The following is a 225981-nucleotide window of genomic DNA, read 5'->3' as shown; positions in this document are numbered from 1 at the left end:
AGCAGCTGATCATCGGATCCGAACGGCAGTACACCCCGTTCCAGGCGGCGCGCGCCGCCGGCGTATCGCTGGACCTGGGCACCCGCTTCTGGCGCGCGATGGGCTTCCCCGACGTGGGGCAGGCGAAGGTGCTCACCGAGGCGGACGTGCTGGCGCTGCGGCGGCTCGGCGGCCTGGTGGAGGCCGGGCTGCTGAGCGAGTCGATGGCGATCCAGGTGGCGCGCTCCACCGGACAGACCACGGCGCGGCTGGCGGACTGGCAGATCGACTCGTTCCTGGAGGGCCTGATCGAGCCCCCCGAGCCGGGCATGACCCGCACCGAGGTGGCGTACCCGCTGGTGGAGCTGCTGCTGCCGGAGCTTGAGGAATTCCTGGTGTACGTGTGGCGGCGCCAGCTGGCGGCGGCCACCGGGCGGGTGGTGCAGGCCCAGGACGACGCGGAGATGGTGGACCGGCGGCTGGCGGTGGGCTTCGCCGACCTGGTGGGCTTCACCCGGCTGACCCGGCGCCTGGAGGAAGAGGAACTCGGCGAGCTGGTGGAGGCGTTCGAGACGACGGCCGCCGACCAGGTCGCGGCGCAGGGCGGGCGGCTGATCAAGACGCTGGGGGACGAGGTGCTGTTCGCGGCGGACGACGCGGGGACGGCGGCCGACATCGGGCTGCGGCTGGTGGAGACCCTGGGCGATGACCCGATGATGCCGGAGCTGCGGGTGGGGATCGCGTTCGGGACGGTCACGACCCGGATGGGCGATGTCTTCGGCAACACGGTGAATCTCGCGAGCCGGCTGACGTCGATAGCGCCGAAGGACATGGTGCTGGTGGACGGCGCGCTGCGGGACGAACTGACCTCGGCGGGAATGGCCCCGGAGTCGGAGAAGGCGGCGGGCGGCCGGGACGCCCGCTCGTACCGGTTCGCGCTGCAACCGCTGTATCAGCGGCCGGTGCGCGGGCTGGGGATAGTGGAACCGTGGCTGCTGTCGAGAAGGGGCGGGGAGTGAGCGCGCACGTGAGCGGGGCGGACGGGACGGAAGCGACGGAAGAGCGGTACGGCGAGTGGGTGGCGGTCCGGCGGGACGCGGGCAGCGGGGTCGCCGAGCTGGTCCTGGACCGGGTGCCGGCGATGAACGCGGTCTCGACGGCGATGGCGCGCGCCATCGCGGACGCCTGCGCGGCGCTGGCGGCGGCGCCGGCCCGGGAGGTACGGGCGGTGGTGCTGAGCTCCAGCCATGAGCGGGCGTTCTGCGTGGGTGCCGACCTGAAGGAACGCAACGCGTTCAGCGACGCGGATCTCGGCCGCCAGCGGCCGGTGGCGCGGGCGGCGTACGGCGGGGTCCTGAACCTGCCGATGCCGGTGATCGCGGCGGTGCACGGCTACGCGCTGGGCGGCGGCTTCGAACTGGCGCTGTCCTGCGACCTGATCGTCGCCGACCCCACGGCGGTGCTCGGCCTGCCGGAGGTGACGGTCGGCGTCATCCCGGGCGGCGGCGGCACGCAGCTGCTGCCGCGCCGGGTGGGCGCGGCGCGGGCCGCCGAGCTGATCTTCACCGGCCGGCGGGTGGCGGCGGAGGAGGCGCTGACCCTGGGCCTGATCGACCGGCTGACGGCGGACGGCGAGGACCGTACCGAGGCGCTGGCGCTGGCGGGCCGCATCGCGGCCAACTCCCCGGTGGGCCTCCGATCGGCCAAGCGGGCCCTGCGCACCGGCTTCGGCCTGGACCTCCCCACCGGCCTGGAGGTGGAGGACGCGGCCTGGCGCACGGTGGCCTTCTCCGGCGACCGGACGGAGGGTGTGGCGGCCTTCAACGAAAAGCGCAGCCCGGCTTGGCCGGGGGAGTAGCCGGGTACGGTTCCGGGTGCTTCACCACACCACCGGAAGGCAGGTGCCGTCCGTCATGGAACAACGGCCGATCGTCGAGTGGTTCAAGAGTTCCTACTCCTCCAAGGGCGACGCCTCCTGCGCCGAGGTGGCCCGATTCCCCGGCCGGACCATCGCGGTCCGGGACTCCAAGCGTGTTGAAGGGCCGGTGCTGAGCTTCCCGTCCCGGGCCTGGACGGAGTTCCTCGCCACGGTCACGGCCTGACCCGGGCGCGCTGCCGACCCGGTCGCCGGGCGGGGGGTGGGGGGTCCGTTTAGCCTGGGGCGCATGGACGCTTCCGGGGTGCGGGCGGTCGCCGCGCTGGTGGCCGCGATGGCCGGCGCGGCCCGGCTGCCGGAGGTGGCGCGGGCGGCGGCGGACGGCGCCCGCAGCGCGCTGGACGGGTCGTTCGCCGCGCTGTCCGTGTGGGAGCGCGACCGGGGCCGGCTGCGGGTGCTGGTGAACACCGGCCGGCTGGTGGCGGGCGAGGAGGAGTTCCCGGCGGACGAGTCGTACGCCGTGCACGACTTCCCGGAGATCGCGCTCGCCTCGCCGCGCGAGCCGAGGGCCTGGGTGGAGCGTGCGGACGGCCCGCGGCGCGGTGCCGCGCTGCGCCGGCAGGGGAGGGGCTGCTGTGTGGCGGCGCCCATCGTGCTGGCCGACCGGGCCTGGGGCGAGCTGTATGTGGCGCGTGACGCCGGCGCCCCGGTCTTCTCGCCGCACGAGGCGGAGTTCGCGGCGGTACTGGCGCAGGTCACGGCCACCGGCCTGGCCCAGCACGAGCGGCTTGAGCGGGTGCGGCGGCTGGCGTTCACCGATCCGCTGACGGGGCTCGGCAATCGCCGCGCCGTGGACGAGCGGCTGGCGGAGGCGGTGGCGGCGCACCGGGCGACGGGTGCGCCGCTCGCGCTGGTGGTGTGCGACGTGAACGGCCTCAAGCAGGTGAACGACACGTACGGTCACGCGGCGGGCGACCGCCTGCTGGAACGTTTCGGCAGGCTGCTGTCCCTGTGTGCCGCCGCGTTCCCCGGTGCGCTCGCCGCCCGGCTCGGCGGCGATGAGTTCGCCCTGGTCGTCACCGGCCATCCGGACGCCGACGTGGAACGCGCCGTCATCGGGCTGTGCCGGGGCGCCGCCGGTCTCGCCCTCGGTGAGGGGGTGGCCTGCGGCATCGCCGGTACCGGCGAGGGGGTCGGCCCGCCGCCCACCGCGCGCCGGCTGTTCCGGCTGGCGGACGCCGCCCAGTACCGGGCGAAGGCCACCCACGCGCCCGGCCCGGTGGTCGCCGGGCGCGGCGACGAGGGCCTGGCGGCCCTGCGGATGGCCGATGCCCCGGTGGCCACCGCACCGGACGAGCCCGAACGCCGCCGCTTCCGGGGCCGGGAATGACGGTGCCCGCACCCGCAGCCGTACCCGTACCCCGGTCCGTACCCGCGCCCGCGCCCCGGCCCGTATCCGTACATCCGCTCACCCACCCCCTTCGTGACGATTTTCGATTCAGTTCGTAGGCTCTATGAATATGGCTATGCAATCCATCGTGGTCGACCCCTCCGGCACCACCCCCGCCGACGTCATCGCCGTCGCCCGGCACGACGCCCGCGTCGAACTCTCCGCCGCCACCCGTACCGCGATGGCCGCCGCCCGCGCCGCCGTGGAGGACCTCGCCGCCCGCCCCGAGCCGGTGTACGGCGTCTCCACCGGCTTCGGCGCCCTCGCCGTACGCCACATCAGCCCCGAACTGCGCGCCCGCCTCCAGCGCAACATCGTCCGCTCGCACGCCGCCGGCATGGGACCGCGAGTGGAGCGCGAGGTGGTCCGGGCGCTGATGTTCCTGCGGCTGAAGACCCTCGCCTCCGGCCACACCGGGGTACGGCCCGAGGTGGCCGGCACCATGGCCGCCGTCCTGAACGCGGGCATCACCCCCGTCGTCCATGAGTACGGCTCGCTCGGCTGCTCCGGCGACCTCGCGCCGCTGTCGCACTGCGCCCTCACCCTCATCGGCGAGGGCGAGGCGGAGGGCCCCGACGGCCGGGTCCGCCCCGCCGCCGAACTGCTCGCCGAGCACGGCATCACCCCGCTCACCCTCCGCGAGAAGGAGGGCCTGGCGCTGCTGAACGGCACCGACGGCATGCTCGGCATGCTGCTGATGGCCTGCGCCGATCTCGCCGCGCTGTTCACCGCCGCCGACATCACCGCCGCCCTCTCCCTGGAGGCGCTGCTGGGCACCGACAAGGTGCTCGCCCCCGAACTGCACGCCATCCGCCCGCATCCGGGCCAGGCGGTCAGCGCCGCCAACATGCTGCGCGTGCTGGCCGGCTCGGGCCTCACCGGCCACCACCAGGACGACGCGCCGCGCGTGCAGGACGCGTACTCGGTGCGCTGCGCCCCCCAGGTCACCGGCGCCGGCCGGGACACCCTGGCGCACGCCCGGCTGGTCGCCGAGCGCGAACTGGCCGCCGCCGTCGACAATCCGGTGGTCGTACCGGCGGCCGGTGGCCGGCCCGCCCGGGTGGAGTCCAACGGCAACTTCCACGGCGCGCCGCTCGGTTACGTTCTCGACTTCCTGGCCATCGCCGTCGCCGATCTCGCCTCCATCGCGGAGCGCCGCACCGACCGGCTGCTGGACAAGAACCGCTCGCACGGCCTGCCGCCGTTCCTCGCCGCCGACGCCGGCGTGGACTCCGGGCTGATGATCGCGCAATACACTCAGGCGGCGCTGGTCAGCGAGCTGAAGCGGCTCGCCGTCCCCGCCTCCGTCGACTCGATCCCGTCCTCCGCGATGCAGGAGGACCACGTCTCCATGGGCTGGTCGGCCGCCCGCAAGCTGCGCACGGCGGTGGCCGGGCTGACCCGGGTGATCGCCGTCGAGCTGTGCGCGGCCACCCGCGCCCTGGAACTGCGCGACGGGCTGGCCGCCCAGGGCCTGCGCCCCGGGCCCGCCGCCCGCGCCGTGATCGAGGCGGTACGGGCGGCCGGGGTCGGCGGGCCGGGCGAGGACCGCTATCTGGCCCCCGACCTGGCCGCGGCGGAGGCGTTCGTACGGGACGGGTCGCTGGTGACGGCCGCCGAATCGGTGGCCGGACCACTGGGCTGAGGGGGCTTACGGCCGCTGCCGGCTACTGCTCCTCGGCGGGCACCTGGTGCTCGCTGACGGCGTCGTTGCCCACCGCGTCCTCGCCGGCGGCGTCGTTCCCGGCGTGGGCGGTGGGCATCAGCCAGACCAGGCCCAGCACGGCGGCGGCCACGATGCCGGTGATCAGGGGCGGGGTGTTGGGGGAAGCACGGTGCTCGGCCACGGGGGCCTCCTGGGGACGGTGCGGGGCAGGGGGGTGGGGGGTGACGCGGTGGTGGCTGGGGTGTGCCAAGGGCGATGTTACGAGCCCATGCGGGTCGTGGGGAAGAGCTGTCCGAGAGGCCGGTTACTCTCCGTGTTATGAGTAGCAGCGAAGAGATGCAGCCGGTCATGGCCGAGGCCGCCCGGCACGTACGCGTGCGGGTGGAGATGGTGCTGGAGCTGACGGACGGGGACGAGGCGATCCGGGCCGCCTGGGCGCGGATCCACGAGGACCGGTCGATGCCCGAGGAGGAGCGGAGCCAGGCGGCGGAGGCGGTGGCCCAGGACCCGGCGGAGGCGATCGCGTTCCTGCTCGACCCGGTGGATCTGGTGGCCGAGGTGCCGGGGGTGGAGCTGGCGCAGGCTTCGTGGAGCAGTGAGCTGGCGGAGTACGATCCGGAGGAGACATGGGACAGTGACGACGAATAGGACAAAGATTCCTTAAAGGGGGGAACGGTTCGAACGCCGCCCACGTTGTCACCCCAGGACACCGGGACGAATGCGCCCACGCGTGTCCTTTTCCGTGCAACGCAACGCCGCCTGGGCGAGTGCCGCAAGGGTGCCCCGGCGGGGATGGAGTGGCTGACCATGAGGGACGGCATGCGGCGCAGGGGCGCCGCCGGTGTGGCGGTGCTGCTGTCCGGGGTGCTCACGCTGGGCGCCTGTAGTCTGCACAGCGGCGGCGGCGGCAGCGGTGACGCCAAGGCGGCGGATCCATCGGCGAGTCAGAGCGCCGCCGACGCCGCCCGGGCGGCCGACACCTCCTCGGCGCAGATCTCCATCACCCCGGGCGACATGGCGGACAACGTCGGCATCAACGACGGCGTCGCCGTCAGTGTGACGGACGGCACACTCGACACCGTCACCATGAAGGCCACCGACAGCGGCACGGAGGTGGCCGGCACCATATCCGCCGACGGCACCGGCTGGACCCCGGACGGCCAGCTCTCGCGGGCCACCCGCTACGAGCTGGTCGTCCAGGCCAGCGACAGCCAGGGTCGGCAGGCGCACCAGAGCGCCACCTTCACCACCGTCTCCCCTGACAACAGCTTCATCGGCAACTTCACCCCCGAGGACGGCTCAACGGTGGGCGTCGGGATGCCGGTCTCGCTGAACTTCGACAAGGAGATCACCAACAAGGCCGCCATCGAGGGCGCCGTGGACATCAACACCAGCACCGGCCAGGAAGTGGTCGGCCACTGGTTCGGCGACAAGCGCCTGGACTTCCGCCCCCAGAACTACTGGCAGGCCGGCACCCACGTCACCGTCACCCTGCACTTCGACGGCCTGGAGGGCGCCCCGGGGATCACCGGCGTCCAGGACCGTACGTTCAGCTTCGACGTCGGCCGCTCCCAGATCAGCACCGTCGACGCCCAGACCCACCAGATGACGGTGGTCCGCGACGGCCGCACCATCAAGACCGTGCCCATCTCCTCCGGCAGCGACCAGAACCCCACCTACAACGGGGCGATGGTGATCTCGGAGAAGTTCGACGAGACCCGGATGAACGGCGCCACCGTCGGCTTCACCGACAGCGACGGCAAGGGCGAGTACGACATCCCCGACGTGCCGCACGCCATGCGGCTGTCCAACTCGGGCACCTTCATCCACGGCAACTACTGGAGCGCCACCGACATCTTCGGCGCCACCAACACCAGCCACGGCTGCGTCGGCCTGGCCGACGTCCAGGGCGCCGGCGACCCGGGTACGGACGCGGCCTGGTTCTACGACCAGTCGCTGCTGGGCGACGTGGTGGTCGTCGTCAACTCCCCGGATCAGACCATCCAGCCCGACAACGGCCTCAACGGCTGGAACATGGACTGGACCCAGTGGGTGGCGGGCAGCGCGCTGCGCTGAGGCGGCGGCGGCCCGGCCGCGCGGATTTCGCGCCGGGCGGACACCGGGAGGGGTGCCCGGTGCCCGCCCGCCTCCTACGCTGAGGAGATGACCAGCCACCCGCACCACCACCCGGTCCGCGAGCCCCTGTTGCGGCAGCTCATCGGCGATGTGCTGCGCCGTGAGCGGCTGGCCCAGGAACGTACCCTCAAGGATGTGGCCGAGGCCGCCCGGATCTCCATGCCCTACCTCTCCGAACTGGAGCGGGGCCGCAAGGAAGCCTCCTCGGAGGTCCTCGCCGCCGCCGCCCGCGCCCTCGGCCTCACCCTCGCCGACCTGCTGGCCCTCGCCCACCGCGAACTGGCCGGCCCGCCACGGATCTCCTCCGTCACCTCACTGATCAGCAGGCGCGGCACCACGGCCGACCGGACCGACCAGACGCTGCTCCTGGCCGCTTAGGTCGCGGTGACCATGGCCCCCGCGGCCCGCCGGCTCAGCACCTGATCGGCCAGCCCGTACGCCACCGCCTCCGTGGCCGAGAACACCTTGTCCCGGTCCATGACGGCCCGCAGGTCCGCCACATCGCGACCGGTGTGGCGGGCCAGCACCTCCTCCACCTGGGAGCGGATCCGCAGCATCTCCTTGGCCTCCAGGGCCAGATCGGAGACCTTCCCCTGCCGCCCGCCACTGGCCGGCTGCCCCAGCAGCACCCGGGAGTGCTCCAGCACCACCCGCCGCCCCGGCTCCCCGCCGGCCAGCAGCACGGCCGCCGTCGAGGCGGCCTGCCCCACGCAGAACGTGGACACCGGAGCCGTCACGAAGCTCATCGTGTCGTAGATCGCCATGAGCGAGGTGAACGAACCCCCGGGCGAGTTGATGTACAGCGAGATCTCCTGCTCGGGGGCCGCCGCCTCCAGATGGAACAGCTGAGCGATCACCACGTTGGCGACCCCGTCGTCGATCTCGGTGCCCAGGAAGATCACCCGCTCGGACAGCAGCCGGCTGTAGACGTCGTACGCCCGCTCCCCGTTCGGGGTGCGCTCGACCACGGTCGGAATCGTGTACTGCCCCATGTCAGAACCCCGCCCTTCGCGGCGCACCGGCCGACCGCACCTCGTCCAGCGAGGTCACGATCCGGTCCACCATCCCGTACTCTCTGGCCTCCTGCGCCGTGAACCACCGATCGCGGTCCCCGTCCCGGCGGATCGTCTCCCGGCTCTGCCCGGTGTGCTCGGCGAGGATCCGCTCGATGGTGCCCTTGGTGTGCTCCAGGTTCTCCGCCTGGATCGCGATGTCGGCGGTGCTCCCGCCCACCCCGGCCGACGGCTGATGCATCATGACCCGGGTGTTCGGCAGCGCGTACCGCTTCCCCGCCGCCCCGGCCGTCAGCAGCACCTGCCCCATGCTCCCGGCGAAACCCACGGCGAGGGTGGCGACATCGTTCGGGATCAGCCGCATGGTGTCGTAGATCCCCAGGCCCGCGTGCACGGAGCCGCCCGGGCTGTTGATGTACAGCACGATGTCGGTCCGCGGATCGCCCGCCGACAGCAGCAGCAACTGGGCGCACACCCGATTCGCGGACACCTCGTCAACCTGTGTTCCCAGCATGACGATCCGCTGGTCCAGCAACTGCGCCGCCAACTGATCATCGAACCGGCTGGGCGCCGTATCACCTTCCTCGGCGCGTATGTCCCTCGTCCTCAACCCGGCCATCAGCCCTCCTCGAAGAAACGCGCGCCCCCAACCGGCCGCGCCCTCCCAAGATGACCCCGGACCCCGCGCCCTTCCCCACGAATCGCCCCTCGGCGAATTAGCGCAGAGCAGAGCGCCACCTCGGACGGGCCAGCCGGCCTTCACCACCCCGATCGGGCAGGACAGGTGACCACTGGGTTGTCAGTCCCCGGGGGTACGTTGCGAGCCAGGTGCAGCCGAGTGCGAGGAGGAGACGTGGACGGTGCGGGGGAGTGGCTGGAACTCTTCCGGTTCGCGGATCAGGGTCAGAGCGTCGCTGTCGTGGTGCGCTGTGAGGAGGATCCGCGGGTGGTGTCCGGTGAGGCGTTCTACGACGCCGCCATCGTGCTGGAGAGTGACTTTGTCCGTGGCCGGGTGCGTCTGGTGCTGTCGGGAGCGGATCTGGACGAGTGGGAGCGCTGTCTCGGTGAACTGGAAGCCGATAAGGGGATGGGGTGGCCCGCCGGTGACCGCAGCGCACGGGTGGAGGTGATGCCTGATGATCCCGTGCTGGTGACCGTGCGCGACGCACCATCGACGGGGGTCGAGGTGTGTGTCCCCGTTGACGTCGCCGAGGACTGGCTGGAAGAGAACCGGCGGCGGCTCGGGCGCCTCCGTGAGGTTCTCGGAAGCCCGCAGACTGATCACCCCACCGAGCCGAAGGCATCGGCACGGTAACGGTCGCCGGAGAGGCGGCGCCCGATCCCGGCGGGACGGTCCCCCGGACCGGTGCCGGGGGACGTCGGTCGTTCAGCCGTCTGCCGGGGCGATGCCCGTGGGGCAGGAGACGCCCCGGGCGGTCTCGAACGGGTCAGCCGGCCTTCGCCACCCCGATCGGGTGTGTGACCTCATCTGTCAGTCGCCGGGCGTAGGTTGCTCGTCATCAGTGCGGACATGCTCGGCTGGAGGACCTGACCTGTGCCCCGCGTGATTCCTGAACCCCCGTACGACCTGGCCCAGCTCATACCGGAGTTCGAGCCCCTGGCCAGTGAGGCCGTGCTGCTGTACCCCCGGAGTGGGGAGCCCGGTGTGTGGGACAGTTCCATGGGGGGCCCGCTGTTGTGGCCTGCCGATGAACCGTGGCCGTACTGCGCCCGGGCCGGGCACCGGGCCTGTGGCAGCTATGGCGGTTCATGGAAGGAGTCGAAGCCCGGGGCGGTGCCGATGGTTCCGGTGATCCAGCTCTTCGCCCGTGACGCTCCCCGGTTTGAGTTCCCTCCGGGCAAGGACCTGGCGCAACTGGTCTGGTGCCCGCTCGACCACGACGAGGAACCCGGCGGGTCCGTTGTGCCCCGGCTGTACTGGCGTGAGGAGGCCGAGACCGGCGCACGCGGGACGCTGTCCGACGCTCCCGTTCCGCGTGAGGGGGAGTACGACGACGAATTGGTGCCCCGTCCCTGCACGGTCAGCCCGACCCCCGCAGTCGAGTACCCGGGCTACGACCTTCCCGACGAGCTGCTGACCACGCTGCTGCCTCGCCTCGAAGAGCTTCAGGACCGCTTCGGGTTCTGGTACACGGAGGTGGCGAGCGCCTTGCAGAACAAGGCCGGCGGCTATCCGGCCTGGACACAGAGCCCCGACTGGCCGCACTGCGGTGCGGGCCACCGCATGGAGCATCTGTTCAGCGTCACGAGCGAGGTGGCCTACGGACGCTGGCTGCCGTTGGACGAGCACGAGCACGAGCCCGGCACGGAACCGCCGGCCTGGGACGCGCCGGCCCGCTCCGACCTCGCCGAGGCCATCGGCCCGGACCTGGTGATCGGCGATGCCGGGGGCGTCTACATCTTTCTGTGCCGCCGCTGCCCCGATCTTCCGTACGCGCACCGCTCCGACAGCCACTGACGGCCGGGCCGGACACCGGGTGCGTCACGCCACCGTGCTCCGTCGGAGCTGTCCCCCGGAAGCGTCGTGCGCACCGGGGGACGTCGGTCGTTCAGCCTCGAACGGGTCAGCCGGCCTTCGCCACCCCGATCGGGCAGGACAGCCCCGTGCCGCCCAGGCCGCAGTAGCCGGCGGGGTTCTTGTCCAGGTACTGCTGGTGGTAGTCCTCCGCCAGGTAGAAGGGGCGGTCGGCGGCCGGGAGGATCTCGGTGGTGATCGTGCCGTAGCCCGAGGACTCCAGGACCCGCTGGTAGGCCGTCCGCGACTCCTCGGCCGTCTGCTGCTGGGCCGCCGAGTGGGTGTGGATCGCCGAGCGGTACTGGGTGCCCACGTCGTTGCCCTGGCGGAAGCCCTGGGTCGGGTCGTGCGACTCCCAGAAGATCTTCAGCAGCTCTGCGTACGACACCCGCGACGGATCGAAGACGACCCGTACCGTCTCGGTGTGCCCGGTGAGCCCGCTGCACACCTCCTCGTACGTCGGGTTCGGGGTGATCCCGCCCTGGTAGCCGACCAGCGTCGTGAAGACCCCCTCGGCCTGCCAGAAGCGCCGCTCCGCGCCCCAGAAGCAGCCCAGCGCGAAGTCCGCCACCTCCAGCTGCTCCGGGTACGGCGGAGCCAGCGGGGTGTCCAGCACGGTGTGCCGGCCCGGGTTCGCCAGCACCGGCTCGGTACGGCCCCGCAGCGCGTCCTCGGGGCCCGGAAGACGGGTCTTGAAAGTGTTCAGCGTCATCTTTCTCTTCTCTCCTACTGACGGGTGATCGCCAGCGCGCGGTACGCCGCGTACTCCTGTGCCGGGTGCTGCCCGTCCACCCAGGGGATCGCCCCCACATAACCGTCGACGGCCCGCACCTGTTCCGCCGCTTCCGCGTACCTCTCCGCCCGCACGAGGAAACACAGCAGCAGATGCCGCACATGTGCCTCCACCGGGTGCCCGGGCCGTACGGTGTTCACCGCGAACTGCGCGGCCTCGATCGCGTCCTTGATCACCGCGCCCTGGTACATGCCCGACGACAGCTGGACCTCCGGCAGATGCTCGTACACCGCGAACAGCGGCAGCGCCGGCAGCAGGCTCCCCGCCGGGGCCGCGCCCGCCGCCGCCCGGGCGAAGCCCTCCGCCTCCTGGCGCGAGCCGTGCCACTTCTCCGCCCAGTACGGCAGCGCCGCCAGATGCGCCCCCATGTGCTGCCGGTCACGCTGGGTGACCTGCGCCCACAGGGATTCGAAGTCGGCGCGCCGGTAGCTCAGCCCCCGGGCGATGAACAGCTCCGTGATGTACGGGATCGGGTCGTCCGGCGCGAGCCGGGCCGCCTCGCCCGCCACCGTACGTGCCTCCTCCAGCACGATCCGGTGATCCGCCGACCCGGTGTCCGACATCGCCTGCCACACCAGGAACTGCGCGTACACCTGCGCGCCGCCCGGGTCGGCCGGCTCCTCCTGCCGCCAGCGGCGCAGCCAGCCGGCGTCCTGCCGCCGCGGCTCCTTGGACAGTGACAGGCGGCCGTCGCCGGGCGGCGGCGCCTCATCCACCGGCTGCCCGGAGGCCCGCCAGTGCGCCAGCTCCATGGCCGCCGCGCCCGCCAGGGACTGCACCCGCTGCCAGCGCAGCTCGCTGTCGTCCGTCAGGGCGAGCAGATGCCCCGCCGGACGCCAGTTCTGGGTGCGGCGCACCTCCTCCAGCGTCGACACCAGTTCCGGGTCGGGCCCGGGCAGCCGCAGGTCGAGCTGGTCGACGGGGACCAGGCCGGTGTCGTGGTACGGGTCGTCGGCGGCGCCCTGACCGAAGCCGGGGCCCGGAGTGCCGGGCCCGCCCGCGGTCTGCTGGGCGGCGCGCTCCAGCTCCTGGCGCTCCTTGCGGCGGCGCAGGGCGGGCAGCACGACCACGCCGAAGATGGCGGTGATGGCGACGAGGAACAGAAGGACTTCCATGGCGGCGCGGCTCCCCCGGGATGGATTTCTACGGTGTGGACAGCCTATGGCCCCGGTTGTGGCGGCCTGAGTCCACCGTACGGCCCACTACGGTGTACCCATGACTGAGGACGTCAGCGGGCAGCATTTCGAGACGCTCGCCATCCACGCGGGGCAGGAGCCGGACGCCGCCACCGGCGCGGTGGTGCCCCCCATCCATCAGGTGTCCACCTTCAAGCAGGACGGGGTGGGCGGACTGCGCGGCGGCTACGAGTACAGCCGGTCGGCCAACCCGACCCGTACCGCCCTGGAGGAGAACCTCGCCGCCCTGGAGGGCGGCCGGCGCGGCCTCGCCTTCGCCTCCGGGCTCGCCGCCGAGGACTGTCTGCTGCGGACCCTGCTCAAGCCCGGCGACCACCTGGTGATCCCGAACGACGCGTACGGCGGCACCTTCCGGCTGATCTCCAAGGTCGTGGAGCGCTGGGGCGTGGCCTGGTCGGTGGCCGACACCTCCGATCCGGCGGCGGTACGCGCGGCGCTGCGCCCCGAGACCAGGCTGGTGTGGGTGGAGACCCCCTCCAACCCGCTGCTGGGCATCACCGACATCGCGCTGGTCGCGGACATCGCGCGGAGCGCCGGGGCGCGGCTGGTGGTCGACAACACCTTCGCCAGCCCCTACCTCCAGCAGCCGCTGGCGCTGGGCGCGGACGTGGTGGTGCACTCCACGACCAAGTACATGGGCGGCCACTCGGACGTGGTCGGCGGTGCGCTGGTGACGGCGGACGAGGCGCTGGGCGAGGAACTGGCCTACCACCAGAACGCGATGGGTGCGATCGCCGGCCCCTTCGACTCGTGGCTGGTGCTGCGCGGCATCAAGACGCTGGCGGTACGGATGGACCGGCACAGCGCGAACGCGGCGCGGGTCGTGGAGGCGCTGGTGGCGCACCCGAAGGTCACCCAGGTGTACTACCCGGGTCTTGCCTCGCATCCGGGGCACGAGACGGCGGCCAAGCAGATGCGGGACTTCGGTGGGATGGTGTCCTTCCGGGTCGCGGGCGGCGAGGACGCGGCGGTGGCGGTGTGCGACCGGACGAAGGTGTTCACGCTGGGCGAGTCGCTGGGCGGGGTGGAGTCGCTGATCGAGCACCCGGGTCGGATGACGCATGCCTCGGCGGCCGGTTCGCCGCTTGAGGTGCCGTCCGATCTGGTGCGGCTGTCGGTGGGGATCGAGGCGGTCGACGACCTGCTGGCGGATCTGCGGCAGGCGCTGGGGTAGCGGGGTTGCGGGGTTGCGGCGGCGGGCCGCCGGATCGCCTCAGGCGCCCGGCCCGCCGCCGCTCTGCCAGTGCGCCATCGCGGCGTTGAACCGGTGCAGCAGTTCGTGGAACTGCTCGCGCTCCGGTTCGCTCCACTCCTGCGTCAGCAGCGCCATCAGTTCGCGGCGCGAGGAGCGGACCTCCTCCAGCCGGGCGCTGCCGCGCGGGGTGAGCTGGAGGACGACGGCGCGCCCGTCGTCGGGGTCGGCGGTGCGGCGTACCAGGGCGGCGTCCACCAGCGGCGCGGCCTGCCGGGTGACGGTGGAGGAGTCGATGCCCATGCCGTGGGCGAGGGCCTTCACTCCGGTGGGCCCGTCCTGGTCGAGCTTGCTGAGCAGCAGATAGGCGGCCCGGTCCATGGAGTTGCGGGCGGGGCCGAGGGCGCCGAGCCGGCTCTGCTCCGCGCGGCGGGCGAAGACGGCCACCTCGTGCTGGAGCCGGTCGTACAGTTCGGTGGATTCAGGCGTCATATCTCGCGGGAGTTCGGTGCGGGCAAAGGGCGTACGGGGGATGGCTCGCGGCACAGCGTACGCGGCTGTGCGACGGCGCGGAGCCCGGTGGCCGAGACCGGTCGCCCCATTCCGTACGGCACCGGGCGCGCCCGGCCGCCAAAGGGCTGCCAGACTGGCGCTATGGCTACAAATCCCCCCGCAGGCGCGCCGAATCTCGATGACATACGCGCCGCGCAGAAGGTGCTCTCCGGTGTCTCGCGGGTGACCGCGATGGAAGGCAGCCGCTATCTGACCCAGCTGGTGGGCGCCCCCGTTCACTTCAAGTGCGAGAACTTGCAGCGCACCGGCTCCTTCAAGGTGCGCGGCGCCTATGTGCGGATCGCCGCGCTGTCGGCGGCGGAGCGGGCCCGGGGGGTGGTGGCGGCGAGCGCCGGGAACCACGCGCAGGGGGTGGCGCTGGCGGCGGGGCTGTTGGGGGTGCGGGCCACGGTGTTCATGCCGGCCGGGGCGCCGTTGCCGAAGGTGGCGGCGACGCGGGAGTACGGGGCCGAGGTGCGGACGGCCGGGCAGGTGGTGGACGAGACGCTGGCGGCGGCGCGGGAGTACGCGGAGGCGACCGGCGCGGTGTTCATTCATCCGTTCGACCATCCGGATGTGGTGGCGGGGCAGGGCACGATCGGGCTGGAGATCCTGGAGCAGTGCCCGGACGTACGCACCGTGGTGGTGGGCATCGGGGGCGGCGGTCTGGCGGCGGGGGTGGCGCTGGCGGTGAAGTCGCTGCGGCCGGCGGTGCGGGTGGTGGGGGTGCAGGCGGCCGGTGCCGCGGCGTATCCGCCGTCGCTGGCGGCCGGGCATCCGGTGGCGCTGGAGTCGGTGTCGACGATGGCGGACGGGATGAAGGTGGGGCGGCCGGGGGAGGTGCCGTTCCGGATCATCGCGGAGCTGGTGGACGAGGTGCGGACGGTGTCGGAGGACGCGCTCTCCAGTGCGCTGCTGCTGTGTCTGGAGCGGGCGAAGCTGGTGGTGGAGCCGGCCGGGGCGAGCCCGGTGGCGGCGCTGCTGTCGGATCCTGAGGCGTTCGAGGGGCCGGTGGTGGCGGTGCTGTCGGGCGGGAACGTCGATCCGCTGGTGTTGCAGCGGACGTTGCAGCACGGGATGGCGGCGGCCGGGCGGTATCTGTCGCTGCGGGTGCGGCTGCCGGACCGGCCGGGGGTGCTGGCGGCGCTGCTGCGGGAGCTGTCGATGGCGGACGCCAATGTGCTGGCGGTCAATCACGTCAGGACCGATCCGCGGCTGGGGGTGAGCGAGGCCGAGGTGGAGCTGCATCTGGAGACGCAGGGGCCCCGGCACTGTGCGGCGGTGGCGGCGGGGTTGCGGGAGGCCGGGTACCGGATTCTCGACTGATTGGTCGGCGGTCGGCGGTCGGCGGTCGGCGGTGATCGGGTGGCGGATGCGATGTGACGCGACTGTCGGTGGCGGTCGGTGGTGACTGGTGGCGGGCGGGTTTTCCCAGGTCGGGGCGGGTGTGGAGAAAGTTATCCACAGGCTGTCGCGAGGGGGTTGCGATGTATCGCGATGCCCGTAAAACTGGCGGAGTCGCTCAGCCGGGGCGACGCTGAACGTCGGCCACCGATCACGGGGAGACCACGATGCCGGGTGCGATTTATGCCGAGGGGCTGGTGAAGACCTTCGGGGACGTCACCGCACTGGACGGTGTCGATTTCGATGTGCCCGAGGGCACCGTCCTGGGTCTGCTCGGGCCCAACGGCGCGGGCAAGACCACGGTCGTACGGGTGCTGACCACGCTGCTGCGGGCCGACCGGGGGCGGGCCGAGGTGGCCGGGATCGATGTCGCGTCCCGCCCCGACGAGGTACGCCGCGCGATCGGTCTTTCCGGCCAGTTCGCCGCCGTGGACGACTATCTGACCGGCCGGGAGAATCTCCAGATGGTCGGGCAGCTCTACCAGCTGTCGGCGCGCGAGGCGAAGGCCAGGGCCGGGGAGCTGCTGGAGCGGTTCAACCTGGTGGACGCGGGCGAGCGCACCGCCCGCACCTACTCCGGCGGCATGCGGCGCCGGCTCGACCTGGCCGCGTCGCTGGTGGTCAGCCCGCCGGTGATGTTCATGGACGAGCCCACCACCGGCCTCGACCCGCACAACCGGCAGGCGATGTGGGAGCTGATCAAGGAACTGGTGGCCGGCGGCACCACCCTGCTGCTGACCACCCAGTATCTGGAGGAGGCGGACCATCTCGCCGACTCCATCGCGGTCGTCGACCACGGGCAGGTCATCGCCCGTGGCACCTCGGACGAACTGAAGAGCCGCAGCGGCGGCGATGTCATCGAGCTGGTGGTCCACGACCGCGCACGCATCCCCGAAGCCCAGGAGATCCTGCGCCACCTGGGGGAGGGCGAGCCGGGGCTGGCGGCCCACACCCGCCGGCTGACCGTCCCGGCCACCGGCGGCGCCAGGCTGCTGGCCGAGGTCATCCGCGAACTGGACGCCCGGCAGATCGAGATCGACGACATCGGGCTGCGCCGCCCCACCCTCGACGATGTCTTCATCTCCCTGACCGGGCACAGCGCCGAGTTCGACGAACTCAACGACAACACGGCCGGCGGCACGAAGAACACGCAGCACCAGCGCGAGCCGGACAGCGAAGGCGACCGGGACCGGCACCAGGACCGCAGCGGGGGCAACGACCGGGAAGAGGGCACCGCATGAGCACCGACCTGCCCGGCGCGCCCAGCACCGCGCCCGCTCCCGCCCGGCCCGCCGGCCGGATCACCCTGCGGCAGAATCTGCGGGACTCCCTGGTCGTCGCCAAACGCAACCTGCTGCGGATGATGCGCATCCCCGAAACCGTCGTCTTCGGGCTCATCCAGCCCATCATGTTCGTGGTGCTGTTCGCCTACGTCTTCGGCGGCTCCATCAGCATCCCCGGCGCCGGACTCAGCGCCTCCGCCTACCGCGAATTCCTCATGGGCGGCATCTTCGCCCAGACCGTCACCTTCGCCACCGCGGGCGCCGCCGCCGGCATCGCCGAGGACATGCAGAAAGGCATCATCGACCGCTTCCGCTCGCTGCCCATGGCCCGTGGCGCCGTCCTCACCGGACGCACCTTCGCCGACCTGGCCCAGACCGCCGTCATCCTCGTCGTCCTCGCCATCGTCGCCTTCCTGGTCGGCTGGCGCATCCACGACGGACCACTGCGAGCCCTGGCCGCCTTCGGACTGCTGCTCCTCCTGGGGTACGCCTTCACCTGGATCGGCGCCCTCATCGGACTGTCCGTCCGCACCCCCGAGGCCGCCACCTCAGGCGGACTGGTGTGGCTCTTCCCGCTCACCTTCATCTCGGTGGCCTTCGTCCCCTCACAGAACATGCCCGGCTGGCTCCAACCCGTCGCCGAGTGGAACCCCTTCAGCGCCACGGTGGTCGCCGTACGCGATCTGTTCGGCAATCTGCCGCCCCACTACCAGGCCCCCCACGTGTGGCCCATGCAGCACGCGGCACTCGCGTCCATCCTCTGGTCGGTGCTGATCATCGTGATCTTCCGCACGCTCGCGGTGCGCAAATACCAGCGCGCCACGGGCTGACCGGCACCCGCGCCGGCCGCCGGCCCGCGGACATGCCCAAGACCCTTGGCGTCCGGACAAGTTGAGTATTCAATTCATCACGGCCAACGGCACGGTTTGGCCAAGAACAGCGTGAGGAGACAGGCGCGGGGAAGGCGTCTGGGTGTCTGGATGACGGGCACCACGGGAGGGGGACACATGGCGACACAGCTGGCACTGACCCAAACACACCGGGCGGAGATCGACCGGCTGCTGGTACAGGCCGCGGACGAAGAGGTACGGCGCTCCGACGGCCGCGTCGACGGGAGGCAACTGCTCCAGCGAGCCCGCAGCACCATCGACGAAATCCACCGGCCGGCCCTGGAGGAGTACACCGCCTACCGGCGGGCCGAGGAAGAGACCTCCCCCGGCAGACTCACCGACCGTTTCCGCCCCCAGGCCCTCGGCGGCGCCCTGGCGGCCACCATCGCCGCCTCCATCGCCGTCCTCATCCTCATCGGCGGCAGCGACCTGGCGACCTCAGTCGCCTTCATCGACGCCGTCGTGGTCATCGCCGCCGGCCTCGTCGGCTACGCCCTGTACGCCGTGTTCGCCCACCAGTGGGCCGTCCAGCGGCACGCCGGCGACCGGCACCAGCCCGGCGGCGTCGAAGCCCTGCGCCTGGAATGGCTCACCGCCGTCGAAGTACGCGGCATCCGCCCCTACCTCGACCAGCAGCGCGCCCTCACCCCACGCCGCGAAACCACCCTCCCCGAACAGCGCGACCCACGCCGCGCCCCCCAGCAGCAGCGCCGCCCCGACCGCTCCGCCGCCGCCCGCACCCGCGCCGTCCTGTCCAAATCCTTCAGCCGGCTACCCGAACCGGGACACCCCTTCATCGGCCGCCGCCGCCACCTCACCCAGATCACCCAGTGGGTCAACCGCGACCGGGCCCGTACCGACACCCGGCCCACCGTCGTCGTCCTGCACGGCCCCTCCGGCTCCGGACGCACCATGCTCGCCCGCTGGGCCGCCCACGAACTGCGCGAACTCTTCCGCGGCGCCTGCCTGGTCGACCTGCGCGGCCAGAGCGTCGACCCGCTGCCCACCCGTGACGCCATCCTGCACCTGATGAACCGTCTCGGCGCCCCCCGCGACCAACTGCTCTTCCGCGAAGGCGCCGGGCGCGAAGCCGACGCCGGACAGCTGCGCCGACTCGCCGAGCGCTACCACCAGCACCTCACCGGGCTGCCGGTCGTCATCATCCTCGACGACGCCACCGACGCCGAACAGGTCCGCACCCTCATCCCCGAACGCTCCGACTCCCTCGTCCTGGTCACCGCCGCGGCGCCGCTGGACCTCGACCCCGACCTGCCCGCCTCCGTCCACCAACTCCCCCTCGAATCCCTCGACCCCACCAGCTCCGAAGAACTGCTGCGCGCCACCGTCACCGAGAGCTCCACCCTCGCCACCGGCCCCGACGCCCAGCCCGACTGGCTGCGGCTGGCCGACCTGTGCGACGGCCGCCCCCTCCTCCTCCACCTGGCCGGCTCCACCCTCACCCACCGCACCCCCGCCCAGCTCATCGAGGCCCTGGAAGCCGCCACCCCCGAAGGACCCGGCGCCGACCCCGCCGAACGCGTCCTGCGCACCCGCTACACCGACCTCAGCGACCCCGCCCGCCGGCTGCTGCGCCGCCTCGCCCTGGCCGGCCGCGCCAGCCTCGGCGCCCGCGCCGCCGCCGCGCTCCTCGACGTCAGCCAGAAGGAAGGCGCCCAGCGCCTCGAAGAGCTGAGCGAATCCGGCCTCATCCACCTGGTCCGAGGCAGCCGCTACCGCCTCCACGACCTCGTCCGCCGCTTCGCCCGGGTCCGGCTCTTCGACGAGGAGAGCCACGAGGAGCGCTCGGCCGCCCAGGAACGGCTCATCCGCAGCTACGCCGAACTCGCCGACACCGTGATCCGGCTCGTGGACGGCAAGACCTCCACCCGCGCCGACCTGCTGCCCGCCGCCGCCGGCGGCCACGGCTTCAGCTCCCTGGACTCCGCCCTGCGCTGGCTGGACGACGAAACCAGCTTCATCACCGCCACCCTGCGCTACGCGGACGAACGCGTCGACCGGCAGGCCGTCCAGCACCTCCTGGGCGCCCTGTGCGACTACTGCCTGCTGCGCGGCGACCTCTACCGGCTCGGCGAGCTGAACGAGCTGACCCAGGCCGTCAATCAGGGCCTGCTCACCCGCTCCGTGCAGTGGCGCACCGGTGTCGCCGCCCGGCAGCTCGGCGAGCTGGACAAGGCCCGCTCCACCCTGTCCTCGGTGGTCACCCTCTACCAGGAGGCGCAGAACAACGCCGGCACCGCCCGCGCGCTGCGCGACCTCGGCATCACCCTCCAGCACCAGGGGCAGCTGCCCGAGGCCCAGAGCAAGCTCCGCGAAGCCCTCGACCTCCAGCAGGCCCGGGAGCTGGCCGGCGACCGGGGCTGGACGCTCCACGCGCTGGCCGCCGTCGAACGTGAACGCGGCCGGCTCGGCTCCGCCCGCTCCATGCTGGCCGAGGCGCTGCGGCTGCACCAGGGCAGCGGCTCGGTGCACGGCGAGGCGTGGACCCGCTTCCAGCTCGGCCAGACGCTGCTGTGGGCCGGCCGGATCCCGGACGCCGAGCAGGAGCTGCGTACCGCGCTCGACCTGTACGAACGCTCCCAGGATGTGCGGGGCGTGGCGTTCGCCACCACCGAGCTGGGTCTGGCCCGGCTCCATGACGCGGACGCCACCTCGGCCCAGGAGCAGTTGGGTGCCGCGCTCGCCCAGCACCGGGAGAACGAGGACGCCCGTGGCGAGGCGTGGGCCCTGTACTACCTGGGGCAGGCCCAGGAGGAGGGTGGCGATCCGGAGGCCGCGCTGCGCTCGCTGGAGCAGGCGCGCACCATGTTCAGCCGGATGCGGGACATCTACGGGCTGGCCTGGTCCCGGCACCACTCGGCGCGGCTGACCCGCGACATACGGGCCCAGAGCACGGGCTCGCTGCGCAACTCGGGCTTCGCCCGGCAGCTGCTCACCGATGCCCGGCGCGATTTCCAGCGGGCCGGGGTGGCGCACGGCGAGGCGTGGTCGGCGCTGGAGCTGGCGGTGATCGACGCCGGCAACGAGCGGGCCGGTCAGGCGCTGGAGCTGGCCGATGAGGCGCTGCGGCTGTTCACCGAGGGCTACGGCGACGGGCAGCCGGACCGGCGCGGCGCGGACTGGGCGCAGTTCCTGCGCTGCACGCTGCTGCCGCTGGCCTCGCCCGGCGGGTCGGAGATAGGAGAGGCGGTGGCACAGCAGGAGCTGACGGAGCTGCTGGACGCGGAGCATCCGCTGCGCGATCCGCGGCTGAGCGACGCGGCGTCCTCGTACGCCCTCATGCTGGAGCGCGGCCAGGGACCCGAGTCGGGCTGGACCGCCTGGCGGATGGGCATGGTGCCACGCCGCGCCGCCCGGGACGTGCTGGGCGTGCCGGCCTGACCCGGCCGGCGGGCTGGGCGTGCCGGCCCGACCGCGCCGGTCGGGCGCGGGGCGGGGAAGCGGCCCCGGGGGAGTGGAACGGTCCGGTCAGGCCGGGGTGGTGGTGTGGGGCCGGGCGGAGCCCTCGGGCTCCGCCCCGGCGCCGCCGGCGCCGTCCTGGCCACCGCCGGCCGGTCCGGTGCCGCCACCGCCGCCGTCCGGGCCATCCGGGCCGTCAGGCCCTCCCCCAGACTCCGTCCGGGAGGTGCCCCCTTGCCGCTCGGCGCGCTCCTGCTCCTTGAAGTCGATCCTGCCCAGCTGCCGGCTCATCGACTTCAGCAGCACCCAGACCGCGAGCCCCAGGACCGCGAACACGATGAAGCCCAGCACGCCGGGCGTCACCGTGTACTCGGTGAGTTTCTTTTCGGCCTGCTCGGCCAGCGGAAGCAGCTCACTCATACCCGTCATTGTCGCGGATGCCCGCGAACAGGTCCGACTCGGGGATCGAGGTCTGCACCCGCGCCTTCGCCAGCTCGTAATCCTCCGTGGGCCACACCTCCTGCTGCACCTCCATCGGCACCCGGAACCAGCCGCCCTCCGGGTCGATCTGCGTGGCGTGCGCGATCAGCGCCTTGTCCCGCACCGGGAAGAAGTCCGCGCACGGCACGAACGTCGTCAGCGTGCGCGGCTCGCGCTCCATCTCGTCCCAGCGCTCCAGCCACTCCCCGTACGGGGATTCCAGCCCCCGTGCCAGCAGCGCCTCGTGCAGGGCGACGGTGCGCGGCCGGTTGAAGCCCTGGTTGTAGTACAGCTTCAGCGGCGTCCACGGCTCACCCGCCGCCGGGTACCGCTCCGCGTCCCCCGCCGCCTCGAACGCCTCCATCGAGATCTTGTGCGTCATGATGTGGTCCGGGTGCGGATAGCCGCCGTTCTCGTCGTACGTGGTGATCACATGCGGCTTGAACGACCGGATCAGCGCCACCAGCGGCTCGGCCGCCAGCGCCACCTCCTGCAACCCGAAGCACCCCTCGGGCAGCGGCGGCAGCGGGTCACCCTCCGGCAGCCCGGAGTCCACGAACCCCAGCCACTCCTGCCGCACCCCGAGAATCTCCCGGGCCTCCGCCATCTCCTTCGCCCGCACCTCGTGGATGTTCTCCTCGATGTACGCGTCGCCCTGGAGCTTCGGGTTGAGGATGGAGCCCCGCTCCCCGCCGGTGCAGGTGACGACGAGGACATCCACCCCCTCGGATACATACTTCGCCATCGTCGCGGCGCCCTTGCTCGACTCGTCGTCGGGGTGGGCGTGCACGGCCATGAGCCGCAGCTGCTTGGTCAAGGCTCGATCCTCGTGTCTTGGTCCTGGAGTCGCCTCCTATAGTGACTGATGGACCCGCACGGGATATTCCCCGCGGGCGCCGCCCACGACACCACGCCCATCCCACGGCCGAAGGACACACCATGGCTACCGTTCGTCACGGCGTGCCCGAGGGGCGGTACGGCCGGGCCGGCGCCGGCTCCGACGCCCGCACCGACCGGCGCCTGAAGATCACCGGCCTCATTCTCGGCGTCCTGCTGCTCGGCTTTGTCGGCTGGGCCGGTGTCTCTTATATCTCCGGGCAGACGGTTACCGGAGAGGTCACCGGATTCTCGGTCACCTCCGATACCGAAGTCACCGTGAATATCGCGGTACGCAAGCCCGCCTCCGTCACCGGAGTGTGCACGGTACGGTCGCAGGCGGCCGACGGTCTGGAAGTCGGCCGGGCCGAGTTCCGCTTCGAGGAGGACAGTGACGCGGTGCACCGTTCCGTGGTGCTGAAGACCACCGAGCGCGCCACCTCCGCCGAGCTGATGGGCTGCGCCGAGGGCTGACCGTCCGGGGCCCCTCGCACGGCACCTGGCGGCACCGCCGCCGTGGCCCTCCCCGCCCCCGCCGGTGTGGGTTTGCCCACGTCGGGAGGGGGTAAATCCTTTCGCAAATCGATCGGCGTTGTTAGGGTCGACGTTTCGATCGCTGATTCGCCCACCCAGGAGCGCTGCCTTCCGGGAGGGCGATGTTTTTGTATCGACCCTCCGTTGTATCCATCACCACCTGTACCCGAGGAGCACCTGTGACCCAGACCAGCGACACTGTCACCTGGCTGACCCAGGAGGCGTATGACCAGCTGAAGACGGAGCTGGACTACCTGTCGGGTCCCGCGCGCATCGAGATCGCCAAGAAGATCGAGGCCGCCCGCGAAGAGGGCGACCTGAAGGAGAACGCCGGATATCACGCGGCGAAGGAAGAGCAGGGCAAGCAGGAGGCGCGGGTGCGCCAGCTGACCCAGCTGCTGGAAAGTGCGCAGGTCGGGCAGGCTCCGGCGGACACCGGTGTGGTGGCGCCCGGCATGGTGGTCACGATCGCTTTCGACGGCGACGAGGACGACACCATGACGTTTCTGCTCGCCTCCCGGGAATTCGCCACCTCGGACATCGAGACGTATTCGCCGAAGTCCCCGCTGGGCAGTGGCGTCAATGGCAAGAAGGTGGGCCAGGACGCGCAGTACGAGCTGCCGAACGGCTCCGTCGCGAATGTGCGGGTCCTGGAGGCCAAGCCCTATCAGGCGTGAGAGCGGGCCGGCGCGCTGAACGTGCCGCCGGCCCCCACCGAACCCCCGTGGAATGCCTCCGCGCCCACCGCGCGGGGGCATATCTGCGTCCTGCCGCCCCGCACCGGGCCGGGTGGCCCGGCACAGGGCAGGATGGGGGTATGGCCAACCGACTCGCCGACGAGACCTCGCCGTATCTGCTCCAGCACGCCGACAACCCCGTGGAATGGTGGCCCTGGTCGCCCGAGGCATTCGCGGAGGCGCGGCGCCGTGATGTTCCGGTGCTGCTGAGCGTCGGTTATGCGAGTTGTCACTGGTGTCATGTCATGGCACGGGAGAGTTTCGCGGATCAGGAGACCGCCGACTATCTCAATGAGCATTTCGTCGCGGTGAAAGTCGACCGCGAGGAGCGTCCCGATGTGGACTCCGTCTATATGGACGCGGTGCAGGCCGCGACCGGCCAGGGCGGCTGGCCGATGACGGTGTTCATGACGGCCGAGGGGGAACCGTTCTACTTCGGCACCTACTTCCCGCCGCAGCCGATGCAGGGCCTGCCGTCCTTCCGGCAACTGCTGGCCGGGGTGCGCACGGCGTGGACCGAGCGGCGCGGCGAGGTCACCGAGGTGGCGGCGCGGATCGGGCGGGAGCTGGCGGGGCGCGATCTGGAGTACGGGGCGCCGCGCGCGCCGGGGGAGGCCGAGCTGGCGATGGCGCTGGGGGGCGTACGCGGGGATTTCGACGCCGAGCGGGGTGGTTTCGGCGGGGCGCCGAAGTTCCCGCCGTCGATGGTGCTGGAGTTTCTGCTGCGCCACCACGCCCGCACCGGGGCCCCGGAGGCGCTGGAGATGGTGGAGCGTACGGCGCAGGCGATGGCGCTGGGCGGGCTGTACGACCAACTGGGCGGCGGCTTCGCCCGGTACGCGGTGGACGGCGGGTGGGCGGTGCCGCACTTCGAGAAGATGCTGTACGACAACGCGCTGCTGGCCCGGGTGTACACCCATCTGTGGCGGGCCACCGCCTCCCCGCTGGCGCGCCGGATCGCGCTGGAGACGGCGGAGTTCATGGTGCGGGAGCTGCGTACCGAGCAGGGCGGTTTCGCGTCCGGACTGGACGCCGACAGCGACGACGAGCGGGGCCGGCACCGCGAGGGCGCCTTCTACGTGTGGACGCCGGAGCAGGTGCGGGCGGCGCTGGGTGAGGAGGACGGCGCGCGGGCGGCCGGGCTGTACGGGGTGACGCCGGCCGGGAACTTCGAGGAGGGCGCCTCCGTACTGCGGCTGCTGCCGGGCACCGACCACGATCCGGGGCTGCGGGAGCGGCTGCTGGCGGCGCGCGCGGAGCGGGCGCGGCCGGGCCGGGACGAGAAGGTGGTCGCGGCGTGGTGCGGTCTCGCGGTCGCGGCGCTGGCGGAGACCGGGGCGTGTTTCGAGCGGCCCGGGCTGATCGACGCGGCCCGGGACGCGGCGCTGCTGCTGGAGCGGGTGCACACCCGGCGGGACGGGGCCGGGGTGCGGCTGGCGCGTACCTCGCGGGACGGCCGGGCCGGGCCCAGCGTGGGAGTGCTGGAGGACTACGCGGATGTGGCGGAGGGCTATCTGGCGCTGTACGCGGTGACCGGTGAGACGCGGTGGCTGACCGGGGCCGGCGAGCTGCTGGAGACGGTGCTGGCGCACTTCACGAGCGCGGACGGGGCGCTGTACGACACGGCGGACGACGCGGAGCGGCTGATCCGCCGCCCGCAGGACCCGAGTGACGGGGCGACCCCGGCGGGCTGGACGGCGGCGGCCGGGGCGCTGCTGTCGTACGCGGCGTACACCGGCAGCGGCCGGCACCGGGCGGCGGCCGGCCGGGCGCTGGGCATTGTGACGGCGCTGGGGGAGCGCGCCCCGCGCTTCATCGGCTGGGGCCTGGCGGTGGCGGAGGCGGCGCTGGACGGGCCGCGCGAGGTGGCGGTGGTGGGCCCGGTGGGCGATCCGGCGACGGCGGAGCTGCACCGTACGGCGCTGCGCTCGACCGCCCCCGGCGCGGTGGTCTCGGTGGGCGCCCCCGACACCCCGTACGCGCCCCTGCTGCGGGACCGGGCGCTGCGGGACGGCGCGCCCACGGCGTACGTGTGCCGCGACTTCGTCTGCGCGCTGCCCACGACGGACCCGGTGGAGCTGGCCCACCAGCTGCGCGCGGCGCGCCGCTGAGGCGGGCCGCCGCTCAGCCCCCCCGCGCCGCCGGCCGGCCGGTCAGCCGTGCTGGTACGCCACGATCGAGATGCCCACGTAGTGCACGGCGAACGCCGCCAGGGTCAGTGAGTGGAACACCTCGTGGAAGCCGAACCAGCGCGGCCACGGGTTGGGGCGCTTCATGCCGTAGATGACGCCGCCGACGCTGTACAGGAGGCCGCCGATGACCACCAGGGTCATCACGACGACCCCGCCGGTGCGCAGGAAGTCCGGCAGGAAGAAGACCGCGGCCCAGCCCATGGCGATGTAGCACGGGGTGTACAGCCAGCGCGGCGCGCCGACCCAGAAGACCCGGAAGGCGATCCCGGCCACCGCCGCGGCCCAGATGCCCCACAGCAGGAGCTGCCCGCGCGCGCCCTCCAGCAGCAGGATCGTCAGCGGGGTGTAGGTGCCCGCGATGATCAGGAAGATGTTGGCGTGGTCGAGCCGGCGCAGCACCCCGGCGACCCGGGGCGGCCAGTTGCCGCGGTGGTAGAGCGCGCTGACGCCGAAGAGCAGGCAGGCGGTGAGGGTGTAGACGGCGCAGGCGATCCGGCCCCGGGGGCTGCCGGCCAGCGCGGTCAGGAAGACCCCGGCGATCAGCACCGCCGGGAACATCATCGCGTGCAGCCAGCCGCGCAGCCGGGGCTTGATGGTGGTGGTGGGCGGCGTGGGAGCGGGCGCTTCGGTCCCGTCGGCGGCCTGGGCCGCGGCAGCAGTCATGGCGTCGATGCTACCGAGGGTGTGTAGGCCGTTGGAGGGGAGCGGCGCGCGGTGGTGCGTACGGGGCCGGGCGTGCGCCTGCTCACTTGAGCTGCCCTAGACACAGACGAGAAGTAGGCGCAGAATCATAGAAACAGATGAGCGCGATGGCTTCCGGATGAGCGGCAGACGTACTCATCGGAAACGCTCACCTTTCACCACCCTCAAAACCCTCAAACCCTCGAAACCCTCAGGAGTGATCGTGGCGCTGACGTCAGCCAGTCCCGTCACCACCCACCGCACGGACTCCGCCCCCACCCGCCACCGCGAACTCCTCGCCTGGGTGAGCGAGATCGCGGACCTCACCCAGCCCGACCGGGTCGTATGGTGCGACGGCTCCCAGGCCGAGTACGACCGGCTGTGCGCGGAACTGGTCCAGCGGGGCACCTTCACCGAACTCGACCCGGTCAAAAGGCCGCACTCCTACTACGCCGCCTCCGACCCGACCGACGTCGCCCGGGTCGAGGACCGCACCTTCATCTGCTCCGAGCGCGAGCGGGACGCCGGGCCCACCAACCACTGGAAGGACCCCGCCGAGATGCGGGACATCTTCGGTGGCGAACACGGCCTCTTCCGCGGCTCGATGCGCGGGCGCACCATGTACGTCGTCCCGTTCTGCATGGGCCCGCTCGGCTCCCCGCTGTCCGCCCTCGGCGTCGAGATCACCGACTCCGCGTATGTCGCCGTCGCCATGCGCACCATGACCCGGATGGGCAGCGCCGTCCTGGAACAGCTCGGGGAGGACGGCGAGTTCGTACGCGCCGTGCACTCCGTCGGCGCCCCGCTCGGCCCCGGGCAGCAGGACGTGCCCTGGCCCTGCAACACCACCAAGTACATCTCGCACTTCCCCGAGACCCGCGAGATCTGGTCCTACGGCTCCGGGTACGGCGGCAACGCGCTGCTCGGCAAGAAGTGCTACGCCCTGCGCATCGCCTCCGTCATGGCCAGGGACGAGGGCTGGCTCGCCGAGCACATGCTCATCCTCAAGCTCACCCCGCCGCGCGGCGAGGCCCGCTACATCGCCGCCGCCTTCCCCTCCGCCTGCGGCAAGACCAACCTCGCGATGCTCCAGCCCACCATCCCCGGCTGGACCGTGGAGACCATCGGCGACGACATCGCCTGGATGCGGTTCGGCGCGGACGGCCAGCTGTACGCGATCAACCCGGAGGCCGGCTTCTTCGGCGTGGCACCCGGCACCGGCGAGAAGACCAACGCCAACGCCATGAAGACCCTGTGGGGCAACTCCGTCTTCACCAACGTCGCCCTCACCGACGACGGCGACGTGTGGTGGGAGGGCATGACGGACGAGCCCCCGGCCCATCTCACCGACTGGCGCGGCAACGACTGGACGCCGGAGTCCGGCACCCCCGCCGCCCACCCCAACGCCCGCTTCACGGTGCCCGCCGCGCAGTGCCCCACCATCGCCCCGGAGTGGGAGGATCCAGCTGGGGTGCCGATCTCCGCGATCCTGTTCGGCGGGCGCCGGGCCACCGCCGTACCGCTGGTCACCGAGTCCTTCGACTGGCAGCACGGCGTCTTCCTCGGCGCCAACGTCGCCTCCGAGAAGACCGCGGCGGCCGAGGGCACGGTCGGCGAACTGCGCCACGACCCGTTCGCGATGCTGCCGTTCTGCGGCTACAACATGGGCGACTACTTCGGCCACTGGCTGCGCGTCGGGCAGCAGGCGGCCGACCCGGCGAAGCTGCCGAAGATCTACTACGTCAACTGGTTCAAGAAGGACGCCGCCGGCCGGTTCGTGTGGCCGGGCTTCGGCGAGAACAGCCGGGTGCTGAAGTGGATCGTGCAGCGGCTCAACGGCGAGGCCGCCGGCATCGAGTCCGCGATCGGCGTCCTGCCGGCCCCCGGCTCACTGGACGTGGCCGGGCTTGAGCTGACCGAGCAGGAGCTGGCGTTCCTGCTGGAGGTCGACCGGGAGGTGTGGCGCCGCGAGGCCGCCCTCATCCCGGCCCACCTCGACACCTTCGGCGACCACACGCCCCGCGCGCTGTGGGACGAGTACCACGCGCTGGTCGAGCGGCTGAACCGGCTGCCCGCCGCCGACCAGGACTGACCCGCGCCACGGACCGGCCGGCCCCCGCCCAACGACGTGCGGGGACCGGCTCCGCCCCGCGGCGCACGCGCTCAGTACTGCTGGTAGCCGTCCAGGAACGTCCCGATCCGGGTGATCGCGTCCGTCAGCTGAGCCACCGAGGGCAGCGTCACGATGCGGAAGTGATCCGGCTCCGGCCAGTTGAAGCCCGTACCGTGCACGATCATGATCTTCTCGGCCCGCAGCAGATCCAGCACCATCTGCCGGTCGTCCTTGATCTTGTACACCTGGGGATCCAGCCGCGGGAACGCGTACAGCGCGCCCTTCGGCTTCACACACGTCACCCCCGGAATCTGGGTGAGCAGGTCGTACGTCACATCCCGCTGCTCCCGGATCCGGCCGCCCGGCAGCACCAACTGGTCCACCGACTGCCGCCCGAAGAGCGCCGCCGCCACCGCGTGCTGCGCCGGCATATTGGCGCACAGCCGCATATTGGCCAGGATCGTCAGGCCCTCGATATAGCTGCCGGCGTGCTTCTTCGGCCCGCACACCGCCAGCCAGCCGCTGCGGAACCCGGCCACCCGGTAATTCTTCGACAGACCGTTGAACGTGAGCGTCAGCACATCCGGCGCGATCGCCGCCATCGGGGTGTGCGTGACCCCGTCGTAAAGAATCTTGTCGTAGATCTCGTCCGCGCACAGCACCAGCCCGTGCCGCCGCGCCACATCCGCCAGCTGCCGCAGCATCTCGTCGCTGTATACGGCACCGGTCGGATTATTCGGATTGATCACCACCAGCGCCTTGGTGCGGTCGGTGATCCTCCGCTCGATATCGGCGATGTCCGGCATCCACTCGGCCTGCTCGTCGCACCGGTAGTGCACCGCCGTGCCGCCCGCCAGCGACACCGACGCCGTCCACAGCGGATAGTCCGGCGCCGGGACCAGCACCTCGTCGCCGTCGTCCAGCAGCGCCTGCATCGACATCTGGATCAGCTCGGAGACCCCATTGCCCAGGTAGATGTCCTCCACCGACAACTGGATGCCCTTGGTCTGGTAGTGCTGCATCACCGCGCGCCGCGCCGACAGCAGCCCCTTCGCGTCGCCGTAGCCGTGCGCGCTGGAGAGATTACGCAGAATGTCCTCAAGGATCTCGGGCGGGCACTCGAAATCGAATGCCGCCGGATTGCCCGTGTTCAGCTTGAGGATCCGATGACCCGCCGCTTCGAGCCGCATGGCCTCCTCAAGCACCGGGCCGCGGATTTCGTAACAGACATTGGCGAGCTTCGCCGACTGGATCACCTGCATGTCCGCCACCCTACGACCGTGTAACGGACGGCGCCTTGTGTTTTCCCCCACCGGAGCGAGCGCCCCACGACGACCCCGGCCGGGCCCGATCGCGCTCCGTTGACCGGTGACCTACACGGTGCTAGTCAAGAGGACGCCCCCCGCGCCCGCACCGCGCCCCGCACCCTGCCCCGCCACCCCTGGAGTCGCCATGAGCACCGCCGCCCTGGACCAGCTCGCCGACGAGATCGTCGACCACCGCTTCAAGGGCCTGCCGCCCGACGCGGCCGGCACCACCGTCGGCCGGCTCCGGGCCCAGCGGCGCGACCTGTACACCGGCGGCTTCACCACCCCCCTCCTCACCCTCTCCGCCGAGGCCGTCGAGCACAACGTGCGCTCCCTGGACCGCTTCGCCTCCCGGCACGGCCTGGTACTCGCCCCGCACGGCAAGACCTCCATGGCCCCACAGCTCTTCCAGCGACAGCTGGACGCCGGCGCCTGGGGCATCACCCTGGCCGTACCGCACCAGGTACGGGTCGCCCGCGCCTTCGGCGTCCGCCGCGTCTTCCTCGCCAACGAACTCGTCGACCCGGCCGCCCTGACCTGGCTCTCCGCCCAGCTGGAGGAGGACGCCGAGTTCCGCTGCGTGTGCTACGTGGACTCGGTACGCGGCGTGGAACTCATGGACGACACCCTGCGGGCCGTCGGCGGGGCCCGCCCGGTGGAGGTCGTCGTCGAACTCGGCGCCCCCGGCGGGCGCAGCGGGGTGCGCGACGCCCGGCAGGCCACGGCCGTCGCCGACGCGGTGGAGGGTACGGAATCCCTGCTGCTGGTGGGCGTCGGCGGCTACGAGGGCGAGCTGCCGGACGCCGACGGCGACACCGTGCGCGAGTGGCTGAATGAACTCTCCTCACTGGTGGTGGAGTTCGACAAGGCCGGCCGGTTCGCCGACACCGCCGAGATCATCATCAGCGCGGGCGGCAGCGCCTGGTTCGACGCGGTCGCCGAGGTCTTCGAGGAACTGCCCGAGCTGTCCCGGCCGGTGTGCAAGATGCTCCGCTCCGGCGCCTACATCAGCCACGACGACGGCCGTTACCGCGCCGCCACCCCCTACCGCCGCATCCCGCAGGAGGGCTCACTGCTGCCCGCGTTCCGGCTGTGGGCCCAGGTCGTCTCCCGCCCCGAGCCCGGCCTGGCGCTGATCAACGCCGGCAAGCGGGACGTCTCGTACGACCTCGGACTGCCCGAGGTCCAGGTGATCCGCGACGCGCGCGGCGCGGTGCGCGGCGGCGCCGGCCTGACGGTGTCCCGGCTCGCCGACCAGCACGCCTTCGTCGTACCCGGTACGGACGACGCCGCCGAACTGCCCGACGTCGGCGACTGGGTGGGCCTGGGCCTGTCCCACCCGTGCACCATCTTCGAGAAGTGGCCGCTGATCCCCCTGGTGGCCGGCGACGGCACCGTCACCGACTACATCCGCACCTTCTTCTGATCCTCGGACGATCCGGCTGACCCCGATTCGCCCGCCCGCAACCCGGGCGCCACCCGGCGGCCACCCCGGGCTGTGATGTTGCCCGGTATGACCCACTCCCCAAGGCCGCGGCGCTTCGCGCTGCTCCTCACCCTGCTCACCGTACTGACCGCGCTGGGCTCGGCGGGCACCGCGACCGCCGCCGCCCCGAGCCAGCCGCGCGCCGGGGAGCTGATCACCGTACGCCTCGGCGAGCTGCGGCCCACCCAGGCCGCGCTCGGCCACGACCAGATCCGCTACAAGCTCGGCCGCTACACCAGCACCAAGGACGAGGACCGGGGCAAGCCCAACAAGAAGTACGACGACTGGTGCGAGGCCAACGGCCAGGGCGAGGCCGCCACCGTCCAGCCGAACGCCCGCCTCGACAAGCCCGGCCGCTTCACCTGCACCATCCCGCTCGGCCAGGAGACCGCCGAGTCACTGGCCGCCATGAAGACCGTCGTCATCGGCCCCGGCGGCAAGCTCTACCTCACCGACGGCCACCACACCTTCACCAGCTTCCTCGAAATGCCCGACGGCGGCGCCAACATGACGATCCGGGTGCGGGTGACCGACAACCTCAGCCGGCTCAGCCAGCGCGACTTCTGGCGCGAGATGGAGAACCGCGGCTACGTCTGGCTGCGCGACGCCAACAACCGCCCCATCACCTTCGCCAAGCTCCCCACCCGGCTCGGCCTGCGCAACATGCCCGACGACCCCTACCGTTCGCTCGTCTACTTCACCCGCGACATCGGCTACGCCAAGCCCGCCGACGGACCGGCCCCGGAATTCCTGGAGTTCTACTGGGCCGACTGGCTGCGCACCCAGCCCGCGCTCAACCCGGCCCGCACCGACCGCACCGACCTCGGCGCGTACCTGGCACTGATCGAAGCCACCTCCCGCGCCATGGTCGCCCTCGACCCGGACACCGAACTGCCGGGCAGCGGACGCACCGCCCAGCAGCTGGGGCGGCTGAACACCTTCAACACCAAGGAGTTCACCGCGCTGTCCGCGCCGCTGACCGACACCAAGCCGGGCAAGGTGGCCTTCGCGCTCAGCTATCGGAGCACGCCCGGCTGCCGCTAGGCTTCGCCCCGACGGAGGGGGCGGTATGCCGATTGCCATCGCGGTGACCAGCGCCGATCTGGTGCTGCCGGCCACCGATCCGCACACCCCGGGCGCCCACGTCCTCACCCCGCCCGGCGGCCAGGACTTCCCCACCGCGCTGGCGGAGGCGTCCGGCCTGCTGGAACGGCACGGCTATGTGATCGCGATCTACCCGGTCACCACGGCGCGTTCGTACGTCCAGCGGCTGCACGCGGTGCGCGCGATGCTGGAGAGCGACCGGATAGCGCTGCTGCCCACCTCCCTGCCGCCGCTGGGCGCCGCCGTACTGGTACGGCAGCTGCGGCAGTTGTCGGTGTGCGACTTCAGCCCGGGGGTACTGGGCGCCGCCGCCCGGCTGCTGTCGCACTACATCTACGCGGGCGCGCTGCTCGGCTCGGCGGCCCGCGCCGACCGGCTGCCGGTGGCGCTGCCGGCGGTGACCGGGCCGCGATCCGCCGTCTCGGGGCCGCACGCCGTGCTGGCCCGGCCCACCGCCCAGCTGGTACGGGCCGCCACGGGCACCGGCTCGGCCACGGCCACCGGCACCGGCACCGGCGCGGTGGGGCTGGCCGGGCCGCAGTTCGCCACCACCCTCACGTACGCCACCGGCCAGCTCGGCAGCGAGTGGGTGACCGGGCAACTGGCCCGGCAGTGGCAGGTGCAGGGCGTCCAGCCGGTGCCGCTGCCCGAACAGTCGCCCGACTGGTGGCACACCGGCAAGCTGGTGGAGTTCGCCGCCGCCATCAACGACGCCTCGGTGCTCTACCAGATGGTGTCCTCGATGCGTCAGGAAGCCTGCCACTGGTGCGGGTTCACCCTCATCGGGGACCGCTGCGCGTTCTGCTCCGCACCGGTGCGCGCGGGCGCGGGCGCGGGCGCCGGGCGTGAGCGCGCGCCACGTGCCATAGGCGGTACAGGCGGCGGAGCGCGCAAGGCACTCACGCGGTGAGCGGCAATTTCGCACCGATATCCACAACGGCCGACGCGCTGTCCGAGGCAGAAGGTAAAAAGACTTCATGAACGCTCGCCAGCGCCGTGGCTCCCTGCTGCTGCTCGTCTCGGTCCTGCTCGCCCTCGGCGCGTTCGCCGGGGTGGTGGCGGTGATCAATGACGTGGAGTCGAAGGTCGGCCCCGAGGTCACGGCGTACGAACTGAGCGAGGACATCCAGCCGTACACCGAGCTGCGCGCCCGGCAGCTGCGCGAAGTCTCCATCCCCGAGCGCTACATACCCGACTCGGCGGTGACCGACCTCTCCCAGATCGAGGGCAAGGTCGCCGTCTCGCCACTGCGCGAAGGCTCACTGCTCCAGCAGGACATGATCTCCGACCGTCCCGAACTGTCCCCGGGCCAACAGGAGATCGCCGTGCTCATCGACGCCTCCACCGGGGTGGCCGGAAAGATCTACCCGGGCGCGAAGATCAATCTGTACGCGGCCTTCCGGGTCCGGGACCCGGCGGCCGGGGACGGCGAGGAGACCGAGATCGTCCGGCTGATGGTCAACAACGCCGAGGTGATCGAGGTCGGCAGTCTGACCGAGGTCGAGGAGGACCGCCGCACCACCCAGGCCGTGCCGATCACCTTCGCGCTCGACCATGTCGACGCCGAGCGGGTCACCTTCGCCGAAGCCTTCGCCGAGCAGGTGCGGTTGGCGCTCGTCGCGCCCGGGGAGGAGCAGGAGATCCCCGAGGAGGAGCGCACATACACCATCCTGGGGGACATGACCGGCAGCCCGCACAGCGGCGCACCGGCGGGGCTGGTTCCGTGACGATCATGGGGTTGGGGTGGCACAGATGACCACGCGCATTCTGCCGGCGGTGGGCGACCCGGACGTCGCTCGCTCGCTGGTCACGCTGCTGAGCCAGCTGCCAGGCAGCGAACCCCTGCGCTCGGTGCCCGACTCGGCGACCCTGCTGGACACGCTGGCCGCGCTCTCCCACGCATCGGTGGCCGGGCTGCCCGAGGTGGTGGTGATCCATGAGCGGATCGGGCCGCTGCCCGCGCTGGAGCTGATCCGGGAGGTCGCGTTGCGCTTCCCGGCGGTGGGGGTGGTGCTGGTCTCCGCCGATCCGACCGCCGGACTGTACTCGGCGGCGATGGACGCGGGCGCGCGCGGCCTGGCCGGGCTGCCGGTGTCCTTCGAGGAGCTGTCCACCCGGCTGGCCGCCGCCGCCCAGTGGGCCGCCGGAATGCGCCGCCACCTGGGCGCGGGCGAGAGCGCGGGTACGGGGCCGGGCGGCACGCTGGTGACGGTCTCCGGGGCGAAGGGCGGCGTGGGCGCCACACTGCTGGCCGGCCAACTGGCGCTGGCCGCGCGGCGGCCGGAGGGCCGCGGGGTGGTGCTGGTCGATCTGGACCTGCTCAGCGGCGACATCGGCTCCTACTTCGATGTGCAGTTCCGCCGCTCGCTCGCCGACCTGGCGGGCATCAGCGACATCTCGCCGCAGGTGCTCGCCGAGGCGGTCTACACCCACCGCACCGGCCTGTCGATGCTGATCGCCCCGGCGGAGGGCGAGCGCGGCGAGGACGTCACCGAGGAGACCGCCCGGCAACTGATCGCCGCGGTCCGGGCCCGGTACGACACGGTGATCGTCGACTGCGGCTCGCAGATGAACGCGGCCACCGCCGCAGCCGTGGAACTGGCCGACACGGCGCTGCTGGTCACCACCCCGGACGTGATCTCGGTGCGGGCGGTCAACCGCATGGTGCGGATGTGGGACCGGCTCCAGATCCGCAAGGCGGAGGCGGTGGTCACCGTCGTCAACCGGCTCAGCCGCTCCAGCGCCATCCAGCCGCAGCTGATCTCCCGGATCACCGGCACCCAGGTGGCCCGGCAGTCGGTGCCCGCCAACTTCAAGGAGCTTCAGGAGGCCCAGGACGCCGGCCGGATCCAGGACCTGGACGCCAAGGGCCCGGTCCGCCGCGCGATGTGGGCCCTCGCCACCGAACTCGGCCTGGCGGCCCCCCAGCCGGCGAGCGGCACGGGCGGCGGCGGCACCCGCCGCAAAGGGCGCCGGGGATGACCGGGCCCCGGCCGCAGCGTACGGCGGGCGCGGCGGGCGCGGGGCGCCCCCCGGCGCCACGGTCCGGCCGCCCGTGGGGCGACCGGCCCGCCGAGCACGCGGTGCCCGCCGGGCCGGGCGGCCCGGGCCCGACGGGCGGGGCCGGCAGGCCCGAACGGTCCGACTGGACGGTCGGCCCGGGGGCGGACCGGCTTCCGCCGGTTGTGCCGGTTGGCGTGTCTGACGGCTTGGCCCGGTCTGACCGGTCCGCACGGAGTGCTCGGTCCGATCGGTTCCTGCCGCTTGCCTCCACCGTCACGTCTGGTGGCCTTCCTCGATCCGCAGGATCGGGCCGAGCCGTCGCCCCGATGGTCGACCGGGTTCCGCCTGCCGCCCCGGTTGGCGTGTCTGACGGCTTGGCCCGGTCCGACCGGACCACCCGATCGTCCCGGTCGTCCCGGCCGTCCCGGTCGTCCCGGCCGTCCCGGTCCGACCGGGGGGCCGTGCTGGTGGAGTTCGCGGGGATGTTTCCGCTGATTCTGCTGATGCTCGCCGTCGCCTGGCAGTGCGCCGTCATCGGCTACGGGTTCCACCTCGCCGCCAACGCCGCAGACGAGGCCGCCCGGGCCGGGGCCGCCGCCGGGGGCGGGGAGGGAGCCTGTGACGCGGCGGCCCGGGAGCACATACCCGGCTCCTGGTCGATGAGCGTGTCCTGCCCGCTGGAGGGCGCGGTGCGCCAGGCCCGCGTCGAGCTGAACGTACCGGTGCTGTTCCCCGGCGCGTTCAGCCTCCCCATCACCATCTCCGGCACGGCCGGCGCGGTGCAGGAGGGCCCATGACCACGACCACGACCACGACCACGACCACGACCCGGACGGCGACCGGGACCGCGACCGGGACCGCGACCAAGGACACCCGGGACCGGGGCGTCACCGCCGTCGAGTTCGCCGGCTGGGCGCCCCTGCTCCTCATCGTCTCGCTCGCCGCCCTCCAGCTCGGCATCGCCGGCTACACCGCGATCCAGGCCGGCTCGGCGGCCCGCGCCGCCGCCCGTACCGCCTCCCAGGAGGCGATCGCCGACCAGTACCAGGTCAGCGGCCGGGCCGCGATGAGCGGCTGGCTGGCCGCCAACACCACCTTCGACCTCTCCGCCTGCGGCGACGAGGCCACCGTCACCGCAAGGGTCACGGTGCCCTCCGTGCTGCCGTTCATGAGCAACCTCGGCTCCGCCAGCAGGACGGTGACGATGCCATGCGACTGAGGACGACGCACGGAACGAAAGAGCGCAGGGAGCGGCGATGGGCCTGAGGTCACGCATCCACACCCAGGAGGAGCCGGGCACCGGCACCGGCCCCGGCGACAACGACCGCCTCGTCCCCGTCTACCGCGCCAAACTCCTCCAGGAGATCGACCTCGCGGAGATGTCCGCGCTCTCCACCGCCGACCGCCGCGACCGCCTGGAGCGGGTGCTGGGCCACATCCTCAGCCGCGAGGGCCCGGTCCTGTCCACCCAGCAGCGCGCCCTGCTGATCCGCCGCGTCGTCGACGAGGCCCTCGGCCTGGGCATCCTCGAACCCCTCCTGGAGGACCCCTCCATCACCGAGATCATGGTCAACGGCCCCGACCAGATCTTCGTCGAACGGTCCGGGCGCGTCGAGCGGCTGCCGCTGCGCTTCGCCTCCGAGGACCAGCTCATGCAGACCATCGAGCGCATCGTGTCCACCGTCAACCGCCGCGTGGACGAGTCCAACCCGATGGTCGACGCCCGGCTCCCCACCGGCGAGCGGGTCAACGTCATCATCCCGCCGCTCTCCCTCAGCGGCCCCGCCCTCACCATCCGCCGCTTCCCGCGCGCGTACACCCTCGCCGAACTGGTCGACTTCGGCACCCTCGACGAGCACCTGGTGCTGCTGCTGGCCGGACTGGTACGCGCCAAGCTCAACATCATCGTCTCCGGCGGCACCGGCTCCGGAAAGACCACCCTCCTCAACGCCCTCTCCGGCCTCATCCCCGAGGGCGAACGCATCGTCACCGTCGAGGACGCCGCCGAACTCCAGCTCCAGCAGAGCCATGTCATCCGCCTGGAGTCCCGGCCCCCCAACATCGAGGGCAAGGGCGAGGTCACCATCCGCGACCTGGTGCGCAACTCGCTGCGGATGCGCCCCGACCGCGTCATCGTCGGCGAGGTACGCGGCGGCGAGACCCTTGACATGCTCCAGGCCATGTCCACCGGCCACGACGGCTCCCTCGCCACCGTGCACGCCAACACCGCCGAGGACGCGCTGCTGCGGCTCCAGACCCTGGCGTCCATGTCCGAGATCAAGGTGCCGTTCGAGGCGCTGCGCGACCAGATCAACAGCGCCGTGGACGTGGTGGTCCAGCTCGTGCGGCACCCGGACGGCACCCGGCGGCTCACCGAGATCGCGGTGCTCGCCTCGCACGGCCGCGAGTCGTTCCGGATCGCCACCGTCGCCGAGTTCGGCGCCGAGCCGCTCACCCCGGGCGGCACCGTACACGGCAGGTTCCGGCACTACCCGATACCGCGCGCCGTCGCCGACCGGCTCTATCTGGCGGGGGAGCAGATCCCGCAGGCGTTCGGGGTCCACCTGGACGACAGCCAACTGTCCACCAGGGAGGCGTAGTAGTGGGAGAGACGGCAGCGCTCGCGCTGGAGAGCGACGCGGCGCGCGCCACCCTGAGCCTGGCGTTGGGCGCGCTGGTGCTCGCGGTGGCCGGCCTGTACGTGTACGCCACCGGGCGCGCCGCCCGCCGCGCCCTGCTGCACCGGCTGACCGGGCCGGACGCCGGGCCCGCCGACGCCGATCCGGTGGACCCGGCCCGGGGCCGCCCGTTCGCCGAACTCGACCGGCGGCTGCGTGGTACGGGTCTTGGCCGCCGGATCCGCCGCAAGCTCCAGGCCACCGGTCTTGAACTGACGGCCGGCGAGTACGCCGCGTACGTGCTGGGCGCCATGGTGGCGCTGTGGGCGGTGGGGCATGTGCTGCTCGCGCCGTTCTTCGGGCCGGTCTTCGGCCTGGTGGCGGTCTGGGGCGGCAACGTCTTCCTCGGCTGGCAGCGCGCCAAACGCACCGAGAAGTTCATCGGCCAACTCCCCGAGCTGGCCCGGCTGATCGCCAACGGCACCGCCGCCGGGCTGGCACTGCGCACCGCGCTGTCCATGGCGGCCGAGGAGATGGAGGACCCGGCCGGCGCCGAACTCGCCCTGGTCGCCAACCAGCTCACCGTGGGCCGCTCGCTCGACGAGGCGCTGGGCGAGCTGGGCGAACGGCTGCCGTCCCGCGAACTGAACGTGCTGGTCACCACGTTGATACTGGCCAACCGGGCGGGCGGCTCCATGGTGGGCTCACTGCGCAACCTCACCGCCACCCTGGAGGAACGCAAGGAGACCCGGCGCGAGGTACGCACCATGCTCGCCGAGGTCAACGCCACCGCCGTCACCGTACCGCTGCTGGGCCTGGGCGCCCTCCTGATGATCAACGGCATGTCCCCCGGCGCCCTCGGCCGGGTGACCGCCAGCCCCACCGGCCAGATCGCCATGGTGGTCGCGCTGGTGATGTACGCCGTGGGGTTCGTGGTCGTCCGCCGCTTCGGCCGTATCGACGTCTGATCCGAGAGGAAGAGGGAACACCGGGATGCTCGCACTGCTGCTGGGCCTGGCGATGGGCGCCGCGGTCCTCGGCATCGTGACGGCGCTGCGGCTGCTGCGCACCGCCACCCCGCTGCCGCCCGACCTGGCGCTCGCCCTGGAGATCGGCGCGACCCGGGTGACGGTGACCGGCTCGGCCGTCGACCGGCTCGGGATGCGGTTCGCGCCGCTGGTGCTGCGGCTGATGGGCCCCAAGGGGGTGGACCGCAAACGCCGCAGAATCGACCAGGCCGGCAACCCGCAGGGCCTGACGGTGGAACGGTACGCGGCCCGGCGCGCCGTCTACGGCATCTTCGGGGCGCTGGCGACGGTGCTGTTCATCGCCAACGGCTGGGCCTTCTTCGCCCTGTTCGCCCTGGCCTTCGGGGCGTTCGCGGCGGACGCGGTGATCTGGCAGAGCATCAGGGAGCGGCGCGACGTCATCGACCGTACGCTGCCGGACTTCCTGGACGTGCTGGCCGTGGTCGTCTCGGCGGGGCTTGGCTTCCGGCAGGCGCTGGAGCGGGTGTCGGGACGGTACGAGGGGCCGTGGGCGGACGAGATACGCATCACCCTGCGGCAGATGGACATGGGCGTCTCCCGCCGGCAGGCGTTCGACGAGCTGCGGCGGCGCAATGACTCGGAGCCGGTGAACCAGTTCGTCACGGCCCTCCAGCAGGGCGAGGAACTGGGTGCGCCGATCGCCGACACCCTGGTGCAGATCGCCACGGACATGCGCCGCACCGACGCCCAGAATGCCCGCCGCCGGGCGGCGAAGGCGATCCCCAAGGCGACGATCGCCACCTTGGTGCTCATGGTGCCGGCCACGCTGATCGTGATCGTGGCCGGCATGATCCTGGGCTCGGGCACGAACATCACCCAGATCCTGAACCCCCGTTGAGCACGGCCGCCGGGGCCGGGGCCACGAAAAGGTCGCTATGTCGAGGTCTCCCTGCCCAAGTGCCCCCGGGTGTGGCACAGTCAGTGCCAACAGGTGTGTGTACGGGTTGGCCCGCAGGGAGCGGGAGGGGGTCGGACATGCTGCGTCCACGCTTCAATCGGGCGTCATCCGGGCAGAGTCATTCCCCGAGCCCCGATTCCGGGCACACACCACCTCGGGGCATGAGCAAGCCGGCCGGAACGGGGCTGGCCGGGGGAAAAGGACGCCATGAGCAGGATGCTGCTGAACTGGAGAACACGGGTGGTCACCCACCTGACCTCCCGCCGCCACACCGACCGGGGCGCGGGCTTCGTGGAGTACGCGGGGCTGCTGCTGCTAATCGCGGCGGTGGTGGCAGGGGTACTCAGACTGGGGATCCCCGGGCTTGTGTCAGACGCTGTCCGCAGTGCGTTGGCCGACATACTCTGATCCATGACAGCAGGGGTGCTGTCTTCCCGCTGTATATCTGGATCGTCACAACCGTTCTGGCTGCGGCCCTGATCTTCTTTATCGTTGCCCAGGCCGCTGCGCTTCGGAGTCAGGGGCAGTCGGCAGCCGACGCCGCCGCGCTGGCCGCCGCGCAGGAGGCCCGGGACCGGCTCCTGGAGGGCGGCGGGGACTGGGGGGACATTCTCGCAGGCGATGGTTTCGCGGTCAGCTCCGCTTGTGCGGAGGCCAGAAGGCTTGCCGCTCGCAATGACGCGATGGTGACCTCCTGCGAGGCCGACCGCGCACGCGTTGGCTATACCGTGGCGGTGGAGACCGGCCGTACCGTCGGGGAGTCACTGATCCCCGGCACGGAGAACGAGACCGCTCAGGCTCGGGCGACCGCTGTCATCCGTGGCCTGTGTGACATCACCACGGACGAGGACGATCTCGTCGAACTCAGCTGTGAAGAGGATCGGCGCTGGTCATTCGACCCGGAAGACGAAGAGACCTGGCCCGAGGCCCGAGATCTGTTCCGGGTGTATCTGGACGAATGACCGCCGACGAGTAAAAGCAAAGGAATAGCGAGCAGATGGATCTCCGCGACAGCAAGTCCCGCCTCATCCTCATCGTCGTCGCCCTCGGGGCCGCCCTGGTGATCGCGGTGGCCAGTTGCAGCGGGGGCGGGGGCGACGACGACGGCGGCGACACGGCGGGCGGCGGGACCTCGCAGACCACCGGTGGGGCCGGGGACGACGACGGCGGGGACGCGCCGGACGACGCCCGTGGCGGGGACGAGCCGAACGACACCGGATCCGGTGAGGCGCTCGCACAGAGCACCGGCGAGGACAACATCACCCTCACCTTCACCCGGGCCGAACGGGAGGCTGGTGGATTCCTCACCATCGAGGGCACCCTGCACAACGGCGGCGGCGACAAGTGGGGGACGGCCAGCTGGTCCGGCCCTGAGCGTGAACTCGCGGACAATGACTTCTCGATGGCCGGAGCCACCCTGACCGCCCGCGAGGAGGGCAAGAGGTATCTGATTCTCCGGGACACCTCTGGTCGCTGCCTGTGCACCGGGTTCGGGCTGGTGGTGGACGCGGGGGCGACCGTGACCTGGTTCGCCCAGTTCCCGGAGCCGGACCCGGCCACCACTGAAGTCGACTTCCAGATCGGGCAGATGCCGCCCGCCACCCTTCCGATCCGCTGAGAGGCGAGCCCGATGACGTATCGACCGCATTCGCCCGCCCGCGTATCCCTGATCGCGGTGGTCGGCACCGTCGCCGTGCTCGGCTGGGGCACCCCGGCGCTGGCGGACGACGGCGACGGTGAGTTCGAGCAGCCGCCGGGGTACGAGGCCCCTGCGGTGCCGGACATCGACGCCAACGCGCCCGGTCTGATGCTGGGCGACGGGGCCACACTGGCCGAACCCCGGGTACTCGACATCAAGTTCATCACCGAGGACCTGGGCAGCGCGGCAGAGCCGCCGCCGAACAGCGGTGGCAACAACGTGGACCCGCCCGCCGATCCTGAACCCGATCCCGATCCCGCGCCCGACCCCGGAACCGGGGGTGAGCAGCGTGAGGAACGTACCGGCGGGCAGCACAAGTTCACACTCCAGACCGATGTGGTCTTCGGCAAGAACAGTGACGAGATCAGCGAGGAGTCCCGCGCCGCCCTCGCCCAGGTGGCCGCCGCGATCGACGAGTATCAGCCGGACCAGGTCAACGTCTTCGGCTTCACGGACAACCTGGGTTCGTACGAGAACGGCGTGACGCTGTCCACCAACCGTGCCCGGAACACCCAGACGGTCCTCCTGGAGCTGATCGAGGACCCGTCCGGCATCTCCTTCAACGTCCGTGGCTACAGCGAGGACTACCCGCTGTACGACAACGAGACCGAGGAGGGCCGGCAGAAGAACCGCCGGGTGGAGATCTCCTGGCCCAGCGGCAACTGAGCTGCCGGGCCCGCTTGTTCAGCTATTCGGAATCCAGCGCGTCGCCGTGGCGAGATACGTGCGCAGATCCTGATTGTGGGGCTCCGGCTGAACGGTGTCGATCCACAGATGGACGATGCTGCCGTCCGGAGCCTCGACGCAGATGCCCATGTCCTCTCGCAGACTGGTGTCGTTCAGGACATCGTCGATGGTGATGGGATTGGGCAGGGTGGCGGTGTGGGCCGCCGCCGAGCACTCTTCCGGGGTGGGATCGGGATCGTCGATGACGCCGGTGAAGAGGTCGGTGTCGAAGACGATGCCCTCCCCGTCCGCCCGCTCGTCGCCACAGTACTGGTACTCGATCTGGGCTTCCTCGTTGTAGGTTTCATTGCTGCCGAAGCCGACTCCGGTGGCCACGGTGAGGTCTTCGAGGTTCACCCTGGTGAGATTCCCCCCGAAACAGTTGCCCATCAGAACATCGACGTCTTCCTTGAAGAGCGGAGCTCTGATGTTCAGCCGGACATCGCTCTTGTCCACGTGGTACGGCGCGCCCGGGTCCTGCTCCGGCACCTCTTCCTGCTGTTCCCGGGACCCTTCGTCGCCGCCGGATTCCGGTGCGGCGCCCGCCTCCGTGCCCGGGTCGTCCGAAGGCGGTGCCGCTGGTTCGTTGGCCTGGGGTGCGCCGGCGTCGTCCGAGTCGTTCAGCAGCCACGCCGCCGTCACCCCGCCCGCCGCTGCCGCCAGGACGGCCGTCGTGGCCAGGGCGATCGCCATCGTGCGGCGGGGTTTCACCGCACGTGGGGGGAGTGAGCCCGGTGGGGTCGTGGTCGGGAGGGGTGGCGGGGTGGGGGGCTGGGTGGTGTGGCGTTGGGAGACCTGGGTGGCCAGCCCCGGCGGGAGCCAGCTGTCGGGGCGTTGGAGGGTCTGGCCGGGGGACAGGGCGCGGCACATCTCCACCACCTGGGCCGGGCTCGGCCGGTTCGCCGGGTGTTTCGCCAGGCAGGCCGCGATCAGTGGCCGCAGTACCTCCGGGGCCGCCGCCAGGTCCGGGTCCTCCTGGACGATCCGGTACATGAGCCCGTGCGCCCCGCCTTCCCCGAAGGGGTGGCCCCCGGTGGCCGCGAAGTGGGTGATGATGCCCAGCGCGAACAGGTCGGTGGCCGGCCCGGCCGGCGGGTTGCCGATGATCTGTTCCGGGGCCATGTACGCGGGCGTCCCCACCCGTACGTCCGTCCCGGTCAGTGCCGTGCTGTCGGCGGCCTGGGCGATGCCGAAGTCGATCACCTTGGGGCCTTCGGCGGCCAGCAGCACATTCCCCGGCTTCAGGTCCCGGTGCACCACCCCCACCGCGTGGATCGAGGCCAGCGCCTCGGCGACCCCGGCCACCAGCAGCAGCACGGTGCCCAGCGGCAGCGGCCCGTGCCGCCGTACCGCCTCCGCGAGCGACAGGCCGGGTACGTAGGCGGTGGCCAGCCAGGGCGCGGCGCCCTCCGTGTTGCTGTCCAGGACGGGCACCGTGTAGAGGCCCTGGACCCGCCGGGCGGCCCGCACCTCGGCGGCGAAGCGGCGGCGGAAGTCGGGGTCCTCGGCGAACTCCCCGCGGATCACCTTCAGCGCGATGGGCTGTCCGCCCCGGGTGTGGGACAGATAGACGCTGCCCATGCCGCCCGCCCCGATGCGCGCCCGCAGCGCGTAACCGGCCACCTCTCGCGGGTCGGTGGGCCCCAGCGGACTGAACTGCGGCTGGGGTGGTGCGTGTTCGTCGTGCGCTGCCATGGAATCCCCCCTGGCGTTACGGCGTACCGGCTCCGGCGTACCGCAGGCATGCTAGTTCAGGCCCTGCGCGGATTCCCGCCCGGACCGCTCCCCGGGCCCGTGCCACCTCGAACGGCTTTCCGGCCGCCGAAGCCCTTCCGCCCCACGCGCCCCTCCTACCTGGGCTTCCCGCCGACCCCGGAATGGGGACCGTGAATAACCGTGGGTAGTGTGACGAAAGGGCTTGTGCGAAGGGGGTCCCAGTCCCCTGTCACGTACGGTAGGGTTCCCCTCAGTCAGTCACGCTGACACCGAAACTGCCAGCGTCGTCACTCCCACCCCGGCGACGTCTGGCGGGGCGGACCGTGAGCCACCCCCCCCGCTCCGGTCCCCCCATACAAGCGGGCCGACCTGCCCTCCCCCCCACTCGGGCAGGTCGGCCCGCAGTACGTTCACCCGCAGTACGTTCACCCGCGGTCGGCCGGCCCGCCGCGGCGCCGGGGCCGGGGCCGTACGCTCAAGCGGTGTATCCGCTGCTGATCCTCGCCGCCGCCGCGTACGGAGCCCTCACCGGTCCGCTGCTCGCCCGGCCCCGCTACCGGCTGGCCGTCGCGCCGGAGGAGCCGTGGCGGTCGGCCTGCCCGGCCGGGCATCGGCTGCCCCCGGCGGCCCAGGGCGGCTGGCTCGGCACCGCCCGCTGCGCGCACTGCCCGCCCGCCACCCGCCACTATGGCACCCGGGCCGGTGTGCTCGCCCTCACCCTGTGGACCGCCCTCGGCTGCGCGGCCCTGGCCGCCGCCACCGGCCCCCGCCCCGAACTTCTCGTCTGGCTGCTCGCCGCCCCGCCCATCGTGCTGCTCGCCGCCGTCGATCTCGCCGTCCAGCGGCTCCCCGACCCGCTCACCCTCCCGCTCGCCGCCGCGCTGCCCGCCGGGCTCGGCCTGGCCGCGCTGCTGCCCTCCGCCGCCGGCAGCTGGCCCCGGGCGCTGCTCGGCGGCCTGGTGCTGGGCGCCGTCTACTTCGTGCTCTTCCTCGTCAATCCGCGCGGCATGGGCTTCGGCGACGTCAAGCTGGCCGTCCCGCTCGGTGTCGCCCTGGGCTGGTACGGCTGGGACGTCATCTTCTTCGGCACCTTCACCGGCTTCCTGCTCGCCGCCGGATACGGTCTGACGCTGGTGCTCGCCCGCCGCGCCACCCGCAAGACCGCCGTGCCCTTCGGCCCCTTCATGGCGCTCGGCGCGCTCGTCGCGCTGCTCCTGGGCGCGCTCGCCGCCGGCTGAGCCGAATCCCGACCGCCACGCCTGAAATCCGGGCCACTGGCACACAGCACCCCCTTCTATGCGTTACGGTGGAATACCCCCCCTCGGGCCGGTCCGTATCCCCCCCACGGACCGGCCCGCTTTCTGTTCCGGGCCCGGGCTGCCCTACAGTGCTGGTTCCGGTGGGTCAAGGGTGTGTGCGAGGGGATGCGGCGTGGCAAAGCAGGAGCAGGCGCGGGGGCTCTTCGGCAGGGCGCGGAACAAGATCCGCCGCGGTTTCGTGCGGCTGTACGCCCACCGGGTGGAGGGCAAGCTCGGCAACGCGGGGGGCGTGCCCAAGCACATCGGCGTCATCCTGGACGGCAACCGCCGCTGGGCCAAGGCGGCCGGCGGCACCACCAAGGACGGGCACGAGGCGGGTGCCGCCAAGATCCAGGAGCTGCTGGGCTGGTGTGCCGAGACCGATGTCGAGGTGGTCACCCTGTGGATGCTGTCCACCGACAACCTGGCCCGGTCCGCCGATCAGCTCGACCCGCTGCTGACCGTCGTCGAGGGCGCGGTCCGCGATCTGGCCGCCGACGGCCGCTGGCGCGTCCACCACGTCGGTGCTCTTGACGCGCTGCCCGAGCGCACCCGTGTGGTCATGGAGGAGGCCGAGGAGCTGGCCGGCAAGCGCGACGGGATACTGGTCAACGTGGCGGTCGGCTACGGCGGCCGGCAGGAGATCACCGACGCCGTACGGTCGCTGCTGGAGAAGCGCGCCGCGGACGGCCAGACCCTCGCCGAGGTCGCCGAGTCGCTGGGGGTGGAGGACATCTCCGAGCACCTGTACACCCGTGGCCAGCCCGACCCTGATCTGGTCATCCGCACCAGCGGTGAGCAGCGGCTCTCCGGTTTCATGCTCTGGCAGTCGGCCCACTCGGAGTACTACTTCTGCGAGGCGTACTGGCCGGCCTTCCGCAAGGTCGACTTCCTGCGTGCGCTGCGCGACTACACGGCCCGGCACCGGCGCTACGGCGTCTGAGCGAACCGCCCCCGAGCCGCCCCCCCGAACCCCCACCAAACCGCCCCCCGAACCGCCGGCCATCCGGAGATTCGTCCGGTATTACCCTCTCGTACCCCTCGCCACCACCCCATGTCCGCCGAGCGGGCATGGGGTGGTGCCGTCCGAGGGGTTGTTCGCATGAGATGCGAAGGCAGCGGGCATATTCATCGCGGACCGGGCGTCAGCCCTGTCCGCCGGGAGGCCCGTTTGCGTACCACGGACATGGACCAGGGCCGGTGCCCGGCCCGTGTGTGCCATGGCTCCCATGGAGGCCACGGGTCCTCGCCGGCCAGCAGACGCCCGGCGTCGCACGTACCAGCGGCGCCGCCGCGTCATCCACACCTCTCCCGAGGGGGTTCGTCCACACGTGGTGACCAGCAAGAAGCGCCTCAGCGACCGGCGCATGTACGTCCTCGACACCAGTGTCCTTCTGGCCGACCCATCGGCGATGACCCGCTTCGACGAGCACGAGGTGGTGCTCCCGGTGGTCGTCATCACCGAGCTGGAGGCCAAGCGCCACCACCCGGAGCTGGGCTACTTCGCCCGCCAGGTGCTGCGCCGGCTGGATGAGTACCGGGTACGGTTCGGCCGCCTGGACACCCCGCTGCCCATCGGCGATCTGGGCGGCACCCTGCGGGTGGAGCTGAACCACTCGGATCCGGCCATTCTGCCGCCCGCCATGCTGACCGGCCGCGGGCAGTTGCTGGACAACGACACCCGCATTCTGGCCGTCGCCCGCAATCTCCAGGCGGAGGGCCACGATGTGACGGTGGTCTCCAAGGACCTGCCGCTGCGCATCAAGGCGTCCTCGGTCGGTCTGGCCGCCGAGGAGTACCGCGCGGAGCTGGCCATCACGGACTCCGGCTGGACCGGGATGCTGGACATCACGCTGCCGGGCGAGAGCGTGGACGAGCTGTTCGCGTCGGAGAGCGTGTCCGATCCGCAGGCCGCCGAGCTGCCGGTGCACACCGGGCTGGTGATCTCCTCCGAGCGCGGGCGCGCGCTGGGCCGGGTGGCGCCCGAGGGCCGGGTGAAGCTGGTACGCGGTGACCGCGAGGTGTTCGGTATCCACGGCCGCAGCGCCGAACAGCGGGTGGCCCTGGACCTGCTGCTGGATCCGGACATCGGGATCGTGTCGATGGGTGGCCGGGCCGGCACCGGCAAGTCGGCGCTGGCGCTGTGCGCGGGCCTGGAGGCGGTGCTGGAGCGCCGCCAGCACCGCAAGGTGATGGTCTTCCGCCCCCTGTACGCGGTCGGCGGCCAGGACCTGGGCTATCTGCCGGGTACCGAGGCCGAGAAGATGAACCCGTGGGCGCAGGCCGTCTTCGACACCCTCTCGGCGGTGACGACCCGTGACGTCATCGAGGAGGTGGTGGCGCGCGGGATGCTGGAGGTGCTGCCGCTCACCCACATCCGCGGCCGGTCCCTGCACGACGCGTTCGTCATCGTCGACGAGGCCCAGTCGCTGGAGCGCAACGTGCTGCTGACGGTGCTCTCCCGGATCGGCCAGGACTCCCGGGTGGTGCTGACCCACGATGTGGCGCAGCGCGACAATCTGCGGGTGGGCCGGTACGACGGCGTGGCGGCGGTGGTGGAGAAGCTCAAGGGGCATCCGTTGTTCGCGCATGTCACCCTGACCCGCTCCGAGCGCTCCCCGATCGCCGCCCTGGTGACCGAGATGCTGGAGGAGGGGCGGGTTTAGGGCCCGGTCGGGCCGTGTTGACGCCCGCCCGCCGCCTTTCCATAACGGCGGGCGGGCGAAACACAACCCTCCGTTCGGATGGACCTGATGTGACCTTTCCCACATCGAGCTGAATTGCTTCCCGCTCCCCGCATCCGGCAGTGTGTGCGTCTGTCAGGCCCCGCATACGGCACTGCCGCACCGCCATCGGAGCGGCGCAGCACAGAGTTTGACAACTGAACAGCCGTCCGCCGTATGCCGCCCGCAGCACCACGCGGGATCCCGTGCCAGTACGTGGCAGGGGTTCCGCCGGGCCCGCGCCTTCTGTGACCCGCTGGAGCGTTCAGCGGTGAAGGCCCGCGCCAAGGGGCACGATTGCGCCTGTGGGGGTCACCCGGCGGGCGATGGTGGAAGGAAACCGTGTGAGCCGGATTTCGGTCCGGGGATTCGCCGTGGCGTCTGCTACCGCGGTCACAACCGTCGGTGCTGCCGTCGGTGTTGCCTCGGGAGACAAGCAGGGCGGCGTCAGCGACATCGAGTTCGCCGCCGCCGACGCGACGCTGCTGGCGGACATACCCGCTGCCCCGAATGCCCAGCTGCACACCGCGTCGCTGGTCCAGCAGGCGGAGTCGCAGGCTGATGTCGCCGACACCCTGACGCGCAAGGCGGCCGAGGAGGCCGCCCGGGTGCAGGCCGCCTCGGATGCCCAGGAGCGCCGCGAGCAGGCGGAGCGGGAGGCAGCGGAGGAGGCGGAGCGCCTCGCCGAGGAGGAGCGCCAGCGCGAGGCGGCAGCGGCGGCCAGCAGGGCCGCCACCCGGGCCTCGGCGCCCGTGCAGTCCTCGTACACCAAGGCGGAGATCCAGGCGATCGCCCGGGACATCGTGGCGGCCGACCAGTTCCAGTGCTTCTCCACGATCGTGGAGCGCGAGAGCGGCTGGAACCACACCATCTCCAACCCGTCCTCGGGCGCGTACGGCCTGATGCAGGCGCTGCCGGGTTCGAAGATGGCCTCGGCCGGCGCCGACTGGCAGACCAACCCCGCCACCCAGATCCGCTGGGGCCTGAACTACATGAACGAACGCTATGGCAGCCCGTGTGGCGCCTGGGAGTTCTGGCAGGTCAACCACTGGTACTGACGCTCCCGTCGGCACCCGAGGAAAAGCGCTCACGGAATCCCCGCACCGGCCCGGTGCGGGGATTCCCGTTTTTGCCGGGGGAGCCCCCGTACGGCGGGCCGCGCAGGGTAACGTCGGTGCGCGGACGCGGTGTGAAAACTGGGGGAAGAGGGATACGGGATGTCTGGAGAGAGCCGGTTCAAGTCCGGCCTGGCGCGGCTGAACTCGCGCGTGACGGCCTACCGGGCCGCCGCGGAGCGCGAGATACAGCGCCGGGAGCGGGAGGCGGAGGAGCGGGTCGTGGGGCGCCCCGAGGACGGTGCGGGCCGGGGTGAGAGCGGGCACGAGCAGCTGGAGGCCCGGGCCCGGCGGGCCATGGCCCCCGATGTGCCGGGTCCGGACGCCGAGCCGCCGGGCGAGGGCGGCGGCGCCGATGGCGGCCCGCCCCGGCCGCCCGGCGGGACCCCGTCCCCGCAGCCGCCCGAGCGCCAGGCGCCCGATGCCGTGATTCCGTGGGGGGTACGGGTCGCCGCCGAGGCCGGCTGGCGGGTGCTGGTGCTGGCGGCCGTGGTGTGGGTGCTGATCCAGGTGGTGTCGGCGGTCAGCCTGCTGGTGATCGCGTTTGCCGCCGGGCTGCTGATCACCGCGCTGCTCCAGCCGTTCGTGGGCTGGCTCAAGCGGCTGGGGCTCGGCCGGGGCGCGGCCACCGCGATCGTCTCCATCGGCGGCTTCATGGTGATGGGCGGCGTCGGCTGGTTCGTGGTGTGGCAGGTCATCGAGAACACCGACCGGCTGGTGGCGCAGGTCCAGGACGGCATCGACCAGCTGCGGGACTGGGTGCTCCAGCTGCCGTTCGGGGTGACCGAGGAGAACATCAACGAGACGGTCGACAACCTCAACAACTGGATCACCGATCACAGCGACGAGCTGACCTCGGCCGGTCTTGAGGGCATCAACTACCTCACCCAGTTCCTGACCGGCGCGGCCCTGACGCTGTTTGTCACGCTCTTCCTGCTCTACGACGGCCGGGGGGTGTGGTACTGGTTCCTGAAGCTGGTGCCGGCCCAGGCCCGCGAGGGGGTGGCGGGCGCCGGGCCACGCGCGTGGATCACGCTCACCGGCTATGTACGGGGCACGGTGCTGGTGGCGCTGATCGACGCGCTGGGCATCGGCATCGGGCTGTTCGTGCTGAAGGTGCCGATGGCGGTGCCGCTGGCGGTGATCGTGTTCGTGTCGGCGTTCGTGCCGCTGGTGGGCGCCATCGCCTCGGGCGCGCTGGCGGTGGTGGTGGCGTTCGTGACCCATGGGGCGGTCACCGCGCTGATCGTGCTGGGTGTGGTGCTGTTCGTGCAGCAGGTGGAGGGGCACATCCTCCAGCCGTTCATCCTGGGTCGGCTGGTGAAGGTGCATCCGCTGGCGGTGGTGCTGGCGGTGACCGCGGGCACGCTGCTGGCCGGTATTCCGGGCGCGGTGGTGGCCGTACCGCTGGTCGCGGTGATCAACACGGTGGTCGGCTATCTGCGGGCGTATCAGGCGGAGGCCGATCTGCGGGACGGCCGGCAGGGGCCGGCCGGGGCGACGATAGCGCCGATCGCCCCGGTGCACGCGCCGCCGGGGCGGCCGAACCCGCAGCCGCCGGCCGCCTCCGAGTAGCCGGGCGGGGGAGCGCTACCCGGCCCAGCCGTGCTGGGGCGGGTGGCGCACTTCGAGCAGCACGCTCAGCTCGTCCGTCTGGCGCTGGGTCCAGCCCGCCGAGGGCACGATGTACGCCCAGGCGTCCACCGGGTTGGAGCCGTAGCGGTGACCGTGCGGCGCGGGCGATCCGTACGAGACGGCCATGTCGACGGTCGTCTGCCAGAAGGTGACGAACGGGAACCAGTCGACCTGCGAGGTGACATCGGGGCCCAGCGGCTCGTTCATCCACTCGGGTCGCTGGAACAGCAGATCGGGTGACCACCACACCACCGGGTCCGAGGCGTTCTGGAGGTAGATCACCTTCGGGTCCTCCCAGGGCCCCGGCTCCAGCAGCAGATCCCGTTCGGGGAACTGCGCGAACCGTACGTGCCGCCCCTCGTCGTACACCGGCCGCCACACCGGGCTGCCCGGGTCGCGGTTGGCTGTCAGCTCGCGGTGGATGGGGGAGAAGTCGGGCGGGCCGACCAGCAGGGCGCCGTCGGTGCGGGCCAGCAGGTCCTCCAGGCCGTCGAAGGCGTCCTCGATGGCGGTGACGGCGAGGGATTCGCCGAAGACCACCAGCTTGGGGCGGCTGTCCTGCGGCAACTGCGACCAGCGTTCCCAGATGGCGTCGACCAGGGCGCGGGTGGCGTTGCCCGCGTCCTCGCGGTCCACCACGAAGGAGGCCCAGCTGGGCAGGTAGGAGTACTGCATGGTGGCGATCGCGGTGTCGCCGCCGTGCATGAACTCCAGCGCCTCCACGGTGGTGGGGTTGATCCAGCCGGTGCCGGTGGTGCCGGCGATGGCGAGCACCTCGCGGTCGAAGGCGCCGGTGCGCTCCAGTTCGCGGACGGCGAGGTCGGCGCCGTCGGGGTAGTCGTCGTAGGCGGCGCGGCCGACGTACACCCGGATGGGGGCCTGGGCGGCCTGTCCGGTGAACTCGGTGATCTCCTCGGTGGACAGGACCGTTCCGGTGAAGGTGCGGCCCTTGTTGCCGAGGTCCTCCCAGGGGATCAGGGAGTCGGGGCTGCCGGAGACCATCGGGGAGTAGGGGCGCATCACGCCGGCGTCGGTGCTGCGGTCCTTGGCGGCGGAGAGCCGGTCGGCGACGGTGAGCACGCCCCGGTCCCACACCACGTCGCGGGTGCCGAAGACGACGATGAGGCTGGTGAGGGCGAGGCCGAGGGCGACGGCCAGCGGCCAGGGCACGAAACGGTTGAGCCAGCGGGTGATCAGCCGGGTCAGCAGCCGGATGGCGCGGGCGATGGCCACCAGCAGCATGAGCACGCCGAGCGAGATCAGCGCGATCATCAGGGAGTGCCAGGTGAGGGTGGGGGGCAGCTCCTGGAGCCGGCGCAGTTCGCGCTGCATGTCGGCGCTGCGGCCGAGCATGATCGCGGCTGCGAAGGGGAGCAGCAGTTCGTAGCCGAGCCAGGCGCGGGCGCGGAGGCGCTGGGTGGGCTGCCAGGGCAGCAGCCGGTAGAGGGCGGAGGCGGTGGAGCCCAGGCCGTAGCCGATGGCGGCGGTGATGCCGCCGATGGCGCCCTGGTAGTACCAGGGGCGGGGCACCAGGGAGGGGGTGAGGGAGAGCCAGAAGAAGAAGGTGGCGACCAGGCAGGCGGTGAGGTCGGGCCAGCGGCGCATCAGCCATTCGGAGCTGGGGCGGTCCCAGTAGGGCTTGCGGGCGTAGCCGAGGGCGAGGTCGCCGGTGCGGCGGGCGGCGGTGCGCAGCAGTGCGGCGGGTGCGGTACGTGCCGGGCGGTCCGTCGCGGCGTCGGCGTCGGCGTCGACGCCGGTATCGGTGCCGGTGTCCGGGCGGTCGCCGTCCGGGTGGTCCCCGTCGTCCCCCGTGGTGTGCTGCATGGTCTGTCTCCGACCGCTCCCTGTGGCGTGACTCCCCGTGTCCACGCGCCCGTGGGACAGACGCAGCGGCGATCGGCCGAGTTGCTTCCTTCCGTGTTGAACAAACTACAGGTCTGACGGAGTCCGATCGGTTGCCGATGCGACGGGGTCACGTTTTGCTGGTGGGACCGGTCCTTCACGGCAGGAGGCGTCACCATGGAGCACACCACGAACAACGCCGGCGTGCCGGTGGCCAGTGACGAGCACTCGCTCACGGTCTCCCCGGACGGCCCGATCCTGCTTCAGGACCACTATCTGATCGAGAAGATGGCGCAGTTCAACCGGGAGCGGGTGCCGGAGCGGGTGGTGCACGCCAAGGGCGGGGGCGCGTACGGCACCTTCACGGTGACCGGGGACGTGAGTGAGCTGACCCGGGCGGATCTGTTCCAGCCGGGGCGGCGTACCAGGATGCTGGCGCGGTTCTCGACGGTGGCGGGGGAGCAGGGCAGCCCGGACAGCTGGCGCGATCCGCGCGGGTTCGCGCTGAAGTTCTACACCCAGGAGGGCAACTACGATCTGGTCGGCAACAACACCCCGGTGTTCTTCGTGCGCGATCCGCAGAAGTTCCAGGACTTCATCCGCTCGCAGAAGCGTCACCCGGGCAGTGGATTGCGCGACCACGACATGCAGTGGGACTTCTGGACGCTCTCCCCGGAGTCCGCGCACATGGTCACCTGGCTGATGGGCGACCGGGGTATTCCGCGCACCTGGCGGCACATGAACGGGTACGGCTCGCACACCTATATGTGGGTCAACGGGGCAGGTGAGCGGCACTGGGTGAAGTACCACCTGAAGACCGATCAGGGCATCGACTTCCTCACCCAGGCGGAGGCGGACGAGCTGGCCGGGCAGGACGCGGACGCGCACCGCCGCGATCTGTACACCGCGATCGAGGCGGGCGAGGCGCCGGGCTGGACGATGTACGTCCAGGTGATGCCGTTCGAGGACGCCCCGGACTACCGCTTCAACCCCTTCGACCTCACCAAGGTCTGGCCGCACGGCGACTATCCGCTGATCGAGGTGGGCCGGATGCGGCTGGAGGAGAACCCCGAGGACTATTTCGTCCACATCGAGCAGGCGGCCTTCGAGCCGTCCTCGCTGGTGCCGGGGATCGGGCCCTCGCCGGACAAGATGCTGCTGGGCCGGCTGTTCTCCTACCCGGACACCCACCGCTACCGGATCGGCCCCAACTACGGCCAGCTGCCGCCGAACCGTCCGGCCGTCCCGGTGCGTTCGTACGCCAAGGACGGCCCGATGCGGTACGAGCCGGCCCGTACGGGGGCGGTGTACGCCCCGAACTCCTACGGCGGCCCGGCCGCCGACACCGCCCGCTACGGGGAGGAGGCCGGCTGGGCGGCGGCCGGCGAGATGGTGCGCGCCGCGTACACCGCGCACGCCGAGGACGACGACTTCGGGCAGGCCGGGACGATGGTGCGCACCGTGCTGGACGAGGCGGCCCGTACCCGGCTGGTGAGCAATGTGGCCGGCCATCTGCGGGACGGGGTGAGCGCGCCGGTGCTGCGCCGCGCTCTGGAGTACTGGCGGAACATCGACGAGGGCGTCGGCGGGCGCATCGCGAAGGAGCTTGACGGCAACGGCCGTTAGTCCGTCCGGGGTTGGGGCTGCGGCAGGCCCTTGATCATTTATGCAGGTCAAGGGCTATGCAGTCCGGGTATACACATGGTTTATACGTGGTGTGTATAGTGACGGCCATGTCCATCAGCCACGCCCTGCTCGCGCTCCTGGAGGCCGGGCCAAGACACGGGTACGACCTCAAGCGCGCCTTCGACGACCACTTCGGCCAGGACCGCCCGCTGCACTACGGGCAGGTGTACTCCACGATGTCCCGGCTGCTGAAGAACGGCCTCGTCGAGGTCGACGGGGTCGAGTCCGGCGGCGGGCCCGAGCGCAAGCGGTACGCCATCACCGACGCCGGCATCACCGACGTCGAGAGCTGGCTCGCCACTCCGGAGCCCCCGGAGCCCTACCTCCAGTCCACCCTGTACACCAAGGTCGTCCTCGCCCTGCTCACCCGGCGCGACGCCAACCAACTGCTGGACAGCCAGCGCGCCGAACACCTGCGCCTCATGCGACAGCTCACCCGGCGCAAGAGCGGCGGCGACCTCGCCGACCAGCTCATCTGCGACCACGCCCTCTTCCACCTCGAAGCCGATCTGCGCTGGCTGGAGATGACCGCCGCGCGACTGGACCGGCTCGCCAAGGAGATCCACCCATGACCGCCCTGCTCACCGCGAGCGGACTGCACAAGTCCTACTCGAACACCCCGGCCCTGGCCGGCGCCGACTTCTCCATCAACGCCGGCGAGGTCGTCGCCGTCATGGGCCCCTCCGGCTCCGGCAAGTCCACCCTGCTGCACTGCCTGGCCGGCCTCGTCCCGCCGGACGCCGGCACCGTCGGCTACCAGGGCCGCGACCTCAGCACCCTCTCCGACTCCGAACGCAGCGCGCTGCGCCGCACCGACTTCGGGTTCGTCTTCCAGTTCGGCCAGCTCGTGCCCGAGCTGAGCTGCGTGGAGAACGTCGCCCTGCCGCTGCGGCTCACCGGCGCCGGCCGCAAGGAGGCCGAGGCCCGCGCCACCCAGTGGCTCGCCCGCCTTGAGGTCGACGACGTACGCCACCACCGCCCAGGACAGGTCTCCGGCGGCCAGGGCCAGCGGGTCGCCGTCGCCCGGGCCCTGGTCGGCAACCCCCGGGTGGTCTTCGCCGACGAGCCCACCGGCGCCCTCGACTCCCTCAACGGCGAACGCGTCATGCAGCTGCTCGTCGAGGCCGCCAAGGAGAGCTCCGCCGCCGTCGTCCTGGTCACCCACGAATCCCGGGTCGCCGCCTTCTCCGACCGCGAGGTCATCGTCCGCGACGGCAAGGCCCGCGACATGGCGGGGGCGGCATGAGCACCCCGCTGTCGGTGTGGACGCGCGATCTGCTGATGGGCGTCCGGTTCGCCGTGGCCGGCGGCCGGCCCGGCTGGGCCCGCACCACCCTCACCGCGATAGGCGTCGGCCTCGGCGTCGCCCTGCTGCTGCTCGCCGCCTCCGCGCCCGCCGTGCTCGACGACCGCGGCGCCCGCGGCGACGCCCGCGACCCGGTGTGGGTCCAGAACCTGCGACCCGGCTCCGACACCGTGCTCTACGAGCGGCTGGACACCAGCTACCACGGTGAGGGCATCCTGGTCACCCGGCTCCAGCCCGAGGCCGGCGCCGCCACCACCGCCACCCCGCCGCCCGGCATCGACGCCTTCCCCGCCCCCGGCGAGATGGTGGCCTCCCCGGCACTGGAGCGGATACTCAACTCCGGCGGCAGCGACCTGCTCAAGGAACGGTTCGCCGACTACGAGCTGGTCGGCACCATCGGCAAGGCCGGCCTCACCGGCCCGAACGAACTGCTCCTCTACCTCGGCGCCGACGACATCGCCGACACCTACCCCGACGGCGGCGACCGTTCCAACCGCACCAACGCCTTCGGGACCAGCTACGCCTCCGAGCCGCTCAGCCCCACGCTGATCCTGCTCATCCTGGTGATCTGCGTGGTGCTCCTGATGCCGGTGGTGGTCTTCATCGGCACCGCCGTACGGTTCGGCGGCGAACGCCGCGACCAGCGGCTCGCCGCGCTCCGTCTGGTCGGCGCCGACCGCCGGACCACCCGGAGGATCGCCGCCGGCGAGGCCCTGGCCGGCTCCCTGCTCGGCCTGCTGGTCGGCGGCGTGCTCTTCCTGGTGCTGCGCTCGCTGGCCTCCTCGCTCGAAGTGGCCGGGATCAGCGCCTTCTCCGAGGACATCGTGCCCAGCGCACCCCTGGCGGTGCTGATTCTGGCCGCCGTGCCGGTGGCCGCCGTCTCGGTCACCCTGTTCGCGCTGCGCGGCGTCGCCATCGAACCCCTGGGCGTCGTACGCGAGTCCACCAACCAGCCCCGCAAGCTGGGCTGGCGGCTGCTGCCGGGCGCCCTGGGGCTGCTGGTGCTGCTCCCGCTGGCCGGCTCCTACGGGAGCGGTGGCAGCGGCTCCCGGGAGATCCAGGCCGGGGTCGGCATCGTCCTGCTGCTCTTCGGCGCCACCGCCGTGCTGCCCTGGCTGGTGGAACGCACCGTCAGCTCGATGCGGGGCGGGCCGGTCCCCTGGCAGCTGGCGATCCGCCGGCTCCAGCTCAGCAGCAGCTCCGCCTCCCGGGCGGTCAGCGGCATCACCGTCGCCGTCGCCGGCGCCATCGCCCTCCAGATGATGTTCGGCGCGGTCCGCGGCGAACAGACCACCGAAACCGGCTACGACATCGAGCGCGCCCACCTGGAGCTGTACACCTCGGGGCTCGACGTCCGGACCAACGGCGAACTCTTCGCCGACATCGCCGGCGTCCAGGGCGTCACGAACGTCTTCGGGAGCTACGGGGGCTATGTCGCAGCGGCGTCCGAGCGGGCCAAGGACCCCGACGACGTCGACATCATGTCGTTCCTGATCGGCGACTGCGACTCCCTGCGGGAGAAGGCCGACATCGGTGAGTGCGCCGACGGCGACGTCTTTCTCTCCGCCTTCCCCGACCAGCGGGGCGAGAGCGGAACGGACCGCTGGGTGCCCAACCCCGGCGAGGTCATGGACCTGAACGGCGACTACCCGGACGCGGCCCCCCTGCTGTGGACGGTGCCCCAGAACGCCGGGCTGGTCGAGCCGATCACCGACCCGAGGGGCGAGCAGACCAGCGCCATCCTCGTCACCCCCGGCGCCATGGAGGGCAAGGAACTCCCCTACGGCGCCACCAACATCCTGATCAAGGTGGACCTCGGCGACCGGCTGGACGCCATCGAACGGGTCCGCAACGTCGCCTTCGTGGCGGTGCCGGGCGCCAACCTGTGGGAGACGGCCGACTTCACCGTCTCGGACGAGTTCCAGTCCATCCAGAACGGGCTGCTGATCGGCTCCATCGCGGTCCTGGCCCTGATCGGCGCCAGCATGATCGTCTCCCAGCTGGAGCAACTGCGCGAACGCAAGCGGCTGCTGGCCGCGCTGGTGGCCTTCGGCACCAAGCGGACCACACTGGGCGTCTCGGTGCTGTGGCAGACCGCCATCCCGGTGCTGCTCGGCCTGGCGGTGGCAGGCGCCACCGGCCTGGCGCTGGGCGCCGTGCTGCTGCGGATGATCGGCATGCCCGTGAACAACCTGTCCGGCTTCCTGCCGCTGCTGGGCGCCGGCCTGGGCATGATCGCGGTGGTCACGCTGGCCAGCATGCCCCTGCTGTGGCGCCTGATGCGCCCCGAGGGCCTGCGCACGGAGTGAGCCGGCGGCCCGGGCCACCACGCGTACGTACGGCCAACGCGTGGTGGCCCACGGCCGTATCCCGCTCAGCTCTCCTGGGCGTCCAGCTTCCGCCACAGCTCCAGGGCCCGGGTCAACCGTTTCGTCCGTTCCCGGATGGCGCGGATGTCGTCCCAGGTCACCGCGTCCGTGTGGGCCTGGAGCAGCCGTTCGTGTTCGCTGCGGATGCGCTGGAGCCGCCGGACCTGGCCCGGCGTGGTACGCGGCGTGGGGAGCCCGGCCAGGACGTCGTCCAGCCGCTGGAGATCCGTCCGGGCCGCCAGCGCGGGCAGTTCGGCCCGCTCCCGTTCCTTCGCCAACTGCTGCGGCGACATCCGCGCCAGCCTTCTGGCCCGGGCGGCCGAGGCCCGGATGCGGCGGCGGCGCGGGAACAGCACCGCCCGGATCAGCCACAGCAGCAGCGCCCCCGCCAGCACCAGCGCGGCCGTGCCGAGCAGCATCGGGGGATCCAGGCCCCAGCCGCCTCCGCCGGCGGCGGCCTCCGCGCCGTCCCCGCCGCCCATGTCATCGAGGCCGGCCGGTACCGCCGCGGGTCCGCCCACCTCCGCCAGCAGCTCGTCCAGCGTGGCCGCCACGAAGTCGTCCCCGCTCGCCTGGGTCCAGCGCACCTGCTCGGCGAACGCCTCATCGGCGGCCACCGACGTACCGGTGATGTGCCCGCCGTGGTACGGCGAGACCCGGTAGACCAGCACCCGCCGGTCCGGCTCGTCCCCCCAGGCGATCTCCGCCGCCAGCATCCCGGCCGGCTCCGACTCGTCGGCCGCCCACGGCAGATCGTCGCCGAGTTGCAACTCCAGGATGTTCTCCGGCAAGAACGCCACCTTCACCGGCGTCTCCGCTTCGGACAGCGCCAGATCGTACGCCGGCTCCTCGCCGAAGCCCGGGATTCCCGGGTGGACGTACAGCGCCTGCTCCGACAGCCGCTCGCCGGCCTCCGCCAGCAGCCCGGACCCGCCGAGCGCCGACGCCAGCAGCGCCAGCCGGCCCGGCATCTCCGCCACCGTGATCGACGGGATGCCGCTGCTCGACCCGACCACCTCCACCAGATCGCTGATGGAGTACGGCACCCCGGGCCCGGTGGCCATCACCGCCGAGAAGTCCTCGTCCTGCCACTGCAGCAGCAGCGCGGCCTCGTCGTCCGCCAGCCCCTCGGCCAGGGCGGCCATGGTGTCCTCGGTCTGCCCGCTCACCCCCGACACCAGCGCCACCCGCAGCCCGGGCACCTCGGCGAAGGTGGCCGCCAGCAACTCCTCGTCCAGCGAGGGGAACGCCTCGGTGACCGCCGGGTCCACGAAGTAGCCGCCGTCCTCCGCCAGCGCCGCCACCCGGGGGCCCACATCGTGCTCCAGCGCGTCGGGCAGCGACAGCAGCACATTGCCGTTGCTGATCCCGACCCGGGCCATCTCCTCGTCGAACAGGTCCCACTCGCCCATGGAGATGTCCACCGTGGTGCGCTGCTCGCTGCGGTTCGGACTGTCGCTCAGCGCGCTGCGCACCTGGCTGTGCACCATGTAGACGCCCGGCCGGCCGATCCGGGCCGCCAACTGCTGCGCCGCCGCGCCGTCATCGCCGATCTCCTCGGTGACAAAGGCGATCCGGAACGTGGTCTCGACCCGCTCGTACCTGGCCCGCAGCAGGTCGACCAACTGCGGGTCGACCCCGGTGTAGTCGTCGGCCACCCACACCGTCTCGCCGTCCGACAGCGCGGCGATGGCCTCCTCCAGCTGGCCGCCGGCCCGAGCCGGCGGCGCCGTCAGCAGCCCGTACAGCAACAGCACACCCAGCAGCCCGGCGAGCCGCGCCCGCCGGCCGGCGGCGATCCTCATCCCCGTCCCCCTGTCCGCGTTTTCCTGTGGAATGCTAAGCCCGCCAACTGACAACAGGACATGGACGGGCGGGTCGGGAGCGGCATGGCGGTCGGCGACATTCTGGATGGCCGTTACCGGCTGGTGCGCAAACTCGGTGAGGGCGGCATGGGCCAGGTGTGGCAGGCCCATGACGAGCGGCTGCGCCGCGATGTCGCCATCAAGACCGCCACCGACGGGGCGGACACCGCGCTGGTACGCCGGCTGGAGCGGGAGGCGATGGCCATCGCCCAGCTCGCCCACCCGCACATCGTCACTGTTCATGACATGTTCACCGGGGAGTTCGCGGGCGCCTCGGCCGTCGCCCTCGTCATGGAGCTGGTCCCCGGTGAGTCCCTGGACCGCCGGCTGGCCGCCGGCCGGCCGCCGCTGGCGCAGACCCTTCAGTGGGCCGCCCAGATCGCCGACGCGCTGTCCGCCGCCCACGCGCCGGGCGTCGGCATCGTGCACCGTGACCTCAAACCCGCCAATGTGATGATCACCCACAACCGGGTGAAGTTGCTCGACTTCGGCATCGCGCATCTCGCCGAGGGCATCGGTGAGGGCCGGCGCACCTCGCTGACCGCCACCGGCACCGCGATCGGCACCCCCGACTACATGGCCCCCGAGCAGTGCACCGGCGGCGCGATCACCCCCGCCACCGACCTGTACGCGCTGGGCTGCGTGCTGTTCGCCATGCTCACCGGGCGGACCGTCTTTCCACCCGGCGGCACCGTGATGCAGGTGATGTACCGGCAGGTCAACGAGGTGCCGCAGCGCCCCGGCGAGCTGTGTACGGAGCTGCCGCCCGCCGTCGACGAGCTGGTGCTCTCGCTGCTCGCCAAGCGCCCCGAGGAGCGGCCCGCCGATACGGCCGGGGTCCGGGACCGGCTGCTGGAGCTGGCCGGGGCCGGGGCCGGGCCGACGTCTCCACCGGCACCCGCACCGGCGCCGGCGGTCAAGCCGGACCCCCGGGTGAGCCCTCCGGTGGACACCGTGCGGCTCACTCCCCCCGCCGCCCCCGCCGCCCCGGTACCGGCGCCGACCCCGGCGCCGGAGCCGACCGTGGCCCCCGAGCCCACCGACCGCGTTCCCACCGGCTTCACCACAGCCGCCCCCTCGCTCCAGGACGCCCGCCCCGCCCCCGAACCCACCCCCGCCCGCCCCGCCGACGAGCTGCGGGCCCGTACCCAGGAGGCCCTGGCCGCCCAGCAGGTCGGCAACTCCGCCGCCGCCGGCGAGCTGTGGGCCGCCCTCATACCCCGGCTCGCCGCCTACTACGGCCCCGACGGCTGGCCCACCGAACGCGCCTGCGTCCAGCTCGGCCTGCTGCGCCACCCCCGTACCCCCGCCGTCGCCCAGGAACTGGAGCGCGCCCACGGCGCGCGCCGCACCCGCCGTGCCCGCAGGGCGCTGGCCGGCCGACCCGTCCCACTGGAGTAGCGACCCGGCCCCGTACCCTGGAACGGCTGTACCGTCCCGGCCCTGTGGAGATGACGATGTCTGCCAGTCCCGCGTTCCAATACACCGATCTCCTCCCGGTCGGCGCGGACGACACCCCGTACCGCCTGATCACCGCCGAGGGGGTCAGCACCTTCGAGGCCGGCGGGCGGGTCTTCCTCAAGGTGGAGCCGGAGGCGCTGCGCCGGCTCGCGGCCGAGGCGATGCACGACATCTCGCACTATCTGCGCCCCGAGCACCTGGCCCAGCTCCAGAAGATCCTGAACGACCCCGAGGCGTCCCCGAACGACCGGTTCGTGGCGCTCGACCTGCTGAAGAACGCCAACATCGCCGCCGCCGGCGTACTGCCCATGTGCCAGGACACCGGCACCGCGATCGTGATGGGGAAACGCGGCCAGCAGGTCCTCACCGCGGGCGAGGACGCCCGCGCGCTCTCCCAGGGCATCTTCGACGCGTACACCAAGCTGAATCTGCGCTACTCGCAGATGGCCCCGCTGACCATGTGGGACGAGAAGAACACCGGCTCCAACCTCCCCGCCCAGATCGAGCTGTACGCGGAGGACGGCGACGCGTACAAGTTCCTGTTCATGGCCAAGGGCGGCGGCTCGGCCAACAAGTCGTTCCTCTACCAGGAGACCAAGGCGGTGCTGAACGAGGCATCGATGATGAGGTTCCTGGAGGAGAAGATCCGCTCGCTGGGCACCGCCGCGTGCCCCCCGTACCACCTGGCGATCGTGGTCGGCGGCACCTCCGCCGAGTTCGCGCTGAAGACCGCCAAGTACGCCTCCGCGCACTACCTGGACGAACTGCCGGCCCAGGGCTCGCCCACCGGGCATGGCTTCCGCGACCGTGACCTGGAGGAGAAGGTCTTCGAGCTGACCCAGAAGATCGGCATCGGCGCGCAGTTCGGCGGCAAGTACTTCTGCCACGACGTGCGGGTCGTCCGGCTGCCGAGGCACGGCGCGTCCCTCCCGGTGGCCATCGCGGTGTCCTGCTCGGCGGACCGGCAGGCCAAGGCCAAGATCACCGCGCAGGGCGTCTTCCTCGAACAGCTGGAGACGGACCCGGCGCGCTTCCTCCCCGAGACCACGGACGAGCACCTCACCGAGGACGAGGTGGTACGGATCGATCTGACCCGGCCGATGGACGAGATCCGCGCCGAGCTGTCCCGGCACCCGGTGAAGACCCGGCTGTCGCTGACCGGGCCGCTGGTGGTGGCGCGGGACATCGCGCACGCCAAGATCAAGGAGCGGCTGGACGCGGGCGAGGAGATGCCGCGGTACCTGCGCGACCACGCCGTCTACTACGCGGGCCCGGCGAAGACCCCCGAGGGGTACGCGTCCGGTTCGTTCGGCCCGACCACCGCCGGGCGGATGGACTCCTATGTGGCGCAGTTCCAGGCGGCGGGCGGCAGCCACGTCATGCTGGCCAAGGGCAACCGCTCGGCCCAGGTGACCAAGGCGTGCGCGGCGCACGGCGGCTTCTACCTGGGCTCCATCGGCGGTCCGGCGGCGCGCCTGGCGCAGGACTGCATCAAGTCGGTGGAGGTCCTGGAGTACGCGGAGCTGGGCATGGAGGCCATCTGGAAGATCGAGGTGGAGGATTTCCCGGCGTTCATCGTGGTCGACGACAAGGGCAACGACTTCTTCACCGACCCGGCCCCCGACCAGCCGTTCATCACCAGCATCCCGGTGGGCGGCCCGCGCGGCTGAGGCGGCGCGCGCGCCCCGGGGCCCGCCCGGGGCGGTCGCGTTAGCTTGGGTGGTATGAGCGACTTCAGTGGTGAGTTCCGCGTCGAGCACGATTCGATGGGCGAGGTGCGGGTTCCGGCGGCGGCGAAGTGGCGGGCACAGACGCAGCGGGCGGTGGAGAATTTCCCGCTCTCCGGGCGCGGTCTGGAGCGCGGCCATATCGCCGCGCTGGCCCGGATCAAGGCCGCCGCCGCGACGGTGAATGTACGGCTGGGGGTGCTGGATCCGGACGTCGGCGCGGCGATTTCCGGCGCGGCGGACGAGGTGGTGGCCGGGAAGTGGGACGGGCATTTCCCGGTCGATGTGTTCCAGACCGGTTCCGGTACTTCGTCGAATATGAACATGAACGAGGTGCTTGCCACGCTCGCCTCGGAACGGCTCGGCCGGCCGGTGCATCCCAATGACGAGGTGAATGCCAGTCAGTCCTCGAATGATGTGTTCCCGTCCTCGATCCATATCGCCGCCACCGACGCGGTGTTGGGGGAGCTGATTCCGGCGCTGGAGGCGCTGGCCGGCGCGTTCGAGGACAAGGGTGCGGAATTCACCGGGGTGGTGAAATCGGGGCGCACGCATCTGATGGACGCCACCCCGGTCACCCTGGGCCAGGAGTTCGGCGGTTACGCGGCGCAACTCCGATATGGGGTGGAGCGGTTGCGGTCCGCGCTGCCGCGGCTGGCCGAATTGCCGCTGGGGGGTACGGCGGTCGGCACCGGGATCAACACCCCGGCCGGATTCCCGGCGGCCGTGATCGAGGAGGTGGCCCGTACCACCGGGCTGCCGCTGACCGAGGCACGGGACCACTTCGAGGCGCAGGGCGCCCGCGACGGCCTGGTGGAGACATCCGGCCAGCTCCGTACCATCGCGGTCTCGCTCACCAAGATCTGCAACGATCTGCGCTGGATGGGCTCCGGTCCGCGGGCCGGTCTCGCCGAAATCAACCTCCCTGACCTACAGCCGGGCTCGTCGATCATGCCGGGCAAGGTCAATCCGGTGGTGCCCGAGGCGGTGTTGATGGTGTGCGTCCAGGTCACCGGCAATGACGCCGCCGTGGCGGCGGCGGGCGCGGCCGGGAATTTCGAGCTGAATGTGATGCTGCCCGTGATGGCGAAGAATCTGCTGGAGTCCATCCGGCTGCTCGCCCGTGCTTCCGTCCTGCTGGCCACCCGCACGGTGGCCGGAATCACCGCCAACGCCGAACGCGCCCGCGAGTACGCCGAATCGTCCCCCTCGGTCGTCACCCCCCTCAACCGCTATCTCGGGTACGAGGAGGCGGCCCGGATCGCCAAGCGGGCGCTGGCCGAACGCAAGACCATCCGGGAAGCGGTCCTGGACGGCGGATATGTGGAACGCGGCGAGCTGACCCGCGCCCAGCTGGATGAGGCCCTGGATGTGCTGCGCATGACTCATCCTTGAGAGTGGCGCGTTGTCCCGGTCGCCCGGAATATCATGTGCCGATGACAGAACCAGGACACGCTTGGCGACCAGGGGAACACATTCTGTGGCGTTACCGGGCGAACGGGGCGCCGGGTATTCATATCTGCCGGCCCGTCACCGTGGTCCGGGATACGCCGGATCTGCTGGCCGTATGGGTGGCACCGGGCACCGAATGCGTACGCCCGGCGCTCGCCGACGGCTCCTCGATCCATGAGGAGCCGCTGGCCACCCGGTACACCAAGCCGCGCATCACGGTGCGCGACCGCTGGTCGGGCACCGGAGTGCTCAAGCTCGCCCGCCCGGGCGACCCCTGGTCGGTGTGGCTTTTCTGGGATCGGGGCTGGCGCTTCAAGAACTGGTACGTCAATCTTGAAGAGCCCCTGCGCCGTTGGTCGGGCGGGGTCGATTCACAGGATCACTTTCTCGATATCGCGGTCTATCCCGATCGCAGCTGGGAGTGGCGGGACGAGGACGAATTCGCCCAGGCGCAACAGGCCGGTCTGCTGGACGCCGGGCAGGCGGAGCGGATCCGGGTGGCCGGGCAGGCGGCGGCGCGCACGATCGGGGAATGGGGGCGGCCGTTCAGCGAGAACTGGCAGTCCTGGCGCCCCGACACCCACTGGCGGACGCCCGTGCTGCCCCGTGACTGGGACCGGACCGCCGTGCTCCCCGCCCCGTTGCGGAGCGCGCACTCGGTTCCGCATCATCCCAGAGCCTCTTGATGCACCCCCGGGCGGCAAACGTAGGATCGACCCCCACGACCGCACCACCGCACAACATCCCCACCTCGCACGCCAGTTCCTCGCCCGGATGGATGGACATCCCCTCGTGACGGACCCGACCTCACCCCAGCCAGTGGCTCGCACGGCGGACGTACCCTCTCACGCCGGCTCCACGGCCCTGCCGCACGCGCGCTCCGAGCCCGACCCGGCCGGGCATCCACCGGTGCAGCCCGACGACGCCCCCAGCGGTGGCGGCGGCTCGGGGTCCATCGACCGGTTGCGGTTCGTGGGGGTCGCCACCCGGCGCATCGCCCGGGGCGCCGACGCGGAAGAGATCATCCTGGGTCTGTGCCGGGCCACCGTGCCCACCTTCGCCGACGCCATCATGGTCTATCTGCTCAATCCGCTCCCGGTCGGCGACGAACAGCCCCAGAACCCCTGGGTGTTCGTGCTGCGCCGCACCGACCGCATCCCCGACACCCTGTCGTACGGCGATGTCACCGGCGGTCTCGCGGCCGGCGTCGGCACCGGCCCGGGAACGGGCGCCGCCGCCGTGCTGCCGCTGCTGTCCGGCGCCAACACCTCCGTCACGCTGCGCGGCAACGGCCCGCTCGCCGAGGTGCTGCGCGGGGTGCGCCCCGTCTTCACCGACTCCCAGGTGTCCCAGCAGGCGCTGTCCGAGCTGACCGGCGCGGAGACCCTGCCCGACGAGCGGCACGCCATCCTCGCCCCGCTGCGCGGCCAGCGCCGGGTGATCGGCGCCGCGGTGTTCCTGCGCCGCCCGGACAACGACCCGTTCGAGAAGGACGACCTCCAGGTCGCCCAGCAGCTGTCCACGCACTCCGCGCTCGGCGTGGACAAGGCCATCCTGCACGGCCGCGAGGCGTCCATCGCCGACGAGCTCCAGCGCACCATGCTGCCGGACGACCTGCCGGCGCCCACCGGCGTACGGCTGGCCAGCCGCTATCTGCCCGCCGGCAAGACCGCCCGGGTCGGCGGCGACTGGTACGACGCGATCCCGCTGCCCGGCAGCCGGGTGGCGCTGGTGGTCGGCGACGTGATGGGCCACTCCACCACCTCGGCCGCCATCATGGGCCAGCTGCGCACCACCGTGCAGACCCTCGCCGGGCTCGACCTGCCGCCGCAGGAGGTGCTGCACCACCTCGACGAGCAGGCCCAGCGGCTCGGCGACGACCGGATGGCGACCTGCCTGTACGCGGTGTACGACCCGGTCGCGCACCGCATCACCGCCGCCAACGCGGGCCACCCGCCGCCCGTCCTGCTGCACCGTGACGGCACCACCGAGGTCGTCAATCTGGAACCCAACGCCCCCATCGGGGTGGGCGGAGTGGACTTCCAGACCGTCGAGCTGCCCGCCCCGCCCGGCGCCACCCTGGTGCTGTACACCGACGGCCTGGTGGAATCCCGTACCCGCGACGTGTGGACCGGTGTCGAGGATCTACGCGAGAAGCTCACCGAGACCGCGGCGCTGACCAGGCCCGATCACGCCACGCCGCTGGAGCCGCTGTGCGACGCGATCCTGGACATCGTCGGCCCGGAGGACCGCGACGACGACATCGCGCTGCTGGCGGCCCGCTTCGAGGGCATCGCGCCCGGCAACGAGGCGTCGCTGGAGCTGGAGCCCCGCCCCGAGTCGGTACGGCACGCCCGCCGGCTGGTGCGCGAATCCCTCGCCGGCTGGGACCTGACCGATCTGGAGGACGCGGTCGAGCTGCTGGTGTCCGAGGTGGTCACCAACGCCGTACGGTACGCCGAACGCCCCGTGAGCGTACGGCTGCTGCGCACCGACGTGCTGCGCTGCGAGGTGGGTGACGATGTGCCGCAGCTGCCGAGGCTGCGGCAGGCGGGCCCGGCGGACGAGGGCGGGCGCGGCCTCTACCTGGTGCAGCGGCTGGCCCGCAAGTGGGGGGCGACGCGGCTGTCCACCGGGAAGCTGGTGTGGTTCGAGATGACGCTGCCCGGCCGGTCCGGGTGAGGGACCGGCCGGGCAGGCCGTGAGCGGGGAGGTCGCGTTCAGCCGAGCGCGGCCTCGGCGTCCAGCGTGGTGGCGACCGCCTGGACGACGGCGGCGATCTTGAACGCCTCCTGGACGGTCTCCCGGTCGACGCCCGCCTTGCGCAGCACCTGCTCGTGCGAGTCGAGGCACTGGCCGCAGCCGTTGATGGCGGAGACCGCGAGCGACCACAGCTCGAAGTCGGTCTTCTCGACACCCGGGTTGCCGATGACGTTCATCCGCAGCCCGGCGCGCAGGGTGCCGTACTCCGGGTCGCTCAGCAGGTGGCGGGTGCGGTAGAAGACATTGTTCATCGCCATGATGGCGGCGGCGGACTTGGCGGCGGTGTACGCCTCGTCCGACAGGTGCTTGCGGGCCTCCGGCTCCAGCTCGCGCAGCACGAGCGCCGAGCGGGAGGCGATGGCGCAGGCGAGCACGGTGCCCCACAGCTGCTGCTCGGGCAGCGGCGAGTTGCCTATCACCGAGCCGAGGTTGAGCTTGAGGTCCTTGGCGTACGCCGGGACGGACGCCTTCAGGTCATCGAGGGACATGGGGATGCCTCACGCGCCCGCGAGGAGGGCGACCGGGTCCAGGGTGTTCTCGCCCTTGGTCCAGTTGCAGGGGCACAGCTCGTCGGTCTGGAGCGCGTCGAGCACCCGCAGGACCTCCTTGGGGTTCCGGCCGACGGAACCGGCGGTCACCATGGTGAACTGGATCTCGTTGTTCGGGTCGACGATGAAGACGGCCCGCTGGGCGAAGCCGTCCTCGCCCTGCACGCCGGCGGCACGCATGAGCTCGTGCTTGGAGTCGGCGAGCATGGGGAACGGCAGGTCGCGCAGGTCGGCGTGGTCCTTGCGCCAGGCGTGGTGCACGAACTCGGAGTCACCGGAGACACCGAGGATCTGCGCGTCGCGGTCGGCGAACTCCTCCTCCAGCTGCCCGAAGGCGGCGATCTCGGTGGGACACACGAAGGTGAAGTCCTTGGGCCAGAAGAACACCACGCGCCACTTGCCCTCGTAGGTCTTGTGGTCGATCTGCGCGAACGCGTTCTCGGCGTCGAGGCTGACGCAGGCGGTGAGGTCGTACTCGGGGAACTTGTCGCCGACGGTGAGCAACTCGGTCTCCTTGTGCTGGTGCGGTGCTGAGCTGAGGGTGTGCCGCCGGTGGCCGCCCGGGGGGTTCCCCGGTGGTCCGGCGGGCACTACGCTGCCATATCGGCCATTGATCTCAGAAATAGCTAGACTCGTCATGATTAATCGGAGGTAGTTATCAGTGGCCGGTTCGACGGGGCTCGCGGGCATGGCGCGGCAGCCCACATTCGCGCAGCTGAGGGCGTTCGCGGCGGTGGCGGAACACCTGCATTTCCGGGAGGCCGCCGCCGCCATCGGGATGAGCCAGCCGGCGCTCTCCGGCGCCGTCGCCGCTCTGGAGGAGACCCTCGATATCACCCTGTTGGAGCGCACCACCCGCAAGGTGCTGCTCTCCCCGGCGGGTGAACGGCTCGCGGTGCGGGCCCGCTCCGTGCTGGAGACGGTACGCGAGCTGGTGGAGGAGGCGGAGGCCGCCCGGGCGCCGTTCACCGGGGCGCTGCGGCTGGGGGTGATCCCCACCTGCGCGCCGTACCTGCTGCCCACCGTGCTGCGGCTGATCCGCGAGGAGTTCCCGGCGCTGGAGCCACGGGTGCACGAGGAGCGCACCGCGGAGCTGCTCGCCGGGCTCACCGCCGGGCGGCTGGACGCGCTGCTGCTGGCCGTACCGCTGGGGCATCCGGGAGTCACCGAGCTGCCGCTGTACGACGAGGACTTCGCGCTCGTCCTGCCGCACGGCCATCCGCTGGCCGGTCGCCGCGACATCCCGCGGGCCGCGCTGCGCGATCTCGATCTGATCCTGCTGGACGAGGGGCACTGCCTGCGTGACCAGGCGCTGGAGATCTGCCAGGAGGCGGGGCGCGAGGCGGGGGCCGCCATGGCGGCCAGCGCGGCCGGGCTCTCCACGCTGGTGCAGCTGGTGGCGGGCGGCCTGGGGGTGACGCTGTTGCCGCGCACCGCGCTGAAGGTGGAGACGGCGCGCAGTGAGGAGCTGGCCACCGGATTCTTCGCCGATCCGGCGCCGACCCGGCGGATAGCGCTGGCGATGCGCACCGGGACGGCACGCGCCGCCGAATTCGAGACCCTGGCCCGCGCCCTGCGCCGCGCGCTGCGCCCACTACCCGTACGGATCAGCCGCCCGTAGCGACGCCTCACCCGGCTGATGGCCGGTCCGGCGCAACGCGCTGGACGCTTCGCGTCCGCCGGGCGGGATTGGGGTGGTGTGCGGGTTGCCCTGCGCTAACGGGCTGGGTCGGTGTCTTGCCCGGCAGTCCGCCGGGCAGGGGCCATGAGCTGGATGCTTCGTGCCCGCCGGGCGGGATTGGGGTGGTGTGTGGGATGCCCCACGGTCGGCGGGTGGGTTGGTGTCTTGCCGGGCAGTCGGCTGGGCTGTGGCAATGCGCTGGATGCTTCGCGTCCGCCGGGCGGTATCGGGGTGGTGTGCGGGTTGCCTCGCGCTAACGGGCTGGGTTGGTGTCTTGCCGGGCAGTCGGCTGGGCTGTGGCAATGCGCTGGATGCTTCGCGTCCGCCGGGCGGTATCGGGGTGGTGTGCGGGATGCCTCGCGCTAACGGGCTGGGTCGGTGTCTTGCCCGGCTGATGGCCGGGCCGGGCAATGCGCCGGATGTCCCGCGTTCGGCGGGTGGGTCGGTGTCTTGCCGGGCAGTCGGCTGGGCTGGGGCAATGCGCTGGATGCTTCGCGTCCGCCGGGCGGGATCGGGGTGGTGTGCGGGATGTCCCGCGCCCGCCGGTGGGTTGGTGTCCTGCCCGGCAGTCGGCCGGGCTGGGGCCGGGGTGTCGGACCGCCTCGCGTCCGCCGGCGCCGTTGGCCGCCGATGGACCGGCGCTGCACCCGGCTCCCGGCCGGGCCGGCGCCGCGCGCCGGAGGTCTCGCGGTTGGCGGGGCTATGAGCCGGTCGCCCCCCGGTCGCCCGGGCCGTCCGCCGACGGCCCCTGGCTCTGCCGGGGAGGCCGGCCGCGCCGTGGGTGCGGCCGGGCGTTGCCCGGCAGCCGGCCGGCGTCCCGCAGGGCCTGCCGCAGCAGGTAGTCGATCTGCGCGTTGGTGCTGCGCAACTCGTCCGCCGCCCAGCGCGCGAGCGCGTCGTGGACGGCCGGATCGAGCCGCAGCAGCACCTGCTTGCGGGCGGCCCGTGCCGGGCGCTCGGCGCGCCCGGCGGGCTCGGCGGGCTCGGCGGGCTCGGCGGGCTCGGCGGGCTCCGTCACTGGTAGAGGGACCCGGTGTTCAGTACGGGCTGCGGCGTCTGGTTGCCGCACAGCACGACCAGCAGATTGGAGACCATGGCGGCCTTGCGCTCCTCGTCCAGTTCGACGATGTCCAGCTCGGTGATCCGGGCGAGCGCCGTCTCCACCATGCCGCAGGCGCCGTCCACGATGGTCTGCCGGGCCGCGACCACCGCGCCGGCCTGCTGGCGCTGAAGCATCGCGGAGGCGATCTCGGGGGCGTATGCGAGGTGGGTGAAGCGGGCCTCGATGATCCGTACCCCGGCGGCCTGCACCCGGGCGGTCAGCTCCACGGCCAGCTTCTCGGTGATCTCCTCGGCGTCCCCGCGCAGCGACAGTTCGTCCTCGCCGTGCGCGTCGTAGGGGTACTCGATGGCGATGTGGCGCAGCGCGGATTCGGTCTGGGTGGACACGAACTCCACGAAGTCGTCCACCTCGAAGCTGGCCTGCGCGGTGTCCTCGACCTTCCAGACGATGACCCCGGCCAGCTCGATCGGGTTGCCGTGCGCGTCGTTGACCTTCAGGACGGCGGTCTCGTGGTTGCGGACCCGGGTGGAGATCTTGGTGCGGGTGGTCAGCGGGTTGACCCAGCGCAGCCCGTCCTTGCGGATGGTGCCGGAGTAGCGGCCGAAGAACTGCACGACCCGCGCCTCGCCGGGGGCGACCATGTTGAGCCCGCTCATCATGAAGATGGAGACGAGGAAGAGCACGATGCCCGCGATGATGAGCAGGGCGCCGAGGCCGGGGGAGTCGTTGTTGGCCAGCGCGACGCCCGCGATGCCGATGGCGATGCTCAGCACGGTGCCCAGGAAGGTGAGCAGCAGGGCGAGTCCGCCGGGGATGCTGTGGGCGGGGGTCTCGGTGACCCGGGGTTCGGGCATCTGGGGTGTGTCGACGGTGAGTTCGCTGCCGGTGCTCATGGTGTCCCCGTTCGGTGTGCGTGGTGGCCCGTCCGACCGCCACGCACATTATCAATGTGATAGCTCTTTACGACAAGGGGGTGGTCGCGATGTATCGCGAATCGGTAGCCTGAGGGGGTGACTGCCGAAAAGCCCCCCGCCGTGCCGCTGGCCAAGCCGGCCGCACCGGCCCCCGTACCGCACCTCGCGCCGGACCCCGTACGCGCCTCCGACGCGGACCGGGACCGGATCGCGGACATCCTGCGCGAGGCGCTGGCCGAGGGCCGGCTGGACGCGGAGGAGCACTCCGAGCGCGTCGAGTCCGTCTACCGGGCCAAGACCCTGGGCGAACTGGAGCCGCTCATCCGCGATCTGCCCGCCGGGCAGCGCCCGGTGGCGCCGCCGCCCATGCCGCCCGGGCCCGCGCCCGCGCCGTCGCACCAGCCCCCGCCCGCGCCGGCCGGCCCGCGCAACGTGGTCGCCGTCTTCAGCGCCGCCAACCGCACCGGCCGCTGGCGCATCGGGCTGCGCACGGTGGCCTCCGCCGTCTTCGGCAGTGTCGAACTCGACCTCACCGAGGCGATCTTCGAGCAGCAGTACGTGACCATCGACGCCACCGCCGTCTTCGGCAGTGTGGAGATCAAGGTCCCGGAGAACGTCACCGTGCGCACCGGCGGCACCGGAGTGCTGGGCAGCTTCGAGGTCGTCGAAATGATCGCGGGTGACCCGGCGGCGCCGGTGATCATGATCAAGGGGGCGGCGGTCTTCGGCTCCGTCGAGGCCCGCCCGGTGCCGGGGAAGGCAGTACGGAATCTCCGTAATGCCTGATATGCACGGCGGATGAGACGGCGGCGGCTGCTCGTGTGGTCGCTCCGTGCATAAGCCCGCGTACAGCGGGTAGGGCTCGGGGGACCGTCACTCGTATGGCCGCGCGAGGTGGGAAAGGCACTCTCCTTTTGAGGTGAGGACTGGTCCGGCCGGGTGAGGGTCTCTTAGCCAGCCATGAGCGACCCCCGGTAGCCGTCGTCAGGAGTTTGACTGTGCTGCAATCGTCACCGCCCCAAGAGTCCCAGTGGTCACCAGCCGTCCCGGCTCAGCGCAGTTCGAGAGACCTGGCGGGGCCATGGCACTCCGAGGCAGCGTGCCGGCGGGATGAGGCAGGACTCTTCTTCGCCCCCTCCCAGGAGCCCACCGCGGCCCGGCTCTCCCGCGAACAGGCCGCCAAGGCGGTGTGTGCCCGCTGCCCCGTCCTGCTGGAATGCCGGGAGCACGCCCTGCTCCAGCCCGAGCCGTACGGGGTGTGGGGCGGGTTGACGGCCGCCGAGCGCCGCGTGGTGCTCAGCCGGCGCCGCCGCCGCGAGACCACCAGCGGCAGCGGCGGCAACAACACCAGCGGCACCCGCGTCGCCTGACCGGCCCCACCCGGCCAGGCGCCCGCGCGCGATCCCCTCACCCCTCACCCCTCACCCCCCACCGGCCGGCCGGCCCGCACCCGTGCGCGGGCCGGCCACCTGGCGCCGTACCGCGTCACTTCCCCCGGTCGAAGTCCACCGCGCTGTACGCGCGCAGCTTGGACAGCCGGTGCGTGGAGTCGATCTGCCGGATGGTGCCCGAACGCGAACGCATCACCAGCGACTGGGTGGTGGCCGTCTCCGGGCGGTAGCGCACCCCGCGCAGCAACTCGCCGTCGGTGATCCCGGTGGCCACGAAGAAGACGTTCTCGCCGCGCACCAGATCGTCCGTGTGCAGCACCCGGTCCAGATCGTGCCCGGCGTCCAGCGCCTTGCGCCGCTCCGCCTCGTCCTTGGGCCACAGCTTGCCCTGGATGGTGCCGCCCAGACACTTGATGGCGCAGGCCGCGATGATCCCCTCCGGGGTGCCACCGATGCCCAGCAGCAGATCCGCCCCGGTGCCCTCGCGCACACTCATGATGGCGCCGGCCACATCCCCGTCCGAGATGAGCTTCACCCGGGCGCCCGCCTCCCGCACCTGCCGCACCAGGTCGTCATGGCGCGGCCGGTCCAGGATCACCACCGTCACATCGCCAGGCGCGCCGCCCTTGGCCTTGGCGACCCGGCGTACGTTCACGGCGGGCGGCGCGTCGATGTCCACGAACTCGGCGGCCTCGGGCCCGGTCGCCAGCTTGTCCATGTAGAACACGGCGCTCGGGTCGAACATCGCGCCCCGCTCGGCCACCGCCAGCACCGACACCGCGTTGCCCATGCCCTTGGCGGTCAGCGTGGTGCCGTCCACCGGGTCCACGGCCACATCGCACTCGGGTCCGGTGCCGTCCCCCACCCGCTCGCCGTTGTACAGCATCGGGGCCTCGTCCTTCTCCCCCTCACCGATGACGACCACGCCGTTCATCGACACGGTGGAGACCAGCGCCCGCATGGCCTTGACGGCGGCGGCGTCCGCGCCGTTCTTGTCGCCCCGGCCCACCCAGCGGCCCGAGGCCATCGCCCCGGCCTCGGTGACCCGTACCAGCTCCAGGGCCAGGTTGCGGTCGGGCGCCTCGGGGGCCACTTCGAGCGGCGGCGGAAGAAGATGGTCAGGCATCGGAACACACCTTTCTGCGCGGCGGTGCCGCAGGGGAGGGTGCTCACGACTTTAGCCGGGATTCGTACACCTGAGCAGAGTGCCCATCTGATGAGCGACACCGGGGGCGGTGCCCGGCACGGTACGGGCATACGGGACGATGGGCGGGTGGCGAGCGATGTGACCGAGCAGGCAGAGAAGACGGAAGCAGCCCCGGCGGCGGCCGAGGAGGCCCCGGCGCCCAAGCGGCCGAAGATGAAGTCCGCCCGGGACATGGTGCTGTCCATGGCCGTGATCACGGCGGTGGCCTTCGGCCTGTACCTGTTCGCCCCCGGCGGCGACGCCGGCGCGGACCCGGTCAAGCCCATCACCTACGAGGCCGAGGCCGATCTCGCGGCCCGCGCCGCCCCGTACGAACTGCTGGTCCCCGAGGGGCTGCCGGCCGAGTGGCGGGCCACCTCGGTGCGCTACCGGCACACCGACCCGTTCGGCGCCACCTGGAAGCTCGGCTTCATGGACCCGGACAATGAGTTCGCCGGGCTCGTCCAGGCGGACGGCGACCCGAAGGGCTTCGTCGCCGACGCCACCCAGGGCGCCGAGGACACCGGCGAGACGGTGTCGCTGGGCGGGCAGGAGTGGGCCTGGTACGAGGGGACGCCGTACGACGCGCTGGTGCTGCGGGGAGCGGAGGTGACCACCGTGGTCGCCGGCACCGCCCCCCGCGAGCAGCTGACCGAGCTGGCCCAGGCGCTCCGGGTCAGGACCGTGGAGACCGTCGAGCCCTGACGCGGCCTACAGCACGGTGACGGCCTCGGCGTACTCCAGGCGCGGCTTGCGCGGGTGGAACGCGTCGGGGCCCGGCCGGCCGATGTTCACCACCAGCAGTACCTTCTGCCGGCCGTCGCCGAAGAACTCCTTGTTGACGCCCTCCGCGTCGAAGCCGCTCATCGGGCCGGCCGCGAGACCGGCGGCCCGTACACCCAGCAGGAAGTAACCCGCCTGGAGCGTGGCGTTGAAGCTGCCGTGCCGCTCGCGCAGCTCCGCCTCCCCGTACATGTCGTCCTTGAGCGAGGGCAGCGCCGGCAGCAGCTTGGGAAGCTGCTCGTGGAACTCCAGATCCACCGTCAGGATCGCGGTCAGCGGGGCGCTGCCGGTCTTGTCCCGGTTGCCCCGTGACATGAGCGGCAGCAGCCGCTGCCTGGCCTCGCGGGTGCGCAGCAGGGTGATCCGCAGCGGCGACTGGTTGTACGCGGTCGGCGCCAGCTTGATCAGGTCGTACACCGCCTGGATCTGTTCGTCGCTCACCGGTTCCGCGGTGAAGGTGTTGGCGGTGTGCGCCTCGCGGAAGAGCAGGTCCTGCGCGGAGGGGGCGAGGGCGAGGGTCATCGGGGTGGCGCCTTTCGTGGGGGTGGTGGTGGCCGCGGGGAGGCTTCCCCGCCCGGCCAACCCCGACGCGTCCGCCCGCTATTCCCCCGGCCCGCCGGCCCCCTCTTCCGCTTCCTCCTCCTTGAGGGCCTGGTCGAGCCGGGCCCGGGCGCCGGCCAGCCAGCCGGCACAGATCTTCGCCAGCTCCTCGCCGCGCTCCCACAGCGCCAGCGACTCCTCCAGAGTGACCCCGCCCGCCTCAAGCCGGCGGACCACATCGATCAGCTCGTCCCGCGCCTGCTCATAGCTGAGCGCCGGGTCGGTGTCCGTGTCCGTATCCGTGTCCGCTTCTGCCATGCCCGCCACCTTATGTCCGCGCGTCATGCGCCGTACTCCTGATCCACCGTCACCGTGAACTCCCCCTGCGACACCCGGGCCCGCAGCGTCTCGCCGGCCGTCACCTCATCGGGTGCCCGTACCGCCGTGCCGTCCGCGCGCCGCACCACCGCGTAGCCGCGCCGCAGGGTGGCGGCCGGCGACAGCGCCACCACCCGGGCCCTGGTGTGCGTCAGATCGGCCTCCGCCCGCTCCAGCAGATGCCCAAGCGTCCGCCGTGACCTGGACACCAGGGCGTCGATCTCCTCCGCCCGCCCGGCGATCATCCGCTGCGGCTCGGCCAGCACCGGCCGGCTGGTCGCCGCCGCGAGCCCCCGCTCCTCCCGCTCCAGGTACGTCTCCAGCACCCACCGGCCGCGCTCGCGCAACTGCCGCACCCGGGACTGCTCCTCGCCCACATCGGGCACCGTCCGCTTGGCCGCGTCGGTCGGCGTGGAGGCCCGCAGATCCGCCACCAGGTCAAGCAGCGGGGAGTCGGGTTCATGGCCGATCGCCGAGACCACGGGCGTACGGGCCGCGGCGACCGCCCGCACCAGCCGCTCGTCCGAGAACGGCAGCAGATCCTCCACACTGCCCCCGCCCCGCGCCACGATGATCACATCGACCTCGGGGTCGGCGTCCAGCTCCTGGACCGCCTCCATCACCTGCGGTACGGCGTGCACGCCCTGCACCGCCACATTGCGTACCGCGAACCGCACCGCCGGCCAGCGCAGCCGGGCGTTCTGGAGCACATCGCGCTCGGCCGCCGACGCCCGCCCGGTGACCAGCCCCACGCACCCGGGCAGAAACGGCAGCCGGCGCTTGCGCTCCGGCGCGAAAAGCCCCTCGGCCGCCAGTGACTTCTTCAATGCTTCCAGCCGGGCCAGCAACTCCCCGACCCCCACCGCCCGCAGCTCGGTGGCCCGCAGCGACAACTGCCCGCGCGGGGCGTACCACTCCGGCTTGCCGAACACCACCACCCGCGCGCCCTCGCCGACCACCTCCGCCACGCGATCGAACACGCCCCGGAAACAGGTGACCGTCAAAGAGATGTCCTGGGACGGATCGCGCAACGTGAGGAACACCACGCCCGCCCCCGGGCGGCGCGAGAGCTGGGTGATCTGTCCCTCCACCCACACCGCGCCGAGCCGGTCGATCCATCCGCCGATCAGCCGGGACACCTCACCGACCGGCATCGGCGCTTCCGCTGTCGTCTGTACCGCCATGCCCGCAACGCTAGCGCCGTCCACTGACAATCCCGCCCCGGCGCCCGCCGGCCGCCCGCACCGTGAGCGGCACCGAAGGCCCCCCGTACGATGGGGGACATGGCCGACCCAGCACTCGCCGGCACCGCCGAGCCCGCCCGCCGCGTCCTGCTCGCCGCCCCCCGGGGCTACTGCGCGGGCGTGGACCGCGCCGTCCTCGCCGTGGAAGCGGCCCTGGAACAGTACGGCGCCCCGATTTACGTCCGGCACGAGATCGTCCACAACAAGTACGTGGTGCGGACGCTGGAGCGCAAGGGCGCCATCTTCGTCGAGGAGACCGCCGAGGTCCCCGAGGGCGCCATCGTGATCTTCTCCGCGCACGGCGTCGCCCCCGAGGTCCACCGGGAGGCCGAACGCGGCAAGCTCGCCACCATCGACGCCACCTGCCCGCTGGTCACCAAGGTGCACAAGGAAGCGGTGCGGTTCGCGCAGGACGACTACCAGATCCTGCTGATCGGCCACGAGGGCCACGAGGAGGTCATCGGCACCAGCGGCGAGGCCCCCGAGCACATCACCTTGGTGGACGGGCCCGCCGACGCCGCCAAGGTCGAGGTCCCGGACCCGGACAAGGTGGTGTGGCTGTCCCAGACCACCCTGTCGGTCGACGAGACGATGGAGACGGTGGACGCGCTCAAGCGGCGCTTCCCCAACCTGCTGAGCCCCCCCAGCGACGACATCTGCTACGCCACCCAGAACCGGCAGCTCGCCATCAAGCAGGTGGCGGCGGAGGCCGAGCTGGTGCTGGTGGTCGGCTCGAAGAACTCCTCCAACTCGGTACGCATGGTGGAGGTCGCCCTCGGCGCGGGCGCGGCCCGGGCCCATCTGGTCGACGAGGCCGCGGAGATCGACGAGGCATGGCTGACCGGCGTCACCACCGTGGGCCTGTCCTCCGGGGCATCGGTCCCCGAGGTGCTGGTGGAGGGCGTGCTGGAGTGGCTGGCGGCCCGGGGCTACGCGGATGTGGAGCTGGTGCAGCCGACTGAGGAGCACATCCAGTTCTCGCTCCCCAAGGAACTGCGCCGCGACCTGCGCGCCGAGGCCGCCGCGAAGGTCGCCGGCTGACGGACGGGGCTACCGGAGGGCGGCGGCCCGGCGCCGCCGCCGCCGGATCCGGCCGATGGCCACCCCGATCCCGCGCAGCAGCGCCAGACCGGCGGCGGTGGCCGTCCCGCCGAACAGCCACGGCGCGCGCAACGCCAGCTCGGTGACGGCCGCCATCGGCCCCAGCGTGGTGACCAGGCCGACCGCGAACGCGATCGGCGCCGCCACCGGCGCACAGATCAGGTCGGCCGGCCGCACCCACAGCGCGGCGGCGGCGCAGGCCAGGACGAACAGCACCCCGTACAGGGAGGGCGCACCGCCCATCGGCTCGCACAGCCAGGCGGCGCCGACCATGGCGACGGTGGCGAGCACACCGCAGCCGAGGCCGGTCAGCCGGGGACGGGGAAGTCGGGAGAGTGCCGCCAGCACGGGGGGCACGGGGCGCGTCCGCGGCCGATTCCGCATCGCGGCCTGCCCGGCGGGCCGGGGCACACTCGTCCGCACCACGGCGGGGTATTGCCGAGGGTGCTCGGTTGTGTGCGTACTGTATTCCACTGCACCAAAGTAAGCCGCCGGACGGGGGCCAGGCGATGATGGACACGCTTGACGTTCCATATGACTGTGCGTCTGTAGGCCGTGACCGGCTCCGGGCCCCGGATTGTCGATCGGCTTACGGTCCCGAAGGTTTTCGGATCGCGATGATCGGTGGGTCGATCATCGCGTTACCCCCGGCTGCCCGGAACGCGCGGGCGGTGACCCGAGGGCTGCCGCGAGCGCCTGCCCGCCTTGTCGATAGCTCCCTCTTCCCCTGCCTGGAGGGACTGCCTCCCCCGTAGACTGGTCGGCGGCCCCGGGAACGGGGCCACCGCTTCGTTTCTCCTCGCTACGGGAAGTCGTCACGTGTCGCTCACGATCGGAATCGTCGGTCTGCCGAATGTCGGCAAATCGACCCTTTTCAACGCCCTGACCAAGAACGACGTGCTGGCGGCCAACTATCCGTTCGCCACCATCGAGCCGAACATCGGTGTGGTGGGTGTACCGGATGCCCGGCTGGGTGAGCTGGCCAAGGTGTTCGGCTCCCAGCGCGAGCTGCCGGCCACCGTTGACTTCGTCGACATCGCCGGAATCGTGCGCGGTGCCAGCGAGGGCGAGGGGCTCGGCAACAAGTTCCTGGCGAACATCCGCGAGTCCGATGCCATCTGCCAGGTGATCCGGGCCTTCAAGGACGAGAACGTCATCCATGTGGACGGCAAGGTCTCGCCCAAGAGCGACATCGAGACGATCGACACCGAGCTGATCCTGGCCGATCTCCAGACCGTGGAGAAGGTGCTGCCCCGGCTCCAGAAGGAGTCGCGGATCAAGAAGGACCGGCTGCCGGTGGTCAAGGCCGTCGAGGAGGCGCAGGCCATCCTGGAGGACGGCCGCACCCTCTTCTCCGCCGGCATCGCCCAGGGCACCGAGCGCGCCGAGCCGCTGCGCGAGCTGCACCTGCTGACGGTCAAGCCGTTCCTGTACGTCTTCAACGTGGACGAGGACGAGCTGGTCGACGAGGCGTTCAAGGAGGAGCAGCGGGCGCTGGTGGCCCCGGCCGAGGCCGTGTTCCTCAACGCCAAGCTGGAGTCCGACCTGGGCGAGCTGCCCGACGACGAGGCACTGGAGCTGCTTCAGTCGGTGGGCCAGGACGAGCCGGGCCTGGCGACCCTCGCCCGGGTCGGTTTCGAGACGCTGGGCCTCCAGACCTACCTGACGGCCGGTCCCAAGGAGGCCCGCGCCTGGACCATCCCCAAGGGCGCCACCGCGCCGGAGGCGGCCGGGGTCATCCACACGGACTTCCAGAAGGGCTTCATCAAGGCCGAGGTGATCTCCTTCGAGGACCTGATCGCCGCCGGCTCCATCGCCGAGGCCCGCGCCCAGGGCAAGGCCCGGGTGGAGGGCAAGGACTACGTGATGCGCGACGGCGACGTGGTGGAGTTCCGCTTCAACGTGTGACGGGTGTCAGAGGGGGTCCGGCTCGTGTGGGCCGGGCCCCTTGATGTTCGTTACCAGTGCGGAGAACGCGGCGGCCGGGAGGTTCAGGGTGGGGCCGTGGGGGTTTTTGGAGTCGCGGACGGGGACCAGGCCGTGTGAGGCGGCGAGGTTCACGGCGACCTCTATGCAGTTGCCGCCGTTGCTGCTGTAGGAGGACGTGAACCAGCGGGGGGACTCGATTGTTGTCGTCAAGAGGTGCCCTTCCGTGCCTCGTTGATCAGGTCCGACAGCATGGCTCACGCGGACCCTTTGAGCCCCGTCACGAATGCGGAGAACGCGGCGGCCGGGAGGTTCAGGGTGGGGCCGTGGGGGTTTTTGGAGTCGCGGACGGGGATCACGCCGTGTGAGGCGGCGAGGTTCACGGCGACCTCTATGCAATCGCCGCCGTTGCTGCTGTAGGAGGACGTGAACCAGCGGGGGGTTTCGGTCGTCACGGGATGCCCTTTCGCAACTGCTCGATCATGGCCACAGAGGTTGCCTGCGACAAAGCCTCGGCTTGTAGCTGATGGTAGGCCGTCAACAAGGGCACCACGGAGCTGCCTTCGCGCTCCAGATGTCCACGTGCCTGTGACTCGGCATAGGCGAGTACGGATCGGTCAGCCAGCGTAAGGACGTTGACGGGCAGGTTGAACGGTCGCCTCGCCCCTATGTCAAAGGGCGCCACTTGCAGGACCCAGTTGGGGAGGGACGCGACTTCGAGCAGCCGGCCGAGCTGACCCTTCCGGACCTCGGCACTGCCGACCTCGTGTCGGAGACAGCTCTCATCCATCACGACCAGCACCATGGGCGGCCGAGGACGCAACAGCGCGGATTGCCTCTCCGCGAGGAAGGAGACGCGCTCTTCCGCCTGTTCGGGCGTGATGGCCCCGCGTTGCACGTCCCCGTCCGCCACCGTCCGCGCGTACTCCGGCGTCTGCAAGAGGCCGGGAATCAGGCCGATCTGAAACAGCCGAATCTCTACCGCGCGCGCCTCGTAGCCGACGTACTCCGGAAAGCCCTCCAGCAGGCTGCCCCGACGGAGTTCCCGCCATTCGCGCTCGAAGGTGTCCCTGCCCGCATGGCCAAAGGCGCGGTCCGCACCGCGCGAGAACCGGAGAGTCGGAGGCTTCCGAGCAACTTCAACGGCCGAAATGTGCACGCTGGAATACTCCATGCGTTCGGCGAGATCGTCCTGAGTCCAGCCGCGCGCTTCCCGCAAGCTGCGCAGACGTGCCCCGAAGGCCGCCTGGGGCGAGCTGTCCGGGTTCAACTCCTTGCGGTTCAAAGGGGTTTCACCAACCTTCCGTTCTGGGCTGATCACTTGAATGGTTCCCGCCGATCCGTCACGCTGAAACCCGTCCGCAGTGGAAGCACTGCGGACGGGAGCGGTGATGTCTGACATGACTGCTCTAGTCGGATAATGCGACCCATTCCTTGCCGGTCAAGCCTGCTCATGGAGGTGTCATGGCGCCCCTGCAAGCCACCTACAAAGAGAACGTGTTCGGGCGGGCCTTAGTGGCTGATGCCGCGGATATCGAGCGGTGGCGGAGCGAGGTGGGCGACGTCGTACGGGGGTGGGGTGCGTCGTCGAGCGCCCTGGAAGTAGTGCGACTGGGGCTGAGCGAACTCCTGGCCAATGTGGTGAACCACGTCGCGGATCCCCGCTGCTACCTGCGGATCCTGCTGATCGGCCGCGAGGTCACCGTGCAGGTCTTCGACCGGTCCCTGACGATGCCGGTCATCGGCGAGGCGCCCCGGTGGGACGCCGAGGACGGCCGGGGGCTGTGGATGCTGCGTCAGATGGCCGCGCACTTCGGCTGTGAGCGCACCCGGCACGGGGACGGCAAGATCGTCTGGTTCAGCTGCGACCTCAATGGGGGGCTGCGGTGAAGAAGCCGGATGGTGAACCCGGGGCGGGGGAACCGGTCGAGGTGACGCTCGATGTGCCGCTGAGCCGGGTGGAGCCGTGGGACTGGATCGAGGTCGGCGGCCGGCGGCAGCGGGTGCAGTCGGTGACGGTGCTGTTCGGCGGCCGGCGGATTCACTTCATCCGTGGCGGGCTGCTGGCGCTGCCCACCGGGCGGAGGGTGCGGGTGACCCGTACGGTCCGGCCTGAAGACATGTCGTCGGTCGCCGCCGATGCGCCCCCGCAGGACACCGGTGAAGGGGCACCCTCATGACCGCTCCGACCCCGCTCGCCTGGCTGCACGCCGACTCCTTCGCCTCCTGGGTGACGCGATCCGGCAGTTGTTCGATGTGCCGGGCCGTGGACGTGCCGGTGGTGTGGGCGGGGTCGGTCGTGGCGCACGGGAAGGCCAGGGCCGTGCACGCGTGCGCCGAGTGTCTGCGGCGGCTCGCCGACTTCGTACGGGGCGAGGCCGAGGGGCCGTGCGGTGAGACCCGGCACGGCACCGGGGACGCCGGGCCGCCGGCCGCCGGGGGATCCGGGGTGGTGAACCGGGCCTTCAACGCCATCGCCCTGCTGGGCCTGGGCGCGTTCTTCGCCGGGTTCGCGAGAACCTGGTGGACCGGGCACTGACCGGAGCGATGGCCGCTTCGCTCCCGGAGTGGAGCGGCGCCGAGCGCCGGGGTCCCGGCCGGGACCCCGCGCAACGGCCTCGGCCTGCGGTCCGGGACGTGTCGGGGCGGCCCCGGGCGGAGGCCCCGGCGCGGCCCTGGTCGACGGCGATCATCACTTCGGGTGATTCGGTGGCCAGCTCTTGCGGATAGCAACCCTCCGTTGTCAAGCTGTTGCTGTTTGTGAAGTAGGTAACAGCAGACGGACCAACGCCGGGGAGGGCTTATGCCGTTCGGTGAGCAGCCCGCGTATCTGAAGGTGGCCGATGATCTGCGGCAGCAGATCGCCGACGGAACGCTGCCGCCGCATACCCGCCTTCCCTCGCAGGCGAGCATCCGGGCGAAGTACGGGGTGTCGGACACCGTCGCGCTGGAGGCGCGGAAGGTACTGATGGCCGAGGGGCTGGTCGAGGGGCGGTCCGGGTCGGGGACCTATGTGCGGGAGCAGCCGGCGCCGCGCCGGATTTCGCGCAGTGGGTATCGGACCATGGGGGAGTGTTCGCCCTTCCGGCAGGAGCAGACCGATGAGCGGGTGCGCGGCACCTGGGAGGGGCGCAGTGAGCGGATCGCCGCCGGGGAGGCGGTGGCCCAGCGGCTGGGGATCGCGCCGCGCGACGCGGTGATGTGCACCCGCTATGTGTTCCGCACCGGCAATGAACCGGTGATGCTGTCCACCTCCTGGGAACCGCTGTCCGTCACCGGGCGGACCCCGGTGATGCTGCCCGAGGAGGGGCCGCTGGCCGGGCGCGGGGTGGTGGAGCGGATGGCGGCCATCGACATCCAGGTGGACAACGTGGCCGAGGAGATCGGCGCCCGGCCGGCGCTGGCCGCCGAGGCCCGGGTGCTGGGGGGGCTGGCCGGACATTCGGTGCTGGTCATCACCCGCACCTACCGGGCCGGCGGGCTGCCGGTGGAGACCGCCGAGGTGGTGGTCCCCGCCGATCGGTTCCGGATCGCCTATCACCTGCCCGTCAGATGAGCGTCCGGCCGCTACGGCAGCAGGAGTTCGAACCAGACCGTTTTGCCGTTCGGGGCCTGCCGGGTGCCCCAGCGGCGGGACTGCCGGGCCACCAGGTGCAGGCCCCGGCCGCCCTCCTCCAGCAGGGAGGCGGTCCGCTCGTGCGGCGGATCGGGGAGCCGGTCGGAGACCTCCACCAGCAGTGAGGTGCCACGCACCATCCGCACCTCAACCGGCCCGTGCGCGTACCGCAGGGAGTTGGTGACCAGCTCACTCACCAGCAGCACGGTGGTGTCCAGCAGGGGTTCGAGGTTCCAGTCGAGCAGGGCGCGGCGCACCGCGCGGCGGGCCTTGCGGGGGGCGTGCGGCTCGGGTGCGAAGGTCCATTCGGCGGAGTTGCCCTCGGGCAGTCCGTCGAGCCGGGCGGCCAGCAGCGCGATGTCGTCCGAGGGCCCCGGCGCCCCGCCGCCCGGGCCGGCCGCCGGGCTGAGGGTCTCCACGATCCGGTCGCACAGCTCTTCCAGCGGTGCGCCCGGGGTGCCACGGTCCTCCAGCAGCGCGCACAGCCGGTCCAGGCCCACCGTGATGGACTCGCCGCGGGTCTCGATCAGGCCGTCCGTGTACAGCACCAGGATCGCGCCCTCCGGAACGGTGATCCTGCGTTCCTCGAAGGCGACCCCGCCCACCCCGAGCGGCGCGCCGGAGGGCAGTTCCAGCGGGTCGGCCGACCACAGCCCGGTGGCTTCGTCGCGGGTGAGCAGCACGGGCGGCAGATGCCCGGCCTTGGCCAGGACGCACTCGCGGGAGGCCGGGTCGTACACCGCGTACAGGCAGGTGGCCCACAGCTGATCGCCCGGCGCCTGGGCGAGGTCCTCGCTGAGGTCGTCCACCCGGCGCAGCAGTTCGGCCGGGGCCAGCTCCAGGCCGGCCAGGGTGCGTACGGCGGTGCGCAGCCGGCCCATGGTGGCGGCGGCCCGCAGGCCGTGGCCCATCACATCGCCGACCACGAAGGCGACCCGGCCGCCGGCCAGCGGGATGACGTCGAACCAGTCGCCGCCCGCCTCGGTGCCCACGCTGCCGGGCACATAGCGGTGGCTGACGGCCATGCCGGGCGGCTGGGGCACGGTCTGCGGCAGCAGGCTGCGCTGGAGGGTGAGGGCGGACTCCCGCTCCCGGGCGTAGAGGCGGGCGTTGTCCAGCGAGATGCCGGCCCGGCCGGCCACCTCCATGGCCAGCGTCTGGTCCTCCCGGTCGAAGGCGGCGCGCTGCCCGGCCCGGGTGAGGATGATCAGGCCCAGTACGGTGCCCCGGGCGCGCAGCGGCAGGATCAGCATGGAGTGCACCCCCAGGTCGAGGGCGGCGCGCACCTTGGGGGAGGGGGATGCGCCGGCCAGCTCGGCGAGTGAGCCGATCAGCAGCGGATTGCCGGTGTGCAGCACGGTGCTGAACGGGGAGCCCGGTTCGAAGGTGATGGTCTCGCCGGTGGCCAGGGCGGTGTCGGTGTGGTTGCTGTGCTGTTTGGCGGCGGTGCCCAGCTGGAGGACGGGCGTGTCGGGCAGTTGCTCGGCGGTGGGCAGTTCGTCGCCGTTCGCGACCGGGGCGAGCAGTTCCACGGCGGCGTAGTCGGCGAACCGGGGCACCAGCAGCTGGGCGAGGGAGCCGGCGATGAGGCGTACGTCCAGCAGGTCGCCCAGTGAGCTGCCGATGTCGTCCAGCATGGCGAGCCGGTGCCGGGCGCGTTCGATACGGTCCAGGGCCTCGCGGCGTTCGGTGACGTCCATGACGGTGGAGCTGACGCCGACGGTGCGGCCGTCGCGGTCGGTGAGCCGGCCGAAGGAGAGCGAGTGGGCGCGTACCCCGTCCGGGGCCGGGGTGACGAGGTCGGTGACGGCGGTGCCGGTGCGCAGCACGTTGGCCTGGACGGCGTGGACCTGCCGTGCCATGGGGCCGGGGAGGATGTCCAGCAGGGTCTTGCCGAGGAGGTCGGCGGGGGTGGTGTGGTGCATTCGGGCGAGTGCTTCGTTGACCCGGACCAGTCGCTGTTCGGTGTCGAAGATGCCGATGCCCAGTGGGGAGGCGGTGAACAGGGCGTCGAAGGCGGCCAGGTCTCGCTCGATCCGGGTCATCCGGGTGGTTTCCACCAGATTGGCCAGGATGTACGGGGTGCCGCCGGCGTCCAGCAGCAGGGCGGCGCGGCCCTCCAGATGGATGATGTGGCCGTCGCGGTGGCGCAGTGGCAGTCGGCCGCGCCAGTGCCTGCGCTGTCGCAGGGTGGCGTGGATGCGGGTGACGGCGGTGGTGGTGTGGCCGGGGGCGAGCAGGTCGGTGAGGCGGCGGCCGACCGCGTCGTGGTCGGGCCAGCCCAGCAGCTCGCGGGCCATGGGGCTCCACAGCCGGATGGTGCCGCGCTCGTCCAGCATGATGATCGCCACGCGCAGCACATCGAGCAGTGAGCGCTCGTTGCTCCGGGCCGAGGGGACCGGTGTGAGTCCGGACGGCTCGGACGGGTTGGTCGTCACACGCGCCTGCCCCCGCTCGGGTACATCTTCTCCGGATGATAACGGTATCCGGATAAATCGGACCAATCGTCCGATGTCCCTCGGGTCGGGGGAGGGGGGTCGCGGGGTCCCGGCGCGGGGCGGGTGACGGCGGCCGGCGGTGGGTGGCGGCTCAGCGGCGGGCGCGGGCCCCCGCCTCCACCCGTTCCACCAGATAGCGGCCGGGCTCCGTGGCGGGGCGTACGCCGGCGCCGGACTCCAAGCGCCTGATGAGTCGCTGCGCTTCGGCGCGCGTGGCGCAATGCCCTATGCGATAGCGACTGCCATTTTCATCCTGCCGGATCACCTGCCATGGGCGCAGGTTGCTGTCGTTCATTCCTCACCCCCGGGCTGCATATGCCAGACCATACGCCTGTGCCTCACCCCGCGCACACGGATTGGCCGATGGACCGGCCAACAACGTCCACCCAATGGCCGGTTGTCACTCCTTGCGACGCCGGCCGCGCCGACCACGGGTGCCGCGTACCACCAGATAACAGACCACCACGACCGCCGCCCCGAGCAGGGCCAGCGGCAACACGACCGAGCTGCCGCCGCTCCCCGGCGCCGCCCCCGGATCGGGCGGCCCGGAGGACGGCGCGGGGGCCGGAACACGCGCCCCCTGACGCACCGCCGCGAGCCCCCGCGCCGCCCCGACCGCGGCGCCCGCCCAGTCGTGCCGCTCGACCGCGGGCCCCACCGCCGTGCGCCCGATCTCCTGGACCTGCTCGCGCGTCAGCCCCGAGGAGGCGTCCACCGAGAAGGCGTACGCGCGGTCCCCGGTTCCCACCGCGAGCAGGACCGCGTCCGCGGGGAGCTGATTGTGTTCCGCCGTCGCGTCCGCCCACGTCTGTGGCGAAAGACCGGTGAAGTCGCGGACATAGGCGACGTAGAGGTGCAGGTCCTGGCCGGTGGCCAGCTCGCCGATGGCCGCCCGCACCTCGGCGGCGCGATCCCCGCCGTCCAGCGCGTGCACCGGGTCGGTGACCCCGCCCTCGCCGTTCAGCTCCAGCGGGTACTCGGCGGGCAGCAGCAGGGCGGCCACCCCGGCCAACGCGGTGAGACATCGCAGCAGCACCTCTCGACGCTATCCGTGGCGCCGAACCCCCGCCCGGCCGTCGCGGCGGCCCGCACCCGGCGGTCCGTACGGGGCGCGACCGCCGTGTGCCCGCGCACGCGTCGTCGCCGCGGCCTGCGGCCTGCGGTGGCCGGGAACGCGGGGCCCGGGGCGCGGGGGGATTCGACGGGGTGGGTTGCGCCGGTTGGGTGGGTGGGGCGGCGGCGTGCGTCGTGTCGGCGAGGGTGCGGGCGGCGGGTCGCCTTCAGTGGGACGGGCCCTTGTCATACGTGTGAAGAGCCGACCGGAGGTCATGGCATGCCAGGTGGGCCGCCCCCCGAAACCGCCGCACGGCGGCGCACCCCCGCGAGAGGCGGCCTCGTGCTGCTGCTGGCCGGGACGCTGTCCCTGACCGCCGCCCTCACCGGATGCGGCAGCGACACCGGCCCGGAGCGCTCCGGCGCCTCCGGCGCCGCCCAGTCGCTCTCCCTCGCCGACCGCACCGAACTGCGCACCGGCGGCACCCTGCGCTGGGGGGTCGGCGAGCTGCCCGCCACCCTCAACGCCTTCGCCCCCCAGGCCGGCCCGGTCACCGACCAGGTGGCCGCCGCCGTACTGCCCGCGCTGTTCATCCTGGACGAGCGCGGCCGGCCGCAGCTGAACACCGACTATCTGCGCTCCGCCGAGATCACCGCCCGCGAGCCCCGCCAGACCGTCGTCTACACCCTGCACCCCAAGGCGGCGTGGAGCGACGGACGGGCGATCGGCGCCGAGGACTTCATCGCCCAGTGGCGGGCACTCGGCGGCGGCGAGGGCAGCCACCCCGCCGCCCGGAACGCCGGCTACGACCGGGTGGAGAGCGTCAGCGCGGGCCCCGGCGACCACCAGGTGCAGATCACCTTCAGCAAGCCGTACGCGGACTGGAAGTCGCTGTTCACTCCCCTCTACCCGAAGGCCGTCACCGAGGACGCCGCCGCCTTCGGCACCGGCTCCCGGGACGCCCTGCCCGCCACCGCCGGACCGTTCGCACCGGGGAAGCTCGACCGCGAGGCCGGCACCCTGGCGCTGGTCCGCTCCGCCACCTGGTGGGGCGAGCCCGCGCTGCTCGACGAACTCGTCCTCACCGTGGTGCCCGACGCCGAACGCGGCGCCGCGCTGGAGGCCGGCGGCCTCGACGTGGCGGAGATCGACCCCGCCGACATCCCCCGGCTCACCCCGGCCGAGGACGGCGAACCCGCCGCGTACACCGTGCACCGCGCCTACGCGCCCGCCTACACCCAGCTCACCCTCAACGGCCGCTCCGGGCCGCTCAAGGACGAGCGGGTCCGCTGGGCGGTGGCCCGCGCCATCGACCGCGACGCGCTGGCCACCGAGGTGCACGAGCCGGCCGGGCTGCCGGTCCGGACGCTCGGCAACCATCTGCGGACCCTGGACCAGATCGGGTACGAGGACAACAGCTACGCGCTCGGCGCCTTCGGTACGAAGGTGGCCGGCTCGCTGCTGGACGAGGCCGGCTGGCACGGCGGACCCGGGGCCGAGGACGCCCAGGAGGAGAACACGGACGACCCCGCCGCCGATCCGGCCGGCGGGCCGCCCGCCGACGCCCTGCCCGGGCCGCTCCCGGCCGGCCAGCCCGCCGCCCGCCAGCAGGCCGCCCTGCTGCGCCAGGCCGCCGAGGCCCAGCGCGCCGGCGACGACACCGATGCCGACACCGACACCGCTGAGGCCGAAGCCGAAGCCGAGCGGCTGGAGCAGGAGGCCGCCGCAGCCGAGGCGTACGCCGACGAGCTGGCCGACCGCGCCGCCGGACCGGCGCGTACCGACGAGCACGGCAACGCCCTCACCCTGCGCTTCCTCGTGCCGGACGGCGACGCGGGCGCCCGCCAGCGGCAGATCGCCGACCACATCACCGACATGCTGGCCGCCGCAGGCGTCCGCGCCAGGATCACCGAGGTGCCGGCCCACACCTTCTTCACCGACCACATCAGCACCGGCGACTTCGACCTCGCCCTGTACTCCTGGCCGGCCAGCGGCTACCCGGCCACCGACGCCGCCCCGCTGTTCGCCAAGCCGACCCGGCAGCCGGACGGCGGCCTCGCCGTACAGCAGAACTACAGCCGGATCGGCACCGACCACATCGACCAGCTGCTCGCCCAGGCCGCGGCCGAGCTGGACGAGGAGGAGCACCACAAGCTCCTCAACCAGGCCGACGCCCGGCTGTGGGCGACGGCCGGCTCCATCCCGCTCTTCCAGCGCCCGCAGCTCGTCGCCGTGGACGCCACGCTCGCCGGGGTGGGCGCCTTCGGCCTGGCCACCCCCCGTTACCAGGACATCGGCTACCGCGCCTGAGCGTCACCACCGGTTGCCCGCGCCCGCTGCCGCGCTCGCGCCCGATCCCCGGCGCGAGCGCGGCGGCGCGCCGGGCCCCGTACGATAGCGGGACAGGCCGGTGTACATATCTGCCGAGCCGTCTCACTCCCTCGTCTCGGAAGAAGCACCGTCAGCCATGCCCACGCGCCATGACATCCGCAACGTCGCCATCGTCGCCCACGTCGATCACGGCAAGACGACGCTGGTCGACGCCATGCTCAAGCAGGCGGGAGCCTTCGCCGCCCACCAGCACGTCGACGACCGCGTGATGGACTCCGGCGATCTGGAGCGCGAGAAGGGCATCACCATTCTCGCGAAGAACACCGCCGTCAAGTACCACCCCAAGGGCGGCGGCGCCCCGATCGTCATCAACATCATCGACACCCCGGGCCACGCCGACTTCGGCGGCGAGGTGGAGCGCGGCCTGTCCATGGTCGACGCCGTCGTCCTGCTCGTGGACGCCTCCGAGGGCCCGCTGCCGCAGACCCGTTTCGTGCTGCGCAAGGCGCTGGCCGCGAAGCTGCCGGTCATCCTGTGCATCAACAAGACCGACCGCTCCGACGCCCGGATCTCCGAGGTCGTGAACGAGACCTACGACCTCTTCCTCGACCTGGACGCGGACGAGGACCAGATCGAGTTCCCCATCGTCTTCGCCTGCGCCCGCGACGGCATCGCCTCGCTGACCCAGCCGGCCGACGGTACGGTCCCGGCCGACAGCGACAGCCTGGAGCCGTTCTTCTCCACCCTGCTGTCCGCCGTGCCCGCACCGGTGTACGAGGAGGACGCCCCGCTCCAGGCGCACGTCACCAACCTGGACGCCGACAACTTCCTGGGCCGGATCGCGCTGTGCCGCGTCAAGCAGGGCCAGCTGCGCAAGGGCCAGTCGGTGGCCTGGATCAAGCGGGACGGCTCGCAGGCGCAGGTGCGGATCTCCGAGCTGCTGATGACGGACGGCCTGACCCGTAAGCCGGCCGAGGTGGCCGGCCCCGGCGACATCTGCGCGGTGGCCGGTATCCCGGAGATCATGATCGGCGAGACCCTCGCCGACCCGGAGAACCCGGTGGCGCTGCCGCTGATCACGGTGGACGAGCCGGCCATCTCGATGACCATCGGGACGAACAACTCGCCGCTGGTCGGCAAGGGCGGCAAGGGCCACAAGGTGACCGCGCGGCTGGTCAAGGACCGTCTTGACCGGGAGCTGATCGGTAACGTCTCGCTGCGGGTGCTGCCCACCGAGCGTCCCGACGCCTGGGAGGTGCAGGGCCGCGGCGAGCTGGCGCTGGCCATCCTGGTGGAGCAGATGCGCCGCGAGGGCTTCGAGCTGACGGTCGGCAAGCCCGAGGTGGTCACCCGGGAGATCAACGGCAAGACGCACGAGCCGGTGGAGCGGATGACCATCGACGCCCCGGAGGAGTTCCTGGGCGCGATCACCCAGCTGATGGCCTCCCGCAAGGGCCGGATGGAGACCATGACCAACCATGGCTCCGGGTGGGTGCGGATGGAGTTCCTGGTGCCCTCGCGCGGGCTGATCGGGTTCCGTACCGAGTTCCTGACCGACACCAAGGGCACCGGCATCGCGCACAGCATCTTCGAGTCGCACGAGCCGTGGGCGGGGGAGCTGCGGACCCGGCAGAGCGGGTCGCTGGTGGCGGACCGGGCCGGCAAGGCCACCCCCTTCGCGATGATGAACCTCCAGGAGCGCGGCACGATCTTCATCGAGCCGGGCACCGAGGTGTACGAGGGCATGCTCGTTGGCGAGAACTCGCGGGCCGATGACATGGACGTCAACATCACCAAGGAGAAGAAGCTCACCAACATGCGGGCGGCGGCCTCGGACACGACCGAGAATCTCGTTCCGCCGCGCAAGTTGTCGCTGGAGCAGTCGCTGGAGTTCTGCCGCGAGGACGAGTGCGTGGAGGTCACGCCGGACGTGGTGCGGATCCGCAAGGTGCAGCTTGACCAGCGGGATCGGGCGCGGGCGGCGTCGCGGGCGAAGCGCGCGTAGTACCCCCGGGACTACCCGGCAGTAGCTCTGCGTTCAGCGCGGGCTACCGGATGTATCGAATTCTGTCAAGGTTCGATCCGGTCGCCCGCGCTGAGTTGTGTTCGTTATGCGAACGAAATGGGTTGACCTTCGTCACATCAGTCCGCATATCGGTGACTCCGGGGGGGTAGTTTGTCCGAATTGTCTGATCTAACCTCCCTATCTTCATCAAAATGAAATCGGCAATCGGTGGTTCACCGAAGTTTTATGCCCAATAGTTGGGGGCATTGCGCTCAGGCTTTCGCCGGCGCGGCCGACGGACGCTTTGGGTATTCAACGCGTGTTGACAACCTCCGGGTCCGCGGTTTTCCAGCTACGAACCGGACTCCCAAGGAGGCAAGCCCATGCGTGGTGCGCGCAGCGCCAAGTGGGCCGCAGTGGCGATCGTTGTGGCCCTGGCCGCGACCGCCTGTGGTAGCGATGACGACAAGGGTGGCAACGGCGACGGTGGCAACGCGTCTGCCGGCGACGCCACGGGCATCGTGCGGGTCGACGGTGGCGAGCCGCAGGCGGCCCTGGTCCCCACCAGCACCAATGAGCAGTACGGCTCGCTGGTGATCAAGAACGTCTTCGCGAACCTGCTGGACTTCGAGGACGACGGTTCCATCAAGTACGTCGCCGCCGAGTCCGTCGAGTCGAACGACGACGCCTCCGTGTGGACCGTCAAGCTCAAGGACGGCTTCACCTTCCACGACGGCGAGAAGGTCACCGCCGAGTCGTACGTGAACGCCTGGAACTGGGCCGCCAACGTGACCAACGGCCAGAGCCAGAGCGCCTGGTTCGAGGACATCGCCGGCTACGAGGACGTGCACCCGGCCGAGGAGGGCGCCGAGCCCACCGCCGAGACCATGTCCGGCCTGAAGGTCGTCGACGACCTCACCTTCGAGATCACGCTGGCCAACCCGGTCTCGTACTACAACTACAAGCTGGGCTACCACGTCTTCGCGCCGCTGCCCACCAGCTTCTACGACGACCCGGCCGCCTTCGGCGAGCACCCGATCGGCCAGGGCCCGTACCAGTTCACCAGCTGGACGCACAACGAGAAGATCAGCCTCACCACCTACGCCGACTACACCGGGCCGAACAAGGCGCAGAACGGTGGCGTGGAGATCAAGGCGTACGACAACCTGAGCACCGCCTACCAGGACCTGGTCTCCGACAACCTGGACGTGCTGCGTCAGGTCGCGCCCGCGGAGCTCCCGGTCTACCAGGACGAGCTGGGCGACCGCGCCATCGCGCAGCCCTACAACGCCACCCAGTCCATCGTTCCGGTGTTCTACGCCGGCTGGGGCGAGCTGGATGACCCGTCCAAGGTCATCCAGGGCATCTCGATGGCGATCGACCGCGACACCATCACCTCGACGGTGCTGCACAACTCGCGGACCCCCGCCGACAGCTTCGTGCCCCCGGGCGTGTTCGGCTACCAGGCCGGTTCCGCCAACGGCAAGACCGACTTCGACCCCGAGACCGCGCGTCAGCTGGTCGAGGAGGGCGGCGGCGTCCCCGACAACAAGATCACCATCCAGTTCAACGCGGACGCCAACCACGACGAGTGGGTCACCGCGGTCTGCAACGACATCATCAAGAACCTCGACATCGAGTGTGTGAAGGACGCCAAGACGGACTTCGCCACCGACCTTGAGGAGCGTCGCGCGGACAACGTCAAGAGCATGTACCGGGGCGGCTGGCTCCAGGACTACCCGCTGAACGTCAACTTCCTGCGGGACCTGTACAGCACCACCGCGCCGTCCAACTACGGCCGGTACAGCAACCAGGAGGTCGACGACCTCTTCAAGCAGGGTGACCAGGCGGGCTCCTTCGACGACACCGTCGCCGCCTACCAGCACGCCGAGCAGGTGCTCTGGGACAACATGCCGGCCATTCCGCTCTGGTACCAGAACGTGAACGGCGGCTACTCCAACAAGGTGGACAACGTCCGCTTCGACGTCGCCGGCCAGCCGGTGCTCGAAGAGGTCACGGTCAAGTAAGACCGTCGCTTGCCAGGGGGCCGGTGCCCGCTCCGTGATCCGGAGCGGTCACCGGCCCTGCCGACTGACATGGAGGAATGATGGGGCGCTACGTCGCGCGGCGACTGCTCCAGATGATCCCGGTGTTCATTGGGGCGACCTTCATCATCTTTATGATGATGTACGCCCTGCCGGGTGACCCGATAGCCGCACTGTGGGGCGAGCGTGCCCCCGACCCGGCTCAGATGGCCCAGATGAAGAAGGAACTGGGCCTGGATCTGCCGATCATGCAGCAGTACTGGAACTACCTCACCGGTGTCTTCCAGGGTGACTTCGGCATCCAGATTTCGAGCAGACGCCCGGTCATCGACGTGATCGGCGAAGCACTGCCCGCCACCCTCAGACTCACCGTGCTGGCGTTCGTCTTCACCGCCGTCGTCGGCATCGCCATGGGCCTCGTCGCCGGTCTTCGGGCCGGCCGCAAGACCGACAGCGGCATCCTCTTCGTCACGCTGCTGCTGATCTCGGTGCCCGGCTTCGTACTCGGCTACCTCGCCCAGGTCTACTTCGGCAACAAGCTGGGCTGGATCACCCCCTCCGTGCAGAACTCGGAGAACTGGAGCGAACTGCTGTTGCCCGCGATGGTGCTCGCCGCACTCTCGCTGGCCTACGTCGCCCGGCTCACCCGTACCTCGGTGGCGGAGAACAAGCGCGCCGACTACATGCGGACCGCCCGCGCCAAGGGGCTCACCCAGCGCCGTGCCGTCAGCGTCCATCTGCTGCGCAACTCGCTGATCCCGGTGGTCACCTTCCTCGGCGTGGACCTCGGCAACCTCATGACCGGTGCCATCGTCACCGAGGGCATCTTCAATGTGAACGGCATCGGCCGCGCCGTCTTCCGCGCGCTGAACGGCCGTGAGGGCTCCACCGTCGTCGGCATCGTGACGTTCATGATCGTCGTCTATCTCGTTGTCTCCCTGCTGGTCGACCTGCTCTACGCGGTCCTGGACCCGAGGATTCGCTATGCCTGAGGCCCCTGAAGCCACCGTGGCGCCGGCCGACGGCACCCCGGACGGAGTACTGGTCGCGGAGGCGGGCCCGCCGCCCGGCAAGCCGCGCAGCCTGTGGTCGGACGCCTGGCAGGAGCTGATCCGCAAGCCCAAGTTCGTCATACCGGCGATCGTGATCCTGTTCCTGCTGTTCGTCGCGGCGTTCCCGGGCGTCTTCACCTCGCAGACCCCGCGGATCGGCGATCTGGCCAATCACCACCTCCAGAAGCCGGAACTGACCCACCTCTTCTCGCCCGAGTGGTTCGGCTACGACCAGCAGGGCCGCAGCATCTACGCCCGCGTGGTGTACGGCACCCGCGCCTCGATCACCATCGGTATCTGTGTGACCGCCCTGGTGCTGGTGGCCGGCTCGCTGATCGGCATGCTGGCCGGCTACTTCGGCGGCTGGGTGGACGCGGTCCTGTCCCGGGTCACCGACACCTTCATGGGCATCCCCTTCATGCTGGGCGCCATGGTGGTGCTGGTCTCCTTCAGCGCCCGCACCGAGTGGGTGGTGATCCTGGCGCTGGCGTTCCTGGGCTGGACCACCGTCGCCCGGGTGATGCGCGGTTCGGTGATCTCCATCAAGCAGGCGGACTACGTACAGGCCGCCCGCTCCCTGGGCGCCGGCACCGGGCGGATCCTGCTGCGGCACATCCTGCCGAACGCCGCGGCCCCGGTGATCGTGGTGGCGATGGTGGCGCTCGGCGGCTACATCACCGCCGAGGCGACGCTGTCCTTCCTGGGCATCGGGCTCTCCGACCCGGCGATCTCCTGGGGTGGCGACATCAACGCCGCCCGGTCCTCGATCCGGGTGGCCGAGCATGTGCTGATCTTCCCCTCGATCGCCCTGAGCGTGACCATCCTGTCCTTCCTGATGCTGGGTGACGCCGTGCGCGATGCCCTCGATCCCAAGCTGCGCTGAGGGAGTTGACGCGCGTGTCGATCGAACCGATCGAAATCACCCCGGCGGACGCCCCCGGCGTACCGCTGCTGGAGGTCCGTGACCTCCATGTGGAGTTCCACACCCGGGAGGGCGCGGCCCACGCCGTCAACGGCGTGAGCTACACCGTGGACGCGGGGGAGACCCTGGCCGTGCTCGGTGAGTCCGGCTCCGGCAAGTCGGTGACCGCCCAGACCATCATGGGCATCCTGGACATGCCGCCCGGGAAGATCACCGGCGGGGAGATCCTCTTCAAGGGCCAGGACATGCTCAAGATGTCCGAGGCCCAGCGCCGGAAGATCCGCGGCAATCAGATCGCGATGATCTTCCAGGACGCGCTGTCGTCCCTGAACCCGGTGCTGTCGGTGGGCTTCCAGCTCGGCGAGATGTTCCGGGTGCACCGGGGCGCGAGCCGCAAGGAGGCCAGGGCCAAGGCCATCGAGCTGATGGACCGGGTGCGCATCCCGGCCGCCAAGGAGCGGGTGAACGACTACCCGCACCAGTTCTCCGGCGGTATGCGGCAGCGCATCATGATCGCGATGGCGCTCGCCCTGGAACCCGATGTGATCATCGCGGACGAGCCGACCACCGCGCTGGACGTCACCGTCCAGGCCCAGGTGATGGATCTGCTGGCGGAGCTCCAGCGCGAGCACAACATGGGGCTCATCCTCATCACCCACGACCTGGGTGTGGTCGCGGACGTCGCCGACAAGATCGCGGTGATGTACGCGGGCCGGATCGTGGAGAACGCCCCCGTGCACGAGCTGTACAAGCGGCCGGCCCACCCGTACACCAAGGGCCTGCTGGAGTCGATACCGCGCCTGGACCTCAAGGGCCAGGAGCTGTACGCGATCGCGGGCCTGCCGCCGAGCCTGACCGCCGTGCCGGCCGGCTGCGCCTTCAACCCGCGCTGTCCGATGGCGACCGACCAGTGCCGCGGCGACATCCCGCCGCTGGTGCAGATCACCGAGCCGGACGGCACCCCGATCGCCGGCCGGTCCAGCGCCTGCCATCTGTGGAAGGAGACGATCCATGGCTGACCTCGGCAAACCCGCGGCCGACCGCGAGCCGATCCTGGAAGTGCGCAATCTCGTCAAGCACTTCCCGCTCACCCAGGGCATCCTCTTCAAGAAGCAGATCGGCGCGGTCAAGGCCGTGGACGACATCTCCTTCTCCCTCTACAAGGGCGAGACGCTGGGGATCGTCGGCGAGTCGGGCTGCGGCAAGTCCACCGTGGCGAAGCTGCTGATGAACCTGGAGCAGCCCACCTCGGGGGAGATCTTCTACAAGGGCGAGGACATCTCCAAGCTGTCCGGGCGCGCGCTGAAGGCGGTGCGGCGGAACATCCAGATGGTGTTCCAGGACCCGTACACCTCGCTCAACCCCCGGATGACGGTCGGCGACATCATCGGTGAGCCGTACGAGATCCACCCGGATGTGGCCCCCAAGGGTGACCGGCGCCGCAAGGTGCAGGAGCTGCTGGAGGTCGTGGGGCTGAACCCGGAGTACATCAACCGGTACGCGCACCAGTTCTCCGGCGGGCAGCGGCAGCGCATCGGGATCGCCCGGGGCCTGGCGCTTAACCCGGAGATCATCGTGTGCGACGAGCCGGTGTCGGCGCTGGACGTGTCGGTGCAGGCGCAGGTCATCAACCTGATGGACAAGCTCCAGAACGAGTTCGAGCTGTCGTATCTGTTCATCGCGCACGACCTGTCGATCGTGCGGCACATCTCCGACCGGGTCGGGGTGATGTACCTGGGGAAGATGGCGGAGATCGGTTCCGACACCGAGATCTACGACCACCCCACCCACCCGTACACCCAGGCGCTGCTGTCGGCGGTGCCGCAGGCCGATCCGGCCGGCCGGGAGTCGCGGGAGCGGATCATCCTCACCGGGGATGTGCCCTCGCCGGCGAACCCGCCGTCGGGCTGCCGGTTCCGTACCCGCTGCTGGAAGGCGCAGGACCGCTGTGCGGAGGAGCTGCCGCTGCTGGCGGTGCCCGAGCGGTTCAGGGCGGCCGGTGGCGGGGCGGCGCACGAGTCGGCGTGTCACTTCGCCGAGGAGAAGGATGTGGTGGGCGCTTCGTGACCGGGACGAGGTCACGGTCACCGCGCTGACCAGCAGATACGGCCACGGCCGCCGGGCATCGGGGATGTCCGGCGGCCGTCGGCATGTGAGGGATGGGGGCGTGTCGGAGGCGCCCGTTGAGGGGATTTTGGGATGAAAGGTCCTATATTGCCTTAATGCGACTTTCGGTAGTCCAAGGAGGCCATCCCATGCGCACAGCCACCCGCCTGAGCTGGGCCATCGCCACCACCACGGCCCTCGCCCTGACCGCCACCGCGTGCAGCGGCGGCAACGGTACGGCGAGCGGCAGCACCGGAATCGTACGAGCCTCCTGGGGTGACCCCCAGCACCCCCTGGAGCCCGCCAACACCAACGAGGTGCAGGGCGGCAAGGTCCTCGACATGATCTTCCGGGGCCTCAAGCGCTACGACCCCGAGACCGCCGAGGCCAAGGACGAGATGGCCGAGTCGATCGACACCACCGACCAGCAGAACTTCACCGTCAAGATCAAGGACGGCTGGACCTTCTCGGACGGCACCCCGGTCACCGCCTCCTCCTACGTGGACGCCTGGAACTACGGCGCCAACCTCAAGAACGCCCAGATCAGCAGCTACTTCTTCCAGTTCATCGACGGCTACGACGCCGTCCACCCGGCCGACGAGAACGCCACCCCCAGCGCGGACACCCTGAGCGGCCTGAAGGTCGTCGACGACCACACCTTCACCGTCAAGCTCACCGAGCCGTTCTCGCTGTGGCCGGAAACCCTGGGCTACGCCGCCTACTCCCCGCTCCCCAAGGCGTTCTTCGACGACCACGCCGGCTGGCTCAACAAGCCGATCGGGAACGGCCCGTACAAGATCGACACCTACACCAAGAGCCAGAGCATGAAGCTGGTGAAGTACGACGAGTACGCGGGCCCCGACAAGGCCCAGAACGACGGCGTGGAACTGCGCGTCTACACCGACAACAACACCGCGTACACCGACCTCCAGGCCGGCAACCTCGACGTCATCGACGACGTGCCCGCCTCCCAGCTGAAGAACGCCAAGAAGGACCTCGGCGACCGCTACATCAACCAGCCCGCCGGCATCATCCAGACCGTCTCCTTCCCCGTCACCCAGGACGGCTGGACCACCCCCGAGTCCGCCAAGGTGCGGCAGGGCCTGTCCATGGCGATCGACCGCCAGGAGATCACCTCCAAGATCTACTTCGACACCCGCACCCCCGCCACCGACTACACCTCACCCGTGCTCGGCGACGCCGGCGGCTACCAGGAAGGGCTGTGCGGCGAGTTCTGCACCTTCGACCCGGCCCGCGCCCGCCAGCTGATCGAGGAGGGCGGCGGACTGCCCGGCGGCAAGATCACCCTCACCTCCAACGTGGACACCGGCTCGCACCGGCAGTGGATGGACGCCGCCTGCAACAGCATCAACAACGTGCTGGACAACACCGGCGCCTGCACCGTCAACCCGGTGCCCACCTTCGCCGACTTCCGCAACCAGATCACCGAGCACCGCATCAGCGGCATGTTCCGCAGCGGCTGGCAGATGGACTACCCGCTCATCCAGAACTTCCTCCAGCCGCTGTACTACACCAACGCCTCCTCCAACGACACCGGCTACAGCAGCCCCGAGTTCGACCGGCTCATCAACGAGGCCAACGCCGCCTCCGACGAGACCGAGGCCATCGGCAAGTTCCGCGACGCCGAGAAGGTCCTCGTCCAGGACATGCCCGCCATCCCGCTCTGGTACCAGAACGGCACCGCCGGCTACTCCACCCGCGTCAGCAACGTGAAGCTCAACCCCTTCTCGGTCCCTGTCTACACCGAGATCAAGGTCAGCTGACAGCAGCCCCAGCAGCCACACCAGCGGAGGTCACCCCTCATGGGGCGCTACGTCGTACGACGCCTGCTCCAGATGATCCCGGTGTTCATCGGCGCCACCTTCCTCATCTTCGTGATGGTGTACGCGCTCGGCGACCCGGTCACCGCACTCTTCGGTGACCGGGCCCCCGACCCCGCCACCGCCCGCCAGCTGCGCGCCGAATTCCACCTCGACAAGCCCGTCTGGCAGCAATACCTGCTCTACATGGGCAACATCTTCACCGGCGACTTCGGCACCGCCTTCAACGGCGAGGCCGTCACCGCCCTGATGGGCCGCGCCTTCCCCATCAGCTTCCGGCTGATGCTCACCGCCCTGGTCATCGAACTCGTGCTGGGCATCGCGCTCGGCGTCATCACCGGGCTGCGCCGGGGCCGCGCCTTCGACACCTCGGTGCTGATGGGCACCCTCGTCGTCATCGCCATCCCCACCTTCGTGCTCGGCACCACGGCGCAGTTCTTCCTGGGCGTGCAGCTCGGCTGGATCAACCCGGCCGTCAGCCCCGAGGGCCGCTTCAGCGAACTCCTCGTCCCCGGCTGCATCCTCGCCCTCGTCTCACTCGCCTACGTCACCCGGCTGACCCGTACCTCGGTCGCCGAGAACACCCGCGCCGACTACATCCGCACCGCCACCGCCAAGGGCCTGCCGCGCCGCCGGGTGACGGTCCGCCACCTGCTGCGCAACTCCCTCATCCCCGTGGTCACCTACCTCGGCGCCGACATCGGCACCCTGATGGCCGGCGCCATCGTCACCGAGCGGATCTTCAACATCCAGGGCGTCGGCTTCCAGCTCTACCAGGGCATCCTGCGGCAGAACTCCCCCACGGTGGTGGGCTTCGTGGTGGTCCTGGTGCTGATCTTCCTGCTCGCCAATCTGCTGGTCGACCTCTTGTACGCCGTGCTCGACCCGAGGATTCGCTATGTCTGAACCCCCGCCGCCGATCGGCCCGCCGGACGCCCCCATCGCCATCGCCGCGGGCGACGGCCGCGGCGAGCCACCGCCCGTCACCGGCGCCGAACCGGGACACGCCCGCAGCCTGTGGTCGGACGCCTGGCACGACCTGCGCCGCAACCCGGTCTTCGTCGTCTCGGCGCTGCTGATCTGCTTCCTGGTGTTCATCTCGATCTGGCCCTCCCTCATCGCCACCCAGTCCCCGCTGCGCTGCCAGCTCTCCCGCTCACTGGAGGGCGCCTCGCCGGGCCACTGGTTCGGCTTCGACACCCAGGGCTGCGACGTGTACACCCGTACGGTGTACGGGGCCCGCGCCTCGATCGCGGTCGGGGTCTGCGCCACGGTGGGCGTGGCCCTGGTCGGTACGGTCGTCGGCGGTCTGGCCGGCTTCTTCGGCGGCTTCTGGGACGCGCTGCTGTCCCGGGTGACCGACATGTTCTTCGGCATCCCGCTGATCCTGGGCGCCATCGTCTTCCTCAGCATGATCAAGCTCTCCGGGATCTGGCCGGTGGTGCTGGTGATCGCCGCGCTCAGCTGGCCGCAGATCGCCCGGATCGCGCGCGGCGCCGTCATCACCGCCAAACAGAACGACTACGTGCAGGCGGCCCGCGCGCTCGGCGCCTCAAGCACCCGCATCCTGCTGCGGCACATCCTGCCCAACGCCATCGCCCCGGTGATCGTGATGGCGACCATCATGCTCGGCACGTTCATCGCCCTGGAGGCGACGCTCAGCTATCTGGGCGTGGGCCTGCGCCCGCCCACCGTCTCGTGGGGCGTGGACATCTCGGCCGCCTCCACCGGCATGCAGTTCCGCAACGCCCCGCACATCCTGCTCTATCCGGCCGCCGCGCTGTCCCTGACGGTCCTGGCCTTCATCATGCTCGGCGACGCGGTGCGCGACGCCCTCGACCCCAAGCTGCGCTGACCGGAGGCCGCTGCCGATGCTGCTGGAAGTCAAGGACCTGCACGTCGAGTTCGCCACCAGGGACGGCCTGGTCCGCGCGGTGAACGGGGTGAGCTACGCGGTGGACGCCGGCCAGACCCTGGCCGTGCTGGGCGAGTCGGGGTCCGGAAAGTCCGTCACCGCGCAGGCGATCATGGGCATCCTGGACTCACCCCCCGGGAGGATCACCCAGGGCGAGATCCTCTTCCAGGGCCAGAACCTCCTCACCATGGGACGGGAGCCGCGCCGCCGGATCCGGGGCGAGAAGATGGCGATGATCTTCCAGGACGCGCTGTCCTCCCTCAACCCGGTGCTGCCGGTGGGCTATCAGCTGGGCGAGATGTTCCGGGTGCACCGGGGCGCGAACCGCAAGGAGTCCAAGGCCGCGGCGATCGAGCTGATGAACCGGGTCCGCATCCCCGCCGCGAAGGAGCGGGTCGGGGACTACCCGCACCAGTTCTCCGGCGGTATGCGGCAGCGCATCATGATCGCGATGGCGCTCGCCCTGGAGCCCGACCTGATCATCGCGGACGAGCCGACCACCGCCCTGGACGTCACCGTCCAGGCCCAGGTGATGGACCTGCTCGCCGAACTCCAGCAGGAGTACCGGATGGGCCTCATCCTCATCACCCACGACCTCGGAGTCGTCGCCGACGCCGCCGATGTCATCGCGGTGATGTACGCCGGCAAGATCGTCGAACACGCCCCGGTCGACGCCCTGTACCAGCGGCCGGCCCACCCGTACACCAAGGGCCTGCTGGAGTCGATCCCGCGCCTGGACCGCAAGGGCCAGGACCTGTACGCGATCGCCGGGCTGCCCCCCAACCTGGCGAAGATCCCGCCCGGCTGCTCCTTCCACCCACGCTGCCCGATCGCCCGCGACCGCTGCGCGGTGGACGTACCCCCGCTGTACGAGGTGGCCCCCGACCGCTCAAGCGCCTGCCACTACTGGAAGGAAACGATCGGTGACTGAGCCTCTGCTGGAGGTCCGCGACCTGGTCAAGCACTTCCCGCTGACCCAGGGCATCCTGTTCCAGCGCCAGATCGGCGCGGTGCAGGCGGTGGACGGAGTCTCGTTCACCCTGGCGCCGGGGGAGACCCTGGGCATCGTGGGGGAGTCGGGCTGCGGAAAGTCGACGGTGGCCAAGCTGGTGATGAGCCTGGAGCAGCCCACGTCCGGACAGATCCGCTACAAGGGCGAGGACATCACGAGACTGAGCGGGCGCGCGCTGAAGGCGGTGCGGCGGAACATCCAGATGGTGTTCCAGGACCCGTACACCTCGCTCAACCCCCGGATGACGGTCGGCGACATCATCGGCGAGCCGTACGAGATCCACCCCGAGGTGGCGCCCAAGGGGGACCGGCGGCGCAAGGTGCAGGACCTGCTGGATGTGGTCGGCCTCAATCCGGAGTACATCAACCGGTATCCGCACCAGTTCTCCGGCGGGCAGCGCCAGCGCATCGGCATCGCCCGCGGTCTGGCGCTCAACCCCGAGATCATCGTGGCGGACGAACCGGTCTCGGCGCTGGACGTCTCCGTGCAGGCGCAGGTGGTGAACCTGCTGGACCGGCTCCAGAACGAGTTCGGCCTGTCCTACATCGTGATCGCCCACGACCTGTCGATCGTGCGGCACATCTCCGACCGGATCGGGGTGATGTATCTGGGGAAGATCGTGGAGACCGGGACCGAGACCCAGATCTACGACCACCCCACCCACCCGTACACCCAGGCGCTGCTGTCGGCGGTCCCGGTGCCCGACCCGGCGCAGAGCGAGCTGCGCGAGCGGATCATCCTCACCGGGGACGTGCCCTCGCCGGCCAATCCGCCGTCGGGCTGCCGGTTTCGTACCCGCTGCTGGAAGGCGCAGGACCTGTGCGCCGAGGTGGAGCCGCCGCTGACGGCCCCGCCGGTCTTCCCCGACCCGGCCGCCCCGGCCCACCACCCCTCCGCCTGTCACTTCGCGGAGGAGAAGCGGACGGTGGCGGGGGCGTAGCTGGTCCGGTTGCCCGCCTTTTCGAGTGATCTCACGCAACGCTATGACCGGCAAATGATGGTAAATATTGTCAATACATAGCATCGCCCTATGAATCTGAGCACTCGTCGGCCGCGCCGACGCGCCCTCCTCGCGGCCGGGGCCACCCTCGCCGCGACCCTCACCACCGGTGCGGCGGCGGCCGACACCTCCCACGAGCCGTTCCTCAAGCCGCTGCACACCGTTACCACCATCGCCTCCACCGTCCCCGGCAACGGCGACCTCAACCCCTACGGCACCGCAGTCGTCCCGCACAGCACGGGCCACCTGCGCAAGGGCCATGTGCTGGTCAGCAACTTCAACAACGCCGCCAACGAACAGGGCACCGGCACCACCATCGTCCAGGTCGGCCCGGACGGCGCCGTCAGCCTGTTCGCCGAGATCGACCCCACCACGCTGCCAGGACCCTGCCCCGGCGGCGTCGGCCTCACCACCGCCCTGTCCATCCTGCCCGGCGGCTGGGTGGTGGTCGGCAGCCTCCCCACCTCGGACGGCACCTCGGCCACCGCCCAGGCCGGCTGCCTGCTGGTGCTGGACAAGAAGGGAACCGTCCGCGAAACCCTGGCCGGCGACGGCATCAACGGCCCCTGGGACATGACCGCCGTCACCGTGGACCAGCACCGCAGCGAACTGTTCGTCACCAATGTGCTCAACGGCACGGTGGCGGGTGGCGGCGACGAGGTCGATGAGGGCACCGTCCTGCGCATCACCCTGAAACTGCACGGCGAACGGCCGCCCACCCGGGAGGCCACCACCGAGATCGGCTCCGGCTTCGCCGAGCGGACCGACCCCGCGGCCCTGGTCGTCGGACCCACCGGCGTCGGCCTCGGCAAGGATGACGTGCTCTACGTGGCCGACAGCGTCAACAGCCGCATCGCGGCCATCCCGCGCGCGCTCACCCGCCACTCCAGCGCCGGAACCGGACGCACGGTGAGCCAGGGCGGCCGGCTGAACGGCCCGCTGGGGCTCGCCATCGCCCCGGGCGGTGACATCCTCACCGTCAACGCGGGCGACGGCAACATCGTGGAGACCACTCCGGACGGCCGCCAGGTGGCGGTCCGTACGCTCGACACCAGCGGCAACCCCCCTGGCGCCGGGGCCCTCTTCGGACTCGCGGTGGCCCCGAACCAGCGCGGGGTCTACTTCGTCGACGACGCCACCAACACCCTCAACCTCCTGCACTGACCACCCCCCATCGGCCCGGCCGACCACGGAATCCCCGTTGCCCACGACCGGGGGCCGGGCCGATCATCAGACGCATGCCAGCGTTTCAGCCGTATCCCAAGATCCCCGAGCGCGGCGGGGCCACGAGTGTCCGGGTCCGGGAGTGGGTCACCGTGGAGAAGGTGCACGGCGCGCACTTCGCCGTGGTCTGCGACCGTACGGGGGTCGGGCCGGCGAAACGGCGGGCCCCGCTGGCCGATGACGACCTGGACGGCTTCTTCGGCGTCAGCCGCAGCTGGCCCGCGCTGGCGGTGGCGGCCGACCGCTTCGCGGCGGCGCTGCGCCGTACCCATGGCTCCGGCGCGACGGTGACCCTGCACGGGGAACTGGCCGGCGGTCACTACCCCCACCCGGACGTCCCGGCGCAGCCCGGGGCCGCACCCGTGCAGACCGGCGTGTGGTACGCGCCCGGCCTGCACTGGCTGCTGTTCGACGCGGCCCTCGACACGGACCGGGGCCGCCACTGGATCTCCGACCGCGCGCTGCGCGCGACCGCCGCCGGGGCCGGGCTGCTGTGCGCCCCCGCCCTGGGGTACGAGCCCCCGCCCGGCGCGGAGTTCCGCACCCGGGTCCCCGGCCTGCTCGGGCTGCCCGCCCTGCCGGACAACATGGCCGAGGGCTATGTCCGCAAGCCGGCCGGGGAGTGGTGGGAAGGGGAGCCCCGCCCGGTGATCAAGGTGAAGCGGCGGGCCTTCGCCGAGGACGCCCGCTACGACGGCGCGCGCCCCTACCTGCCCCCGCCGCAGGGCGCGGCCGGGGTCCCCGGCTGGCTGCTGGCCCGGGCCGCGACCCTGCTGACCCCGGCCCGCGCGGCCTCGGCGGTGAGCAAGCTGGGCCCGCGCACCCCGGCGGAGACGGTGGCGGCCGAGATCGTGACGGACGCGCTGACGGAACTGACCGAGGCGATCGGCGGCCTGGAACCCCCGGAGACAGCAGCCCTGCGAACCGCCCTGGCCTCCGCCGCTCGTTCCCTGACCCACTTCGACGCCATCGACCGGGGGCGGGTGACGGCCTAAGCGTCGAGGAACTCCAGGGCCCGGGTGACGAAGGCGTCGTGGTACTGGAAGATGCCGCCGTGGCCGGCGTCCGGGTAGAGCGGGATGAGTTCGGCGTGCGGGAGCCGGTCGGCCAGATCGAGGGTGTTCTCGCTCGGCACCATCCGGTCGCTCTCCCCGTTCGCCACCAGGGCCGGCTGCTGAACCCGCGACAGGTTCGCGGGCTCTTGCCCGCCCCAGCGGTGGATGGCCTTGAGCTGGGCGCGGAACGAGGGCAGCGAGATGGCCTTGTCCCGGTGGTCCGTGCGCTCCTTCAGCCGCTCCAGGAAGGCACGGGCCGCGCGCCGGCCGTCCTCGGTGTCGGTGAAGAAGAGGAACTGCTTCGGATCCCGGCGGGTCAGGGCACCCTTCACGGTGGCCCGGAGGGTGAGCGGGGTGACCTTGTCGATGCCGGGGCCGCCGGCCGGACCGGTGCCCGCGAGGATGATTCTGCGCACCAGATCGGGTTCCTCCGCCGCGATCACCTGGGTGATGAAGCCGCCCATCGACAGGCCGAGCAGATCGACCCGGTCGAACCCGAGGGCCCGGATGAACTCCACCGTGTCCTGGGCCATCGCCTCGATGGTGTCGGGCGTACTGCCGCCCGATCCGCCGACGCCGCGGTTGTCGAAGGTGATCACCGGGCGCCGGGCGGCGAGGCCGTCGAGGACCCGGGGGTCCCAGTTGTCCAGGACCGCGGCCAGGTGGTTGAGGAGGATCAGCGGCACGCCGTCCGGCGGACCCAGCCGCCGGTGGACGAAGTCCACGCCGCGCACGGACACGGAGCGGTTGGGCGTGGTCCGGTGGGAGGACGGGGCGGGTGCGTTCATGACGGGTCCCAGGGGTGGTGGGTGTGTGGGGGAGGGGGTCAGGTCATCGAGATGACGACCTTGCCGGCCTTGGCCCGGCCCTTCTCGACGTACTCGATCGCCTCCCGGGTCTCCTCGAACGGGAAGACCCGGTCGACGACGGGGCGGATCTTCCCCGCCTCGATGAGCGGGGTGAGCGCGCGCAGCTGGTCGCCGTCGGCCCGCATGAACAGAAAGGAGTACGTCACGCCGTGGCGCCGGGCGCGGCGGCGGGTGCCGAAGCTCAGCGCGCCCATGGCCAGCCGCAGAAGCGCGTTCGCCCCCAGCTCGCGGCCGAAGGCGGGGTCGGGCGGGCCCGCGACGCTGATGATCCTGCCGCCGGGCTTGAGCACCCCGAAGGACTTCTTGAGGGTGTCGCCGCCGAGGGTGTCCAGGACGACGTCGTATCCGTCGAGGACCGTCTCGAACGCCTCTCGCTTGTAGTCGACGACGACATCCGCGCCGAGTTCCTTCACCAGGTCGACCTTGGTCGTGCCGGCGGTGGTGGCCACCCACGCGCCCCGCTGCTTGGCCAGCTGGATGGCGATGGTGCCGAGCCCGCCGGAGCCCGCGTGAACGAGGACCCGCCGGCCGGGCCCCACGTCCGCGCGTTCGACCAGTGCCTGCCAGGCGGTCAGGGCGACCAGCGGCAGGGACGCGGCCTCCGTCATGGTGAGGGTGGCCGGCTTGCTCGCCAGATCGTCCTGGTGGACGGCGATGAACTCGGCGAACGTACCGATGCGGCGCTTGTCGGGCCGCGCGTAGACCTCGTCGCCCACCGTGAACCGGGTGACGGCCGAGCCCACCCGGGCCACCACCCCGGCGAGGTCGTTGCCCAGGACGAGCGGGAACCCGTACGGCAGGATCGCCTTGAACTCCCCGTCGCGGATCTTGACATCGAGCGGGTTGACGCCTGCGGCGCTGACCCGGACCAGCACATCGTGCGCGCCCACCGCCGGCTCCGGCAGCTCGCCGGGGTGCACGCCGGCCTTGTCCGCGTACCGATCGATGAAAAAGGCTCGCATCGTCATCACGCCACCGGTGCGGCCGGGGCGATGACCAGGCCGGGGTCGCCGCCCTGGAGCCCGCCGAGGGCGCCGGCGGTCGCGGCGTACGGTGCGCCGGGCGGCACCGCGCTGACCTCCGACAGCCGGTCGTACTGCTCGGGGGTCAGCGTGACGTCCAGGGCCGCCAGATAGCTGTCGAGCTGGGCGAGGCTGCGCGGTCCGATGATCGGGATGACGGAGGTCGCGGCGCGGGCGGCGCGTTCGCGCACCCAGGCCACCGCCACCTGGGCCGGCGGCACCCCGGTCTCCTCGGCGACGGCCAGGACGGCGTCGACGACGGCGGTCTTCTGATCGGTGTTCTCGGTATGGATGACCGCCCCCAGATCGCTCAGCCGTCCCTCGGCGCTGCGCCGGTACTTTCCGGTGAGCAGTCCGCCGCCGAGCGGGGACCACAGGGCCACGCCCAGGCCGAGGCCGTCGGCCATCGGCAGCAGTTCGCGGTCGGCCCCGCGCTCGACGAGGCTGTACTCGTTCTGGATGCCCACGATGGGCGCCCAGTTCTTCAGCTCCGCGAGCGTCACGGCGCGCGAGACCCGCCAGGCGGGGAAGTTGGACAGGGCCGCGTGGTGGATCTTGCCGGCGCTCACCAGGTCGTCAAGGCCGCGCAGGATCTCTTCCATGGGGGTCAGCTCGTCGGGGAAGTGCACCCAGAGCAGATCGAGGTAGTCGGTGCCCAGCCGCTTCAGGCTTGCCTCCACCGAGGCGATCATGTTCTTGCGGCTGTTGCCCGTCCCGGAGACGCTGGGCCGCTGCGCGGCTCCCAGCGAGAACTTGGTGGCCAGCACGAAGTGGTCCCGGTCCGATGCGATGAACGTGCCGGTCAGCTCCTCCGACTCACCGAACTGGTAGGTGTCGGCGGTGTCGAGGAAAGTCCCGCCCGCCTCGGCGAAGCGGTCGAAGACCCGGCGTGCCTCGTCCTCCTCGGCGCCCGCTCCCCAGCCGGTGCCGAAGTTGGCCGTGCCGAGCGCGTATTCGGACACCCGCAGTCCGGTGCGGGCTCCGAAGGTCGTGTAACGCATCAGATGTCCTTGCTCCGATTTTTAGATTACGATCGCAATCTAAGCACCGGACTAGGATAGATGCCAGTCGACATCCCAAGGGGAGGTGGCCGATGGGCCGCGTATCGCAGGCGCAGGCGGAGGAGAACCGCCGGCGGGTGGTGGAAACCGCCTCCCGGCTCTTCCGGGAGCACGGCACCCAGGTCAGCGTCGTGGACCTCATGAAGGCCGCCGGACTGACCCACGGCGGCTTCTACAAGCAGTTCGCCTCCAAGGAGGCACTTATCGACGAGGCCACCAGCCACGCCTTCGAGGAACTGACCCGGCGCCACGCCGCCGGTCTCCAGCAGTACGCGGACCGTCGCGACGCCGCCCAGCGGGCGATGATCGACTCCTACCTCTCCGTCGAGCACCGCGACAAGGTCGCCGAGGGCTGCCCGGCCGCCGGACTCGTCACCGACATCGCCCGCGAACCGGAGGCCCACGAGGCCCGCCGCGCCTACACCGAGGGCATAGCCGACTTCGCCGAGTGGCTGGACACCGACGACCAGGAGGGCATCACCCGCCTGTGCACCATGCTCGGCGCCCTCGTCCTGGCCCGGGCCACCAAGGGCTCCCCCCTCTCGGAAGAAATCCTCACCACCGCCCACGCGGCCCTGACGGAACGCTGAGAAGCCCGGCGCCGCACCGTGGGGCGGGGCCGGGCTTCTTGGGTTGTGCGGGTCAGCTGGCGTTCAGATTGATGACCGCCACGCGTTTGGCCGGATCGGTTTCGCGGAGGGCGTCGCGCAGCGCGCCTGCCACGTCCGTCGGCTCGACCGGGGTCTGGCTGCCGTCGCCCCGCGTCACCAGGACGCCATCGAACTGGGAGCCGTAGAGGGAAGCCAGCACCTCCAGATCGAAGACCTCCACCAGCGTGCCGTTGGACGCCTGCATCGACAGGAACTGGTGCAGCGAGTTCTCCGGGCTCATCGGGAGGGTGATGCCGCCCGCCTCGACGGTGACCATGCCGGACATCGCCGGCTCGGCGAACTCCGCCATCGCCCGGGCCACCTCCTCCTCGGTGATCTCCGGCTCCACCGTGGTCGTCGGCAGCGTGATCGGGGTGTTCTCGCCGGTCGCCGCGCGGGAGCGGAACGCCGACTCCACCGCGTCCGCCGCCGCCTGCACGTTGATGCCCTCGCCCGCCTTGCCCGGGTGCGCCTCGGGGCCCGCGCTGCTGAAGGTGATGGAACCCTCCACCGGCGCCCCCGAGCCGACCCCGGCCGTCAGATCCTCCAGCGCGACCACGAGCTTCTCCCGGTCCACCGCGAAGACCGCGTTCATCACCCGCTCGCTGCCCAGCAGCGAGCCGAAGACCGCCGCCGGCGCGTAATCGGGGCCCGCGGCGGCGCGTACGGTCGCCTCGGTGTCCACCGCCAGACCGGCCACGCTGGGCTTGAGCTCCATCTCCTCGTCGCCCACCCGGAGCAGCAGCGGGGCGTTGTTCGCGTCCTGGAGCGCCGCGTCCAGCAGGGCCACGGCCTGCGGGGTGTTACGGCCGCCGATGTCCTGGCCCAGGACGGTCGTGCCCTTCGGCACGTCCTGCTGGTTGAGGAGGAGGCCGGTGCCGTAGGCGGCGACGCCCGCCAGCACCACGGCCACGACCAGGAGCTTGCCGAGCTTGCCGGCCTTGCCCTTGCGCTTCGCCGGCGCGGCGGGGGCCGCCGCCACCGGGGCGGGGGCGGGGGCCTCGGCCACCTCGTCGAAGTCCAGCGCCGGGGGCGGCACCGGCGGGCCGGCGGCCGGCTCGGAGAAGACCGGGATGGCCGCCGTGTCGCCGCCGTGGCCCGGCGGGGGCGGCGGCGGGAACGGGCCGCCCAGGTCCAGCGTCGGGCCGCCCGGCTCCTCCCGTTCGGCCGGGGGGAGGGTGAGATCGCCGGTCATCGGCCCCGTGGTGGGCCCCACCGGGCGGGGCGGCAGGCCAGGGGCCGGGGTGTCCCGCGGGCCGTCCGTGAACCAGGAGGGGTTGCTCCCGGTCTCGTCCGGCAGCGGCCTTCTGGGCGCCGGTGGCGCGTCAAAGGTGGTGTCGCCCAGGGAGAGGCCGCCGGTCTGGTCCAGCTCCGGCTCGGGCGCCTTGCGCGGCTCGAACCACGAACTCGTCTTCTTCTTCGGGGCGGGGGGCCGGGCCGCCGACTCGCCCAGGCCGCTTGAGGTGGCCCCCGTGGCACCGATGGCCCCGGCGGCCTTCGGCCGGACCGGCAGGCCCGGGGCCGCCGGCCCGGCCGGCGCCGGCGGTTCGTCCCCTGCCGCGTCGTCGTTCAGCGTCTCCCGCATGACGACGGGCGGAATCGGCCGGGATCCGGGGATGTTGATCCGGATCCGGGTCGTCATCGTGGTCTCGGTCTTCTTCTCCTCCGGCTGCGCCGCACCCGGCGGAGTACCGTCGTTCCCCCGGGGACTGGGGTACGGACTGTCAGTTTCACGACTCAAGGCAGGATCTCCCGGTTGGCTTCACCGGCCGGCCCGGATCACTGGCCGGGGCCGGGCGGCAGCCCCACCATACTGGGGTCGGTGAGAACGTACGGCCTCAGCACAGGATTGGCACATCCGTGCTCCGGGGTTCACGAACGCCCCCCGGGGAGCCGTTCCGGCGGCACCCAGAACATCGGACGGCCGACCGGCGCCAGCGCCCAGCACGCTCCGGCCAGGACCATACCGCCCAGCAGGAACACGTAACTCGTCGCCCCCGACGCGAAGATGAAGTCTCCCTGCGGCCGGGAGCCGGTGAGCGCCAGCACCACGAGCACCCAGCCGACCGCCGGTGCTCCCGCCCCGGCGCGCGAGCCCATCAGCAGTGCACCGCCCCAGAACAACGCCGCCGCTCCCGCGAGTGACAGCAGCAGCCCCAGCGGTGACCAGCCGGCCTGGATCAGTGACCCCGCCACCCCGCCCAGGGCCCCGGCGACCACCAGGGCCGCGTACCCCGCGATTCTCATCGGCTCTCCTCCAGGCCCGCGAAGACATCCGTCGCACCGGGAGGTACGGGGACGCCCGCCGCCGGCACGTAGTGCTCGGTCTCCCACAGCGGCTGGGCCAGACCGTTGGACAGCGCGAACGAACCCCCGTCGGCCGCCACCGTGAGCTGGGTGGCGTGCGCCGCCATCGCCCGCCGCTTCGCCGCCAGTTGCCCCTCGGTGGCCGTGACGGTGATCGCCACCTCGGCGTCGGGCACGATGCCCGGGAGGTCACCCAGCGGGGCCACCGGGGTGCTGCCGCTCAGCTCGGCCAGCGCCTTCAGCCGGCGCCGCGCCTCCCGCTCGGGCAGGCAGTTGTACAGCACGCGGGCGATCCGGTGCTCCGGGGCGGCCAGTTCGGCGCCGCGCAGCGCCACCCGGTGCGCCTGGATGTGGTCGGGGTGGCCGTAGCCGCCGTGGGGGTCGTAGGTGATCAGCACCTGGGGGCGGACTTCCTTGATCACCTCGGCCAGCTCCTGCCCGGCGTCATCGAGGTCCGCCGACCAGAAGGCCCCCGGTGCCCCGTTCGTCGCCAGGCCCATCATCCCCGAGTCGCGCCAGCGGCCCGCCCCGCCCAGGCGCCGGTGGTCGCGCACGCCGAGGGCCCGCATCGCGGCGGACAGCTCCCGCTCGCGGTACGGGCCCAGGGTGTTCTCCCGGTCGGCGGCCAGCGGGGCCAGCTCCGGCGGGATCACCTCGCCCTCCTCACCGAGGGTGCAGGTGACCACCGTGACCCGGGCACCGGCCGCCACGGCCGCCGCCATCGTGACGCCATTGCCGATCGACTCGTCGTCGGGGTGGGCGTGCACCAGCAGCAGGGACCAACTCATGCCCCGAGCTTACGGTGCCCCACCGACAGCCCGGTCAGAAGGACAGATTGCTGAGCATCCCGGCCACACTGGAGGTCACATCATTGATGGTCGGCGCGATGTTCGAACTCGCGAGATAGAAGCCGAACAGCACACACACCAGGGCGTGCATGCCCTTCAGACCCGCCTTCTTGACCAGCAAGAAGACAATGATCGCGAAGAGCAGCACCGCGGAGACGGAGAGCGCCACCGGGATCACCTCCATGTCGTGACCGGTTCAGGGCAGGGGAGCGGTCCCCTGAGCCGGGGTTGCCCAGAGGGTTCCTACCCATCGTGCGCAACGGATCATAACGATCAGTGCGTCCGCACAACTCGGTGCACGGGAGCAGAAGAGGGGCGCACGCCCCCGTCTCACGACGGCTCGCGCATCACGATGTCGTGCTCCCTGGCCACCGTGGACCCCTCCTCCGGATAGTGGCAGGCGGTCAGGTGCTCCGGGCCGTTCCCCTCGATCCGCACCAGCGGCGGCTCCTCGGTGGCGCACCGCTCCCGCGCCTTCCAGCAGCGGGTGCGGAAGCGGCAGCCGGACGGCGGATCGGCGGGGGAGGGCACGTCTCCGGAGAGCCGGATGCGTTCCCTGCGACCGGTGACGGGCTCTCCCTCCTCCTCCTCCTCCTCCTCCGACAGATCCACCTCGGGTACGGCCGACAGCAGCGCGTGCGTGTACGGGTGGCGGGGGCGCTCGTAGATCGCCTCCCGGTCCCCGACCTCCACGATCCGGCCCAGGTACATCACCGCCACCCGCTGCGAGAAGTGCCGGACCACCGCCAGATCGTGCGCGATGAACAAAAAGGCGATCCCCAGTTCGCGCTGCACCCGGCGCAGCAGGTTGACCACCTGCGCCTGGATCGACACATCCAGGGCCGAGACCGGCTCGTCCGCGATGATCAGTTTCGGTCGCAGGGCGAGGGCCCGCGCCACGCCGATCCGCTGGCGCTGGCCGCCCGAGAACTCGTGCGGAAACCGGTTGTAGTGCTCGGGGTTGAGGCCCACGGTCTCCAGCAGCTCCCGCACCCGCGCCTCCCGGCCGCCGGGCGGGTGGACGCCATTGATCTCCATCGGGCCGCTGATGATGGTGCCCACCGTCTGCCGGGGGTTCAGCGACGAGTACGGGTCCTGGAAGATCATCTGGATCTCGGAGCGCACCGGTGCCAGTTCGCGCCGCCCGGCACGGGTGATGTCGCGCCCCCGGTAGGTGATCGTGCCGGCGCTCGGGTCGAGCAGCCGCGCCAGCAGCCGCCCGGTGGTGGACTTGCCGCAGCCGGACTCGCCGACCAGGCCGAAGCTCTCGCCCTCGTGCACCGTGAAGTCCAGGCCGTCCACCGCCCGTACGGCCCCCACCGTGCGGCGGAACGGGAAGCCGCCCTTGACCGGGAAGTGCTTGGTCAGGCCCTCCACCGTCATCAGGGGGGCGCCGGGTTGTGCACTCATCGCTGTCCTTCCAGGCGGGGGCGTACGCGCGTGTCGAAGAGGGTGCGGCGCTGTGCGGCGTCCAGGTGGCAGGCCGCCCCGCGTCCGTCCGGCAGCGCGGGCCGTTCGCCGGTACAGCGCCCGTCCCCGGTCACCTCCTCGCGGTGCGCGCAGCGCGGCGCGAAGGGGCAGCCGGCCGGGGGGCGCAGCAGGCTGGGCGGGGAGCCGGGGATCGGCAGCAGTTCCCGCTCGGTGTCGCCGGTCAGCCGCGGCATGGAGCCCAGCAGGCCCCAGGTGTACGGGTGCTGGGGCCGGCGCAGCACCTCCCGTACGCTGCCGCGCTCCACGGCCCGGCCCGCGTACATCACCAGCACGTCGTCGCTGACCTGGGAGACCACCCCCAGATCGTGGGTGATGAGGATGATGGCGGAGCCGAACTCCTGCTGGAGGTCGCGCAGCAGATCGAGGATCTGCGCCTGGACGGTGACGTCCAGCGCCGTGGTCGGCTCGTCCGCGATCAGCAGATCGGGGTCGCACACCAGCGCCATGGCGATCATCGCCCGCTGCCGCATGCCGCCGGAGAACTGGTGCGGGTAGTCGTCCACCCGCAGCCGCGGATGGGGGATGCCGACCTTGCCGAGCATCTCGATGGCCCGCTCGCGCGCCTCGCGCTTGCCGGCGCCGAGGTGCTTGCGGAACGGCTCGGCGATCTGCCGGCCGATCGTGTAGTAGGGGGAGAGCGCGGTGAGCGGATCCTGGAAGATCATCGCCGCCTTGTTGCCGCGCAGCCGCTGCAACTGCCGCTCGCCGGCGCCGATCAGCTGCTGCCCGTCCAGCTCGATGGCGCCCTCGATGGTGGTGGTGCGTGGGTTGTGCAGGCCCAGGATGGCCTGGTTGGCGACCGACTTGCCGGACCCGGACTCCCCGACGATGCCCAGCGTACGGCCGCGCTCCAGCTCGAAGGAGAGCCCGTCCACGGCCTTGACCACGCCGTCCTCGGTGCCGAAGTGCACGCGCAGATCGCGTACCGACAGATAGCTCATCTCTGGCTCCCGGCTCCTAGGACAGCCGCACGCGCGGGTCGATGAGGGCGTACGCGGCGTCGACGATGATGTTGAAGACGACGATCATGAGGGCGGCGAACAGCATCACCCCCATCAGCATGGGGAGGTTGGACTTGGTGACCGACTCGACCGCGAGCCGGCCGAGCCCCGGGAGCGCGAAGGTGTACTCGGTGACCATCGCCCCGCCGAACAGCGAGCCCATGTCCACGCCGATGATGGTGACGATGGGGATGAGCGAGCCGCGCCACGCGTACCGGAAGAACACGGTGGGCCGGGACATGCCCTTCGCCCGCGCCGTGCGCACATGTTCTTCCTGGAGCTGTTCGATGAGGGTGGCGCGCGCCATGCGGGTGTAGTTGGCGGTGAAGATGGTGGACAGCACCAGCCAGGGCAGCAGCAGCCCGCGCAGCCACCCGAGCGGATCCTCGGTGATGGGCACGTACTGGGGCTGGGGCAGCAGTTGCGTCTGGTAGACGAGCAGCGCCAGGGCGAGCGGGCCGAGGAAGTAGATCTGCATGGAGCTGAGCACCAGCGAGGTGGAGCTCATCACCTTGTCGAGCAGGGTGCCGCGCCGCCAGGCGGCCAGCATGCCCAGGCCCAGGCCCAGGACGAGGAAGACGATCGCGCCGCCGATGGTGAGCGAGACGGTGGTGGGCAGCCGGTCCAGGATGGTGTCCAGGACGGGGCGGTTGTCGGCGAAGGAGAAGCCGAGGCAGGGCGCGGGGCAGGGGCCGGCGGCGAAGTCGCGGCCGGCGAAGATGCCGACCATGTACTCCCAGTACTGCACGGGGACCGGCTGGTCGATGCCCAGGTTCCGCTCGACGATGGCCAGTTGGTCGGCGGTGCAGACCTTGCCGCAGGCGAGCAGCGCGGGGTTGCGGGGGATCGCGTAGAAGAGGAAGAAGGTGACGGCGCTGATGATCAGCAGGATGGCGACGGCACCCAGCGAGCGCCGGAGCAGGAATCGGAGCATCTGGTAGGCAGCTTTCGGTGACAGCCGGCGCCGGGGTCACCGGCCGGGGTACGGGGTACGGTCCCCGGCCGGTGACGGCCGATCGCGTCGCGGGTCAGTCCTGGATGACGAACAGCCGTTGCATGTCGACGGTGCTGAAGTCGTTGTTGAAGACGGCTCCGCCGATCCGCGACCCGTGCAGGATGTTCTGCTTGTAGTAGAAGAGGGGGACGGCGGGGAGGTGTTCCTCCAGGATGCGCTGCTGGAGCTCGAACCAGGCGGTGGCCGCTTCCTCGGCGTCCGACAGCAGCAGGATCCGGTCGATCTCCGCGTTGATGGCGTCGTCGTTGATGTGGCTGTAGTTGGACGCGCCGTCCTGGATGGTGCGGCCGTCGTACTGGGCCGGGATCACCGTGGCCGCCGACAGCCAGTCGTGGCCCCAGTTGCTGCGGTAGATGTCGTAGCCGTTGTCGACCTTGCCGATGGTGTCGTAGTACTGCTCGGTGGGGACCTCGCTGCGGTTGACCTTGAAGCCGGCCATCTCCAGTGCGTCGTCGATGGCTACGGCGGCCTGCTGGTCCTCGGGAGCCACGTGGTGGAGGTAGTTCAGCTCGTAGCCGACCGCGTCGGCCTCCTCCAGCAGGGCGCGGGCCCGCTCGGTGTCGCCCTGCGGCAGGGCGAGTTTGCCGTACGGGTCGTAGTCCTTGTCGTAGGAGGGCAGCTGCGGGGAGATGAAGCCGCCCGCGTAGTCACCGCCGATGGCGCCGCCGTAGGCGTTGAGCACCCCGTTCAGCGGGATCGCGTAGGCGATGGCCTCGCGGATCCGCTTGTCGGTGACGGTGTCCATGTTGATGACGAGCGAGGCGACGAACACCTGGTAGCCGCTGACCAGCCGCGCCTGGACGTCCGGCTCCTGGACCACCTGGGCCGAGCCGGCGTCGATGCCGTTGTTGAAGCTGATGGCGTACTGGTTGTCGCCGTTGTCGGCGGCCAGCCGGCCGGTGGAGTCGTCCTGGCTGTGACCGAAGGTGATCTCGTAGCTGTCCGGGTAGGCGTTACGGGCCGGGTCGGTCTCCGGCACCCAGTGCTCGTTGCGGGTGAGCGTCATCGAGCGGCCGGGGCGGAAGTCCTCGATCTGGTACGGGCCGGACGTCATCGGGTCCTGGTCGTAGCGCTCCTTGGTGTCGCCCTCCTGGGAGACCATGAAGTAGCCGGGCTGGCTGAGCGCGTACGGCAGGTCGTTCTGCGGCTGGGCGAAGTGGAAGACGATGGTCTTGTCGTCCGGGGTCTCCAGCACGGTGTCCGGCAGATGGTCGCCCTCGTACGGGCCGCCGGGCAGCAGTTCGCGGTAGGCGGCGCCCTCGGCGTCGGCCAGCCAGGACTGGATGAACGTCGGGCCCTGGGTGATGAAGTCGGCGAACAGCCGCTCGAAGGTGTGCCGGACGTCGGCGGAGGTGATGGGGCTGCCGTCGTTGAAGTAGATGTCGTCCTTGAGGGTGTACGTCCAGGTGCGGCCCTCGTCGGCGACGGTGCCCGCGTCGGTGGCGAGGTCGCCGACCACCGAGTACGTACCGTCGTTGTGCAGCCGGGTGGTGGTCAGGCCGCGGTGCAGCAGCCGGGCGATGGTCATCTCGTGGGCGACGTACATCTGCGCCGGGTCGAGATGGTCGGGGGAGGTCTCCTGGAGCACCCGGATGGTGCCGCCGCGCTGCGCGCCGGGGACTTCCTCGGCCGGTCCGGTGGAGCCGGCCGCGTCGGCGAACTCGATGGTCTGAAGGGTCTCGGGGCCGGTGTCCTTGCCGCCGCCGTCCCCCTGCTCCGTGCCGCCGCCTCCTCCTCCGCTGCTGCACGCGCTGAGGATCAGGGCACCGGCCAGGGCGAGGGACGCGGCCATGGTGCCCCGCCCGGTTATGGATCTGCGTCGTGTCGAGATGGTCATGGCGGTGGTGGCACCTCACAGGGTCAGCGGTCGGACTTCGGGTCGAAGGCGTCCCGGACGGAGTCCCCCAGCAGGTTGAAGGCGACCACGAAGATCACCATCGCGACGCCGGGGAAGAACATGTAGGTGATGTCGCTCTTGTAGACCCGGGCGCCGGTGGCGAACATCCGGCCCCAGTCGGGGGTGGGTTCGGTCATGCCGACCCCGAGGAAGGACAGCGCGGCGGCCGTGGTGACGAAGCTCGGCAGCATGTAGGTGGTCTGCACCAGGGTGGGGGAGACCACGTTGGGCAGCAGTTCCTTGCGGATGATGCGCCAGGGGGAGGCGCCGGAGACCTTGGCGGCCTCGACGAACTCCCGGTCGCGCAGTGAGAGTGTGGCGCCGCGCAGAATGCGGGCGAGGGTCATCCAGCCGAGGATCCACAGCACGACGATCACCGACACCACCCGTATGTAGGTGGGGGTTTCCTGCCGGGGGTCCACGAACAGGCTGGTGACGATGGGCAGGAAGGCCACGAAGAACAGCTGGTTGGGAAAGGCCATCAGCAGATCGATGAGCCGGCTGATGGCGTAGTCCCACTTGCCGCCGAGATATCCGGCGGCGATGCCGGCGATGATCGCGGTGAGGGTGGCCAGTACGGTGACGGCGAGGGCGATCAGCAGTGAGGTGCGGATGCCGTACACCAGTTGGGTGAGCACGTCGCGGCCCATGAGGGGTTCGAGTCCGAACCAGAACTCGCCGTCGATGCCGCCATTGGGCTTGACCGGATAGCCGTACTCATTGAGCAGGGTGGGATCGAGCTGGCCGTAACGGGTGTACGGATCCTTGCCGTACAGCCAGGAGATGACCGGGGCGAGCAGCCCGATGGCGAAGAAGAGCAGCACGACGGCGGCGGAGATGACGCCGACCTTGTCCCGGCGGAAACGGCGCCACATGAGCTGTCCGGGGGAACGCCCGGTCAGCTCGGATTCGGCCGCGAGGGCAGCCTTCGGCGCCTTGGACTGACCCGCCATCACATGACTTCCCCCCGCCCGGAATCAATACGCGTGTAGAGCGGGACTGTGGCAAGACGGACATGCGCTCGTCAAGAGAAAGCAGTGGTATAAACCTATGATGGTAATTCAGTTCGTCAATTTTATGCAGATTGACACTGAAGCGCGCTTGACACCTTTTTCGGCCTGCCGAAATGTGGCAAAAAGTGACCGCTCTTGGGTTTACACGTCAGCAACCTGCCGGACCCGGCACCGATATGCGGACGTCCCAGACTGTGGCGGTACGGCCGTGCGGGTGCCGTAGCCCGGGGCGGCACGGCGTTGACGACCGTGCCGCCCCGGCGCTTACCGCGCGAAGGCCACGGCCCGGTGCCGGTCCGCCGTCGCCATCGGTGCCGCCGTTCTCCTCAGGGCGCCGTGCGGTAGTGGTAGTGATGGTGGTCCGTGAAGCCCAGCCGGTCATACAGGGCGCGCGCACCGCTGTTGTCCCGCTCCACCTGGATGTACGCCGCGCTCGCGCCCTCCGCCAGCGCCGTCCGGGCCAGCTCGGCCATCAGCGCCGTCGCCAGCCCCTGCCGCCGGTGCGCCGCGGCCACCTCCACCGCCGCGAAACCCGCCCAGCGGCCGTCCACCACACACCGCGCCACCGCCGCACCCGGCACCGTGCCGAACCACACGGACGGCCCGCCGGTCAGCACCGCCCGCGCCGCCCCGGGATTGTCGCCGAACCGCGGATACCCGGCCCGCCACTCACCGGTCAGCTCGCGCCCCACCCGCACCCGCTCATCCGGCTCCCGGTCCGCCAACGCCGCCAGCGGCGCCACCCGCACGACCGTGAACCGGTCCGCCCGCCAGCCGGCCCGCTCCAGCTCGGCGTCCAGCAGTTCGTCGCTGTCGCCCGCGCCCGTGGTCAGCTGAAGCCGGGCCGGCAGCCCACGCGCCGCGTACCACTGCCGGACCCGGTCCGGATCCGGATCCCCCGGGCCGACCCGGTGGCCGGAGTTGGCGCGCGCCGTCCACCCCCCGGCGGCCTTCAGCAACCAGCCGCCGACCTGCTCCGACTCCACCCCCGGCCAGCCGCGCCCGGCGACGGCGGCCAGCTCCCGTACCCCCGCCGCCGGCGCGCCACGGCGCCGGGCCGGCGCGGCCGGAACGGTTTTTCCGGCCACCATGGCGGACTCGGCAAGCCGGACGATCTCCCCATCCCGCCGTGTGATGCTCAGCACCCCACCTGCCCAGAAGGTCAGCACGCCCACCGTGTCCGTGAACCGCGCCGACCCGTCACCCGGGGCGGCGATCGCCCGAACAGAGACGCGTTTTCCCACGTCATCGGGGGTGATCCGGACCTCAAGGCGTCCGCCCATGGTGAACTCCACCGTCTTGTCCGCCCCTCGGATTACTTCTTGTCCGGTCGACCCGCGATACTAGAGGGTGAGCATCGACGACGCCGCGCCCCCGCGCGCCCAGCGGCTGATTGCCGCCCCTTACCGAGGAGGACTGACAGCGTGACCTACGTCATCGCGCAGCCGTGTGTCGACCTGAAGGACAAGGCATGCATCGAGGAATGCCCGGTCGACTGCATCTACGAGGGCCAGCGTTCCCTGTACATCCACCCGGATGAGTGCGTCGACTGCGGTGCCTGCGAGCCGGTGTGCCCCGTCGAGGCGATCTTCTACGAGGACGACACCCCCGATGAGTGGAAGGACTTCTACAAGGCGAATGTGGAGTTCTTCGACGAGCTGGGTTCGCCCGGTGGCGCCAGCAAGCTGGGCCTCATCGAGCGCGACCACCCCATCATCGCCGCGCTGCCCCCGCAGGAGCACGACGAGTGACACGGTGAACCAGCCGTCGTACACCTCGTACCCCTGACGTCCGGTCCCGCGCGGCAGCACCAGCCGTGCGGGACCGTCGCGTTTGACAGAAAGTGAGCCACCCCGTGCCGTCCCTCTTCGCCCGGCTGCCGGCCTTCCCCTGGGACAGCCTGGAGCCGTACAAGGCCACCGCCGCCGCGCACCCCGGCGGCATCGTCGATCTGTCGATCGGCACCCCGGTGGACCCGGTGCCCCAGCTGATCCGCGAGGCGCTGACGGCCGCCGCCAACAGCCCCGGTTACCCCACGGTGTGGGGCACGGCGGCGCTGCGCGAGGCCATCCTGGGCTGGCTGGCGCGCCGTACGAAGGCGGCCGGCCTCGATCACCCCAACGTGCTGCCGGTGGTGGGCTCCAAGGAACTGGTGGCCTGGCTGCCGACCCAGCTGGGGCTCGGCCCGGGCGACAAGGTGGCCTACCCGCAGCCCGCGTACCCGACGTACGAGGTGGGCGCGCGGCTGGCGGGCGCCGAACCGGTGCCGTACACCGGGGCCGTCACCGAACTCGACCCGGCCGGGCTCAAGCTGGTGTGGCTGAACTCGCCGGGCAACCCCAGCGGCCGGGTGCTGGGCGTGGCCGAACTGCGGGCTGCGGTGGGCTGGGCGCGGGAGCACGGGGTGCTGCTGCTGAGCGATGAGTGCTACCTGGAGCTGGGCTGGGATGCCGAACCGGTCTCGGTGCTCGACCCGGCGGTGTGCGGCGGCTCGGTGGACGGGCTGATCGCGGTGCACTCGCTGTCCAAGCGGTCCAATCTGGCGGGCTACCGGGCGGCGTTCCTGGCCGGGGACGCGACGGTGCTGGGCGAACTGCTCCAGATCCGCAAGCACGGCGGGATGATGCTGCCGGCCCCGGTACAGGCGGCGATGACGGTGGCGCTGGGGGACGACGCGCATGTGGCCGTGCAGCGCGAGCGGTACGCGGCGCGGCGGGCGGCGCTGCGGGAGGCCCTGGAGGGGCGCGGGTTCCGGATCGAGCACAGTGAGGCGTCGCTGTATCTGTGGGCGACGCGGGACGAGCCGTGCTGGGAGACGGTGGCCGCGCTGAGCAAGGAGGGCATCCTGGTGGCGCCCGGTGAGTTCTACGGGGCGCCGGGGCGGCGCTTTGTGCGGGTGGCGTTCACGGCCACCGACGAGAGGGTCGCGGAGGCGGTCCGGCGGTTGAGGACATTCCCTGGTTAACGGGCAGGGGTGAGCCCCCGGGGCGGGAGGTGGTACCCCGGGGGCTCTGGCGCGGTGGGCTGCGGCCGGAGGCCGGACAGCCGGTCGCCGGTCAGCCGATGGGCAGGCCGCCGAGCAGCTGGGTGGCCTGGGTGGGGTCGACCGGGGCGGCGGAGGTGAGGGTCTTGCCGAGCATGCCGGCGCCCTCGGTGGCCACCTCGGCGGCAAGCTCACCGATGACCTGCTGGGCGGTCGGGACGGTGCCCTGGACGGCGGCGTTGGCGGTCTCGCCGAGCGCGGGAAGCGTACGGTTCTCCTCGCCGGTCAGCCCGCCCGCCGTCTTGGTGACGCCCTCGACGGCGTTGCCCAGGGTGGCGGGGTCCAGGTTGGTGATCCCGTTCAGTTCCCCGTTGGTGGGCAGCCCCAGGGCGCTGGCCTGGCCGGCGGCGCCGACGAGGGGCGCAGCCGCGGCGAGCACGATCGCGGCCTTGGTCACACGGCGCTGGAGGGGGTTGGACATGATGCTCCTTCTGGCGAGAAGTGGGGCTCGGTGTTGCGTTGCCGTGCCTATCGCTCGGAGGGGCTTCGAGGTTGCGGTCTCGCCGGGTAAAGGATTGTTAATGCGTCGCATGATCAGCTCTGCGCAAAAACGGTCCAGAACCGCGTCATTGGACGGTGGCCAGCGCGAACAGGCCGGGACCGAAGGTGATCAGCAGCGGCAGTAACGGCGCGAGCGCCGCCGCGGTGGCTGCCGTACGGCGCCGGGCGGGGGTCAGCCGTACGGGTGGTTCGAGCAGGCGTGCCACCCGGTCGCCGAGCTGCCGCCGGCTGGAGGCGCAGGACAGCACACCCCGGTGCTCGTTCAGCTCGATGAGGGCCAGCGCCGTGTCGAGCCGCCCGCAGTGCCGTGACGCGGTGTCGTCGGCGGCGAGTTCCACCAGCCGCTGGGTCTGTTCGGCGAAGTGCGCGAACAGCGGCACCCGGGGGAAGCCGGTGGCCAGCGCCCCGGACAGCTGGAGCAGCCAGTCGTGCCGGGCCCGGGCGTGGCCGCGCTCGTGGGTGAGCACGGCGTCGAGCCGGCGCCCGTCGAGCCGGCGCAGCGCCCCGGTGGTGATGACCAGCTGCCCGCTGCCGCCGGGCAGCCACCAGGCGTCGGGGTACTCGTCCTCCAGGACCAGCAGCGGGCCGCGTTCGGCGGACGGCAGCCCGGCGGGGAGATCGGGGGAGCGTTCGCGCAGCCGGGCGCGGCGCAGCGCGCGGCCCCGGTACGCGTCGGTGATCTCGCGGGCCAGCATGGCGGCGGTCCAGGCCGCGCCACAGGCCAGCAGCAGGGTGAGGACGGCCGCCCAGACGGGCACGTCGTGCAGGTTGTACGCGGCGGTGACGGCTTCGGGCGCGGGCGCGAACACCTGCGCCCGTACGGTGTCGAACACGGCCGCGCCGCCCAGCAGCAGCGCGGCGAGGCAGCACAGCAGCACGGTGCCGACCAGGCATTGCCACACCCACAGGGCCACCACCGGCTCCCGGCCCGGCCATTCGGCGCGGGTCAGGGCGCGCGGCAGCAGCACTGCGGCGCTCAGGGCGGTGGCCGTGAGCAGGAGGAGAGTGAGGCTCACTCCGGTGTGTTCTCCTTCGTGACCAGGTGCCCGGCCTCGGTGGCCGTGGTCGGATCGCCGCCGAGCTCCTCGGGGACGGTGAGGGTCGGGGCGGGCCGGGACAGCAGCCGGGCGGTGAGCGCGGCGCCGCCCACCAGGACCACCGTAGCGATCAGGAGGGTGGCCGTATAGCCATGGTCGAAGGCTTGGTGTGCCGCCGTCAGCAGGGTGTCCGCGCCCACGCCGTCCGGGAGTTCACCGGCGGCGGTGATGGCCTGGTCCAGCCCCTCCTTCGCCGAGTCCGGGGCACCGTCGGGCAGTCGGACGGTACTGGTGTACAGGGCGCTGAGCATGCTGCCGAGGATCGCGACGCCGGACAGGGAGCCCAGCTCGTACGACACTTCCTCGACCGAGGCGGCCATGCCGGCCCGGTGGGCGGGGGCGTTGCCGATGATGGCGGCCGAGGCGGCGGTCATCGCGAGACCGGAGCCGGCGCCGACCACCACCAGGCCGGGCATGATCCAGGCCGCGTGGTCCGGATGCAGCCGCAGGAACGGCAGCATCTCGGGGGTCATGGCCAGGGTGAGCAGCGCGCCGGCGCCGGTGAGCAGCAGACCGCCGGCGATCAGCGGGCGGGTGCCGACCCGGTGCAGCACGGCGCCGCCGATGATGCCGGCCGGCAGCGCCCCCAGGGCGACCGCAGCCACCAGCAGGCCGGCTTCCAGCGGGGTCAGGCCGAGCACCAGTTGGAGGCGCTGGGTGAGCACCAGCTGGACCCCGGCGTCCGCGAACATCGCCAGACCGGCCGCCATGATCCCGGCCATGATGCGGGGGTCGCGCAGCAGGGCGAAGTCGATCAGCGGGTGGGACATGCCGCGCTGGCGGCGGATGAAGAGCAGGCCGCCGGCCGCGGCGGCCAGCAGCGCCAGGAGCAGGTGGAGCGGCTGCGGCTGCGGCTTGGTGATCTCCTTGATGGCGTAGACGACACCGACCAGGGCGACCATGATCTGGGCGGAGGCGAGCAGGTCCCAGGGCTTGTCGGGGTTGCCGGAGCCTCCCGGGGCGAGCAGGGCGGCGGCCACCAGGGCGATCAGCACCACGGGGACGTTGATGAGGAAGACCGAGCCCCACCAGTAGTGCTCCAGCAGCAGGCCGCCGACGATGGGGCCGAGCGCCATGCCGAAGACGGACATCGTGCCCCATACGCCGATGGCGATGCCGCGTTCGCGTTCGTCGTCGAAGGTGATGCGGATGAGGGAGAGGGTGGCCGGCATCATCGCGGCGGCGCCGACGGCCAGGAACGCGCGGGCGCCGATCAGCACGGCGGCGCTGGGCGCGAACGCGGCGAGCAGGGAGGCCGTACCGAACAGGGCCAGGCCGGTGAGGAACATCCGCTTGTGGCCGACGCGGTCGCCCAGGGTGCCGGCGCCCAGCAGCAGGCCGGCCATCACCAGCGGATAGGCGTTGATGATCCACAGCTTCTGGGAGGCGTCCGCCGGCAGCTCTTCGGTCAGCGTCGGCAGGGCGGTGTACAGGACGGTCATGTCCACCGAGATCAGCAGCAGGCCCGCCGATACGGTCACCAGCATCCACCAGCGCTTGGCGCTGTTCACTTCGTTTCTCCTTCGGTCTTGTCCGCCGCGGGTGTCGGGCGCGGGTGTCGGGCGTGGGCCTCAGGCGTGGTCGGCGGGGGGCGTGGTCAGCTCGGTGATCCGGTCGACCAGGGCCGCTTTGAGGTGCGCGGGCAGCGCGGCGCCGGTGGTGGCCTCGTACAGCCAGATGCCGTCGGAGGCCATCCGGGCCAGCAGGAGATCGAGGTCGGCCGGCCCCTCCAGGCGCGCGGGCAGCGGGGCCCAGCGGTGCATGAGCTCGTCCCACTGCTGGGCGAGCGTGGGCTGCGCCGTGGATTCGAGCATGAAGGTGAGCTCCGCCTTGCTCGCGGTGTTGGCCGCGCCCTCGATGGCGTAGGCGACGGTGGACTCACGGGGGGTCGCCTCGGCCAGCGGTTTGCCGAGCATCCGGAGCAGCTGCTCCTCCCACTGGGTGATCAGCTGCTGCTGGATGGCGGTCAGCAGCACTTCCCGGCTGGGGAAGTGGTACATCAGCCCGGCCTTGGTCACCCCGGCCTCGCGGGCGGCGGATTCCAGGGTCAGGGCGGTGATGCCGTCACGTTCGGTGACGCGGATGGCGGCATCCAGGATCAGGTGGCGTGAGCTCGGGCGCATGCTCATTACTTTACCATCCGGAAGGTAAAGTTACGACGGCGTGCGAAAGCGGCCGGCCCCACCGGCCGACCGCCGCCCCGCCGGCCCGTTACGGAGCCGTCCCGTCGTCCCCGTCCTCGTCCGCCGGCGCCACTATGGTCAGCACCAGCTCACCGCCGGCACTGGCGCCCGCCACGCCCCCCACCCCGGTCGCCGCCGCCGAGTCGGCACGCTGCTCGTCCTCCCGCCAGCCCTCCGTCGACCGCTTCGCCTCCCACACCCGATTGCCCAGCTCGATCCGCTCGATGCCCAGTTCGGCCGCGTGCGCCACCGACCAGTGCGCCAACTCCCAGCCGCGCCGCGCGTTCTCCGTCGGCGAAAGCCCCACCGTCACCAGCGCGCCGTCCCCGTCCACCGGCACCGCATCCCCGAACTCCGCCCGGATCCGCTCCAGCACCTGCGCCGGCGGGAAGGGCTCCACCCCGGCCTCCCCGACCGTGCAGTTCAGCGCCGCGGGCGAACTCCCGGTGAACGCGGCGGCCAGCAGCGCCGCCCGCGGCTCGTGCTTGGCGTACTCATCGGGGAAGGCACTGCGCTGCACCTCCTGCGCCGCCACCGTCAGCGGCTTCGTCAGATAGTCCGGCACCTCGACCAGATGGTCGTAGAACTGCCCCGCCGAGTACACCGGATCCATGATCTCCTCCACCGAACCCCAGCCCTGGCTGGGGCGCTGCTGGAACAGACCCACCGAATCCCGGTCGCCGTAATCGATGTTGTAGAGGCTGGACTCCTGCATCGCCGTCGCGATCGCTATCGTGATCGCCCGCTCCGGCAGCCCGCGCGCCGAGCCGACCGCCTCGATCGTCGCGGCGTTCGCGGCCTGTTGCGGATTCATCGTGAACCAGGCGGTCTCCCCCGCGCCCTCCACCTTGCAATGCGGAGGCTGCGCGGGCCCGGGCGATGACGTGTACTGCACCACGCCATATCCGGCCACAGCGGCCAATACCAGGACAGCGGACCCGCCGCGGACCAGCCTGCGACGTCTACGAGATGCGGTGGGTTCGGGCACGCGCCCACCGTAACCGGTCTCCGTCACAGCCGGATCACCCACCGGTACCCTCGTGCCCATGGAACCACCCGCACTTGACCTCGCTCTCGACGCCCCCGCCCTCACCGCCGCGCTGGTCGACATCCCCTCGGTCAGCGGCTCCGAGAAGCAACTGGCCGACGCCGTCGAAAGCGCCCTGCGCGCACTGCCGCACCTGCGGGTGGACCGTTACGGGAACAACGTCGTCGCCCGCACCGACACCGGCCGCGCCGAACGCGTCCTGCTCGCCGGCCACCTCGACACCGTGCCGATCGCCGGCAACGTACCCTCCCGGCTGGACGACGACGGCCTGCTGTGGGGCTGCGGCACCACCGACATGAAGGCCGGCGTCGCCGTACAGCTGCGCATCGCCGCCACCGTGCCCGCCCCCAACCGCGATCTCACCTTCGTCTTCTACGACAACGAGGAGGTCGAGTCCGAGCGCAACGGACTGCGCCACCTGGCCGCCGTCCACCCCGACTGGCTGGCCGCCGACTTCGCCGTGCTGCTCGAACCCTCCACCGGCCAGGTCGAGGGCGGCTGCCAGGGCACCCTGCGGGTGCGCGTGACGCTGCCCGGGGTACGCGCCCACTCCGCCCGCTCCTGGATGGGCACCAACGCCATCCACGCCGCCGCCCCGGTCCTCGCCGCGCTCGCTGCCTACCAGCCGCGCCGCCCCGTCATCGACGGCCTCGAATACCACGAGGGCCTCAACGCGGTCGGCATCGAGGGCGGCGTCGCCGGCAACGTCATCCCCGACGCCTGCGTCGTCACCGTGAACTACCGCTACGCCCCCGACCGCGACGAGGAGCAGGCCATCGCCCACGTCCGCGAGGTCTTCGCGGACTGCGGCACCCTCGACATCGAGGTCACCGACCACGCCCCCGGCGCGCTCCCCGGCCTGAGCCACCCCGCCGCCCGCGCCTTCATGGCGGCGGTCGGCGGCGAGGCCCGGCCCAAGTTCGGCTGGACCGACGTCTCCCGGTTCTCCGCGCTCGGCATCCCCGCGGTGAACTACGGCCCCGGCGAGGCCAGCCTCGCCCACCGCCGCGACGAACGGGTGGAGACCGCGCTCATCACCCACTGCGAGGAACGGCTGCGCGCCTGGCTCGGCGCCTAGCAGAGGTCCGACGGGGGCGCGTGGTCACGCACTGTCCCGCGCCCTTTCACCAACGCTTCACTTTTGTCACCGTACGCTGAGTGAGGAGTACGGACCGTCGTAAGGAGCAATGTATGAGCAGCAGCCCGGAGCACCGGCCGGCCCCCGACGGCCGCCGCGAGCAGTACCTGGGGCCGGTGGTACGCCGCCGCGAACAGGTGGTGCCCGGCACGGCCGACCAGCGGCTGCTGGACACCCGCGGCCCCTCCGACTGGGTGCACGGCGACCCGTGGCGGGTGCTGCGCATCCAGTCCGAGTTCGTCGAGGGCTTCGGGGCACTGGCCGAACTCGGCCCGGCCGTCTCCGTCTTCGGCTCGGCCAGGACCCCACCCGACTCGCCGGAGTACGAGGCCGGGGTGCGCATCGGGCGCGGGCTCGCCGAGGCCGGGTTCGCGGTGATCACCGGAGGCGGCCCGGGCGCCATGGAGGCCGCCAACAAGGGCGCGGCCGAGCACGGCGGGGTCTCGGTCGGCCTCGGCATCGAGCTGCCCTTCGAGCAGGGCCTCAACGAATACGTGAACATCGGCGTCAACTTCCGCTATTTCTTCGTCCGCAAGACGATGTTCGTGAAGTACGCCCAGGGCTTCCTGGTGCTGCCCGGCGGCATGGGCACCATGGACGAGCTGTTCGAGGCGCTCACCCTGGTGCAGACCCAGAAGGTCACCCGCTTCCCGATCGTGCTGATGGGCCGCGATTACTGGCAGGGCCTCGCCGACTGGCTGCGGCACACCATGATCGCCGGCGGCAAGGCGTCCGAGAAGGACCTGGACCTCTTCCACATCACCGACGACGAAGAAGAGGCCATCGCCCTGGTCACCAAGCCGTAGCCGTACGGCGCACCCGGCCGGCCGCTCACGCCAGCCCGCGGCGGGCCACCGCCGGGGGCCGGTGGCCGGCGATCGAGGCCACCATCTCCAGCACCTGCCGGGTCTCGGCCACCTCGTGCACCCGGTAGACCCGGGCCCCCAGCCAGGCGGACACCGCCGTGGTGGCCAGCGTCCCGATCAGCCGCTCCCGCACCGGCCGGTCCAGGGTCTCGCCCACGAAGTCCTTGTTGGACAGCGACACCAGCACCGGCCACCCCGTCGCCGTCATCTCGTCCAGCCGCCGGGTCGCCTCCAGCGAATGCCGCGTCGACTTCCCGAAGTCGTGCCCCGGATCGATGAGGACGGCCTCCCGCCGCACCCCGAGCCGTACCGCCCGCTCGGCGAGCCCCACCGTGGTGCGCAGGATGTCCGCCATCACATCGTCGTACGTGACCCGGTGCGGCCGGGTGCGCGGCGCCGCGCCGCCCGCGTGGGTGCACACCAGGCCCACCCCGTGCCGGGCGGCCACCTCGGCCAGCTTCGGATCGACCCCGCCCCAGGCGTCGTTGAGCAGATCGGCGCCCGCCGCGCACACCGCCTCGCCCACCTCGTGCCGCCAGGTGTCCACGCTGATCACGACGGACGGGTGGCGGCGCCGCACCTCGGCGACAAAGCCGGCCGTACGCCGTATCTCCTCCGCCGCGTCCACCTCCTGGCCGGGGCCCGCCTTGACGCCGCCGATGTCGATGATCGCCGCGCCCTCGGCCACCGCCCGCTCCACCCGCTCCAGCGCCGGGGCGTCGTCGAAGGTGGCGCCCCGGTCGTAGAAGGAGTCGGGCGTGCGGTTCACGATGGCCATGATCACCGGCTCACCGGCCGCGAATTCTCGCGTCCCCAGGCGCAGCATTGTCGGGTCAGCCCTCCCATATATGGCGGTTCGGCACCGCGTACGAACCTACCTGGCCGCCGCCGGCGGTGCGGCATGGCACGATCGATACCCCAAGTGAGAAGTGACCCACGTGAGAGGCGGTCGGGCCCGGTGTTCTGGTTTCTGATGGCGGCCATGGTCGCGGTCGTCGCGGCGGTCGCGCTGGCGGTGCTGGGCAGCGGGGACGGCTCGGGCGGCCCGGTGACCGGCGGGCTGCCGGACGCGCAGCCGGACCGCGCGGACGATCCGCTGCCCCTGCACCGGCCGCTGAGCGCGGCGGACGTGGTGGCGGTACGGCTGCCGCTGGCGGCCCGCGGCTACCGGATGGCGGAGACCGACGACGTACTGGACCGGCTGGCGGCCGAACTGGCGGAGCGGGACGCGCGGATCGCGGCGCTGGAGCAGGAGCTGGGCCGGGTACGGGTGGGGTGGCCGGAGCGGCCCCCGGTCGGCCCGGGTGCTGAACCGGGTGCCGAACCGGGTGCCGAACCGGGGGTTTGACAGCCCGGTCAGCTGCCCTGGAACCGGGGCCGTTCCTTGGCGACGAAGGCGGCCACGGCGGCCCGGTGATCGGCGGACGCGCCGGCCGCCTGCTGCAACTCGGCCTCGTGGGCCAGCGACTGGGACAGCGGGTGGGTGGCGCCGTAGGCGAGCGCCCGCTTGATCGCGGCGTAGGCGAGCGTCGGGCCCTCGGCGAGGCGCCGCGCCAACCGCTCGGCGGCCTCCGGGAGTTCCGCGTCGGGCACCACCCGCTGCGCGATGCCGAGCCGCAGCGCCTCGGCGGCGTCGATGGAGCGCGGGAAGAGCAGCAGATCGGCCGCCGTGCCCGGGCCGACAAAGCGCGGCAGGGTCCAGGAGAGCCCGGAGTCGGCGCCGAGGCCGACCTGGGCGAAGGACGTGTTGAAGGTCGCGCCCTCGGCGACCAGCCGGTAGTCGGCGGCGAGCGCGAATCCGAATCCGGCACCGGCCGCCACACCGTTCACGGCGGCCAGGACGGGTTTGGGCATGTCCGTGATGGCTTCGGTGATGGGGTTGTAATGCTCGGTGACGGTATTCATGGTGAGCCCCTGCGGCCCGGCGTTCCGCAGTGTCCCGATGTGTTCCTTCAGATCCTGTCCCACGCAGAACGCGCGCCCGTTTCCGGTGAGCAGCACCGCCCGCACCGCGCTCTCCCCGGCGGCCGTGCGCAGGGCGTCGCGCAGGGCTTCCTTGGTGCCGAGATCCAGGGCGTTCATCGCGTCCGGGCGGTTCAGCGTAATGGTGGCGAGACTCTCGGTGACGTGGTAGAGCACAGTGTCGGCCATGGATCACAGCATAGGGATGCGATACCCCGCCCCCGGCGACGAATTGGGGGGATTTGTGAGCATGCGTTGCCGAAGGGAGATCCTCCGATGTTGGTCAGAGGGTCACTCGATGCGGGATAATGGCCGAGAAGCAATGTGTTCGATGCCGGTGACGCTCGGGTTGTCGGCTGCGATGTAGCTGGTTTCAGGAAGGGGAACGAGCATGGCGGCCATGAAGCCGCGGACGGGCGATGGCCCGCTCGAGGTGACCAAGGAGGGGCGGGGCATCATCATGCGCGTCCCGCTCGAAGGCGGCGGCCGGCTCGTTGTCGAGCTGACCCCGGACGAAGCGGTCGCTCTCGATGAGGAGCTGAAGAAGGTGACCGGCTGAGCCGGCGAGCACCACTGCTGTGAACCCTTGGCGCTGCCCCGGCCCCACCCGGTCCGGGGCAGCGCCGTTCCCGCTCCCCGGGTTCACTTGCCGGTTCACTTGCGGACGGCGCAGAGCAGGCCGTCGCCGGCCGGCAGCAGCGCGGGCATCAGCTCGGCGCTCTCCCGCACGGCGCGCAGCAGTTCGCGCAGCTTGAGCACCTCGGTGGGCTGCGGCCCCGAGCCCACCGTACGGCCGCCCGCGAAGACCCCCGCGAAGCACACCAGCCCGCCAGGGCGCAGCAGCCGCAACGATTCTGCGAGGTAGGCGAGGTATTCGAGCCGGTCGGCATCGCAGAACACCAGGTCATAGCCGCCGTCGGTGAGCCGGGGCAGCACATCCAGGGCATGGCCCGGGATGAACCGGGCCCGGTTGGCGGCGAACCCGGCGGTACGGAACGCCTGGCGGGCGAACTGGAGCCGTTCCGGCTCGATGTCCACCGTGGTCAGCACGCCGTCCGGGCGCATCCCCTGGAGCAGGTGGATGCCGGAGACCCCCGTACCGGTGCCGATCTCCACCACCGCGCGCGCCCCGCAGACGGCGGCCAGCAGCCGCAGGGTGTCGCCCGCGCCCGGCGAGACCGGCCGTACCCCGCCCTCGACCGACCGGTCGTGGGCCCAGCGCAGAGCCGCCCCCTCGGGGCTGTCGGCGTCCGGAGACCCGTACGCCTCAGCGAACGCCCAGCTCGTGAGCCGGTTGCCGGTAATGGCCTTCTCCTGTCCCCGTCTTTCGCGGCTTTGACTGTAGCGACTCCGGGCGGGAACCGGATCGGCGGTCCGGACGTTTGATCCCTCGCCGGGGTTCGGCGGGTGTGCGGCCGAAAGCCGGTCATAAATACTTATCCGGAGTTAACGGGCGAGGTGGCTATGGTAGGCACTCCACTGGACACCACCAGAGCCGACAGGGGAGGTGCGGCCGCGTCTGAGAGCAAGGGAGTGCTCAAACGCTTCCGGCGCTCTTCCGGCGGGCCGAATTCTGTGACTGACATCGTTGACGGAGCCCACACCGACACCGGATCCGCTGACGGCGCACCCGCCGCCACCGCGACCTTCAGTGCGGGGCCCGACGGCCAGACGTGGGCACCGCCCAGCTGGGACGAGATCGTCAGTACCCACAGTGCCCGCGTCTACCGGCTCGCCTACCGGCTCACCGGTAATCAGCACGACGCGGAGGACCTCACCCAGGAGGTCTTCGTACGGGTATTCCGTTCCCTCTCCACCTACACCCCCGGCACCTTCGAGGGGTGGCTGCACCGGATCACCACGAACCTCTTCCTCGATATGGTCCGGCGCAAGCAGCGGATCCGCTTCGACGCCCTCGGCGACGACGCCGCCGACCGGCTGCCCAGCCGAGAGCCCACCCCGCAGCAGCACTTCCACGACACCCACTTCGACGCGGACGTCCAGCAGGCGCTGGACACCCTCGCCCCGGACTTCCGGGCAGCGGTGGTGCTGTGTGACATCGAGGGCCTGAGCTACGAGGAGATCGCCACCACGCTGGGCGTGAAGCTCGGTACGGTCCGCAGCCGCATCCACCGGGGCCGCTCGCATCTGCGCAAGGCCCTCAAGCACCGTTCGCCGCGCGGCGGCGGCAAGGCGGTCCGGGTACCGGAGCCCGCGCTCGCGGCCGGGGGTGCGGCGGAGTGAGCGTTGCCCCGGAACAGGGCGCGGGCCAGGCCGACCAGCACCTCGGGGAGAGCCTGGCCGCCCTGATCGACGGCGAGCTGTCGCACGACAGCCGGGACCGGGTGCTGGCGCACCTGGCCACCTGCGCCGACTGCAAGGCGGAGGCGGACGCCCAGCGGCGGCTGAAGAGCGTGTTCGCCGAGAGCCCGCTGCCCACGCTGTCCTCCGGGCTGCTGGCCCGGCTCCAGGACCTGCCCGCGGCGGGCGCGGCACCGCCGGGGCCATTCGGCGCGCCGGCGGGCGGACCGCGGCCCGGGCCCCTCGGCCCGGGCCGCGGCTCCGCGCTGCCCGGCGGCGCGGACCGCGAATCCCTGTTGAGCCGGTCCGGCCTCGGCCCCGACAGCGGCTTCCGGATACACAGACCGGCGGCCTCCCGGCCGGCCAGGGACAGCCGGGACAACCGCTCGGGCCACCGCTTCGTCTTCGCGGCGGCCGGCGCGGTGTCGGTGGCGGCACTCGCCATCGCGGGCGCGGTCAGTAGCGCGGGGCTCGGCGCCCCGCCCACGGCCGGCTCCCCCGGCACCCCCAACCCGGCCGCGGCCGGCACCACCGCCTCGATGGCCACGGCGCGCACCTCGGGCCGGGTGGAAGAGGTGCTGGCCGAACAGTCCGCCGGACCACTCGCCGGCCGGCCGGCCGGCGCGATGGGCGCGGGCCTGTCCGGTGCGCTGGGGCCGGTGGCCCTGAGCGGCCAGCAGTATTCCTCGCCCGGCACGACGGGCTGGGGATACCCCGTACCGCTGTGGAACACCGAACCGATCGTCTGGCCCGTCGCCGCTTCCCCAGGACCTTCACCGACCACGGCACTCGGAGCAGTGAGCCCGCGCTGAGCCGGTCGGACGGACCTGGTTGAATCCATTGCCGGAAGACGGCAGTGCGGACACGATGGGGACTGCGATGGACACAGGGCAGGGCAGCACCTCATGGGGCCCGGACGAAGAACCGGGCCAGGACCCCTACGGCACCCCGCCTTACGGCCAACCCGGCCCGTGGGCCCCAGCCCCGCCTGTCCAGCCCCCCACCCCCGCCCATGGCACCACCACCGGTGCCGGGGCCGACACCGGCTGTCCGCCACCGGCGGGCACCCCGTCACCCGCGCCCGCCGCCGGCCACGGCGGCACCACGGCCGGCCACCAGCCCGGACGGGGCACCACCCCGCCGCCCACCGGCACGAGCGCGGACCCACGCTCGACCACGGTGACGCCGCCGGGTGGCACCCCGACGCCCGGGCCTGCGGCCGGGGCCGGGGCCGGGGCGGGCGGTGGCTATACGCCGCCGGGTGGTGCGGCGTCGCTCGGTGCTGCGGCGGGCGCGGGTGGCTACACCCCTGCGCCCGGGCCTGTGGCCGGCGCCGGCGGTGGCTATACCCCGGCGGCGGGTACCCCCGCTCCCGGGCCGGTGCCCGGCGCTGCGGGTGCGGAGACTGGTGAGGGCGCGGAGCGGTTCGCGTCGCCGGGGACGGCGGCATCCGGGGCCGGGGGTGGCTATGGCGCTGTGCCGGCCGCCTCGACCGGGTCCCCGACAGCCGGGGCGCGCGGTACCACGGGGCCGGCGGGTGCCACGGGGCCTGCGTACGCCGGCCCGTACGCCGCCGATGGCGCGGCCGGTGCGGGTGGTTATGGCGGTACGTCGGCAGGTGGTGCCGCGTCGGGTGCCGCGGGTGACGGACGTGCGGGCGGTCAGCTCGGCGAGGGCGCGCCTGCCGGTGGTGGAGTTCGGGGGGCGGCCGAGCCGCAGGGTGCCGGGGGCTACACGCCGCCGCCGGACGGCCCTGTCCCCGGTACGGCGGCGGGTGGCAGTGGCTCCGCCGCTGCCGGGCTGCCGGGGGCCGGGGCCGGAGTGGGCGGGGGGATGGCTTCGGCTGCCGCCCCCGCCCCCGCCCCCGCACCCCCGCCCCCGGCGGGGCCGCAGGGCGACGGGCCGGGGCGGTATGACCCCTGGGGGGTTTCCGTCGCGCCGCCCGTCACCGGCGGCGAGGTGAAGGCGCGGCCCCGGCGCGGCGCGCTGTTGATCGGCGCCGTCGTCATCGCCCTGGTCGCGGGGCTGGTCGGCGGTCGGGTCGGGGTCTATCTGGAGCGGGACGGGCGGTTCAGCGAGGTGCGGTTGCCGCAGGCCGGCTCCGAGCGGGGGTCCGCACCCCCCGGATCCATCGCGGGGATCGCCGAGACCGCCCTCCCCGGCGTGGTCACCCTGCATGTGCAGGGCGGCGGCGCCGCCGGCACCGGAACCGGTTTCGTCATCGACGACCGGGGCCACATCCTCACCAACGCGCACGTGGTGCGCCCCGCCGGCAGCAGCAACGGCTCGATACAGGTCACCTTCAACAGCGGCGACACCGCCAGCGCCGAGATCGTCGGCCAGCACGCCGGCTACGACCTCGCCGTGGTCAAGGTCACGGGGGTCTCGGGGCTCACCCCGCTGCCGCTCGGCGACTCCGACGGCGTACGCGTCGGCGACCCCGTCGTCGCGATCGGCGCGCCCTTCGATCTGGCGGGCACCGTCACCTCCGGCATCATCAGCGCCGTCAACCGGCCGATCACCGCCGGCGGCGAGGAGTCGGACGGCTCGGACGTGTCCTACGTGAACGCCTTGCAGACCGACGCCCCCATCAACCCGGGGAACTCGGGCGGCCCGCTCGTCGATCTCGACGGCCGGGTCATCGGGATCAACAGTGCGATCCGGGCGCCCGAGCCGTCGGGTGCCGACGGCGGGCAGGCCGGCAGTGTCGGGCTCGGGTTCGCCATACCGATCAACCAGGGCAAGGACATCGCCGAGCAGCTGATCAACACCGGCCGCGCGACCCATCCCATCATCGGGGTGACGCTCGACCTCAGTTACCGGGGCAGCGGCGCCCGTGTCGGCACCGCGGCCGGCAACGACGGCGGCACCGCCGTCGAGCCGGGCGGCCCCGGGGACCTCGCCGGGCTCCGGGAGGGCGATGTGATCACCGCCGTCAACGGCGAGCGGGTCCGCAGCGGCGACGAGCTGATCGTCAAGATCCGCAGCCACCGCCCCGGCGACCGGCTCACGCTCACCGTGCAGCGCGACGGCGACGACATCGACGTGTCCGTCACCCTCGGTGAAGCGTCCGGAGGCTGAGCGTGATGTGGTCCGCTGTTTACCGATCGAGGGTCCCCCGCGACTCCCGCCTCCGGCCCGTGGCCGGTACCGTGGCCTCGTCCAGATGTGTGAGGGAGCAGCCAGGTGTTCTTTGATATCGGATCACTCGAATTCCTGGTGATCATTGTGCTGGCCATTCTGGTCTTCGGGCCGGAGAAGCTGCCGAAGATGATCCAGGACGCCGCCCGGCTCATCCGCAAGGTCCGGGAATTCTCCGACAGCGCCAAGCAGGACATCCGCTCGGAGCTGGGCCCTGAGTTCAAGGACTTCGAGTTCGAGGACCTGAATCCCAAGCGGTTCGCGCAGAAGCATCTCCTCGACAAGGACGACACGTACGGCCTGAAGGAACTGCGCGACAGCATGGATGTCCGCAAGGAGCTGAACGAGGTCGTCGACTCGGTGAACAGCCGCCACGTGCTCCCGCGCGGCACCTCCGACAAGGTGGAGCTGGCGAAGACCGGCGGCACCCCGGTGGACCTCGGCAAGCCGGGCGACGCCGCCCCCCGTACCTCCCCGGCCGCCGCCGCTGACGACGCGCCCCCCTTCGACGCCGATGCCACCTGAGCGGGTGGATTCAACCCGCTTGTAGGTCATATGGGCCCACCGGTGGATCGGCCCTGCCCACCTGCCAGGACGCTGATGGCTATCCTCCCTATGTCCGGGGTGTGCCCAGGACGAGGGCAATGAGGAGGCGTCGCGCAGATGGAGACGACGAGTCGGGCAGAACCGCAGGACGCCACGGGTGAGCCCGGGCCGTCCGGGTCCGGGTCCGGGGAGCCGGACGGGCCCCGGGCCGAGCCCCAGGCCGTCCCCGGGGCGCGCCGCGTGGCGGTGGACGGCTATCTGCTGGCCGGGTTCCCCTGGTACGGGCTCGATGAGGCGTTCACCGGCCAGCGCTGGCTGATGCAGGTCGGTACGGCCACCGACGGCACCGTCGAGCACGGCTCCACCGGGCACGGCGACGAGCCTTCGCTGCTCACCGAGCTGGGGCAGGAGGAGCAGCGGTTCACGGTGGTGGTGACCGTCGCCTCCCGCCCGGTGCGCCGCAGCCCGGACGGTACCGGCGTACTGGAGGCCACCTCGGTGTCCTCGGCCGCCTGGCTGGCCGGGGCGGGGCTGCTGGCCGGCACCTGGCCGGCCCAGATGGAGCGGGCGCTGCGGCAGGACTGGCTGGATCAGCAGACCGCGATCGCCTGGGAGCTGGCGGACGATCTGGACGGCGGCGCCTGGTCGATCCTGCAACTGCCGGTGGACGGGGTGCAGACCGACTTCCACTACCGGGAGTCCGAGTACGGGTGGGTACTGGCCGGCGCGGGCGGTGACGGCGTGCACCTCGGCGCCTATGGGCGGGGGATGAGCGCGTACGGCCTCGGCTTCTCCGTGATCAAGGACCTGGAGAGGTACACCTGACACCTGGGCCTGGGCCGTACGCCCCCGGAGGGTGGGCCGGTCGCCCACCCTCACCTCAGAACTTGTTGCGCGGGGTGATCCCCAGGGACAGGCCGGAGAGCCCGCGCTGCCGGCCGCCGAGCGCGTCGGCGATCTTGCGCAGCGCCACCCCGGCCGGGGAGTCCGGGTCGCTCAGCACCACCGGCTTCCCCTCATCGCCGCCCTCGCGCAGCCGTACGTCGATGGGGATGGTGCCCAGCACCGGAACCTCGGCGCCGGTGGTCCTGGTCAGCCCGTCGGCGACCTGCTGCCCGCCGCCGCTGCCGAAGACGTCGACCATCTCGTCGCAGTGCGGGCAGGGCAGCCCGGACATGTTCTCCACGACGCCGACGATCTTCTGGTGGGTCTGGACGGCGATCGACCCGGCGCGTTCGGCGACCTCGGCGGCGGCCTGCTGCGGGGTGGTGACCACCAGGATCTCGGCGTTGGGCACCAGCTGCGCGACGGAGATGGCGATGTCGCCGGTGCCGGGCGGCAGGTCGAGGAGGAGGACGTCGAGGTCGCCCCAGTAGACGTCGGCGAGGAACTGCTGGAGCGCGCGGTGCAGCATCGGGCCGCGCCACACGACGGCCGCGTTGCCCGGGGTGAACATGCCGATCGAGATCACCTTCACGCCGTGCGCCGACGGCGGCATGATCATATTCTCGACCTGGGTGGGGCTGCCGTCCGTACCCAGCATGCGCGGCACCGAGTGGCCGTAGATGTCGGCGTCGACCACGCCCACCTTCTGCCCGCGCGCGGCCAGGGCCACCGCCAGATTGACGGTCACCGAGGACTTGCCGACGCCGCCCTTGCCGGAGGCCACGCAGTAGACGCGGGTCAGCGACCCCGGCTTGGCGAACGGCACCTCCCGTTCGGCCTGCCCGCCGCGCAGCGTGCTCGCCAGCTCCTTGCGCTGGGCGTCGCTCATCACGTCCAGCTCGACCCGTACGTCGCTCACCCCGGGCACGGCGCGCACCGCCGCCGCCACGGAGGAGTGGATCGTCTCCCGCATCGGGCAGCCCTGGACCGTGAGGTAGACGCCGACCGTGACGGTGCCGTCGGGGGCGATCTCCACGGATTTGACCATGCCCAGATCGGTGATCGGCCGATGGATCTCCGGATCGTTCACCGTGGCGAGCGCGGCCCGAACGGCGCTGTCCGTGGGCTGGGGGATGTCGGTAGCCATGCCCCCGATGGTACGGCGGCCACCGGGCCCAAGGGCTACTGCCGTCAGGGGTGATGAGCCGGTACCGGTACGCTGCCGCTCAACTCCCCGACCCCCGAGTGGAAAGGCAGCCGACGTGAGGGCAGCGGTCCCCGGATGGCCCAGGTGGCGCAGGGCTGTACTGGCGCTCTGCTGCGCGCTGGCGAGCGTGACGCTCACCGCGTGCGGCGGCAGCGACGAGGACCCCGACGAGGGGACCAACGGGCTGGCGAAGCTGACCGCCGAGGAGATCGAGCAGGAGGCGCGCGGCGCCGTCCAGGGAGCCACCGCCGTACGGCTGTCCGGCACCGTGATCACCGAGGGGACCACATACCGGCTGGACATGCGGATCGGCGAGGAGGGCGGGGTGGGGGAGGTGTCCACCGAGGGCACCACCTTCGAGCTGCTGCGGATCGGCGAGGACCTGTACATCAAGGCCGATGTGGGGTTCTGGCAGGCCCAGGGCGGGGAGGACGAGGGCGAGGACGGCGGCGAGGATCCCGATCCGGCGTACAAGCTGGACGGAAAGTATGTGCGGGTCGCGCCCGAGGATCCGGCCTACGCGCAGCTGAGCGGCTTCACCGACCGGATGGTGCTGCTGGACGGGCTGCTGGCGCTGGAGGGTGAGCGGGCGATAGGGGAGCGGGGCGAGATCGGCGGCGTGCAGACCATCCGGCTGGAGGCGGCGGAGGGCGTGGGCGGGGCCATGGAGGTTTCGCTGATCGGCACGCCGTACCCGCTGCGGTTCGAGCGGGGCGGGGCGGCGGGGGAGCTGACGCTGACGGACTGGAACAAGGAGTTCACGCTGCACGCGCCGCCGGACGAGGAGATCCTCGACTACGGCGACGAGATGGTGACGGACAAGGACTGAGGACTGAGAACTGAGGACCGAGGGATGAGGGCCGAGGGCTGATGAGCATGATCGATCGGGCGCTGATCGAGGAGAGTGCGAAGAAGTCGGCCCTGGTGTGGGTGCGCGGGCCGCAGGGCCCGGCCCGGGGGCTGTGGCACGTCTGGCACGAGGGCGCGGTCTGCCTGGTCGGCGGCGGCGGCGGCGACGGCGACGACGGGCGGCGCGGCGAGCAGCCGCTGGACGGGCTCGGGCTGACGGACGGCGGAACGGCCACGGTGAGCTGCCGCAGCAAGGACAAGGGCGGCCGGCTGATCGTCTGGCCGGCCCGGGTCACCGTACCGGCGCCCGGCAGCGAGCTGTGGGAGGCGACCGCCGCCGAACTCAAGGGCAAGCGGCTGAACGCCCCCGACCAGGACGGCCTGCTGGCGCGCTGGGCGCGGGAGTGCCGCATCCTGCGCCTGGAGCCCGCCGGCCCGGCGGAACAGCGCCCCGGCGCGATGCCGGACGGCAGCGGGGCGGCGCCACCGCTGCCGACCCCGGCGGCGACCAGGGTGGCGGCCCCGAGCGGGCTCCCCGTGAAGCGGGGGCGGCGGGGCCGCCGCGGATAGCGGCCAGCCCTTGCCGGGCACGTGCGCCCGGGTACGGCCCCGTGGCCGCTTGCCGCTTGCCGCTTGCCGCTTGCCGCTTGCCGCGCCCGGCGTCGGCCGTTGCCGACCGGTTGGGCCGTGGCCCTGCGTGGGGACCCGCTCGGTACGGCTCTGTTGCCGGCGCCGCCACGCACCTGCCGCCCGTCACGGGGTGCCTGGGGCCGCATCCCGGCGTTGGCTCCGTCCGTGATGTGTGTCGGGTCCGGGCGCGGGGCATCGCTCCGCGTCGGCGGTGGCCGGGGCGGAGCCGACCCGGGCAGGTCCGCCGTCGTCCGCCGGTCGTCGGGCGAGCGGGCCGCAGGCCCTACGCCGACAGGCCCAGCGCCGACATGCGCTTGGTGTGGGCCTCGGTGATCCGGGAGAACATCCGGCCGATCTCCGCCAGGTCGAAGCCGTCGGCCACCCCGCCGACCAGCATCGTGGACAGCGCGTCCCGGTCCGCCACCACCCGCTGGGCCTGCGACAGCGCCTCGCCCATCAGCCGGCGCGCCCACAGCGCCAGCCGGCCGCCCACCCGCGGGTCGGCCTCGATGGCCGCCCGTACCTTCTCCACCGCGAACGACGCGTGACCCGTGTCGTCCAGCACCCGCAGCACCAGGCCCCTGGTGTCCGCGTCGAGCCGGGAGGCGATCTCGCGGTAGAAGTCCGCGGCGATCGCGTCGCCCACATACGCCTTGACCAGGCCCTCCAGCCAGTCCGACGGCGCGGTCAGCCGGTGGAACTCGTCCAGCGGGACGACGAACGGCTGCATCGCCGTCACCGGCTCCTCCGCGATGCCCTCCAGATGCCGGGACACCTGCTCGAAGTGCTGGAACTCCGCCGACGCCATCCGTGCCAGCGCCGCCTTGTCCGCGAGCCCCGGCGCCAGCTTGGCGTCCTCGGCCAGCCTTTCGAAGGCCGCCAGCTCCCCGTACGCCAGTGCCCCCAGCAGATCGACCACGGCCGCCCGGTAACGCGGGTCGGCGGACGCCTGGGCCCAGTCCTGCGTGGGCTCGGCGGCATCGGGAACGGCGGGCTGCTCAGGGCTCTGCGGCGTCTGCATGGACCGCACAATAGTCCCCGGCCAGGCCCTCGCGAGACCGAGCCTGACACATATGCGCGGTTCCGGGGTACAGTGCTATAGAGGCCCGCCCGGAGGTGGCGCGGCCTTCCCCATGCCGGAGTCTGATGGGCCCAGGAACCGCCCGGGTCCCTTGTCCTCCGAGGATGTCCGGTCGGTTGGCCGATCGGCTCCGACCTGACCAGCCCTCCGCGTGGTGGGTGCGCCCCGCAGCCACCACGGTATGAGGGGCCCGCTCGCGCGGTGCGTGCGCTTGAGCGAGACGACCGGGTCCCGCGCCACAGACGGCCCCAAGGCGGGCCGCATCATACGGGCGCGGTACTGATGACCCGCCTCGCCGCCACGTGCGCCGCGACACACAGAAGAGGCCACCACCCTGTCCGCCACCACCACATTCCGAGATCTCGGGATCCTTCCCGAGACCGCCGAGGCGCTCGAAGCTGTCGGCATCATCACTCCCTTCCCCATTCAGGAGCTGACCCTCCCCGTCGCGCTCTCCGGCACCGATGTCATCGGGCAGGCGAAGACCGGCACCGGCAAGACCCTCGGCTTCGGGCTTCCCCTCCTGGAGACCGTGACCGTCCCGGCGGACGTCGAGGCGGGCCGGGCCCGTCCCGAGGAGCTGACCGACGCCCCGCAGGCACTCGTGGTCGTCCCCACCCGCGAGCTGTGCCAGCAGGTGACCAACGACCTGCTGACGGCCGGCAAGGTGCGCAACGTACGCGTGCTGTCCATCTACGGCGGTCGCGCCTATGAGCCGCAGGTCGAGGCGCTGGCGCGCGGCGTCGACGTGGTCGTCGGCACCCCGGGCCGGCTGCTCGACCTGGCCGGGCAGCGCAAGCTGCGGCTGTCCGAGATCCGCACCCTGGTGCTGGACGAGGCCGACGAGATGCTCGACCTCGGCTTCCTGCCGGACGTCGAGCGGATCATGGAGCAGCTGCCCGCCAAGCGGCAGACGATGCTGTTCTCCGCGACGATGCCCGGGCAGGTCATCGGCCTCGCCCGGCGCTACATGAACCGGCCCACCCACATCCGGGCCACCGACCCCGACGACGCCGGCACGACGGTGGCCAACACCACCCAGCATGTGTTCCGGGCGCACTCCATGGACAAGGTGGAGCTGCTGGCCCGCATGCTCCAGGCGACCGGGCGCGGGCTCGCGATGGTGTTCTGCCGTACGAAGCGCACCGCCGCCGATGTCGCCGACCAGCTGTCGCGGCGCGGGTTCGCGTCGGGCGCGGTCCACGGCGACCTGGGGCAGGGCGCGCGCGAGCAGGCGCTGCGGGCGTTCCGCAACGGCAAGGTCGACGTCCTGGTGTGCACCGATGTCGCGGCCCGCGGCATCGATGTGGACGGGGTCACGCACGTGATCAACTACCAGACGCCGGAAGACGAGAAGACGTACCTGCACCGCATCGGGCGCACCGGGCGGGCCGGGAAGACCGGGACGGCCGTCACGCTGGTCGACTGGGACGACATCCCGCGCTGGCAGCTGATCAACAAGGAGCTGGGCCTGGACTTCCCGGACCCGGTGGAGACGTATTCGACGTCACCGCATCTGTTCGAGGCGCTGGGCATCCCCGAGGGGACGAAGGGGATACTGCCCCGGGCCGAGCGCACCCGGGCGGGGCTTGCCGCCGAGGAGGTCGAGGACCTGGGCGGGCGCGACAGCAAGCGTTCCGGTGCCGGTTCCGGTTCCCGGTCCGGCGGTGGCCGGGGCGCCAGGGAGACGGTGGCCGGCGAGGACGGTGAGCGGCCGAAGCGGACGCGCACCGCGACCCGGCAGCGGCGCCGTACCCGGGGTGGGGTGTCGCTGGGCGAGGGCGCGGCGGCGCCCGCCGCCTCCGCAGCCGCCGCCGTACCGGAGCGGGCGCCCGCCGCCGCCCCGGCGACGGCGGAGGGCGCCGAGGGCGCCGCGCCGCGTACCCCGCGCCGTCGCCGGCGCCGCCGGCCCGCCGCCGGCGGCACCGCCGACGGCTGACGGGCGGCGGATACGGGGACTGGCTGTCAGTCGAAGACGGGCTGACCCGCACGGGTCAGCCGCCAGTCGACGGAGGCGAACCGGGCCGGATCGATCTCACCGTTCTCCTGCACCCAGGTGATGATCGTGTTGCGGATCTCGTCCGAGTTCGCCCACAACTGATCGGCCGCGGCGATGTGCGGGAAGTTACCGCCGCCGCTGGCCCGGTAGTTGTTCACCGCGAGGACGAACCGCGCGTCGTCCGCGACCGGCTCGCCCGCGAACCGCAGCTCGCGGATCCGGGAGCCGGCCGGTTCGGCGATGTCGATGTCGTACGTGACACCGCTGACCGCGTCGTAGTTGTAGTCCGGGATGCCCTCGGCATTCGTCAGCTTCGACGGATCGACGGCCTCCCCGGCCGGTGTCCGCACGAAGTACCGCGCCGAGAACTCCAGATAGTCCCGCAACTGCGCGCCCGTGATCAGCCGCGCCTCCAGGGTGTTCTCGAAGACATACATCCCCGCCACATCACGGATGGTGACCTGGCCCGCCGGGATCGCGGCGGACCGCGAGAAGCACGCCGCCTGTGAGAGCACCGGCAGCTCCGCGTACGCCCCGCCCGCCAGCGCCGCCGTCACCGTCTCCGCCTGCACGAAGTTGATGAAGTCGATGATCGGGGCGTCCTTGTACGCGGCCTCGGTGGCCGACATCGCCTCGGTCGCGGTGCCGATGACCTGGTTGACGTACGCCACGACCCGCTGGTGCTCGTCCGACAGCAGCCGGGTGATGCGCGGGTCCTCGGCGACGGTGTTGGTGTTGCGGACCTCGGAGGACACCGACTCGACGACCCACCGGCCGCGCTCCCAGACCACCGCTATGTCGAAGACGCTCAGCCGCTTGCCCCAGAACAGCGGCTCGGACAGCACCACTTCCTTGCCGGTGGCGGTGTTGGTGACCCGGCGTTCGGGGATCTCGGCGTGCGCGTGGCCCACCAGGATGGCGTCGATGCCGGGCACCGTCTCGGCGATGATCGCGGCGGCGTTCTCGATGTGCGGGAGCTGATCACCGTAGGAGGAGGTGCCGCTGGTGCCGGAGTGCGCGGAGACGATCACCACGTCGGCGCCCATCGAGCGCAGCCGGGGCACGTAGTACGCGGCCTGCTGCTCCAGGGAGGGGAAGGTCATCTTCCCCTCCACGTGGGCCCGGTCCCAGATGGCGATGCCGGGGTTGGTCAGGCCCAGCACGGCGACCTTGACGGCCCGGCCGCGCGGGGTGGGGATGGTGGCGATGTGGTACGGCGGGAACGCGGGGCGCTGGGTGCGGGCGTCGAGGGCGTTGGCGCCGAGCAGCGGGAAGTCGCACTGCTCCTCGAACTTGCGCAGCAGCGGGATGCCGTAGTTGAACTCGTGGTTGCCCAGGGCCACGGCGTCGTAGCCGATGGCGTTCATGGCCTGCGCCATGGGGTGCACGGGGCCGCGGCGGGCGGTGATCGGGTCGACCTTGGCGTAGTAGTACGCGAGCTGGGTGCCCTGGATGGTGTCGCCGGCGTCGATGAGCAGGGTGTTGCGACGGCCGCCCTTCTCGGTGCGGACCTGGTCGATGAGGGTGGAGAGCTTGGCGAGGCCGACGTCGTTGCCGCCCGCGTCCTGGAACTCGGCGTCGGTGAAATAGTCCCAGTTGAAGACGTGACCGTGCAGGTCGGTGGTGCCGAGCACGGAGAAGCTGTGGCGCTTGGTGTTGCCGTTGCCGTTGCCCGCGCCGGCGGCGGCTGCGGGGGTGGCCGACGCGGTGCCGCTGGTGCCTCCGGCGAGCACCACCCCGGCCGAGGTGACGGCGGTTCCGCCCAGGAACTTTCGGCGGTTCAGCGACATGTGGATGACTCCTCGATGGGGGGGGTGGTACGAGCCGTAACGCGCGTAGATTCTGGCCCAGAATTCGTACGAACGACACCCCATGGCGGTTTCGTCCGGGTGTCGGGCGGGTGTCGCCGCCCGGATAGGCTGGCGCGTGTGAGCAGGCCGCCTTTTGTTGAGATGCCGCCCGGCACCCGGGTCCACCGGCTGCGTACCCGGCGTGGATCGTTCGCCGCGCTGGACGCCGCGCCGGCGGGGGAGCGGGCCGGGACCGTCCTGCTGGTGCCCGGATACACCGGCAGCAAGGAGGACTTCATCGCGCTGCTCGGACCGCTGACGGCGGCCGGCTACCGCGCGGTGGCGGTGGACGGACGCGGACAGTACGAGACACCCGGCGGGCACGGCTGGGAGTCGTACAAGCTCGGCGCGCTGGCGGAGGACGTGCTGGCGCAGGCCGACGCGCTGGCCCTCGCCGACGGCGACGGCGGCGGCGACGGCGACGGCGGTGGGAAGCCGCTGCATCTGGTGGGCCACTCGCTGGGCGGGCTGATCGCCCGTGGCGCGGTGCTGCGCGCGGCGGAGGGCGGCGCGGCGCCGTTCGCGTCACTGACCCTGATCGCCTCCGGGCCGGGCAAGGTCGCCCCCTGGCAGCGCTGGAAGACCCGCTTCCTGACCGCCGGCCTGCCGGTGCTCGGCACCACCGGGGTGTGGCGGGTGACCCACCGGGCCCAGCCGGCCGCCGAGGGCGTGGCCTCCGACGCCGGCACCGCCGTCGACGGCTTCATGCGCCGCCGCTGGCTGGCCACCACCCCCGCCCAGCTGATCGCCACCGGCCGCACCCTGCGTCACGAGCCGGACCGGGTGACGGCGCTCGCCGCCACGGGGGTGCCGGTGCATGTGCTGTCCGGGGTACGGGACGGGGTGTGGCCCATCGCCCAGCTGGACACGATGGCGGCCCGGCTGAACGCCCGCCGCACCGTCATCAGGGGCGCCGAACACTCCCCCAACTCCGAACAGCCCGCCGCCACGGCCGCCGAGCTGATCGACTTCTGGCGAACGGCCGGCGTCAGCCGGTGACCGGCGCGGCGCCCGTCGCCCGGGCCACCAACCGCTCGTAGACCTCGGGGGACGTGGTGTTCTCGCCCAGCCGGATCAGCTTGCGTTCGCCGTGATAGTCGCTCGACCCCGTTGGCAGCAGCGCCAGTTCCGCCGCCAGTGACCGCAGCCGGGCACGGGTGCCGGCGTCGTGGTCCATGTGGTCCACCTCGATGCCGTCCAGGCCGGCCGCCGCCAGTTCGGCGATCGCGGCGGGCGGCACCACCGAACCCCGGTGCGCCGCCGCCGGGTGCGCGAACACCGACACCCCGCCGGCCGCCTTGATCAGCCGGATCGCGGCGAACACATCCAGCTCGTGCTTGCCCACATGGGCCCGCCCGCCGTCCGCGATCCACTCCGGCGTGAACGCGTCCGAGACCGTCTCGACCACCCCCGCCTCCACCATCGCCGCCGCGATGTGCGGGCGCCCCACCACGCCGTGCGCCAGCTCCCGTACCCGCTCCCAGCTGATGTCCACCCCCAGCTCGCGCAGCCGGGCCACCATCGCCCGCGCGCGCGGCACCCGGTCATCGCGCACCAGCTCCCGCTCCCGGGCCAGCTCCGGCTCGGCCGGGTCGTACAGATAGCCCAGCAGGTGCAGGCTGACCTCCCCGAGACGGCAGGAGAACTCGGTGCCGCGCACCAGCGTCAGCCCGGCCGGCAGCGCGGCCAGCGCCTGCGCGTGGCCCGCCACCGTGTCGTGGTCGGTCAGCGCCACCACATCGAGACCGGCCGCCGAGGCGGCCCGCATCAGCGCGGCGGGGGAGTCCGTACCGTCGGAGGCGGTGGAGTGCGTGTGCAGATCGATGACCACCCGGGCAGCCTACTCACAGCTCGCCCGCCGGCCGGGTCAGTATCCGCGGGGAGAGCGCCCCGCACGGCAGCAGATCGAACTCCGAGCCGGCGTCCCGCAGATCGGTGAGCAGCAGCTCGTCGTACATGAGCAGCCCCGACCGCTGCGGCCACACCACCGCCCACAGCCAGATCCCCATGGCCTCCCCCGCGAACACCGCCCGGTCCTCCGGGGCCTCCGGGACCTGCCACAGCGGAGTGGGCCGCCCGGCCGCCAGCATCTTGACCTGCGGCGCCGTGTCCACCTTCAGACGCGGGCCCGGATCGGGGCCCGCCACCCCCGCGTACCGGGCGCCGAGCCCGACCCCCAGCTCCTCGGCGATCAGCAGCAGATCACAGCCGCCGCCCAGCGGTCCCGGGCCCGAGCAGGCGACGACCGAGGCCCGCCCGCCGCTGCGCTCGTCCCCGGCGGCGGCCACCCCGGTGAACAGCCAGCCCACCGGCAGCGGCCACGGCATCCACACCGGCACCTTGGTACGCCCCACGACCACCGCTAGTGCTTCCACACTGGGCGGAATGATGGGCTGGAGCGGATAGACGGCGCCATGGGCCGAGCACTGCCAGGAGTCGGAGAAGAGCCCGGGGGCACGCACTTTGCTCCCGCACTTCGGGCAACTGAATTCGCCCCTCATGTCACCCAACAGTCCTCGTGTCGCCCGTATCCGTCAAGAACAGTCACCCGGACAGGGGTACGGCACTACGCTCCGGGTCCCGTACATCGGTGCCGTGGGCCAGCCACGCCTCGCGCAGCGCCTGCGGGCCACGGGCCCGCTGCCAGGCCGTCTCGGCCGGGGTCATGGGCAGCAGCGGGAAGAACCGCACCGGGTCGTACGGGGCGGGGAGCGGCAGATCGGGCACCAGTCCGCCGGGTTCGGCGACCAGCACCGCGCTGAACGGGGCGCCCGGCCACAGCGGCTCGCCGAGGTCCAGGCAGGCGGTCGGGGCCACCACCAGGCCCTCGATCTGCGGGGCGGCGGCGAGGACCGCCAGCGCGCGCAGCACCTGGTCGGTGGCCGGGTGGCCGGCGCGCAGGGTCAGCAGCAGCTCGGCGCGCGGGCCGCGGTGCGGGTCGGCCACGGTGGCGGTGGGGTCGGTCATGGGGGAGGCCGACATGCCGAGCGTCGCGTACCGCACCAGGCCGCGCTCCCGGTCGGCGAAGCGCAGCACCTCGATCCGGTCCGCGCCCAGGAAGGTCACGGCGGCGCGGGCGTCGATCTCCCCGAGGGCCGAGGTCAGCGCGGACTCGGTGAGCTGGAGCATGGGGATGACCCTACGTGCGGGCCGGGCGGCGGGTGTTCTCGGCCCGCACGACCAGGGCGAGGCCGGCCATGATCACGGCGAGTGCCAGGTACGCGGCCGGCTCGGGGCGCTGAGCCAGCCACACGGCGGCGATCAGGGCCGCGATCGGGGTCTCCAGGAGGATCGCCGTGGAGGTCACGGAGGGCCCCAGGCTGCGCACCACCCGGTTGAAGAGGGAGTGGCCGAGCAGCTGGGCGGTGACGGTCAGCAGCAGCATCTTCAGCCAGTCCGCTCCGGCGTAGCCGCCCAGGGCGACCCCGCCGATCAGGCAGACCGGCAGCAGCAGCACGGCGGTGGTCGAGTAGCACAGGAAGGTGTACGCGGTGGTGCTGGTGGTACGGCGCACCTCCGCGCCGATCAGCACGTAGACCGCCGCCGCCATGCCGCCGGCCAGTGCGAGGGCATCGCCGGCCAGCGCGCGGGCGGAGACGTTGAGATCGATGCCGGTCAGCAGCAGCGCGCCGCCGAAGGCGACGCCGACGCCGAGCCAGACGGCGGCCGGGGGGCGGTGGCCGCGCAGCCGCATCAGCAGGATGGTCCAGATGGGGGTGGTGGTGACCAGGGCGACCGAGGAGGCCACTGAGGTCAGCTCCAGGCTGGGCAGCCACAGCGCGAAGTGCGCGGCGAGCACCACTCCGGCGAGGGCGGAGAGGGTGAGGTTGCGGCGGCTGATGCCGCGCAGCTCGCGGCGGAGGGTGCCGCGCAGCAGGACGACGGGGGTGAGCGCGGCTGCGGCCAGCGCGTTGCGCCAGAAGGCGATCGCCAGGGCGGGGACGGCGATGGCGGTGATCAGCGGCCCGGACAGGCCGATGCCGAGGACGGCGACGGCCAGCAGCAGGATGTCGAGGCGGGGGGCGGCGGCGAGACCGGTGCCGGCGCCGGTGCCGTCGGCCGGGGTGGCGGTACCGGGCGCGGGGGTGGTGGTGGCGGGCGCGGTGGCGCGCGTACCGGGAGCGGGCATTACGCCAGCGTAAGCCCCGACTAGGACATTGGTGCTGACGGTCCGGGGACTGGACGGCCGGCGGTGGCCCGGGGCCTGGCCAGCAGCGAGACCAGGACGGCGGAGACGACCACCGCACCGGCCAGCGTGGCCGCCGGGGCGCCGGGGCCCAGCACCGCGTGGGCGATGCCCCAGCCCACCGGCCCGGCCACCGCACCGGTGGCCAGGGTCAGCGCGCGGTGCGGGAAGTCGGTACGCGGCCGGCGGCTCGTGGCCAGCCCCGCGACCGCAAGACCGATCATCGTCGAGAGCAGCATCAGCACGATCACATCGCGCTCCTACCACCGGTGACGAACGCCGAAACGGCGGCCCGGAAGTTCACCGGGCCGCCGTTTGCGCTGTTCAGCGTGCGTTCACCGCACCGTCACCGAGCAGGTGATCCAGGGCTCACAGCGTCCCGAAACCCACCCGGCGCACCGCCGGCTCGCCGATCTCGACGTATGCGATCCGGTCGGCCGGGACCAGGACCTTGCGCCCGTGCTCATCGGTCAGGCTCAGGAGCTTGCTGTCCCCGGAAAGCGCCTCGGCGACCGCGGTCTCCACCTCCTTGGCAGACTGCCCGCTTTCGAGAGCGATCTCGCGCGGCGTGTGCTGAACGCCGATCTTGATCTCCACGGCTTGTCCCTCCGCTGTCACTGACGTGCTGAAGTGCTGACGTGCTGACGTGCTGACGTGCGCGATGGTCCGCGCCGTATACGTACCCTGCACAGGTTATCCGGGCGCCCTCGCGCCCGGATCGCGGCGGGCAACGCCCACAGCGAACACCGGGTCAGGGCTGGGCGGGCTGCTGCATCGGGAAACCCGCGATACCGCGCCACGCCAGCGCGCCGATCAGCGACTTCGCCACCTCGCGCGGGACCGGCTGCCCGGTGCTCAGCCAGTGCCGCGCCGTGACCTGCGCCATCCCGCACAGGCTCACCGCCAGCAGCATCGACTGCTCCTCCGGCAGATCGGTGTCCTCCGCGATCACCGCGCCCACCAGCTTCGCGCAGTCGAGCGACACCTGATCCACCCGCTCCCGCACCTGCGGTTCATTGGTCAGATCCGACTCGAAGACCAGCCGGAACGCGCCGCCCTCGTGCTCGACATAGTCGAAGTACGCGTTCATGGTGGCGGCCACCCGCGCCTTGTTGTCCTGCGTGGAGGCCAGCGCCTGCCGCACCGAGCGCAGCAGCGCCTCGCAATGCTGATCGAGGAGTGCCAGATACAGATCGAGCTTGCCCGGGAAGTGCTGGTACAGCACCGGCTTGCTCACCCCGGCGCGATCGGCGATGTCATCCATCGCGGCGGCGTGGTAGCCCTGGGCGACAAACACCTCCTGGGCCGCGCCCAGCAGCTGGTTGCGACGGGCCCTGCGCGGCAGGCGGGTACCACGGGGCCGAGCCTCGGTCTGCTCGATGGCGCTCACGCCGCCTCCCGGTGAGTGGTCGATGTCGATCGGGTCCGACTCGCCATCGTACGTTCGGGGCCAACCCCCCGGCGTACCTCGGCCGGAGGATTTCACCTGGTGGACGTCCGGGCCGTCCGGGCCGTCCGGGGCGTCCGGGGCGTCCGGGGCGTCCGGGGCGTCCGGGGCGCTCAGGGCCGGTACTCCTCGTCCCCCGGGTCCACCACGCGGGACTGCTCGGCCACGTCGGCGGGGTCCGCGGTGTCCCGGTCACGGCCGGTGAGCGGGGTGTCACGGTGTCGCAGCAGCTCAAGGCGCTGTTCGGCGACATCCGCCTCCGGTGCCTCGGGCCCCTGCCCGCGCCCGTAGGCGTCGTCCTCGTCCTCCGCGTTCGCCTCTTCCGCACCGAGCTCCGCGAGGAATTCGTCGAGCCCCTCGGGCTCGCGTGGATCAGCAGCCATCACGCTCCACCTCCCGGCCGACCGGTTGGGTGCTTCCCAGCCTAGGAGCCGATCGCGGCGATCGCGAACGGGGCCAACGGATGCCCACGATGCGGACTCGTAATATTGCGCCATGCCATCTACGGAAGAGCCGGCGACGGGGACCGCTTCGGACGCCCCGCCCCAGGTGCCGCCGCCGTCCTCGTCCTCGTCCTCGCCCGCGTCGTGGCGGCCGGGCCCGGGCACCGAGGTCTCCATGGAACTGCGCGACGGAGAGACCTCGGCGTTCCTGGAACTCCCCGGCACCGGGGAGGGGGCCGGCACCGGCAGCACGCTGGCCATGCGCGCCCACCCCCCACAGCGGGCCGGCCTTGAACCCGCCTTCCTCGTCCACGGCCTGGGCGGCTCCTCCCGCAACTGGTCGGCGCTGATGGCCCGGCTGGCCGGCGACGTGGACTGCGTCGCCGTCGATCTGCCCGGGCACGGCGCCTCACCACCCCCCGCCGACGGCGACTACTCCCTGTACGCGCACACCCGCGCCGTCATCCGGGCGATCGCGGCCGGCGGGCGCGGGCCCGTACATCTGCTCGGACAGTCGCTGGGCGGCGCCGTCGCCACCCGGGTCGCCGCGCTCCGCCCCGACCTGGTGCGTACCCTCACCCTCGTCTCGCCCGCGCTGCCCGAAGTGCGGGTGCCGCGCACCGCCTTGCCCACCGCGCTGCTCGCCGCCCCCGGCATGGCGCATCTGCTGCGCCGGCTCGCCCGTGACCTGCCGCCCGCCAACCGGGCCCGGGACGTACTGGCCCTCACCTACGGCGATCCCACCCGCATCACCCCCGAGGAACTGGCAGCCGCTGCCGCCGAGTTCGAGCGGCGGCAGGCTCTGCCGTACTTCTGGGAGTCGCTCAGCCGCAGTGCGCGCGGGCTCGTCAACGCCTATACGCTGGGCGGGCAGCAGTCGCTGTGGAAGCAGGCGGAACGTGTACTGGCACCCACGCTGCTGGTGTACGGGGGCCGGGACAAACTCGTGTCGGCGCGTTCGGCGCGCCGTGCCGAGCAGACCTACCCCGACGCACGGGTCGTGCTGCTGCCGGAGGCGGGCCATGTGGCCATGATGGAGTACCCGGATGTGGTGGCGGATGCCTTCCGGGACCTGCTGGCCGACGCCGGAACCACCCCTGACGAAGACGGCCACCACTGAGGAGCCGCATGGACCGCCATGACCCCGCAGGAACCGCGTCGCCGCCCCCGGTGGGGCGGCGCGGCGAGCCGGGCGCGCCGAGGCAGGAGTACATCGACGCCTTCGGTGAGGAGCAGTACGGGCAGCCGCTGGCCGTTCCCGGGCCGCGGCGGCCGGAGCCGGGTCCGCGGTACAGCGCGCCGGAGCGGGAGCCGGTGCCCGAGCCGGAGCCGGTGGCCGAGTACCGGGAGCCGGAGCCGGAGTTCCGGCCCGGGCCCGGGCCCAGGCGGCACCGGGCCGCCCGGCGGCGCGTGACGCGGCGCGGCGGGTGGGGCCGTACGGTCACCGGTGCCGCCGCCGCTGCCGTGGCGGCCGTGATGACGGTGGTGGTCGCCGGGGAGATGCACGGCGGGGGATCGACGGCGGACGACACGGCGGGCGACCGGCGTCCGCATCTGGGGCAGCAGGATCTGCCGCCGCAGGGGGACGAGGCGACACAGGGCACGGAGGGGGAGGTGGGCCCCACCACGTCCGCCCAGCAGCCCGGCACCGGCTCCGGCTCCGGCTCCGAGCCCGAGCCGACGTACGACGAACTCATGGACACCCGCTTCCCGCTCGACCCCGCTCTGACGGGCGGCGGCGAGCTGGTGCCGGTCGGCGGCAGCGACCCGGCCGCCGACCCCGACGCGGTGACGCTGCTGCGCTACCGCGTCGATGTGGAGGCCGGCCTGGGCCTGGACGCCGAGCTGTTCGCCGAGGCGGTGCACCGTACCCTGAACGACCCGCGCAGCTGGGGCAACAACGGCGAGCGCGGCTTCGCCCGGGTCTCCTCCGGCGACTACGACTTCGTGATCACGCTCGCCTCGCCCGGCACCACCGCCGAGTGGTGCGACAAGTCGGGCCTGGACATCCGGCCGTCCAACGTCTCCTGCGATTCGGCCAGTACGGACCGGGTGATGATCAACGCCTGGCGCTGGGCGCAGGGTGCCGAGACGTACGGCGACGACATGCACGCGTACCGGCAGATGCTGATCAACCACGAGGTCGGGCACCGGATCGGCTACGGCCATGTGGGCTGTTCGGCCGAGGGGGCGCCGGCCCCGGTGATGATGCAGCAGACGAAGTTCCTGACCTGGACGAACGGCCTGACCTGTCTCCCCAATCCGTGGCCGCATCCGGACAACTGACCCGGGCGCCGCGCCTTAACGACTGAACTCCTGCGAAAGTCACGTTTCTTCACCCCTTCTGGTGGTGTGGCGGACAACCGTCCATCGTGCCTGGCTCATGCGGACATACCGTCTTTCCGCTGATGTCCAACCGAGTCCCAGGCATCCAGGGGAGGTGCGCAGGTGCGTATCGCACTGCTGACCGAGGGTGGATACCCCTTTGCACAGGGCGAGTCCGTGGTGTGGTGCGACCAACTGCTGCGCGGACTGGCCACGCACGAGTTCGAGATCTGCGCGCTCAGCCGCAGCCGGAGCCAGAGTTCCGGGCCGTGGCGCGAACTGCCGCCCAACGTGCGGCAGGTGCGCACCGCCCCGCTGTGGGGCCAGCCGCCGCGCGGCCACGGCTCCGCCGGGCGGCCCTCGCGCCGCCTCGGGCGCCGCTACGCCGAGCACTTCGCCGAGCTGACCGCCGCGCTGTGCTGGGGCGAGGCGGTTCCGGACCGGGCGCCGGGCGGCGGGCAGGCGGACCGTTTCGCCGCCGGGCTGTACGGGATGGCGGGCACCGCCGTCGAGTTCGGCGGGCTGAGCGGCTGGCTGCGCTCGGAGGAGGCGGTCCGCGTCCTGGAGGCGGCGTGCCGCGCGCCGGGCGCGCCGCGCGCGGTGCACGCCGCTCGGGTGCCGGATCTGCTGGCGGTCACCGAGCGTCTTGAGCGGGCGCTGCGCCCGCTGTCGCTGGGCTGGTACGGCTCGGGCCCGGACGGGGACGAGGGGCTTGCGGCGGTTGATCTCTGCCATGCGGTGGGCGGCGGTCCCGCGGCGCTGCCCGGGCTGCTGGCGCGGCACTTCTTCGACACCCCGCTGCTGATCACCGAGTACGGGGTGCGGTTGCGTCAGCACTATCTGAGCAGCGCGGCGAGCGCCGCGCGCGCCGCGCACGCGGTGCCACCCTCGGCGGCGGGCGCCCCCGTACGCGCCCTGCTGGCGTCGTTCCAGGCCCGACTGGCGCGCGAGGCGTACGCCAGGGCCACGCTGGTCACGCCCGGCAACACCCATGTGCGGCGCTGGCAGGAGCGCTGCGGCGCGGACCGGGACCGGCTGCGTACCGTCTACCCGGGCATGGACGCACGGCCGTTCCTGGCGGTGGGGGAGGGCGAGGAGGAGCGCGCGGCGCGGCGGCGCAAGCCGGTGGCGGCGCCGCAGCCCCCGCCGACCCTGGTGTGGGTGGGCCGGGTCGCGCCGGCCAAGGACCTGGTGGGGCTGCTGCACGCCTTCGCCGAGGTGCGGCGGGCTGAGCCGGCGGCGCGGCTGCGGATCGTCAGCGGGGCGCCGGGGGACGCGGGCTATCTGGCGCACTGCCGGACGATGGCGGCGCAACTGTTCCCGGCGGAGTCGGCCGATCCGTACGCGGCGGGGGTCAGCCCGGTGTCGTTCGAGGAGATCGGCGGCCCGGAGCTGCCGTCGCTGGCCGCCGCGTACGCCGCCGGGTCGGTGTTCGTGCTGGCCAGCTCGGTGGAGGGGTTCCCGGTCACGCTGATCGAGGCGATGTTCAGCGGGCGGGTGGCGGTGTGCACCGAGGTGGGTTCGGTGTGCGAGGTGATCGGCGGTACGGGTCTGGTGGTGCCGCCGCGCAACCCGCGTGCGCTGGCGGACGCGTGTGTCGCGCTGTTGCGTGACCCGGCGCGCAGGGCGCGGCTGGGGGCGGCGGCGCGGGCCCGTGCGCTGGAGTTGTTCACGATCGAGCGGAATGTGGCGGCGTTCGACCAGATCTATCTGGAAATGATCTCGACCGGCCCGGTGCGGCGCACCCCCGCCGCCACCGGGCCGGGCGACGACCCGGACACCCCGTTCGCCCGCCCCGCCGAGAGCTATCTCGCCGCCCCGGTGCCCGCCGCGCCGCCCGGCTGGGCCATACCCGCGCTGGGCGCGGTGACGGGCACCGGCGTCGGCATCGGCATCGGCACCGAGCAGGGCCAGGGCCAGAGCCAGAGCCAGGGCCAGGGCTCGGGTGATCCCGCATGAAGGCCCCGGCCGATCCCGTACGGGTGCTGATGCACCAGCACCGCGAGCTGTGCGAACGGGCCACCGACCCGCTGGAGATCGCCGCCGCCCTGGAGGCGTACGGCATCACCGACAGCACGGCGGCCCGCTTCCGGCACCGCGATGTGTTCTCGCTGGCAGAGGAGCTGTATGCGCGTACCCCACGGCCGGAGGAGACCACCCCGGGCCCGGCCCCCGCCCCCGTCCCCGGTCCCCTCCCCGGTGGCCGACGGCGCCGGCTGCCGGCCCTGTTGCCCCTGCTGCCCGCCGCGCTGGTCTCGGCGGGCACGGCGACAACACCAGGACCGGTGACCGCCGCGCTCACCGTGGCCGCCGTCCTCGCCGCCGGCCTCCTGCTGTACCGGCCCGGCCGCCCCCGGCTCGCCGCGCTGTGCGCCGTCCCGCTGCTCGCCCTGCTGTGGCACCGGGCCGGCCCCGGAGCGCTGCTGCCGCTGGCGGTCGCGGTCGCCCCGGCGGTGTGGTGCCGCGACTGGTTCGCGGCCCGCGCCAGGCGCCGGCTGGCGGGCGCCCGCAGCCTCAAGGAGTTCGCCGGCGGGGTCCGGCCGCTGCTCGGCGGCGCGCTGGTGCTGTTCACCGCCGGCCTGGCCGCCGTCCGGGCCGCCCTGTGGCCGCTGCTCCCCCCGGCGGCGACCACCTGGACGGTCACCGGGCAGACCACGGCGCTGGGCGTACTGCTCTTCCTGTCCGCCCTGCTGGCCGCGCACGGCTTCCACCGCGCGGCGGCGGCCGGTCCCGCGGCGGCCTGCGCCGGCCATCTGCTGCTCATCCTCACCGCCCCGCCGGGCGCGGCCGTCCTGCACGCCGCCGCCAGCGGTGTGACGGCGGCGGTCCTGCTCGTTCCGGCCGCCCGCGCCCTGGCCGGGGCCGCCGCTCACCACCGGCCGACACCGGCGCCGCCACCACCACGCAGGCACTGACGGCGCCGGCCGTACCCCGTACCCCCCGTAATCCCCCCTTTGACCCCCCTGACCCCACGCAGACGCAAGACAAGAGGAGCCGACCCCCCATGACCAAGCCCCCCATCTCCCGCGCCATCACCGGACGGGAGGAGACCCGATGAGAGTCCTCCTGCTGGGCGCGAGCGGCTACGTCGGCCGCTTCGTCGCCGAACGGCTCCTCGCCGACCCCGCCGTCCACCTCACCGCGCTGGGCCGTGGCGACGAGGCCGACGTACGGTTCGACCTCGCCACCGGCAGTCCCGGCGCCCTGACCCGGTTCCTGGACGCGGTGCACCCCAACGTCGTGATCAACTGCGCCGGCGCGATCCGGGGCACCGCCAGTGAGCTGACCCGGCAGAACACCGTGGCCACCGCCACCCTGTGCGAGGCGGTACGGCGCAGCAGCGTTCGCTCGCGGCTGGTGCACATCGGCTGCGCGGCGGAGTACGGGCCCTCCCAGCCGGGTTCCTCGATCGCCGAGGACGCGCTGGCCAGGCCGGGCGGCCCGTACGGCGTCAGCAAACTGGCCGCCACCGAACTCGTCCTGGGCTCGGGGCTCGACGCGATCGTCCTGCGGGTCTTCTCGCCCACCGGGCCCGGCACCCCGGCGGGCTCGCCGCTGGGCCGGCTCGCCGACTCGCTGCGGCGCGCGATGCAGCACGGCGACAGCGAGCTGAAGCTGACCGGGCTCGGCGTGCAGCGGGACTTCGTGGACGTACGGGACGTCGCGCGCGCCGTGCACGCCGCCACGCTGTCGGCGGCGCAGGGCGTCGTCAACATCGGCACCGGGCACGCGGTGCGGCTGCGCGAGGCGGCCACGGCGCTGGCCCGGATCTCCGGATACAGCGGGGCGCTGCACGAACTGGACGCCCCGCTGGGCCCGCCGGCGCCGCGCGGCCCCGAGTCGGCGGGCCTGGGGCCGGTGCCCGTGCCACTGCCGCAGCCCGGACCGTACCCCGACGGCTGCGGCGCCTGGCAGCAGGCGGATGTCCGTACCGCTCGCGACCGGCTGGGCTGGCGGGCGCGGATCGGGCTTGAGGAGTCACTGGCGGACATCTGGATGGAGGCCGCCTGCCGGCTGTAGCACGGGCGGCCGGGAAGCATGCCGGGACGGGCGTCTCAGAAGTCAGGACGCCCGTCTCGGAATGACCGCCCCCGTGGCACTGTTGTACGGAGAACGTCTGTCAGTCCCTATGACCATCGGAGTCCCCGTGTCGCTGCCACCCCTGGTCGAGCCGGCTGCCGAGCTCACCGTCGACGAGGTCCGCAGGTACTCCCGCCATCTGATCATCCCGGATGTGGGGATGGCGGGACAGAAACGGCTGAAGAACGCCAAGGTGCTCGCGGTGGGCGCCGGCGGCCTCGGCTCGCCCGCGCTGATGTACCTGGCGGCGGCGGGTGTCGGCACGCTCGGCATCGTCGAGTTCGACGAGGTCGACGAATCGAACCTCCAGCGGCAGATCATCCACAGCCAGGCGGACATCGGTCGCCCGAAGGCCGTCTCGGCGATGGAGACGGTGCGCGGCATCAACCCGTACGTCCAGGTCAACATCCACGACGAGCGCCTCGACTCGTCCAATGTGATGGAGCTGTTCAGCCAGTACGACCTGATCGTCGACGGCACCGACAACTTCGCCACCCGCTACCTGGTCAACGACGCGTGCGTGCTGCTCGGCAAGCCGTACGTGTGGGGCTCCATCTACCGCTTCGACGGCCAGGCGTCGGTCTTCTGGTCCGAACACGGCCCCTGCTACCGCTGCCTGTACCCCGAGCCGCCGCCGCCGGGCATGGTGCCGTCGTGCGCCGAGGGCGGCGTGCTGGGTGTGCTGTGCGCGTCGATCGGCTCGATCCAGGTGACCGAGGCGATCAAGGTCCTGACCGGGACGGGTGACCCGCTGGTCGGACGGCTGATGATCTATGACGCCCTGGAGATGACCTACCGGCAGGTCAAGGTCCGCAAGGACCCGGACTGCGCGGTGTGCGGGGACAACCCGACGGTGACCGAGCTGATCGACTACGAGGCGTTCTGCGGGGTCGTCTCGGACGAGGCGCAGGCGGCGGCGAAGGACTCCACCATCACGCCGCGGCAGCTGAAGGAGTGGATCGACGCGGACGAGAAGATCGAGATCATCGACGTCCGCGAGCAGAACGAGTGGGAGATCGTGTCCATCCCGGGCGCGAAGCTGATCCCGAAGAACGAGTTCCTGATGGGCAACGCCCTGGGGGACCTGCCGCAGGACCGGCGGATCGTCTTGCACTGCAAGACAGGTGTCCGCAGTGCGGAAGTGCTGGCGGTGCTGAAGAACGCCGGGTTCGCCGACGCCGTGCACGTGGGCGGCGGCGTGATCGGCTGGGTGAACCAGATCGAGCCGGAGAAGCCGGTCTACTGAGGCCGGTGGTGGCGGGGCCGGGTGCGCCTAGGCGGAGCACACGGCCCCGTCATCCGGGGTGGCCCCCGCCAGCAGATGCGCGTTGACGGCGGCGGTGACACAGGCATCGCCCGTGTTGTACGCGCCGTGCCCCTCGCCCTCGTAGGTGAGCAGTACCCCGACCCCCGGCCCGAGTTCGTCGCGCATCCGCTCGGCGCCGGCGTACGGGGTGGCCGGGTCGCCCGTGGTCGCCAGCAGCAGAATCGGTCGCGCGCCCTCGGCCCGTACGGCGGGCTGATCGCGCTCCCCGGTCACCGGCCAGCCCTCGCAGAGGAGCAGCCCCCAGGCGAAGTACTCGCCGAAGACGGGCGAGGCGTCGCGGAACTCGTCCATGGTGGCGAGCACATCGGTCACGGTCGGCCGCGAGGCGAAATCCGCACAGTTGACGGCCCGGTTGGCGGCATGCAGATTCCGGTACCGCCCATCACCGGCGCGCCCGTTGTACTGCTCGGCGGCGGCCAGCAGCAGATCCCCGCGCCCCTCGTCGATGGCCTGGCGCAGGGCACGGGTGAGAAACGCCCAGGAACCCTCCGAGTAGAGGGTGGAGATGACCCCGGTGAACGCGAGCGACTGAGTGAGCCGCCGGGACACGGACGTGGGGAGAGCCCGCTCCCCTAGCTGCCGGAACAGTTCCCCGATCTCATCGAGGGTGGGGCAACCCGCCTCACCCGTACAGCCGTTGAGGTAGTTGCCGAGCGCCAGCTGAAACCCCTCGGCCTGGAGCAGCCCCCGCTGCACCACATCACGGGTCGGATCGACGACCGCGTCGAAGACCGTACGGCCGACCCGCTCCGGGAAGAGGTGCGCGTACACGGCACCGAGCTTGGTGCCGTACGAGGCGCCGTAGTAGTGCAGTTGGGCATCCCCGAGCACCTGCCGCAACAGATCGAGATCGCGGGCGGCATCGACGGTGCGGACGTACGGCAGAACGGAGCCGGCGGCAGCGGCACACTCATCGGCCAGCTCCCGAACCCGGGAAGCAAGCTCCTCGCCCTGTCGCTGTGTCCGCGGAACCCCGGGATCGGCCTGCTCGGCGGCGTCAATGGCGGCCCCGTCCCGACAGACGACGGGTGAACTGGCCCCCACCCCGCGGGGATCGAAACTGACGAGGTCGAACCCCTGCCGCAACGCCTCGTAGTTCCCGGCCACCCGGGGCAGCGCGGCGACCCCGGACCCGCCGGGACCGCCGAAGTTGAACACCAGCGACCCGATCCGCTCGGCCCCCTCGACGGCGGCCGTCCGTATCAGGGCGAGCCGGATCGTCTCGCCCTCCGGCCGCTGATAATCCAGCGGCACGGTCAGCGCGGCACACTCCCACTCCGCGCCCGGGGCGTCCCCGCCCCCTTGCTCGGCGGTGGGCGCCGGACAGTCCCGCCACGTCAGCACCTGCCGGGTGAGGGAATCGGGAAGCCGATCGCCGGCGGGCTCCTGCTGGGGCGGCGGTGGCTGGTTGACCCCCGGTATCGGACCGCCGTCGTCACCGGGTTCAGCGGTACAGGCCCCCGCCAACACACAGGCCACCGCCACCAACCCGACACCCCGCCGCACAGGACCACCTCCCCGGGGAGGCTACCTGGCGAGCTTGATCGAGCCACATCACCCGCGTGGGATTCGCAACGGCCCCGGAAGCCCTGGTACTCGCCTCGGGGGCGTAGGCGAACTCCTTCGGGTGTAGCCAGCACCACCCCCCTTCCGGCACATGAGCCCAGTGCCGTCACCCTCCCCGCTCCGTAGCTTCATGAGTACGGCGCGGAGCGTGTCGTACGGGGTGCAACAGGGTGTACGGGAAGAGGGATCGCGATGTTCCGTCGTCGTCATCATCGAACGGCCGGAGGAGCAGGAGGGGCAGGAGGGGCAGGAGGAGCGGGAGGGGCCGGGAGCGCGGAGGCGTTGCGGCTGGTGAAGATCAGCAAGGTGTACGGGACCACCGCGACCGCCGTAACGGCCCTGGACGAGGTGACGTTGAGCCTGCCGGCCGGGAGCTTCACCGCGATCATGGGGCCGTCCGGTTCGGGGAAGTCGACGCTCCTCCAGTGCGCGGCCGGGCTTGACCGGCCCGACAGCGGGATCGTCGTGGTGGACGGCGAGGAGATGACGGCGGGTACGGAGGCGGAGCTGACGAAGTTCCGGCGGGAGCGGATCGGGTTCGTGTTCCAGCAGTACAACCTGCTGCCCACTCTCGACATCCTCCAGAACACCACCCTGCCGCTGAAGCTGGCCGGCCGGCGCGTGGACCCGGCCCGGGCGCGGGACGTACTGGCCCAGGTCGGTCTCGGCGACCGGCTCGGGGACTACCCCGACCAGCTCTCCGGCGGGCAGCGGCAGCGGGTGGCCATCGCCCGGGCGCTGGTCGCCGAGCCGCGGGTGATCTTCGCCGACGAGCCCACCGGCGCGCTGGACATGCGCAGCGCCCGCGAGGTGCTCGGGCTGCTGCGGGACGCCGCCCGCGTTCATGGCCGCACGGTGGTGATGGTGACGCATGACCCGGTGGCCGCCTCGTACGCCGATTCCGTGCTGTTCCTGGCGGACGGCAGGCTGGCCGGGGGGTTGTCGGCGCCCACCGTGGACGCGGTCGCCGAGCGGCTGGCGCACCTCGGCGATGTCGTCGCGGCGGGGGCGTGAGGGTGATGATGTTCGCACTGGCACTTCGTTCCGTCCGCAAGCGTCCCGGGCGCTTTGCCGGCACGCTGCTCGCGGCGGCGTTCGGGGCGGCGATCACGATGATGTTCAACTCGCTGCACGACACCGCCGGCGCGGTGGGCGTCGATGACGTGAGCGCCGAGACCCTCAGCCTCAGCGGCGGGGTGGTCGGGGGGTACGCCACGCTGCTGGTGTTCTTCGCCGTCGCCTCGACCCTCACCGTCAACATCCGGCAGCGGCAGGACGAGATCGGGCTGCTGCGCCGGGCCGGGGCGACTCCGGCGCAGATCAAGCGGATGGTGATGGGGGAGGCCCTGGTGGTGGCGGTCGCCGCCGTGCTGCTGGCGGTCGGGCCGGCGATGCTGGCGGGGCGGGCGCTGCTGGGGATGTTCCAGGACACCGGGCAGGTCGCTCAGGACGTGGGGTACGTCTTCGGGCCGATCGGTCTGTCGGCGGGGTTCGGCATCACGCTGCTGGCGTCCGTGGGGGCGGCGTTCCTGGCGGTGCGGCGGGCGACGCGGGCGGCGGCCGGGGAGCGGGCCCGGGGCAACCGGCTCCGCAACGTCGGCGGCGGGTTGGCGCTGCTCGCGGGGATGGGCGGGGTGAGTGCGACATTCGCCATGGAACCGACGGAGCCGGCGCTGATGGCGGCTCCGGCGTACGGTGCGATCGCGCTGTCGATCGGGTTCGCGACGTTCTCGCCGGTGCTGCTGCGGGTGGCGCTGGGTCGGCTCGCCCGGCCCGTGGTCGCGTTGACCGGGGCGGGCGGCTATCTGGCGGTGCACGCGATGCGGCAGCGGGCGGCCCAGCTGGCCGGTGTGCTGATGCCCCTGATCGCGTTCACCGGGATGGCGACGGCCACCCTGTACATGCAGGCGGTGGAGAGCGACGCGATCAGCGCCTCGGGGGCGACGAAATCAGTGGAGGACAAGAACCTTGAGACGCTGAATCTGATCGTGGTCGGCATCGTGGTGGTCTTCTCCTGCGTCATGCTGATCAACAGCTTGTACGCGGCGACCGCGTACCGCCGCGCGGAGTTCGGCCGGCAGCGGCTGATCGGGGCGACGCCCCGGCAGGTGCTGGGCATGATCGGTACGGAGGCGGCGGTACTGACGGTGGTCGGCGTGTTCTTCGGAACGCTGGCCGGGCTGGCGGGGCTGCTCCCGTTCACGGCGGTCCGTACGGATTCGGTGTGGCCGGGGCAGGGCCCGGGCATCTGGCTGGCCATCACGGCGGTGGCCACGGCGGCGACCCTGACCACGAGCATGACCACCACCCGCCGAGCCCTGCGCACCCCGCCGATCACGGCAGCGGCCCTGGCCGCCTGACGACACCACCGGCGCCCGCCGCCCGGGGTCATTGTTCGAGCGCTTCCAGCGCCTTGACAATGAGCCCCCGGGCGGCGGCTCCGTACACGGCGAGGTCGGACAGCCCCTGGAACGCCTTGAGATAGAGGTCGATCTCCGAACGCTCGGTGACATTCACCTCGGCTGAGAGGAGTTCCACGTTCGCCAGCGTCTCATCGAAGATGGTGAAGGTTTCCAGCGGCCACACCTCACCCTGGCGCTCGACAGCGGCAGGAAGGATTCCGAGTGAGACAGCAGGCAGGGACATTGTGGCCAGGAGATGGCCGAGCTGACCGGCCATGACCTCGGGGCTGCCGATGCGGTAGTGGAGAACCGTCTCTTCGATGAGGAGCGCGAAACGATGGTTGCCTTGACGGATGACTTCGGAACGGCGTACGCGAGCCGCAGCCGCTTCGGCGACATCGTCAGGGGTTCCGTGAAAGCGCGAGATGCTGCCCAGTAGCGCGGTTGCGTAGCCGGGTGTCTGGAGAAAGCCGGGTACCACGTTGGAGCAGTAGACACGAAAGGTGCGGGTGCGCTGGTATAGCGGTACAGAAGACTCTTGGAGGCGTCTCAAGCCGGTGCGCTGGAGTCGGCGCCATTGCACATACAGAGAGTCCGCGCGGCGGTTTGCCTCGATCATGTCATCGGCCTGCCCCGGGACCCGGCATGCCTCGCACCAGGCACGGATGTCGGAGTCGGAGGGTGCGGTTTTGGCGTTCTCGATCCGGGAGGACTTCGATTCGCTCCAACCACACCGCTGGGCGAGTGCCCGGCCGCTGATCCCGGCATCCAGGCGCAGCTCACGCAGCCGCGAGGCGAGAGCCTCGCGGGCGCGCTGTGCACTGGATGTCGGGGGGAGCGGCATGTGGATCAGCGTATGGCGTATGCCTCGTGAGGGATCGCGTGCTGCCACACCTGCTCGAAGCCGGTGGCGCAGTGGGCGATCAAGGCCGGGTCGTGGGTCACTTCATCCTCCATGATGTCTCCGTCGCCGGAGAAGTGGTGGATGCGGGCGGTGTGGTCGTCGAAGACCCAGAAATCGTTGCCCGGCAAGCTGAGGCCACTGGCCTGACGCCGAGGGAGCCACCGCACGTCCTCCCCGGCTACGACGTTGGCGTGGGTCACATAGTGTTCCCAGCGGATGTACTCGGTGACCGGCTCGGAGATGACCCGGGCACGCCTCACTGTGACGCCCCGGTCCACCGCGTCCGCGATGGTCTGGTGGAAACCCCGCCACCAGGATGGGCGATCGTCCCAGTCAGTGCGATGCCCTCGGCGCCACTCATCGAACAGATGGTTGGTGAAGTAGGTGTCGCGCATCTCCAGATGGATCGCCGATCGCTTGCAGCCGGCCATCAGTTCATCGAACGACGGCACGCTCGATGGCATCGCAGGCCTCCCTCAGCGTCGGCACCATGCGGGCCGGGATACGGATGATGGTCTCGTTGTCCGGAGTCGGCAGTGCGGCGGGGCTGCTGGCCTCGCAGGCTGCCTGGACACCGTTGCTGACGGTGTACCCCTGGATCAGCAGTTCTTGGCTGTCCGTGTCGGTCCAAACGGTGGGCGAGTGCCCGTCGTGTGAGTCGGGGTCGATGCCGATGAACTCCACCTTCATTGTCGCCTCCATGGGTGTGGAGAACTTGCCTTGACTTGCACTACGTTCCTGCCTGCGGTTTTTGCTGTCAAGAGCGCCTATGGCTCTCATATTCGCCTGCAATCTGATGCAAGTCGAGAGACGGCCCAACCCGCCCGCTCCTAGCCTGATCTCGATCCGACCTCTCGAAGGAATCCCCCGTGAAGAAGCTGATCGCCCGCCTGTGGCGGGTCATCCGTGGTCCGCTCCAGTGGCGGGTGCTCTGGCTGTGGCACGCCAAGTTCATGGTGGGCGTCACCGGCGTCGTGCGGGATGACACCGGCCGGGTGTTGTTGCTGAAGCACCGGATGTGGCCCGAGGGGCGGCAGTGGGGGCTTCCGACCGGCTACGCGAACAAGTCGGAGACCTTCGAGGAGACCATCGTCCGCGAGGTGTGTGAGGAGACCGGGCTGACTGTCCGCGTCCATCAGCTCGTGCATCTCAGGAGCGGCTACAAGCTGCGGGTGGAAGTGGCCTACGAGGCCGAGCTCATCGGCGGCACGATCAAGACCGACTCGTTTGAAATCCTGGAGGCGACATGGTTCTCGCCGACCGAACTCCCGGAGGGGATTCAGGAGTCACACCGGCTGCTGATCCTGTCCGAACGCGTCTGATCCCATGGGCGACTTCCTGCCTCGCCCCCAATGAACATCTCGCCGGCACCCCGGAAGAGCGCGCCGTACTCGCCGCCCGGCTCGCCGCACACCGGTCCTGCGCCGGCCTGGACCGGGCGCACCCCGATCTCACCTTCTCGCTGCTGCCGTGGGTACTCGATGACATGGGCGGTGATCAGGGCGTCGGCTGGAAGATCTTCCGTACCGGAGTGGCGCGGCTCAGCGCCCGCTACCGAGAGCTGGGACTGAACGACCTGCTGCCGATCGACCGGGTGTGGGTGGGCGTACAGTCCACGCTGCCGGGCGCGTTCGGCGGCTTCCACTACCCCGACCGAGGCTATCGGCATCGGCAGATGGGCGCGGTCATCACCCGGTACGGGGATCTCACCTCGGCCGCCCTGCCGTCACCGGAACTGGTGGTGCTGGATCTGTTGCGCTCGTACGTCCATGACTGCCTCCACTACGGCACCTATCGCGAGTACCACCTGTGGGACGGCCAGATCGTACGGTCGACGTATGGGATCAACCGCCGTGACCGGCAAGGGCGCACGTACTCCGCGCCCGATCCGCCGGGTGCGGTCGCCACCCGGAATCTCGGCGTTGTCATGGAGGGTGCCACCGATCACGAGGCCAGGGCTGTCGCCTACTGGGCTGCTGAGCGGTGTGGTGTCGGTGAGCCGGCGGCTGATCGTCCCGTGGACCGGGTTGCCTGGGGTGACATCACCGGGGCCGGTCGTCGCCGAATGGCGGAGGGAAGCGGCGTCGGCCGCTACTCCGACGCGGTCGCGGCGTACGAGCGGGAGGTGGGTGCCCCGTATCGGGAGTTTCTGCGGGAGATCGGGGGAGTCGACGAGGCCGATGTCCTCCATGGCCTCATCCTGCGGGGGATGGTCCGCGGACAGCAGTCCGTCGTGGGGGAGTGGTTGGACGCTCGGCGGGGGAGTGGGGCGGTTGGGGCGCTTTTTCTGGCTGCCGGCCATCGGTCCGTTCAGGAGCAGGTCTTGCCGTCCGGCGGGACGTCGCCGTTCAGGAGGTAGGCGTTGACGGTGTCCTGTACGCAGGTGTTGCCGCTGTTGTAGGCGCCGTGGCCTTCGCCCTGGAAGGTGAGTTCTACCGCCTTGTCCGTCCCGAGGGCGTCCTTCATGTTCTTGGTGCCCGCGTACGGGGTGGCCGGGTCGCCGGTGGTGCCGATCAGCAGGATCTTGGCGTCCGTTGTGGTGGAGACGTCCGGGTGGGACTGGGAGCCGGTGACCGGCCATTCGGTGCAGCTCAGCAGGGACCAGGCCATGCCGGGGCCGAAGACCGGGGAGGCGGCGGTGAATTCGGGGAGGGCGTTGTGGACGTCGGCCACCTCGTAGCGCCGGTCGGTGTCCGCGCAGTTGATCGCCACCAGGGAGGACTGGAGGGTGGAGTAACTGCCGTTCCGGTTGCGGCCGTTCATCGAGTCGCCGAGGGTCAGCAGGATGGTGCCGTCCGGGTTGTCGGGGGACAGCGCCTCGTCCAGGCCCTGGGTGAGGAACGGCCAGAAGTCCTGTGAGTACAGCGACTGGGCGATGCCGCCCCAGGCCAGGGATTCGGTCAGCGGGCGCCCGTCGGGGTCCTGGGTGGGGAGGGGCTTGGACTTGAGGCTGGTCAGGAGGTCCTGGAGTTTCTGTTCGCCTTCTTCCGGGGTGCTGCCCAGGGGGCAGTTGTCGGTTTGGGCGCAGTTTTCCAGGTACGTGGTCAGGGCTTGCTGGAAGCCCTGCGCCTGGGCCAGGGCGCCCTGCTTCGGATCCGCCGTCGGGTCCACCACCGCGTCCAGGGCGGCCCGGCCCACCCGCTGCGGGAAGAGGTGCGCGTACACGCCGCCCAGCTGCGTACCGTACGAGATCCCGAAGTAGTGCAGTTTGTCGTCGCCCAGCACCTGGCGCATCAGGTCCATGTCGCGGGCGGTGTTCACCGTCGTGAGGTGGGGGAGGAGCGGGCCGGCCGCGGCCTCGCAGGCGTTGTCGAAGGTACGCAGCCGGTTGACGTAGTCCGCTTCCTCGGCCTCGGTGGTGGGCACGAGGTCGGCGGCGAAGTACTCGTCGAGGTGTTTGGCGTCCATGCACACCAGGCCGTCGCTGTCGCCGACGCCGCGCGGGTCGAAGCTCACCAGGTCGTAGCGCCCCGCGAGTTCGCCGTAGTCGCTGCCGAACGCCGGCAGGGTGACCACGCCGGAGCCGCCCGGGCCGCCGAAGTTGAAGAGGAGGGAGCCGATGCGGTCGCCGTCCCCGGCGGTGGTGCGGGCGCGGATCAGTGCCAGGTCGAGGGTGTCGCCCTCCGGCTCGGCGTAGTTGACCGGTGCTTTCATCGTGGCGCACTCCCACTTCGCGCCGTCCGGCAGCGGGGAGGGCGAGGAACTGCTGTCGCCCTGGGTGGAGTCGGGGGCCTTGCACTCCGACCAGTCCAGCTTCTGGGCGGTGAGGGAGTCGGGGAGCTGATCGGTCCCGACCGGGCCGCCGGCCGAGGGGGAGGTGGTGTCGGCCATAGGTTCCGGGCCGCCGCCGCCCGTCGCGCAGCCTGCCGCCGGCAGCACCGCCAGGGTGGTGAGGACGGCTGCCAGGCGGGCACGTTTCATCGGACGGCTCCCATCGGTAGGGGGACGCTCATCTTCCGGCCGGCGCCGCCTCACCCGCATGTGGTGGGGCGCATGTGGGTGACCCGCCGCCTCAGTGGCTTCCGCCCGCGCCCCCGCCCGCGCCCGCGCCCCCGCCCCCGCCCACCGGCAGCCAGCGCCCGCGCAGCGTGAACAGGATCGTCGCCGCCACCGCCAGCAGCAACAGGGACAGGGCCGTCGCCCCGGCCGGGTCGTTCTGGAGCAGCAGATAGACCTGGAGGGGCAGCGTCTGGGTGGTGCCCGGCAGATTGCCGGCGAAGGTGATGGTGGCCCCGAATTCGCCCAGCGCCCGTGCCCACGCCAGCGCCGCCCCCGCCACCAGCGCGGGCCGTGCCATGGGGAGCGTGACCAGCCACAGGGTACGGAGCTGGCCGGCGCCCATGGTGGCCGCGGCCTCCTCGTACAGCGGGTCGATGCCGGCCAGCGCGCCCTCCAGGCTGATGATCAGAAAGGGCATCGCGACGAACGCCGCCGCCACCACCGCGCCCGCCGTGGAGAAGGGGAGGGTGATGCCCAGGGATTCCAGCGGGCCGCCGAGCAGGCCGCGCCGGCCGAAGCCCTGGAGCAGCGCCACCCCCGCCACCGTGGGCGGCAGCACCATCGGCAGCAGGACGAGGGAACGGATCAGCGACTTGCCGGGCAGGGGCACCCGGGCCAGCAGCCAGGCCAGCGGGACGCCCAGCAGCAGCGAGATCACCAGCGCCCACGCCGACACCAGCAGCGACAGCCGCAGCGCCTGCGTGACGGCGGGGTCGGTGAGGCGGGAGGCCAGCTCCGACCAGGGCGCCCTGGTGACGATCCCGAGCAGGGGGACGAGCAGGAAGCCCACCGCCCCCAGCGCGGGTACCAGCAGGGTCAGGGGTACGGTGCGGCGCCTGCTGCTCATGGAGTGACGAAGCCGGCCGCCGTCAGGAGTTCCTGGGCGGAGTCGGTGCTGAGCCAGGCCACGAAGGCGGCGGCCTCGTTGGGGTGCTTGGTGGCGTTGAGGACGGTGGCGGGGTATTCGGCGATCACGTTCTGGTCGGCCGGGATGGGGAGGGTGAGCACGTCGTCGCCGGCCGAGGCGGCGTCGGTGGCGTACACGAGACCCGCGTCGGCCTCCCCGAGGCGTACCTTGCTGAGCACCGCCCGTACGTTCGGTTCCAGGGAGACGGGGGTGACGTCCACGCCCGCGCGGTCCAGGATCTCCTCGCCGTAGCGGCCGACCGGGACCTCGGGGGCGGCCAGCACCAGGCGCAGACCGTTCTGGGCGAGGTCGGTGAGGTCGTGGATGCCGGCCGGGTTGCCGGGCGGGGTGACGATGACGAGTTCGTTGCGGGCGATGACGGCGGGTTCGCCGTGGTCGCCGGTCTCGTCCGCGACCGATTCCATGGTGGTGGTGTCGGCGGTGACCAGGGCGTCGGCGGGGGCGCCCTGCTGGATCTGGGCGGCGAGTTCCTGGGAGCCGGCGAAGGAGAACTGTACGGTGACGCCCTCGTGTTCGTCCTCGTAGCGGCGGCCGGCCTCGGTGAAGACATCGGTGAGGGAGGCGGCGGCCAGGACCGTCAGTTCGGTGGAGGTGGCGCCGCCCGCGTTCCCGCTGTCGCTGTTGCTGTCGCCGTCGCTCGCGCAGCCGGCCAGCAGGATGGCGGCGAGGGCCGCGCCCGTGAGCAGTCGGAGCTTCTTCATGGGTCATTCCCCCCGGTCTATGTGGACGTTGGTGGCCTTGATCCGGGCGGTGGCTTCCATGCCGACGGCCAGGCCGAGTTCCTCGACGGCTTCCCGGGTGACCAGGGAGACGAGGCGGTGCGGGCCGGCCTGGATCTCCACCTGGGCGGCGACATCGCCGAGCTTGACGGCGGTGATGATCCCGGGGAAGGCGTTACGGGTGCTGGTGTACGGCTCGTCGGCACCGTCGTCGCCCTCGGCGGCGAGGGTCACCGCGAACGCCGCCAGGTCCGTTCCCTCGATCTGCCGCTTGCCCGCCTCGTCGCGGCGGGTCGGCAGCCGGCCGGCGTCCGCCCAGCGGCGGACCGTGTCGGGGCTGACCCCGAGCAGCCGGGCGGCCCGGCCGATCGTATAAGAACGCATGTGCGGCACATTAGGCTGAATGGGCTGGCAGCTGCAAGGGTGAAGGGGTCAAGTGGCTCGCAGCTGCGGGGTGATGGTTGCGAGGGTGCTCTTGTCCGGTGGCGGCCCCGGCCTTATGTTACCGGCGGGTAGTTTCCTGCTCCGGCCTCACTGCCCCACCGCCCCGGCAACCCACCGCCCCACCCGAGGAGATCCCGTGTCCACCATCGACATCACCGCCATGTCCGGACTCGACCTGATGCGCTGGGTCCAGCGCGAACGCCCGGCCGACATCCCGAACATCGGCCAACTCCTCGGCATGCGCTTCGACGAGGTCGAGCACGGCCGCGTCGTCGTCTCCCTCGACACCCGCCCCGAGTTCGCCAACCCCCTCGGCACCCTGCACGGCGGCATCGCCGCCACCCTGCTCGACAGCGCCATGGCCTGCGCCGTCCACACCACACTGCCGGCCGGCGTCGCCTACACGACCCTCGAACTCAAGGTCAACTACATCCGGGCCGGCCGCACCGACGGCCACCCCCTCACCGCCGAGGGCACCGTCCTGCACGCCGGCCGCCGCGTCGCCACCGCCGAGGGCAAGGTCCTGGACGAACACGGCAAGCTGATCGCCCACGCCACCACGACCTGCATGGTGCTGCGCCCCGGCGACTGACCCCGGATCAGATCGCCGCCTTGCGGGTCAGATGGGTGAACGCCAGCCAGCCCGGCAGCACCGGCAGCCAGAACGTCATCAGCCGGAACAGCAGCACCGCCGACACCGCCGCGTTGTACGGCGCCCCGAACGCCGCCAGCGCCGCGCCCAGCGCGATCTCCACCGCGCCGATACCGCCCGGCGTCGGTGCCGCCGACCCCAGCGCGTTGCCCGCGAGGAAGACCACCGCCACCGTCGGATAGCTCAGCTCCACCCCGAACGCCTGCAACGAGGCGTCCAGGCACAGCACGAACGCCATCGTCATCAGCAGCATCCCGCCGATGCCGCTCAGCAGCTTCTTCGGCTGCTGCACCACATCCAGCATGCGCGGCACCACCCCGGCGAAGAGCGTCTGCACCCGCTCCGAGATGGCCCGGCGCAGCGCCGGCACGGCGGCGACGATCAGCGCCAGCACCGCCACCGTCAGCAGCCCGGCGATCACCGATCTGGTCGGCGACAGGCTCGGGGTGTGCTCGGTGCCGGTCAGATAGCCGAAGGTCAGCAGCAGGGTGATGTGGCTGCCGAGCCCGAACAGCTGCGAGGCGCCGACGCTGGCCACCGCGTGCCCCGGGCGCAGCCCCTGCCGTTGCAGATAGCGGGTGTTCAGCGCCACCCCGCCGATCGCCGCCGGGGCCACCAGCTTCACGAACGACCCCGCGACCTGCGCCAGTACGGTGCGCCGGAACGGCACCTTCTCGGGCACGAACCCCAGCAGGCTGACGGCGGCGGCGAAGTACGTCAGCGCCGAGAAGCCGGCCGCCGCGATCACCCACCACCAGTTGGCGTTGTTGATCGCCTGATCGAGTTTCAGCTCTGCCAGCTGGGTGATGAGGAAGTACCCGGCGAAGGCGGCGGCGATCAGCGAGACGAGGGTACGGGGCCGCACCCGCTCCATCCGGGCCGGCTCTATGGCGGCCTCGGGCCGTACCAGCAGCACCTCCTGCCGGATCAGCGACAGCAGGTCGGGCTCCTTGGCGTCCTCCAGGGCCTGCTCCATGACCTGTTTCTCGGCCTGCTTGGCGGCCTTCACGACCTTGCGGTCGGCGTCCTCCGGCAGCGCGCCGCGCGCCTCCCGGTAGGCCCGGGCGGCGTCCAGCACGGCCTGCCGCTCGCGCGCCGAACGCTCCTTGCCCAGGTGGCGCAGCGTCGTACGGGTGGAGCGGGACAGCGCGATCGGCTGGAGCATCGGGAGACTGTCGGCGACCGCGTCCGGGCCGAGTTCGGCGACGGCGCAGGCCACCGCCCGCTCGGCGCCGACGCGCAGGCCGAAGGTCGTCAGCAGTTGGGCGATGTCCATCCGCAGCGGGATGTCGCCGGCCGCGATCTCCCCGCCGCGCAGATTCGTCAGATAGACCTGCCCGGCCCGGTCCACCAGGAGGGAGTGGCTGTCCAGCCGGCGGTGCGCGATGCGCCGCGACTGGAGCGCCACGACCTGGCGCCAGGACGCCGCCATCAGATCGTCGGTGATCTCGTCCGCCGGGACGGACTCCAGCGAACGGCCGCCGATGTGCTCGTACACCAGCATCACGGCGTCCGGGCCCAGCTCGGAGGTGGCGATCAGCTTGGGGGCGTTGGCGCCGGCGGCGATCGCCGCGTAGGCGAGCAGCGCCTCCTGCTCCAGCGCCTGCCGCAGCGAGGGCAGGCTGCGGCGCTGGGTGATGCCGCGTACGGTGAGCCGGCGCCAGGCGCGGTAGAAGAAGCCCTCGGCCTGCTGGGCGCGGTCCACGACGGTGATGTCGAGTGGCGGGCCGCTCTCCAGGGTGACGAGATAGCGGCGGGTGAGCTGGCCCCGGGCGCCGTCCCCGTCCCCGTCGTCGCCCGCGCCGCCCTCGATGGTGCCGGAGCCGGGCGACGCCTCGGTGCGCAGCGCGCTGACCGGGCGGAAGCCGACGTTCCGCAGGCCGGCGAGGAGTTGCTGGCCGGTGGGGCGGACGTTCGGGGTGCCGACGGCGTAGAGCGTGCCGTACGCGATGGTCCAGCCGATGAGGACGGTGACCAGGATGGAGAAGAGCGTGGTGTAGCCGGCGACGAGGACCGACACCGCGTCCAGGACCAGCACCGCGCCCATGATCAGCCGCCAGCGGGGGCGGTGGGTCATGCCGACGGCCGTGGCGTAGGCGATGACGGGGGCGAGGTAGCCGTGTACGGGGTCGGTGAGGCCGGCCCCGGCGGGCGCGGCCCGGGTGAGGGCGTCCTGGATGGACTCGGGGGCGAGCCGGGCGACCCACAGGCTGAAGGACAGGGATACGCCGTGCGCCAGGACGGCGGCCAGGACGCCGTCCGCGATGCGCAGGCCGTCGCGGCGGATGAGGCGTTCGACGGCGAAGGCGATCGGGACGATGAGGACGGCGACGGAGGAGGCGAACCCGGCGAAGGAGATGAGGAGCGGCGGGGCGCCGACGGCGCTGTCGTTGATGTCCTTCTCGATGCCGGCGGTGGTGCCCACGGCGAAGGTCGCGGTGAGCAGGACGAGGGCGATGCCGAGCAGGCCGAGCAGGGAACGGATGAGGTCGCCGGGGCGGTGGACGCGGGCGGCGAGGATCGGTTCGTCGATCTCCAGGCGGTCGGCGAGGGGCGGTGCGGGCGCGGTGGGCGCGGGCGCGGAGGGTACGGGCGCGGAGGGTACGGGCGCGGAGGGTACGGGCGCGGTGGCCGGGTCGGCCTCGGCGGCGGGGAGCGGCTGGGCCGCCGGCCGGGCCCGGTGCGCCTCCGGGTGCGCCGCCCGCTCCCGCCCGGCCTCCCGCTCGGCCTCCTGCCGCCGCCGCTCCGAGTTCGCCCGCCGGGCCGCCTTGGCCCGCTTCCCGCTCTTCGGGGGCTGCCGCAGTACCGGCGGTGCCGGCGGCGTCGGTGACTGTCCGTTCATCCCGCTCATGGCGTCGTACGGCCCCTCCCCCTGGTCATGCTCCGGCGCCCGCTCCGACGGGAGCCGCTCCGCCTCTTCTTCGCCCCGTATCACTGGCCGTTTCCTCGGTCCTCGTCACTGTGACGATAGTGGCACGAGTGACGGTCGGCCGGGGACTGTCCGTGACATACGGCACCATGGGCGCCATGACCAGCAGCGCCCACAGGCTCCCGGACTATGCCGATCAGGTGCTCACCGCAGCCGAACGCGTCCCGCCCGGCCGGGTGCTGACGTACGGCGACATCGCCCAATCGCTCGGCAGCGGCGGCCCCCGCCAGGTCGGCCGCGCGATGGCGCTGTACGGCGGCGCCGCCCCGTGGTGGCGCGTGGTGCGCGCCGACGGCCGGCTGCTGCCCGGCCATGAACAGCGGGCGCTGGAGCACTACCGCGCCGAAGGCACCCCGCTGCGCCACGACGGCGCCGGCGTACCGCGCGTGGACATGGCCCGGGCCCGCTGGACGGCGGACCCCGGCCCGGAACCGTCCGGCGGCGATCCGGGAAAAACACGCTGAAGGCTGTAGTCGGAGGCGGCTCACAAGCACCAGCTTCCGTCATCCGGGCCGTCGACGGTATGCCGGGCGCCCTCCGTACGGGGGACCTCACCGACCGTACGGCCCCCCGCACCCCGGGGGCGCGCGCCGTCGCCGGCGCGGGGGTTCCGGTGCGCGCCGGACCCCATGGGGCGTAGCGTCTTCCCCAGCGCTCCGCCGCTCGATCCTTCCCCCAAGGGGACCCCCGCCGAGAATCTGCGATGCACGTGAGCCTTCCTGTCCCGTCCGCTTCGTCTGCTTCGTCCGCTGTGCCGTCGGCCCCCGGAGCGTACCGACTGGTGCGCGACCCGGTCCTGGCCACGCACCCCCCTGTGCTGGACGCAAGCCAGCGCGCGGTGGTTGAGCATCCCGGCGGTCCGCTTCTGGTTCTGGCCGGTCCCGGCACCGGGAAGACCACGACGCTGGTGGAGTCGGTCGCGGCCCGGGTCGCGGCGGGCACCGACCCCGAGCGGGTGCTGGTGCTCACCTTCAGCCGCAAGGCCGCCGCCGAACTGCGCGACCGGATGACGGCCCGGATGGGTGGCGGCGCGCCGCAGGCCACCACGTTCCACTCCTTCGCGTACGCGCTGGTGCGCGCGCACCAGGACCGCGAGCTGTACGCCGAGCCGCTGCGGCTGCTGTCCGGACCCGAGCAGGATGTGCTGCTGCGCGAGCTGCTGGCCGGGCAGCTGGAGCTGCCGCCGCGGGTGCCGTGGCCGGCCGAGCTGCGCGCGTGCCTGACCACGCGCGGTTTCGCGGACGAGCTGCGGGCCGTACTCGCCAGGTCGCGCGAGCTGGGGCTCGGCCCCGGCACGCTCGCCGACTTCGCGCGCCGCACCGAGCGGCCGGACTGGGAGGCGGCGGCGCACTTCCTGGCGGAGTATCTGGATGTCACCGAGGCGCAGGGGGTGCTGGACTACGCGGGTCTGGTGCGTGGCGCGGTGCGGCTGGCGGAGCGCCCCGATGTGGCGGCGCGGGTACGGGCCAGGTACGACGCGGTGTTCGTGGACGAGTACCAGGACACCGACCCGGCGCAGGCCGCGCTGCTGGGGGCGCTCGCGGGGGGCGGCAGCGGTCGGGACCTGGTGGTGTTCGGGGATCCGGATCAGTCGATCTACGCGTTCCGGGGCGCCGACGTGGGCGGCATCCTGGGCTTTCCGCACGCCTTCCCGACCGTGGCCGGGGAGCCGGCGCCGGTGGCCGTCCTCACCACCGGGCGGCGGGCGGCGGGCAAGGTGCAGGACGCCACCCGGCTGCTGACGGGGCGGATGCCGCTGGCCCGGCTGCCGGCCGAGGCGGTACGGCGGCACCGGGCGCTGACGGCGGTGCGCGAGGGCGGGGCGGTGGAGGTGTACACCTACCCGACGCCGGGCGCCGAGCTGGAGAACATCGCCGATCTGCTGCGCCGCGCGCATCTGGAGGACGGTCTGCCGTGGGGCGAGATGGCCGTGCTGGTACGCGCCGGGGGGCGCTCGCTGCCCGCCGTACGCCGGTCGCTCACCTCCGCAGGGGTGCCGCTTGAGGTGGACGGCGCCGATCTGCCGCTGCGCCAGGAGCCGGCCGTCGCCCCGCTGCTGACCGCGCTGCGGGCGGTCGCCGAGCCGGCCACGCGCTTCGACCCGGAGACGGCGGCGGAGCTGCTGACCTCGCCGCTGGGCGGCCTGGACGCCGCCGATCTGCGCCGGCTCGGCCGGGCGCTGCGGCACGAGGAGCGTACGGCGGGGGCCGCCGTACCGAGCCCGTCCGGGGAACTGCTGGCGCGGGCGCTGGCCGAACCGGAGCGGCTGGTCGCCCACGACCCGGCGTACGCGGGGGGCGCGCGGCAGCTTGGCATGCTGCTGCGGAAGACCCGCGAACTGCTGGCCGGCGGCGGCAGCCCCGAGGCGGCGCTGTGGGAGCTGTGGGACGGCACCAGCTGGCCCGAACGCCTGGAACGCGCCGCCCGGCGCGGCGGCGCGGCCGGCCGCAACGCCGACCGCGACCTGGACGCCATCTGCGCGCTGTTCGAGGCGGCGGCCCGCGCCGAGGAACGCGGCGGCGGACGCGGCGCGCTGATCTTCCTCGACGAACTGGACGCCCACGACATCGCCGCCGACACCCTCACCGCGCGGGCGGTACGGCCCGACGCCGTACGGCTGATGACCGCGCACCGGGCCAAGGGCCTCCAGTGGTCGCTGGTCGTGGTGGCCTCCGTGCAGGAAGGGCTGTGGCCGGACCTGCGGCGGCGCGGCTCGCTGCTGGAGGCCGACCGGATCGGCCGGGACGGGCTCGCCGAGCCGCTCACCCCGGGCGCGCTGCTGGCGGAGGAGCGGCGGCTGTTCTACGTGGCGGCCACCCGGGCCAGGGACCGGCTGGTGGTGACGGCGGTACGCGGCGCGGAGGACGGTGACCAGCCCTCGCGGTTCCTCACCGAACTGGGCGTCGAACCGGAGGAGGTCGCCGGCCGGCCGCGCCGCCCGCTGGCGCTGTCCGCGCTGATCGCCGAACTGCGGGCCCGCACCGTCGACCCGGAGGAGACGCCCGCGCTGCGCGAGGCGGCGGCCCGCCGGCTGGCGAAGCTGGCGGCGCTGCGCGACGACGACGGGCACGCGCTGGTGCCGGCCGCGCATCCGCAGCGCTGGTGGGGGCTGCGCGAGCAGACGGCGTCCGCCGCCCCGGTCCGCGACCCGGGGCAGCCGGTGGCACTGTCCGCGAGCGCGCTGGGCGAGCTGGTGAACTCGTGCGCGCTCAAGTGGTTCCTGGGCCGCGAGGTGCACGCGGACGCGCCGGCCACGGCGGCCCAGGGCTTCGGGAACGTGCTGCACGTGCTGGCCGACGAGGTCGCCTCCGGCACCACCCCGGCGGACCTGGCGGTGCTGATGGAACGGCTCGACGTGGTCTGGGACGGGCTCGCGTTCGAGGCGCCCTGGCAGTCCCGCAAGGAACGCGACGAGGCGCGGGCGGCGCTGGAACGCTTTCTGCGCTGGCACGTGCTCCAGGGCCGGTCCGGCTTCGAACCGGCCGCCTCCGAGGAGGACTTCGACGTCACGCTGGCCGCCGGGGAACACCGCATCCGGATCCGCGGCACCCTGGACCGGATCGAACGCGACGCGGACGGCCGCGCCTACGTCGTCGACTTCAAGACCGGCCGCGGCAAGCCGACCAAGGCGGAGGTGGAACGCCACCCGCAGCTGGCCGTGTACCAGCTGGCCGTCCGGCACGGCGACACCGAGACCGGCGGCGGTTCGCTGGTCCACCTGCGCCAGGGCGCCCCGAAGAAGGACGGCGGCGACGCCCTCCCGGCCGTCCAGAGACAGCCACCCCTGGAGGGCGACTGGATCGGCGACCTGCTCGCCACGGCCGCCGGCCGCGTCCTGGACGAACGCTTCACCCCCACCCCCGGACAGCAGTGCGGCACCTGCCACTTCCACGCCTCCTGCACCTCCCGCCCGGAAGGGCGCCAGGTGGTGGACTGATCCCGCCGCGCGTCAGCCTCGGTGGGTCATGATCACCCGATAGGGGGGAGTTCTGGCCATCGTGGTGGGGCAAGCGCCTTCTGCTACGACCGTGATGTCGGAAGAAAACATCGTGACGATGCCATCGCCGACAATCCCCATCCACTGCCCTGCAACAGCGTGGATCTTGTCGTGGAGGTCGTCTCCAGTGACAAGGACGTGGATCAGATCAAGAAGCTCTTGTGGTACGGCACCAGCAAGATCCCGCGTTATCTGATCGTCGATCCCAACATCGGTTTCCGCCAGTTGCACTCCCAGCCGTACGGCCAGGGCTATCGCACCCGCACCACCACAGAGTCCGGTCGGCCCATCGAACTGCCGAAGCCCTTCGGCTTCGCCCCCGACACCGCCAGGTTCAAGATCTACCCGCCGCGCCTTCCCACCCGGTAGGGGCGGCGGCGTGCGCTGTCGGTGGGCGCGGATAGCCTCTGTCCGGTGGCCGTACGTTTGACGCATCCCCGGGAGCTTTGCGAGCTGCTCGGGATTCCGTTCACCCCCGAGCAGTTGGCGTGCATCACCGCGCCGCCCGCGCCGCAGGCCATCGTGGCGGGGGCCGGGTCGGGGAAGACCACCGTCATGGCCGCCCGGGTGGTGTGGCTGACCGGCACCGGGCAGGTAGCCCCCGAGCGGGTGCTCGGGCTCACCTTCACCAACAAGGCCGCCGGTGAACTCGCCGAGCGGGTGCGCAAGGCGCTCGCCAAGGCCGGCATCACCGATCCCCGGGAAACCACCGACAGCGGAGAGCCGGGCGGCGAGCCGCAGATCTCCACGTACCACGCCTTCGCCGGCCGGCTCCTCAAGGAGCACGGGCTGCGGCTCGGCATCGAGCCCGCCTCCCGGCTGCTCGCCGACGCCGGGCGGTTCCAGCTCGCCGCCGAGGTGCTGCGCGCCGCGCCCGCCTCCTTCGAGGCGCCGGCCGCCTCCTTCACCACCCTCGTCACCGATCTCATCGCCCTCGACGGGGAACTGGCCGAGCATCTGGTGCCGCCCGAGCGGTTGCGGGACTTCGACCGGGCACTCCTCGCCGAACTCGATGCCACCGCGCTCACCAACAACGACCTGCGCCGCATCCGGGAGGCCGCCGACGGGCGCGGCCGGCTGCTCGACGTCGTGCGGGAGTACCGGGCCCGCAAACGCGCCCGCGACCTCATCGACTTCGGCGACCAGATCGCGCTGGCCGCCACCCTCGCCCGCGATGTCCCCGAGGCCGGCCGGGCGCTGCGCGAGGCGTACGGGGTGGTGCTCCTCGACGAGTACCAGGACACCTCCGTCGCCCAGCGCATCATGCTGGCCGGCCTGTTCGGCGGCGGGACGGCCCACCCCGTCACCGCTGTCGGCGACCCCTGCCAGGCCATCTACGGCTGGCGCGGCGCCTCCGTCGCCAACCTCGACGACTTCCCCGAGCACTTCCCCGGCCCCGACGGCACCCCCGCCCGCCGCCACTCCCTCAGCGAGAACCGGCGCAGCGGCGGCCGGCTGCTCCAGCTCGCCAACGACCTCGCCGCACCGCTGCGCGCCCTGCACCCCGCCGTCGCGCCGCTGCGCCCGGCGGAGGGCGCCGAGCAGGCCGGCCGGGTGCGCTGCGCCCTGCTGCCCACCCACGCCGACGAGCTGGAGTGGCTCGCCGACTCCCTCGCCCATCTCGTCCGCACCGGCACGGCCCCCGGCGAGATCGCCGTCCTGTGCCGTACCGCCACCGACTTCGCCGAGATCCAGCGGGTTCTGGTCGAACGCGACGTGCCGGTGGAGGTCGTCGGCCTCTCCGGGCTGCTGCACCTGCCCGAGATCGCCGACCTGGTGGCCGTCTGCGAGGTGCTGGCCGACCCCACCGCCAACGCCGCGCTGGTACGGCTGCTCACCGGCCCGCGCTGGCGGATCGGCCCGCGCGATCTGGCCCTGCTGGGGCGCCGCGCCCGGCTCCTGGTGCGGCGCGCCGCCCCCGGCACCGGCCAGGACACCGACCGGCTGGCGGCGGCCGTCGAGGGCACCGACCCCGCCGAGACCACCTCGCTCGCCGACGCCCTGGACACCTTCATCGGCGAGGGCACCGACCCCGACGAGGACCGGCTGCCGTTCTCCGCCGAGGCCCGGGTGCGGTTCGCGCACCTCGCCGCCGAGATCCGCGAACTGCGCCGCTCGCTGGCCGACCCGCTCATGGACGTACTGCACCGCGTGCTGGCCGTCACCGGCCTGGAGGTCGAACTCTCCGCCTCCCCGCAGGCGCTGGCCGCCCGCCGCCGCGAGACCCTGACCGCCTTCCTCGACCTGGCCGCCGCGTTCGCCGCCGGCCGCACCGGCGTGGCCGTCGACGGGGAGCGGCTGGGCGGCGGGCTCGCCGCGTTCCTCGCCTTCCTGCGCGCCGCCGACCGGTACGACAAGGGCCTGGACAGCTCGCTGCCCGGCGGCGGGAACACCGTCAAGGTGCTCACCGCGCACAAGGCGAAGGGCCTGGAGTGGGACGTGGTCGCCGTCCCCGGGCTGTGCGCGGGCGGCTTCCCCTCCGTACAGTCCCGCGACTCGTGGCTGCGGCAGCCGCGCGCCCTGCCGCACCCGCTGCGCGGCGACGCCGCCACGCTGCCCGCGATCGAGGAGTGGACGGCCGCCGCCTACAAGGAGTACGCCGGGCTGCTCGCCGAGCACCTGATGCACGAGGAACTGCGGCTCGGCTATGTCGCCTTCACCCGCCCCCGCAGCCTGCTGCTGGGCTCCGGGCACTGGTGGGGGCCCAGCCAGAAGAAGAGACGCGGCCCCTCCGGGTACCTGGAGGCACTGCGCGCGCACTGCGAACAGCACCCCGCGCACGGCGAGGTGGAGCACTGGGCGGACATCCCGGACGAGGACGAGGAGAACCCGGCGCTCGCCGAGCCCACCGAGGAACGCGCCTGGCCGCTGCCGCTGGAGCCGGTCGCGCTGGAACACCGCCGCGCCGCCGCCGACCGGGTGCTCGATCTGCTGCGCGAGGGTTTCCCGGAGCGTCCGGCCCCGCCGCCCCAGCTCACCCCGGAGGAGCGGCGCACCGTCGAGTCCTGGGACCGGGACCTGGACGCGCTGGCGGGCGAGCTGCGCCGGGCCAGGGAGGGCGTACGGGAGGTTCCGCTGCCGGTGTCGCTGTCCGCGACGCAGGTGCAGCGGCTGGCGTCCGACCCGGAGGGGTTCGCGCGCGAGCTGGCCCGCCCGATGCCGCGCCCGCCGCAGCCGGCCGCCCGCAGGGGCACCCGCTTCCACGCCTGGGTCGAGTCGCGGTTCGAGGAGCTGCCGCTGCCGATGCTGGGCCCGGACGAGCTGCCGGGCGGCGGGGAGAGGGCGGACCGGGCCGACGAGATCGCCGACGAGCGGGAGCTGGCGGCGCTGAAGGAGGCGTTCGGCCGGACCGCGTACGCGCGCCGCACTCCGTACCGGATCGAGGCGCCGTTCCAGCTGCGGCTGGCGGGCCGGGTGATCCGGGGCCGGATCGACGCGGTCTACCGCACCGATGACGCGGGCGGTGAGCGCTACGAGATCATCGACTGGAAGACGGCGCGGCGGCAGGACGCCGATCCGCTCCAGCTGGCGATCTACCGCCTGGCGTGGGCGGAGCGGCGCGGGCTGCCGCTGAGCAGGGTGACGGCGGCGTTCCTGTACGTACGCAGCGGGGAGGTGGTCCGGCCCAGCGTGCTGCCCGGGCGGGCGGGGCTGGAACGGCTGCTGCTGGGGGAGGAGTCCTGGGAGCCGAACGACCCCGGTTAGGCTTTCGAGTATGGCTAGCACCTCGGACAACGGCGTCCAGCCGATCGCGCTCACGGGCAACGGTGGCATTGACCGGGGCGGCGAGCACCGCCTCGACGAGGCTTGGCTGGGGGCGGCCTGGAGCCATCCCACCACCAGGGTGTTCGTGGTCTCCGGGGGGCAGGCGCTGATCGAGGAGACCGAGGACGGGCACACCGAGCTGGTGACGATGCCCTCGTTCGACGCTCCGTTCACCGAGGCGCACCGCTATTTCCTGGGCACGGACGCGGACGGGGTGCGGTATTTCGCGCTCCAGAAGGACGCGCTGCCGGGGCGGATGGACGCCGCCGCGCGGCCGGCGGGGCTGCGGGAGGCGGCGCCGCTGCTGTCGGAGCGGGACAACGAGCTGCTGGTGCACGCGGTGGCGCTGGAGAACTGGCAGCGTTCGCACCGCTTCTGCTCGCGTTGCGGGGAGCGCACGGTGATCGCGGCGGCCGGGCACATCCGGCGCTGCCCGGCGTGTGGCGCGGAGCACTATCCGCGCACCGATCCGGCGGTGATCATGCTGGTGACGGACGCGGACGACCGGGCGCTGCTGGGGCGGCAGCTGCACTGGCCGGAGGGCCGCTATTCGACGCTCGCCGGGTTCGTGGAGCCGGGCGAGTCGATCGAGCGGGCGGTGATCCGGGAGGTCGCGGAGGAGGCCGGGATCGTGGTGGGCGAGGTGGAGTACGTGGCCAGCCAGCCGTGGCCGTTCCCGTCCAGCCTGATGCTGGGGTTCATGGCGCGGGCGCTGACCTCGGCGGTGAAGGTGGACGGCGAGGAGATCGAGGAGGCCCGCTGGTTCTCGCGGGACGAGCTGCGGGCCGCGATCGAGGCCGGTGAGGTGCTGCCTCCGTCCGGGGTCTCCATCGCGGCCCGGCTGATCGAGCTGTGGTACGGCGAGCCGCTGGCCGAGCTGGGCTGATCGCTCGGGCCTGATCCGCAGGGGTCCGGCTGATCAGCCGGCGGTGGCGACCGGCACCAGGGCCTGCTTGACCTGGGCGAGGGACGGGTTGGTCATGGTGACCTCGGCGCCGCCGCCGGTCGGGGCGACGACGACGGTGGGGACCGTCTGGTTGCCGTTGTTGGCCTGCTCCACCAGGAGCGCGGCCTCGGGGTTCTCCTCGATGTTGATCTCGGTGTAGGCGATCCCCTCGCGGTCCAGCTGGCTCTTCAGCCGGCGGCAGTAGCCGCACCAGGTGGTGCTGTACATCGTCACGGTGCCCGGCATCGGGTGCTCCTCGGTGGTGTCAAAGGTCGATGGCGATCCTCATCATCGCTGAGAGGAGAACGCCCCGGCGGGGCGAGTCATTCCGGCGGGCCCGGCAGCCGCCCCGGTAGGACCGTACGACGGTATGCCCCTACCTGTGGACAAGCCGCCGCATCCCGGCGCCGGACCTGGCAGCATGACGGGCGTGACAGCAGCAACCCCGCCCCCAGGCTTCCCGACCGTTCCGGACTCCGCCGACGCCGTGCTCGACGGGCTCGACCCCGAACAGCGCACGGTGGCCACCACCTTGCACGGTCCGGTGTGCGTGCTCGCCGGAGCCGGCACCGGCAAGACCCGGGCGATCACCCACCGCATCGCCTACGGGGTGCGCTCGGGGATCTTCCAGCCGAGCACGGTGCTGGCCGTCACCTTCACCCACCGGGCGGCCGGCGAGATGCGCGGCCGGCTGCGCGGCCTGGGCGCGGGCGGGGTCCAGGCCCGTACGTTCCACTCCGCCGCGCTGCGCCAGCTCCAGTACTTCTGGCCCAAGGCGGTGGGCGGGGAGGTGCCCCGGCTGCTGGACCGCAAGGTCAAACTGGTCTCGGAGGCGGCCGGCCGCTGCCGGATCTCCCTCAACGGTCACGAACTGCGCGATGTCACCGGCGAGATCGAGTGGGCCAAGGTGACCCAGACCACCCCGGACGACTATCCGGCGGCGATCATCAAGGCCGGCAAGGACGCGCCGCGCGATCCGGCGCAGACCGGCCGCATCTACGCCACCTACGAACAGCTCAAGCAGGACCGTGGCGCCATCGACTTCGAGGACGTGCTGCTGCTCACCGTCGGCATCCTCCAGGACCGCGCCGACATCGCCGAGACCGTGCGCCGCCAGTACCAGCACTTCGTCGTCGACGAGTACCAGGACGTCAGCCCGCTCCAGCAGCGGCTGCTCCAGCTGTGGCTGGGCGACCGCGACAGCCTGTGTGTGGTCGGGGACGCCAGCCAGACGATCTACTCCTTCACCGGCGCCACCCCCGACCATCTGCTGAACTTCCGCGCCCAGCACCCCGACGCCACGGTGGTGAAGCTGGTGCGGGACTACCGCTCCACCCCCCAGGTGGTGCACCTGGCCAACGGGCTGCTCGACCAGGCGAAGGGGCGGGCCGCCGAATCCCGGCTCCAGCTGATCTCGCAACGCCCGGCCGGGCCGGAGCCCGAGTTCTCCGAGCACCCGGACGAGCCGGCCGAGGCCGCCGCCACCGCGCGCCGCATCCGGCAGCTGATGACGCCGGTCGAGCAGGGCGGGGGCGGCGTGCCCGCCAGCGAGATCGCGGTGCTCTACCGGGCGAACTCCCAGTCCGAGAGCTACGAGGCGGCGCTGGCCGAGGCCGGGGTGCCCTATCAGCTGAAGGGCGCCGAACGGTTCTTCGAACGGCCCGAGATCCGGCAGGCGGCCCTGGCGCTGCGCGGCGCGGCCCGGGCCGGGCGCGGCAACGACGAGGCGCTGACCGGCGCGGACGGGCTGGCCGCCGAGGTCGGCGCGGTGCTGGCCACCACCGGCTGGACCCCGGAGCCGCCGGCCGGCTCCGGCGCGGCCCGGGACCGCTGGGAGTCGGTGGCCGCCCTGGTGCGGCTGGCCGAGGACTTCCAGCGGGCCACCCCGGGCGCCTCGCTGGCGGGGTTCGTCGGCGAGCTGGACGAGCGGGCCAACGCCCAGCACGCCCCGACCGTCGAGGGGGTGACCCTGACCTCCCTGCACACCGCCAAGGGCCTGGAGTGGGACGCGGTGTTCCTGGTCGGGCTCACCGACGGCATGCTGCCGATCACGCACGCCAAGACGCCGGAGCAGATCGAGGAGGAGCGGCGGCTGCTGTATGTGGGGGTGACCCGGGCCCGGCTGCATCTGACGCTGTCGTGGTCGCTGGCCCGCGCGCCGGGCGGCCGGGCCTCCCGGCGGCCCAGCCGGTTCCTGGACGGGCTGCGGCCCGGCTCTGGGGCGCCGGGCGCCCGCCGCTCCGGCGCGGCCGGGGGTGTCGAGGGCGGCGGCGAGGGCGGCCGGCGGCGCAAGCCGCGCGGCCCGGTGCCCTGCCGGGTGTGCGGGCGGACGCTGACCGAGGCGGCCGAGATGAAGCTGCGCCGCTGCGTGGACTGCCCGTCCACGATGGACGAGGGCCTGTACGAGCGGCTGCGCGAGTGGCGCCTTGAGCAGGCGAAGGAGCTGGGCCGCCCGGCGTACGCGGTGTTCACCGATGTCACCCTCATGGCGATCGCCGAGTCGGTGCCCGGCAGCCGGGCCGAGTTGTCGCGGATCTCGGGTGTCGGAGCCCACAAACTGGACCAGTTCGGCCCCGATGTGCTGGCCTTGTGCGCAGGTCAGGAGCTTCCGGAGCGGGAGCCGGAGGCATCGGGCGGGGACGCGGATCACCCCGTCGGGGAATCCTCGGGAAAATAGTTTGCGCGGCCCCGAGCGATACGCATAGCGTGCTGCACACGGCGTCGAGGGAGGCTTCCGCTTCCGGACGAGCCGTGCTGTACTGAGTTGTACCGATTCCGTATGCCTCGGGTCAGGATGAGATTCCTGTCCCGCCGAGACTCCTCAAGGGAGGCGATTCCAGTGGCGAGCATCACTCTGACGAAACTGTCCGGGCTGTCCGGCCATGACGTCGTCTCCTCCTGCCTGCCCGGCAGCTCGCGGCTGTCCCTCGCCACCGGTGTCTTCGGCGGCGAAGCCGCGCGTGAGGTGCGCATTGAGCGCGTCGATCGCGCCGAGCGACCGATCCAGGCGCCCGCGGTAGCAGCAGCACCGGCAGTGGCACAGGCATCGGACGCCTATGCCGCAGCAGCGGTCGCAGCAGCAGCCAACGGCGCCGGCGCAGCGGCAGTGGCAGCGAATCAGCTGTTCGGACAGCAGAAGACCCAGCTCCACACGATGTGGGCCCTCCGCGGGCTCAAACCCTGGACTGACCCAGCCTGATCGGCACAGATCAGGTCGGCACCTTCCAGGGCCGCGGAACCCACACCGGGATCCGCGGCCCTTCTGTTTTGCCCACGACAACAGAAAAGAACGAGGACATGACCGTGCCCATCGCGCCGTCCGCCCGACCTGACCTGAACTCACCACCCGATCCGGAGACTTCTGTGACCCCGCTGTACACCCTCAACGAACTCGACGAGGCCATCGAGCGGCTCGACGCCACCGTGCCGTGCCGTTCCTACGACCCCGAAGTGTTCTTCGCCGAGTCCCCCGAGGACGTCGAGTACGCCAAGTCCCTGTGCGGCGCCTGTCCGCTGCGCGAGGCGTGCCTGGCCGGTGCCAAGGAGCGGCGTGAGCCGTGGGGAGTCTGGGGCGGTGAGCTCTTCGTCCAGGGCGTGGTCGTGCCCCGGAAGCGGCCCCGTGGTCGCCCGCGCAAGAACCCGGTCCTGGCCTCATGAACATCAACGGCACCATCGGACGCCCGGCCGCCCACGGCCCCCAGCGGATCGAACGCATCCGCCCACTGACCAGAACCACCGCAGATCTGGCCGCGATTGCCGCAGGCCAGGACCAGAACAGGATCACTGAGTTGCATCTCATCCCAGAAGCGCTGGCCCGCTCCCATATGAGCGAACGCGTGCGCGAAGCCGAGTCTCAACGCATGGCGCGGCAGGTGGCGATCGCCGACCGGCTGCATCGCAAGTCCCGCCGCCTCCAGGCCCGGGCCGAACGGGCCTCCAACCGGGCCCGCCGGGCCCTGGCCCAAGCGGTCCTGCTCCACCGCTGACGACCGACCCCACCCGACCCAACCCGACCCGAAGCCCCCGCCCCGGCGGGGGCTTCCGCGTTTCCGCCGCACTCGGCCGAGCCCGAGGAGGATGGGCTGCGCCGGTGGGGATCGGAGGCGGCCGACGCCGGGTGGATGGCGGGGCGCCGGGGTCGCGCCCCCGGCCCGGCACGCGCACACCGGGCACCGGCCGGCCGGACTCCGGCCGTGCGCTCCGGGGCTCCGGCCGCGTGGCCGCCGCGCGGCGGGCGAGAACCCGTCCGGTGGGTCTCTGCCCGTGGTCGGGGGCTTCGTCCCGGGGCGGAACGCGCCCCGGGAGCCTGCCGGGCGTTCGCCGGCGCGGTGGCGGGCTTCGCTCTCCCACCGTGCCGGCGGGGCCGACCGGCCGTGTGGTGTCGGCCGCCGATGGCGGGGTCCGCCGGGGAGCCCAGGGTGTGGGCAGTGGGGGTTCGTCGGGCCGGGGGTCGGGGTGCCGCCCGTGGTGGGCTCCGGGCCACGGTGCCGGACTGCCGTCCGTGGTGCCGGTTCGCGCCCGGTCGGTTGCCGCGGTTGGGGCGCCGGTCTCGCCGTTGCGGGTCATGGTCGGCGGCTTGCCGTGCTGGTGGCTTGTTGGTGTGCTGGGCGGGCCTTCTCGGCGGTCCCGGTCCCGGGGCGGGTGCCGGCTGTTGGTCCTGGGGCGGTGGCTGTGGTGCGGGCGGCTGCTCCGCAGGGGCAGTCGGGGTGGGGTGGGTGGGTGGTGGTGGTGAAGTTCAGGTCGGGCAGGGAGAGTTCCGTGCGGGTGCTCAGCGGGGGCGGGGGCGTGCCGTCCAGGAAGGACAGGGCGGTGGCCGCCGTCAGGCCGGCGATGGTCTGGGCCAGCGCGGCATCGCAGGACGGGGTGGCGCGGGAGCGGGAGTTGCGCCATTGGGCCACCAGGAGCGGCCAGCCCGGTTCGTCCCGGGCGCGGGTGTGCAGCAGGCACTCCGCGCATCCCGTGTGCCCCGGCCGCACCAGTGGCCCGACGAAGCCGGTGGCCTCCACCACCCCCGCGTACAGATGGGGGGTGCCCGCCGCGACCAGCGCGGTGGTGGTCGCCGGGTCGGGGGCGTAGGCCGTGATGCCGTCCCGTGGGGCGAGCACCACCAGGTGCGGGCCGCCCGGCCGTTCCGCCGGTGGTGGCGGGCCGCCGTCCCGCTGCCAGGGGATCGCCGTGCTCACCGCCGAGGCCGCCGCCACGGCGCGGCGTTGGCCCTGCTGGTCGGCGCGCACCCCACCCGGCGCGGTGTCGGCGGGCGCCACCCGGCCGCCGTCGATCACCTCCACCCGGCCCACGCCCGCCTGGGCGAGGGTGGCCGCCACCGCCGCGCCGACCCGGCCGGCGCCGCGGACCCGCACCCAGGCCCGGCGGCGTTCCAGCAGTCGGCGCAGCCCCCGGCCGGGTTCGCGGTGCACCAAGGAGAGTGAGGCCAGATCGGGCCGGGCGGCCTCGGTGATCCGGGCGGCGGCCTCCCGTTCGGCGTCCGCGTCGTCGAGGACCCCCAGGTCGGTGAGCCGGTGGGCGATCCGGTCGGCGGCGGCCCGGCCAAGGCCCAGCGCCGCCGCCGCGTCCCGCAGTGCCGGCAGCCCCCTCGTGCCGTCCAGCAGGGTCAGAAAGCTCTGGGTGGCCGTATCCATCGGCCCCAGCAGCACCGCGTGCGCCGGGGTCACCCCGAAGCGCAGTGTGCGTCCGTCCCGCCAGCCACGGCGCAGGGCCGGCTTGATCATCGGATGCATCGGTCATCCCCCACATTTCCACTCGCTCGTCGCGGTCGATCCATTACACAGCGTGCCCGATCACCCTCCGTCATCGCGGAAAGTTATCCACAATCAGTGGATATGGTCTGACAAGCGGAACGGTTTGATGTTGCTTATCCGCTCCGGAGCCGCCAGGCGGGACATATCCGGCTGTCAGCGGGTAACGTCGAAGTGTGACCGCCGATCCGCTGAACAGCAGCGCCGGCCCGCCGCGGCACGGCCCCCCGGTGGACCGGGCGGTCGAGGTGCGCCGTTCCACCCGCCGCCGGCGTACGGTCTCCGCCTACCGTGAAGGCGACCGCACCGTCGTCCTCATCCCCGCCCGGATGTCGGCGGACGAGGAACGGCGCTGGGTCTCCGTCATGCTGGAGAAGCTCGCCGCCCAGGAAGACCGCCGCATCCTCGACGACGACGCGCTCGGGCAGCGCGCCGCCGAGCTCTCCGCCCGCTATCTGCGCGGCCGGGCCCGCCCCGACAGCGTCCGCTGGGTGACCAACCAGAACTCCCGCTGGGGCTCCTGCACCCCCGCCATGGGCAGCATCCGGCTCTCCCACCGGCTCCAGGGCATGCCCGAGTACGTCATCGACTACGTCCTCCTCCACGAGCTCGCCCATCTGCTGGTGCCCGGCCACGGCGACGGCTTCTGGCAACTGCTCGACGCCTACCCCCGCACCGAGCGGGCCCGCGGCTTCCTGGAGGGCGTGGTGGCCGCCGAGCGGCTGCCGTACATCCCCTGCGGTTCGCCCGACTGACCGGCCGCTCGGCAACCCCCTGTCGGTGCCAAGGACTAGGCTGACCCGCGGAGTTCATTCGGATCGGGGCGGGGGACGGTCGGTTACGCATGGTCAGGCAATTCCAACGCGGCCAGAAGGCCCGGCTCAGTGATCTCACGCTGGGAACGGACCTGTACGTCGGCGTCCAGATCTCCGGCCCGGGGATGACCTTCGACATCAGCTGCTTCGGCCTCGACGCGGACGAACGCCTCACCGACGACCGGTACTTCATCTTCTACAACCAGCACACCTCGCCCGAGGAATCGCTGCGACTGCTGGGCCCGCAGGCCGGTGACACCGAATCCTTCCGCGTCACCCTGGACCGGGTGCCCGCCGCCATCGACCGGCTCGCCTTCACCGCCACCATCGACGGCGACGGCACGATGGCCCAGACCGGGCCCGGCTGGCTGCGCATCGTGGCGGGCGGCGAGGAGGTCGTCAGGTACGCGTTCGAGGGCTCGGAGTTCACCACCGAGCGCGCCGTGATGCTGGGCGACTTCTACCGCAAGGATGGCTGGCGCTTCGCGGCGGTCGGGCAGGGCTTCGACGGCGGACTCGAAGCGCTGCTCACGCACTTCGGCGGTGAGGTCGAGGAGAAGCAGGCGGCGGAGGAGCAGGACGAGGCGCCGGCGGCGGCCCCCGTCGTGCCCGGCTTCGCCCCGCCCCCTGGCCCGGGCCCGGCGCCCGCGCCGGTCGCGCCCCCGCCCGTACCGGCCCCGGACCCCGCGCCGGCACCTGCCGCACCGCCCGCACCTGCACCCGTACCCATACCCGCACCTGCCGCGCCGCCCGCGCCCGTGGCACCGCCCGCGCCCGTACCCACCGGGCCGCCCGTCGGGTTCGGACAGGCACCGGCCCAGCCGCAGCCCCCGGCGCCGCTGCCCGCACCGCCCTCCGGCGGAATACGGACCGCCCTGGACGCGTACGGCGCGCTCGGCACCGAAGCCGGCCGCTGGAGCCTCCAGAACCCCCAGCTCGTCCGCATCGACCTCGCCGCCGACAGCGGCCGGCCCGTCATGGCCCGGCTCGGCTCCATGGTGCTCTACCAGGGCGACGTCGACTTCGCCTACAAGGGCAGCGGCCTCAAGCGCCGCCTCGTCAGCGGCATGACCGGCGAGGGCTTCGGCTCCCTCATGCGCGTCACCGGCACCGGCCAGGTCTACCTCGCCGAGGAAGCCACCCGGCTGCACCCCGTCGAACTCCAGGGCGACGCCCTGTGCGTGGCCTCCCAGCACGTGCTCGCCTTCGACGAATCCCTCGATCACGAGGTACGCCGCATCGACGGCCACGGCATCCCCGGCGGCTCGCTCTACGCCCTCCAGTTCCACGGCCACGGCACCGTCGTCATCACCACCCGTGGCGAACCCCTCGTCCTCCCCGTCACCCCCATGACCTTCACCGACGCCAACGCCACCGTCGCCTGGTCCGCCGCCGCCCAGGTACTGGTCGCCCATCAGGTACGACTGCGCCGCCACGCCTACCCCGGGGACAGCGGGGAGACCACCCAGCTCCAGTTCCGGGGCGCCCCCGGGAACTTTGTGATCGTCCAGCCGTTCGAGATCTGACGGAGCGATGATGGATCAGCACATGGTGTCGGGCCACGCCCCGACCCCGCCCACCGCCCGGATGGAGAACCACGGCCCCACCATGGCCAAGGTCGCCATGCGGACCGGCGCCGAACTCCTGGCCAGGACCGGCTCCATGGTCGCCTACGAGGGCTTCATCCAGTACGAGTCCAACCCCGCCGCGCTGCGCCGGGTCGCCTCCCAGTGGCTCAGCGGCGAGAGCGTCCCCCTCATGCGCTGCCACGGCGACGGCATCCTCTACCTCGCCGACTACGGCGCCAACGTGGTCTGCGTCCCCCTCAACGACGAGAACCTGTCCGTCAACGCCACCAACGTCCTCGCCTTCGACGCCCATCTGACCTGGGGTGTGCAGCGGGTCAAGGGCATGGCGAAGTTCGCCGGGCAGGGCCTGTTCAACTTCGGGATCTCCGGTACGGGATGGGTCGCCGTCACCAGCCGCGGCATCCCGGTGGTCATCGACTGCGCCCGGGAGGGCGAGATCTTCGTGGACCCCGACGCGCTGGTCGCCTGGTCCACCGGCCTGGAGATGAAGGGCAAACGCAGCTTCAAGGCGTCCTCGCTGATCGGCCGGGGCAGCGGCGAGGCGTACCAGCTGGGGTTCAGCGGCGAGGGCTTCGTCGTCGTCCAGCCCAGCGAAGACAGCACCGAGCGGCTCACCGAGCAGCAGCCGCAGGCGTAGGCACGGGGGAGAACAGGGCATGCAGAGCACGATCTTCAACCACACGGTGACCGACTCCGCCGATCGCTTCGCCCCGCAGAGCAGCCGGATGCTGCGGGTCCGGGTGGGCGAGGGCGAGGACCTGGTGGCCCGGGCCGGCTCCATGGTGGCCTTCGAGGGCATGGTGGAGTTCGACGGCGAGTATCTGAGCAGGCATCAGCAGTACGCCCAGTGGGCGACCGGCGAAGTCCTGCCACTCATGCGCTGCTTCGGGCAGGGCACCGTCTACCTCGCCAACCTCGCCCAGCACATCCATGTCCTGGACGTCGGTCACGACGGGCTGACCGTGGACAGCGCCTATGTGCTCGCCTTCGACTCCCATCTGCACTGGGAGGTCATCTCGGTGGAGAGCCAGCACGGCATCGCCGGGGCGGGCGCGTACAACCTCGTGATCAGCGGGCAGGGCAAGGTCGCCATCACCACCTCCGGCGCGCCCCTGGTGATGCCGGTGACCCCGGACCGCTATGTGAGCGCCGACGCGGACGCGGTGGTCGCGTGGAGCACCGGGCTGCGGGTGCAGATGCAGGCGCAGACCGCGTCCCGTTCCATCTGGCGGCGGCGCGGTGCCACCGGGGAGGGCTGGGAGCTGAGCTTCATGGGGGAGGGGTACGCGGTGGTGCAGCCCAGCGAGCTGCTGCCGCCCCAGCACACCTCGTTCGGCCAGCGCCTCCCCACCCCGGGCCGCGCGGCGGCGGGGCCGGGGTTGGGCCAGGGCGGCGCCTGGGGACCGCGCTAGGCGATGGCCGGTGCGGCTGCGGTCCGGTTGAGACTTTCGGGGCACGGGCCCCAGTGTTCCCGGGGCCATGGCGCTAGAAGTCTCACAGGGTACGTCAATGACACCATTGAGACAGTGCCGTCGTCACCGGGAGAGAGACATGAAGTTCCTGCTCGAAGTCGATCTGGAAGCCGGCCGGATGGAGGAGGACACCGCCGCCGAACTGGGCCGCGTCCTGCGCTACTGGGGCGGCAATCTCCACCACTATCCGCTGGCCCCGGGGGACGCCTCGGACATCTACGACTCCCAGTACGGCCTGGTGGGCCGGTGGCACATCGTCGGGCCCGGCTGAGGCCCCAAGGCCCGTCCCGCAAGTGTCTGCTGTTGGTGGGTGGAGGTGCCCTGATCGTGTTATCGGCCGTTGGTGCGGCTGTGCTCGGCCAGGAGTGTGAACCCGTGACGGTCGACTGGTGCGGCGGTGGCCGAGAGGATGGCGACGCCGGTGCCGGTGCTGCGGTCGAGTCCGAGCCAGGACCGGAAGCCGCCGGTGCCGCCGTTGTGCCAGGTGATTGGTCGGCCTTTCACCTGGATCGTGATCCACGCGGCGCCGATGTGGGCGCCGGCGCCGAACGGGGCGATCGGATCAAGTGCGGCGACGCCTGGGGCACTGCCGTCGAGTATCGCCGCTGTGATGCGGGCCATGCTGGTGATGGAGGCCCGGATGCCGCCTGCCGGTCCGATTCCCTCACCGGTCCAGGGTTGCCGCGTTCGTCCCCGGCGGCTTCTGCCGTTGAGCGCCCCGGGGCGAAGCTCGTCGGCGGTCCCCGGGACGTAGAAGCAGTCGAGTTCCAGCCGGGTGGCGATGCGCTGTTGGACGAGCTTTGGATAGGTCGTCGTGGCGGCGCGGGCGAGGGCGTGTCCGAGAAGTTCGAATCCGAGGTTGGAGTAGCGGGACCGTGGCTTGCCCAGCGGAACATCCCGGGCTTGGTCGAGGAGCTGTTCGAGGTTCTCGCCATAGGGGTTGGTTCCGTGTCGCCACAGGGCGATGGTGCGCCGCCATGGTCGTGCGGATTTGGGTAGCCGGGGCAGGCCGGACCGGTGTGTGCTCAGCGAGCGCAGTGTCACCCGTGCGGCGGGGACGTCGCCCAGGGGCAGCAGTTCGCCGAGGCTGGTGTCGGGGGCGATCTCGCCTCGGGTGAGGGCGTCGGCGTACAGCAGCCCGGTGACGGCCTTCGCGATCGAGCCGATTTCGAAGTCAGCATCGAGGTCGGTTTCGCGGCTCGCCACGTGCCTGCCCTCGGGCGTCACCACGGCCGCCGCGGCGACCGGGTGGCGCGAGCCCAACAGTTCGCCGAGCCTGGCAACGAGCTGCTGGTCGCCGTGTATCCCGGCGGTCATGACCGACCGCCGAACAGGCCCCGACCGGCGTATTTCTTGTGGACTGCCTGCTTCGAGACACCCAGGACGGCGGCGATTTGCGGCCACGTGGCACCGTTGTTGCGGGCGCGGCGCACCAGCACCGCTTCGATGCGTTCCGTCTCGGCGCGGAGTCGCGCCACGGCGCCCAACCCAACCAACGGGTCGTGGTCGGCCGTCGATGCCGCCAGTTCGGTCAACTGTTCCACATCCATGCGTCAACCTTAGTTGACCGCAGCCTGAAGCGTCAATCAAAGTTGACGCCGCCAACCGAAGAACGCCTCCCGGACGCTGTCGAGACGCGTGTAAGCATGACGGGGTGGCGGGCGTGATCACAGCAGCGGACGAGGCGATGACCGAGCTGTTCAGCGGGCTGTCGGCCCGCCAGTTCACCAAGCCCATCCGCCAACTGCGGCGCGAGGGTGCCGACCCGCCACTCAAGGGGCGGCCGTGGAAACTCGCCTTCGAAGACCGTGTCCTGCCGGTGACCGCCTACTGGCGTACCAACCTCACCATGCGCCAGATCGCAGCCCTCTTCGAGACCTCCAAGTCGGCCGCCGACCGCACTATCAGCGTTCTGGCCCCGAAATTGGCGCTCCGGCCGCGGATACGCTTCGCCCGCAAGACGGTACTCATCGTCGACGGGGCCCTGGTGCCCACGCGCGACCATGCCGTGAGCGCCAAGAGCAAGAACTGCCGGTACTCAACCAACCACCAGGTAGTTGTCGACGCCGACACCCAACCGGTGGTCACCGTGGGCCAGCCGTTGCCGGGCAACCGCAACGACTGCAAGGCGTATGCGGAGTCAGGAACCGAATACGCGGTGCGGAACGCGACGGTGATCGCCGATGGCGGCTATCGGGGCACGAGCGCGATCGTCCCGCACCGCCACAAGACGAAGGACGAGCCCCTGGCCGAGTGGAGAGAGGAGCACAACGCCTCGCACCGAAGCGTGCGCGCCCGAGTCGAGCACACCTTCGCGCGCATGAAACGCTGGAACGTGCTGCGCGACTGCCGCCTCCGAGGCCAGGGCGTGGCCCAAGCCATGGCCGGCATCGCCCGCCTTCACAACCTCACCCTGACCGGCTGAGCCGCCGCAACGACAGCCCGCGACTGCGAACCGACTCACCACAAATCAACTTGCGGGACAGCTCTTGGATCCGGCTCCGCTTGACTTCATGCCGACATGAAGTCGCAGCATGACGCGCATGTCCAAGAACCAGGAAGCGGTGGCGGAACACCGCGACACCGAAGCCATGCTGGCCGTCCTCGACGCCGCGGACCGAATGCCGGATGCCACCCGGCTGCGGAACCGCTCCTACGAACTACTGTCCCCCGTACCGGGCTCGACCGTCGTGGATGTCGGCTGCGGCGCCGGACGAGCCGTCGCCGAACTGGCCGGACGCGGCGTGCACGCGGTGGGCGTGGACCCCAGCGCCCGGATGCTGACCGTGGCCCGGGAGCGGTGGCCGGGGGCCGAGTTCCGGGCGGCGGGGGCGGAGGAACTGCCGTTCACGGACGGCAGCGTACGCGGCTACCGGGCCGAAAAGGTCTTCCACGTCCTTCCGGACCCAGGGCGCGCGCTGGCAGAGGCGCGCCGGGTCCTGTGCCCGGGCGGCAGGATCGTCCTGGTCGGCCAGGACTGGGACGGCATCATGATCGACTCGGACGACCCGGTGCTCGCCCGGACCATCGTGCACGCCCGTGCCGACCTCCTGGGTACGCCCCGGGCCGGCCGCCAGTACCGCGGCCTGCTGCTGGACGGCGGCTTCGACGAGGTCACGGTCGAGGCGCACCTGAGTGTGTTCACCGATCCCGCCATGCTGTCGCTGGTCACCCGGCTCGCCGAGCCGGCCCGCGCCGCCGGCGCCGTCGACCCGGACCGGGCGGAGGCATGGCTCGCCGAACAGTGGCGGCGCGCCGGGACCGGCCGCTTCCTGGTCGCCGTGCCGTTCTTCGTGGCCGCGGCCTCCGCCCCGGGGGCGGTCCAGGGATGTCGTCAAAGGAGCGCCGTCCGCCCGGAGGGGCAGGCGGGACCCTGACGACACCCCCTAGCGCAGCGCCGCGGGATGTCGTCAAAGGAGCGCCGTCCGCCCGGAGGGGCAGGCGGGACCCTGACGACACCCCCTAGCGCAGCGCCGCGCGGGTGCGGGTCAGGAGGCGGACCACCGAGGCGTCCGCGACCTCCGGAACCTCCTCGTAGCCGAACCAGCGCAGCTCAAGCGACTCCTCGCTGATCGCCTCCCGGGCACCGGCCGGGGCCAGTGCCGCGTACTGGACGTCCAGGTGGTCGGCGCACGGGGTGTGGTGCCGGTCCAGGTTCACCGGGAGCGGCAGCAGCCGCAGGCCGGGCACCCCCGACTCCTCCGTCGCCTCGCGCAGCGCCGCGTCCGCCAGGGTGCCGTCCCCCGGCTCGCAGTGGCCGCCGGTCTGGAGCCACATCCGCAGCTTGCGGTGCAGGGTCAGCAGCACCCGCTGCCGCTCCGGGTCGACGATCAGCGCGCTCGCCGTCAGATGACCGGCCGCGCAGGACTTCCACATGCCGTCCGGGTGCGCCGCCAGATGGGCTACGTACTCGGCGCGCAGCTTGTCCTGCGCGCCGTCCGGCGCGGGCCACGCCGCCAGCACCCGCGCCGCGTCCTCGTGCAAAGTGCTCACGCGGGCCGGTCCCCGCCCTTGCCGTCCTTGCCGTCCTCGCCCTTGCCGTCCTCGTCGCTGTCGCCGTCCTTCTCCAGGCGCGGCGGCTGCGACGACGCCTCGCCCAGCATCCGGTCCAGCTCCGAGAAGTCCGGCTGCTCACCGTGGACGAAGCCGTCCGGGTCGTTCAGGTCCTCCGCCGTCGGCAGCAGATCCGGGTGCGCCCACAGCGCCTCCCGCCCCGACACGCCGCGCGCGTCCGTCAGCGACGCCCACAGCCGGGCCGCGTCCCGCAGCCGGCGCGGGCGCAGCTCCAGACCGATCAGCGTGGCGAATGTCTGCTCCGCCGGCCCACCGGTCGCCCGGCGCCGCCGCAGCGTCTCGCGCAGCGCCGAGGCGGCCGGCAGATGCGGCTCGGCCGCCGCGTACACCACCGCGTCCACCCAGCCCTCCACCAGCGCCAGCGCCGTCTCAAGCCGGGCCAGCGCCGCCTTCTGCTGCGGGGTCTCCTCCGGCTGGAACAGCCCCTGCTGAAGCTTCTCCTGCAACTCCTCCGGCCGGCTCGGGTCCAGCTGCCCGACCAGACCCTCCAGCTTCTCCGTGTCCACCTGAATGCCGCGCGCGTAGCCGTCCACCGCGCCGAACAGATGCGACCGCAGCCACGGCACATGCGCGAACAGCCGCTGATGCGCCGCCTCGCGCAGCGCCAGATACAGCCGCACCTCGTCCTGCGGCACGCCCAGGCCCTCGCCGAACGCCGTCACATTGGCCGGCAGCAGCGCCGCCTTGCCCGCCGGCGCCAGCGGCAGCCCGATATCGGTCGAACCCACCACCTCACCGGCCAGCACCCCCACCGCCTGGCCGATCTGGGTGCCGAACATCGCGCCGCCCATCGAGCGCATCATGCCCAGCAGCGGGCCCGCCATGGCCCGCATCTCCTCCGGCAGTACATCGCCCATCGCCGCGCCGACCCGCTCCGCTACCGGGTCCACCAGCTCCTTCCACACCGGGAGGGTCGCCTCGACCCACTCGGCGCGGCTCCACGCCACCGCCGTGCCGGTGCCCGAGGGCAGCGCGGTCACCCCGTCCAGCCACAGATCGGCCAGCCGCATGGCCTCCTCGACCTGCTCCCGCTCGGCCCGGCCGACGCTGGCGTCCTTGGAACCGTCGGCGGCGCCCTGCGCCACCGTCTGGCGGGCCACATTCTGCGCCAGCTCCCAGTTCACCGGGCCGCCCTCGTACGACAGCAACTGCCCCAGCTGCTGGAACGCGGCGCCCAGGTCCTGCGGGCTCAGCTGGCCGCCGGCCCCCAGCGAGCCGAACATCGCCGACAGCGGATCACCACCGGGCAGCTCGCCGCCGCCCCGGCCCTGCCCGGCGCCCTGGCCGTCCTTCTTCTTGCCGGGGTCGCCGTCGTCGGGGTCATCCGGGAGGCCGAATCCGAAGGGGAAGTTACTCACGGGAATCCTCGGCTCTGTGTCGTCGGACGGAACCAACGTGCCTGAATCGCTGGTCTCTGCCTCCAGCCTAGACACCTCTCAGGCAGGATGGGGCCTGCGCACGTCGTACTGAAACAACCGCTGGAGAAGTCCTGTGAGTTCCCCGGAGCCAACCGTTCGCGCAGCGCGAAACGGCCCCAAGGCGCCGCTGACCGTCGCGGTCACCGGCGCCGCCGGCGGGGTCGGGGCGCTGCTCACCGAGCGGCTGCTGGCCACGCCGGACGTCAACCGTGTGCTGGCGCTCGACGAGCGCCTCGGTGACGCCAAGGGCGCCGAGTGGCACACCCTCGACGTCCGCGACCCGGCCATCGCCGAGCTGCTGCGCACCCGTGGCATCTCGCGCGAGTCGCCCGAGCACGACAGCCCGGTGGACGTGGTCGTCCATCTGGCGCTCGACCTGGATCTGGAGTCGGACCCGGCGATCCGTACCGCGTACAACGTACGCGGTACCCAGACCGTGCTGACGGCCGCGGCGGCGGCCGGGGTACGCCGCGTGGTGCTGGTCACCTCCGCCATGGTCTACGGCGCGCTGCCGGACAACGATCTGCCGCTCGCCGAGGACGCCGAGCTGCGCGCCACGGCCGAGGCCACCTGCGTCGGGGACTTCCTGGAGATCGAGGACCTGGCGCGGCGGGCGCCACGGGCGCACCCCGGGCTCAATGTGACGGTGCTGCGGCCCGCCGTGCTGGTCGGCGGCACGGACACGGCGCTGACCCGGTACTTCGAGTCGCCCCGGCTGCTGGTGGTGGCCGGCTCCCGGCCGCGCTGGCAGTTCTGCCATGTGCGGGACCTGGTGGGCGCGCTGGAGTACGCGGCGCTTGAGCGGGTCGAGGGCGAGCTCGCGGTGGGCTGCGACGGCTGGCTGGAGCAGGAGGAGGTCGAGGAGCTGTCCGGCATCCGCCGGATGGAGCTGCCCCCGGCCGTCGCCCTGGGCGCGGCGGGCCGGCTGCACCGGCTCGGCCTGACGCCGTCGCCGGCCGGGGATCTGGCGTACACGATGCATCCGTGGGTGGTGAGCGGCAGCAAGCTGTACGAGGCGGGGTGGCGGCCCGAATGGACCAATGAGGAGGTGCTGGCCGAACTGCTCACGGAGGTGGCCGGCCGGCACACGGTGGCCGGCCGCCGGCTGGGCCGCAAGGACGCGGCGACCACCCTGGGCGCCGCCGGCGCCACGGTCGCCCTGGTGGGCACGGCGGCCCTGGTCAGAAGAGCCCGCAAGGCCCGCCGCCGCTGAGTCGCCTCCGGCGCGGTGGGCCGCGTACGGGCGCGGGCCGCTGCCGCCTGGCGGACCACTGACGGTGGACGGAGCACCCGGCCGCCCCCGGCCCGCGAGCCGCTGTCACCGCCCGCCTTCGGCGTGGTCGGCGGGCTCGGCTCGCGGGCCTGTTGTTGGCCTGGCCGGTGGCCGGTGTGGCGGTGCCCTCCGGCGGAGTCCGGGGGTCGCTGCTGAGGGGCTCCGGCCCGGTGGTCTCGGTGCCGTGCGCCGTCGGGCGGCTTCGGGGTGGGGCGGGTGGGGGTACGGTGCCCGTGGTTCCGGTCTCCTCGTGTGAAGGCAGGCGAGTGTCATGAATGCGTCCGTGTCCGAGTCCGGTCCGGTGCGGCTGATCGCCGTGCGGGGGACCCCGCTGTCCGTCGATGAGGTGTTCGGGGCGGTGGGGGATGACGGGGCCGGAGGGACCGCGTTGTTCGTCGGGACGGTGAGGGACCACGACAATCACCCGTCCGGCGCGGCCGTCACCGCGCTGGAGTACTCCGCGCATCCCGGTGCCGAGGACGCGCTGCGCGCGGTCGCCGAGAAGGTGGCGGCCGACTTTCCGGTGCGGGCGCTGGCCGCCGTGCACCGTACGGGCACGCTCGCGGTCGGCGGCATAGCCGTCGTCGTGGCGGTGTCCTGCCCGCACCGGGCCGAGGCGTTCGCCGCCTGCCGCCGGTTGATCGACGACCTGAAGCGGGAGGTGCCGATCTGGAAGCGGCAGACCTTCGACGACGGCACCGAGGACTGGGTGGGCGCGTGCGGATGATCACACGCCCGGGGGCGTGCGCTGCTCCAGTTGCGTAACTCCTACCGCCGTACGAGCGTTGTCCTGCCGAAGCATTCAGCTGCTCGCGGAGGTGGGAGGTCGGTCATGGCCGTGCTGGTATGGCTGCTGATCCCGGTCGCCGGTGCGCTGGCGGCCGGCCTGTGGGGCGTCTGGGCCACCCGCCGCCAGACCGGCGTGGGCGGGATCGCCGATGCCGCGGGCGTCCGCGGCTACGACCGGTTCCGGGATGCCATGGAGCGTTCCCCGATCCCGCTGTCCACGTTCGAGCCGTCGCCCTCACTCGGGGAGCGGGCCCCGGCCGACGGCTGAGCGGCCCCTCACGTACTGTCAAGGCATGCCCCGCCGCACCGCGACGCTGCTGACGTCCACCCTGCTGCTGATAGCTCTGCTGACCGCCGGAGTGCTGGTCAAGGTGCCGTACTCGGAGCTGTCGCCGGGGCCGACCGTCAACACCCTGGGCGACTACTCGGGCGAGCCGGTGCTGAGCATCGAGGGCCACGAGACGTACGACACCACCGGCCACCTCAACATGACCACCGTGCGGGTCACCGGCATCAACTACCGGATGAATCTGCTGGAGGCCATGACCGGCTGGTTCTCCGAGGACCGCGCCGTCGTCCCGCACCGCACGCTCTATCCGGAGAATGTCAGCGCGGACCAGGTCGAGCAGGAGAACGCTGAGCAGTTCAGCCGCTCCCAGGAGAACGCCAAGGTGGCCGCCCTCAACCAGCTGGGCATCGACTACACCACCCAGACCATCGTCGACTCGGTGGTCAAGGACAGCCCGTCCGACGGCAAGCTGCACGCCGGCGACGCGATCGTGGCCGTGGACGGCACGAAGATCAGCGACCCGGGGCAGGTGGCCGGGGAGGTCACCAAGCACAAGGCGGGCGAGGACGTGGTGTTCACCATCGTGCCGGCGGCAGCGGCGGAGGCCGCCCGTGACGCCGGGCGCGAGCTGCCCTCCGAGACCGAGGACGTCACCATCACCACGGGTGCGGCGGAGGACGACGGGCGGGCCATCGTCGGGATCGTGGCCGGGGTCGCCCACACCTTCCCGTTCACGATGAACATCGAGCTGGCCGATGTCGGCGGCCCCAGCGCCGGCCTCATGTTCACGCTCGGCCTCATCGACAAGCTCACGCCGGACGATCTGACCGGCGGCGCGTTCGTGGCCGGCACCGGGACGATCGACGACGACGGCACGGTCGGCCCGATCGGCGGGGTCACCATGAAGACCATCGCGGCCCGGGACGCGGGCGCCCAGTACTTCCTCACCCCGAAGGACAACTGCTCGGCCGCCGCCGCCGACAAGCCGGGCGGGCTGACCCTGGTCGAGGTGGAGAATCTCCAGGGCGCGCTCGATGCCCTGGAGCGGATCAGGACGGGTGACACCGACGCGCTGCCGCAGTGCGCGAAGGGCTGACGCCCCACTTCCGCGCCACCCGCCCAGTGTTGTTATCGCTTTGTTACGCGGCCGGTCACTCCTCGAACGTCGCCGACAGCGCCTCGGCCAGCCCCGGTACCAGATCGGCGCCGGTCAGGACCTCGGTCTCGGTGTCCTTCTCCCGGAATCGCAGCGCCGATTCGCGGCTTCCGTCCCGCAGTACGGCGACCGTCATCCGTACCTCCCGGCGCCCCGGCTGCTCGGCCACCCACGCCGCCAGCCGGTCCTCCGCGCCCTCCCGCAGGAGTTCCTTCGGCGCCGCCGCCTCGGCGGCCGGCGGCAGCATCAGCCGCTCCACCACCAGCGCGCAGCCGGCCACCGCGTCCGGCCAGGCGATGGTGGCCAAGAACTCGTCGAGCGGCAGCCCGTCCGGGAGTTCTTCCTGCTCAATGGGGGTGAGTTCGGCGCCCTCCGCGAGTTCGAGGCGGTCGGCGAGCCCCGGTTCGCTGGCGCGGAGCCGGGCGGTGTCGACGAGCGCGAAGAGCAGCGCCGGCCGGTCCCAGCCGAGTCCGGCGGTGTATTGATCGATCTCCAGTACGGCCCGGGTCAGGGGTGTGGCGGCCGTAGGCGTGTGGGGCGTGTTGTCCATGGGCATATCGTGCCTTCCCGGGCCCCGGAAACGGGAACCGAGTAAAGCTTGAGTAAGTTAGTTCAGTGGGCACCCCCTGGGCTGCCCGGCTTCATCAACCCGCGAATCTTTGAGGTGCGCACCTTGGCTTTCCAGATGCCGGACCGGGGCTCGGGCCGCCCCAACGGTCCGAACGGGCCCAGAGGCCCCCGAGGTCCGGGCGGGCGGGGGTTCAATGTCGGACGCCCGTCCCGAGGCGCCCGGAGCCTGCTGATCACCGCCGCCATCCTGGCCGGTCTCGCCATTCTCTTCGCGATGTTCGCGGGATTCTGGACGGATTGGCTGTGGTATAGGTCGGTTGACTACACGAGCGTCTTCCGCACCCAGCTGGTCACCCGGGTCGTGATGTTCGCCGCCTTCGGGGTGGTGATGGCGCTGGCGGTGGGGCTGAACATCTGGCTGGCCCACAAGCTGCGCCCGCCGCTGAGCGCGATGTCGATGGAGCAACAGAACCTCGACCGCTACCGGATGAGTATCGCCCCCTACAAGAAGTGGGTGCTGCTCGGGGTCGCGATCCTGGTGGGCCTGATCGCGGGCGGCTCGGCCTCCGGCCAGTGGCGCACCTGGCTCCAGTTCGTCAACGGCACCTCCTTCGGGGTCACCGACCCGCAGTTCAACAAGGACGTGTCGTTCTTCGCGTTCGACCTGCCGTTCTACCGCTTCCTGATCGGCTTCGGCTTCGCGGTCGTCGTGGTGTCGCTGATCGCCGCCGCCATCGTGCACTATCTGTACGGCGGGCTGCGCGTGACCACCCCCGGCAACCGGATCACCCCGGCGGCCACCGGGCACCTGTCCGTCCTGCTGGGTCTTTTCGTGTCGCTGAAGGCGGTCGCCTACTGGTTCGACCGGTACGGCCTGGCGCTCAAGGGCGGTGACTTCCGGGACAGCAGCGGCTGGACCGGGCTGCGGTACGTCGACGCCAACGCTTACCTGCCGGCCAAGACCATCCTGACGATCATCGCCGCCATCTGCGCGGTGCTGTTCTTCGCCACCCTGTGGCGCCGGGTGTGGCAGCTGCCGGTGCTGGGCCTCGGTCTGCTGGTGCTGTGCGCCGTGCTGATCGGCGGCGTGTACCCGGCGCTGGTGCAGCAGTTCCAGGTCAAGCCGAACGAGCAGGCCAAGGAGATGCCGTACATCCAGAAGCATCTGGACGCCACCAAGCAGTCGTACGACATCGCCGACGCCCAACTCCAGGACTACACGGGCATCAGCGACGCCGACCCGGAGACGCTGCGCGGCGCCGTGTCCACCACGGCGAGCATCCGGCTGCTTGACCCGAGCGTGGTCTCCCCGGCGTTCCAGCAGATCCAGCAGGTGCGTGGGTACTACCAGTTCCCCGCCACCCTGGATGTGGACCGCTACCCGAACGCGGACGGCAGCGAGACGGACACCGTCATCGGTCTGCGCGAGATGAACGTCAACAACGTTCCGGAGCGGAACTGGATCAACGATCACTTCCGCTACACCCACGGCTTCGGCGTGGTGGCCGCCAGCGGCACCAATGTGCTCAGCAACGGCCAGCCGGACTTCATCGAGCAGGACCTGCCGCCGGAGGGTGACCTCGGCGAGTACGAGCCGCGCATCTACTACGGCGAGTACACCACCCAGTACTCGATCGTGGGTGGCCCGCAGCAGGAGATCGACTACGCGGGCGAGGACGGCGAGGTCGAGTACAGCTACACCGGCGACAGCGGCGTGAAGCTGGACAACTACTTCAAGCGGGCCGCGTACGCGCTGACCATGAGCGAGCCGCAGATCCTCTACTCCGGGGCGATCGGCGAGGGTTCGCGCATCCTGTACAACCGCACGCCCAAGGAGCGGGTGCAGGCGGTCGCGCCGTGGCTGACGATCGACGGCGACCCCTATCCGGCGGTCGTGGACGGCCGGGTGCTGTGGATCGTGGACGCGTACACCACGACCAACGGCTATCCGTACGCCTCGCGCACCACGCTGGGGGAGGCCACCGAGACCTCGCTGACCGATGAGCGCGGACAGGTGGTGGCCCAGGAGAACCGGGTCAACTACATCCGCAACTCGGTGAAGGCCACGGTCGACGCGTACAACGGTGACGTCACCATGTACGAGTGGGACCAGGACGACCCGGTGCTCAAGACCTGGATGAAGTCCTTCCCCGGCACGGTGGAGCCGCGCGAGGAGATCAGCGACCAGCTGATGGATCACCTGCGCTACCCGCAGGACCTGTTCAAGGTGCAGCGGGATCTGCTCCAGCGGTTCCACGTGGACACCGCCGCGCAGTTCTACAGCGGTTCGGAGCGCTGGCAGGTGCCGGACGACCCGACCCACCGGGGACAGTCGGTGCCGCCGTACTACCTGAGCATGAAGATGCCCGACCAGGATCAGCAGACGTTCTCGCTGACCACCACCTTCACGCCGCTGGGCCGTGACACGCTCGCGGCGTACATGGCGGTGGACGCGGACACCAGAAGCGACGACTACGGCACGATGCGGATCCTGACCCTGCCGTCGAACACCACGGTGTGGGGACCGCAGCAGGTGCAGTCCCGCTTCAACTCGGATCCGGCCATCGCGCAGGAGATCAACCTGCTCCAGCGCGGTGACTCGGAGATCGAGTACGGCAACCTGCTGACCGTGCCGCTTGAGGGCGGGCTGCTGTACGCCGAGCCGGTGTACGTGCGCGGTGCCGGCACCAACTATCCGCTGCTGCGGAAGGTGCTGGTGACCTACGGCGAGCAGACCGCGTTCGAGGACACCCTCGACGAGGCGCTGGACGTGGTGTTCGGGGTCGCCGAGCCGACGCCGCCGACGGAGGAGACTCCGCCGGAGGAGGGCGAGGAGACCCCGCCGCCGACGCCGGGCGGTGGCACGGCCGAGGAGCTGGTGCAGGAGGCTCAGACCGCCTATGAGGAGGGCCAGACGGCGCTCCAGAACGGCGACTGGGCGGCGTACGGCGAGGCGCAGGCGCGTCTGGAGCAGGCGCTGCGCGAGCTGGCCGATCTCCAGTCCACGGACGCGGCGGCGCGCAATGAGAACGAGGAGCAGGACGGGGACGGCGGCCAGCAGGCCGATGGGTGAGTGAGCGTCTCCACCCCGTGGTAGTGTTCTGTTTGTCGCCGCAAGGGGGCAAAGCAACACAACACGGCGCGGGGTGGAGCAGCTCGGTAGCTCGCTGGGCTCATAACCCAGAGGTCGCAGGTTCAAATCCTGTCCCCGCTACTGCATGAGGGTCCGGAACCAGACAAGGTTCCGGGCCCTCTTTGTTGTGTGTGGTGGCATGTGTTGACGCGTGGCGGAAGCCCGCGTGCGCCGGGGTGCGATCGGCGTGCGCCGTACGCCTGTTGGTGTCCTGTGCCTGGTCAACCGGCTGTGTCGCTCCGGCTGTTCTGTCAGTGCGGGGCGGCATACTGCGTGGCGACGGACCGATGCATCCGGATTCGCTACCAACTCCACTCCTGCTGCGGCGTTTGGATGTATCCATATCGGGAAGTCGACAAAACGCTCAAGTGACTTCACTGGCTGCGGTATACCAGGTGTACGCAGGTTTCAGGTGGTGCGATTATGGACCTTATGGGGGACAAGGCAGGGTTCGAGAGCAGCCATGCGGCCGCGCTGGAAGGTGCGCGGCTGCTGCGCTTGGGCGATCTGGAAACCGCCGAGCCGCGCCTGCGGGCCGCGGCGGCGGAGGGGGAGCGGTCGGCCGCCAACAACCTTGGCGTGCTGCTGTCCCAGTCGGGGCGGGCCGATGAGGCCGCCGAGTGGTGGCGGATCGCGGCGGTCGCCGGTTCGGCGCCGGCCGCGCACGCGCTGGGCCGGCACCACCGCGAGCGGGGCGACGAGACGGCCGCCGAGTTCTGGCTGCGGCAGGCCGCCGAGAGCGGCCACGGCTCGGGCGCGTACGCGCTGGCCGCGCTGCTTGACCACCGTGGCGCGGCGGAGGCCGTCCGCTGGTTCCGGGTGGCCGCGGAGCGTGGCCACCGCGAAGGGGCTTACCGCTATGCCGCGTTGCTCGCCGCCCGGACCGACGGGGGCGGCAGCGCCGCCGAGCCGTGGTTCCGGCAGGCGGCGGCGCGCGGCCACCGGCGTGCCGCGCTGCGGCTCGGCGCGCTGCTTGAGGCGTCCGGCGCGCTGGACGAGGCGGGCCGCTGGTACCTGGCGGCGGCCGAGGCGGGCGAGGCCAAGGCGGCCAGCGCGCTGGGCTTTCTGCTGCGGGACGCCGGCGAGGCGGACGGCGCCGAGCAGTGGTGGCGCAGCGCGGCCCGCGACGGCGACGGCCCGGCGGCCAACGCGCTGGGCGCGCTGCACGCCGAGCGCGGTGAGCGGCAGGAGGCGCAGCGCTGGTACCGGGCGGCGGTCGAGGCCGGTGACATGAACGGCGCGTTCAACCTGGCGCTGCTGAGCGTGGAGGCCGGCCGGGCGGCGCAGGCCGAGCAGTGGTACCGGCGGGCCGCCTACGCGGGCCACCGGGAGGCGGCCAACGCGCTGGCGGTGCTGCTGCTCCAGCGCGGTGACGCGGCCGGTGCCGAGCCGTGGTTCTCCAAGGCGGCCGAGGCGGGCAGCGTGGACGCCGCGTTCAATCTGGGCATCCTGCACGCCGGGCGCGGCGAGACCGCGGTCGCGCGGCGCTGGTACGAGCAGGCGGCGGCGGCCGGGCACGCGGAGGCGGCGCTCCAGATCGCGGTCGGGCTGCTGCGGCCCGGCTCCGGCGAGGCCGATCTGCGGCGCGCGGAGGAGCAGTTGCGGGTGGCGGCGGACGGCGGCAGCGTGGAGGGCGCGTTCCGGCTGGCGGTGCTGCTGGAGCGGCGGGCGCTGCGGGCCGAGGGCGGCGGCGCCGACGAGGCCGCCGACGCCGGCGATCCGGAGTCGGAGCACGAGGAGTGGTACGAGCGGGCGGCGGAGCGTGGGCACCGGCGGGCGCAGGTGCGGCTCGGGATGTGCGCGGCGGCCCGGGGCGATGTGGTGACGGCGGCCCGCTGGTACCGGGCGGCGGCCGAGGCGGGCAGCCGTAACGGCGCGTTCAACCTTGGGCTGTTGCTGGCCCGGGAGGGCAGCGAGCCGGAGGCGGCGTTGTGGTGGACGCGGGCGGCGGAGGCCGGCCACGGCCGGGCGGCGCTGCGGCTGGCACTGCTGGCCTCGCGCCGGGGCGACCTGGACGCGGGCGGCATCTGGTGCACCCGCGCGATGGAGCTGGGGCCCCCGGAGGTCGCCGAACGCGCCGCCAGGCTGCGCGAGGCACTGCGCCAGGAACTGACGGCCTGACGGCCGGGGAAGCCACCCCCTCCCCGGCCTGTGGTCGCCACGTTCACGGTCCGCCGGTCATGTCCCGGCCGGTCCGGGGCTGTTGGCGCACATCCTGACGCTCGTCCGGATCGGCTTCGGGCCGTCAGCCGCCGATCAGCCGCCGATCAGCCGCCGATCAGCGTCCGGGCCCCGGCTGGGCCGGCTCCGGGCTGTAGGCCGACTTCATGGGGCCGGTCCGGGTCGGTTTCCGCCGGAGGTTCCGGCTGTGGTGTTCGGTCGATCTGTGGGCGCTCGGGTTTTGGCTGTTGGGGTTGTTGGGCGATCGACGATCGTTCGGTCCCCGACCGGGCCCGCTTCCGGCCCTGGCCGCCGGTCACCGTCCGGCGTCCGGGCCGGGGCCGGCCGGGCGGTGACCGGCGGCGGGCCGGGTTCGGCAGGGCCGGGATCAGCCGTGCGAACGGTCCGCGTGCCAGGCGGATAGCGCGGCCAGCACCGACTGGAGGACGCCGTCCTGGACCGCGTCCGCGATGATGCCGTCACAGAAGCGTTCGCCCCGCACGATGGCGGTGGCGAGGCGGACGGCGTCGGCGGGGGCCAGGGGCGTGCCGTCGTGCGGTACGGCCGGTCTCGGGTGGTCCATCCACAGGTAGGCGGGGGTCACGGCGCCCACTTCGGCGAGTGCGCGGCAGGCCCGCTCCACACGGGGGCCGTAGACCGGAAAGCCGACCACGATCACACCGTCCTGGCGCGGTTTCGCCGGGTTTTGGCGGACGTCGTCCGCGGCGTGCGGAAGCCTCGCGAACTCGGCGGCGACGGCCAGCAGCCGGGACCAGGCGCCGGCCCGCTCGGGGCTGACGTCCAAGCGCGCCAGCAGCGCCGCGTCGTCGGGGTTGCCGGGCTTGTTCATCGGAGTCCTCGGGGGTGGGGGAGACTGGTGGGGTGGGTGAGGTCAAGGTTGCTGGTGACGGGGTGCGGATCGCTTATCAGGTGTCCGGTGCCGGGGAGCCGCTGGTGCTGCTCGCCGGGCAGTCCAACAGCCATCACTGGTGGGACCCGGTGCGTGCGGACTTCGCCGGCGCGTACCGGACCGTCACCCTCGACTGGCGGGGTACCGGGGACAGCGACAGGCCGGATGTGCCGTACAGCACCGAGGGGTTCGCGGACGATGTGATCGCCGTGCTGGACGATCTCGGCATCGAACGGGCGCATGTCTACGGGACCTCCATGGGCGGCCGGGTCGCCCAGTGGGTGGCGGCCCGGTATCCGGAGCGGACGCGGTCGCTGGTGCTCGGCTGTACCTCGCCCGGTGGTCCGTACGCCGTGGAGCGCGGCAACGATGTACGGCGTTCCCTCGTTCAGGGGACCCCCGCCGAGATCCGGCAGGCGCTGATCGACCTCATGTACACGCCGGCCTGGACGGCGCGCCACCCCGGCCCGTACACCACGCTCGGTGACCGTGCGATGCCCGGCTACGCCCGGCGGCGGCATCTGCTGGCCAGCAACGGCCATGACGCCTGGGACGTCCTGCCCGCCGTCACCGCCCGTACCCTGGTGCTGCACGGCACCGATGACCGGTTCAACCCCGCCGCCAACGCCCCGCTGATCGCCGGCCGGATTCCGGGGGCCCGGCTTGAGTTGATCGAGGGCGCGCGGCACGCCTACTTCGAGGAGTTCTCGGCCATCGCCTCCTCGCTGGTGCTGGGCTTCCTGGGCGTGGGGGACGGGGTGTCGTAGCCGCGCAGCGGGACGTGGCGGACGAACCAGGCCAGGACGAAGCCGGCCACCGCGATCACGGCCGCCCACCAGAAGGTGGTGGTCACGCCGTCCGTCACCGCCCGCTGGAAGGTCTCGCGGGCCTCCTGCGGGAGGGACTTCAGCAGCTCCGGGGTCATCTGGGTGACGGTGGAGCCCAGTTCGCCCGCGTTGCTGGTGACGTGCGAGGTGTAGAGCGCGCCGAGCAGGGAGACGCCGAGCGAGCCGCCCATGTTGCGCAGGAACGTCACCGCGCCGGTGGCCGCGCCGACGTCCTTCGCGGCGGCGCTGTTCTGCGCGATGAGGGTGGTGGTCTGCATCAGACAGCCCATGCCCAGGCCCAGCAGCACCATGTACAGGGCCACGGTGGTCTTCGAGGTGCCGGTGTCGATGGTGGAGAAGAGCAGCAGGGAGGCCGCCATCAGCGCGGTGCCGGCGATCGGCAGGGCGCGGTAGTGGCCGGTCCTGCTGATGAGCTGGCCGCCGGCCACCGACATCACCATGGCGGCGATCATCATCGGCATGAGCAGCAGCCCGCTGTTGGTGGCGGAGGAGCCCTGGACGAACTGCTGGTACTGCGGCAGGAAGGTCACCCCGCCGAACATCACGAAGCCGACCACCAGGGCGAGCGTCCCGGCCAGGGTGAAGTTGCGGCTGGCGAACACCGACAGCGGCATCACCGGCTCGGCGGCCCGCCGTTCCACCGCGACGAACGCGGCGAAGGCCACCACGGTCAGCGCCGCGAGCCCGAGGATCTGCGGCGAGCCCCACCCGTACTCGGTGCCGCCCCAGCTGGTGAGCAGCACCAGCGCGGTGATCCAGGTGGTGAGCAGGGCCGCGCCGGTCCAGTCGATGCGGGGCCGGGCCGTGCCGGTGGCGGCGGCGCCGCGCGGCAGCCGGGCCAGGGTGTACCAGCACACCACCAGGGTGACCAGGCCCAGCGGGAGGTTGACGTAGAAGGCCCAGCGCCAGCTGAGGTTGTCGGTGATGAAGCCGCCGACCAGCGGGCCGCCGATCATGGCCACCGGCATGACGGCCATCATCATGCCCTGGTACTTGCCGCGTTCGCGCGGGGGCACGATCTCGGCGATGACGGCGAGGACGCCGACCATCAGTCCGCCGGCGCCCAGGCCCTGGACGGCGCGGAAGGCGATCAGCTCGGCCATGTTCTGGGAGAGCCCGGCCAGCATGGAGCCGATGAGGAAGATCACGACGGCGGACAGGAAGGTGAGGCGGCGGCCGTAGAGGTCGCCGAGCTTGCCCCACAGGGGGGTGGCGGCGGTGGAGGCGAGGAGGTAGCCGGTGGTGACCCAGGCGAGGTGGTTGAGCCCGCCGAGGTCGCCGACGATGGTGGGCAGGGCGGGGGCGACGATCATGTTGTCGAGCATCGCCAGTGTCATGGCGATGATCAGTCCACTCATCGTGAGGACGATCTCACGATGAGTGAAGGCGGGTGGCGCGTGGGTGTCGGTGGGCGTGGCTGAGGCCATGAGGGTGTCCGTCCAGCTCAAATATCACTTACCGGTCGGTCAGTAAGTTAGCTTAGGCCGATAGGGTGTGCAACAGATGTTTGGGCAAGACATGGGCAAGAAGCGGCGAGGGGCGGTTGTCATGGCAGGTGCGGCCCGCCGATCGGGGCAGGACACCAAGGGCCGGATCCAGGAAGTGGCCCTGAGCCTGTTCACCGAGCAGGGGTACGAGTCGACCTCCATGCGGGAGATCGCCGAACAGCTCCACATCACCAAGGCTGCCCTGTACTACCACTTCAAGAACAAAGAGGACATCGTCGTCTCCCTGTTCGGCCGCCAGATGGACGAGATCGACGCCCTCATCGACTGGGCGGACGGCCAGCCCCCCGGCCCCGAGCTGCGCCGCGAGGTCATCGAGCGCTGGTCGGCGATGACCGCCGAGCAGGGCATCCGGATGTTCCGGTTCGCGATGGCCAACCAGCATGTGCTGCGCGAGCTGAAATCGGGCCGGGAGGGCATGTTCGAACGGTTCCAGCTGCTCCTCAACGCCATCACCGAACCCGACGCCTCCCTGGAACAGAAGCTGCGCGGCCGGGTGGCGCTGCTCAGCCTCCAGATGTGCCTGATGGCCGGCCGGGACCTGGACGCCACGGACGAGGAGCTCGCCGCCACCGCCCGCAAGATCTCCCTGGAGATGCTGGAGATCTGAGAGGGGTCAGCCCCCGGCGCCCGCCGCCGTGAAGGCGCCGGTGGCCAGCCGGTGCAGCAGCGCCGCCGTCTCCTCACGGTCCGGCGCCGTGCCGGGGCGGGCCAGGCGCGGGGTGGAGTTCAGCAGGCCGAACACCGCGTGGACGGCCGTACGGGCCGCCGCCTCCGCCAGCGCCGGGTGCACCTCGCGCACCACCGCCACCCACAGCTCCACGTACTGTCGCTGCAACTGTCGTACCTGCTTGCGGTCCGGCTCCGGAACCCGGTTCAGCTCCCGGTCGTGCAGGGTGATCAGCGCCCGGTCATCCAGCGCGAAGTCGATGTGCCCGGCGATCAGCGCGTCCAGCGCGGCGGCCGGCGGCAGCCCCGCCGCCCTGGCCTCGGCCACCCGCTGCCGCCCGCCGTCCCGCAGCCGGCTGCTGATCCCCACCAGCAGTTCGGTGAGCATCGCCTCCTTGCCGGCGAAGTGCCGGTACAGCGCGGGACCGCTGATGCCGACCGCCGCTCCTATCTGGTCGACCCCGATGCCCAGGAAGCCGTGCTCGGCGAAGAGCCGGGACGCCTCGCGCAGGATCTGTTCTCTGCGGGTTCCGGCGGGCCCGGCGTGCGCGTTCATGCGTCTGATTGTAGACAGCCCGGTTAGCGAGCGTTAACCTGACGCTCGGCACACCACTCCGTACAGCTGGTAAGGGAGGCCGAGCGATCATGCGGCAGGCACCGGTGCTCAGCAGCGCCGCCGACCCCGCCTCTGCGGCGTACGGCGCCAACGAGGCCGCCCACCGGGAGCTGGCCGCCCGGCTCCGCGAGAAGCTGGCCGCCGCCCGGCTCGGCGGCGGCGAACGCGCCCGCGCCCGGCACACCGCGCGCGGCAAACTGCTGCCGCGCGACCGCGTGGACGCCCTCCTCGACCCCGGCTCACCCTTCCTGGAGCTGGCCCCGCTCGCCGCCGACGGCATGTACGAGGGCCAGGCCCCGGCCGCCGGGGTGGTCGCCGGCATCGGCCGGGTCTCCGGCCGGCTCACCGTCATCGTCGCCAACGACGCCACCGTCAAGGGCGGCGCCTACTTCCCGATGACCGTCAAGAAGCATCTGCGCGCCCAGGAGATCGCCCTGGAGAACCGGCTCCCCTGCCTGTATCTCGTCGACTCCGGCGGCGCGTTCCTGCCCATGCAGGACGAAGTCTTCCCCGACCGCGAGCACTTCGGCCGGATCTTCTACCACCAGGCCCGGCTCTCCGGCGCCGGCATCCCGCAGATCGCCGCCGTCCTCGGCTCCTGCACCGCCGGCGGCGCCTACGTCCCCGCCATGAGCGACGAGGCCGTCATCGTCCGCGACCAGGGCACCATCTTCCTCGGCGGCCCGCCCCTGGTGAAGGCCGCCACCGGCGAGGTCGTCACCGCCGAGGAGCTGGGCGGCGGCGACGTCCACACCAAGACCTCCGGCGTCACCGACCACCTCGCCGAGGACGACGCCCACGCGCTGCGCATCGTCCGCGACATCGTCGCCACCCTCCCCGCCGCGCCCGCCCCGCCCTGGGAGGTCACCGCACCCGAGCCGCCCGCCGCCGACGAGGCCGGGCTGTACGGGGTGGTGCCCGCCGATCCCCGTACCCCCTACGACGTCCGCGAGGTCATCGCCCGGCTGGTGGACGGCTCCCGCTTCCACGAGTTCAAGGAACGCTACGGCCCCACCCTCGTCACCGGATTCGCCCGCATCCACGGCCACCCGGTCGGCATCATCGCCAACAACGGCATCCTGTTCTCCGAATCCGCCCAGAAGGGCGCCCACTTCATCGAGCTGTGCGACCAGCGCGGCATCCCGCTGCTCTTCCTCCAGAACATCACCGGCTTCATGGTCGGCAAGGCGTACGAGGCGGGCGGCATCGCCAAGCACGGCGCCAAGATGGTCACCGCCGTCTCCTGCGCCCGGGTCCCCAAGCTGACGGTGGTCATCGGCGGGTCGTACGGGGCCGGCAACTACTCGATGTGCGGGCGGGCCTACAGCCCCCGCTTCCTGTGGATGTGGCCCGGCGCCAAGATCTCCGTGATGGGCGGCGAACAGGCCGCCTCCGTCCTGGCCACCGTCAAGCGCGACCAGCTGGCGGCGCGCGGCGAGGAGTGGGCGGACGCCGAGGAGGAGGCGTTCAAGGAGCCGATCCGGGCCGGCTACGAGGCCCAGGGCAACGCCTACTACGCCACCGCCCGGCTGTGGGACGACGGCGTCATCGACCCGCTCCAGACCCGCACCGTGCTCGGCCTCGCCCTCACCGTGTGCGCCGGCGCCCCGCTGGGCGAGCCCGGCTACGGCGTCTTCCGGATGTGAAAGAGGAGCAGTGACCGCGATGTTCGAGAGTGTGCTCGTCGCCAACCGGGGTGAGATCGCGGTGCGGATCATCCGCACCCTGCGCCGGCTCGGGATCCGGGCGATCGCCGTGTACAGCGACGCGGACGCCGGCGCCCGGCACGTACGGGAGGCGGACGCGGCGGTACGCATCGGTCCCGCCCCGGCGGCCGACAGCTATCTGTCCGTCGAGGCGCTGCTGGCGGCGGCCCGCCGCACCGGTGCGCAGGCCGTGCACCCCGGCTACGGCTTTCTCGCCGAGAACGCCGGCTTCGCGCGCGCCGTGACCGCCGCCGGGCTCGCCTTCATCGGCCCGCCCGCCGAGGCGATCGCGCTGATGGGCGACAAGATCCGGGCCAAGGAGACGGTGTCGGCGGCCGGGGTGCCGGTGGTCCCCGGCGCGTCCGGCGCCGAACTGGCCGCCGCCGCCCGCAAGCTGGGCATGCCGGTGCTGCTCAAGCCCTCGGCGGGCGGCGGTGGCAAGGGCATGCGGCTGGTGCGCGAGGAGGCCGCCCTGGAGGAGGAGATCGCCGCCGCCCGGCGGCAGGCGCTGGCCGCCTTCGGCGACGACACCCTCCTGGTGGAGCGCTGGATCGACCGCCCCCGGCACATCGAGATCCAGGTGCTGGCGGACGGCCACGGCGGCGTCATCCACCTCGGCGAACGCGAGTGCTCCCTCCAGCGCCGGCACCAGAAGATCATCGAGGAGGCCCCCAGTCCGCTGCTGGACGACGCCACCCGCGCCGCCATGGGCGAGGCCGCCGTCGCCGCCGCCCGGGCCTGCGGCTACCGGGGGGCCGGGACGGTGGAGTTCATCGTGCCGGGCGCCGACCCCGGCGCGTACTGCTTCATGGAGATGAACACCCGGCTCCAGGTCGAGCACCCCGTGACCGAACTCATCACCGGGCTCGACCTGGTGGAGTGGCAGCTGCGGATCGCCGCCGGGCAGCCGCTGCCGCTGCGCCAGGAGGAGGTCACCCTCACCGGGCACGCCGTGGAGGCCCGGCTGTGCGCCGAGACCCCGCACATCAGCGAGCACGAGGACGGGCCGCGCGTCGACTTCCTGCCCTCGGCCGGGCGGGTGCGGCTGCTGCGCGAGCCGGCCGGGGAGGGGGTACGGGTCGACTCCGGTCTGCTGGCCGGCGGCGAGGTCGGCACGGCGTACGACCCGATGCTCGCCAAGATCATCGCGTACGGCCCGGACCGGCCCACCGCGCTGCGCCGGCTGCGCGCCGCGCTCGGCGCGACCGTGGTGCTCGGCGTGGACACCAACGCCGGTTTTCTGCGCCGGCTGCTGGCCGATGAGCGGGTGGTGGCGGGCGCGCTGGACACCGGCCTGGTGGACGCGGGCGCGGCGGCGCTGGTGCCGGACGCCGTGCCGGACGAGGTGTACGCGGCGGCGGCGCTGCTGCGGCACGCCGCGCTGGAGCCGGCCGCCGAGCCGGGCAGCGGCTGGATCGATCCCTTCGCCGTACCGTCCGGCTGGCGGCTGGGCGACGGGCCGGCCTGGACCGCGCATCCGCTGCGGGTGCCGGGGCGGGAGCCGGTCACGGTGCGGGTGCGGCCGGGGGAGGTACGGATCGGGGACGGCGAGCCGGTGGAGGCCCGGCTGCTGGGTGAGGTGGCGGCCGGGGCCGAGGACGTCCACCTGGAGTACGCGGGGTACACGTATCACTTCGCGTATGCCGATGGCTGGCTGGGCCGGGACGGCGACAGCTGGCAGCCGCGCGCGTACGACCCGCTGACCGCCGCCGCGCGCGGCGCCGCCGAGGCCGGCGCCGACACCCTCACCGCGCCGATGCCCGGCACCGTCACCGTCGTCAAGGCGGCGGTCGGCGACCGGGTGGCCGCCGGGCAGAGCCTGCTGGTGGTCGAGGCCATGAAGATGGAGCACCTCATCACCGCCCCGCACGCCGGCACCGTCACCGCGCTCGACGTGACGGCCGGCGCCACCGTCGCCATGGACCAGGTGCTGGCCGTGGTCGCCGCCGACCAGGACGAGGAGAGCGTGACCCCATGACCGGCGAACTCCCCATGCGGGTCCCCGACGACTCGCTGCCCGCCCGGGTCCGCATCCACGAAGTGGGCCCCCGGGACGGCCTCCAGAACGAATCGGCCGTCATCCCCGTGGAGATCAAGGCCGAGTTCATCCACCGGCTGGCCGCCGCCGGGCTCACCACCATCGAGGCCACCAGCTTCGTTCACCCCGACTGGGTGCCCCAGCTCGCCGACGCGGCGCAACTGATGCCGCTGCTCGCCGACCTCGCCGGGCAGCCTGCCGTCCGGCTGCCGGTGCTGGTCCCCAACGAGCGCGGCCTGGACCGCGCCCTGGCGCTGGGGGTACGGGAGATCGCCGTCTTCGCCAGCGTCACCGAGTCCTTCGCCCAGGCCAACCTCAACCGCACGGTGGACGAGACCCTGACCATGTTCGAGCCGGTGGTGACCCGCGCGCTGAGCGCCGAGGTGCCGGTCCGCGGCTACCTCTCCATGTGCTTCGGCGACCCCTGGGAGGGCCCGGTGCCGGCCCAGCGGGTCGTCGGCGTCGCGCTGCGGCTGCTCGACCTGGGCTGTGCGGAGATCAGCCTCGGCGACACCATCGGGGTGGCCACCCCGGGGCAGGTGGCCGCGCTGCTCACGGCGCTGGACGCCGCCGGGGTGCCCGCCTCCCGGCTCGCCGTCCACTTCCACGACACCTACGGCCAGGCCCTGTCCAACACCCTCACCGCGCTGCGGCACGGCGTCACCACCGTCGACGCCTCCGCGGGCGGACTCGGCGGCTGTCCGTTCGCCAAGAGCGCCACGGGCAACCTCGCCACCGAAGACCTGCTGTGGATGCTCCAGGGCCTGGGCATCGACACCGGCGTCGATCTGCGGCGACTCGCCGAAACCAGTGACTGGCTGGCCGCACACCTCGGCCGGCCCAGCCCCTCGCGCACCGTGCGCGCCCTCTCCCACAAGGAGTCCTGACCGATGGCACTGGATCACCGGCTGTCCCCGGAGCACGAGGAACTGCGCCGCACCGTGGAGGCGTTCGCCCACGATGTGGTGGCCCCGAAGATCGGGGAGTTCTACGAGCGGCACGAGTTCCCGTACGACATCGTCCGCGAGATGGCCGCGATGGGGCTGTTCGGGCTGCCGTTCCCCGAGGAGTACGGCGGCATGGGCGGCGACTATCTGGCGCTGTGCGTGGCGCTGGAGGAGCTGGCCCGGGTGGACTCCTCGGTGGCCATCACCCTGGAGGCCGGGGTTTCGCTGGGCGCCATGCCGATCTACCGGTTCGGCACGCAGGAGCAGCGGCGGGAGTGGCTGCCGAGGCTGTGCGCGGGCGAGATCCTGGGCGCCTTCGGGCTGACCGAGCCGGGCGTCGGCTCTGATGCGGGGGGCACCCGTACCACTGCGGTACGGGACGGGGACAGCTGGGTGATCAACGGCACCAAGAGCTTCATCACCAACTCCGGCACCGACATCACCGGGTTCGTGACCGTCACCGCCGTGACCGGGCGCAAGCCGGACGGGGCCCCCCGGATCTCCACCATCATCGTCCCGTCCGGCACCCCCGGCTTCACGGTGGCACCCGGCTACTCCAAGGTCGGCTGGAACGCCTCCGACACCCACGAACTGGCCTTCTCCGACGTCCGGGTACCGGCCGGCAACCTGCTGGGGGAGGAGGGCCGCGGCTACGCCCAGTTCCTGCGGATACTGGACGAGGGCCGGATCGCGATCTCGGCGCTGGGCACCGGGCTCGCCCAGGGATGTGTGGACGAGTCGGTGCGGTACGCCGGGGAGCGGGAGGCGTTCGGCCGGCCGATCGGCGCGAACCAGGCGATCCAGTTCAAGCTGGCCGACATGGAGATGCGGGCCCACACGGCGCGGCTGGCCTGGCGCGACGCGGCGGCCCGGCTGATGGCGGGCGAACCCTTCAAGAAGGAGGCGGCGATGGCCAAGCTGTACTCCTCGGACGTGGCGGTCACCAACGCCCGCGAGGCCACCCAGATCCACGGCGGCTACGGCTTCATGAACGAATACCCGGTCGCCAGGATGTGGCGCGACGCGAAGATCCTGGAGATCGGCGAGGGCACCAGCGAGGTCCAGCGGATGCTGATCGCCAGGGAACTCGGCGTCTGCTGACGCGCCGCACCGCACCACCACACGGAGCCGGGAGGGCGGGCCGGTGTGCCCGTCGCCCCGGGTCCGGCGTCCGGTGCGAGCCCGGGAATCCCGCGGGTCGCGTGGGGTGTCCGGCGTCACTCCGGGGTCTGGGGGGTGGGCGGGATTTGGTGTTCCGGCGCTGCTGGCACAATCTGGTGGCATGGCTGAGATCACCCAGCGAGCCGGTAACTGGTACTTCGACGGCTCGGTGCTGCGCATCGTGCCCGGGCACGGGAAGGGGGTGCATGCGCTGCGGACCGCTCTGGGGGAGCTGACGGTGCCGCTGGAGGCGGTGGCGGAGGTGTCCTTCGAGCCCGGGCGCAAGCACGACAGGCTGCGGCTGCGCCTGCGGGAGGGCGCCGATCCGCTCACCCAGGCGACCGGCGGCAAGCTGCCGGCGGCGGCCGATCCGTACCTGCTGGAGGTGCCGCACGACCGGGCGGACGCCGCCAGGGAACTGGCGGCCGAGATCCGGGCCGCCCTGGACACCGCGCAGGTGCCCGGCACCGGCACCGACCACTATCTGCTGCCCGGGCCCCAGGCCCCCATCACGCTGCACGCCTCGGACGGTGAGGCCACCTTCGACGGTGAGCGGATCCGCATCGACTGGGGCTGGGGCGCGGACGACATCAAGAAGAACAGCGGCGCCCGGATCATCGCGCTCAGCGATCTGGCCGGGGTGGAGTGGGCGCCGCCGCGCATAGAGAACGGCTTTGTCCGGCTGCACCCCAAGGGCGCGCACTCCACCTACAAGCCCTCCCACGACCCGAACTGTGTGGTGATGTGGGGCTGGCGCGAGGTCAAGGACGTCACCGAGTCGGCGCTGTTCGTGGCCGCCCTCGCCGCCCGGCTGCCGCACCCGTCCACGGCGGAGGCCGCCGCCTCCGTACCGGCGCCCGCGCGGCCCGAGCCGCTGCCCGCGGCGGACGGCGCGGAGGCCGGCACCGAGCAGGACGCGGTGCTGCGCAGGCTGTGGGAGCTGGGTGAACTGCACGACACCGGGGTGCTGACCGACGAGGAGTTCGGCGCCGCGAAGAAGGCTCTGCTGAACCGGCTCTGAGCCCTGGTCCGGTCCGATCTCAGCCGGCGGCGCCTTCCGGGTCGAGGGGGGCGCCGTCGCCCGTCGCGGGCAGGTCGCCCCGCTCCACCGGCGCGGCGCCGTCCTTGGACGGCATCATGGCGGTCAGCTCCGCCGCGTCGGCCGGGTGGGCGGCCTCCAGCGCGGCGCGCAGCAGATCCGGGTCGATGTCCGGGTCGGTGGTCAGTACGGAGATCCGCAGCCCGTCGCGGATCCGATGGAACTCGGTGATGCCGGCCGCCTTGTCGGCGCTGATCGCGGTGTCGGCGGCGCCCGGCGCGGCGCGCTCGACCCGCAGCTCGATGGTGGAGCCGGTGGCGGAGACATAGCTGACGCCCCAGCCGTCCTCGCCGATGACCCCGGCCGACTGCGGGGCCAGGGTGTAGCCGGGGATGTCGGTCAGCTGGATCAGCTCGGGGTCGACACCGGTGGACTCGGGCGGGGCCGGGCTCGTGGCGGCTTCGGTGGGGGTGTCGGCGATCTCGGCCGGGGGAGTGGCGGAGGTCTCGGTGCCGCAGGCCGTCAGGGTCGCGGCGAACGACAGCGCGGCGAGCAGCGGAAGCAGCGCAAGCAGTGGGGCGGTGGCCGGCCGGCGGCGGGCGGAGCGCTTCGGGATCATGCCCGTATTCTCCGCCCGCCGCCCGCCCGACCCGGTGTTTACTTCGCCGGGTCGACGCCGAAGATCTCGGCCATGTCGTCCAGGATCATGTCCGCGCCCTGGAGCGACACCGAGGTCATCCAGATGGCGTCCTCGACCTCGTGCACGTTGCCGCTCTCCACCGCGCTCAGGCGCGCCCACAGCGGGTTCGCCAGGAAGCGCTCCTTGCGGTCCTCGCCGCCCGAGTAGGTGGTGTAGAAGATCACGTCGGCTTCGGCCTGCTCGATCTGCTCCTCGCTGATCTCGATGGTGAACTCCTCGGGATCGCGCTGGTTCTCCGGCCGGGCCAGCCCCATGTCGGCGAGGATGATGCCGGAGAAGGTCTTCGGCAGGTAGATCCGGGTCGGGCCGTCGAGGAAGCGCACGATGGAGACGGTGGGGTTGTCGTACTCGGCGTTGACGGCCGCGCCGATCGCCGCCGCCCGGGTCTCGTACGCGCTCAGCTGCGCCGCCGCCGACTCCTCCTGGCCCAGCACCTCGCCGAGCAGGGTGATGTTGTCCTTCCAGTTCGGGCCGGTGCTGGGCACGAACACGGTCGGCGCGATGTCGGACAGCGTCTGGTACAGCTCGTCGTGCCGCACGGTCGCCGAGACGATCAGATCGGGCTCCAGGAGCATGATCTGCTCCATGTTGGGGTTCTCCAGCGGGCCGACGTCCACGGTGTCCTCGACCGCGTCGCCCAGGTAGTCGGGGAAGCCGTCCAGGTTGCGGTAGTTGCCGATGCCGCCGACCAGGTTGCCGCCGAGGGTGACGACCGCTTCGACCAGGCTGTTGTCGAGTGCCACGATCCGCTGCGGCGCGGCCGGGATCTCGGTTTCGCCCTTGTCGTGGGTGATGGTGCGCGGATAGGCCGCGTCCGAGGCGTTCGACTCGCCGCCCTTGTCGGGGGTGTCCGTGTCCGGGGAGCCGTCGGACCCGCAGCCGGCCAGCCCGGCGGCCAGCGCTGTCATCAGCGCGAACGCGCCGACGCGGTGGCGCCAGCGGCGCCGGAGAGGGGTGGTCACGGATCGTCTCTTTCTGTTAGGTAAGGCTTGCCTTGGTAAAGGCTGTGTGAGCATAGCCAGCGACCGGCGATCAAGGGAAGGCGGGGGCGGGGGAAATGCGCAAGTCAGGCTTGCCTTACCTTGTGGACGTGTCCGTCACCCCCGCCACCGCCGGCCAGGCGTCACCGGCCCCGCCACCAGCAGCGCCACCGCGCGGCGGCTGGCGCGGCCCGGCCCGTACCGTCGCGCTCGTCGTGCTGCTGCTCGCCCTGACCGCCGCCGTGTTCGCCTCCCTGGCCATCGGCAGCAAACCGGTCTCGCTCGGCGATGTGCTGGCCGCCCTCGGCGGCAGCCGCGAGGGAGACGCCGTCGTCGTCCGCGACCTGCGGGTGCCGCGTACGGTGCTCGGCCTGCTCGTCGGCCTCGCGCTCGGCGCCGCCGGGGCGGTCGCGCAGGACATCACCCGCAACCCGCTCGGCGACCCCGGGCTGATCGGGGTCAGCGCCGGGGCGGCCTTCGCCGTCGCCGCCGGCATCGGGCTGTTCTCGCTCACCCACTCCTACCAGTACATCTGGTTCGCCTTCCTCGGCGGCGCCCTGGCCGGCCTGCTCGCCTACACGGTCGGCGGCACCGGCTACGGCGGCGCCACCCCCGCCAAACTCGCGCTGGCCGGCGCCGCCGTCACCCTCTTCCTCGGCTCCTTCACCAGCGCCCTGGTCCTCCTCGACGTCAACACCCTGGACCAGTACCGCTCCTGGGCGGTCGGCTCGCTCGCCGGGCGCAACCCCGAACTCGGCCCGCAGCTCGCGCCGTTCGTCATCATCGGCCTGGTGCTCGCCATCGCGCTCAGCGGCCGGCTCAACGCCCTCGCCCTCGGCGACGACCTGGCCACCACCCTGGGCGCCAAAGTACGCACCACCCGCGCCCTGGGCGCGCTCGCCGTCATCGTGCTCACCGGCGCCGCCGTGGCCGCCGCCGGCCCCGTCACCTTCGTCGGCCTCGTCATCCCGCACCTGGTACGCGCCTTCACCGGCCCCGACGCCCGCTGGCTGATCCCCTGCTCCGCACTGGGCGGCGGCGTCCTGCTGCTGGGCGCGGACGTCATCGGCCGCGTGGTGGCCCGCCCCGGCGAGCTGGAGGCCGGCGTGGTCACCGCCGTCATCGGCGCCCCCTTCCTGGCCGTCATGGTCAAGCGCGGCAAGCTGAGGGAGCACACCCGATGACCGGCATCACCGCGCGCACCCCGCGTGCCAAGGCGTTCACCGCCGAGCGCGGCCCCTTCGGGCTGCGGGTCCCGGCCCGGGTGGCCGGCACCTGCGCCGCGCTGCTGCTCGTCGGATTCCTCGCCTTCACCGCCTCCGTCTCGGTCGGCACCTACGCCATCCCGCTCGGCGACGTCCTGGGCGCGCTCTTCGGATACGGGGACGGCGCCGCCGACCTCGTCGTCCACAAGCTGCGGCTGCCCCGCGCGCTGACCGCCGTGCTGGCCGGGCTCGCCTTCGGCCTGGCCGGCGCCGTCTACCAGGCCGTCACCCGCAACCCGCTGGCCTCCCCCGACCTCATCGGGGTATCCGCCGGGGCCGGGGCCGGCGCGGTGGCCACCATCCTGTTCGGCGGGGTCACCGCGGCCGGCGCCGGCACCTTCGGCGCGGTGCCCTACGGGGCGCTCGGCGGCGCGCTGCTCACCGCCGCCGTGATCTACCTCTTCGCCTTCCGGGGCGGCACCATCACCGGCTACCGCTTCGTCCTGGTCGGCATCGCCGCCGGCGGCGCGCTCGCCGCGCTCACCCGCTGGATGCTGGCCCGCGCCGACATCGACCAGGCGGCGCGCGCCATGGTGTGGCTCACCGGATCGCTCAACGGCCGCAGCTGGTCGCACGTGGAGTGGATCGGCTACGCGCTGCTGATCCTGCTGCCGCTCACCTTCGCGCTGGCCCGCCCGTACCAGCTGCTCCAGTTCGACGACTCCACCGCGCTCAGCCTGGGCATGCGGCTGTACCGGGCCCGGATCGCGCTGCTGGTCGCCGCGACCTGCCTGGCGGCGGTGGCCACCTCGGTGGCCGGGCCGGTCGCCTTCGTGGCGCTGGGCGCCCCGCAGATCGCCCGCCGGCTGGCCGGCACCGCCGGGGTGCCGCTGCTCACCTCCGGGCTGCTGGGCGCCGTCCTGCTGCTGGCCGCCGATCTGGCCGGGCGGCTGGTGCTCGCCCCGGTCGAACTGCCGGTCGGCATCGTCACCGGCGCCGTCGGCGCCCCGTATCTGCTGTACTTGCTCGCCCGCTCCAACCGGGCCGGAAGGGGAGGCTGAGATGCCCGCCGAGACCACCACCACGCTGCCCACGGCCCGGCTGGGCGCCACCGGGCTGCGCCTGGGGTACGGGGACCACGTCGTCGCCGAGGACCTTGATCTGGAGATTCCGGAGGGCAAGGTGACGGTGCTGGTCGGGCCGAACGCCTGCGGCAAGTCCACTGCGCTGCGCGCCCTCGCCCGGCTGCTGAAGCCGGCCGCCGGGACCGTACACCTGGACGGGCAGGACATCGCCGGCCTCGGCGCCCGCGAGGTGGCGCTGCGCCTCGCCCTGCTGCCGCAGACCCCGGCCGCCCCGGACGGCATCACCGTACGGGACCTGGTGGCCCGTGGCCGTACCCCGCATCAGCGCTGGTGGCGCCAGTGGTCGGCGGCCGACGAGGAGGCCGTGGACGAGGCGCTGGCCGCCACCGGGGCCACCGCCCTGGCCGAGCGGTCCATCGACGAGCTGTCGGGGGGCCAGCGGCAGCGGGTGTGGATCGCGATGGCGCTCGCCCAGGACACCGGGGTGCTCCTGCTGGACGAACCCACCACCTATCTGGACCTCGCCCACCAGGTGGATGTGCTGGAGCTGGTCGCCCGGCTGAACCGGGAGCGCGGCCGGACGGTGGTGATGGTGCTGCACGAGCTGAACCTCGCCTGCCGGTACGCCGATCATGTGATCGCCATGCGGGAGGGGAAGGTGGCGGCGGCCGGGCCGCCGGCCGAGGTGATCACGCCCGAGCTGGTTCGGGAGGTCTTCGGACTGCGGGCCGCCGTGATCGAGTGCCCGGTCGCCGGTACCCCGCTGGTCATCCCCGAGCTGGGGGCCCGGGGGTAAGAAACGACACCCGCCTGCCCGATATCGGGCAGATTTGTTGCGGAAACCGTTCTTGATCCGCAGTATCGAGGGGTGCTCGAACGTCGGACGCCCTCACACGAGGACCTTGTGGACCACCTGGTGCGCAGCACGCCGCTCGCCCGGGGCGAGGCCGCGCGTGTCGTCCTCGACGTGCTGGCGTACTTCGACGAGACCATCGAGGAGTACACGCGTCGGCGGCACCGCGAGCTCCAGGGGCAAGGACTGACCAATCCGGTGATCTTCGCGCGGATCGCCGAGGAGCTGACGCACCGGGCGGTGGCCCCGCCGCGACTGTCGGTACGGCAGCTGCGGCGGATCGTGTACGGCTGACCGCCACCGTCCCCGCCCGCCCGCCAGCCCGCCCACGACCGTTCGCCGCTCGCCGGCAAGGAACCAACCCAGCCAGGAGGACACCCCTTATGTGTGGAATCGTCGGATACATCGGGAAGCGGGATGTCGCCCCCCTCCTCCTGGAGGGCCTTCAGCGCCTGGAGTACCGCGGCTACGACTCGGCCGGCATCGCCATCCACAGCAGCGGCAAGGGCGGCGGCCTCAAGACCGTCAAGAACAAGGGCCGGGTCCGCGACCTGGAGGCCAAGGTCCCCGCCCGGTTCGCCGGCACCACGGGCATCGCCCATACCCGCTGGGCCACCCACGGTGCCCCCAACGACATCAACGCGCACCCGCACACCGACGCCGCGCAGCAGGTCGCCGTCGTCCACAACGGCATCATCGACAACTCCGGCGATCTGCGCGCCAAGCTCACCGCCGACGGCGTCGAGCTGATCTCCGACACCGACACCGAGGTCCTCGCCCACCTCATCGCCCGCGCTCAGTCGCAGACTCTGGAGGAGAAGGTCCGCGAGGCGCTGCGCTACGTCGAGGGCACCTACGGCATCGCCGTGCTGCACGCCGACTTCCCCGACCGCATCGTGGTCGCCCGCAACGGCTCCCCGGTGGTGCTCGGCATCGGCGAGAAGGAGATGTTCGTCGCCTCCGACGTGGCCGCGCTCATCAGCCACACCCGCCAGGTGATCACCCTGGACGACGGCGAGATGGCCACCCTCAAGGCCGACGACTACCGCACCTACACCACCGACGGTTCCCGTACCTCCGCCTCGCCCACCACCGTGGAGTGGGAGGCCGAGAGCTACGACATGGGCGGCCACGACACCTACATGCACAAGGAGATCGCCGAGCAGGCCGACGCCGTGGACCGGGTGCTGCGCGGCCGGATCGACGACCGCTTCGCGACGGTACGGCTCGGCGGCCTCAACCTGGACGCCCGCGAGGCGCGCACCGTGCGCCGGGTGAAGATCCTGGGCTGCGGCTCCGCCTACCACGCCGGGCAGATCGGCGCCCAGCTGATCGAGGAGCTGGCCCGGATCCCGGCCGACGCCGAGCCGGCCAGCGAGTTCCGCTACCGCAACGCGGTGGTGGACCCCGACACCCTGTACATCGCGGTCAGCCAGTCCGGTGAGACGTACGACACACTCGCCGCCGTGCAGGAGCTCAAGCGCAAGGGCGCCCGGGTGCTGGGCGTGGTGAACGTGGTCGGCTCGGCCATCGCCCGCGAGACGGACGGCGGGGTGTACGTGCACGCCGGGCCCGAGGTGTGCGTGGTGTCCACCAAGTGCTTCACCAACACGGCGGTCGCGTTCGCGCTGCTGGCGCTGCACCTGGGCCGCATCCGGGATCTGTCGGTCTCGGACGGCAAGCGGATCATCGAGGGGCTGCGCAAGCTGCCCGCCCAGATCGCCGAGATCATGGCGGACGAGCCGCGCATCGCCAAGCTGGCCGCCGACCTCGCCGACGCCAAGAGCATGATGTTCGTCGGGCGGGTGCGCGGCTACCCGGTGGCCAAGGAGGCGTCCCTCAAGCTCAAGGAGATCTCCTACATCCACGCCGAGGCGTACCCGGCCTCCGAGCTGAAGCACGGCCCGCTGGCGCTCATCGAGCCCGCCACCCCGACCGTGGCGATCGTCCCCGACGACGATCTGCTGGACAAGAACCGGGCCACCCTGGAGGAGATCAAGGCCCGCAGCGGGCGGATCCTGGCGGTGGCGCACCGCGAGCAGGAGAAGGCCGACGACACGATCGTGGTGCCGCGCAACGAGCCCGAGCTCGACCCGGTGCTGATGGGCATCCCGCTCCAGCTGCTGGCGTACCACACGGCGCTGGCGCTGGGCCGGGACATCGACAAGCCGCGCAACCTGGCCAAATCCGTCACCGTGGAGTAATCACCCGAAGCGGGCAGAGCGGCGGCCCCCGGCGGGGTGCGTGCCACCAGACGCACCCCCGGGGGCCGCCATCTCGCGCCGGCGTCGCCCATTACGCCGGCGTGGGGGACAGCCGCCGCCGGGTCCGTCACCTCCCGGCGGCAGCCAGAGGTCTTGCTCCCTGTATGCCCCTCACAAGCGCACAAT

General features: G+C 71.9%; 211 protein-coding genes, 1 tRNA gene and 1 pseudogene (1 of these 213 running past the window's edge). 132 read left to right on the top strand and 81 right to left on the bottom strand.

Annotated features, from left to right (window positions below):
* The 5 genes from AC5WRL_RS12050 to hutH all read left to right on the top strand — a co-directional run.
* Positions 1 to 998: the 3' portion of an adenylate/guanylate cyclase domain-containing protein gene (locus AC5WRL_RS12050; RefSeq protein ID WP_496088415.1), read on the top strand. The gene continues 64 nt to the left of window position 1, outside the view; 998 of the gene's 1062 nt are visible here — the last part of the coding sequence; its start codon lies beyond the left edge, outside the window; it ends in the stop codon at positions 996 to 998.
* Positions 995 to 1837, top strand: coding sequence for an enoyl-CoA hydratase/isomerase family protein (locus AC5WRL_RS12045; RefSeq protein WP_496088414.1), 843 nt, complete (start codon positions 995 to 997; stop codon positions 1835 to 1837). Before AC5WRL_RS12050 ends, AC5WRL_RS12045 begins: the two co-directional genes overlap by 4 nt.
* A gap of 55 nt (positions 1838 to 1892) precedes the next feature.
* Positions 1893 to 2081 (top strand): DUF397 domain-containing protein, encoded by a 189-nt coding sequence (locus tag AC5WRL_RS12040; RefSeq protein ID WP_496088413.1) that lies wholly within the window; start codon positions 1893 to 1895, stop codon positions 2079 to 2081.
* Between the two features lie 63 nt (positions 2082 to 2144).
* Positions 2145 to 3245, top strand: a complete 1101-nt coding sequence (locus AC5WRL_RS12035) for a GGDEF domain-containing protein (RefSeq protein ID WP_496088412.1) — start codon at positions 2145 to 2147, stop codon at positions 3243 to 3245.
* Between the two features lie 136 nt (positions 3246 to 3381).
* On the top strand, positions 3382 to 4950 hold the full coding sequence (gene hutH, locus AC5WRL_RS12030; RefSeq protein WP_496088463.1) for a histidine ammonia-lyase: 1569 nt from the start codon (positions 3382 to 3384) through the stop codon (positions 4948 to 4950).
* 22 nt (positions 4951 to 4972) lie between these two features.
* Here hutH and AC5WRL_RS12025 read toward each other — a convergent pair whose 3' ends face one another.
* Positions 4973 to 5152: a hypothetical protein gene (locus AC5WRL_RS12025; RefSeq protein WP_496088411.1), complete on the bottom strand. Its 180-nt coding sequence runs from the start codon at positions 5150 to 5152 to the stop codon at positions 4973 to 4975.
* 137 nt (positions 5153 to 5289) lie between these two features.
* On the opposite strand from AC5WRL_RS12025, the gene AC5WRL_RS12020 reads away from it, so the two are divergent.
* From AC5WRL_RS12020 to AC5WRL_RS12010, 3 genes are all read left to right on the top strand, one after another.
* Complete coding sequence (locus AC5WRL_RS12020; protein WP_496088410.1) at positions 5290 to 5619, top strand: hypothetical protein; 330 nt, start codon at positions 5290 to 5292, stop codon at positions 5617 to 5619.
* Between the two features lie 159 nt (positions 5620 to 5778).
* Complete coding sequence (locus AC5WRL_RS12015; protein WP_496088409.1) at positions 5779 to 7047, top strand: L,D-transpeptidase; 1269 nt, start codon at positions 5779 to 5781, stop codon at positions 7045 to 7047.
* Positions 7048 to 7134: 87 nt separating this feature from the next.
* Entirely contained in the window at positions 7135 to 7485 is a 351-nt protein-coding gene (locus AC5WRL_RS12010) for a helix-turn-helix domain-containing protein (protein WP_496088408.1), read from the top strand.
* Here the strand turns inward: AC5WRL_RS12010 and AC5WRL_RS12005 are convergent.
* Positions 7482 to 8099 carry a ClpP family protease gene (locus AC5WRL_RS12005; protein ID WP_496088407.1) on the bottom strand — a complete coding sequence of 206 codons (618 nt, stop codon included), beginning with the start codon at positions 8097 to 8099 and terminating at the stop codon, positions 7482 to 7484. The two genes, AC5WRL_RS12010 and AC5WRL_RS12005, sit on opposite strands and share 4 nt — an antisense overlap.
* Before the next feature lies 1 nt (position 8100).
* Positions 8101 to 8739, bottom strand: a complete 639-nt coding sequence (locus AC5WRL_RS12000; protein WP_496088406.1) for an ATP-dependent Clp protease proteolytic subunit — start codon at positions 8737 to 8739, stop codon at positions 8101 to 8103.
* A gap of 234 nt (positions 8740 to 8973) precedes the next feature.
* Between AC5WRL_RS12000 and AC5WRL_RS11995 the strand changes: the two genes are divergently transcribed.
* Together AC5WRL_RS11995 and AC5WRL_RS11990 are read left to right on the top strand one after the other, a co-directional pair.
* Positions 8974 to 9435, top strand: coding sequence for a DUF5959 family protein (locus AC5WRL_RS11995; protein WP_496088405.1), 462 nt, complete (start codon positions 8974 to 8976; stop codon positions 9433 to 9435).
* A 486-nt stretch (positions 9436 to 9921) separates the two neighbouring features.
* The gene (locus AC5WRL_RS11990) at positions 9922 to 10599 is read left to right on the top strand and encodes a hypothetical protein (RefSeq protein WP_496088404.1); all 678 of its coding nucleotides are present in this window, start codon (positions 9922 to 9924) and stop codon (positions 10597 to 10599) included.
* Between the two features lie 106 nt (positions 10600 to 10705).
* Here AC5WRL_RS11990 and msrA read toward each other — a convergent pair whose 3' ends face one another.
* Entirely contained in the window at positions 10706 to 11368 is a 663-nt protein-coding gene (gene msrA, locus AC5WRL_RS11985; RefSeq protein WP_496088403.1) for a peptide-methionine (S)-S-oxide reductase MsrA, read from the bottom strand.
* Between the two features lie 14 nt (positions 11369 to 11382).
* Positions 11383 to 12564: a hypothetical protein gene (locus tag AC5WRL_RS11980; protein WP_496088402.1), complete on the bottom strand. Its 1182-nt coding sequence runs from the start codon at positions 12562 to 12564 to the stop codon at positions 11383 to 11385.
* Positions 12565 to 12664: 100 nt separating this feature from the next.
* Here AC5WRL_RS11980 and AC5WRL_RS11975 point away from each other — a divergent pair, with 100 nt between their 5' ends.
* Positions 12665 to 13819, top strand: coding sequence for a cystathionine gamma-synthase (locus AC5WRL_RS11975; protein ID WP_496088401.1), 1155 nt, complete (start codon positions 12665 to 12667; stop codon positions 13817 to 13819).
* Between the two features lie 39 nt (positions 13820 to 13858).
* Here the strand turns inward: AC5WRL_RS11975 and AC5WRL_RS11970 are convergent, their stop codons facing one another.
* Positions 13859 to 14329: a MarR family winged helix-turn-helix transcriptional regulator gene (locus AC5WRL_RS11970; protein WP_496088400.1), complete on the bottom strand. Its 471-nt coding sequence runs from the start codon at positions 14327 to 14329 to the stop codon at positions 13859 to 13861.
* A 162-nt stretch (positions 14330 to 14491) separates the two neighbouring features.
* On the opposite strand from AC5WRL_RS11970, the gene ilvA reads away from it, so the two are divergent.
* The 4 genes from ilvA to AC5WRL_RS11950 all read left to right on the top strand — a co-directional run bounded on the left by ilvA (position 14492) and on the right by AC5WRL_RS11950 (position 21365).
* Entirely contained in the window at positions 14492 to 15715 is a 1224-nt protein-coding gene (gene ilvA, locus AC5WRL_RS11965) for a threonine ammonia-lyase (protein ID WP_496088399.1), read from the top strand.
* A gap of 245 nt (positions 15716 to 15960) precedes the next feature.
* Positions 15961 to 17034 (top strand): ATP-binding cassette domain-containing protein, encoded by a 1074-nt coding sequence (locus tag AC5WRL_RS11960; protein ID WP_496088398.1) that lies wholly within the window; start codon positions 15961 to 15963, stop codon positions 17032 to 17034.
* Entirely contained in the window at positions 17031 to 17906 is an 876-nt protein-coding gene (locus AC5WRL_RS11955) for an ABC transporter permease (RefSeq protein ID WP_496088397.1), read from the top strand. The genes AC5WRL_RS11960 and AC5WRL_RS11955 overlap by 4 nt, the downstream gene beginning before the upstream one ends.
* A gap of 177 nt (positions 17907 to 18083) precedes the next feature.
* Positions 18084 to 21365, top strand: a complete 3282-nt coding sequence (locus tag AC5WRL_RS11950; protein WP_496088396.1) for a tetratricopeptide repeat protein — start codon at positions 18084 to 18086, stop codon at positions 21363 to 21365.
* Between the two features lie 87 nt (positions 21366 to 21452).
* Here the strand turns inward: AC5WRL_RS11950 and AC5WRL_RS11945 are convergent, their stop codons facing one another.
* Complete coding sequence (locus AC5WRL_RS11945; RefSeq protein WP_496088395.1) at positions 21453 to 21803, bottom strand: hypothetical protein; 351 nt, start codon at positions 21801 to 21803, stop codon at positions 21453 to 21455.
* On the bottom strand, positions 21796 to 22680 hold the full coding sequence (gene mca, locus AC5WRL_RS11940; RefSeq protein ID WP_496088394.1) for a mycothiol conjugate amidase Mca: 885 nt from the start codon (positions 22678 to 22680) through the stop codon (positions 21796 to 21798). Before mca ends, AC5WRL_RS11945 begins: the two co-directional genes overlap by 8 nt.
* A gap of 122 nt (positions 22681 to 22802) precedes the next feature.
* Between mca and AC5WRL_RS11935 the strand changes: the two genes are divergently transcribed.
* The 3 genes from AC5WRL_RS11935 to AC5WRL_RS11925 all read left to right on the top strand — a co-directional run bounded on the left by AC5WRL_RS11935 (position 22803) and on the right by AC5WRL_RS11925 (position 26121).
* Positions 22803 to 23213 (top strand): DUF4307 domain-containing protein, encoded by a 411-nt coding sequence (locus tag AC5WRL_RS11935; RefSeq protein WP_496088393.1) that lies wholly within the window; start codon positions 22803 to 22805, stop codon positions 23211 to 23213.
* Positions 23214 to 23452: 239 nt separating this feature from the next.
* Positions 23453 to 23950, top strand: coding sequence for a transcription elongation factor GreA (gene greA, locus AC5WRL_RS11930; protein ID WP_496088392.1), 498 nt, complete (start codon positions 23453 to 23455; stop codon positions 23948 to 23950).
* 140 nt (positions 23951 to 24090) lie between these two features.
* A complete protein-coding gene (locus AC5WRL_RS11925) occupies positions 24091 to 26121 on the top strand; it encodes a thioredoxin domain-containing protein (protein WP_496088391.1) in 2031 nt (676 codons plus the stop codon).
* 42 nt (positions 26122 to 26163) lie between these two features.
* On the opposite strand, the gene trhA is transcribed toward AC5WRL_RS11925, so the two are convergent.
* Positions 26164 to 26865, bottom strand: coding sequence for a PAQR family membrane homeostasis protein TrhA (trhA, locus tag AC5WRL_RS11920; protein WP_496088390.1), 702 nt, complete (start codon positions 26863 to 26865; stop codon positions 26164 to 26166).
* A 241-nt stretch (positions 26866 to 27106) separates the two neighbouring features.
* On the opposite strand from trhA, the gene AC5WRL_RS11915 reads away from it, so the two are divergent.
* Entirely contained in the window at positions 27107 to 28975 is a 1869-nt protein-coding gene (locus tag AC5WRL_RS11915) for a phosphoenolpyruvate carboxykinase (GTP) (protein WP_496088389.1), read from the top strand.
* Between the two features lie 71 nt (positions 28976 to 29046).
* Here AC5WRL_RS11915 and AC5WRL_RS11910 read toward each other — a convergent pair whose 3' ends face one another.
* Positions 29047 to 30258, bottom strand: a complete 1212-nt coding sequence (locus AC5WRL_RS11910; RefSeq protein ID WP_496088388.1) for a pyridoxal phosphate-dependent aminotransferase — start codon at positions 30256 to 30258, stop codon at positions 29047 to 29049.
* Positions 30259 to 30448: 190 nt separating this feature from the next.
* Here AC5WRL_RS11910 and AC5WRL_RS11905 point away from each other — a divergent pair, with 190 nt between their 5' ends.
* The 13 genes from AC5WRL_RS11905 (at position 30449) to AC5WRL_RS11845 (ending at position 42826) form a co-directional block, all read left to right on the top strand.
* A complete protein-coding gene (locus tag AC5WRL_RS11905) occupies positions 30449 to 31729 on the top strand; it encodes an alanine racemase (RefSeq protein ID WP_496088387.1) in 1281 nt (426 codons plus the stop codon).
* An 87-nt stretch (positions 31730 to 31816) separates the two neighbouring features.
* Positions 31817 to 32833, top strand: coding sequence for a ParB/Srx family N-terminal domain-containing protein (locus AC5WRL_RS11900; protein ID WP_496088386.1), 1017 nt, complete (start codon positions 31817 to 31819; stop codon positions 32831 to 32833).
* Between the two features lie 25 nt (positions 32834 to 32858).
* A complete protein-coding gene (locus AC5WRL_RS11895) occupies positions 32859 to 33803 on the top strand; it encodes a hypothetical protein (protein WP_496088385.1) in 945 nt (314 codons plus the stop codon).
* Between the two features lie 67 nt (positions 33804 to 33870).
* Complete coding sequence (gene cpaB, locus AC5WRL_RS11890) at positions 33871 to 34620, top strand: Flp pilus assembly protein CpaB (RefSeq protein WP_496088384.1); 750 nt, start codon at positions 33871 to 33873, stop codon at positions 34618 to 34620.
* 25 nt (positions 34621 to 34645) lie between these two features.
* Positions 34646 to 35875, top strand: a complete 1230-nt coding sequence (locus AC5WRL_RS11885) for a CpaE/TadZ family protein (protein ID WP_496088383.1) — start codon at positions 34646 to 34648, stop codon at positions 35873 to 35875.
* A gap of 503 nt (positions 35876 to 36378) precedes the next feature.
* Positions 36379 to 36693 carry a hypothetical protein gene (locus AC5WRL_RS11880; protein WP_496088382.1) on the top strand — a complete coding sequence of 105 codons (315 nt, stop codon included), beginning with the start codon at positions 36379 to 36381 and terminating at the stop codon, positions 36691 to 36693.
* A complete protein-coding gene (locus tag AC5WRL_RS11875; RefSeq protein ID WP_496088381.1) occupies positions 36690 to 37115 on the top strand; it encodes a TadE family protein in 426 nt (141 codons plus the stop codon). Before AC5WRL_RS11880 ends, AC5WRL_RS11875 begins: the two co-directional genes overlap by 4 nt.
* A 37-nt stretch (positions 37116 to 37152) precedes the next feature.
* Positions 37153 to 38496: a TadA family conjugal transfer-associated ATPase gene (locus AC5WRL_RS11870; RefSeq protein ID WP_496088380.1), complete on the top strand. Its 1344-nt coding sequence runs from the start codon at positions 37153 to 37155 to the stop codon at positions 38494 to 38496.
* 2 nt (positions 38497 to 38498) lie between these two features.
* Entirely contained in the window at positions 38499 to 39482 is a 984-nt protein-coding gene (locus AC5WRL_RS11865) for a type II secretion system F family protein (protein ID WP_496088379.1), read from the top strand.
* Between the two features lie 25 nt (positions 39483 to 39507).
* A complete protein-coding gene (locus tag AC5WRL_RS11860) occupies positions 39508 to 40401 on the top strand; it encodes a DUF5936 domain-containing protein (protein ID WP_496088378.1) in 894 nt (297 codons plus the stop codon).
* A 221-nt stretch (positions 40402 to 40622) separates the two neighbouring features.
* Positions 40623 to 41423: a hypothetical protein gene (locus tag AC5WRL_RS11855; protein WP_496088377.1), complete on the top strand. Its 801-nt coding sequence runs from the start codon at positions 40623 to 40625 to the stop codon at positions 41421 to 41423.
* Positions 41424 to 41458: 35 nt separating this feature from the next.
* A complete protein-coding gene (locus AC5WRL_RS11850; protein WP_496088376.1) occupies positions 41459 to 42079 on the top strand; it encodes a hypothetical protein in 621 nt (206 codons plus the stop codon).
* Positions 42080 to 42091: 12 nt separating this feature from the next.
* Complete coding sequence (locus AC5WRL_RS11845; protein ID WP_496088375.1) at positions 42092 to 42826, top strand: OmpA family protein; 735 nt, start codon at positions 42092 to 42094, stop codon at positions 42824 to 42826.
* 18 nt (positions 42827 to 42844) lie between these two features.
* Here AC5WRL_RS11845 and AC5WRL_RS11840 read toward each other — a convergent pair whose 3' ends face one another.
* Complete coding sequence (locus tag AC5WRL_RS11840) at positions 42845 to 44581, bottom strand: serine/threonine-protein kinase (RefSeq protein WP_496088374.1); 1737 nt, start codon at positions 44579 to 44581, stop codon at positions 42845 to 42847.
* A 503-nt stretch (positions 44582 to 45084) separates the two neighbouring features.
* Between AC5WRL_RS11840 and AC5WRL_RS11835 the strand changes: the two genes are divergently transcribed.
* The 5 genes from AC5WRL_RS11835 to AC5WRL_RS11815 all read left to right on the top strand — a co-directional run bounded on the left by AC5WRL_RS11835 (position 45085) and on the right by AC5WRL_RS11815 (position 51313).
* Positions 45085 to 45840, top strand: coding sequence for a prepilin peptidase (locus tag AC5WRL_RS11835; RefSeq protein WP_496088373.1), 756 nt, complete (start codon positions 45085 to 45087; stop codon positions 45838 to 45840).
* Between the two features lie 244 nt (positions 45841 to 46084).
* Positions 46085 to 46843: an isoprenyl transferase gene (locus AC5WRL_RS11830; RefSeq protein WP_496088462.1), complete on the top strand. Its 759-nt coding sequence runs from the start codon at positions 46085 to 46087 to the stop codon at positions 46841 to 46843.
* Between the two features lie 388 nt (positions 46844 to 47231).
* Complete coding sequence (gene phoH2, locus AC5WRL_RS11825; protein WP_496088372.1) at positions 47232 to 48566, top strand: RNA 5'-3' helicase PhoH2; 1335 nt, start codon at positions 47232 to 47234, stop codon at positions 48564 to 48566.
* Positions 48567 to 48967: 401 nt separating this feature from the next.
* Complete coding sequence (locus AC5WRL_RS11820; protein WP_496088371.1) at positions 48968 to 49681, top strand: aggregation-promoting factor C-terminal-like domain-containing protein; 714 nt, start codon at positions 48968 to 48970, stop codon at positions 49679 to 49681.
* A gap of 159 nt (positions 49682 to 49840) precedes the next feature.
* Positions 49841 to 51313 carry an AI-2E family transporter gene (locus AC5WRL_RS11815; RefSeq protein ID WP_496088370.1) on the top strand — a complete coding sequence of 491 codons (1473 nt, stop codon included), beginning with the start codon at positions 49841 to 49843 and terminating at the stop codon, positions 51311 to 51313.
* Between the two features lie 15 nt (positions 51314 to 51328).
* Here the strand turns inward: AC5WRL_RS11815 and AC5WRL_RS11810 are convergent, their stop codons facing one another.
* Entirely contained in the window at positions 51329 to 53197 is a 1869-nt protein-coding gene (locus AC5WRL_RS11810) for an alpha/beta hydrolase (RefSeq protein ID WP_496088369.1), read from the bottom strand.
* A 195-nt stretch (positions 53198 to 53392) separates the two neighbouring features.
* On the opposite strand from AC5WRL_RS11810, the gene AC5WRL_RS11805 reads away from it, so the two are divergent.
* The 4 genes from AC5WRL_RS11805 (at position 53393) to AC5WRL_RS11790 (ending at position 58516) form a co-directional block, all read left to right on the top strand.
* Positions 53393 to 54841, top strand: a complete 1449-nt coding sequence (locus tag AC5WRL_RS11805; protein WP_496088368.1) for a catalase — start codon at positions 53393 to 53395, stop codon at positions 54839 to 54841.
* A 107-nt stretch (positions 54842 to 54948) separates the two neighbouring features.
* Complete coding sequence (locus AC5WRL_RS11800; RefSeq protein WP_496088367.1) at positions 54949 to 55473, top strand: PadR family transcriptional regulator; 525 nt, start codon at positions 54949 to 54951, stop codon at positions 55471 to 55473.
* Positions 55470 to 56147: an ABC transporter ATP-binding protein gene (locus AC5WRL_RS11795; protein WP_496088366.1), complete on the top strand. Its 678-nt coding sequence runs from the start codon at positions 55470 to 55472 to the stop codon at positions 56145 to 56147. Before AC5WRL_RS11800 ends, AC5WRL_RS11795 begins: the two co-directional genes overlap by 4 nt.
* Entirely contained in the window at positions 56144 to 58516 is a 2373-nt protein-coding gene (locus AC5WRL_RS11790; RefSeq protein WP_496088365.1) for an ABC transporter permease, read from the top strand. Before AC5WRL_RS11795 ends, AC5WRL_RS11790 begins: the two co-directional genes overlap by 4 nt.
* Before the next feature lie 65 nt (positions 58517 to 58581).
* On the opposite strand, the gene AC5WRL_RS11785 is transcribed toward AC5WRL_RS11790, so the two are convergent.
* Positions 58582 to 60381, bottom strand: coding sequence for a hypothetical protein (locus AC5WRL_RS11785; protein ID WP_496088364.1), 1800 nt, complete (start codon positions 60379 to 60381; stop codon positions 58582 to 58584).
* 84 nt (positions 60382 to 60465) lie between these two features.
* Between AC5WRL_RS11785 and AC5WRL_RS11780 the strand changes: the two genes are divergently transcribed.
* The 5 genes from AC5WRL_RS11780 (at position 60466) to AC5WRL_RS11760 (ending at position 67763) form a co-directional block, all read left to right on the top strand.
* Complete coding sequence (locus AC5WRL_RS11780; RefSeq protein ID WP_496088363.1) at positions 60466 to 61842, top strand: serine/threonine-protein kinase; 1377 nt, start codon at positions 60466 to 60468, stop codon at positions 61840 to 61842.
* A gap of 50 nt (positions 61843 to 61892) precedes the next feature.
* Positions 61893 to 63572, top strand: a complete 1680-nt coding sequence (locus tag AC5WRL_RS11775) for a fumarate hydratase (RefSeq protein WP_496088362.1) — start codon at positions 61893 to 61895, stop codon at positions 63570 to 63572.
* A 54-nt stretch (positions 63573 to 63626) separates the two neighbouring features.
* A complete protein-coding gene (locus tag AC5WRL_RS11770; protein ID WP_496088361.1) occupies positions 63627 to 65024 on the top strand; it encodes a class II fumarate hydratase in 1398 nt (465 codons plus the stop codon).
* A gap of 41 nt (positions 65025 to 65065) precedes the next feature.
* Positions 65066 to 65767 (top strand): cytidylyl-2-hydroxypropylphosphonate hydrolase, encoded by a 702-nt coding sequence (gene fomD / locus AC5WRL_RS11765; protein ID WP_496088360.1) that lies wholly within the window; start codon positions 65066 to 65068, stop codon positions 65765 to 65767.
* Between the two features lie 106 nt (positions 65768 to 65873).
* On the top strand, positions 65874 to 67763 hold the full coding sequence (locus AC5WRL_RS11760) for an ATP-binding SpoIIE family protein phosphatase (protein ID WP_496088359.1): 1890 nt from the start codon (positions 65874 to 65876) through the stop codon (positions 67761 to 67763).
* A 38-nt stretch (positions 67764 to 67801) separates the two neighbouring features.
* Here AC5WRL_RS11760 and AC5WRL_RS11755 read toward each other — a convergent pair whose 3' ends face one another.
* Together AC5WRL_RS11755 and AC5WRL_RS11750 are read right to left on the bottom strand one after the other, a co-directional pair.
* Positions 67802 to 68332 (bottom strand): alkyl hydroperoxide reductase, encoded by a 531-nt coding sequence (locus tag AC5WRL_RS11755; RefSeq protein WP_496088358.1) that lies wholly within the window; start codon positions 68330 to 68332, stop codon positions 67802 to 67804.
* A 9-nt stretch (positions 68333 to 68341) separates the two neighbouring features.
* A complete protein-coding gene (locus AC5WRL_RS11750) occupies positions 68342 to 68896 on the bottom strand; it encodes a peroxiredoxin (protein WP_496088461.1) in 555 nt (184 codons plus the stop codon).
* A gap of 184 nt (positions 68897 to 69080) precedes the next feature.
* Between AC5WRL_RS11750 and AC5WRL_RS11745 the strand changes: the two genes are divergently transcribed.
* Complete coding sequence (locus AC5WRL_RS11745; protein WP_496088460.1) at positions 69081 to 70013, top strand: hydrogen peroxide-inducible genes activator; 933 nt, start codon at positions 69081 to 69083, stop codon at positions 70011 to 70013.
* 760 nt (positions 70014 to 70773) lie between these two features.
* On the opposite strand, the gene AC5WRL_RS11740 is transcribed toward AC5WRL_RS11745, so the two are convergent.
* Both AC5WRL_RS11740 and AC5WRL_RS11735 read right to left on the bottom strand, forming a co-directional pair.
* A complete protein-coding gene (locus tag AC5WRL_RS11740; protein ID WP_496088357.1) occupies positions 70774 to 71091 on the bottom strand; it encodes a type II toxin-antitoxin system antitoxin in 318 nt (105 codons plus the stop codon).
* Entirely contained in the window at positions 71088 to 72029 is a 942-nt protein-coding gene (locus AC5WRL_RS11735) for an SPFH domain-containing protein (protein ID WP_496088356.1), read from the bottom strand. The genes AC5WRL_RS11740 and AC5WRL_RS11735 overlap by 4 nt, the downstream gene beginning before the upstream one ends.
* Before the next feature lie 117 nt (positions 72030 to 72146).
* Here AC5WRL_RS11735 and AC5WRL_RS11730 point away from each other — a divergent pair, with 117 nt between their 5' ends.
* Both AC5WRL_RS11730 and AC5WRL_RS11725 read left to right on the top strand, forming a co-directional pair.
* Positions 72147 to 72836, top strand: coding sequence for a DUF1707 SHOCT-like domain-containing protein (locus tag AC5WRL_RS11730; RefSeq protein ID WP_496088355.1), 690 nt, complete (start codon positions 72147 to 72149; stop codon positions 72834 to 72836).
* Positions 72837 to 73048: 212 nt separating this feature from the next.
* On the top strand, positions 73049 to 73420 hold the full coding sequence (locus tag AC5WRL_RS11725) for a WhiB family transcriptional regulator (RefSeq protein ID WP_496088354.1): 372 nt from the start codon (positions 73049 to 73051) through the stop codon (positions 73418 to 73420).
* Between the two features lie 115 nt (positions 73421 to 73535).
* Here AC5WRL_RS11725 and glpX read toward each other — a convergent pair whose 3' ends face one another.
* The gene (glpX, locus tag AC5WRL_RS11720; RefSeq protein WP_496088353.1) at positions 73536 to 74567 is read right to left on the bottom strand and encodes a class II fructose-bisphosphatase; all 1032 of its coding nucleotides are present in this window, start codon (positions 74565 to 74567) and stop codon (positions 73536 to 73538) included.
* 90 nt (positions 74568 to 74657) lie between these two features.
* Here glpX and AC5WRL_RS11715 point away from each other — a divergent pair, with 90 nt between their 5' ends.
* Positions 74658 to 75332 carry a DUF4245 domain-containing protein gene (locus tag AC5WRL_RS11715; RefSeq protein ID WP_496088352.1) on the top strand — a complete coding sequence of 225 codons (675 nt, stop codon included), beginning with the start codon at positions 74658 to 74660 and terminating at the stop codon, positions 75330 to 75332.
* A gap of 6 nt (positions 75333 to 75338) precedes the next feature.
* Here AC5WRL_RS11715 and AC5WRL_RS11710 read toward each other — a convergent pair whose 3' ends face one another.
* From AC5WRL_RS11710 to xseA, 3 genes are all read right to left on the bottom strand, one after another.
* Positions 75339 to 75932, bottom strand: a complete 594-nt coding sequence (locus AC5WRL_RS11710) for a malonic semialdehyde reductase (RefSeq protein WP_496088351.1) — start codon at positions 75930 to 75932, stop codon at positions 75339 to 75341.
* 78 nt (positions 75933 to 76010) lie between these two features.
* On the bottom strand, positions 76011 to 76268 hold the full coding sequence (locus AC5WRL_RS11705) for an exodeoxyribonuclease VII small subunit (RefSeq protein WP_496088350.1): 258 nt from the start codon (positions 76266 to 76268) through the stop codon (positions 76011 to 76013).
* Positions 76269 to 76291: 23 nt separating this feature from the next.
* Positions 76292 to 77512: an exodeoxyribonuclease VII large subunit gene (gene xseA / locus AC5WRL_RS11700; RefSeq protein WP_496088349.1), complete on the bottom strand. Its 1221-nt coding sequence runs from the start codon at positions 77510 to 77512 to the stop codon at positions 76292 to 76294.
* A 90-nt stretch (positions 77513 to 77602) separates the two neighbouring features.
* Between xseA and AC5WRL_RS11695 the strand changes: the two genes are divergently transcribed.
* Positions 77603 to 78613: a 4-hydroxy-3-methylbut-2-enyl diphosphate reductase gene (locus AC5WRL_RS11695; protein WP_496088348.1), complete on the top strand. Its 1011-nt coding sequence runs from the start codon at positions 77603 to 77605 to the stop codon at positions 78611 to 78613.
* Positions 78614 to 78622: 9 nt separating this feature from the next.
* On the opposite strand, the gene AC5WRL_RS11690 is transcribed toward AC5WRL_RS11695, so the two are convergent.
* Positions 78623 to 79030, bottom strand: coding sequence for a DUF6542 domain-containing protein (locus AC5WRL_RS11690; protein ID WP_496088347.1), 408 nt, complete (start codon positions 79028 to 79030; stop codon positions 78623 to 78625).
* A 462-nt stretch (positions 79031 to 79492) separates the two neighbouring features.
* Here AC5WRL_RS11690 and ychF point away from each other — a divergent pair, with 462 nt between their 5' ends.
* Positions 79493 to 80581, top strand: coding sequence for a redox-regulated ATPase YchF (gene ychF, locus AC5WRL_RS11685; protein WP_496088346.1), 1089 nt, complete (start codon positions 79493 to 79495; stop codon positions 80579 to 80581).
* A 6-nt stretch (positions 80582 to 80587) separates the two neighbouring features.
* Here the strand turns inward: ychF and AC5WRL_RS11680 are convergent, their stop codons facing one another.
* From AC5WRL_RS11680 to AC5WRL_RS11670, 3 genes are read right to left on the bottom strand one after another with little or no spacing between them, the layout of a single operon-like run.
* Complete coding sequence (locus AC5WRL_RS11680) at positions 80588 to 80812, bottom strand: DUF397 domain-containing protein (protein WP_496088345.1); 225 nt, start codon at positions 80810 to 80812, stop codon at positions 80588 to 80590.
* A 44-nt stretch (positions 80813 to 80856) separates the two neighbouring features.
* Positions 80857 to 81054, bottom strand: coding sequence for a DUF397 domain-containing protein (locus AC5WRL_RS11675; RefSeq protein WP_496088344.1), 198 nt, complete (start codon positions 81052 to 81054; stop codon positions 80857 to 80859).
* Complete coding sequence (locus AC5WRL_RS11670; RefSeq protein ID WP_496088459.1) at positions 81051 to 81884, bottom strand: helix-turn-helix domain-containing protein; 834 nt, start codon at positions 81882 to 81884, stop codon at positions 81051 to 81053. The genes AC5WRL_RS11675 and AC5WRL_RS11670 overlap by 4 nt, the downstream gene beginning before the upstream one ends.
* Positions 81885 to 82063: 179 nt before the next feature.
* Between AC5WRL_RS11670 and AC5WRL_RS11665 the strand changes: the two genes are divergently transcribed.
* The 4 genes from AC5WRL_RS11665 to AC5WRL_RS11650 all read left to right on the top strand — a co-directional run bounded on the left by AC5WRL_RS11665 (position 82064) and on the right by AC5WRL_RS11650 (position 84155).
* Positions 82064 to 82489 (top strand): ATP-binding protein, encoded by a 426-nt coding sequence (locus AC5WRL_RS11665; RefSeq protein WP_496088343.1) that lies wholly within the window; start codon positions 82064 to 82066, stop codon positions 82487 to 82489.
* Positions 82486 to 82779, top strand: coding sequence for a hypothetical protein (locus AC5WRL_RS11660; RefSeq protein WP_496088342.1), 294 nt, complete (start codon positions 82486 to 82488; stop codon positions 82777 to 82779). The genes AC5WRL_RS11665 and AC5WRL_RS11660 overlap by 4 nt, the downstream gene beginning before the upstream one ends.
* Positions 82776 to 83138: a hypothetical protein gene (locus AC5WRL_RS11655; RefSeq protein WP_496088341.1), complete on the top strand. Its 363-nt coding sequence runs from the start codon at positions 82776 to 82778 to the stop codon at positions 83136 to 83138. Before AC5WRL_RS11660 ends, AC5WRL_RS11655 begins: the two co-directional genes overlap by 4 nt.
* Positions 83139 to 83402: 264 nt before the next feature.
* The gene (locus tag AC5WRL_RS11650) at positions 83403 to 84155 is read left to right on the top strand and encodes a GntR family transcriptional regulator (protein ID WP_496088340.1); all 753 of its coding nucleotides are present in this window, start codon (positions 83403 to 83405) and stop codon (positions 84153 to 84155) included.
* Between the two features lie 11 nt (positions 84156 to 84166).
* Here the strand turns inward: AC5WRL_RS11650 and AC5WRL_RS11645 are convergent, their stop codons facing one another.
* The 3 genes from AC5WRL_RS11645 to AC5WRL_RS11635 all read right to left on the bottom strand — a co-directional run bounded on the left by AC5WRL_RS11645 (position 84167) and on the right by AC5WRL_RS11635 (position 87749).
* Positions 84167 to 86653: a SpoIIE family protein phosphatase gene (locus AC5WRL_RS11645; RefSeq protein ID WP_496088339.1), complete on the bottom strand. Its 2487-nt coding sequence runs from the start codon at positions 86651 to 86653 to the stop codon at positions 84167 to 84169.
* Between the two features lie 151 nt (positions 86654 to 86804).
* Positions 86805 to 87008 carry an SPOR domain-containing protein gene (locus tag AC5WRL_RS11640; protein ID WP_496088338.1) on the bottom strand — a complete coding sequence of 68 codons (204 nt, stop codon included), beginning with the start codon at positions 87006 to 87008 and terminating at the stop codon, positions 86805 to 86807.
* Positions 87009 to 87113: 105 nt separating this feature from the next.
* On the bottom strand, positions 87114 to 87749 hold the full coding sequence (locus AC5WRL_RS11635; RefSeq protein WP_496088337.1) for a TPM domain-containing protein: 636 nt from the start codon (positions 87747 to 87749) through the stop codon (positions 87114 to 87116).
* Between the two features lie 297 nt (positions 87750 to 88046).
* On the opposite strand from AC5WRL_RS11635, the gene AC5WRL_RS11630 reads away from it, so the two are divergent.
* The 14 genes from AC5WRL_RS11630 to AC5WRL_RS11565 all read left to right on the top strand — a co-directional run bounded on the left by AC5WRL_RS11630 (position 88047) and on the right by AC5WRL_RS11565 (position 106215).
* Positions 88047 to 90077, top strand: a complete 2031-nt coding sequence (locus AC5WRL_RS11630; RefSeq protein WP_496088336.1) for an ABC transporter family substrate-binding protein — start codon at positions 88047 to 88049, stop codon at positions 90075 to 90077.
* Between the two features lie 157 nt (positions 90078 to 90234).
* A complete protein-coding gene (gene typA, locus AC5WRL_RS11625; protein ID WP_496088335.1) occupies positions 90235 to 92103 on the top strand; it encodes a translational GTPase TypA in 1869 nt (622 codons plus the stop codon).
* Positions 92104 to 92486: 383 nt separating this feature from the next.
* Positions 92487 to 94130: a peptide ABC transporter substrate-binding protein gene (locus AC5WRL_RS11620; protein WP_496088334.1), complete on the top strand. Its 1644-nt coding sequence runs from the start codon at positions 92487 to 92489 to the stop codon at positions 94128 to 94130.
* Positions 94131 to 94210: 80 nt separating this feature from the next.
* Complete coding sequence (locus AC5WRL_RS11615) at positions 94211 to 95140, top strand: ABC transporter permease (RefSeq protein WP_496088333.1); 930 nt, start codon at positions 94211 to 94213, stop codon at positions 95138 to 95140.
* Entirely contained in the window at positions 95133 to 96083 is a 951-nt protein-coding gene (locus tag AC5WRL_RS11610) for an ABC transporter permease (protein ID WP_496088332.1), read from the top strand. The genes AC5WRL_RS11615 and AC5WRL_RS11610 overlap by 8 nt, the downstream gene beginning before the upstream one ends.
* Positions 96084 to 96097: 14 nt before the next feature.
* Positions 96098 to 97141, top strand: a complete 1044-nt coding sequence (locus AC5WRL_RS11605; protein WP_496088331.1) for an ABC transporter ATP-binding protein — start codon at positions 96098 to 96100, stop codon at positions 97139 to 97141.
* The gene (locus tag AC5WRL_RS11600; RefSeq protein ID WP_496088330.1) at positions 97134 to 98189 is read left to right on the top strand and encodes an ABC transporter ATP-binding protein; all 1056 of its coding nucleotides are present in this window, start codon (positions 97134 to 97136) and stop codon (positions 98187 to 98189) included. The genes AC5WRL_RS11605 and AC5WRL_RS11600 overlap by 8 nt, the downstream gene beginning before the upstream one ends.
* Before the next feature lie 188 nt (positions 98190 to 98377).
* On the top strand, positions 98378 to 100012 hold the full coding sequence (locus AC5WRL_RS11595) for a peptide ABC transporter substrate-binding protein (protein WP_496088329.1): 1635 nt from the start codon (positions 98378 to 98380) through the stop codon (positions 100010 to 100012).
* 39 nt (positions 100013 to 100051) lie between these two features.
* A complete protein-coding gene (locus tag AC5WRL_RS11590; RefSeq protein WP_496088328.1) occupies positions 100052 to 100975 on the top strand; it encodes an ABC transporter permease in 924 nt (307 codons plus the stop codon).
* The gene (locus AC5WRL_RS11585; protein WP_496088327.1) at positions 100968 to 101924 is read left to right on the top strand and encodes an ABC transporter permease; all 957 of its coding nucleotides are present in this window, start codon (positions 100968 to 100970) and stop codon (positions 101922 to 101924) included. The genes AC5WRL_RS11590 and AC5WRL_RS11585 overlap by 8 nt, the downstream gene beginning before the upstream one ends.
* Positions 101925 to 101940: 16 nt before the next feature.
* The gene (locus AC5WRL_RS11580) at positions 101941 to 102915 is read left to right on the top strand and encodes an ABC transporter ATP-binding protein (RefSeq protein ID WP_496088326.1); all 975 of its coding nucleotides are present in this window, start codon (positions 101941 to 101943) and stop codon (positions 102913 to 102915) included.
* On the top strand, positions 102908 to 103936 hold the full coding sequence (locus AC5WRL_RS11575) for an ABC transporter ATP-binding protein (protein WP_496088325.1): 1029 nt from the start codon (positions 102908 to 102910) through the stop codon (positions 103934 to 103936). The genes AC5WRL_RS11580 and AC5WRL_RS11575 overlap by 8 nt, the downstream gene beginning before the upstream one ends.
* A 90-nt stretch (positions 103937 to 104026) precedes the next feature.
* Positions 104027 to 105160: an NHL repeat-containing protein gene (locus AC5WRL_RS11570; RefSeq protein WP_496088324.1), complete on the top strand. Its 1134-nt coding sequence runs from the start codon at positions 104027 to 104029 to the stop codon at positions 105158 to 105160.
* Between the two features lie 74 nt (positions 105161 to 105234).
* Positions 105235 to 106215, top strand: a complete 981-nt coding sequence (locus AC5WRL_RS11565; RefSeq protein WP_496088323.1) for an RNA ligase family protein — start codon at positions 105235 to 105237, stop codon at positions 106213 to 106215.
* Here the strand turns inward: AC5WRL_RS11565 and AC5WRL_RS11560 are convergent.
* From AC5WRL_RS11560 to AC5WRL_RS11550, 3 genes are read right to left on the bottom strand one after another with little or no spacing between them, the layout of a single operon-like run.
* A complete protein-coding gene (locus AC5WRL_RS11560; protein ID WP_496088322.1) occupies positions 106212 to 107063 on the bottom strand; it encodes an alpha/beta fold hydrolase in 852 nt (283 codons plus the stop codon). The genes AC5WRL_RS11565 and AC5WRL_RS11560 overlap by 4 nt on opposite strands.
* A gap of 38 nt (positions 107064 to 107101) precedes the next feature.
* On the bottom strand, positions 107102 to 108106 hold the full coding sequence (locus AC5WRL_RS11555; RefSeq protein ID WP_496088321.1) for an NADP-dependent oxidoreductase: 1005 nt from the start codon (positions 108104 to 108106) through the stop codon (positions 107102 to 107104).
* Between the two features lie 5 nt (positions 108107 to 108111).
* Positions 108112 to 109167 (bottom strand): aldo/keto reductase, encoded by a 1056-nt coding sequence (locus AC5WRL_RS11550; protein ID WP_496088320.1) that lies wholly within the window; start codon positions 109165 to 109167, stop codon positions 108112 to 108114.
* Between the two features lie 92 nt (positions 109168 to 109259).
* Between AC5WRL_RS11550 and AC5WRL_RS11545 the strand changes: the two genes are divergently transcribed.
* A complete protein-coding gene (locus tag AC5WRL_RS11545) occupies positions 109260 to 109817 on the top strand; it encodes a TetR/AcrR family transcriptional regulator (RefSeq protein WP_496088319.1) in 558 nt (185 codons plus the stop codon).
* Positions 109818 to 109869: 52 nt separating this feature from the next.
* Here the strand turns inward: AC5WRL_RS11545 and AC5WRL_RS11540 are convergent, their stop codons facing one another.
* From AC5WRL_RS11540 to AC5WRL_RS11495, 10 genes are all read right to left on the bottom strand, one after another.
* Positions 109870 to 111519, bottom strand: a complete 1650-nt coding sequence (locus tag AC5WRL_RS11540; RefSeq protein ID WP_496088318.1) for a hypothetical protein — start codon at positions 111517 to 111519, stop codon at positions 109870 to 109872.
* Positions 111520 to 111749: 230 nt separating this feature from the next.
* Entirely contained in the window at positions 111750 to 112124 is a 375-nt protein-coding gene (locus AC5WRL_RS11535) for a DUF6113 family protein (RefSeq protein WP_496088317.1), read from the bottom strand.
* The gene (gene mshB, locus AC5WRL_RS11530; protein ID WP_496088316.1) at positions 112121 to 112972 is read right to left on the bottom strand and encodes an N-acetyl-1-D-myo-inositol-2-amino-2-deoxy-alpha-D-glucopyranoside deacetylase; all 852 of its coding nucleotides are present in this window, start codon (positions 112970 to 112972) and stop codon (positions 112121 to 112123) included. Before mshB ends, AC5WRL_RS11535 begins: the two co-directional genes overlap by 4 nt.
* A 34-nt stretch (positions 112973 to 113006) precedes the next feature.
* Positions 113007 to 113201 carry a hypothetical protein gene (locus AC5WRL_RS11525; protein ID WP_496088458.1) on the bottom strand — a complete coding sequence of 65 codons (195 nt, stop codon included), beginning with the start codon at positions 113199 to 113201 and terminating at the stop codon, positions 113007 to 113009.
* 161 nt (positions 113202 to 113362) lie between these two features.
* The gene (locus AC5WRL_RS11520; protein WP_496088315.1) at positions 113363 to 114442 is read right to left on the bottom strand and encodes an ABC transporter ATP-binding protein; all 1080 of its coding nucleotides are present in this window, start codon (positions 114440 to 114442) and stop codon (positions 113363 to 113365) included.
* Entirely contained in the window at positions 114439 to 115464 is a 1026-nt protein-coding gene (locus tag AC5WRL_RS11515) for an ABC transporter ATP-binding protein (RefSeq protein WP_496088314.1), read from the bottom strand. Before AC5WRL_RS11515 ends, AC5WRL_RS11520 begins: the two co-directional genes overlap by 4 nt.
* A gap of 16 nt (positions 115465 to 115480) precedes the next feature.
* A complete protein-coding gene (locus AC5WRL_RS11510; RefSeq protein ID WP_496088313.1) occupies positions 115481 to 116458 on the bottom strand; it encodes an ABC transporter permease in 978 nt (325 codons plus the stop codon).
* A 94-nt stretch (positions 116459 to 116552) separates the two neighbouring features.
* Complete coding sequence (locus AC5WRL_RS11505; RefSeq protein ID WP_496088312.1) at positions 116553 to 118376, bottom strand: ABC transporter substrate-binding protein; 1824 nt, start codon at positions 118374 to 118376, stop codon at positions 116553 to 116555.
* 23 nt (positions 118377 to 118399) lie between these two features.
* Positions 118400 to 119389, bottom strand: a complete 990-nt coding sequence (locus AC5WRL_RS11500; RefSeq protein WP_496088311.1) for an ABC transporter permease — start codon at positions 119387 to 119389, stop codon at positions 118400 to 118402.
* Between the two features lie 386 nt (positions 119390 to 119775).
* On the bottom strand, positions 119776 to 120744 hold the full coding sequence (locus tag AC5WRL_RS11495; protein WP_496088310.1) for a GNAT family N-acetyltransferase: 969 nt from the start codon (positions 120742 to 120744) through the stop codon (positions 119776 to 119778).
* Positions 120745 to 120873: 129 nt separating this feature from the next.
* On the opposite strand from AC5WRL_RS11495, the gene fdxA reads away from it, so the two are divergent.
* Both fdxA and dapC read left to right on the top strand, forming a co-directional pair.
* Positions 120874 to 121200 (top strand): ferredoxin, encoded by a 327-nt coding sequence (gene fdxA, locus AC5WRL_RS11490; protein WP_496088309.1) that lies wholly within the window; start codon positions 120874 to 120876, stop codon positions 121198 to 121200.
* Between the two features lie 104 nt (positions 121201 to 121304).
* Entirely contained in the window at positions 121305 to 122414 is a 1110-nt protein-coding gene (dapC, locus tag AC5WRL_RS11485; protein WP_496088308.1) for a succinyldiaminopimelate transaminase, read from the top strand.
* Between the two features lie 91 nt (positions 122415 to 122505).
* Here the strand turns inward: dapC and AC5WRL_RS11480 are convergent, their stop codons facing one another.
* The 5 genes from AC5WRL_RS11480 to AC5WRL_RS11460 form a co-directional block, all read right to left on the bottom strand.
* Complete coding sequence (locus tag AC5WRL_RS11480) at positions 122506 to 122913, bottom strand: ATP-binding protein (protein ID WP_496088307.1); 408 nt, start codon at positions 122911 to 122913, stop codon at positions 122506 to 122508.
* A gap of 145 nt (positions 122914 to 123058) precedes the next feature.
* Positions 123059 to 124009 (bottom strand): M56 family metallopeptidase, encoded by a 951-nt coding sequence (locus AC5WRL_RS11475; RefSeq protein WP_496088306.1) that lies wholly within the window; start codon positions 124007 to 124009, stop codon positions 123059 to 123061.
* The gene (locus tag AC5WRL_RS11470) at positions 124006 to 125577 is read right to left on the bottom strand and encodes an MFS transporter (protein WP_496088457.1); all 1572 of its coding nucleotides are present in this window, start codon (positions 125575 to 125577) and stop codon (positions 124006 to 124008) included. Before AC5WRL_RS11470 ends, AC5WRL_RS11475 begins: the two co-directional genes overlap by 4 nt.
* 84 nt (positions 125578 to 125661) lie before the next feature.
* Positions 125662 to 126213: a TetR/AcrR family transcriptional regulator gene (locus tag AC5WRL_RS11465; protein WP_496088305.1), complete on the bottom strand. Its 552-nt coding sequence runs from the start codon at positions 126211 to 126213 to the stop codon at positions 125662 to 125664.
* Positions 126214 to 126301: 88 nt separating this feature from the next.
* Positions 126302 to 127261, bottom strand: coding sequence for a VldE C-terminal domain-containing protein (locus AC5WRL_RS11460; protein ID WP_496088304.1), 960 nt, complete (start codon positions 127259 to 127261; stop codon positions 126302 to 126304).
* Positions 127262 to 127319: 58 nt separating this feature from the next.
* Between AC5WRL_RS11460 and dapE the strand changes: the two genes are divergently transcribed.
* Both dapE and AC5WRL_RS11450 read left to right on the top strand, forming a co-directional pair.
* A complete protein-coding gene (gene dapE, locus AC5WRL_RS11455) occupies positions 127320 to 128399 on the top strand; it encodes a succinyl-diaminopimelate desuccinylase (protein ID WP_496088303.1) in 1080 nt (359 codons plus the stop codon).
* 113 nt (positions 128400 to 128512) lie between these two features.
* A complete protein-coding gene (locus tag AC5WRL_RS11450) occupies positions 128513 to 129265 on the top strand; it encodes an LOG family protein (RefSeq protein ID WP_496088302.1) in 753 nt (250 codons plus the stop codon).
* 25 nt (positions 129266 to 129290) lie between these two features.
* Here AC5WRL_RS11450 and folP read toward each other — a convergent pair whose 3' ends face one another.
* Complete coding sequence (gene folP, locus AC5WRL_RS11445; protein ID WP_496088301.1) at positions 129291 to 130151, bottom strand: dihydropteroate synthase; 861 nt, start codon at positions 130149 to 130151, stop codon at positions 129291 to 129293.
* Between the two features lie 132 nt (positions 130152 to 130283).
* Here folP and AC5WRL_RS11440 point away from each other — a divergent pair, with 132 nt between their 5' ends.
* A complete protein-coding gene (locus tag AC5WRL_RS11440; protein ID WP_496088300.1) occupies positions 130284 to 130673 on the top strand; it encodes a DivIVA domain-containing protein in 390 nt (129 codons plus the stop codon).
* Positions 130674 to 130681: 8 nt separating this feature from the next.
* Here AC5WRL_RS11440 and AC5WRL_RS11435 read toward each other — a convergent pair whose 3' ends face one another.
* A complete protein-coding gene (locus AC5WRL_RS11435) occupies positions 130682 to 131476 on the bottom strand; it encodes an enoyl-CoA hydratase/isomerase family protein (RefSeq protein WP_496088299.1) in 795 nt (264 codons plus the stop codon).
* A gap of 202 nt (positions 131477 to 131678) precedes the next feature.
* Here AC5WRL_RS11435 and AC5WRL_RS11430 point away from each other — a divergent pair, with 202 nt between their 5' ends.
* Positions 131679 to 131846, top strand: coding sequence for a DUF3117 domain-containing protein (locus AC5WRL_RS11430; protein WP_019434894.1), 168 nt, complete (start codon positions 131679 to 131681; stop codon positions 131844 to 131846).
* A gap of 95 nt (positions 131847 to 131941) precedes the next feature.
* Here the strand turns inward: AC5WRL_RS11430 and AC5WRL_RS11425 are convergent, their stop codons facing one another.
* Entirely contained in the window at positions 131942 to 132592 is a 651-nt protein-coding gene (locus AC5WRL_RS11425; protein ID WP_496088456.1) for an O-methyltransferase, read from the bottom strand.
* Between the two features lie 159 nt (positions 132593 to 132751).
* Between AC5WRL_RS11425 and sigE the strand changes: the two genes are divergently transcribed.
* The 5 genes from sigE (at position 132752) to AC5WRL_RS11400 (ending at position 138100) form a co-directional block, all read left to right on the top strand.
* Positions 132752 to 133531 (top strand): RNA polymerase sigma factor SigE, encoded by a 780-nt coding sequence (sigE, locus tag AC5WRL_RS11420; RefSeq protein WP_496088298.1) that lies wholly within the window; start codon positions 132752 to 132754, stop codon positions 133529 to 133531.
* Positions 133528 to 134400: an anti-sigma factor family protein gene (locus tag AC5WRL_RS11415; RefSeq protein WP_496088297.1), complete on the top strand. Its 873-nt coding sequence runs from the start codon at positions 133528 to 133530 to the stop codon at positions 134398 to 134400. The genes sigE and AC5WRL_RS11415 overlap by 4 nt, the downstream gene beginning before the upstream one ends.
* A 664-nt stretch (positions 134401 to 135064) precedes the next feature.
* Positions 135065 to 136669, top strand: a complete 1605-nt coding sequence (locus tag AC5WRL_RS11410) for a S1C family serine protease (RefSeq protein ID WP_496088296.1) — start codon at positions 135065 to 135067, stop codon at positions 136667 to 136669.
* A 105-nt stretch (positions 136670 to 136774) separates the two neighbouring features.
* Entirely contained in the window at positions 136775 to 137254 is a 480-nt protein-coding gene (locus tag AC5WRL_RS11405) for a sec-independent translocase (RefSeq protein WP_496088295.1), read from the top strand.
* 138 nt (positions 137255 to 137392) lie between these two features.
* A complete protein-coding gene (locus tag AC5WRL_RS11400; RefSeq protein WP_496088294.1) occupies positions 137393 to 138100 on the top strand; it encodes a hypothetical protein in 708 nt (235 codons plus the stop codon).
* A gap of 55 nt (positions 138101 to 138155) precedes the next feature.
* On the opposite strand, the gene AC5WRL_RS11395 is transcribed toward AC5WRL_RS11400, so the two are convergent.
* Entirely contained in the window at positions 138156 to 139307 is a 1152-nt protein-coding gene (locus AC5WRL_RS11395) for an Mrp/NBP35 family ATP-binding protein (RefSeq protein WP_496088293.1), read from the bottom strand.
* A gap of 187 nt (positions 139308 to 139494) precedes the next feature.
* Between AC5WRL_RS11395 and AC5WRL_RS11390 the strand changes: the two genes are divergently transcribed.
* Together AC5WRL_RS11390 and AC5WRL_RS11385 are read left to right on the top strand one after the other, a co-directional pair.
* On the top strand, positions 139495 to 140196 hold the full coding sequence (locus tag AC5WRL_RS11390) for a hypothetical protein (protein WP_496088292.1): 702 nt from the start codon (positions 139495 to 139497) through the stop codon (positions 140194 to 140196).
* A gap of 41 nt (positions 140197 to 140237) precedes the next feature.
* A complete protein-coding gene (locus AC5WRL_RS11385; protein ID WP_496088291.1) occupies positions 140238 to 140786 on the top strand; it encodes a hypothetical protein in 549 nt (182 codons plus the stop codon).
* 343 nt (positions 140787 to 141129) lie between these two features.
* Here the strand turns inward: AC5WRL_RS11385 and AC5WRL_RS11380 are convergent, their stop codons facing one another.
* Positions 141130 to 141867, bottom strand: coding sequence for a ferritin-like fold-containing protein (locus AC5WRL_RS11380; protein ID WP_496088290.1), 738 nt, complete (start codon positions 141865 to 141867; stop codon positions 141130 to 141132).
* A 346-nt stretch (positions 141868 to 142213) separates the two neighbouring features.
* Between AC5WRL_RS11380 and AC5WRL_RS11375 the strand changes: the two are divergent.
* Positions 142214 to 143857 (top strand): annotated as a pseudogene (locus tag AC5WRL_RS11375) (DEAD/DEAH box helicase); the annotation flags it as partial.
* A gap of 35 nt (positions 143858 to 143892) precedes the next feature.
* On the opposite strand, the gene AC5WRL_RS11370 reads toward AC5WRL_RS11375, so the two are convergent.
* Entirely contained in the window at positions 143893 to 145716 is a 1824-nt protein-coding gene (locus AC5WRL_RS11370; protein WP_496088289.1) for a bifunctional metallophosphatase/5'-nucleotidase, read from the bottom strand.
* Positions 145717 to 145854: 138 nt separating this feature from the next.
* On the opposite strand from AC5WRL_RS11370, the gene AC5WRL_RS11365 reads away from it, so the two are divergent.
* Positions 145855 to 146775: an alpha/beta fold hydrolase gene (locus AC5WRL_RS11365; protein WP_496088288.1), complete on the top strand. Its 921-nt coding sequence runs from the start codon at positions 145855 to 145857 to the stop codon at positions 146773 to 146775.
* Here the strand turns inward: AC5WRL_RS11365 and AC5WRL_RS11360 are convergent.
* The 8 genes from AC5WRL_RS11360 to AC5WRL_RS11325 all read right to left on the bottom strand — a co-directional run bounded on the left by AC5WRL_RS11360 (position 146765) and on the right by AC5WRL_RS11325 (position 151792).
* Complete coding sequence (locus tag AC5WRL_RS11360) at positions 146765 to 147607, bottom strand: PHP domain-containing protein (RefSeq protein ID WP_496088287.1); 843 nt, start codon at positions 147605 to 147607, stop codon at positions 146765 to 146767. The two genes, AC5WRL_RS11365 and AC5WRL_RS11360, sit on opposite strands and share 11 nt — an antisense overlap.
* A gap of 13 nt (positions 147608 to 147620) precedes the next feature.
* A complete protein-coding gene (locus AC5WRL_RS11355; protein WP_496088286.1) occupies positions 147621 to 148277 on the bottom strand; it encodes a DUF6758 family protein in 657 nt (218 codons plus the stop codon).
* Positions 148278 to 148320: 43 nt separating this feature from the next.
* Positions 148321 to 148905, bottom strand: coding sequence for a suppressor of fused domain protein (locus tag AC5WRL_RS11350; protein ID WP_496088285.1), 585 nt, complete (start codon positions 148903 to 148905; stop codon positions 148321 to 148323).
* A gap of 10 nt (positions 148906 to 148915) precedes the next feature.
* Positions 148916 to 149905, bottom strand: a complete 990-nt coding sequence (locus AC5WRL_RS11345; protein ID WP_496088284.1) for a DMT family transporter — start codon at positions 149903 to 149905, stop codon at positions 148916 to 148918.
* 20 nt (positions 149906 to 149925) lie between these two features.
* Positions 149926 to 150213, bottom strand: coding sequence for a hypothetical protein (locus AC5WRL_RS11340; protein WP_496088283.1), 288 nt, complete (start codon positions 150211 to 150213; stop codon positions 149926 to 149928).
* Between the two features lie 118 nt (positions 150214 to 150331).
* A complete protein-coding gene (locus AC5WRL_RS11335) occupies positions 150332 to 150559 on the bottom strand; it encodes a DUF3107 domain-containing protein (RefSeq protein WP_496088282.1) in 228 nt (75 codons plus the stop codon).
* 154 nt (positions 150560 to 150713) lie between these two features.
* Positions 150714 to 151352 carry a TetR/AcrR family transcriptional regulator gene (locus AC5WRL_RS11330; protein ID WP_496088281.1) on the bottom strand — a complete coding sequence of 213 codons (639 nt, stop codon included), beginning with the start codon at positions 151350 to 151352 and terminating at the stop codon, positions 150714 to 150716.
* Between the two features lie 170 nt (positions 151353 to 151522).
* Positions 151523 to 151792, bottom strand: coding sequence for an Rv3202a family protein (locus AC5WRL_RS11325; RefSeq protein ID WP_496088280.1), 270 nt, complete (start codon positions 151790 to 151792; stop codon positions 151523 to 151525).
* Between the two features lie 112 nt (positions 151793 to 151904).
* Here AC5WRL_RS11325 and AC5WRL_RS11320 point away from each other — a divergent pair, with 112 nt between their 5' ends.
* From AC5WRL_RS11320 to moeZ, 6 genes are all read left to right on the top strand, one after another.
* The gene (locus tag AC5WRL_RS11320) at positions 151905 to 152972 is read left to right on the top strand and encodes an alpha/beta fold hydrolase (protein ID WP_496088279.1); all 1068 of its coding nucleotides are present in this window, start codon (positions 151905 to 151907) and stop codon (positions 152970 to 152972) included.
* Positions 152973 to 152980: 8 nt separating this feature from the next.
* Entirely contained in the window at positions 152981 to 154138 is a 1158-nt protein-coding gene (locus AC5WRL_RS11315) for a DUF3152 domain-containing protein (RefSeq protein ID WP_496088278.1), read from the top strand.
* Between the two features lie 162 nt (positions 154139 to 154300).
* Entirely contained in the window at positions 154301 to 156136 is a 1836-nt protein-coding gene (locus AC5WRL_RS11310; protein WP_496088277.1) for a DUF3492 domain-containing protein, read from the top strand.
* Entirely contained in the window at positions 156133 to 157092 is a 960-nt protein-coding gene (locus AC5WRL_RS11305) for a hypothetical protein (protein WP_496088276.1), read from the top strand. Before AC5WRL_RS11310 ends, AC5WRL_RS11305 begins: the two co-directional genes overlap by 4 nt.
* 139 nt (positions 157093 to 157231) lie before the next feature.
* Positions 157232 to 158197 carry an NAD-dependent epimerase/dehydratase family protein gene (locus tag AC5WRL_RS11300; RefSeq protein ID WP_496088275.1) on the top strand — a complete coding sequence of 322 codons (966 nt, stop codon included), beginning with the start codon at positions 157232 to 157234 and terminating at the stop codon, positions 158195 to 158197.
* Positions 158198 to 158324: 127 nt separating this feature from the next.
* Positions 158325 to 159503 carry an adenylyltransferase/sulfurtransferase MoeZ gene (gene moeZ, locus AC5WRL_RS11295; protein ID WP_496088274.1) on the top strand — a complete coding sequence of 393 codons (1179 nt, stop codon included), beginning with the start codon at positions 158325 to 158327 and terminating at the stop codon, positions 159501 to 159503.
* A gap of 27 nt (positions 159504 to 159530) precedes the next feature.
* Here the strand turns inward: moeZ and AC5WRL_RS11290 are convergent, their stop codons facing one another.
* The gene (locus AC5WRL_RS11290) at positions 159531 to 160928 is read right to left on the bottom strand and encodes an alpha/beta hydrolase (RefSeq protein ID WP_496088273.1); all 1398 of its coding nucleotides are present in this window, start codon (positions 160926 to 160928) and stop codon (positions 159531 to 159533) included.
* A 414-nt stretch (positions 160929 to 161342) separates the two neighbouring features.
* On the opposite strand from AC5WRL_RS11290, the gene AC5WRL_RS11285 reads away from it, so the two are divergent.
* Together AC5WRL_RS11285 and AC5WRL_RS11280 are read left to right on the top strand one after the other, a co-directional pair.
* Positions 161343 to 162164: an ABC transporter ATP-binding protein gene (locus tag AC5WRL_RS11285; RefSeq protein ID WP_496088272.1), complete on the top strand. Its 822-nt coding sequence runs from the start codon at positions 161343 to 161345 to the stop codon at positions 162162 to 162164.
* 8 nt (positions 162165 to 162172) lie between these two features.
* Complete coding sequence (locus AC5WRL_RS11280) at positions 162173 to 163510, top strand: FtsX-like permease family protein (RefSeq protein ID WP_496088455.1); 1338 nt, start codon at positions 162173 to 162175, stop codon at positions 163508 to 163510.
* A 28-nt stretch (positions 163511 to 163538) separates the two neighbouring features.
* On the opposite strand, the gene AC5WRL_RS11275 is transcribed toward AC5WRL_RS11280, so the two are convergent.
* The 3 genes from AC5WRL_RS11275 to AC5WRL_RS11265 are packed head-to-tail and all read right to left on the bottom strand — an operon-like array spanning position 163539 to position 165146.
* On the bottom strand, positions 163539 to 164396 hold the full coding sequence (locus AC5WRL_RS11275; RefSeq protein WP_496088271.1) for a helix-turn-helix domain-containing protein: 858 nt from the start codon (positions 164394 to 164396) through the stop codon (positions 163539 to 163541).
* A gap of 5 nt (positions 164397 to 164401) precedes the next feature.
* Entirely contained in the window at positions 164402 to 164920 is a 519-nt protein-coding gene (locus AC5WRL_RS11270; protein ID WP_496088270.1) for a DUF6879 family protein, read from the bottom strand.
* A complete protein-coding gene (locus AC5WRL_RS11265; protein WP_496088269.1) occupies positions 164892 to 165146 on the bottom strand; it encodes a hypothetical protein in 255 nt (84 codons plus the stop codon). Before AC5WRL_RS11265 ends, AC5WRL_RS11270 begins: the two co-directional genes overlap by 29 nt.
* A gap of 179 nt (positions 165147 to 165325) precedes the next feature.
* On the opposite strand from AC5WRL_RS11265, the gene AC5WRL_RS11260 reads away from it, so the two are divergent.
* Entirely contained in the window at positions 165326 to 165778 is a 453-nt protein-coding gene (locus AC5WRL_RS11260; protein WP_496088268.1) for an NUDIX domain-containing protein, read from the top strand.
* 209 nt (positions 165779 to 165987) lie between these two features.
* Positions 165988 to 166815, top strand: coding sequence for a hypothetical protein (locus AC5WRL_RS11255; protein ID WP_496088267.1), 828 nt, complete (start codon positions 165988 to 165990; stop codon positions 166813 to 166815).
* Here AC5WRL_RS11255 and AC5WRL_RS11250 read toward each other — a convergent pair.
* From AC5WRL_RS11250 to AC5WRL_RS11235, 4 genes are all read right to left on the bottom strand, one after another.
* Positions 166767 to 168377, bottom strand: a complete 1611-nt coding sequence (locus AC5WRL_RS11250; RefSeq protein WP_496088266.1) for an alpha/beta hydrolase — start codon at positions 168375 to 168377, stop codon at positions 166767 to 166769. The two genes, AC5WRL_RS11255 and AC5WRL_RS11250, sit on opposite strands and share 49 nt — an antisense overlap.
* A gap of 91 nt (positions 168378 to 168468) precedes the next feature.
* The gene (locus tag AC5WRL_RS11245; protein ID WP_496088265.1) at positions 168469 to 169302 is read right to left on the bottom strand and encodes an ABC transporter permease; all 834 of its coding nucleotides are present in this window, start codon (positions 169300 to 169302) and stop codon (positions 168469 to 168471) included.
* Positions 169299 to 170084, bottom strand: a complete 786-nt coding sequence (gene modA / locus AC5WRL_RS11240) for a molybdate ABC transporter substrate-binding protein (RefSeq protein ID WP_496088264.1) — start codon at positions 170082 to 170084, stop codon at positions 169299 to 169301. The genes AC5WRL_RS11245 and modA overlap by 4 nt, the downstream gene beginning before the upstream one ends.
* Before the next feature lie 3 nt (positions 170085 to 170087).
* Positions 170088 to 170486 carry a TOBE domain-containing protein gene (locus AC5WRL_RS11235; RefSeq protein WP_496088263.1) on the bottom strand — a complete coding sequence of 133 codons (399 nt, stop codon included), beginning with the start codon at positions 170484 to 170486 and terminating at the stop codon, positions 170088 to 170090.
* Between the two features lie 220 nt (positions 170487 to 170706).
* On the opposite strand from AC5WRL_RS11235, the gene AC5WRL_RS11230 reads away from it, so the two are divergent.
* On the top strand, positions 170707 to 171138 hold the full coding sequence (locus tag AC5WRL_RS11230) for a PaaI family thioesterase (protein ID WP_496088454.1): 432 nt from the start codon (positions 170707 to 170709) through the stop codon (positions 171136 to 171138).
* Positions 171139 to 171145: 7 nt separating this feature from the next.
* Here AC5WRL_RS11230 and AC5WRL_RS11225 read toward each other — a convergent pair whose 3' ends face one another.
* Positions 171146 to 174040: a lysylphosphatidylglycerol synthase transmembrane domain-containing protein gene (locus tag AC5WRL_RS11225; RefSeq protein ID WP_496088453.1), complete on the bottom strand. Its 2895-nt coding sequence runs from the start codon at positions 174038 to 174040 to the stop codon at positions 171146 to 171148.
* A 185-nt stretch (positions 174041 to 174225) separates the two neighbouring features.
* On the opposite strand from AC5WRL_RS11225, the gene AC5WRL_RS11220 reads away from it, so the two are divergent.
* The 5 genes from AC5WRL_RS11220 to nudC all read left to right on the top strand — a co-directional run bounded on the left by AC5WRL_RS11220 (position 174226) and on the right by nudC (position 182775).
* The gene (locus AC5WRL_RS11220) at positions 174226 to 174591 is read left to right on the top strand and encodes an MGMT family protein (protein WP_496088262.1); all 366 of its coding nucleotides are present in this window, start codon (positions 174226 to 174228) and stop codon (positions 174589 to 174591) included.
* Between the two features lie 239 nt (positions 174592 to 174830).
* A complete protein-coding gene (locus tag AC5WRL_RS11215) occupies positions 174831 to 178064 on the top strand; it encodes an ATP-dependent helicase (protein ID WP_496088261.1) in 3234 nt (1077 codons plus the stop codon).
* Positions 178065 to 178223: 159 nt separating this feature from the next.
* Positions 178224 to 178493, top strand: a complete 270-nt coding sequence (locus AC5WRL_RS11210) for a Uma2 family endonuclease (RefSeq protein ID WP_496088260.1) — start codon at positions 178224 to 178226, stop codon at positions 178491 to 178493.
* A 45-nt stretch (positions 178494 to 178538) separates the two neighbouring features.
* The gene (locus AC5WRL_RS11205; protein ID WP_496088259.1) at positions 178539 to 181829 is read left to right on the top strand and encodes an ATP-dependent helicase; all 3291 of its coding nucleotides are present in this window, start codon (positions 178539 to 178541) and stop codon (positions 181827 to 181829) included.
* 10 nt (positions 181830 to 181839) lie between these two features.
* Positions 181840 to 182775, top strand: coding sequence for an NAD(+) diphosphatase (gene nudC / locus AC5WRL_RS11200; protein ID WP_496088258.1), 936 nt, complete (start codon positions 181840 to 181842; stop codon positions 182773 to 182775).
* 33 nt (positions 182776 to 182808) lie between these two features.
* Here nudC and AC5WRL_RS11195 read toward each other — a convergent pair whose 3' ends face one another.
* Entirely contained in the window at positions 182809 to 183081 is a 273-nt protein-coding gene (locus AC5WRL_RS11195) for a mycoredoxin (protein ID WP_496088257.1), read from the bottom strand.
* A gap of 175 nt (positions 183082 to 183256) precedes the next feature.
* Here AC5WRL_RS11195 and AC5WRL_RS11190 point away from each other — a divergent pair, with 175 nt between their 5' ends.
* From AC5WRL_RS11190 to AC5WRL_RS11175, 4 genes are all read left to right on the top strand, one after another.
* Complete coding sequence (locus AC5WRL_RS11190) at positions 183257 to 185512, top strand: ATP-dependent DNA helicase UvrD2 (RefSeq protein WP_496088256.1); 2256 nt, start codon at positions 183257 to 183259, stop codon at positions 185510 to 185512.
* A gap of 162 nt (positions 185513 to 185674) precedes the next feature.
* Complete coding sequence (locus tag AC5WRL_RS11185; protein WP_496088255.1) at positions 185675 to 186034, top strand: hypothetical protein; 360 nt, start codon at positions 185675 to 185677, stop codon at positions 186032 to 186034.
* A 98-nt stretch (positions 186035 to 186132) separates the two neighbouring features.
* Entirely contained in the window at positions 186133 to 186492 is a 360-nt protein-coding gene (locus tag AC5WRL_RS11180; protein WP_496088254.1) for a WhiB family transcriptional regulator, read from the top strand.
* Positions 186489 to 186821, top strand: coding sequence for a putative WhiB-interacting protein (locus tag AC5WRL_RS11175; protein ID WP_496088253.1), 333 nt, complete (start codon positions 186489 to 186491; stop codon positions 186819 to 186821). Before AC5WRL_RS11180 ends, AC5WRL_RS11175 begins: the two co-directional genes overlap by 4 nt.
* A 576-nt stretch (positions 186822 to 187397) precedes the next feature.
* Here AC5WRL_RS11175 and AC5WRL_RS11170 read toward each other — a convergent pair.
* Positions 187398 to 188573, bottom strand: a complete 1176-nt coding sequence (locus AC5WRL_RS11170; RefSeq protein ID WP_496088252.1) for a TOMM precursor leader peptide-binding protein — start codon at positions 188571 to 188573, stop codon at positions 187398 to 187400.
* A gap of 194 nt (positions 188574 to 188767) precedes the next feature.
* On the opposite strand from AC5WRL_RS11170, the gene AC5WRL_RS11165 reads away from it, so the two are divergent.
* From AC5WRL_RS11165 to AC5WRL_RS11145, 5 genes are all read left to right on the top strand, one after another.
* On the top strand, positions 188768 to 189346 hold the full coding sequence (locus AC5WRL_RS11165) for a M48 metallopeptidase family protein (RefSeq protein WP_496088251.1): 579 nt from the start codon (positions 188768 to 188770) through the stop codon (positions 189344 to 189346).
* Between the two features lie 89 nt (positions 189347 to 189435).
* The gene (locus AC5WRL_RS11160; RefSeq protein ID WP_496088250.1) at positions 189436 to 190932 is read left to right on the top strand and encodes a TerD family protein; all 1497 of its coding nucleotides are present in this window, start codon (positions 189436 to 189438) and stop codon (positions 190930 to 190932) included.
* 10 nt (positions 190933 to 190942) lie between these two features.
* The gene (locus tag AC5WRL_RS11155; protein WP_496088452.1) at positions 190943 to 191632 is read left to right on the top strand and encodes an AIM24 family protein; all 690 of its coding nucleotides are present in this window, start codon (positions 190943 to 190945) and stop codon (positions 191630 to 191632) included.
* Between the two features lie 19 nt (positions 191633 to 191651).
* A complete protein-coding gene (locus tag AC5WRL_RS11150; protein WP_496088249.1) occupies positions 191652 to 192407 on the top strand; it encodes an AIM24 family protein in 756 nt (251 codons plus the stop codon).
* A 139-nt stretch (positions 192408 to 192546) separates the two neighbouring features.
* Positions 192547 to 192738, top strand: coding sequence for a hypothetical protein (locus tag AC5WRL_RS11145; protein ID WP_496088248.1), 192 nt, complete (start codon positions 192547 to 192549; stop codon positions 192736 to 192738).
* Between the two features lie 59 nt (positions 192739 to 192797).
* On the opposite strand, the gene AC5WRL_RS11140 is transcribed toward AC5WRL_RS11145, so the two are convergent.
* Both AC5WRL_RS11140 and AC5WRL_RS11135 read right to left on the bottom strand, forming a co-directional pair.
* The gene (locus tag AC5WRL_RS11140) at positions 192798 to 193784 is read right to left on the bottom strand and encodes a serine hydrolase domain-containing protein (RefSeq protein ID WP_496088247.1); all 987 of its coding nucleotides are present in this window, start codon (positions 193782 to 193784) and stop codon (positions 192798 to 192800) included.
* Positions 193781 to 194017 (bottom strand): helix-turn-helix domain-containing protein, encoded by a 237-nt coding sequence (locus AC5WRL_RS11135; protein WP_496088246.1) that lies wholly within the window; start codon positions 194015 to 194017, stop codon positions 193781 to 193783. Before AC5WRL_RS11135 ends, AC5WRL_RS11140 begins: the two co-directional genes overlap by 4 nt.
* Before the next feature lie 104 nt (positions 194018 to 194121).
* Between AC5WRL_RS11135 and AC5WRL_RS11130 the strand changes: the two genes are divergently transcribed.
* Entirely contained in the window at positions 194122 to 194892 is a 771-nt protein-coding gene (locus tag AC5WRL_RS11130; protein ID WP_496088245.1) for a transposase, read from the top strand.
* Between the two features lie 118 nt (positions 194893 to 195010).
* Positions 195011 to 195844: a methyltransferase domain-containing protein gene (locus AC5WRL_RS11125; protein ID WP_496088244.1), complete on the top strand. Its 834-nt coding sequence runs from the start codon at positions 195011 to 195013 to the stop codon at positions 195842 to 195844.
* Positions 195845 to 195929: 85 nt separating this feature from the next.
* Here AC5WRL_RS11125 and AC5WRL_RS11120 read toward each other — a convergent pair whose 3' ends face one another.
* Positions 195930 to 196460, bottom strand: coding sequence for an NUDIX hydrolase (locus tag AC5WRL_RS11120; RefSeq protein WP_496088243.1), 531 nt, complete (start codon positions 196458 to 196460; stop codon positions 195930 to 195932).
* Positions 196457 to 197899, bottom strand: a complete 1443-nt coding sequence (locus tag AC5WRL_RS11115) for a zinc-dependent metalloprotease (protein ID WP_496088242.1) — start codon at positions 197897 to 197899, stop codon at positions 196457 to 196459. Before AC5WRL_RS11115 ends, AC5WRL_RS11120 begins: the two co-directional genes overlap by 4 nt.
* A 133-nt stretch (positions 197900 to 198032) precedes the next feature.
* Between AC5WRL_RS11115 and AC5WRL_RS11110 the strand changes: the two genes are divergently transcribed.
* From AC5WRL_RS11110 to AC5WRL_RS11095, 4 genes are all read left to right on the top strand, one after another.
* Complete coding sequence (locus tag AC5WRL_RS11110) at positions 198033 to 199172, top strand: SDR family oxidoreductase (protein WP_496088241.1); 1140 nt, start codon at positions 198033 to 198035, stop codon at positions 199170 to 199172.
* A 331-nt stretch (positions 199173 to 199503) separates the two neighbouring features.
* Positions 199504 to 199959 (top strand): molybdenum cofactor biosynthesis protein MoaE, encoded by a 456-nt coding sequence (locus AC5WRL_RS11105; RefSeq protein ID WP_496088240.1) that lies wholly within the window; start codon positions 199504 to 199506, stop codon positions 199957 to 199959.
* 105 nt (positions 199960 to 200064) lie between these two features.
* On the top strand, positions 200065 to 200289 hold the full coding sequence (locus AC5WRL_RS11100; protein ID WP_496088239.1) for a hypothetical protein: 225 nt from the start codon (positions 200065 to 200067) through the stop codon (positions 200287 to 200289).
* A 25-nt stretch (positions 200290 to 200314) separates the two neighbouring features.
* Positions 200315 to 201406, top strand: a complete 1092-nt coding sequence (locus AC5WRL_RS11095; RefSeq protein WP_496088238.1) for a YlbL family protein — start codon at positions 200315 to 200317, stop codon at positions 201404 to 201406.
* Between the two features lie 55 nt (positions 201407 to 201461).
* Here AC5WRL_RS11095 and AC5WRL_RS11090 read toward each other — a convergent pair whose 3' ends face one another.
* Positions 201462 to 202022: a PPA1309 family protein gene (locus AC5WRL_RS11090; RefSeq protein WP_496088237.1), complete on the bottom strand. Its 561-nt coding sequence runs from the start codon at positions 202020 to 202022 to the stop codon at positions 201462 to 201464.
* 288 nt (positions 202023 to 202310) lie between these two features.
* Between AC5WRL_RS11090 and AC5WRL_RS11085 the strand changes: the two genes are divergently transcribed.
* The 3 genes from AC5WRL_RS11085 (at position 202311) to AC5WRL_RS11075 (ending at position 207290) form a co-directional block, all read left to right on the top strand.
* Positions 202311 to 205109, top strand: a complete 2799-nt coding sequence (locus AC5WRL_RS11085; protein WP_496088236.1) for a UPF0182 family membrane protein — start codon at positions 202311 to 202313, stop codon at positions 205107 to 205109.
* 67 nt (positions 205110 to 205176) lie between these two features.
* Positions 205177 to 205250 (top strand) — tRNA-Met (locus AC5WRL_RS11080).
* A gap of 351 nt (positions 205251 to 205601) precedes the next feature.
* Complete coding sequence (locus AC5WRL_RS11075) at positions 205602 to 207290, top strand: sel1 repeat family protein (protein ID WP_496088235.1); 1689 nt, start codon at positions 205602 to 205604, stop codon at positions 207288 to 207290.
* 427 nt (positions 207291 to 207717) lie between these two features.
* Here the strand turns inward: AC5WRL_RS11075 and AC5WRL_RS11070 are convergent, their stop codons facing one another.
* Positions 207718 to 208179, bottom strand: a complete 462-nt coding sequence (locus tag AC5WRL_RS11070; protein ID WP_496088234.1) for a DUF6508 domain-containing protein — start codon at positions 208177 to 208179, stop codon at positions 207718 to 207720.
* A gap of 32 nt (positions 208180 to 208211) precedes the next feature.
* On the opposite strand from AC5WRL_RS11070, the gene AC5WRL_RS11065 reads away from it, so the two are divergent.
* On the top strand, positions 208212 to 209006 hold the full coding sequence (locus tag AC5WRL_RS11065) for an alpha/beta fold hydrolase (protein ID WP_496088233.1): 795 nt from the start codon (positions 208212 to 208214) through the stop codon (positions 209004 to 209006).
* Here AC5WRL_RS11065 and AC5WRL_RS11060 read toward each other — a convergent pair.
* Positions 208931 to 210514 (bottom strand): MDR family MFS transporter, encoded by a 1584-nt coding sequence (locus AC5WRL_RS11060; RefSeq protein WP_496088232.1) that lies wholly within the window; start codon positions 210512 to 210514, stop codon positions 208931 to 208933. The two genes, AC5WRL_RS11065 and AC5WRL_RS11060, sit on opposite strands and share 76 nt — an antisense overlap.
* Before the next feature lie 121 nt (positions 210515 to 210635).
* Here AC5WRL_RS11060 and AC5WRL_RS11055 point away from each other — a divergent pair, with 121 nt between their 5' ends.
* Entirely contained in the window at positions 210636 to 211202 is a 567-nt protein-coding gene (locus AC5WRL_RS11055) for a TetR/AcrR family transcriptional regulator (RefSeq protein ID WP_496088231.1), read from the top strand.
* Between the two features lie 6 nt (positions 211203 to 211208).
* Here the strand turns inward: AC5WRL_RS11055 and AC5WRL_RS11050 are convergent, their stop codons facing one another.
* Complete coding sequence (locus tag AC5WRL_RS11050) at positions 211209 to 211817, bottom strand: SACE_7040 family transcriptional regulator (RefSeq protein WP_496088230.1); 609 nt, start codon at positions 211815 to 211817, stop codon at positions 211209 to 211211.
* An 89-nt stretch (positions 211818 to 211906) separates the two neighbouring features.
* On the opposite strand from AC5WRL_RS11050, the gene AC5WRL_RS11045 reads away from it, so the two are divergent.
* The 5 genes from AC5WRL_RS11045 to AC5WRL_RS11025 all read left to right on the top strand — a co-directional run bounded on the left by AC5WRL_RS11045 (position 211907) and on the right by AC5WRL_RS11025 (position 218750).
* Entirely contained in the window at positions 211907 to 213523 is a 1617-nt protein-coding gene (locus AC5WRL_RS11045) for a carboxyl transferase domain-containing protein (protein WP_496088229.1), read from the top strand.
* A 19-nt stretch (positions 213524 to 213542) separates the two neighbouring features.
* The gene (locus tag AC5WRL_RS11040) at positions 213543 to 215561 is read left to right on the top strand and encodes an acetyl/propionyl/methylcrotonyl-CoA carboxylase subunit alpha (RefSeq protein ID WP_496088228.1); all 2019 of its coding nucleotides are present in this window, start codon (positions 213543 to 213545) and stop codon (positions 215559 to 215561) included.
* Positions 215558 to 216508, top strand: coding sequence for a hydroxymethylglutaryl-CoA lyase (locus AC5WRL_RS11035; RefSeq protein WP_496088227.1), 951 nt, complete (start codon positions 215558 to 215560; stop codon positions 216506 to 216508). The genes AC5WRL_RS11040 and AC5WRL_RS11035 overlap by 4 nt, the downstream gene beginning before the upstream one ends.
* Positions 216509 to 216511: 3 nt before the next feature.
* Positions 216512 to 217669: an acyl-CoA dehydrogenase family protein gene (locus tag AC5WRL_RS11030; protein WP_496088226.1), complete on the top strand. Its 1158-nt coding sequence runs from the start codon at positions 216512 to 216514 to the stop codon at positions 217667 to 217669.
* Between the two features lie 181 nt (positions 217670 to 217850).
* Positions 217851 to 218750 (top strand): DUF4429 domain-containing protein, encoded by a 900-nt coding sequence (locus AC5WRL_RS11025; protein WP_496088225.1) that lies wholly within the window; start codon positions 217851 to 217853, stop codon positions 218748 to 218750.
* A 19-nt stretch (positions 218751 to 218769) separates the two neighbouring features.
* On the opposite strand, the gene AC5WRL_RS11020 is transcribed toward AC5WRL_RS11025, so the two are convergent.
* Positions 218770 to 219387, bottom strand: a complete 618-nt coding sequence (locus AC5WRL_RS11020; protein WP_496088224.1) for a hypothetical protein — start codon at positions 219385 to 219387, stop codon at positions 218770 to 218772.
* Between the two features lie 38 nt (positions 219388 to 219425).
* Positions 219426 to 220430, bottom strand: a complete 1005-nt coding sequence (locus tag AC5WRL_RS11015) for an ABC transporter substrate-binding protein (RefSeq protein WP_496088223.1) — start codon at positions 220428 to 220430, stop codon at positions 219426 to 219428.
* Between the two features lie 128 nt (positions 220431 to 220558).
* Between AC5WRL_RS11015 and AC5WRL_RS11010 the strand changes: the two genes are divergently transcribed.
* From AC5WRL_RS11010 to glmS, 5 genes are all read left to right on the top strand, one after another.
* Positions 220559 to 221632, top strand: coding sequence for a FecCD family ABC transporter permease (locus tag AC5WRL_RS11010; RefSeq protein WP_496088222.1), 1074 nt, complete (start codon positions 220559 to 220561; stop codon positions 221630 to 221632).
* Complete coding sequence (locus tag AC5WRL_RS11005) at positions 221629 to 222714, top strand: FecCD family ABC transporter permease (RefSeq protein ID WP_496088221.1); 1086 nt, start codon at positions 221629 to 221631, stop codon at positions 222712 to 222714. The genes AC5WRL_RS11010 and AC5WRL_RS11005 overlap by 4 nt, the downstream gene beginning before the upstream one ends.
* A 1-nt stretch (position 222715) precedes the next feature.
* A complete protein-coding gene (locus tag AC5WRL_RS11000; RefSeq protein WP_496088220.1) occupies positions 222716 to 223534 on the top strand; it encodes an ABC transporter ATP-binding protein in 819 nt (272 codons plus the stop codon).
* A 72-nt stretch (positions 223535 to 223606) separates the two neighbouring features.
* Complete coding sequence (locus AC5WRL_RS10995) at positions 223607 to 223885, top strand: hypothetical protein (protein WP_496088219.1); 279 nt, start codon at positions 223607 to 223609, stop codon at positions 223883 to 223885.
* An 89-nt stretch (positions 223886 to 223974) separates the two neighbouring features.
* Positions 223975 to 225795, top strand: a complete 1821-nt coding sequence (gene glmS / locus AC5WRL_RS10990; RefSeq protein ID WP_496088218.1) for a glutamine--fructose-6-phosphate transaminase (isomerizing) — start codon at positions 223975 to 223977, stop codon at positions 225793 to 225795.
* Positions 225796 to 225981 lie beyond the last annotated feature (186 nt).

It is taken from the genome of Streptomyces sp. NTD107 (assembly GCF_059510435.1).
Note: the sequence above shows the minus strand (reverse complement) of the source record. Positions and strands in the feature narration are given on the sequence as shown.

Excerpts from the sequence above, each read along its gene's own strand:
- AC5WRL_RS12035 (WP_496088412.1), top strand. The coding sequence starts at position 2,145 with ATGGACGCTTCCGGGGTGCGGGCGGTCGCCGCGCTGGTGGCCGCGATG.
- AC5WRL_RS11710 (WP_496088351.1), bottom strand. The coding sequence starts at position 75,932 with ATGACCCTCGCCCTCGCCCCCTCCGCGCAGGACCTGCTCTTCCGCGAG.
- sigE (WP_496088298.1), top strand. The coding sequence starts at position 132,752 with ATGGTAGGCACTCCACTGGACACCACCAGAGCCGACAGGGGAGGTGCG.
- AC5WRL_RS11655 (WP_496088341.1), top strand. The coding sequence starts at position 82,776 with ATGACCGCTCCGACCCCGCTCGCCTGGCTGCACGCCGACTCCTTCGCC.
- AC5WRL_RS11990 (WP_496088404.1), top strand. The coding sequence starts at position 9,922 with ATGGTTCCGGTGATCCAGCTCTTCGCCCGTGACGCTCCCCGGTTTGAG.
- AC5WRL_RS11970 (WP_496088400.1), bottom strand. The coding sequence starts at position 14,329 with ATGACGCCTGAATCCACCGAACTGTACGACCGGCTCCAGCACGAGGTG.
- AC5WRL_RS11435 (WP_496088299.1), bottom strand. The coding sequence starts at position 131,476 with ATGGCCGACACTGTGCTCTACCACGTCACCGAGAGTCTCGCCACCATT.
- AC5WRL_RS11400 (WP_496088294.1), top strand. The coding sequence starts at position 137,393 with ATGGAGACGACGAGTCGGGCAGAACCGCAGGACGCCACGGGTGAGCCC.
- AC5WRL_RS11665 (WP_496088343.1), top strand. The coding sequence starts at position 82,064 with ATGGCGCCCCTGCAAGCCACCTACAAAGAGAACGTGTTCGGGCGGGCC.
- AC5WRL_RS11275 (WP_496088271.1), bottom strand. The coding sequence starts at position 164,396 with ATGCCGCTCCCCCCGACATCCAGTGCACAGCGCGCCCGCGAGGCTCTC.
- AC5WRL_RS11945 (WP_496088395.1), bottom strand. The coding sequence starts at position 21,803 with ATGAGTGAGCTGCTTCCGCTGGCCGAGCAGGCCGAAAAGAAACTCACC.
- AC5WRL_RS11350 (WP_496088285.1), bottom strand. The coding sequence starts at position 148,905 with ATGCTCCAGCTCACCGAGTCCGCGCTGACCTCGGCCCTCGGGGAGATC.
- AC5WRL_RS11055 (WP_496088231.1), top strand. The coding sequence starts at position 210,636 with ATGGCAGGTGCGGCCCGCCGATCGGGGCAGGACACCAAGGGCCGGATC.
- glmS (WP_496088218.1), top strand. The coding sequence starts at position 223,975 with ATGTGTGGAATCGTCGGATACATCGGGAAGCGGGATGTCGCCCCCCTC.
- AC5WRL_RS11960 (WP_496088398.1), top strand. The coding sequence starts at position 15,961 with ATGCCGGGTGCGATTTATGCCGAGGGGCTGGTGAAGACCTTCGGGGAC.
- AC5WRL_RS11095 (WP_496088238.1), top strand. The coding sequence starts at position 200,315 with ATGCCCCGCCGCACCGCGACGCTGCTGACGTCCACCCTGCTGCTGATA.
- AC5WRL_RS11775 (WP_496088362.1), top strand. The coding sequence starts at position 61,893 with ATGACGATGTCTGCCAGTCCCGCGTTCCAATACACCGATCTCCTCCCG.
- AC5WRL_RS11265 (WP_496088269.1), bottom strand. The coding sequence starts at position 165,146 with ATGAAGGTGGAGTTCATCGGCATCGACCCCGACTCACACGACGGGCAC.
- AC5WRL_RS11585 (WP_496088327.1), top strand. The coding sequence starts at position 100,968 with ATGTCTGAACCCCCGCCGCCGATCGGCCCGCCGGACGCCCCCATCGCC.
- AC5WRL_RS11090 (WP_496088237.1), bottom strand. The coding sequence starts at position 202,022 with ATGCCCATGGACAACACGCCCCACACGCCTACGGCCGCCACACCCCTG.
- AC5WRL_RS11895 (WP_496088385.1), top strand. The coding sequence starts at position 32,859 with ATGCCGATTGCCATCGCGGTGACCAGCGCCGATCTGGTGCTGCCGGCC.
- AC5WRL_RS11480 (WP_496088307.1), bottom strand. The coding sequence starts at position 122,913 with ATGTCCAACCCCCTCCAGCGCCGTGTGACCAAGGCCGCGATCGTGCTC.
- AC5WRL_RS11595 (WP_496088329.1), top strand. The coding sequence starts at position 98,378 with ATGCGCACAGCCACCCGCCTGAGCTGGGCCATCGCCACCACCACGGCC.
- modA (WP_496088264.1), bottom strand. The coding sequence starts at position 170,084 with ATGAAGAAGCTCCGACTGCTCACGGGCGCGGCCCTCGCCGCCATCCTG.
- AC5WRL_RS11870 (WP_496088380.1), top strand. The coding sequence starts at position 37,153 with ATGGGCCTGAGGTCACGCATCCACACCCAGGAGGAGCCGGGCACCGGC.
- AC5WRL_RS11880 (WP_496088382.1), top strand. The coding sequence starts at position 36,379 with ATGTTTCCGCTGATTCTGCTGATGCTCGCCGTCGCCTGGCAGTGCGCC.
- AC5WRL_RS11800 (WP_496088367.1), top strand. The coding sequence starts at position 54,949 with ATGTCCATCAGCCACGCCCTGCTCGCGCTCCTGGAGGCCGGGCCAAGA.
- cpaB (WP_496088384.1), top strand. The coding sequence starts at position 33,871 with ATGAACGCTCGCCAGCGCCGTGGCTCCCTGCTGCTGCTCGTCTCGGTC.
- trhA (WP_496088390.1), bottom strand. The coding sequence starts at position 26,865 with ATGACTGCTGCCGCGGCCCAGGCCGCCGACGGGACCGAAGCGCCCGCT.
- AC5WRL_RS11560 (WP_496088322.1), bottom strand. The coding sequence starts at position 107,063 with ATGAACGCACCCGCCCCGTCCTCCCACCGGACCACGCCCAACCGCTCC.
- AC5WRL_RS11555 (WP_496088321.1), bottom strand. The coding sequence starts at position 108,106 with ATGCGAGCCTTTTTCATCGATCGGTACGCGGACAAGGCCGGCGTGCAC.
- AC5WRL_RS11810 (WP_496088369.1), bottom strand. The coding sequence starts at position 53,197 with ATGCAGCACACCACGGGGGACGACGGGGACCACCCGGACGGCGACCGC.
- typA (WP_496088335.1), top strand. The coding sequence starts at position 90,235 with ATGCCCACGCGCCATGACATCCGCAACGTCGCCATCGTCGCCCACGTC.
- AC5WRL_RS11470 (WP_496088457.1), bottom strand. The coding sequence starts at position 125,577 with ATGCTGGTGACCGTATCGGCGGGCCTGCTGCTGATCTCGGTGGACATG.
- dapE (WP_496088303.1), top strand. The coding sequence starts at position 127,320 with ATGGAACCACCCGCACTTGACCTCGCTCTCGACGCCCCCGCCCTCACC.
- AC5WRL_RS11570 (WP_496088324.1), top strand. The coding sequence starts at position 104,027 with ATGAATCTGAGCACTCGTCGGCCGCGCCGACGCGCCCTCCTCGCGGCC.
- AC5WRL_RS11220 (WP_496088262.1), top strand. The coding sequence starts at position 174,226 with ATGACCAGCAGCGCCCACAGGCTCCCGGACTATGCCGATCAGGTGCTC.
- AC5WRL_RS11025 (WP_496088225.1), top strand. The coding sequence starts at position 217,851 with ATGGCTGAGATCACCCAGCGAGCCGGTAACTGGTACTTCGACGGCTCG.
- AC5WRL_RS11875 (WP_496088381.1), top strand. The coding sequence starts at position 36,690 with ATGACCACGACCACGACCACGACCACGACCACGACCCGGACGGCGACC.
- AC5WRL_RS12020 (WP_496088410.1), top strand. The coding sequence starts at position 5,290 with ATGAGTAGCAGCGAAGAGATGCAGCCGGTCATGGCCGAGGCCGCCCGG.
- AC5WRL_RS11955 (WP_496088397.1), top strand. The coding sequence starts at position 17,031 with ATGAGCACCGACCTGCCCGGCGCGCCCAGCACCGCGCCCGCTCCCGCC.
- AC5WRL_RS11005 (WP_496088221.1), top strand. The coding sequence starts at position 221,629 with ATGACCGGCATCACCGCGCGCACCCCGCGTGCCAAGGCGTTCACCGCC.
- xseA (WP_496088349.1), bottom strand. The coding sequence starts at position 77,512 with ATGGCGGTACAGACGACAGCGGAAGCGCCGATGCCGGTCGGTGAGGTG.
- AC5WRL_RS11170 (WP_496088252.1), bottom strand. The coding sequence starts at position 188,573 with ATGCATCCGATGATCAAGCCGGCCCTGCGCCGTGGCTGGCGGGACGGA.
- AC5WRL_RS11900 (WP_496088386.1), top strand. The coding sequence starts at position 31,817 with ATGACCCACTCCCCAAGGCCGCGGCGCTTCGCGCTGCTCCTCACCCTG.
- ilvA (WP_496088399.1), top strand. The coding sequence starts at position 14,492 with ATGGCTACAAATCCCCCCGCAGGCGCGCCGAATCTCGATGACATACGC.
- AC5WRL_RS11975 (WP_496088401.1), top strand. The coding sequence starts at position 12,665 with ATGACTGAGGACGTCAGCGGGCAGCATTTCGAGACGCTCGCCATCCAC.
- AC5WRL_RS11465 (WP_496088305.1), bottom strand. The coding sequence starts at position 126,213 with ATGCGCCCGAGCTCACGCCACCTGATCCTGGATGCCGCCATCCGCGTC.
- AC5WRL_RS11705 (WP_496088350.1), bottom strand. The coding sequence starts at position 76,268 with ATGGCAGAAGCGGACACGGATACGGACACGGACACCGACCCGGCGCTC.
- AC5WRL_RS11280 (WP_496088455.1), top strand. The coding sequence starts at position 162,173 with ATGTTCGCACTGGCACTTCGTTCCGTCCGCAAGCGTCCCGGGCGCTTT.
- AC5WRL_RS11795 (WP_496088366.1), top strand. The coding sequence starts at position 55,470 with ATGACCGCCCTGCTCACCGCGAGCGGACTGCACAAGTCCTACTCGAAC.
- AC5WRL_RS11735 (WP_496088356.1), bottom strand. The coding sequence starts at position 72,029 with ATGAGCACCGGCAGCGAACTCACCGTCGACACACCCCAGATGCCCGAA.
- AC5WRL_RS11325 (WP_496088280.1), bottom strand. The coding sequence starts at position 151,792 with ATGGCTGCTGATCCACGCGAGCCCGAGGGGCTCGACGAATTCCTCGCG.
- AC5WRL_RS11380 (WP_496088290.1), bottom strand. The coding sequence starts at position 141,867 with ATGCAGACGCCGCAGAGCCCTGAGCAGCCCGCCGTTCCCGATGCCGCC.
- AC5WRL_RS11430 (WP_019434894.1), top strand. The coding sequence starts at position 131,679 with ATGGCGGCCATGAAGCCGCGGACGGGCGATGGCCCGCTCGAGGTGACC.
- AC5WRL_RS11315 (WP_496088278.1), top strand. The coding sequence starts at position 152,981 with ATGGACCGCCATGACCCCGCAGGAACCGCGTCGCCGCCCCCGGTGGGG.
- AC5WRL_RS11250 (WP_496088266.1), bottom strand. The coding sequence starts at position 168,377 with ATGAAACGTGCCCGCCTGGCAGCCGTCCTCACCACCCTGGCGGTGCTG.
- AC5WRL_RS11500 (WP_496088311.1), bottom strand. The coding sequence starts at position 119,389 with ATGGCGGGTCAGTCCAAGGCGCCGAAGGCTGCCCTCGCGGCCGAATCC.
- AC5WRL_RS11190 (WP_496088256.1), top strand. The coding sequence starts at position 183,257 with ATGACGGGCGTGACAGCAGCAACCCCGCCCCCAGGCTTCCCGACCGTT.
- AC5WRL_RS11550 (WP_496088320.1), bottom strand. The coding sequence starts at position 109,167 with ATGCGTTACACGACCTTCGGAGCCCGCACCGGACTGCGGGTGTCCGAA.
- AC5WRL_RS11815 (WP_496088370.1), top strand. The coding sequence starts at position 49,841 with ATGTCTGGAGAGAGCCGGTTCAAGTCCGGCCTGGCGCGGCTGAACTCG.
- AC5WRL_RS11000 (WP_496088220.1), top strand. The coding sequence starts at position 222,716 with ATGCCCGCCGAGACCACCACCACGCTGCCCACGGCCCGGCTGGGCGCC.
- AC5WRL_RS11140 (WP_496088247.1), bottom strand. The coding sequence starts at position 193,784 with ATGACCGCCGGGATACACGGCGACCAGCAGCTCGTTGCCAGGCTCGGC.
- AC5WRL_RS12005 (WP_496088407.1), bottom strand. The coding sequence starts at position 8,099 with ATGGGGCAGTACACGATTCCGACCGTGGTCGAGCGCACCCCGAACGGG.
- AC5WRL_RS11180 (WP_496088254.1), top strand. The coding sequence starts at position 186,133 with ATGACCGTGCCCATCGCGCCGTCCGCCCGACCTGACCTGAACTCACCA.
- folP (WP_496088301.1), bottom strand. The coding sequence starts at position 130,151 with ATGCTGCGCCTGGGGACGCGAGAATTCGCGGCCGGTGAGCCGGTGATC.
- AC5WRL_RS11910 (WP_496088388.1), bottom strand. The coding sequence starts at position 30,258 with ATGCAGGTGATCCAGTCGGCGAAGCTCGCCAATGTCTGTTACGAAATC.
- AC5WRL_RS11565 (WP_496088323.1), top strand. The coding sequence starts at position 105,235 with ATGCCAGCGTTTCAGCCGTATCCCAAGATCCCCGAGCGCGGCGGGGCC.
- AC5WRL_RS11505 (WP_496088312.1), bottom strand. The coding sequence starts at position 118,376 with ATGACCATCTCGACACGACGCAGATCCATAACCGGGCGGGGCACCATG.
- AC5WRL_RS11050 (WP_496088230.1), bottom strand. The coding sequence starts at position 211,817 with ATGAACGCGCACGCCGGGCCCGCCGGAACCCGCAGAGAACAGATCCTG.
- AC5WRL_RS11160 (WP_496088250.1), top strand. The coding sequence starts at position 189,436 with ATGGTCAGGCAATTCCAACGCGGCCAGAAGGCCCGGCTCAGTGATCTC.
- AC5WRL_RS11630 (WP_496088336.1), top strand. The coding sequence starts at position 88,047 with ATGCCAGGTGGGCCGCCCCCCGAAACCGCCGCACGGCGGCGCACCCCC.
- AC5WRL_RS11235 (WP_496088263.1), bottom strand. The coding sequence starts at position 170,486 with ATGCGTTCTTATACGATCGGCCGGGCCGCCCGGCTGCTCGGGGTCAGC.
- AC5WRL_RS11715 (WP_496088352.1), top strand. The coding sequence starts at position 74,658 with ATGAGCGACACCGGGGGCGGTGCCCGGCACGGTACGGGCATACGGGAC.
- AC5WRL_RS11125 (WP_496088244.1), top strand. The coding sequence starts at position 195,011 with ATGTCCAAGAACCAGGAAGCGGTGGCGGAACACCGCGACACCGAAGCC.
- AC5WRL_RS11615 (WP_496088333.1), top strand. The coding sequence starts at position 94,211 with ATGGGGCGCTACGTCGCGCGGCGACTGCTCCAGATGATCCCGGTGTTC.
- AC5WRL_RS12000 (WP_496088406.1), bottom strand. The coding sequence starts at position 8,739 with ATGGCCGGGTTGAGGACGAGGGACATACGCGCCGAGGAAGGTGATACG.
- AC5WRL_RS11045 (WP_496088229.1), top strand. The coding sequence starts at position 211,907 with ATGCGGCAGGCACCGGTGCTCAGCAGCGCCGCCGACCCCGCCTCTGCG.
- AC5WRL_RS11060 (WP_496088232.1), bottom strand. The coding sequence starts at position 210,514 with ATGGCCTCAGCCACGCCCACCGACACCCACGCGCCACCCGCCTTCACT.
- AC5WRL_RS11745 (WP_496088460.1), top strand. The coding sequence starts at position 69,081 with ATGGCGCGGCAGCCCACATTCGCGCAGCTGAGGGCGTTCGCGGCGGTG.
- AC5WRL_RS11535 (WP_496088317.1), bottom strand. The coding sequence starts at position 112,124 with ATGAGAATCGCGGGGTACGCGGCCCTGGTGGTCGCCGGGGCCCTGGGC.
- AC5WRL_RS11790 (WP_496088365.1), top strand. The coding sequence starts at position 56,144 with ATGAGCACCCCGCTGTCGGTGTGGACGCGCGATCTGCTGATGGGCGTC.
- AC5WRL_RS11850 (WP_496088376.1), top strand. The coding sequence starts at position 41,459 with ATGGATCTCCGCGACAGCAAGTCCCGCCTCATCCTCATCGTCGTCGCC.
- AC5WRL_RS11785 (WP_496088364.1), bottom strand. The coding sequence starts at position 60,381 with ATGAGGATCGCCGCCGGCCGGCGGGCGCGGCTCGCCGGGCTGCTGGGT.
- AC5WRL_RS12015 (WP_496088409.1), top strand. The coding sequence starts at position 5,779 with ATGAGGGACGGCATGCGGCGCAGGGGCGCCGCCGGTGTGGCGGTGCTG.
- AC5WRL_RS11510 (WP_496088313.1), bottom strand. The coding sequence starts at position 116,458 with ATGCTCCGATTCCTGCTCCGGCGCTCGCTGGGTGCCGTCGCCATCCTG.
- AC5WRL_RS11515 (WP_496088314.1), bottom strand. The coding sequence starts at position 115,464 with ATGAGCTATCTGTCGGTACGCGATCTGCGCGTGCACTTCGGCACCGAG.
- hutH (WP_496088463.1), top strand. The coding sequence starts at position 3,382 with ATGCAATCCATCGTGGTCGACCCCTCCGGCACCACCCCCGCCGACGTC.
- AC5WRL_RS11040 (WP_496088228.1), top strand. The coding sequence starts at position 213,543 with ATGTTCGAGAGTGTGCTCGTCGCCAACCGGGGTGAGATCGCGGTGCGG.
- AC5WRL_RS11580 (WP_496088326.1), top strand. The coding sequence starts at position 101,941 with ATGCTGCTGGAAGTCAAGGACCTGCACGTCGAGTTCGCCACCAGGGAC.
- AC5WRL_RS11070 (WP_496088234.1), bottom strand. The coding sequence starts at position 208,179 with ATGAACAAGCCCGGCAACCCCGACGACGCGGCGCTGCTGGCGCGCTTG.
- AC5WRL_RS11935 (WP_496088393.1), top strand. The coding sequence starts at position 22,803 with ATGGCTACCGTTCGTCACGGCGTGCCCGAGGGGCGGTACGGCCGGGCC.
- AC5WRL_RS11230 (WP_496088454.1), top strand. The coding sequence starts at position 170,707 with ATGTCCGGACTCGACCTGATGCGCTGGGTCCAGCGCGAACGCCCGGCC.
- AC5WRL_RS11225 (WP_496088453.1), bottom strand. The coding sequence starts at position 174,040 with ATGAACGGACAGTCACCGACGCCGCCGGCACCGCCGGTACTGCGGCAG.
- AC5WRL_RS11155 (WP_496088452.1), top strand. The coding sequence starts at position 190,943 with ATGGATCAGCACATGGTGTCGGGCCACGCCCCGACCCCGCCCACCGCC.
- AC5WRL_RS11770 (WP_496088361.1), top strand. The coding sequence starts at position 63,627 with ATGAGCGACTTCAGTGGTGAGTTCCGCGTCGAGCACGATTCGATGGGC.
- AC5WRL_RS11545 (WP_496088319.1), top strand. The coding sequence starts at position 109,260 with ATGGGCCGCGTATCGCAGGCGCAGGCGGAGGAGAACCGCCGGCGGGTG.
- AC5WRL_RS11150 (WP_496088249.1), top strand. The coding sequence starts at position 191,652 with ATGCAGAGCACGATCTTCAACCACACGGTGACCGACTCCGCCGATCGC.
- AC5WRL_RS11845 (WP_496088375.1), top strand. The coding sequence starts at position 42,092 with ATGACGTATCGACCGCATTCGCCCGCCCGCGTATCCCTGATCGCGGTG.
- AC5WRL_RS11030 (WP_496088226.1), top strand. The coding sequence starts at position 216,512 with ATGGCACTGGATCACCGGCTGTCCCCGGAGCACGAGGAACTGCGCCGC.
- msrA (WP_496088403.1), bottom strand. The coding sequence starts at position 11,368 with ATGACGCTGAACACTTTCAAGACCCGTCTTCCGGGCCCCGAGGACGCG.
- AC5WRL_RS11175 (WP_496088253.1), top strand. The coding sequence starts at position 186,489 with ATGAACATCAACGGCACCATCGGACGCCCGGCCGCCCACGGCCCCCAG.
- AC5WRL_RS11640 (WP_496088338.1), bottom strand. The coding sequence starts at position 87,008 with ATGAACGACAGCAACCTGCGCCCATGGCAGGTGATCCGGCAGGATGAA.
- AC5WRL_RS11925 (WP_496088391.1), top strand. The coding sequence starts at position 24,091 with ATGGCCAACCGACTCGCCGACGAGACCTCGCCGTATCTGCTCCAGCAC.
- AC5WRL_RS11345 (WP_496088284.1), bottom strand. The coding sequence starts at position 149,905 with ATGCCCGCTCCCGGTACGCGCGCCACCGCGCCCGCCACCACCACCCCC.
- AC5WRL_RS11370 (WP_496088289.1), bottom strand. The coding sequence starts at position 145,716 with ATGTCGCTGAACCGCCGAAAGTTCCTGGGCGGAACCGCCGTCACCTCG.
- AC5WRL_RS11285 (WP_496088272.1), top strand. The coding sequence starts at position 161,343 with ATGTTCCGTCGTCGTCATCATCGAACGGCCGGAGGAGCAGGAGGGGCA.
- AC5WRL_RS11215 (WP_496088261.1), top strand. The coding sequence starts at position 174,831 with ATGCACGTGAGCCTTCCTGTCCCGTCCGCTTCGTCTGCTTCGTCCGCT.
- AC5WRL_RS11135 (WP_496088246.1), bottom strand. The coding sequence starts at position 194,017 with ATGGATGTGGAACAGTTGACCGAACTGGCGGCATCGACGGCCGACCAC.
- AC5WRL_RS11395 (WP_496088293.1), bottom strand. The coding sequence starts at position 139,307 with ATGGCTACCGACATCCCCCAGCCCACGGACAGCGCCGTTCGGGCCGCG.
- AC5WRL_RS11950 (WP_496088396.1), top strand. The coding sequence starts at position 18,084 with ATGGCGACACAGCTGGCACTGACCCAAACACACCGGGCGGAGATCGAC.
- AC5WRL_RS11035 (WP_496088227.1), top strand. The coding sequence starts at position 215,558 with ATGACCGGCGAACTCCCCATGCGGGTCCCCGACGACTCGCTGCCCGCC.
- AC5WRL_RS11695 (WP_496088348.1), top strand. The coding sequence starts at position 77,603 with ATGGGGGACATGGCCGACCCAGCACTCGCCGGCACCGCCGAGCCCGCC.
- AC5WRL_RS11320 (WP_496088279.1), top strand. The coding sequence starts at position 151,905 with ATGCCATCTACGGAAGAGCCGGCGACGGGGACCGCTTCGGACGCCCCG.
- AC5WRL_RS11855 (WP_496088377.1), top strand. The coding sequence starts at position 40,623 with ATGAGCAAGCCGGCCGGAACGGGGCTGGCCGGGGGAAAAGGACGCCAT.
- glpX (WP_496088353.1), bottom strand. The coding sequence starts at position 74,567 with ATGCCTGACCATCTTCTTCCGCCGCCGCTCGAAGTGGCCCCCGAGGCG.
- AC5WRL_RS11805 (WP_496088368.1), top strand. The coding sequence starts at position 53,393 with ATGGAGCACACCACGAACAACGCCGGCGTGCCGGTGGCCAGTGACGAG.
- AC5WRL_RS11145 (WP_496088248.1), top strand. The coding sequence starts at position 192,547 with ATGAAGTTCCTGCTCGAAGTCGATCTGGAAGCCGGCCGGATGGAGGAG.
- AC5WRL_RS11385 (WP_496088291.1), top strand. The coding sequence starts at position 140,238 with ATGAGCATGATCGATCGGGCGCTGATCGAGGAGAGTGCGAAGAAGTCG.
- AC5WRL_RS11195 (WP_496088257.1), bottom strand. The coding sequence starts at position 183,081 with ATGCCGGGCACCGTGACGATGTACAGCACCACCTGGTGCGGCTACTGC.
- mshB (WP_496088316.1), bottom strand. The coding sequence starts at position 112,972 with ATGAGTTGGTCCCTGCTGCTGGTGCACGCCCACCCCGACGACGAGTCG.
- AC5WRL_RS11840 (WP_496088374.1), bottom strand. The coding sequence starts at position 44,581 with ATGGCAGCGCACGACGAACACGCACCACCCCAGCCGCAGTTCAGTCCG.
- AC5WRL_RS12010 (WP_496088408.1), top strand. The coding sequence starts at position 7,135 with ATGACCAGCCACCCGCACCACCACCCGGTCCGCGAGCCCCTGTTGCGG.
- AC5WRL_RS11590 (WP_496088328.1), top strand. The coding sequence starts at position 100,052 with ATGGGGCGCTACGTCGTACGACGCCTGCTCCAGATGATCCCGGTGTTC.
- AC5WRL_RS11540 (WP_496088318.1), bottom strand. The coding sequence starts at position 111,519 with ATGACGACCCGGATCCGGATCAACATCCCCGGATCCCGGCCGATTCCG.
- AC5WRL_RS11755 (WP_496088358.1), bottom strand. The coding sequence starts at position 68,332 with ATGTCCCTCGATGACCTGAAGGCGTCCGTCCCGGCGTACGCCAAGGAC.
- AC5WRL_RS11520 (WP_496088315.1), bottom strand. The coding sequence starts at position 114,442 with ATGAGTGCACAACCCGGCGCCCCCCTGATGACGGTGGAGGGCCTGACC.
- AC5WRL_RS11600 (WP_496088330.1), top strand. The coding sequence starts at position 97,134 with ATGGCTGACCTCGGCAAACCCGCGGCCGACCGCGAGCCGATCCTGGAA.
- AC5WRL_RS11450 (WP_496088302.1), top strand. The coding sequence starts at position 128,513 with ATGAGCAGCAGCCCGGAGCACCGGCCGGCCCCCGACGGCCGCCGCGAG.
- AC5WRL_RS11780 (WP_496088363.1), top strand. The coding sequence starts at position 60,466 with ATGGCGGTCGGCGACATTCTGGATGGCCGTTACCGGCTGGTGCGCAAA.
- AC5WRL_RS11100 (WP_496088239.1), top strand. The coding sequence starts at position 200,065 with ATGGCCGTGCTGGTATGGCTGCTGATCCCGGTCGCCGGTGCGCTGGCG.
- AC5WRL_RS11620 (WP_496088334.1), top strand. The coding sequence starts at position 92,487 with ATGCGTGGTGCGCGCAGCGCCAAGTGGGCCGCAGTGGCGATCGTTGTG.
- AC5WRL_RS11085 (WP_496088236.1), top strand. The coding sequence starts at position 202,311 with ATGTTCGCGGGATTCTGGACGGATTGGCTGTGGTATAGGTCGGTTGAC.
- AC5WRL_RS11885 (WP_496088383.1), top strand. The coding sequence starts at position 34,646 with ATGACCACGCGCATTCTGCCGGCGGTGGGCGACCCGGACGTCGCTCGC.
- nudC (WP_496088258.1), top strand. The coding sequence starts at position 181,840 with ATGGCTAGCACCTCGGACAACGGCGTCCAGCCGATCGCGCTCACGGGC.
- AC5WRL_RS11245 (WP_496088265.1), bottom strand. The coding sequence starts at position 169,302 with ATGAGCAGCAGGCGCCGCACCGTACCCCTGACCCTGCTGGTACCCGCG.
- AC5WRL_RS11300 (WP_496088275.1), top strand. The coding sequence starts at position 157,232 with ATGAGAGTCCTCCTGCTGGGCGCGAGCGGCTACGTCGGCCGCTTCGTC.
- AC5WRL_RS11905 (WP_496088387.1), top strand. The coding sequence starts at position 30,449 with ATGAGCACCGCCGCCCTGGACCAGCTCGCCGACGAGATCGTCGACCAC.
- AC5WRL_RS11650 (WP_496088340.1), top strand. The coding sequence starts at position 83,403 with ATGCCGTTCGGTGAGCAGCCCGCGTATCTGAAGGTGGCCGATGATCTG.
- AC5WRL_RS11075 (WP_496088235.1), top strand. The coding sequence starts at position 205,602 with ATGGGGGACAAGGCAGGGTTCGAGAGCAGCCATGCGGCCGCGCTGGAA.
- AC5WRL_RS11610 (WP_496088332.1), top strand. The coding sequence starts at position 95,133 with ATGCCTGAGGCCCCTGAAGCCACCGTGGCGCCGGCCGACGGCACCCCG.
- AC5WRL_RS11980 (WP_496088402.1), bottom strand. The coding sequence starts at position 12,564 with ATGGAAGTCCTTCTGTTCCTCGTCGCCATCACCGCCATCTTCGGCGTG.
- AC5WRL_RS12040 (WP_496088413.1), top strand. The coding sequence starts at position 1,893 with ATGGAACAACGGCCGATCGTCGAGTGGTTCAAGAGTTCCTACTCCTCC.
- AC5WRL_RS11355 (WP_496088286.1), bottom strand. The coding sequence starts at position 148,277 with ATGAGGGGCGAATTCAGTTGCCCGAAGTGCGGGAGCAAAGTGCGTGCC.
- AC5WRL_RS11305 (WP_496088276.1), top strand. The coding sequence starts at position 156,133 with ATGAAGGCCCCGGCCGATCCCGTACGGGTGCTGATGCACCAGCACCGC.
- AC5WRL_RS11105 (WP_496088240.1), top strand. The coding sequence starts at position 199,504 with ATGAATGCGTCCGTGTCCGAGTCCGGTCCGGTGCGGCTGATCGCCGTG.
- fomD (WP_496088360.1), top strand. The coding sequence starts at position 65,066 with ATGACAGAACCAGGACACGCTTGGCGACCAGGGGAACACATTCTGTGG.
- AC5WRL_RS11860 (WP_496088378.1), top strand. The coding sequence starts at position 39,508 with ATGCTCGCACTGCTGCTGGGCCTGGCGATGGGCGCCGCGGTCCTCGGC.
- AC5WRL_RS11270 (WP_496088270.1), bottom strand. The coding sequence starts at position 164,920 with ATGCCATCGAGCGTGCCGTCGTTCGATGAACTGATGGCCGGCTGCAAG.
- AC5WRL_RS11020 (WP_496088224.1), bottom strand. The coding sequence starts at position 219,387 with ATGATCCCGAAGCGCTCCGCCCGCCGCCGGCCGGCCACCGCCCCACTG.